The sequence below is a fragment of the Roseateles oligotrophus genome (genome assembly GCF_014204525.1).
In the GTDB taxonomy this organism is placed as follows: domain Bacteria; phylum Pseudomonadota; class Gammaproteobacteria; order Burkholderiales; family Burkholderiaceae_C; genus Paucibacter_A; species Paucibacter_A oligotrophus_A.
On sequence record NZ_JACHLP010000006.1, the window covers coordinates 222,849 to 446,952 of the forward strand.

Genomic DNA, 224,104 nt, shown 5'->3' on the forward strand with positions numbered 1-224,104 from the left:
CGCGCTTTGCGCCAGGCTCATGCGCGGCGAGGCCAGCAGCAGGGGCAGGCCGATCAGCAGCAGCAAGGCCACTTCCATCAGGGGCGCATGGTCGGGCGTGTGGGCCAGGCGGCCGTCCAGGATGCCGCTGAGCATGCTGGCATGCACGGCCACGCCAGCGTAGGAGGGTTGCAAGGGCGTGGCGCGCTGGTCCAGCAGGCCGGGTGCGCTGCTGCCCAGCAGCACGATGCGGCCGCGCAGGGCGTCCGGTGGCAGGCGGCCGGCCAGCACATCGGCGGCGGAGTAGTGCGCGTAGTCGCCGCTGGCGGCGCGGAAGGGGATCAGGGCCGCACCCTCGGCGTCGCTGCGCAGGGCCAGGGGGCCGCGCGGCGTGTTGAGTTGCAGGCCCAGCCAGTGGCCGTCTGCGGCGTACAGGGCTTGCATGGGGGGCTGCATGCTGCTGGTGCCCAGCAGGGTCTGGGCCAGCACCAGGGGCAGGGAGGCGTAGACGCCACCGTCCTGGCGCGCCAGCAGCAGGCTGCGGCGGGTGATGCCGTCTTCGTCCGCCACCGCGTTCAGAAAGCCGGCTTGGCCGGCGGCGGCCTGCAGCCGGGCCAGGTTGCCGCCATGGCCTTCCCAGCCGGGCAGGGCCTGCAGGGCGGGGCTGGAGGCGGCCATGGCCGGGGCGGGCAGGGCGGCGCTGCGGGCGGAGTCGCTGCCGGCCGAGAAATAAAAGCCCAGCACCACCGGATGCGCTTGCATCACCTGGGCCAGGCGACCGTCTTCGTCCAGCTTGGGGCGCAGCAGGGCGAGCTGATCGGCGAAGGCGGCGTTGGCGCGCAAGGGGCCGGCCTCCAGGCGTTCGAGCGCCAGCAGGCCGGAGCTTTCGTCGGCCTCGGCCAGGATCAGGTCCAGGCCCAGCAGCAGGGCGCCCTGGTCCTTGAAGCTGGTCTCGATCAGCTCGGCGATCAGGCCGCGGCGCCAGGGCCAGCGCCCATGCTCGGCCAGGGCGCGCTCGTCGATGTCGACGATGACGATGCGCGGGTCGGGCTTGGTGGGCGCCAGCAGGGCCAGGCGGGCGTCGTAGAGGTAACGGTCCAGTGCCTGTACCGGCGCCAGCGTCAGGTAGTGGGTGGCATGCGCCAGCAGCAGCAGCAGCAGGGCGCTGCCGCCCAGCCAGCGCAGCCAGGCCAGGACTTTGTAGGATCGGCTGCGCGCCTTGTTAGCGGAGCTTGATTTCGACACGTCGGTTGCGCGCCTCGGCCACCTCATCGGCGGTGGCCACCAGGGGCTCGCGCTCGCCGCGGCCGACCACGGTGATCTTTTCGCGCGGGATGCCTTGGCGCACCAGCAACTCGCGCACCGTTTCGGCACGCACCAGGGAGAGCTTGTCGTTGGCCTCCAAGCTGCCGACCCGGTCGGTGTGGCCGATGACGACCAGCTCGCCGCCCTGGAGCGCCGTCAGGGCCTCGCGCACCAGGGCCACGATGGGCGCGGTCTCCACCGTCAGCTCGTTGGAGTTGCTGCTGAAGTTAACGACAAAACTGCGCGGCTTGGCGGGCTGCATGGCGAGCAGGCTGCCGTACTCTTTTTGCACCGTCTCGGCATTGCTCTGGCCGGGCTTGAGTTCACCGGCCGTGCCCGCATCCACCTGGGCATAGCTTTGGTCCAGGCGCAGGCTGGCGCCGGTCTTGGACTGCACCGTCACCACGCCGCTGGGGCTGCCATCGGCCTTGGGCAGGAGGATCACCCGCTCGCGCGGGGTCTGGCAGCCCAGCAGGCCCAGCAGCAGGGCCGCGGCCAGGGCGGACTTGAGAGAAAAGGTCAAGGCGGGCATCAGCTCTCGTCTCCGGGGGCGTCGATGATGAATTCGGTACCGCGCACGCCCAGCACCACGCTGCGGGCCTTGAACGTTACCTTGTCGGGCGCCTTTTTGGTGATCAGGCCGCTGACCACGTGCAGGCTGCCGTGCGCGAGGGTGGCGTTCATACCGCCCTCGTGGGTGGTGGGGTTGAAGCTGAAGGCGCTCAGCAGCAGGCTGCTGTTAGGCCCGGCGGTCAGCAAGGTGTCGTCGTTGAGCGTGAGCCCGGCCGCGCCGTCGGCGCCGGTGCGCAGGCGGTCGCCCTGCTGCAGCACCATGCCCACCTGCACGGGCAGGGTCTGGCCGGCACGGTCCAGGCTGACCTGGCCGCTGAGGCGTTTGACACGGCCTATGCCTTCGTCGGCCTGGGCCACACCGCAGGCCAGCAAGGCCAGGGCGCAGGCGGCCAGGCCACGGGCAAAAAATGGCGTATTGAAATTTTTCATGGCAATCCCTGAGGGAGTGAGGGGCTCAGTCTAATTCCTCCTCGTGCCTCTGCAGGCCCTTGTTTGGGATGATGGCTTTGTCAAACGCCAGCGGGGTGCAGGATCTTGGCCACCGGATTGGGCCGCAGGCGGAAGGCGTCGGGCATGCCCGAACCCAGCAGGGGGCGCAGATAAAGCCGGAAGGCATCGGTCACATCGGTGCCACTGGCGGCGATGAAGGCGTCCTCCATCACCCGGGTTTTGCCGGCCACGGCGGCCAGGGGTAACAGTTCGTAATCGACCGAGTAATTGCCCACCCGCTTGATGGCCACCGAGCCGTCGCGATGGCCGTGGAAGGCGAACTGCACCGCCTTCTCGCCCACCTCGCGGGCCTCGCGCTGGTCCACGTCCGACACGCAACCGATGAAGCTGCGCTGCAGATAGCCAAAGGTGTCGCCGCGCACCCGCTTGATCTTGAGGCGGGACTTGATCTGTTCGCAGAGCAGATCGGCCAGGGCGCCGGTGCCGGAAAGCTGCACATTGCCGTGGGCATCGCGCTCCAACTGGGGCGCCAGCTGGGCCAGGATGGGCTCGCCGGCGGCATCGTGTATGCCCTCGGAGACGGCGATGACGCAGCGGCCGTGGCGCTCGTACATCAGCTTCACATCGGCCAGAAAGCGCTCCAGCTCGAACACCCGCTCGGGCAGATAGATCAGGTGCGGGCCATCGTCGGGGAACTTCTTGCCCAGGGCCGCGGCCGCCGTCAGAAAGCCCGCGTGCCGGCCCATCACCACGCCCAGGTAGACGCCGGGCAGGGCGGCGTTGTCGAGGTTGGCACCGGCAAAGGCCTGGGCGACGAAGCGGGCGGCCGAGGGAAAGCCGGGCGTGTGGTCGTTTTCCACCAGATCGTTGTCTATCGTCTTGGGAATATGGATGCAGCGCAATGGGTAGTTAGCGGCGACTGCCTCCTCGCTGACGATGCGCACGCTGTCGGAGGAGTCGTTGCCGCCGATATTGAAGAAGTGGCTGATGCCGTGGGCCTGCAGCACCTGGAAGATCTGGCGGCAGTAGGCGGCGTCGGGCTTGTCGCGGGTGGAGCCCAGGGCGGAGGAGGGCGTGCCGGCCACCAGTTCCAGGTTGTGGCTGGTTTCCTGCCCCAGGTCGACGAAGTCCTCGTTGAGGATGCCGCGCATGCCGTGCCAGGCGCCGTAGACGGCCTCGACCCGGGCCTGGCGGCGCGCCTCCAGCACCACGCCCACCAGGGACTGGTTGATGACGGCGGTGGGGCCTCCCCCCTGGGCGACGAGGATCTTGGCTGGTTTCATGAGCAGACTCCTTGGCTGATGGCGCCAGTGTGCATGCCACGTCGGGCCGGCCGCACATCAGTTTCCCTTATGCCGCTGAAGCGGTGCAGATGCTGCTTCACATAATTGGGCGCTAGTCGTACAAATCAGCCTCCTAACAAGCAAGGGCCGCAGCGCCAAGGAGACAAGCATGCAGATAGGTTGCCCCAAGGAAATCAAGAACCATGAGTACCGCGTGGGCCTGACGCCCGCCAGCGTGCGCGAGCTGACGGCGCGCGGGCACTCGGTGCTGGTGCAGACGGGGGCGGGTGCCGCCATCGGCTTGCTGGACGAGCACTATGCGGCGGCCGGCGCCACGCTGGCGCCCGACGCGGCCACGGTGTTTGCCCAGGCCGAGATGATCGTCAAGGTCAAGGAGCCGCAGCCGCAGGAATGCGCCATGCTGCGCCCGGGCCAGATCCTCTACACCTATCTGCACCTGGCTCCCGACCCCGAGCAGACGGCGGCCCTGGTCAAGAGCGGTGCCATCTGCATCGCTTACGAGACCGTCACCGGCCCCGGCGGCGGCCTGCCCCTGCTGGCGCCGATGAGCGAGGTGGCGGGGCGCATGTCCATCCAGGCCGGTGCGGCCCATTTGGAAAAAAGCAAGGGCGGCATGGGCGTGCTGCTGGGCGGCGTGCCCGGCGTCGCCCCGGCCCATGTGGTGATTCTGGGCGGCGGCGTGGTCGGCACCCATGCCTTGCAGATGGCGGTGGGCATGGGCGCCCGCGTTACCGTGCTGGACAAAAACGTGGACCGTCTGCGCCAGCTGGATCTGGTGTTCGGCAACCGCATCGCCACCCAGTACTCCAATGTGGCGAGCGTGGAGGAGGCGGTGCTGGCGGCCGATCTGGTGATTGGCGGTGTGCTGATCCCGGGCGCGGCCGCGCCCAAGCTGGTCAGCCGTGCCCTGATCGCGCGCATGAAGAAGGGCGCGGTGGTGGTGGACGTGGCGATCGACCAGGGGGGCTGCTTCGAGACTTCGCATGCCACCACCCATGCCGAGCCGACCTTTGTGGTCGACGGCGTCGTGCACTACTGCGTGGCCAATATGCCCGGCGCCGTGGCGCGCACTTCCACCTTCGCCCTCAATAACGCGACCATAGGCCATGCAGTGGCCCTGGCCGACAAGGGCTGGCGGCAGGCGCTCAAGGACAACCCCCATCTGCGCGCCGGCCTGAACGTGGCCCAGGGCCATATCACGTATGAAGCCGTGGCGCGGGACTTGGGATATGCCTATCTGCCCCCAGATAGTCTTTTGGCCTGAGCTGGGTTATGGTCGGCTCGGCGCATGCATCCTGGCCGGCCCGCAAGGCGCCGGGCTTTGCCCTGGGCCGGCTTTCTTCAACAAGAGCTCAAGGAGTGATCCCCATGAATGAAATCAACACCGTTTCCAAGGACCGTTTGATGGCCGATCTGCATGCCGTGGTGGCCGAGGCCGAAAGCCTTTTGCGTGCCACGGCGGGCTCGGCGGGCGAGGGGGCCTCCGAGCTGCGCGCCAAGGTGCAGGCCAGCCTGGACCGGGCCAAGCACAATCTGGCCGAGCTGCAGGATGCGGCCGTCGAAAGAGCCAAGGCCGCCGGCCGCGCCACCGATGCCTATGTGCATGAGAACCCTTGGCAGTCCATCGGCGTCGCCGCCGGTGTGGGCCTGCTGCTGGGCATGCTGATCGCCCGGCGCTAAGTTCCATGATGCGGGGCAGCGCCCCGGATCCTGGAGCACTTCCACATCAAGCCTGGCTCAAGCGCCTGCGCCACTGCCCGCGGGCAGACGCAGGCGCAGGCCGATGCCGCGGCCGCCCAGGCCGGCCACAAAGTCCAGTTCGGCCTGCATGCGGTCGGCCACGCGCTTGACGATGGCCAGGCCCAGGCCCGTGCCCTGCTCGCTATTGCCAGGGATGCGGTAGAAGCGCTCGAACACCTGTTCGCGCTGGGCCTCGGGAATGCCGCGCCCGTCATCGCGAACGCTGAAAATCAGCGCATCACCATCGGCCTCCAGGCTCACCTCGACCCGGCCGCCCGGGGCGGTGTAGCGGATGGCGTTGTCGATCAGGTTGTCGACGATGGAGCAGAACCCCTCGCGCTCCAGGCAGAACAGCAACTGCTCGGGCGCTTGTAGCGACAGCTCGATGCCGCGCGGCCTGGCCAGGCCGGCCAGCAGGGCAACGCGGGCGCGCAGCAGGTCGGCGGCGTCCAGCCGGCTGGGGGTCCAGGGGCTTTGCTGGGCCTCGGCACGGGCCAGGCTCAGCAACTGGCTCAGCAGATGGGAAACCCGTGCAATGCCCTGCCTGAGGGCGGTGGCGGCACCCTGCCTGGCCTGCCCATCCTGTTCGCTGAGCAGCAAATGGGCCTGGGCGTTGACGGCGGCCAGCGGTGTGCGCAGCTCATGCGCGGCGTCGGCCAGGAAGCGGCGTTCGGCCTCCAGGCGCTGGGCTTCGTGGGCCAGCAGCTCGTTGAGTTCCTTCAGCACCGGCGCCGTCTCGGCATACAGGCGGTCCACTCGCAGAGGTGCCAGGTCGCCGGAGCGGCGTTGCGAGATGCGCTGCGCCAGCTGGCGCAGCGGCGCCAGGCCGCTGCGCACCGAAAACCAGATCACCAGGCCGTGCCAGAGGAAGACGCCCAGCTGGCCCGTTAGCACATTGGCCAGCACCGGCAGCACGGCGGCCAGGCTCAGCGTCTCGGCCTCGGCCACCTGCAACCACAGCCGGCCCTGGCTGTCCGCCAGGCTGAGTACCCGCCAGGCCTGGCCATCATGGTGGCTCTGGCTTTCGGCCTCGGCCAGGGCGGCCAGGGCCTGCTCAGGCGCACCGGCGCTGCGGTAAAGCAGGCGGCCCTCGCGGCTCCAGACCTGATAGATGGGCGCACCGGCGGCGCCCAGCAGATCGCGGCTGCTGGCCTGCAGCAGGGCTTGCTCCGTCAGGCGCAAGCTGTTGTGCAGCGCCGGCCCGGCCGCGGCATTGGCGCTGGCGGCCTCGGCCAGGATGCGGGCCTGCTGCTGCAGGCGCGCCTGTACCGTGCTGCGGTCGCCCTGCAAGGCCTGCCAGCTGATGAGGGCCGCGAGCACCAGCCAGGCCAGCACCAGGGCCAGGGCCTGCCAGGCGATCAGCCGCGAGATCAGCGAGGGATGCGGGCCCGGCCGCTGCCCGGCCTTCATACCGGCTGCACCGGGCATTCTTCGGCGGCCGGCAGATCCAGCACATAGCCCACGCCGCGCACCGTGCCTATCCAGGCATTGCCGAGTTTTTTGCGCAGCTTGCAGACATGCACATCGGTGGCATTGCTGTCCAGAGTGTCGGCAATGCTGTGGCTGGCTTCGATCTGGGCGCGCGTCAGCACACGGCCGGGCTCGGCGGCCAGGGCCAGCAGGATTTCGTACTCGCGCACCGAGAGCTTGACCTCCTGCCCACTCAAGCAAACGCGGCGCCGGCTGGTGTCTATGCTCAGCGGACCCAACTGCCAGACATTGCTGGCCTGGCCGCTATTGCGGCGCAGCAGGGCGCGTACGCGGGACAGCAGCTCCTCCATCGCAAAAGGCTTGCCCAGATAGTCGTCGGCACCCGCGTCCAGGCCCAGCACCCGCTCGCCCACGCTGTCGCGCGCGGTGATCATCATCACCGGCATGGCCCGCCCGAGCTGGCGGAACCAGGCCAGCAGATCCAGGCCCAGCTCGTCGGGCAGGCCGATGTCCAGCAGCAGCAGGGCGTAGTCGGTGGTGATCAGAAAGCGCCTGGCGTCGCCGCCATTGCGCAGCCAGACCACCTGGTAGCCGGCCATGGTGAGCACCCGCTGCAGCGAGGTGCCCAGGGGAATATCGTCTTCAACAAGAAGGATGTTGGGCATGCGGGGCCGTGTTCGTGGATGCGTCTAGAAACGCTGTTACTGATTGCAGCGGCGGATTCTAGAAGTGTGTGCTGGCCATTGGGCGAGCGGGCCGGAGCAGGCTTCATCAAGCCTTCATTTGGGCCTCGTGGCCGCTTCATGCAGCCTTCATTTGCCCGGCCGCAGACTGCGCACCGTTCTTCCACTCCCTGTGTTTGCCATGAAACGATTTTTATCCGGCCGCCGTCGCCTGGTGTCGCTGAGTCTGATCTGCATGCTGGGTCTGCTCAGCGCCTGTGGCGGCAGTTCCGAAGAGGACGGGCGCTACCTGATCGATGGCCTGGGCTTGAGCGTCAATATCGACAAGACCGGCCTCTACGACGTCGAGATCAGCGGCGCCCGCAACGAGGTCTCCGTCGCCGCCAACAACACGGTGGCCAAGCTGCTGATCACGGGCTTCAACAACACCATACGCGTCAAGCCCGGCGCCAGCATCCAGCACATCGATTTCAGCGGCAGCGGCAACACCGTCTATGTGCCGCGCGGTTTCAAGACCCGGGTCAGCAAGGCCGGCGCCAACAACGATGTGATCGAAGTTTGAGCCGCCCTGTGCGCGCCATATTGACCTTTCTCCAATTCCCGAGAGTGACCCCATGAAAATTCTTGCCATCGTCGGCCTGATGTTACTGAGTGCCTGCCAGCTGAGTGCGCAAGCCCAGACTGCGCCCCCATCAAAGACCTCCAACGAGCTCGCATCCAAGGAGGCGGGCGAGAGCTCCTGGACCCATCGCTGGGGCGTGGGTTTCGCGGCCTTCCCCAAATACCCCGGCTCGGATCGATTCTGGGCCCTGCCGGTGCCGCTGCTGGAGTCGCGCTACCGCGAGCGTTTCTTCATCAGCACGGTACATGGCCTTGGGGTGGAGGGTCAGGTCTTGCCTGGTCTGCGTCTGGGCGCCTCGCTCCTGCCTGATCTGTATCTGCGCCGCAGCCAGGACTTGCCGGAGCGCTTTGCCAAGCTCGATGAGATCAAGCTGGCGCCCGCACTGCGCATCAGTGCCGAACTCAGTCACGGCCCCTGGGTGATGCAGTGGATCAGCAGCACCCGGCTGGGGCGTTTGAATTCATGGGGCAAGCCGGCGGAGCAGGGCAGTTCCTTGCAGATGGAGGCCGGCTACGGCCTGGTCGCCGCGCCGGGCCTGGCCTTGGCGGCGGGGGTGTCGGCGCAATGGATGGATGCCAAGCTGGCCAATACCTTGCTGGGCATCAATGCCGCACAAGCGCAGGCCACGGGCCAGTCGATCTACACCCTGGGCTCGGGCGTCAAGAATCTGGGCCTGTTTGCGCGGGCTCACTACCAATGGGACGCCGACTGGCAGTTGCAAGGTCGCTTGGCCGTGCAGCAGCTGCGCGGCGATGCCGCCAACAGCCCGCTGGTCCAGCGGCGCCTGCAGCCCGAGCTGTTCCTGAGCCTCAGTCGCGGGTTTTAAGACCAGGGCTCAGCGCCGCTCAGCTCAGCCGGGCTGGGTCTGCTGCTCCATCCACTGCTCCAGCTGATCGGCAGCCATGGGGCGGGCGAAGAGATAACCCTGGCCTTCGTGGCAACCCAGCGCCAGCAGTTGCTGGCGCTGCTCTTCGCCTTCGATGCCTTCGGCGATCACGGTCAGGCCCAGGCCGCGGCCCAGATTGATGACCATTTGCGCGATGGTGGAGCCGGCCGTCGAGCTTTGGGCCTCGCGCACAAAGGCACGGTCGATCTTGAGCCGGTCCACGTCCAACTGGCGCAGATGGCTGAGCGAGGAGAAGCCGGTGCCGAAGTCGTCGATGGCCACGGTGATGCCGCAGCGCTTGATCTCGGCCAGCACATGCATCACCAGCTCGGTGTCCTCCATGGCCATGGATTCGGTGATTTCCAGTTCCAGATTGTGGCCGTTGATGCCGATGTCGCGCAGAGCGCGCTGCAAGGTGGCGATGAAATCAGGGTGACGGAACTGTGCCAGTGAGACGTTCACGCACATGCGGAAGTCGGGGTAGCCCAGCTCCAGCATGCGTTTGACCTGGTGGCAGGCGGTGCGCAGCACGAATTCGCCGATGCTGATGATGAGGCCGGATTTTTCGGCCAGCGGGATGAACTGATCGGGCGGGACGAAATTGCCCTCCTCGGTGCGCCAGCGCAGCAAGGCCTCGGCGCCGATGCTGCGGCCGCTCTCCAGTTCCACCTGGGGTTGGTAGACCACGAAGAGGCGGTTCTCCTCGAAGCCGGCCCGCAAGCCCTTGAGCAGCTTGAAGCGCTCGCGCGCGTCGGTGCCCATGGCCGAAGAGAAGTATTGTGAGGAGCCGCGGTGCTGCGCCTTGGCCTGCTTGAGCGCAATCTGCGCATCCAGCAGCAGCTCCGAGCCGACGGCGGTCGAGTCTTGCAGGCGCACCAGGCCGGTGGTGGCCGAGAGCTGCAGGCGCTCGCCAGCCACCGAAAACTGTTCGCTGAAAACGGCGTGAATGGCGTCTGCACAGACCTGTTGGCTGGGGCCCAGCAGGCCGAAGGTATCGGCGCCGACCCGCGCCATGGCGGTGTTGAAGCCCAGCCTGCCACCCAAGCGCACGACCACGGCCTGCAGGACTTGATCGCCGAAATGATGGCCGAAGGCATCGTTGATGTCGGAGAAATCGTCGATATCGATCAAGGCCAGGGTGATGCCGTCCGGATCCTTGAGGTTTTTGTCCAGCAGCTCGACAAAGCGGTTGCGGTTGGGCAGGCGCAGCAACTGGTCGTTATAGGCCTGGTCCAGCAACTGGCTGTAGAGCACGACGTTTTCCAGGCCCACCGAGATATTGGCGCAGAAGGCACGCAGCAGGCGCTGATCCAGCTCACCCAGCTTGCGACCCACATCCACCAGGGCCGCCATGGGCCGGCCGTTGGAGAGGCCGAAGTAGAGGCAGGTGCCGTCTTCGTAAATACTCTCGCGTGCCTCCAGACAGCGCTGCAGGGGTTCACGCACCGAGGCAATCGGCACGCTGGCCAGGGGGCAGTCTGTGAGGCCGCTGTACTGGCCGGCCGCGGCGACGATACGCATATCGCTGCTGGCCTCATTGCCGACCTGGGCGCAGACCAGGCCCTCGGGCAGGATGCCCAGCATGGCGCAGATCTGCGTGACCACGCCTTCGGAGAAGCGCTGCAGGCCGCGCAAGCGGCTCAGCTCGGTGCTGGCCTCGACAATCATTTCCAGGCCGCGCCGGTTGGCTTCCAGCGAGCAGATCTGGCGGTAGGAGCGGATGGCGGCGGTCAGCACCGTGTAGAGCCGGGTGCGGGTCAGCTCGGATTTGGTCTTGTAGTCGTTGATGTCATAGGCCTGCACCGTCTCGATCTCGGGGGCATAGCCGGGTTGGCCGGTGCGCAGCACGATGCGGATGGAGGCCAGCTGCAGATCGTCGCGGATATAACGCACCAGTTGCAGGCCCGAGTCCTCCGACTCCATCACCACATCCAGCAGCACGACGGCGAGGTCGGTCTCGTGGGCCAGCACATAACGGGCTTCGGTGGCGGAGCTGGCATGCAGAAAACTCAGCGGCAAGCCTTCCACCAAAAGGCCTTGCATGGCCAGCTCGGTGGCCTTGTGAACGTCACTATCGTCATCGACGATCAGGATGCGCCAGGGCTTGCCGAGAGCGGCAAGATCCTGTTCGCTCGGTTCCGGGCCATCCAGGAATTCCAGCAAATCGTCATCACCCTGGGTCTCAGAGCGCATCGGACTGTGTGTCTCTTGCATGGGGGGGGCTATGCTCCAGCCGATAGATTGACAATGGTGCAAGGGTATTCGATTCTTTCCGACATCGCCATGCTCGCGGTGGCGTCTTCGCCGCATTCAAGCGACGGAGTGCTCGGTTATAAACGATTTGCCGCTCGCTTGATCCGTACAAGAGCGCAACAGTTTTCAATTTTTGGGGGTGGGCATGGGCGAAGAGCAAAGATCAAGTCAGGCGCAGCAGACGGAGCCGGGTCTGTGCGCCAGCCTGCGGCGCTTGGGGCAGCATGGCCTGGAGCTGTTGCAGAACCGGGTGGAGCTGGTTTCCATCGAGCTGGAGGCCGAGAAGCTGCGCCTGTTTGCCGCGCTGGCCCAGACCTTGATGGCCTTGCTGCTGGCGATTGCCGGCCTGGGCCTGCTGAGCGCCGGCCTGCTGCTGCTGAGCCCCGAGGCCTGGCGCTGGTTGTGCGCCTTGCTGATGGCCGCCGCTTATTTTGCTTTGGCCTGGTATTGCTGGAACAAAGCCAGCCGCAGCCTGAGCCAGAAGGGTGGAGCCTTCGCGGGCAGCATGGCCGAATTGGCGCGTGACCGTGCAGCGCTGGGGGACTGAACCATGTTCAAACAAGAATTGGCCGAACTCAAGCAGCGCGAACTGGCCCTGCGCCTGCGCAATATCGAGTTACGTGGAGAGATCCGCCGCGAGGCGCAAGTCTTCCGCCAGCCCCTGGGCTGGTGGGGTTTGGCCGGCGGTGCGGCAGGGGCCGGCCTGTTGCTGCGGGGCCTCAAAAAAGGTCCGGGCGCCGCATCCGGCCGCCTGGCGCGCTGGCTGGGTTTTGCCCAGCTGGGCCTGCGGCTGGCCGGCTTGCTGCGCGAGCTGACGCAGGCCAAGGGCGGCGATCCCGGGTCGGACTCGCAAGCCCCGCCCCAAAACCCTGTTTAGCGTTTGCCGCTGGGCTTGCTGCGCAGGCCGGCGGTCGCCTTGTTGGCGCTGTGCACGCTGCTGCGTGGGCCGGCAGATGAGGCGGCGCGTGGCGCTCCCACGGGCATGGCGCGCTCGGCGCGGGCCGGGCGTGAGCCGTTGTCGCGTGGCGGCAGGCCGGTGTGCTGGGTCAGGATCTGGCCCCTGAGCGGCTGGCCACGCTGGGCCAGCGAGGTCTTGGCGCCGGTGGGCGTGGAGTTTTTGCGGCGAGCGCTTTCGTAGCTGCCGTCGGTGATGGGCTGGTAGCTCGGGATCAGATGGTGTTTGCCGTTACCGATCAGGTCGGCACGGCCCAGGGTTTTGAGCGCCTCGCGCAGCACGGGCCAGTTATTGGCATCGTGGTAGCGCAAAAAGGCCTTGTGCAGGCGGCGCCGGCGCTCGCCGCGCACGATGTCCACGCTCTCGCTGTCGCGGGTGACTTTCTTCAGCGGGTTCTTGTTGGAGTGGTACATGGCCGTGGCCGTGGCCATGGGGCTGGGGTAGAAGGTCTGCACCTGGTCGGCGCGGAAACCGTTGCTCTTCAGCCAGACGGCCAGATTCATCATGTCCTCGTCCGAGGTGCCGGGGTGGGCGGCGATGAAGTAGGGGATCAGGTACTGCTTCTTGCCGGCTTCCTCGCTGGCGGCGTCGAACATCTTCTTGAAGCGGTCGTAAGTGCCGATGCCGGGCTTCATCATCTTGGTCAGCGGCCCGTCCTCGGTGTGCTCGGGGGCGATCTTGAGGTAACCGCCTACGTGATGGGTGACCAGCTCCTTCACATACTCGGGCGATTGCACGGCCAGGTCGTAGCGCAGGCCCGAGCTGATCAGGATCTTCTTGACGCCCTTCAAGGCCCGCGCGCGGCGGTACATCTTGATCAGCGGGTCGTGGCTGGTGCTGAGGTTCTGGCAGATGCCGGGGTAGACGCAGCTGGGCTTGCGGCAGGCGGCTTCGATCTCGGGGCTTTTGCAGCCGATGCGGTACATATTGGCCGTGGGGCCGCCGAGGTCGGAGATGACACCGGTGAAGCCCTTGACCTTGTCGCGCATCTCCTCGATTTCGCGGATCACCGAGTCCTCGCTGCGGCTCTGGATGATGCGGCCCTCATGCTCGGTGATGGAGCAGAAGGTGCAGCCGCCGAAGCAGCCGCGCATGATGTTGACGCTGAAGCGGATCATCTCCCAGGCCGGGATCTTGGTCTCGCCGTCGTGGCTGCCGTTCGCGTCGGCATAGCTGGGATGCGGGGCGCGGGCGTAGTTGAGGTCGAAGACATGGTCCATCTCCGGCGTCGTCAGCGGGATGGGCGGCGGGTTGATCCAGACATCGCGGTCCGCATGGCGCTGCACCAGGGCGCGCGCATTGCCGGGGTTGGTTTCGAGGTGCAGGACGCGGTTGGCGTGGGCGTAGAGCACGGCGTCGCTCTTGACCTGCTCGTAGGCGGGCAGGCGGATCACGGTGCGCTCGCGCGGCGGCATCTGGATCTTGCCTTCCAGCGGGGCTTTGGCTGCGGTGCGGTGGATGGTGATGGGCTTGCTTCCGTCGCCAGCCTTGACTTGGCCGGTCACGCAGCCGGCGGCCTTGTCCTCGGCGGTCTGCTCAATCGTCTGGTAAGGGCTGATGTGCTCGTCCACGCGGCCGGGCAGGTCCACCTCGGTGGAATCCAGCTCGAACCAGCCCTCGGCCGTGGGGTCATTCGTGCGCCGCATGAAGGCGGTGCCGCGCACATCGGTGATGCTCTCGACGGGCTGGCGGGCGGCCAGGCGGTGGGCGATCTCGACGATGGCGCGCTCGGCATTGCCATAGAGCAGCAGATCGGCCTTGGAATCGACCAGCACCGAGCGCCGCACCTTGTCCTGCCAGTAGTCGTAGTGCGCGATGCGGCGCAGCGAGGCCTCGATGCCGCCGATGATGATGGGCACCTCGTTCCAGGCTTCCTTACAGCGCTGGGTGTAGACCAGGGTGGCGCGGTCCGGCCGCTTGCCGCCCTGACCGCCGGGGGTGTAGACGTCGTCGCTGCGGATCTTGCGATCGGCCGTGTAGCGGTTGATCATCGAATCCATATTGCCGGCGGCCACGCCGAAGAACAGATTCGGCTTGCCCAGCACCTTGAAGGCCTCGGCGCTCTGCCAGTCGGGCTGGGCGATGATGCCGACGCGGAAGCCCTGCGCCTCCAGCGTGCGGCCGATCACGGCCATGCCGAAGCTGGGGTGGTCGACGTAGGCGTCGCCGGTGACGATGATGATGTCGCAGCTATCCCAGCCCAGCTGCTCCATCTCGGCCCGGCTCATGGGCAGGAAAGGTGCCGGCCCGAAGCGCTTGGCCCAGAACGGCCGGTAGGCCGTCAGGGCTTTGGCATGGCCTGGCCCAGGCTTGGCGGTCTTGGCGGATTTCGATGGGGTCAGGGCTTGCATGGCTTGGGCTGGCTGCGCCGGCCCTATGCGTTCGCAATGGGTCGGCTTGAATCGGGGGAGCGGGCGATTGTCCCCTGTCTGGGACAAACCCGTGCATGGCCTGGTCAAAGCCAAGGCCTTGTGCAGGCCTTGCCTGTGGCTTTTTCAGGCTTTGCCCTCGTTTTTTGGGAAACGTCGGCCGATGATTCGCTTGCCGCCGCCGCGGCGCTGGCAAATCCCTTCCTGGCCCAGGCGGGCGATTTCCTCGGCACCCATGGGCGGCAGCAGGGCCGGGCCTTGCAGGCTCAAGGCCTTCAGGAAGTTCTCGACCGCCGCCTGGCCCACATCCACCAGGTCAAAGGAGCAGGGGTCCATGATCCATTGGTAAAGCAGGCCATCCACCAGGGCCACCAGGGTGACGGCGGCCTTGCGGGTGTCCAGCGAGGCGGGCAGCTGGCCCCCTTGAATGGCGTGGTCGAACACGGCCTGGTTGAGGTCGCGCCACTCGCGGTGGTTGGCCAGCTTGCGTTCCTGCAAGGCCTGCATCTCGCCGCTGAATTCCACTTTTTGCATGGCGATCTCGAACACCCGGCGGGTGCGCGCGTTATGCATGGTGGTGTAGAAGGCATTGACCAGGCCCCAGCGCAGCTCGACCAGGCTCAGCGGCATGGCTTCCTGTTCCTCGCCGGATTCCGGCGGGGCCATGCCTTCTTCCAGCGGCATGGTGGCGCGTTCCATCATGGCGTGGAAAAGCTCGGCCTTGTCCTGGAAATGCCAGTAGATGGCGCCCCGGGTGACGCCGGCGGCCGCCGCAATATCTTGCAGCGAACAGCGGGACACCCCGCGCTGGTGGAAGAGCTGTTCCGCCGCGTCGAGGATGCTCATCCGGGTTTCTTGTGCTTCCTGTTTGGTTTTTCTGACCATGGTGGTTCATTTTACCCAGCCTTAACATACATACAAGAATGTATGTATATACTGCCGGGCAGATTCATTCGCAACATCCCCCCATATTCAAAGCTTTCGCCGGCTTGCGGTGAGGGCTTGAGCCAAAGCAAGATGCCCGAGAGCCTCTCTCATTCCAAAGAATCGACCCACTCCAGCCCAGCGAGCGCGTTCAGCATGAAATCGAAACCCAATTCCACCTCTCCTTCTCTGGGTGCGGGCGCGCGTGCGCTCTATCTCGTCCCCTTGGTGATCGCCGTGGCAGCGGCCCTGACGGCCTGCGGCGGCGGCGACAAGGCCGGTGCCGGCGGCGGGGCCCCGGGCGGCATGCCGCCCCCGCCCCAGGTGGGCGTGCTCAAGGCCGAGTTGCAGCCGGTCGGCCTGCAGACCGAGTTGCCTGGCCGGGTGGAGGCCCAGCGCACGGCCCAGGTGCGCGCGCGGGTCAATGGCGTGGTGCTCAAGCGCTTGTTCACCGAAGGTGCCGAGGTCAAGGCCGGCCAGCTGCTGTTCCAGATCGATCCGGCGCCCTACCAGGCCGCGCTGGACAGCGCCCAGGCCACGCTGATCAAGGCCCAGGCCAATCTGGCCCAGGCCTCGGCCCAGGCCGAACGCAACAAGCCCCTGGTCGATGGCAAGGCCATCAGCCAGCAGGAATACATTGCCTCCGTGGCGGCGGCCAAGGCGGCCGAAGCCGATGTGGCCGCCGCCAAGGCGGCCATCAAGACGGCCAAGCTGAGCCTGGATTACGCGGCGGTCAGCGCGCCGATCTCCGGCCGCATCGGCCGCGCCCTGGTGACCGAGGGCGCCCTGGTCAGCGCCGCCGAGGCCACCCAGCTGGCCCTGATCCAGCAGACCGGCAGCGTCTACGTCAACTTCACCCAGAGCGCCAACGAGGTGCAACAGCTGCGCCGTGCCCTGAACTCCGGCAAGCTGCGCTCGGCCGGCGAGCAGGCCGCCCAGGTCCGCATCGTGCTGGACGATGGCAGCGAGCTGGCCAAGCCCGGCAAGCTCTTGTTCACCGATCTGAGCGTGGATGCCAGCTCCGGCCAGGTCACGCTGCGCGCCGAGCTGCCCAACCCCGGCCAGCAATTGCTGCCCGGCCAGTATGTGCGGGTGCGCTTGAGCCAGGGCGAGCTGCCCGCGGGCATCTTGCTGCCGCAGCAAGCCGTCAAGCGCAGCAATCAGGGTGATTCCGTCCTGTTGGTGGGGCCGGACAACAAGCCGGTGCCGCGCATGGTCAAGGTCGATCACGCCCAGGGCAATCAATGGGTGGTGCTGGACGGCCTGAAGCCGGGTGAGCAAGTCATCGTGGACGGTTTCCAGAAAATGTTTGTGCCCGGTGCGCCGGTATCGCCGGTGCCTTGGTCGCCGGCCGCGGCCGCTGCTCCCGCCCCCGTCGCGTCGGCCGCCAGCGGCGCCGCTCGTTAACAGAGGCCTGACACCATGTCGCGTTTCTTTATCGACCGACCCATCTTCGCCTGGGTCATCGCCCTGTTCATCCTGGTCTTCGGTGCCGTCGCGGTCGCCAATCTGCCGGTCTCGCAATACCCCAAGGTGGCGCCGCCCTCCCTGGTCTTGAGCGTGGCCTATCCCGGTGCCTCGGCCAAGACCCTGGATGAAAGCGTCATCTCGGTCATCGAACAGGAGCTCAATGGCTCGCCCGGCCTGGCCTATATGGAGTCCGTCTCCCAGGCCAATGGCACGGGCGCCATCACCGTCACCTTCGAGCCCGGCACGAATATCGAGTTGGCCCAGGTGGATGTGCAGAACCGCCTGTCCCGCGCCACGCCGCGCCTGCCCGCTGCGGTGACGCAGCAGGGTGTGCGGGTGGACAAGGCGCAGAACAACTTCCTCTTGTTCGTGACCCTGTCCAGCAAGGACGGCTCCAAGGACCCGGTGGCCCTGGGTGACTACGCCGCCCGCGCCATCGTGCCCGAGTTGCAGCGCATCCCCGGCATCGGCCAGGCCCAGCTCTTCGGCACCGAGCGTGCCATGCGCATCTGGCTGGATCCGGCCAAGCTCTTGAGCTTTCAGCTGAGCCCGGCCGAGGTGAATGCGGCCATCCGCAATCAGAATGCCTTGACGCCGGCCGGCGTGATCGGCGACCTGCCCAATCTGAGCAGCCAGACCATGTCGGCCACCGTGGTGGTCAACGGCCAGCTGGAGAGCACCGAGCAGTTCAAGAACATCGTGCTGCGCGCCCATGCCGACGGCTCCACCGTGCGCCTGAAGGATGTGGCCCGCGTCGAGCTGGGCGGCCAGAGCTACGGCACCTACTCGCGCCTGAACGGCCAACCCTCTACCGGCATCGGCATCCAGCTCTCGCCCAGCGGCAATGCGCTGGCGGCGGCCGGCGCCGTCAAGGCCCGCATGGCCGAGCTGCAGCGTTTCTTCCCGGAAGGCGTGGTCTACCAGATCCCTTACGACTCCTCCAAGTTCGTCAAGGTCTCCATCACCCAGGTGGTGGAGACGCTGATCGAGGCCATCGTGCTGGTGTTCCTGGTGATGTTCCTGTTCCTGCAGAACTGGCGCTACACCCTGATCCCCACCCTGGTCGTGCCCATCGCCTTGCTGGGCACGTTTGCGGCCATGCTGGCTCTGGGCTTTTCGATCAATGTGCTGACGCTGTTCGGCATGGTGCTGGCCATCGGCATCCTGGTGGACGACGCCATCGTGGTGGTGGAGAACGTCGAGCGCATCATGAGCGAGGAGGGCTTGTCGCCGCTGGAAGCCACCCGCAAGGCGATGACGCAGATCTCCGGCGCCATCATCGGCATCACCGTGGTGCTGGTCTCGGTCTTCGTGCCCATGGCCTTCTTCGCCGGCTCGGTGGGCAATATCTATCGCCAGTTCTCGCTGGCCATGGTGGCGTCCATGCTGCTGTCGGCCCTGATGGCGCTGACCCTGACCCCGGCCCTGTGCGCCACCCTGCTCAAGCCCGTCGAGGCCGGCCACCATGTCGAGAAGAAGGGCTTCTTCGGCTGGTTCAACCGCGGCTTTGCCCGCACCGCCAAGGGGTATGAAGGCTGGGTCGCCAAGCTGCTGCGTCGCAGCGGCCGCATGCTGCTGGTCTACGGCGTGGTGCTGGCCGTGGTGGGCCTGCTGTATGTGCGCATGCCCACCTCCTTCCTGCCCAATGAAGACCAGGGTTATCTGATCGTCAATGTGCAGCTGCCGCCGGGTGCCACGGCCAACCGCACCGAGGCCGCCGTCAAGCATGTGGAAGACTTCATGCTCAAGCAACCCGAGGTCGAGGCCACCATCGGCGTGATCGGTTTCTCCTTCTCCGGCCAAGGCCAGAATGCCGCCCTGGTGTTCGTGCCCCTGAAGCCCTGGGAGGAGCGGGTCGGCCCGCAGCACAGCGCCAGCGCCCTGGCCGGCCGCGCCTTCGGCGCCATGATGGGCCAGGTGCGCGACGCCTTCATCTACCCGCTGAGCCCGCCGCCCATCCCCGAACTGGGCAATGCCACCGGCTTCGCCCTGCGCCTGCAGGACCGCGCCAATCTGGGCCATGAGGCCTTGCTGAACGCCCGCAATCAGATGATGGGCATGGCCAGCCAGAACAAGAAGATCGTGGGCATGCGCCCCGATGGCCTGGAGGACGCTCCGCAGCTGCAGATCGACATCGACCGCGACAAGGCCAATGCCCTGGGCGTGTCTTACGAGACGATCGCCAATGTGATTGGCACCTCGCTGGGTTCGGCCTATGTCAATGACTTCCCTAACGGCGGCCGTCTGCAGCGCGTGATGGTGCAGGCCGATGCCGCGGCGCGCATGCAGCCCGAGGACATACTGCGCCTGAACGCCGTCAATGCCCAGGGCAAGAACGTGCCGCTGTCGGCCTTTGCCAGCACCCATTGGATCACCGGCCAGACCCAGGCCGTGCGCTACAACGGCTACCCGGCCATGCGTCTGGCGGGCGACGCCGCCCCCGGCGCGTCCACCGGTGACGTGATGAAGGAGCTGGAACAGATGGCCAAGCAGCTGCCTGCCGGCATTGGCTTTGAATGGACCGGCTTGTCGCGCGAAGAAAAGCTCTCGGGCTCGCAGGCGATGATTCTGCTGGCCTTCTCGCTGCTGGCCGTCTTCCTGTGCCTGGCCGCGCTGTACGAGAGCTGGTCCATCCCGTTGTCGGTGCTGCTGGTGGTGCCGCTGGGCATCCTGGGTGCCTTGCTGGGCATGACCTTGCGCGGCATGCCCAACGATGTGTACTTCAAGGTGGGCCTGATCACGGTGATCGGCTTGTCGGCCAAGAACGCGATTCTGATCATCGAGTTCGCCAAAGACCTGCAGCAAGAGGGCAAGGGCTTGGTGGAGTCCATTCTCGAGGCCTGTCATCTGCGCTTCCGCCCCATCATCATGACCTCGATGGCCTTCATTCTGGGCGTGCTGCCGCTGTACTTCTCCACCGGCGCCGGCTCGGCCAGCCAGCGCGCCATCGGCACCGGCGTGCTGTCGGGCATGTTGTCCGCGACCGTGCTGGCCGTCTTGTTTGTGCCGGTGTTCTTCTACGTGGTCCGGCGTATCTTCAAGGGCGCGCCTGGCAAGGCCAGTCACCGACAAATCGGCAGCCCCGCTCCGACAGCGCCTCGTCCGGAGGCTCATTGATATGAAACAGCGATTCCCTTTGCAAGCCCTGGCCGCTGCGGCCTCACTATTGCTGCTGAGTGCCTGTGGCGCCCTGGCGCCCAAGAACGAGCGGCCCGCCGCGCCGGTGGCGCAGGCTTGGCCGGTCAGCCCTGCCGTGGCTGCCGGCGCCCAAGGCCAGGCGGCAGCCGAGCTGCCCTGGCAGAGTTTCTACGGCCAGGATGCCCGCCTGCGCGAGCTGATCAAGCTGGCGCTGGAGAACAACCGCGACCTGCGCGTGGCTCTGCTCAATGTGGAGCAGGCGCGTGCCCTGGCGCGGGTGGCCGATGCTGCCCGTCTGCCCACGGTCGGTGTCGGCCTGGCCGCCAGCCGCCAGCCCGATAGCACGGGCAAGTCGGTGAACAACTACCAGGCCGGCTTGCAGATCACGTCTTACGAGATCGATCTGTTCGGCCGCGTGAAGAACCAGAGCGATGCGGCCATGGCCCGCTACCTGGCCACGGCCGAGGGCGGGCGCGCGGCGCAGATCTCGCTGGTCTCGGGCCTGGCCTCGGCCTATCTGGCCTGGGTGGCCGATGGCGAGATGGTCAAGCTCGGCGAGGGCACGCTGGCCACGCGCGCCGAGAGCCTGCGCCTGATCCGCCTGAAATACGAGGCAGGTGCGGCGTCCGCCCTGGATCTGGCGGCGGCCGAATCTGCCCATGCCGCCGGCTTGGCCGCCCTGGCCCAGGCCAGGCGCGCACAGGCCCAGGATGAAAACGCGCTGGCCTTGCTGCTGGGCCAGCCCCTGCCTGCGGCTTTGCCGGCCGGCCGGAATCTGGCGGCGCAAAGCCTGGCCGATGTGCCGGCCGGCCTGCCTTCCGAAGTGCTGGTGAACCGCCCCGACGTCCTGCAGGCCGAAGCCCAGCTGATGGCGGCCAATGCCAATATCGGCGCGGCGCGCGCGGCCTTCTTCCCCAGCATCTTGCTGACCAGCAATTTCGGCACGGCCAGCTCGGCTTTGTCGGACTTGTTCAAGAACTCGGTCTGGACGCTGTCGGGCCAGGCGCTGCTGCCCATCTTTGACGCGGGTCGCAATCGGGCCAATCTGGACGCGGCCAAGGCGGCGCAAGGCATTGCCCTGGCCCAGTACGAGAAGGCGGTGCAGCAGGCCTTCCGCGAGGTGGCCGATGGTCTGGCCGGCCGCGCCACCTTCACCGAGCAGTTGCAGGCGCAAGCCGCCCAGACCCGGGCCGAGAACGAGCGCCTGCGCCTGGTCGATCTGCGCTACAACAACGGCGCGTCCAGCAGCCTGGAGTTGCTGGATGCCCAACGCGCCAGCTTTGCGGCCGAGCAGGCCTTGGTGCAGGTCCGCCTGGCGGCCCTGCTCAACGGCGTTAATCTCTACAAGGCCTTGGGTGGCGGTGTGGAGCTCAAGGCTGCGGACGGCAAGAGCTGAGGCAGAGTATTTGATGGAATGTGAAAAGGGCGCCTCTGGCGCCCTTCTTCTTGGGTGATGGCCGGGCGATCGATCAGTGCAGCGCGTTGATCCAGGCCAGGCCTTGGTCCGTGGCATAGCGCAGGGCGGCACGCTGGGTCGGGAAGCGGCGGGTGAAGCGCATCACGCGGTCGTGACTGGCCTGGCCGATGCCTGAGCGTATGGAAACCGCGGCCGCAAAGCTGCCGTCGTCTTGGGTTTTGATGATGGGTGAGACAAGATATTTGCCCACCTCAATGCTTGTTTTCTTATGCATTTGTAGAGAGAGGTGTGCACCCGAACCGAGGGTTCCGATGCGAATTGGCGAAGGGATTGGCAGCATGGCGGCTGCAGCGGTCCGTGAGTCTTCGAGGCCTCGAACGGACGGGACATGGCTTGGGGGGCCAGTGCTTTCAATACTTCCTAGCTTGCCTTTGTTCTTGGGGGTCTGGGCAGGGCAAGGAAGTCAAACAAAGCACCCCGGAGGGTGCTTCTCGCCGAAGGCCGGCCAACGCTCACGCGTCAGCTGAGGCTTCGGGTTTGGGCAGAGCGCTCTTGCGACCGCGCTGCCCGGCGCAAATTACAGTGCGCGGATGTTCGAAGCTTGCAGACCCTTGGGGCCTTGCTTGACTTCGAATTCAACCTTTTGGTTTTCGGCCAGGGTGCGGAAGCCGCCGTTGTTGCGGATTTCGCTGTGGTGGGCGAACAGGTCCTTGGAGCCGTCTTCAGGCGTGATGAAGCCGAAGCCCTTGCCGTCGTCGAACCATTTCACGGTGCCGGTTTGCAATGTCGTCATGATTGTTCCTTTTTGAACGAATAAAAAAACCACCTCGCGGCCAAAGACCAGCGAGGACAGAAACACTCAAGAACAGTCAAACGGGGAGTTGAAACTGAAGCGAGCCCTGGTGCGGCAATGGATGCGCCGAGGGGCTGCAGATCGAAGACCTTGAAGAAACGGTCTTGTGCGTATCTATGCGGCCAAGTCTAACACAGGCGGGTGATGCCGCCTAATTCATTCCTTGTCTTGGGTCAAGAGCTGAGCGCGTCGAGTTTTACAAGGGCCGAACGCTAACGGCCACGCCCGACAGCACCGAATTGCCCGAGAGCGGGTCGCGGGCCCTGTCGTCCAGCAAGGCATTCAGGTTGGCGCCCGGCCGCTGCCTGGCCAGAGCCAGCTGCACACCCGGCAGATCATGGCCCCAGCCATGCGGCAGGCTGAGGACGCCGCGCATCAGATCGGCACTCAGGCCGACCTCGACGCTCAGCTCGCCCTGCGCCGTGCTGACGCAGGCCCGCCCGCCCTCACGCAGGCCCAGGCCTGCGGCGTCATCGGGGTGGACGAGCAGGGTGCAGCGCACCGGCCCTTTGGCCAAGACCGGCAGGTTGTGCATCCAGCTATTGCCCGAGCGCATATCGCGCCGGCCGATCAGGCTCATCGCGGGCAGGGGCAGGGCGAGTGCCGCATCGACGGCCGGCAAATCATCCAGCAGCTGTTGCGGGGCCAGCTCGATCTGGCCCGAGGGCGTGCGCAGCAGCTCGGGGATGCGTGGCTGCAACTCGCCCAGATCGATGCCCGCTGCCGCGGCCTTCACCTTGGCCAGATTCAAGCCCTCGGGCCGGCGGCCGAACTGGTCGCCGTAAGGGCCGCTGCGCAAGGCCAGATCGAGCAGGCGCTCGGGCCCGCGCAGCGGGGCCAGGGCGGCCAGCACGGCGCCTGCCTGCTCGGCCATGCGGACTTGCAGGTCGCTGGCGATGGCCTCGTCGTCCAAGGCGTTCACATCCCCGCGCCAGTCCCTGCCTTCGAGCAGGGCGGCCAGGCGCAGCAAGGTCTGCCATTCCTCCGGCTGGCCGGCGGGCTTGTCGAACACCGGGCCGGAGTAGCGGGCCTGATTGCGCCAGGACAGCTGGGGGAAGGCGAGGTCGTAATGCAGCTCCTCCAGCGGCGAGAGGCCGGGCAGGATCACATCGGCGTGGCGGCTGGTCTCGTTGAGATAGATGTCCAGGCTGAGCATGAAGTCCAGCGAATCCAGGGCGCGGGCGATGCGCGGCCCATTGGGTGCGGACAGCACCGGATTGCTGGCGATGGCGATCAGGGCGCGGACCTGGCCGGGGCCGGGGGTTTCTATCTCTTCTGCCAGGCAGGAGATGGGCAGCTCGCCAAACACCTCGGGCGCCTGGCTGACCCGGCTGCGGCGCCGGCCGGTGCTGATGCCCTTGCCCACGCCCGGCCGCCCCTGGGTATTGGCTGCAAAGGCCGCCGCCTTGGGGAACATGGCGCCGCCGATGGCGTCCAGATGGCCCGTCAGGATATTGATCACATCGACCAGCCAGCTATTGAGCGTACCAAAGCGCTGGGTGCAGCTGCCGATGCGGGCGTAGAGGCTGGCGCGTTCGGTGGCCGCTAACTCTCTGGCCAGGCGGCGCTGCGTCTCGGCGGGGATGGCGCAGCCGGAGGCCATGCGTTCGGGCGGGTAGGCCAGCACGGCCTCGCGCAGAGTTTCCAATCCCTTCACATGCCCTGCCAGATGTTTGAGCCGGACCAGGCCTTCATCGAACAAGGTGTGCACCATGCCCAGCAGCAGGAAGACATCGCCGCCCGGGCGTATTGGCAGATGCTCGTCGGCCGCATGGGCGGTTTCGGTCTTGCGCGGGTCGATGACGATGATGCGGCCGCCGCGCTCCCGCATCGCGCGGGCCTTGCCGCGGTAGTCGGGCACGGTCCATAAGCTGCCGTTGCTGACCAGCGGATTGGCGCCCAGGATGATGAGCAGATCACTGCGCGGCAGATCGGGCACGGCGATGCTCAGCCAATGGCCATACATCAGGCCCGAGCTGAGCTGCTTGGGCATCTGGTCCAGGGTGGAGGCGGAAAAGATATTGCGTGTGCCCAGGGCGCGCGCCAGCTTGGGGAAATAGGCCAGCAGGCCGATCTTGTGGGCCGCGGGGTTGCCGATGCAGGCGGCCACGGCGTCCGGCCCCTGCTCGCGCAAGATGGGCAGCAGGCGGCGTTCGACTTCCTCAAAGGCTTCATCCCAGCTGGCGGGCACAAACTTGCCTGCGCGCTTGATCAGGGGCTGGCGCAGGCGGTCGGGGTCCTCGTGCAAATCCTTCAGGCTGATGCCCTTGGGGCAGATGAAACCCGTGCTGAAAACATCGTTCTCGGCGCCGCGTATGCTGAGTACCCGCTGGCCCTCGCTGCGGATTTCCAGCCCGCAGCAGGCTTCGCACAGAGGGCAGATGCGGTAATGGCTTTGCTGGCTCATCGGGCTTGTCTCCGGCGCTGGCTGTCCTGCCGCGGATTGTGTGGGGCCGGCCGCGGCCCGCGGGTCATCTAGGCGACAGCGTGGGCATACTGCGGGCCTGATCCTCAATCAAGAAGGCTGGAGTGGCTGATGCGTATCGATATTGGTGGCGGCGTGCGTTTATTCGTCGATGTGGAGGGCCCGGGCCTGGTGCCCGATGGCGCCCTGATGCGCGAGAAGCCCACGCTGATCTGCATGCACGGTGGGCCGGGCTTTGACCATGCGGCCTTCAAGCCGGGCTTCTCCTGCCTGGCCGATATCGCGCAAATCGTCTACTACGACCATCGCGGCCATGGGCGCAGCGATGAGCGGCCATCCAGCGAATGGACGCTGGACACCTGGGCCGACGATGTGGTGAGGCTCAGCGATGCCTTGGGCCTGGTCAAGCCCATCGTGCTGGGCCAGTCCTTCGGCGGTTTTGTGGCCCAGCGCTACATTGCCCGCCATCCCGGTCATGCGGCCAAGGTGATTCTGTCCAGCACCTCGCATCACATGGGCATGGAGCGCAAGCTGGCCGCTTTTGAACGCCGGGGTGGCGCAAAAGCGCGCGAACTGGCCGAGGCCTTCTGGAGCACGCCCAATCCGGCCACTTGGGCGGCCTACTGGGCGGGCTGCCGCAAGCTCTACAACAGCACCGAGCCGGCCGATCCGAATGCGGCCGCGCGCACCCGGGTGCGGGAAGAGATCCTTTTGCACTTTGTGGCGGGTGAAAAGCAGCGGCTGCAACTGCTGCCCGGCCTGGCGCGCGCGCAATGCCCGGTGCTGGTGCTGGCGGGGGAGGAGGATCCGGTCTGCCCGCCCGAGGATGCGCGCGAAATCTTCGCAGCCTTGCCGCCCGAGTGGGCGCAGTTCAAGAGCTTCCCCGGCGTGGGCCATGGCGCTTGGCGCGATGACCCCAAGGCCGCTTATGCGACCTTGCGGGAATTCATCTTGAGCTGAGCCAATTCAGTTGTTCGGGGCGCTAACGCGCTATCCACAGCGCACGCAAGCAGGGAATCGGGCCGAGCGCCGGGCCGTCCCAAGCCGGCCCGCCTGAGGCCATATGCGGCTCAATGCCGCATATGGTCACGTCCCCTTGGGGGACCGACCAGGCTTCGCCCGCGTTCAGCGGGGCAAGACTGGGCGAGGGGCAGGTGTACTTCAGGCGCCGATCAGCGTAGCGAGTTCGCGCTCGACCAGGCTGGCGTCGCCCAGATTCATCTCGATCAGGCGGCGTAGATGGGTGATGCTTTCGATGTCGATGCTGCGGCACAAAAGCCCGGCGTTCTCGCCCTCGATATGGGCCAGCTCGCCGGCCAGGGAGATGCAGGTCTCTTTATCGGCCAGGATGATCTTGAGCAAGCAGGGGGTGCCCACGCTGGCACCGTGCGGAGCCGGCAGGCGCAGCAAAGCGCCTTTCAGGGAGAGGTCAAGCACATGCGCCTTGATCTGCTCCTGGGTGGTGATCAGCTCGGCCTCGACGTCGAAGGGGACGCGGGTGAAATGGCGGCGTTCGGTATTGATGGCACGCTCCTGAAGCTTGGGTTTGATGCTAGCAGAGGCCTGCGCGATCAGCGACTCGAATAGCCGCTTAAATCAGAGGTAAATCGTGCTGTGGTCCACGGCTTTTTGCAGGCGCTGCGGGATCACCGCTTCCAGGCCCATGGCCTCCAGCGTGTACCAGGCGGCGCGCAGATAGCTGGCGGTGGCGCTGCGCACCTGCGAGCGGCGCTGCTCGGCGTAGTCCTTGTAGTCCTCGTCCAGCAGGCCCAGCTGGGAGGGGCGCACGCCTGAGGCCATGCGGGTGTCCAGCGGCGGCGCCTGGTAGCGCAGGGCCACGCGGGCCAGCAAGGTTTGCACCTCATCGGAATGCGCATGCGGGCCCAGCAGCTTGGCCAGGTCGCCCAGCACTTCTTCGGCGGCCGCGGCCAAGAGGCGGGCGGCATGATCGCTGCCGCCGGCCAGATACAGGGCGGCGCCCAGGTCAGCATATTCCAGGGCCATGGCCAGATTGGGCAGATCGGCTTGCGAGTTCATGAACGGCGTCGGGGGAGGCGAGGAGTCTGAGTGTAGGCAGAGTTAGCGCTTGGACTGAAGCATCCCTCCGATGGCTGTGTACGGCTTGCGACGCGCTGCCGAGCCGGCTCAGGCCTGCAGCCAGCCCAGGGCCGCTGCGTTGAAGGCCTGCGCCTGCTCGCGCATCACCCAGTGGCCGCAGTCAAAACCCTGCACCCGGTGCTGGGCCTGGGCTTGCAAGCCCTCCAGCCAGGCCTGGCTGTGGAACATAAAGGGTTTTTTGCGGCCGTAGGCAAAAAAGAGCGGGCAGGGCAAATGGAGCGGCCGCATCTTGCCCTTGAAGCCGCCGAAGCTGCCGGTCCATTGCATATCGTAGGGATAGTTCATGGCCGCGCCTATGTGTTGCGGTTCGGCCGGGCATTTGAGGGCGCGGGCCATGGCGCGGGTGATGCGGTCGCCCAGGCCGCCGCCCAGGCGCCAGGCGGCGACCAGGCTCAGCTGGTAGCCGGCAATCATCAGCTTGGCCTTGCCGCTCAGGCTTTGCAGGAACGCGGGCGAGCTGGCATCGCCCACATCGATGGCGACGACCCGGCGCACCAGCTGCGGGTGGCGCAGCAGGGTTTGCAAGCCGAACACACAGCCCCAGTCGTGCAGCATCAGCGTCACCGGGGCCTGGGGCGAGACCTGCTCGATCAGGCGGCGGATCTGCTCGGTCAGCTGCTCCAGGCTATGGCCCTGGCGGGGCTGGCGGATGTCAAAGCCGGGCAGGGTGAAGCGCACGCAGCGGAAGTGGGGGCGGAAGAACTCGACTTGCGCGTCCCAGATGCGGTAGGTGTCGGGCCAGCCGTGAATCATCACCAGGGTTTCGGCCCGCTCGCCGCAGGCGGAGTCGTCGATCAAGACCTCAAACCCATCAAGGATTATGGTTTTTTCACTCATGCCCGGACTTTGCTTCAAATTGCGACCCGGCCCATCTATCGTTATCCCAGGCTGCGGCCCGGGCCTGGTCTTTCTCCCGGTGAGTGGGTGCTTACGGTGCTGGCTTTGGCAGGCCGACGGCCGAAAATTGCAAGCGCGCAAGCCCTGACCCGCGTCAATTTCGGATGGCTAAGATGGGTCCATCATGGCGCTCCCATCAGATCCTCAACCGCTTCAGTCCCCCGCCTTCCGAAAGACCCGCATGACGCCTCCCACCCCCACCCAGACCAGCTTTGACACCCTAGATTCGGACCTGGCCGGCGGTCTGTCGCCGCGCTCTCCTATCGCCTCGCTCGCGGCTCTGCCGCCGCAGGACATCAGTGCTGAGGTGCTGTTGGAGAAGTACGCCAAGGGGGATGAGCAAACCCTGGATGAGTTGCGCCAGCGGGTGGCGCGGGCCCTGGCCCAGGCCGAGGCGCCCGAGGCGCGGGGGGAGTGGGAGCGCAAGTTCCTGGACGCCCAGCGGCGTGGCTTTGTGCCGGCCGGGCGCATCAATTCGGCGGCGGGCACCGAACTCAGCGCCACCTTGATCAACTGCTTTGTGCAGCCGGTGGGCGACTCGATTGCCTCGGTCGAAGACGGCCACCCCGGCATCTACACCGCCCTGACCGAGGCGGCCGAGACCATGCGGCGCGGCGGTGGCGTGGGCTATGACTTCTCCCGCATCCGCCCGCGCGGCGCCTGGGTGGGCTCCACGCAAAGCAATGCCTCGGGCCCGGTCAGCTATATGCGGGTGTTCGATCGCAGCTGCGAAACGGTGGAAAGCGCCGGCAGCCGGCGCGGCGCGCAAATGGGCGTGCTGCGCTGCGACCACCCCGATGTGGAGGAATTCATCCACGCCAAGGACAAGGGCGATCTGAAGAACTTCAATATCTCGGTGGGCGTGACCGATGTATTCATGCAGGCCGTCGAGGCGGACGGCGAGATCGAGCTCTTCCACAAGGCCGAGCCCGGCCCCAAGCAGCGCGAGGCCGGTGCCTACCAGCGCGCCGACGGCCAGTGGGTCTACCGCAAGCTCAAGGCCCGCGCGCTCTGGGACCAGGTGATGCGCTCCACCTACGATCATGCCGAGCCCGGCGTGCTCTTCCTCGACCGCATCAATGCCGACAACAATCTGCATTACTGCGAGTCGATTGCGGCGACCAATCCTTGCGCTGAACAACCCCTGCCCGCCTACGGCTGCTGCTGCCTGGGCTCCGTCAACCTGACGAATTTTGTGCATGCACCCTTCAGCGATGAAGCCAGCTTCGACGAGCAAGGCTTTGCCGAGGTCTGCCGGGTCGCCACCCGCATGCTGGACAATGTGCTGGACGTGACGCCCTGGCCGCTGCCGGCGCAGCAGCAGGAGGCACGCAACAAGCGTCGCGTCGGCCTCGGTTTCACCGGCCTGGGCGACACCCTGGTGATGCTGGGCTTGCGCTACGACAGCGAAGCCGCCCGCGAGGCCGCCCGCCACATCAGCGAGTTGATGCGCAATGCCGCTTACGAGGCCTCGGCCGATTTGGCCCTGGAGCGCGGCGCCTTCCCGCTCTTCAATGCCGATCTCTACCTCTCGGGCGGCAATTTCGCCTCGCGCCTGCCGCAGGGGCTGAAGGACAAGATCCGCGCGCAAGGCCTGCGCAACTCGCACCTGCTGTCCATCGCGCCCACCGGCACCATCAGCCTGGCCTTTGCCGACAACGCCTCCAACGGCATCGAACCCGCCTTCAGCTGGAGCTATACCCGCAAGAAGCGCATGCCCGACGGCAGCTACAAGGAATATGCCGTCGAGGACCATGCCTGGCGCCTCTACCGCCATCTCTTCGGCACGGACGCGCCGCTGAGCCCGGCCTTCGTCACCGCCCTGGAGCTGAGCGCCTCCGACCACGCCCTGATGGTGGCTGCGGTGGCGCCCTTTGTGGACACCGCGATCTCCAAGACCGTCAATGTGCCGGCCGACTACCCCTACGCCGACTTCCAGGACCTCTACAACCAGGCCTGGAAGGCCGGGCTCAAGGGCCTGGCCACCTACCGGCCCAATAGCGTGCTGGGCTCGGTGCTCAGCGTGGCGGCCCCCGCCGTGCAGGCGCCCGAGCCGCTGAAGCCCGTGCCCGGCGATGGCAGCAACCAGCGCATGCTGGTGACCCGCCTGCCCAATGCGGTGCTGGCCTCGCTGCGCTGGCCCAGCCGGCCCGAGCTGCCCGGCGGCAACCCGGCCTGGAGCTATATGATCCGCCACCCCCACGGCGACTTCGCCCTCTTCGTGGGCGAGTTGCCGGCCGTGGGCCCGGACGCCGGCCTGTTCGGCAAGAACCTGCCCTTCGAGGTCTGGGTCAATGGCGCCGAGCAGCCGCGCGGCTTGGCCGCCGTGGCCAAGACTCTGTCCATGGACCTGCGCAGCAATGACGCCGCCTGGCTGCGCCTCAAGCTCGACGCCCTGGCCACCGTGGCCGAGGAACGCGCCTTCGAAATGCCCATGCCCCCGGGCGGCGAGCTGCGCCTGTTCCCCGGCGTGGTGGCGGCCACCGCTGCCGTCATCCGCTGGCGCTGCGAACAGCTGGGCGCCTTGGCAGACGGCGGCCCCACGCCCGTGCTGGACGCCATGTTCAGCCGCGAGGAGCCGCGCACCGGCACCATGGGCACGCTGGCCTGGGCGGTCGACGTGGACAACCCGGCGACGAACGAGCAATTCACGCTGACGCTGAAAGAGGTCAGCCTGCCCACGCCCGAGGGCGGCGTCGTGACCCGGCCTTGCGCCATGGGCTTCTCGGGCAACTACCCCAAGGCCCTGGACGGCATGGCCCGTTTGCTGAGCCTGGACATGCGGGTGATGGACCCGGCCTGGATAGGCATGAAGCTGCGCAAGCTGCTCAATGTGGGCGAGCCCCTGGGCCATTTCATGGCGCCCGTGCCCACGCTCACGGGCGAGCGTCGCCAGCAGATCTGGCCCTCCACCGTGGCCTATGTGGCCCGCCTCATCATCCACCGCTACGCCATGCTGGGCGTGCTGGACGAGCAAGGCCTGCCCCTGGTCGAGATGGGCTTGCTGCAAGCCCCGACGGCGGCCAAGGCCACGCCCGGCGCCTCGGTGCAAGCCATGGCCGGCAAGCCCTGCCCGGAATGTGGCAACACCACCATGATCCACAAGGACGGCTGCGACTTCTGCACCGCTTGTGGCTATGTGGGGCAATGTGGCTGAGGTTGATCGCGGTCAATAAAACATGCCTGGCCAGGACCGCTGCGCTGAGTTTTGTGAGCCGTTTCCATGATCTCAGAGTCATATAATGCGAATTATTCGCATTTATGATTTTGAGAAAAATGTCGCACACTGCTCCTGGTCCGCGCTTCAAGTCCCATCCCGTCTCGATCGCATCGCTTGCCCTGCTGACATCGATCACCGCCACCGCCCAGAATGCTCCGCCGGCCGAGGATCCGGCCGCACTCCAGCGTGTCGTCGTCACCGCGACGCGGGGCAATAAGGCCGTCGAGAAGATCCCGGGTGCCGTCACGGTCATCACCAAGCAGGAGCTCCAGGCCCAGACCCTGGTCGCCGAAGACCTGAGCCAGGTTCTGGCCGTGCTCGCACCTTCCTACGCGCCCTCGCGCCAGAAGCTGACGAGCTTCGGCGAATCGATGCGGGGCCGCACGGCCCTGCTGCTGTTTGACGGCGTGCCGCAAAGCAACCCCTTGCGCAATGGCGCGCGTGAAGGCTATTTCGCCGATCCCTCGCTGATCGAGCGCATCGAGGTGATCAGCGGCGCCTCGGCCGTGCAAGGCCTGGGTGCCACCGGCGGCATCATCAACTTCATCTCGCGCACGCCGCGTGAGGTGGGCACGCACCATCGTGTCGAACTCAAATACGGCAGCCAAGGCCATGGCGGCGACGCGCTGTGGAAGGCCGGCTACACGCTGGAGCACAAGGGCGATTTCGATGCCTTGCTGCATCTGGGCGGTACTGTGCGCGGCGTTGGCGTTGATGGCAGCGGCCAGCGGCTGGGCCTGGAGGCGATCCAGGGCGATACGCAGGATTCGCGTGCCGGTGATGTTTTCCTCAAGCTCGGCCGCGATTTCGGCGCGCAGCGCCTGCAGTTCTCGCTGAACAAGTTCCGCATCGAGGGCGAGGGGGACTGGATGCCGGTCGCGGGCGACCGCAAGACCGGCCTGCCGACCGGGGCTGCACCGGGTACGCCGCCGGGCCAGCCACCGCGCAACGAGGTGCGCACGCTCTCGCTCGACTGGACCCATGCCGATCTCGCCGGCGGCCAGGCGCGTGCCCAGGTTTACAAGCAGGACTTCAGCGCGCTGTATGGGGCGACCGCCGCGACGACCTTCCAGGACGTTCGGCTGGCGCCGCAGGGCAAGCTGTTCGACCAGTCCGAGGTCGTGGCCGACAAGGCCGGTGTCAAGCTGAGCTGGGTGCGGCCCGATCTGTTCACCGAGGGGCTGGAGCTGACGACCGGCCTGGACTGGCTCAGCGACACCTCGCAGCAGCGCCTCGCGCTGAGCGATCGCAGCTGGGTGCCGCCCTTGAAGTTCCGCAGCACGGCGCCGTTCGCGCAGCTCGAGTATGAAATGGGCGCCTTCACGGTGCGCGGCGGCGCCCGCTTTGAGAGCGCCACGCTGGCCGTCGACAACTACCAGACCCTGGCCTTCTACAAGAACACGGCCGTGCAGGGCGGCCAGCGCAGCTTCGACCAATGGGTCAAGAGCCTGGGCATGGTCTGGCGCTTGGGCGGCGGCTGGTCGAGCTTTGTGTCCTATAACGAGGGCTTCGGCCTGCCGGACGTCGGCCTGGTGCTGCGCGCGGTCAGCACGCCCAATCAGTCGGTCGACAAGCTGATCTCGCTGGAGCCCGTCATCACCGACAACCGCGAGATTGGCCTGGCCTGGCGCGGCACGCTCGGCAGTTTCTCGGCCTCGGTCTATCGCTCGCATTCCGATCTGGGCTCGCAGATCCGCGTCGATGCGGCGACCGGCGTCGGCTCGGTGCTGCGCGTGCCGGTCGATGTCGAGGGCTTCGAGTTCAGCGGCGAGCTGAAGCCGGCGCGCGACTGGACGCTGTCGGCCAGCTATGCGCGCACGCGCGGCACGACGGCCGCGCAGGCCGGTGCACCGCTCGACGTTACGCTCGGCGCGCGTTCGCAAGGGCCCGACAAGCTGGTGCTGGCCGCCACCTGGCAGTTCGCCGCCACCGGTCAGGCCAGGCTGCAGGCCACAAGGCTGCAGTCGCGCGACATCAATGTGGGCCGCACGGTCGGCACGGCCAAGCTCGAGGAGCATTTCGAGGGCTATACCCTGGCCGACTTCAGCGCGAGCTATGGCACACGCTGGGGCGAGTTCGGCCTTGGCGTCGAGAATCTGTTGAACCGTCAGTACATCGGCTATTACGCGCAGTCCAACCCGGCCGGCAGCAATGACGATCTGTTCGCCGGCCGCGGCCGTACGCTGACCTTGAGCTGGCGCCGCAGTTTCTGAGGATCGCCATGGGCAGCAGACTTCGCCGCGGATGGTTGCGGCTGCACCGCTGGCTGGCGCTCACGCTGGGCCTGCCGCTGGCCGTGGTGGCCTTGCTCGGTGCGGTGTTGCTGGTGCTGAAACCGATCGATCACTGGCGCCACGCCGAGCTCTTCAGCGTTGCGCCGGGCCCGGCCGCCAGCGATCTGCTTGAGCGGGTGCGGCAGCGGCTCGGTGCCGAGTTCGGTCCGGGTGCCGCGCTGACCTTCAGGCTGCCGCGCCTGGCCGACGAAAGCCTGCGCGTCGCGGTGCGCGGCCCCTGGGATGGCACCATTTATCTCGACCCCCGCGATGCAAGCGAACTCGGGCGGCGCGGTGAACATGAGGGCGCGTTCAACCTGCTGTTCGAGATCCACAGCGCCTTGCTGCTGAACGAGACGGGCAAGCCGCTGCTGGCGCTGCTGGCACTCGCCTACCTCGTGCTGCTGATCGGCGGCCTGGTGCTTTGGTGGCCCAAGCGCTGGCGCCGGGCCCTGGTGCTGACGCTGGATCGCGGCGCGCTGCGTGCGCTGTTCGATCTGCACCGCGGCGGCGGCGCCCTGCTTGGCCTGCTGATCGGCGTGCCGGTGCTGAGCGGCGCCTATATGGCCTGGCGCCCCTTGTCGCAGGCCGTCACCACGCTGTCGGGCCAGCCAAGCACGGCGCCGCCGCGGCTGCCTGGCCTGGCGGCGGATGTGCAGGGCCCGCCGCTGGAGCTGGACGCCATGGTCAAGCTCGCGCGCGCAGGCTTCGCGGGCGCGCCGGTCGGCTATGTGCAACTGCCGGCCCACCCGGGCAAGCCGATCCGCGTGCGCCTGCGCCTGGCCGACGACCCTCATCCGAACGGTCTGAGCTCGGTATGGCTCCACCCGCACAGCGGCAGGGTGCTGGCCGCGCATCGCTGGAGCGAGCTCGATCCCGGCGCCCGTGCCTATAGCGTGATCTACCCGCTGCACACCGGCGAATTGGGCGGCCTTGGGACGACCGTGCTGAACGGCCTGCTCGGGCTGGCGCTGGCCGGGCTGGGCGGCAGCGGGATTTACCTGTGGTGGAAGCGCCGCGGCTGATCGGCTCCGCGGTGCAAGGGCTTTGTCCGGCGTCAAAGGCCGCGGCTTCATCCGCCGTCACACTGGCGGTGCGCGCTCGGGGCCAATCCTCGCCCAGGGCTGGCGAAATTCGGTGTGCCGAGATGCTCGCAGTCAAACGTTTCCCCCTCAACCCCGCACGCCCCGAGCGCAATTGCTGGGGCTGCGACAGGTATTGCGCCTCGAATGCCATGGCCTGTGGCAATGGCTCGGATCGCACCCAGCATCCGGCCGAATTGTTTGGTCCCGACTGGAATGAATGGCAGCCTCCCTCGGCCATGCCGGCGGCCGAGAGCGACGCCCTGACCGCCTCCAGGTTCGATAGCCCGGGGCTTGCCGAGGCCGGCTGAGGGCGATTGACCCTGGGCCTGCAGGGCTGCCTCGCCCTGGTCACAATGCGGGGCCGTAGCCGTCCTGCCATCGGCATCGCAGAGTGCAAAGCAGGCGGCGCTTGTCCACCCTGCGTCGGCCCGGCGACGTGAACTCCCTTCGCGACTTCCATGGCTTTTTTGACGGCACGTTATTCACCCGAGCTGGTGACCGCCTCCTTATTGATTGCCAGCCTGGCTTCTTATGTGACCCTGGATCTGGCCAAGCGTGTGCGCTCGGTCGACGCCACCGCCGCCCGTACCTGGTGGCTGGGCGGTTCGGTGGCCATGGGCACAGGCATCTGGTCCATGCATTTCGTTGGCATGTTTGCCTACACCCTGCCGATCGAGCTGGGCTACCGGGGCTTGCAGACCCTGCTGTCCTGGTTGGCCGCCGTGCTGGTCTCGGCCGTCGCCCTGGGCCTGGCCAGCCGTGGCCGGCTCAGCCTGGGCCGCCTGGCCGCCGGGGCTTTGAGCATGGGCCTGGGCATCTGTGCCATGCATTACATCGGCATGGCGGCCCTGGACCTGTCCCCCGGCATTGTCTGGAACTGGCACTGGGTCGGGATCTCGGCCCTGATCGCCGTCGGTGCTTCGGCCGTGGCCTTGCTGATCTTTTTCTGGCTGCGCCAGGTCAGCAGCCGGCGCAGCGGGCTCTACCAAGGCCTGGCCGCCGTCGTGATGGGTCTGGCCATCAGCGGCATGCACTACTCGGGCATGGCGGCCGCCCAGTTCCCCGAGGGCACGGTCTGCCTCAGCGCCGATGAATTGCGGGGCGATGAACTCGGCGGCCTGGTGATGGCCGCAACCCTGCTGATGCTGGGCCTGACCCTGTTCACCTCGACCCTGGATGCGCGCGCGCAGAGCAAGGCGGTGCGCCTGAGCACCTCCTTGCAGGACGCCAACAAGCAGTTGCAATCGGCCAATGCCGAGCTGCGCCGGCGCGCTTTTCTGGACCCGCTGACCGATCTGCCCAACCGCCTGCTGTTTGAAGACAGGTTGCAACATGCCTTGAACCGCAGCGGGCGTGAGGAGCAGCGCGCCGGCCCGCCCAATCGCATGGACCGGGTGGCCGTGCTGTGCATCGATCTGGACGGCTTCAAGCCGGTCAACGATTCCTTTGGTCATGCGGCCGGCGACGAGGTCTTGCGCCAGGTGGCGCAGCGCCTGGCGGCCACGGCGCGCGAGCGCGACACGGTGGCGCGCATCGGCGGCGACGAGTTCGTGCTGCTGATGGAGGACGTGCCCAGCATGGCCGATTGCGCGGCCCTGGCCCTGCGCTTGCTGGCGGCCCTGGCCGAACCTATCGTGGTGCAGGGCCAGCCGCTGCAGATCTCGGGCTCGGTGGGCATTGCGGTCTTTCCCGACCATGGCGAGGCCCATAAGCTGATGGTGCAGGCCGATGCCGCCATGTACTCGGCCAAGCGCGCGGGTGGCAATACCTATGCGGTGTTCGAGTCGCATATGGACGCCAATGCCCAGGAGCAGCTGAGCCTGCAACTGGCCTTGCGCCAGGCCATCGCGGGCGATGCGAGCGAGCAACTGGCGCTTTACTACCAGCCCAAGTTCGATGCCGCGCGCGGCCAGATCCGCGGCGCCGAGGCCTTGCTGCGCTGGCGCCACCCGGAGCGCGGCATGGTGGCGCCGGATGTGTTCATTCCCATCGCCGAGCGTTTCGGCCTGATCAATGAGCTGGGCAATTGGGTGATCGACGAGTCCTGCCGCCAGTTGCAGGCCTGGGAGTCGCAAGGCCTGCACATGCGCCTGTCCATCAATCTCTCGGTGCACCAGCTGCGCCAGCCTGATCTGGTGCAGCGCATAGGCCGGGCCTTGCAAAGCCATGGCATCGCGCCGGATCGCCTGCTGTGCGAGATCACCGAGTCGGTGGCGATGGAGGACATCAAGACCACGCAGCGGGCGTTCGAAGGCCTCGGTCGCCTGGGCGTCTTTTTGTCCATCGACGACTTCGGCACCGGCTATTCCAGCCTGAGCTATCTGCGCCAGCTGCCGGCCCGCCAGCTCAAGATCGACCGCAGCTTCATCCAGGACCTGGAACTGAGCCTGGATGCCCGGGCGGTGGTGGACGGCGTCATCAAGCTGGCCCATGCCCTGGGTCTCAATGTGGTGGCCGAGGGCGTGGAAACCGAGGCCCAGCGCGACATCCTGGTCGGCCTCAGCTGCAATGAGTTGCAGGGTTATTTATTCGCCAAGCCCATGCCCGCCGACGATTTGTCGGATTGGGCGCGCGGCCAGGGGCCGGTCGGCGGGGCCGAGTTCTCGCCCTCGATCTACGAGGGCCGGATTTGATCTAGGGCCCATTGCCGTAGCGCTAACAGGCCCCAGGGTCGGGTGAGTGGCCAAGGCGTTGGAAAAAAACATCAAATTCCAGGCTTTGCGGATATTCAATAATGAGAACCATTATCATTCGCGCTCCATAAGCTGCCAAGGTCGTCCCCAGGCGTGAGCTTTGTTTCGCTCATATGGCTTGAACAAATCCCCTGGAGAAAACCGTGTCCTTTATCAAGAGCCGCAAGCATGCGGCAGCCCAAACTCGTTCCACCGCCAGCGCCGCCACGGCTCTGGGCAGCCTGCTGGCGCTGAGCCTGCCCATGGCCGCCCTGGCCCAGCAAGAGGCCGCGCCCAAGGCCGCCGAGGCCTTGCCCGTGGTGAAGGCCAAGGCCAGCGCCGTGCAGGACAACGCCTTCAAGGCCGAGACCCTGTCCAGCCCCAAGTTCGTCAAGCCCTTGGTGGACACGCCCCAGACCATCACCGTGATCAACAAGGAGTTGATCCAGCAGCAGGCCACCACCACGCTCAGCGAGGCCATGCGCAACACCCCCGGCGTGACCTTCACCCTGGGTGAGAACGGCAATACCTCCACCGGCGACACGATTTATATGCGCGGCTTCGATGCCAGCACCAGCATCTTTGTGGACGGTGTGCGCGATCTGGGTGGCATCACCCGCGACACCTTCAACACCGAGGCGGTGGAAGTGGTGAAGGGCCCGTCCGGCGCCGACAACGGCCGCGGCAACCCCAATGGCTATGTGAACCTGGCCAGCAAGAAGGCCCAGCTGCGCAATTTCTCCGACGCCAGCCTGCTGGTGGCCAGCGCCAGCCGCGTGCGCGCCAGCGTTGACCTGAACCAGAAGCTGGACATCGGCCTGCCCGGCGCCGCCCTGCGTTTCAACGCCTTCACCGACCGCGGCGACGTGGTGGGCCGCGACGTGGTGAACAACAGGCGCTGGGGTATCGCCCCCACGCTGACCCTGGGCCTGGGCACGGCCACCCGCGCCACCCTGAGCTACCAGCACGTCGAGCAGGACAGCCTGCCCGACGGCGGCTTGCCCGCCATCGGCCGCATGGGCTGGAACAGCTATCCCGTCTACGCCACGGTGGCCGATGCCAGCGCCAATCCCGCCAAAAACCCGGTGCTGGTGAGCAATATCCGGCCCGTGGACACCAGCCGTTTCTACGGCAGCAAGACGGACTACGACCGCGTGCAGGCCGATATGTTCAGCGTCTTCCTGGAGCATGATTTCGCGCCCGGCATCACTGTGCGCAACACCAGCCGCTTCGGCCTGAACCGCCAGCAACTGGAGAACAGCAATGTGGTGATCGGCACCGGCACCTCGGCCATCGTTGGCGACGCCAGCAAGCCCGAGACCTGGACCGTGCGCCGCAACCGCTTCGGCAAGGACCAGCGCAACCAGATCCTCGTCAACCAGACCAATCTGAGCGCCGCCTTCGGCCTGTTCGGCCTGCGCCACAGCCTCAGCACCGGCCTGGAGCTGGCGCATGAGGAGCAGGACAACCGTGCCTTCACGCATACCGCCGCCGATCAGCAGCGCGCCAATCTGTATGCGCCAAGCACGGGCGACAAGTTCGCCGCCATCACCGCCACCGGTGCCAGCACCAGCGGCAACACCACGACGGCGGCGGTCTATGCCTTCGACACCATCGACATCAACAAGAGCCTGCAGCTCAGCGCCGGCCTGCGCTACGAGCGCTACCGCACCGAAGCCACCAGCATCCCGGTGACGGCCGTGCCGCCCGCCACGCAGGCGGTGGCCACCCTGCTGAGCAAGTCCGACAGCCTGCTCAGCGGCAAGCTGGGCCTGCTCTACAAGCCCACCGAGGCCGGCAGCGTCTACATCTCCTACGCCACCTCGCAAAAGCCGCCGGGCAGCGACAACTTCGTCCTCAACGCTGGCGCCCCCGGCAGCAATGGCGCACTCAATATCAACAGCAGCAGCCTGGACCCGCAGCAAGCCCAGACGATGGAACTGGGCACCAAGTGGCAGTTGTTCGACAACCAGATGCTGGTCAGCGCCGCCGTCTTCAACTCGGTCAACAAGAACGAGCTGGCGCGCCAGGACCCCAGCACCGGTGAGGTGACCCAGTACGGCAAGAAGACCGTCAAGGGTCTGGAGCTGGCCGCCGCCGGTGCCATCAGCAACGATCTGCAGCTCAATGCCGGCCTGCTGTGGATGGACAGCGAGTTCACCCAGGCCGCCTTCGTGGCCCCTGGTGGCGTGGACAGCCAGACCGGTGCCAGCCTGGTCTTCTCGCCCCGCCTGAGCTTCAGCTCCTGGATCAATTACAAGCTGAGCGAAGGTCCGCTCAAGGGCTTGGGTCTGGGCTTCGGTGCCCGCTACATCGCCAGCCAGACCACCCAGGTCAATAACGGCGCCGTGGCCTACACCGGCGGCATGCCCGAGCTGCCCAGCTACTGGGTGATGGACGCGATGGCCTCGTACGAGATCAACAAGAACGTCGGCCTGCAGTTCAATGCCAACAATCTGGCGGACCAGTTCTACATCGCCAGCTCCAACGGCAAGGGCGGCCGCTACACCGTGGGCCAGGGTCGCAATCTGAGCCTGTCTTTGAACCTGAAGTTCTAATTTTCAATACCCACTGACCTAGAGAAGCCCCGGCCCCGCTCGCAAGACCGGGGCCTTCCATCATCATGTTGCTCCATGTACCGGGCATCCTCAGCCCCGATGAGGTCCAGACCTTCCGCCAGCGCCTGCAAGACGAGGGCGAATGGGGCGATGGCCGTGCCACCGTGGGCTCGCAAGGCGCCCAGGTCAAGCGCAACCGCCAGCTGCGGCCCGACTCGCCGCTGTCCGCGGAGCTGGGCGCGCTGATCCAGCAAAAGCTGCGTGCCAACCCCCTGTTCTTCTCCGCCGCCCTGCCGCTGCGCATCCTGCCGCCCTTGTTCAACTGCTATGCCGGTGGCGAGCATTACGGCCTGCATGTGGACGGCGCGGTGATGAGCCAGCGCGGCAGCGAGCAGCCGCTGCGCAGCGACGTCTCCAGCACGCTCTTTCTGTGCGAGCCCGAGGACTACGAGGGCGGCGAGCTGGTGGTCAAGGACACCTATGGCGAGCACGAGGTCAAGCTGCCCGCCGGCGACCTCGTGCTCTACCCCTCTTCCAGCCTGCACCAGGTCATGCCGGTGACGGCGGGTGTGCGCGTCTGCGCCTTCTTCTGGAGCCAGAGCATGGTGCGCGACGACGGCCGCCGCGCCATGTTGTTCGAGCTGGACCAGACCATCCAGCGCCTGCGCGCCAGCCTGGGCGAGACGCCCGACACCGTGGCCCTGGCCGGCCACTACCACAACCTCCTGCGCCAATGGGCGGAGCTCTGAGCCCGGCCGAGGCCGCGCTCAAGCGCTCGGCCTGGCTCAAGACCCTGCTGCAATGGCATTGGATCAGCTCGGCCATCTGCCTGGTGGCCCTGGTCTTGTTCAGCCTCACCGGCATCACGCTCAATAACGCCGGCCTGTTCGAGTCCAAGGCCAAGGTCCAGCGCCTCGATGCCCAGCTGCCCGAGCGCCTGCGCGCCCAGCTGCAGGCCGCCGGCCCCGCAGGCCCACCCAGCCTGCCCGCCGAGGTGGCGGCTTGGCTGGAAGACCTCTGGGCCCTGGAACTGGCCGGCCGCGTGGTGGAGTGGTCCGGCGACGAAGCCTATCTGGCCATGCCCCGGCCCGGTGGCGACGCCTGGCTGCGCATCGACCTGGCCAGCGGCGCCGCCGAGGCCGAGCTGAGCGACCGTGGCTGGGTGGCGTATTTCAACGACCTGCACAAGGGCCGCCATGCCGGCCGCGTGTGGAGCTGGTTCCTGGACCTCTTTGCCGGCGCCTGCCTGCTGTTTGCGCTGACCGGTTTGTGGATCCTGAAGCTGCATGCCCTCAAGCGCCCCAGCACCTGGCCCATGGTGGCCCTGGGCCTGCTGCTGCCTTTGCTGCTGCTTCTTTTGTTTGTGCACTGATTTGTTTGTGAGGAATTGATTGCCGTGAAAGTGACTCATTACGCCATCACCCTGGCCGGCCTCGGCCTGGCTCTGCCCGCCTGTGCCGCCGAAGTCCAGCTCAGCCTGGAGCTGCCCCGCCTGGACGTGGCCGAATATCACAAGCCCTATGTGGCCGTCTGGCTGGAGCGCGCCGGCGCTCCGGCCACCAGCCTGGCCGTCTGGTACGACCTGAAAAAGCCCAACCAGGGCGGCGCCAAATGGCTGGCCGATATGCGCCAGTGGTGGCGCAAGAGCGGCCGCGACCTGACGCTGCCCATCGACGGCGTCAGCGGCGCCACCCGCGCCCCCGGCGAGCACAAGCTGAAGTTGGGCGACCACAAGGCACTGGCCGGCCTGGCCCCGGGCAAGTACGAGCTGGTGGTGGAAGCGGCGCGCGAAGGCGGTGGCCGCGAGGTCCAGCGCCTGCCCCTGCAATGGCCCATCAGCCAGGCCGCCCAGGCCGGCGCGCAAGGCGAGCATGAGCTGGGCCGTTTGAATCTGGCCGTCAAACCTTGAACTGGAGTATTGAGATGAAAGCCTTGAAAATCTCCCTGCTGTCCCTGGCCTTGCTGAGCCTGGCGCCCAGCGCCCAAGCCCATCGCAGCTGGCTGCTGCCCAATCTGGGCCATGTGACCGGCAAGGAAGTCTGGGTGTCGGTGGACGCCGCGGTTTCCGAAGACCTGTTCGAGTTCGGCAACGCCCTGGCCGTGGACGCCCTGAGCATCCAGGGCCCCGACGGCAAGCCCTTGAGCGCCGAGCCGCGCATCGCCGCCCGCCACCGCAATAGCTTCGAGGTCAAGCTGGTGGCGCCCGGCAGCTACCGCTTCAGTGCCACGCAAGACTCGGTGATGGCCAGTTACAAGCAGGGCAGCGAGAGCAAGCGCTGGCGCGGCAGCCTGGCCGAGCTGGCCAAGAACGTGCCGGCCGATGCGGCCGAGCTGAAGGTCACGCAGATGCTGACCCGCCTGGATACCTTCGTCAGCAAGGACCGCGCCGGCCAGCCCAATTTCAGCGTCCAAGGCCAGGGCCTGGAGTTGCAAGCCCTGGGCCCGGTCACCGAGCTCAGCGACGGCGATGAAACCCGTGTGCGCCTGCTGCTGGACGGCAAGCCCCTGCCCGAGGCCAGCGTGACGCTGATCCGCGACGGCAACAAGTACCGCTACAAAATGGGCGAGCAAACGCTCAAGAGCGATGCCCAGGGCGAGCTGACCCTACGCTGGGCGGAGGCCGGCCGCTACTGGCTGGGCTTCAATCACAGCGTGGGCGCGGCCGGCGGCGGCTCGCTGGAGCAGCCACTCAAGCGCTACCGCTACAGCGCCACCTTCGAAGTGCTGCCCAAGTAAGCATGGGCGAAGTGCTGGACCGGCAGGTCTTCGTCCCCGCCCAGCTGCAGGCGCTCGCGCCGCCCCAGCCGGGCGAGCGCGTGCACGAGCTGGCCGGCCAGAGCATGGGCACCAGCTGGTGCGTCAAGTTCGTCGCACCGGCCGAGCTGCGGGCGGCCGTGATCCTGCGCGGCATCGAGGCCCAGCTGCAGCAGGTCGTGGGGCAGATGAGCCCCTGGGAAGCGGCCGCCGATGTCCAGCGTTATGCCCAGGCACCGGCGCAGAGCTGGGTGCCGCTGCCGCAGGCCTGCTTCTCGGTGCTGAGCTGCGCCCTGGCCGTGGCCGAGGCCAGCGGCGGCGCCTTCGACCCCACGGCCGCGCCCCTGGTGCAGGCCTGGGGTTTTGGCCCGGCGGCCAGGCTGGACCAGCGCCCCGCGGCGCAAGCCCTGGCCCGGCTGAACCTGGGCTACCAGCGCATCCAGCTGGACGCCGCCCGCCGCCTTGCCTGGCAGCCCGGCGGCCTGGCCCTGGACTTCTGCGGCGTGGCCAAGGGCTTTGCCGTCGACCTGGTGGCCGCCTATCTGCGCGCCTGCGGCCTGCCGCACTTCCTGGTGGAAATCGGCGGCGAGCTGCGCGGCGAGGGCCTGCGCCCGGACGGCCAGCCCTGGTGGGTGGCGCTGGAGCAGCCGCCCGATCTGAGTGGCAATCCTGACTGCCCCCAGGGCCGGGCTGTGCCCAGCCCGGCGCTTGCTTGCGAAGCCTTGCTGGCCCTGCACGGCCTGGCCGTGGCCACATCGGGCGACTACCGCAACTGCTACTGGCTGGACGGCCAGCCGCTCTCCCACACCCTGGACCCGCGCAGCCGCCAGCCCATCGCCCATGGCCTGGCGGCCGTCAGCGTGCTGCACGAGAGCTGTATGTGGGCCGATGCCTGGGCCACCGCCCTGATGGTGCTGGGCCTCGACGCCGGCATGGCCTTGGCCCGTCAGCAAGGCCTGGCCGTGCGCTTTGTGCCGCGCGGGCAGGCCGCGCAGCTGAGTCCGGCCCTGCTGGCCTTGTTGGACTGAAACCATGGCCATCACCCCTCAAACCCTGCTGACCTCGGCCGCCTTGGTCGGCGCCTACGGTGGCCTTTGCTGGACCATGTGGCGCCGTCACCGCCGCCTGCATGGCGCTAAACCCGCAGCGCCCGGCCAGACCCTGTTGCTGCATGCCAGCCAGACCGGCCTGGCCCTGGACCTGGCCCAGCAAAGCGCGGCCGCGCTGCAGGCCGCCGGCCTGCCCGTGCAATTGCTCAGCCTGGGCGAGCTGAGCATCGAGTGTTTGCGCCAGGCCCGCCAGGCCTTGTTCCTGGTCAGCACGGCGGGCGAGGGCGCGGCGCCCGATCTGGCCAGCGCCTTTGTGCGCGGCCCCATGCAAACCCAGCCCGATCTGGCCGGCCTCAGCTACGGCCTGCTGGCCCTGGGTGATCGCAGTTATGCCGATTTCTGCGCTTTTGGCCGCCGGCTCGATGGCTGGTTGCAGGGCTGCGGAGCGAACGCGCTGTTCGAGCGCATCGAGATGGACCGCGGCGCGCCCGCCGCGCTGGCGGCCTGGCGCGAGCGCCTGGGCGACTTGGGGGCCGATGCCGCGCCGGCCTTCGAGCAGCCGCTCTGGCAGGACTGGGTTTTGCAGGAGCGTGAACTGCTCAACCCCGGCAGCCTGGGTGCGCCCTTGTACCGCCTGCGCTTTGTGCCGCCCCAGGGCCGGGCCTTGCCGGACTGGCAGGCCGGCGATCTGGTGCAGGTGCAGGCTCCGGGCGAGCCCTCGGCCTTGCGCGACTACTCGATTGCCAGCCTGCCCAGCTGCGGCGGCCTGGAGCTGCTGGTGCGCCGCCAGCTGCGCGCCGACGGCAGCCCCGGCCTGTGCTCGGGCTGGTTGTGCGAGCGCTTGAGGCCGGGCGAGGGCCTGCGCATGCGCTGCCGCGAGCACCCCAGCTTCCGCCTGAGTGAGGAGGACGCCGAACGCCCGCTGATCCTGATCGGCAGCGGCAGCGGCCTGGCCGGCCTGCGCGCCCATCTGCGCAGCCGCGACCGCCAGGGCGCCTGCGCCGGGCGCAAGGCCTGGCTGATCTATGGCGAGCGCCAGTCGGAGGTGGATCGGCCCTGCTTCGACGAGCTGGCCGCCTGGCAGGACAGCGGCCTGCTCCACCATCTGGACCTGGTCTACTCGCGCGACCCGGTGGCCGAGCAGGTGCCGCGTTATGTTCAGCAACAGCTGCTGGCCCAGGGCCAGCGCCTGCGCGACTGGGTGGCCGGCGGCGCGGCCGTGCTCATCTGCGGCAGCCTGCAAGGCATGGCCGAGGGCGTGGACCGGGCCCTGCGCGAGCTGCTCGGCGACGAAGGGGTGGAGCAGCTGCTGGGCAGCGGACGGCTGCGGCGCGACGTGTATTGAGGCTTGGCGGATCGACCGCCAAGCACATCGCCAACGCGGGCCGGCTTGGGGCGGCCCGGCGCTCGGCCCGAAATCGTCAACGCCCGCCCGGCGTGTATATCTGGTCGAACAGGCCGCCGTCGTCGAAGTGCTGCTTTTGCGCCGTGCGCCAGCCGCCGAACAACTCGTCGATGGTGAAGAGCTTGAGCGGCGCGAACTGCTTGCTGTACTTGGCCGCCACCTTGGCGTCGCGCGGGCGGTAGAAATGCTTGGCGGCAATCTCCTGGCCCTCGGGGCTGTAGAGATGGTTCAGATAGGCCTCGGCCTGCTTGCGGGTGCCGCGCTTGTCCACATTCTTGTCCACCATGGCCACCGGCGGCTCGGCCAGGATAGAGAGGCTGGGGGTGACGATCTCGAACTTGCTGGCGCCCAGCTCCTTGACGGCCAGATAGGCCTCGTTCTCCCAGGTGATCAGTACATCGCCGATGCCGCGCTCGACAAAGCTGGTGGTGGAGCCGCGGGCGCCGGAGTCCAGCACCTTGGCATTGGCGTAAACGGTCTTGACGAAGGCCTTGGCCGAGTCGGTGTTGCCGCCGGGCTGCTTGAGGGCGAAGCCCCAGGCGGCCAGATAGTTCCAGCGCGCGCCGCCCGAGGTCTTGGGATTGGGCGTGACCACGTCCACACCGGGGCGGGCCAGGTCGGGCCAGTTGCGGATGTTCTTGGGGTTGCCCTTGCGCACCAGGAAGACGATGGTGGAGGTGTAGGGGCTGGCGTTCTGCGGCAGGCGCTTTTGCCAGTCCGCCGGCAGCAGCTTGGCCTGGGTCTGCAGGGCGTCGACGTCGTAGGCCAGGGCCAGCGTGACGATATCGGCCTGCAGGCCGTCGATCACCGAGCGGGCCTGCTTGCCCGAGCCGCCATGCGATTGCTTGATCGTGACGGTCTCGCCGGTCTTGGCCTTCCAGCTCTTGGCGAAGGCGGTATTGAATTCCTGGTAGAGCTCGCGCGTCGGGTCGTAGGAGACATTGAGCAGATTGACCTGGGCCTGGGCCAGGCCGGCGCTGCCCAGCAGGGCGGCGGCGATGGCGAGGGTGGAGAAGCCACGGCGGGAGAAGAGGGTGCGCATAGATCTGTTTGTCTGGGTGTTGTGGGCTTAGGGGTTTAGGGCCACTGTAGAAAAATCACCCGCCACCGGGAAACAAGAATTTCTGCTTTGCTTTGCACGGGTGGCGGGTGTTTGGGGGGCTCAGCCACAAGCCCCTTCCGAGCCTTGTGCGCGGGCTCAGTCGCCGAAGCGGTGCGTCAGCTCCAGCCAGGCCTGCCGGCCATAAGGCAGGTAGTAACTGGTTTTCCGGGCGCCCGTGTTGCGGTCGTAGCGGATGTCGCCGAGCAGGTTGTTGATGCTCAGGCCGATGCGGGTGGCGCGGCTCAGCTCGACGCCGGTGCTGAGATTGAAATGCCAGAAGGGGCCGAACCAGTCGCTGTCGTTGCTGGGGCTGGAGACCCGGCCATTGCGCTGCGCCGCCAGCGTGTGGGACCAGGCACCCAGCTTCCAGTTGACCGAGGCGTTGAGACGGTTGCTCCAGCCCTCGTAGTCGTGGCTGCCGATCTGGTTGATGCTGGGGTCGCCCGGATTGGCCTGGTAGACATAGCTGAGCACGCGGCTGAACTTGGCCCTCAGGCCGAGCTGGCCCCAGCGCTCGCTGCGGTAGTTGTAGCTGCCGCTCAGGTCAAAGCCATGGGTGCGGGTGTCGGCGATATTGACCGGGTTGGTGATGATCTCGGTGACGGCATTGGGCCTGACGGCGGCGTCCGGGGCATTGCGCTTGACGCGTTGCAGCGCGTCCACGCACAGCGGCGAGCCGATGTCCTTCTTGCCCTGGCGGCAGGCCGACTCGTTGCGCAGGATCTGGTCGGCCGAGAGGTCGTCGATCTGGTCGCTGATGGCCAGTTTCCAGAAATCGAGCGACAGATCCAGCTCGCGGCTGGGCGCCCACACCAGGCCCAGGTTCCAGGACTTGCCCTTCTCGGCCTTCAGGTTCTTGCTGGCATAGCTGGCGTAGTTGAAGCCCGGGGCGAGATCGGCGAACTCGCATTTGCTGTCGAACTCCAGGCCTTGCTGGGCGCAGCGGTAATAGTCCGTCGAAGCGGGGTAATAGCCCTTGCTGACCTCGGAGTAGATGTAGTTCAGGTCGGGCGCGCGGAAGCTGGTGGCGTACTGGCCGCGCAGCAGCAAGCTGGCGCTGGGGCGCGCTTCCAGGCCCAGCTTGACGCTGGTGTTGCTATCGCTGCGCTGGCTGAATTTGTAGTGGTCGTAGCGGGCGGCGGCGGTGCTGGTCAGCCAGCGGGTCAGCGGTGCGCTCAGCTCCGCCCCCAGGGCCGCGCGCTTGCGGTCGCCGCCCACATCGGGCGTGGGGGTGTCGCTGTAGAAGTAGTTCTGGCCCAGGCGCGGGTCGGCCTGGTTGAGGTAGCCCTGGCGGCCCAGCTCGGCCACGAAGGCGCTCTTCAGGCTGCCGCCGGGCAGGGGCAGCAGCTCGCCGTTCAGCTGGACCGTGAGGTTGTGGCTGTACGAGCTGTTGTGGCGTTTGGAGCTGCCGACAAAGCTGTTGAACTCATCGGCCGTCAGGGCCCGGTACAGGCGCTGGGTGTCGGGGGCGTACTGCGCCACGCCCTTGCCATCGACGCCCAGGCGCTCGCCCAGGAAGAAGCTGTCGGCCTGGGCCAGAAAGGTCGGTGTCGCGGTATTGGAGACATAACGCGAGCTGTTGACGGCGGCCTCGTAGTTCCAGTTCGGGCCGATCTCGCCGCGGGCACCCAGGGCCAGGTTGTAGGAGCGGTCGTACCAGTTGCGGTTGTAGCGCTCGGCGCCGCCGATTTCCTCGGGCGAGATGCGGCGCGACCAGGTTTCCAGCGCGCCGCTATTGGCGTTGCGGAAATAGCCTTTCTGGCCCACGCGGCTCTCCGACGTCCAGTTCGGGCCGCGGGTGTTCTGGAAGGTCTGGGTCTGGCCCAGCAAGGCTTCGGCGACGAGGCTGTGACCCTCGCTCAGGTCCAAGCTGAGCACGGCCGAGGCATTGGCGCTGCGCTTGCCGGTCTGGTTGGTCCAGAAGGACGAGCGTGCGCGGCCGCTGCCGCAGTAGACGCCGTTCTTGCTCGTGAAGGCGCTGACCGAGCCCTGGAACAGGCCGCCCAGGTCTTGGCAGGCCTCGGCGGGCGGGGCGATCCATTTCTGCGTGCTGGCATTGCGGCGCCCGAACACGGGGGTGGGGTCGGCGCCAAAGGCGGTCGAGTCGTCAAAGGGCTTGCGCTGGTGGTCCCAGATCGGCTCGCGCCCCGACAGCTCCAGGCCGAACACCGCGTTCAGGCGCTGCGTGTTCAGCCCGCTGACGAATTGCAGGCGGGCGTTCTCGCCGCCGCCCAACTGGCTGCCGCCGGCGCGCAGGTTCAGGCTGTGGCCCTGCACATTCTTTTTCAGGATCACATTGACCACGCCGGCGATGGCGTCCGAGCCGTAGATGGCCGAGGCACCGCCGCTGAGCACGTCGATGCGCTCCACCATGGCGGAGGGGATGCTGGAGGTGTCGACAAAATTCACCTGGCCGCCGTAGGCGGTGGGGTAGTCGGCGATGCGGCGGCCGTTGAGCAGGAACAGGGTCCGGTTGGGCCCCAGGCCGCGCAGGCTGATGGCGTTGGCGGCGGGCTGCCAGGTGTTGCCGTAGTCCTCGCCCTGGGTGAAGCCGCTGTTCTCGGTCAGTGCTGCCAGGGCCTCGGCGACGTTGCGGTAGCCCAGGCGGTCCAGGTCGGCGGACTTGAGGATGGTGACGGCGCTGGGCCCCTCGGCCTGCAGGCGCGAGATGCGCGAACCCGTCACCAGCACCGGGGCGAGAGTTGCGGTCTTGGCCTGGGCGGCCGTGGCGGCCTCGCTGGCTTGGGCGTGGGCGGCGTGTTGCGGCAAGGCATGGGCGAGCAGCAAGGCCAGGGCCAAAGGCGCGGGCCTGCTCGGCAGCAGGTGGTACATGGTGAAGGAACTCCCTTGGAATAAACGGATCCCGGCGCGGGCCGCCGCGTTTGGATGCGCGGCGCTGCAGCCGTCGCAGCAATGCGGCCGGGTCGGCTCGCTGCTGTCTTGCTGCCAACTTTAGGCTCGTCCCCCAGGCCCGGTGAACCAAGAACTTCTGCAATGCTTTGCAAAACCGGCGCGTTGAATTTGGCGATTAGGGGCCTGGTTTGCCCGGGGGTAGCGCTCGCGCATGCCCCTGGGCAAGCGACGACCCCGACACCCGCCTGGGCCTGCTGCAGGTGCTGACCACCACCTACAACGCCCTGAACCGCTTTGACTACGCCCTGCCCCTGGCCGAGGAATGGGTGCAGCTGGCCAGCCAGCATCTGGGCCCCGATGCGCCGGCCACCTTGCTGGCGCGGCTGGAGCAGGGCCATGGCCTGCAGATCAACGGCATGGAGGGCCGCGCCATCGCCGTGCTGGAGCCGCTGCGCCAACCCTTGCGTCGCCAGTTCGGCGAACGCTCCGCCCCTTACCGCGATGCCTTGATGATGTTGGCCGCCTGCTATATGCACAGCCAGCGTCTGCCCGAGGCCGAGCAGGCCCTGGCCCAGGCCTGGGCCTTGACGCAAAAACTGGGGCCGCTGAGCGCGCTGGACCGGGCCGACTACCTCAACAATCTGCAGGTGCTGCGCAGCAAGCAGGGGCGGCAGCGCGAGGCGCTGAAGATCCTGCGCGAGTCCCAGCCCTTCTGGCAGAGCCGCGAGCCGGCCCATGCCATGCAGATCCTGGTGATGCGGCGCAACTTCCTCAACCACCAGATCGGCCTGGCGGAGTTCGACGACATCGAGGCGCGCAGCCGCCAGCTGCTGCGCGATATGGACCGGGTGCTGGGCCCGGGCAGCGATCTGGCCCTGCTGCAATACGCCATGCTGGCGCGTTATTTCAGCCACACCGGCCAGTACGCGGCGGCCGCGGCCGAGTACGCGGCCTTGCTGGCCCAGGCCCAGGCGCAGGGCATCGCCCCGCATTCCGAGGTCTTGCTGCGCCTGCGCGCCGAAGCGCTGCTGGTGCGCAGCCGCGCCCGGCTGGACGCCGAACGCCCGCGCTGGCGCGGCGAGGCCAGGCAGTTGCTGGCCGATATCGAGGCCAGCGGCCCCCTGGTCAAGGGCAATGCCTTGAACCTAGATTCGGCAGTTGACCGCTCGCTCTGACCTGGAAACATCGATGCCTACTGTGTTCTCGTCCGTTAACGGCGATCACCCTTGGGGTGACAGCGCTACACGCCCGCCTGTCTCGCCAAACGGCACGCTGGCTGCGTTGCTCCTCCTTGTGGGCAGTAGCCCACTGCGTCGTCGCGTCTTGCCATCGCACCGCCTGGCGAGCCCTTCGGGCGCGTCCAACTGCCGAATCTAGGTTGAATGCGCTGCAGCTGCTGGCCGATCTGGCCCTGGTGCATGAGGACGCCGGCCTGGCCGCCGAATGGCTGGCCCGCGTCCTGCAGGTCCATGGCGAGGCCGCGCCCGGCAGCCGCCTGGCCCAGCTGCAAGGCCAGCTGGCCCGCCTGCAAGACGATGGGCCGCGCAGCCAAAGCCTGTTGCAAGGCCGGGCCGATTACTTCAAACAGCTCGACGAGGCCGCCACCGACTACGCCTGGTCGGCCCAGCTGGACCTGGCCTACAGCCAGGTCTTGATGGGCGAGACGGCGGCCGCCCAGGCCAGCTTGGGGCTGGCCGAACAGCGCCGCCCCAAGGCCATGCCCGATGGCCACCCGCTGGACGCCTTGACGGCTCTTTTACGTGCCCGCTTGCAGGCCAAGCGCGCCGACGATCCCGCCGTGCTCGCCGCCTGGGCCGCGCTGCGGCGCGCGCAAGGCCGCAGCGTGGCCGGGCCGCCGGCGCTGGCCCCCCAGGCGCCCAGCGCCTCCCTGGGGGGATTGTTTTTCTGAGCGCGGGGCGTCTTTGTCACAATGCTTCGGCGCCGATCCAGTTCGGCCGCCCACCTCCTTCTTCGTCGTCAACAGGAAGCCGTTATGAGCCGTCAGACCGAATACCCCATCCATCCCCAGTTCACCGCCCGCTGGAGCCCGCGCGCCCTGAGCGGCGAGGCGATTGAGCCGGCCGTGCTGATGAGCTTCTTCGAGGCGGCCCGCTGGGCGCCCTCGGCCTCCAATGTCCAGCCCTGGCGCTTTGTCTACGGCCTCAAGGGCACGCCGGGTTTCGAGGCCATCTTTGCCAGCCTGGTGGACTTCAACAAGGGCTGGGCCAAGAACGCCTCGGCCCTGGTGGCGGTGATCTCGGCCAAGACCTGGCTGCCCCACGGCACGAGCGAGGCCCTCCCCTTCGTGACCCATGCTTTTGACGCCGGCACCGCCTGGGGCCATCTGGCCCTGCAAGCGCATGCCGCCGGCTGGGTCACCCATGCCATGGGCGGTTTTGACGCCGATGTGCTGCGCCAAGGCCTGGCCGTGCCCGAGGACTTCCATCTCAATTGCGTGGTGGCGATCGGCAAGCAGGGTGACAAGAGCCAGCTGCCCGAGGCCTTGCAGGCGCGTGAGCAACCCAGCCCGCGCAAGCCCCTGGCCGAGATCGTGGCCGAAGGCCGCTTCAGCTTCTGATGCAGGGGCTTGTTCTGCTCGACCAGAGCCTGCCGCGCAGCCTCGACGTACTGCTGGACTGGGCCCGTCAGGCGCGGCCCAGCCGCCTGCAAGCCTGGGTGTTCGAGGGCCAGGCCGCCCGCCGCGCGGCCGAGCAGGCCTTGGCGGCCCTGGGCATCGGCGCGCAGATCCGCAGCGCCTACAAGCCCATACTGCACGCCTTTCTGGAGGAGCTGGGTCTGGAGCGCGCGGGCGAGCTGCAGCTGCACCTACCCACCCCCCTGGCCCAGCGCCTGCGCATGGAGACCTACCCACTGGCCGGGCTCTTGCGCGGGGCGAGGCTGAGCTTTGTCGAAGACCCCGACCTGGCGCCCGACGAGGTGTGGCCGCGCTGGGATGGGCAAGACCTGCCCCCCATCTTTGTGCCCCTGCAAGCCAGCGCCGCCGGGGCTTCCGCCACGGCCTGGTTGCGGGCCTGGCAGGGCGATGAATTGCTGACCGATGGCCCGCTGCCAGGCGACGACTACCAGGCCGCGGCCGAGGCCGTGTTCGCCGCCGTGGCCGCGCATGACTGGGGGGCGAGCGAGCCCTTCTTCGAGCGCCTCTTGATCGACATCGAGATCGGCGGCATCGAGCAAGACCTGGACTTTGGCGACGAGCTGATGAGCACGCGCGAGGCCTTGCACGAGGAGCTGTACTTCGGCCTGCTGGAGTTCTTCCAGCAACGCTCGGGCCGGCCCGCGGGCGACCGCCTGCTGCGGCCGGGCCAGATCGTGCCCATGATCCATGCGGCCGAGGCGGGGCCGACCCGGGTGCGCGTGCAGATCGCACCCCATCCCGTCCTGGTCCAGCTGCCGCCCCAGGCCGACGCGGCCTTGCTGCAAGGCCTGGCCGACTGCGCGGCCCCGCTGACGCCCGAGCAAAGCTGGGCCGCGCTGGAGGCCCTGGCCCAGCAGACCGCTGAGGTTGAGCGTTTTGGCCTGCGCTCGGTGCAAGGCCGGCCCGTGCCCGGCCTCTACCGCCGCGGCAGCAGGCCCGGCGTGGTGATCAGCGCCGGCCAGCATGCCAATGAATGTTCGGGCGTGGTCGGTGCCCTGCGTGGAGCGGCGCAGTTATTGCAGCAGCACGCCGACGCCCATCTGGCCCTGCTGCCGCTGGAGAACCCCGACGGCGCGGCCCTGCACCAGGCCTTGTGCCGGCAGCAGCCCCAGCATATGCACCACGCGGCCCGCTTCACGGCCCTGGGGGACGATCTGGAGGTCCGCCAGCCGCCCGCCCCCTTGTTTGAAAAAGCCGCCCGGCTGGAGGCCATTGCGCGCTGCGCGGCCGGCCTGCACCTCAGCCTGCACGGCTACCCCGCGCATGAGTGGACGCGGCCGCTGTCCGGTTATCTGCCGCCGGGCTATGCCAGCTGGGCCATCCCGCGTGGCTTCTTCCTGATCCTGCGCCACCACCCCGGCCGCGAGCCCTGGCCATTTCTGCAGGCCTTGACGGCCGGCCTGGCCGAGGACCAGCGCCTGGTCGATTTCAACGCCCGCCAGTACCGGCTGTGGCAGGCGCATTGGGGCGAGCTGCCCATGAGGGTGCTGAACGGCATCGGCTGCATGGTCATGGAAGACAGCCGCTCCGCTGTGCCCTATACCTTGATCAGCGAGTACCCGGACGAGACGGTCTACGGCGAGGTTTTTCAACTGGCCCACCAGACCCAGATGCGGGCGGTTCTGTTGGCTTGTGAGCTGTATTGGCGGGGGGTGTTGGCTGTGTAGGGCGGGTCAAGACCCGCCTTGGGCCTTGTTGAATGAAGATGTGGCGGGTCTTGGCCCGCCCTACGGGCCAATCTTGGGCCCCATCCAAATCACCCAAAGCACAAACACGCCAGCGCCGAGAAACAGCGCGCAGCAAGCCAGGTTGGCACACCACAGCGCAAACCAGCCGCCCTGGACGCGAAAGCGCGCGCGCATGGCGGGCAGGCAGAGCAGGGCGGTGCTGGGCAGCAGCAGCAGGGCCGCGAAGCCCAGCAAGGGCAGGACGATGAAGACGAGGGCCAGCCCCAGGGCGGAGGCCGAGTAAGTGGCCATATCGGGCTGGATCTTCTGCAGCAGAAATGCGGCCCCGCCCAGCCCCGCCATCGCCAGCAGACTCCCCAGCACCTGCAGCAGGCGCAGGGTCCAGGTGAAGGGGGCGGGGTGGCTTGCTGTGCGCATGGAGCCGTGTTCCTGAGCTTTGCGGAGATTGCGCTATTTCACCACCACCCAGCGCCACTCCAACCAGTTGTCCGGCCGGTGCACCACCGTCACATGGTTGCGCGCCGCCCAGGGGATGAACTGGCGGTGCAGGGGGATGTAGTGGATCTGCTCGGCCTCGCGCTTGAAGATCTGGCGTATCAAGGCCTCGCGCTTGGCCGGGTCGGCCTCCTTGCTGCTGGCGGCCACCAGGGCGTCCAGCGTGTCGTCGCGGAAATTGCCGCGGTTGTACTCGCCCACCCCCTTCTCGCCGCGGTTGCGGTAGTGGGAGCTGAAGATGCTCTCCGGGTCGGTGATGGAGCCGCCCCAGCCGAATAGATAGGCATTGGTGTCCAGCTTCTCCAGCTTGTTGAAGATGATGGCCTTGGGCTGGGCATTGACCCGGGTCTTCAGGCCGATCTTGGCCCATTGCGAGGCCAGGGTGATGCAGATGCGCTCGTCGTTGACGTAGCGGTTATTGGTGCAGTCCAGCGTGAACTCAAAGCCGCCGGCATAGCCGGCCTCGGCCAGCAGCCTCTTGGCGGCGGCCGGGTCGTAGGGCAGGCGGGCCTCGATGGCCGGGTCGTTGAAGGCGCCCAGCGGCGAGGGCACGAGGGCGCCGGTGGGCGCCGACTGGCCGTTCATCAGCTTGCTCTTGATGGTCTCGATATCGATGGCCTGGTAGAGCGCGCGCCGCACCCGCACATCCTTGAAGGGGTTCTTGCCCTTGATATTGCTGCCCTGCAATTCACTGCGGCCCTGGTCCAGGCCCAGGAAGATGATGCGGTTCTCGGGGCCGTTGACGATCTTGACGCCGGGCGTGGCGGCGAGCTTGTCGATATCGCGCGGTGCCGGGTCCAGCACAAAGTCCAGCTCGCCCGAGACCAGGGCGGCGGTGCGGGTGGCATCGCTCTTGATGGGGGTGTAGACCACCTCTTGCAGATTGCCCTCGATCTGGCCCCAGTAATTGGGGTTGCGCTTGAACACGGTCTTGCTGTCCGGCGCGCGGCTCATCAGTTGGAAGGGCCCCGTGCCATTGGCGTTGAAGGCGGCATAACTCTCTTCCTTATTGGCAAAGTCCTGGGTCTTGGTCGCCTTATTGGCCTCGGCCCAGCCCTTGCTCATGATGTAGAGCGTGTTGAGATGCTGCAAGAAAATCGGGTTGACCTGGCTCAGCGTGAACTCCACCGTCAGCTTGTCCAGCGCGCGCGCACGGCCCAGGGCATTGGCGTAGACGGCGATCTGTGAGCTGGGCTGCTGGGCGCGCTCCAGCGAGAACACCACGTCCTCGGCGCTGAAGGGCCGGCCGTCATGGAACTTGACGCCGGGGCGCAGTTTGAAGGTCCATTTCAGCGGCCCGTTCTGCTTCCACTCGGTGGCCAGCAGAGGCACCAGATTGAGCTTTTTATCGCGCGCCACCAGGAACTCGTAGACCTGGGCATTGACCACATTGGTCAGGGTCTCGTTCTGGGCATAGGGGTCCAGGGTCAGCGGATCGCCGCTGGCGGCCCAGCGCAGGGTCTGGGCCGAGGCGGCGCCACCGGCCAAGAGCGTGAGGCAGGCCAGCAGGCGCAAGCGTTGCGGGTGCAAAAAATACTTCTTCATCAAATCTCCAACAAGGCCGGCAGCCTAGCTTCTGAGTGCCTCAGAGGGAAGGCAGGAATTTTGCTAAGCTTATTCCCTCGGCCGTGGCCAGATCGGTACAACAGGGTTCTAGGGGGCTTGGCAAGCATTTCTTGAATGGATATGCTGTACGAATAAACAGTGGTTATTTATACAGTTTCCTGCCCTTCTTTTTTTGCAGGACTGACGCAAAGCCGGTGCAGCAAGGCAGAGCGCCGAAGACAGTACAGCTGGTACGGCGAGGCGCTCGAACGCAGCTGCGACGGTTTTGCGTAAGTCCCATTTTTGAAAGCACGCTCATCATGCCTAGCTCCATCTACCGCCAGACCTACACCCCCGCGCCTGCAAGACATGTGCCGCTGTGGCTGTTGCGGGTGTGGCGCTGGCTGTGAGGCGGCCATGAGCTGGTTGTTCAGGCCCTGGCGCCGTGCCAGCGGCAGCTACCGTTTTCAGCTCGGGGTCCAGCAGGTGCTGGTGCAGCGGGTGGGCTCGCGCTGGCAGGCCGTGCTGCAGGGGCAAGACGGCCAACAACAGCCGGCCGACTTCAGCATCCCTGACTTCATCGCCGCCGATGAGCTGGGGCCTTTTCTGGCCGAGCTGCTGATGGAGCGGGCCAAGGCTTTGGAGCCGTCCTAGTTCTTGCCCAGCAATGCAGGCAGGCCGGTGGCCAGCATCGGCAGGGCTGCAATCAATAGCGTGCCGATGAAGATGGCCAGCAGGGCCGGCAAAACCGAGACCGCCACATGGCGCAGGGGCTTGCCGAACATGGCTGAGGCGAAGTAGATATTCATGCCGGCCGGTGGGCATAAAAAGCCCATCTCCATCGCGGCCAGAAAGATGATGCCGAAGTGCACCGGGTCTATGCCATAGCTCAGTGCCACCGGCAGCAGCAGGGGCACCAGCACCACCAGGGCGGCGTAGATTTCCATCAGGGCAGCGGCCAGGAATAGAAAGGCGCACAGGGCCAGCAGGAAGGCGAATTTGTTGGGGATGGCACCTTGCACCCACTCAATCGCCGCATCCGGGATGCCGGCATCGACCAGATAGTTGCTCAAGCCCAGCGCCATGCCCAGGATCAGCATCACGCCGCCGATGATTTGCGCGCAGTCCGACAAGATCGTTCCCAGCTTGCGCCAGCCCAGTTCGCGGTGTGCCAGGGTCTGGGTCAGCAGCGCGTAGACGGCCGTCAGGGCCGCGCTCTCGGTCGGCGTGGCCAGGCCGCTGATCAGCGAGCCCAGGGCCACCAGCGGGGCCAGTAACTCCCATTTGGCCGTCCACAAGGTCTTGCCCAGAGGCGGGCGGCTGCCGCTTGTGGGTGGCGTCAGTCCACCCCGCCGCAGATAGCCCCCGAACACCAGCAAGCAGATCACCATCACCACGGCCGGCAGCAGCCCGGCCAGAAACATGGTGTTGATGGGCACGCGGGCGATGATGGCGACCATGATCAGCGGCACCGAAGGCGCCAGCAAGACGCCCAGTGCGCTGGCGCTGGTCACCAGGCTGATGCCGCGCTGCTCCGGGAAGCCGGCCTTGCGCAGCAGGGGCAAAAGCAGGCCGCCCAGGGCCAGAATCGTCACCCCGCTGCCGCCGGTGAAGGCGGTGAACAGGGAGCAGAGCACGGCCGAGGCCGCCACCGTGCCGCCCACGCCCGCGCCGAACAGGGCCAGAAACACCTCACCCAGGCGCTGTGCCGCGCCGCTGCGCGCCAGCAGCAGGCCGGCCAGGGTGAACAGCGGCAGGGCGGGCAGGGAGGGGTTGACGGTGATCTGGTAATGCGAGAGCGGCACCGAGGCCAGGGGGGCGCCGTCCTGCCAGAACAAGGCCAGGGCCAGGCCGCCCAGCACGGCAAAGATCGGCGCGCCCAGCAAGAGCATGGCCAGCAGCCAGAGCGCGGCCGGCCACAGGGGCAAGACCTGGGCCTCGAAACTTCGTGCGAGTGCCATGCCCAGCAGCGGGAAGAGCAGGGCGACCGTCCATTTGAGCGCCTGGTTTGAAGCGGCAAAGCAACGCGCCCCCAGCTTCAGCCCCAGCAGGGCAAAGCCCAGCGGCATCACCAGCTGCAGCCACCAGGCCGGCATGCCGTAGGCCAGATCGTGGCTGACCTGCATCTCGCTGAGCACAAAGCGCCAGCTGGCCTCGGCCAGCATGCCGCAGACGATTGCCGCGCTGCCCTCGGCAAACAGGCGCCGGCCCGCATGGCCCGTGAGCTGATTGCCGCCGGCCAGCGTGCTCAAGTGCCCGTTGCGCTCGGCCGCCACCGCGCCCAGCATGGCCAGCACCAGGCCCAGATGCTGGACCAGCACCGGCGCGTTCGCTATGCCGCGGCCCAGCAGCGGCCGGGCCATGATCTCCAGCAAGGGGATCAAGGCCATCAGGCACAGGGCCAGGCCGGCCAGGGCCTCGTCAAAGCGCAGCAGTCGGCCCAAGAGCTTGCTCACTTGCTTGCCTGACTGCTTACTTTTTGCTTGCGCGGTAAGCCTTCACATGCGCAAAGACCTCGTCAAAGGTCTCGGCCGGCACCATCACGCCGCGGATGCGGGGGTAGAGCTTGTCGGCCAGCTCGGTCCATTCCTTCAGCTCGGCGGGCGAGGGCTTGTTGATGACGAGGCCGCGTTTTTTCATCGCCTCCACCGCATCAATCACCTCCTGCCTGGCCTTGGCGCGGATCTGCACCCCCGCCTTGTCGCTGGCCGCGCGCAGCTGCTCCTGCACGGCGGGCGCCATCTCATCCCAGCTCTTTTTGGTGATCACCAGGGCGCCGACGATGGGGGCCCAGTTGATCTCCAGCATGTTTGGCGCCGTCATATAGACCTGGCTGGCCAGGGCGAAGTAGGGCGTGGCGGGCACGACATTGATCATGCCGGTCTGGATGCTGGGCAGGATGTCGGCCGTCTCCAGCGGGATGGGCGTGTAGCCCAGGCTTTTCATGATGTCTTGCTGCTCGGACTCCGCACCCCAGGCGAAGAACTTCATCTTTTTGTAGTCCTCCGGCCGGGTGGCCGGGCTCTTGGAGAAGAAGCGTACCCAGCCCGCATCGCCCCAGGCCAGCACGACAAAGCCCTTGTCCTGGAACTTCTTCTCCATCGCCGGGCGCATTTTCTCGCGCACATAGTCCAGTTCCTCCCAGCTGCGGAACAGCAGGGGCAGGTTCTGCAGGGCCGCCACCGTGGGCTCGATCTCGCGCAGGCCCACGACGGACAGCAACGCCCCCTGCAACTGGCCGATGCGCATGCGCCGCGCCATCTCGGCCTCGCCGCCTTGGCTGCCGTCGGGGTAGATCAGGTATTTGGGCTTGGCCCCGCCCTGGGCCTGCTGGGCCTGGGCCCAGGCCTCGCCGATCTCCATCAGCTGGCGGTGGTAGAGCGAGTTCTTGGGCACCAGGCTGGCGATGCGCAGGGGCTTGGGCGCCTGGGCCTGAGCGGCCAAGCTGGTGCACAGGGCAAGGAACAAGGCTGCGGCGGTTCTACGCATGGGGCTGGCTTTCATGGGCTCAGAACAAATCGTCGGCCTGGCCCAGCAGCCAGAGCGCGCGCTCCCGCATCAGCTCGTTGGCCAGACTGGGGTGGGCTTGGGCCGCGCTCACGGCGGCTTGCAGCAGGGCGATGAAGGCGGCCTTGTCCTGCGCCGGCAGGGCGATGCCCTCGGCTTGAGCGAGCAAGGGGCCGGCTTGCCGGCCTTGGCCCAGGCTGATGGCCTGGTCGAAGAAAGGTCTGGCCTGCACGCTGCTGCCGCCCGGGCGGGCCAGCTCGAACGTGCCCATCAGGCTGGCCAGATCACCCGCGCCAAACTCGGGCCGCAAGGCGTAGGCCTGGCTGGCCCAGGCCATGGCGCTGGGCAGATCGGCCACCGCCTCGGGCGAGTCTTTGGACAGCGAGATATGGCCGCCCCAGGCCGCCGCGGCCCAGTAGGCCAGGCCGACTTGCTCGGGCCGCAGGCCCTGGGGCCGGGCGGGCAGGGCGCGCAAGGCGTGGTCGCGGGCGCGCAGATACATGCGGGCCGCCCGCTCGCGCAGGGCTTGCGCGGCACGGGCATCGCGCGACTCGATCTTGTCGGCCTCGAAAGCCAGAAAGGCGTAGGCGTACTGGGTGAAGCCCGCCGCCACGCTTTCCGCCAGCCTGGCGTTGCCGGGGTCCTGGCGCAACAGCGACTCGGACAGCTTCAGGTAGAAGGCGCTGGCGTCCTTGGCCAGGCCCAGATCGGTCTCGGCCTTAGCGGCCTGCTCTTGGCTGGCCAGCTCGTCCGCCATCCCGCGCAGCAAGAGCAGGCGGGGCGAGCAGGCGCTCAGAAGCAGCAGCAGGGCGCAGACGCTGGAGCAGCGAAGGAAGAGAAAAAAAGCGGGCGCTCGTCGGGGCATGTGACGAATCTAGCCAGCTTCCGTGACGAGGCCATGTCAAGCCGGTCACCGGGTATCGGTTTAGAGCGGCTAACAAAACTCAGCGCAGCGGTCCTGGCTAGGCGCGCCGTCGAAGACAGTACACCCGGTACGGCGAGACGGCGTAACAACGCCAGGAGAGTTTTGTTAGCCGCTCTTACTCCAGCGCCATCGCCGCCCGCACCGTTTCCTCATCCAGCCCGGTCGCGCATTCCTGCAGGAAGCGGTAGGCATAACCGCGCAGATAGTGGCCACGCTTGAGCGCGATGTGGGTGGTGTTGGCCTTGAAGAGATGGGCGGCGTTCAGCAGCTGCAGGCCTTGTTCGCCCCCGTCGCGATTGGGCTCAAAAGCCATGCTGGCCACAATGCCCACGCCCAGGCCGACCTGCACATAGGTCTTGATCACATCGGCATCCAGGGCCGACATGACGATGTCGGGCGCCAGGCCGGCCGCCGCAAAGGTGGCGTCGATGCGGGCCCGGCCCGTGTAACCTTGGTGATAGGTGATCAGCGGATGCTCGGCCAGGGCTTCCAGGCTCAGCAGCGGCAACTGGCTCAGCGCATGGCCTTGTGGCACGACCACGGCGTGATGCCATTCGTAGAAGGGGAAGGTCACAAAGGCCGGGTCGCGATCCAGCGCCTCGGTGGCGATGCCGATATCGGCCTCGCCGGACTGCAAGAGGGTGACGATCTCCGCCGGGTTGGCCTGATGCAGCACCAGATGCACGCGCGGGAAGGCGGCCTTGAAGCGGGCCACGATCTGCGGCAGGGCGTAGCGGGCCTGGGTGTGGGTGGTGGCGATGGTCAGCTGGCCTTGCTCGGCATCGGCGAACTGATCGGCCAGGCGCTTGATATTGCGCGCGTCCAGCAGCATGCGCTCGACGATCACCGCCAGCTCCTTGCCCGGCGCCGTCAGGCCTAACAGCCGTTTGCCACGGCGCACGAACAGCTCCACGCCCAGCTCATCTTCCAGGTCCTTGATGTGCTTGCTGACGCCCGACTGCGAGGTGAACAGCGCCGCCGCCACCTCGGTCAGATTGAAGTTCTGCTGGACCGCTTCGCGGATGATGCGCAGTTGCTGGAAGTTCATGCAGCCTCGAACAGGCTCAGGCGCGAGGCATTCAGGCGCACCTTCTGCCCGCCTTGCAGGTTCAGGGCCAAGGCTTGTTCGCGGCTCAGCTCGGCTTCCAGATGCTGGCCATTGGGGCCCAGCAGCTCGACCCTGGCGGCGGCGCCGAAGCTCAGCACGCGGTCCACCGTGGCGGGCAGGCCTGCCGCATTGGCGTCGGTCAGGATCTTGAGCTCGTGCGGGCGGGCATAGGCTTGCACATGGCCGGTCTGGATCAGGCTGTCGCCATGGCTCAGCTGATGCTCGCCGATATGCACGGCGCCACCGGCGGCCTGGCCCTCGAAGCGGTTGACCGCGCCGAGGAAGCCGTAGACAAAAGGCGTGGCCGGGCGCTCGTAGACCTCTTGCGGCGTGCCCACCTGCTCGACGCGGCCGTGGTCCATCAGCACCACGCGGTCGGCCACTTCCAGCGCTTCTTCCTGGTCGTGGGTGACGAAGACGCTGGTGATGTGCAAATCGTCGTGCAGGCGGCGCAGCCAGCGGCGCAGCTCCTTGCGCACCTTGGCGTCCAGGGCGCCGAAGGGCTCGTCCAGCAGCAGCACGCGCGGCTCCACGGCCAGGGCGCGGGCCAGGGCGATGCGCTGGCGCTGGCCGCCGCTGAGCTGGGGCGGGAAGCGGTCCGAGAGCCAGTCCAGCTGCACCAGATTCAGCAGCTCATGCACCTTCTTCTTGATGACGGCCTCGCTGGGCCGCTCCTTGCGCGGCTTGACGCGCAGACCGAAGGCCACGTTGTCGAACACCGTCATATGGCGGAACAGAGCGTAGTGCTGGAACACAAAGCCGACCTGGCGCTCGCGCACATGGGTGTCGGAGGCGTCCTCGCCATCGAGCAAGACCTGACCCCGGTCGGCCGTCTCCAGGCCGGCGATGATGCGCAATAGCGTGGTCTTGCCGCAGCCCGAGGGGCCCAGCAAGGCCACCAGCTCGCCGGTGGGGAAGTCCAGGCTGACGTCGCCCAGAGCGGTGAAGGCACCAAAGCTCTTGTTGATATGTCTAACTTGAATGCTCATGAGAACCAAAACTCCGAAATACGACCACAGAGACACAGAGACACAGAGAAATGCAAAGCAAAAGCTGTTTCAGCTCTGTGACTCTGTGTCTCTGTGGTTGATTTTTTTTAGCGATTGACCATCACAGCCGTATGGGCACGCCACTCGACGAATTGCTTCAGAACCAGGGTCACCAGGGCCAGCAAGGCCAGGATGGAGGCGACGGCAAAGGCCGCGGCGAACTGGTATTCGTTGTACAAAATTTCCACATGCAGGGGCAGGGTGTTGGTCAGGCCGCGGATATGGCCGGACACCACCGACACCGCACCGAACTCACCCATGGCGCGGGCGTTACACAGGATCACGCCGTAGAGCAGGCCCCACTTCACATTCGGCAGCGTGACCAGCCAGAAGGTCTTCCAGCCCGAGGCGCCCAGCACGGTGGCGGCTTCTTCCTCGTCGCGGCCTTGTGCCTGCATCAGCGGGATCAGCTCGCGCGCCACAAAGGGGAAGGTGACGAAGATGGTGGCCAGCACAATGCCCGGCACGGCGAAGATGATCTTCACATCGTGTTCCGCCAGCCAGGGGCCGAACCAGCCCTGCGCGCCGAACAGCAGCACATAGATCAGGCCGGCCACGACGGGCGAGACCGAGAAGGGCAGGTCGATCAGCGTGATCAGCAACTGCTTGCCGCGGAAATCATGCTTGGCGATGGCCCAGGCCGCGCTGACGCCAAACACCAGATTCAGCGGCACCGAGATCAGCGCGGCGATCAGGGTCAGCTTGATGGCGGAGACCGCATCGGCTTCGATGATGGAGGCCAGGTAGACATCCAAGCCCTTGCGCAAGGCCTCGGTGAACACCGCCACCAGGGGTAGCACCAGGAAGAGGGCGAAGAAGCCCAGGCCCAGGCCCAGCAAGGTGTAGCGAACCCAGGGCGCCTCGCGGGTGGCGGGGTTGCTCTGGTAGCGGCCCTGGGCGGCGCTCTGAGTGGCGCCCAGTGAGGAAATGACGGCGGCCATTATTTGCGACCTTCCTGGCCGTTACGTTTGGTGCTCCAGGCCTGCAGGCCATTGATGGCCAGCAGCAGCACAAAGGAGAAGATCAGCATCACGGTGGCGATGGCCGTGGCGCCCACATAGTCGTACTGCTCCAGCTTGGAGATGATCATCAGCGGCGTGATCTCGCTGACCATGGGCAGATTGCCGGCGATGAAGATCACCGAACCGTACTCACCCACGGCGCGGGCAAAGGCCAGCGCAAAGCCGGTCAGCAAGGCCGGGGTCAACGTGGGCAGCACCACCAGGCGGAAGGTCTGCCAGCGATGCGCACCCAGCGAGGCGGCGGCTTCTTCCAGCTCGGTCTCCATATCTTCCAGCACCGGCTGCACCGTGCGCACGATGAAGGGCAGGCCGATGAAGATCAGCGCCACCAGCACGCCCAGAGGCTTGAAGGCCACCTGGATTCCCCAGGGCGCCAGCAGCTGGCCTAACCAGCCATTCGGTGCGTAAAGCGCCGTCAGGGCGATGCCGGCCACGGCCGTGGGCAGGGCAAAGGGCAGGTCGATCAGCGCATCGACGATCTTCTTGCCCGGGAACTCGTAGCGCACCAGCGACCAGGCCAGGATCAGGCCGAAGACCAGATTGATGGAGGCCGCCAGCAGCGAAGCGCCAAAGCTCAGTTTGTAGGAGGCCAGCACCCGCGGCGCGGTGGCCGCGGCCCAGAAGGCCTCGAAGCCATGGCCGGCCGATTTGATGAACACCGCCGAGAGCGGGATCAGGATGATCAGCGAGAGATAAAAGAGCGTGAAGCCCATGGTGGGCGCGAAGCCGGGCAGCACGCGGCGCGGCTTGCGCTTCTTGGCCTGGGCCGGCGCCTCGGCGGGCGCTTGATTCATAACAGCGGTGTTCATCGGGTCCGGAGATCAGGCTTCAGCGTTTTTGGGCGGCGACGATCTGGTCGTAAGTGCCGCCGTCGGCAAAGTGGGTCTTGCTGACCTTGGGCCAGCCGCCCAGGGTCTGCTCCACCGAGAACAGCTTGATATTGCTGAAGCGCTTGGCATTGGCCTTGAAGATGGCCGCGTCACGCGGGCGGAAGTTGTGGCGGGCGATGATTTCCTGCGCGGCCGGGGTGAACAAAAAGTCCAGATAAGCCTTGGCCAGCTCGCTCGTGCCCTTCTTGGCCGCGACCTTGTCCACGATCGCCACCGGCGCCTCGGCCTCGATGGAGACGCTGGGGCTGACCACCTCGAACTGGCCCTTGCCGAATTCGTTCTCGATCAGCTCGGCCTCGGATTCAAAAGTCAGCAGCACGTCACCAATGCCGCGCTGCGTGAAGGTGGTGGTGGCGCCGCGGCCGCCGCCGTCCAGCACCGGCACATTGGCGAAGATCTTGGACACCAGCTCCTTGGCCTGGGCCTCGCTGCCGCCCTTGGCGATCACGCTGCCCCAGGCGGCCAGATAGCTGTAGCGCCCATTGCCCGTGACCTTGGGGTTAGGGATGATGACTTGCACGCCGGCCCGGCTCAGATCGGCCCAGTCCTTGATGCCCTTGGGATTGCCCTTGCGCACCAGGAACAGGATGGTCGAGCTATAGGGCGCGGCATTGCTGGGGAAGCGCTTGCGCCAGTCGGCCGGGGTCAGGCCCTTCTCGGCCAGCACGTCCACATCGGTGGCCTGGTTCATGGTCACCACATCGGCCTCCAGGCCGCCGATCACCGAGCCGATCTGCTTGCTGGAGCCGCCATGCGACTGGTTCAGTGTGACGCTCTTGCCGGTCTTGGCCTTCCAGGCGGCGGCGAAGGCGGGGTTGATCTCCTTGTACAGCTCGCGGCTGACGTCGTAGGACACATTCAGCAGCGTCTGCTCGCCGGCCTGTGCACGAGCCAGGCCGGCGCTGGCCAGCAGGGTGGCCGACAGCAAAGCCAGCGTCAAAACGCTGCGACGCGAGGACGGGTTGGAGCGGGTGTCTGTGGACATGGTGGCAAGCGCGAGAAGCGAGGCTGTGGATCAAGGCTTCGCAGGATGCCTGCAAGTTCTTATTCAAGGAACAACTGTTTTGATATTTGCTTATCCGAATAAAGCAAATAGAAAAAAGAGCAAAGCCAGGGCTTGATGGCGACTTCCGCCCTGCAGCACAAGGTGTTGCCTGTCACATTGCTTGGGCCTTAGGCACCCGAATGAGTGCTCTTCGAGTGATCAGCGCTTGGGATCCGAGCTGCTTGCCGCGCCCTGGCGCAGGCCGTCGACTACCTCTTTGGCCTCTTTGAGGCCCAGGCCGGTCTGCTCGCGGTAGGCCTTGATGGTCTCGATCTGGGTCTTGGGGTCGCGGGCCAGGGCCTTGACCTGCTCGGAGGGCTCTTCAAAGCGGCCCTCGGCCGCCACCTTGAAATGCCGTAGCAAGGCGTCGAGCTGGGTTTCCAGCCGCCCTATGCGGCTGTGCAGGCGGCTCAGCTGGAAGATGCAAAAAATCAGCAACAGGGCCAGCAGCCAGGGTTCGATGCTCTTCATGGGTGTGTCCTCGCCGCTTGGGTTGGCCTTTTTACCTGCCTATTCCCACTGTCCGCAAGGCCTTCAGCTCGGTGCTGAGCCAAATAGCGCTTTCCTGCGGCAGCGCCCGACTCCAGCAGCTTGACCAGATGCGGCCTTGACACATTGAACAGATCGGTGGCTTCCTGCGTGCTCACCACCCGCGTCGCCCCGATTGATCGAGGTTCAGATGCGTATCAGCAAAAAGGGAGTGTTGAAGATCATGGCAAGTCTATTGGGCCTTGGGGCCGTGGGGGGAGCGTTGTGGTGGTCGCTGTTCGGGCTCAAGCCCTACGACATCAGGCCGGAGCAGATGCGCGCCCGCTACACCCATGGCGCGATCACGCCGCCGCAGGCGGAGCTGACGCCGCTGAAGGAGCAGGGCGCCACGGTGCATGGCGTCGACCTGCAACTGAGCAGCTTCGATGGCAGCCCGCTGTCCGGTCGGCTGATCTACCCCGGCGACCCGGCCAAGGCCGACAAGCGTCATCTCCGCTTCCCAAAGGGGCCACTTGCTGCCGGCTGCATATCCTGAATCCCTGGGGGAGTGGTTCTAGGCATGGTTCAGGCCTCAGCAAAAACGTTCGATCTGCGCATGTGCGGAAGCCGGGGTTGCGTACTTCGGCGAAACTGACCGCCTTCTCCGACTGCCCAACCACCCGCCAGCGATCCATCGCCACCGCGCATGCATATCCTTCTGATCGAAGACGACCTGTCCCTGGGTTCGGCCCTGCTGGGCGCCCTGCAGCTGGACGCCTTCAGCGTGCAGTGGCTGCGGCGTGCCGGCGATGCCCCGCGCTGCCTGGACGACGCGAGCTGCAGCGCCGTGATCCTGGACCTTGGCCTGCCCGACGGCAGCGGGCTGGACCTGCTGCGGCGCTGGCGCGCCCGGGATGTGCGGACGCCGATCCTACTGATCACCGTCCAGGGCAGCCTGGATGCCCGCCTGACCGGGCTGGACGCCGGCGCGGATGACTACCTGGTCAAGCCCTTTGAAACACCCGAGCTGCTCGCCCGCCTGCGCGCGGTGCTGCGGCGGCAGGCGGCCCAGGCCGGCGACACGTGGCGCTTCGGCGCGCTGAGCCTGCTGCCGCGGCAGTCACTGGCCCAGCTGGAGGGCCGCACGCTCGATCTCACGCCGCGCGAGTTCCAGCTCCTGCTGGCGCTGGCCGAAGGCCGCGGCGAGGTGGTCGGCAAGCGCACGCTGGCTCAGCGGCTGGAGCCGCTGGGTGAGGCGCTGGACACCACCGCGCTGCAGGTGCATCTGAGCAATCTGCGGCGCAAGATCGGCGCGCAGCGCATCGGCACGCTGCGCGGCGTCGGCTACTGGCTGGAGTCACTGTGAGGCGCAGCCTGTCAATGCGTCTGGTCGGCACCCTGCTGCTGGCCTTCGCCCTGGTCTCGCTGCTGATCTTGTTCCAGAACTTCTGGAGCCTGCGCCAGCAGCAGACCGGGCAATCGCAGGCGGCGCAGCTGGGCGGCCTGCTCGCCCCGACCCTGGCCGGGCTCGACGATGAGGACTCGGCACGCCGGGCGCTGCAGGGCTTCATGGGCGAGTACGCCAAGCTGCGTCGCGACGCGGAAGCCGCAGTGGGCCCGGTGACGGTACTGCTATTGCGCGCCGACGGCCAGCCGCTGTTTCGCAGCGGCCCGCAGCAGGCCGATGCCGCCTGGCCCGCCGGGCTGAGCCGACAGGTGCAGGACGGGCGCGCGCTGATGGTCTATATCGCCACCGGCTCGCGCTGGACCCTGCAGGTCCTGGAGCCGCTGGCCGGTGATGCGCAGCTGGCGCGCTGGCTGGCGGTGCAGATCGGGCCCAGCCTGCTGATGGCCCTGCCCCTGCTGGCGCTGCCGATCTGGCTGGCCGTGCGCAGCGGCCTGCGCCCGCTGCGCGACTTCACCTCACGCGTCGGCGCGCTGGACACGCGGCGCGACCTGCAGGCACTGGATCTCGACCTGCGCTATGCCGAGCTGCAGCCGCTGGCGCGGGTCCTGGACGAGCTGCTCGCCCGGCTGCGCGAGCGGCTGGCCCATGAGCGCGCCTTCGTCCACGATGCCGCCCATGAGCTACGCACGCCACTGGCCGCGCTGGGCGCGCAGGCCCATCTGCTGCTGCGCAGCCTCGACGAGCCCGGCCGCCGATCCGCCGCCCAGGCCTTGCAGCAGGACCTGCAGCGCACCGCCCATCTCTCACAGCAATTGCTGGACCTGGCCGCACTGGACCCGGCACATGGCGGCGCGAGCACCGAGGCCTTAGAGCTGAGCGAGCTGTGCGGCCTGGTGCTGCGGCAGGCCAACCCGCAGGCCAGGCAGCGCGGGGTCCAGCTGTCGCTGGAGGGGCTGGATCAGCTGCGCTGGCAGGGCGACCGCCGGGCGCTGTATTCCCTGCTGCAGAACCTGGTGGACAACGCGCTGCGCTACGGTGCCCGCGCGGTGGTGCTGCAACTGCACGACACCCCCACGGGCCCGCTGTTGGCTGTGCGCGACGACGGCCCCGGTATCGCCCCCGAACACCAGGCGCTGATGTTCGAGCGTTTCTGGCGCGGTCCGCAGCGCGATGAGCCCGGCACCGGCCTCGGCCTGGCCATTGTCCGGCAGGCGGCCGAGCGCCTGGACGCCGGGGTGCGCTGCGGCCCCGGCCTCGAGGGGCGCGGTATCGGCTTCGAGCTGAGCTTGCCCCGGCCTCGGCTTTAGCGATTCTTTAGGGTCGGACCTCAAGAATGCGCGGCATCACAACCACGACCTGTCGCCGCATATGCACTTCGTCACCCCGGGCCGCCGCGCCCTGCTCCGCCTTTCCCCGCTGATCCTGTCGTTGACCCTGCTGGGCGGCTGTGGCGGTGGCGAGGACTTTGAGGAGATCCGCCATCCTGAGCTGCGCCAGGAGCGCCAGCGCTTGGGCGAGACGGCGCGCGCCAGCCAGGCTGGCGGCCTGGTGGGCGTGCTCTACGGCAGCCAGCATGAGGCCCTGCAGAACGTCTACCTCGGCAAGGCCGGGCTGGACCGCCAGGGCGGAGCTGCACTGCAAGAGGATGCCGTCTTCCAGATCGGCTCGCTGGCCAAGTCCATGACGGCGGCGCTGGCGGCCGAACAGGTGCGGCAGGGCAAGCTGCGCTGGGACAGCCGCCCGGCGGACTGCTTGCCCGAGCTGGCGGGCCGGCAGCGCCCCGCCTATGCCGGCCTCACCCTGGCCCATCTGCTGGACCATCGCGGCGGCCTGCCCGCGCTGCAGGATCCGGCCGAGCTGGAGCAGCTGGCCGTCTTCCTGGCCGCACAGCCCGAGCCGCTGCCCGACACCGACCGCGGCCGCCGCCGTCTGATGAGCCGCTGGCTGCTGGAGACCGAGCCGGCCAGTCCGCCGGGCCAGCAGGTCAGCTACTCCAACGCGGGCTATGTCATCGCGGGGGCTATGCTGGAGGCGGCGACGGGGCAGGACTTCGATGTGCTGCTGCGCCACTGGGCACAGGGCCTGGGCCTCGAACTTCGGCAGGCCTCGGCGGTTCAGGGGCATCAGGGCGCGAGTCCGGCCGCGCTGGCGCCCTACCAGCCCCTGCCTCCGCCCTGGCATGCCTGGGTCGACGGCGCGATGAAGCCGGCCGGCAATGTCTGGCTTGGCGCGGGCGACTATGGCCGATGGTTGGCGGAGCACCAGCGGGCGCTGCAGGGCAAGCGCCATGGCCTGGCCCCGGACTATGTGCAGCGGCTGCGCGAGCTGCCCGAGGGCGGCTATGCGCTGGGCTGGACGGCCGGCCAGGTGCAGGGCCGGCGCGCCCTGGTCCACACCGGCGCCTATGCCGGCTTCATGGGCATGGCCTGGCTGCAGCAGGATGGCAAGAAGAGCTTCTTCGCGCTCAGCAACACTGAGGGCGCTTGGGTGCTGGAGACGCTGGGCCAGGGCCTGATGCAACTGGCACTGCGCTGACCGTCGGTACGGGCCAGGCGGTCCTGGCTGTCATCGACCAAACAGCGGAGGCGCACGCGATGACGGTGCGAATCTGCAGCAGTTTCTTTCCTGCGCGCTTGGGCCTACCGGCTCTGGCGGCTTGGACCCTGGTGGCCTTCTTTTTGGAGGCCGTGGAGGCGGCCGCCCTGCAGGCCGGGCGTGGCATTGTGGCCGTCGCCAGCCTGGTGGCGCAGGACCGCCGGCGTCTGCTGGCGCATGCCAATTCAGGCCCGGCGAGCTACCGTCTTTTTGAGCTGCTGCCTACGACGCCGCGCTTCATCATCGAGATGGTGCGCCAGCGCCTGGACACCAGCTTCCCGACCGCCACTGCCGCCGTGAAGCTGCTGCAAGAGCTGGGCATCGTGAACGAGTTGACGGGGCAGAAAAAGAACCGCAGCTACAGCTACTCGCGCTATATCGAGCTGCTGGCGCAAGAGAGCAAGATTGGCGGCCCCCCAAGCTCAAAAGCTATACCGCGCCCTGGCGTAGTAAAACGCGCCGTTGAAACCCACCGGTGACAGCACGTCGTAGGGGAAGTTGCCGAAGTAACTGATGTCGTCCACGGAGCGGCTGGGGTAGCGGTCGGTGACGTTGACGCCGCCCAGGCTGAGGCTGAATTGGCGCGTCAGCTTCACCTCCGCCTCCAGGTCCAGCTGCCAGACGGCGGCATAGGTCTGGCTGGGGGTGTAGCCGCCGCCGAAGTCGAACACCCGGGTGGTCTGGCCGTGGCGGGTGGCGCGGGCCAGCAGCTTCCATTGGCTGTTGTGCCAGTTGGCGCCGATGACGTGGCGGTCGCGCGGCGCGGCGGCGGTCAGGGTATTGCTTTCCTCCAGGCCGACCAGGGGCTTGTCTATGCCCAGCGCTTTCAAGGCAGCGCCCGTGTTGCGGACATGGCTGAGCGTGGTCTTGTTATAGCTGGAGGCCAGGGTCCAGCGCAGCTCGCCGCCCAGGATGCCCTGCTGTGTCCACTGGCCGACCAGGTCGATGCCGCGGGTATGGGTGTCCACCGCATTGGTGAAGAAGTTGACGCCATTCACGCCGGCCACATTGAAGCGGGTCTGGACCAACTGGGTCAGTGCCTCGTTGGACAGGCGCTCCGACAGGGTGATGCGGTCCTTGACCCGCACATCAAAGGCGTCGATGGACAGCGAGGCGCTCTTGCTCGGTTGCCAGCTCAGGCCCAGGCTGGCGTTGCGGGCGTTCTCGGCCTTGAGCTGCTCGGCCCCCAGGGCCTGGGCGATGGCGCTGCCCACCGGCAGGGTGCGCACCTGACTCAGGCTGCCGCCCTCGCCACGGTCGGTGACGGTGAAGGAGAAGCCGGTCTGCGCCAGCGAGGGCGCGCGGAAATTGCTGGAGGCGGCGCCGCGCAAGGCCAGGCCCTGGGCCAGCACATAACGGCCGGAGAGCTTGGCGGTCAGAGCGCTGCCGAAGTCGGAATAACGGTCGGCACGCAGGGCCAGGTTGGCGAACAGGTCTTGGCTGAGATCGGCGCTCAGGTCGGCATAGGCACCGATCAGCTGACGCGACAGGTCGACGGCATCGCCCGCCTGCAAGCCCGGGCCGGCCTGGGCGCCGGGTGTGCCATCGAAGGGGCCGACGCTGTAGGAGGCCGCATCACCCGCCCGGGTGCGGAAGGACTCGCGCCGCGCCTCCAGGCCCAGCGCCAGCGTGGCGGGTTTGGCCAGGCCCAGGGCCAGCTCGCGCCTGAAGTCGGCGCTCAAGCCCAAATGCTGCGTACCGAAGTCGCCCAACTGGAATTGGCTGGGGCTGGCCGCGCCCAGCGAGACATTGAGCGAGTTGCGCAGGCCGTAGCTGAAGTCGTTGCGGCCCAGGTTGAAGGAGAGGTCGTAGTCCCAGGCCTTGTCCGCGCCCAGGCTGCCGCGCAGGCCGGCGGCGATTTGCAGATCGCGGCTCTTGCCCGTGGTCTCGGGGCGGTAGCCCTGGGGGTAGAGGGCTTTGACGTTGGCCGAGCTGTCGGGGTAGCGGAAGTAGGCGGCGCCCAGGCTCTCGCGCTGCTGCCAGGTGGCGAAGGCATAGGCTTGCGCGTCCGCGCCGAGGGCATAGGCGCTGTTCAGCCACAGGGCCAGCTGATCCGACTCGGGCTCGCCCGGCGCGTAATTGCGCTTGCCCTGGAAGGCCAGATTGGCCGGGCTCTGATCCTCCCAGGGCGGGAGCTGGTCGGCACCGGCGCGGTTGGTGTGATCGCGGTGTGCGGCTTCGGCACCCAAGCGCACAAAGCCGGCCTCGCCGAGTTTGAAGCCCAGCTTGCCGCGCAGTTCGCGGCTGGCGCCGTCCTGGATGGTTTCGTGGGTGGGCTCGAAGCGGGTGTGGAAGCCGCCCACCTGGCCCTGGATCTCGCCGCCGCTGCGCGCCTCGTCCAGGATGATGTTGATGACGCCGGCAATCGCGTCGCTGCCGTACTGGGCGCCGGCGCCGTCGCGCAAGACCTCGATGCGCTGGATGGCCGAGAAGGGGATGGCGTTGAAGTCCACCGGATTCGTGCCCTTGCCGGTCTTGGACTCCAGATTGACGATGGCGGAGTTGTGGCGGCGCTTGCCGTTCACCAGCACCAACACCTGGTCGGGCGAGAGCCCGCGCAGCTGGGCCGCGCGCACATGGTCGCCGCCGCCCGAATTGCTCTGGCGCGGGAAGTTGAAGGAGGGCAGCAGGGTCTGCAGGGCGGCGGCCAGATTGCCGTCACCGGCCACGGCGCGCTGCAAGTCCTCCTGGCTCAGCACATCGACGGGCACGGCCGAGTTCAGCAAGCTGCGGTCCTTGGCGCGGCTGCCCGTCACCAGCACCTGCTCCAGCTGCGCGGGAGGCGGGGTCTGTGCCTGCACCGTCAGCTGGCTCAGGGCCAGCAAGAGCAGGGCGGCTTGGGTGGTGGGCTTGAGCTTGAGCTTGGGCATGGCGGGGCAGGCTTTGATTTTTTGATGAGGGGCCGAGGCTAAAGCAAAGTCGGCGGCTCTCGCTAGAACTTTGCGCGATGCTCATGCCCATCAACTGCTTTAGCATGGCGCGCCCTTCGCTGCTTCATCCCTGTTGTCTGTCCATGTCCCAGCCCTCCCCGCAAGACCTGAGCCCCACGCCCATCGCTCTGCCGCAGCGCCAGCTGGATGTGCGGCATGCCGTGGCCCTGTGCGTGGGCATGGTGGTCGGCGCCGGCATCTTCAAGACCTCGCCCATGGTGGCGGGGGCGCTCAGCAGCTCTACCGAGCTCTACCTCGCCTGGGCCTTCGGCGGCCTGCTGTCCTTTGTCGGTGCCCTGTGTTTTGCCGAGATGGCCTCCAGCTTCCCCGACACCGGCGGCGACTATTTTTTCCTGCGCCGCGCCTACGGCCAGCGCCTGGGCTTTCTGTTCGCCTGGTCCCGTTTCGCGGTGATACACACCGGCTCCATGGCCTTGCTGGCCTTTGTGTTCGGCGACTATCTGGCCCAGGTGGTGGACCTGCGGTCCTATTTGGGCGAGTACGCCAGCGCCGTGCTGGGCGCCGGGCTGATCCTGCTGCTGACCGGCCTGAACCTGCTGGGCTTGCGCGTGGGCATGGGCACGCAAGTGGGCCTGACCAGCATCGTGCTGGGTGGGTTGATGCTTTTGGGCCTGGGCGCGGCGGTCCATGTGGGCGGCGGCCAGCCGCCGCAGACGGCCCTGGCCGTGGCGGATGCCGGCAGGCAGAGCTGGGGCCTGGCCCTGGTCTTCGTTTTTCTGGCCTATGGGGGCTGGAGCGATGCGGCCACCTTGTCGGCCGAGATGCGTGATCAGAAAAACGGCATCAAGCGCGCCCTGTGGTGGGGGCTGCTGCTGGTGTCCGGCCTCTACTTGCTGGCCAACTGGGCCTATCTGCAGGTCTTGGGCCTGGACGGCCTGGCCCGTGCCCAAGCCCCGGCGGCCGAGCTGATGCGGGCCGTGTTTGGCCGGCCGGGCGAGTTGCTGATGGTGGCCATCGTCAGCCTGACCGCGCTGTCGGTGATGAACGCCATCCTGATCGCCGGGCCGCGCACCACCTACGCCGCCAGCCGCGATGTGGCCGGCGCCTTGCGGCTGGCACGCTGGGACGCCAAGCGCGGCACGCCCACCGCCGCCGTGCTGGCCACCAGCGGCGTGGCCCTGGGCCTGGTCGTGTTTGGCGCGCTGACGCGCGGCGGCTTTGCCACCATGGTGGACTATCTCTCGCCGGTCTACTGGTTCTTTCTGACGCTCAGCGCCCTGGCCCTCATCGTGCTGCGCCGGCGCGAACCCGCCGTGCACCGCCCCTACAAAGTGCCCCTCTATCCCGTTCTGCCGCTGGCTTTTGCGGGTTGCTGCCTGTACCTGCTGTGGTCCAGCCTGGTCTATGTGCGGGCCGGGGCCATGGTGGGTGTGGCCGTGCTGGCCTTGGGGGCCTTGTTGCTGCTGCCCTTGCGTAAGCTGGCTTCGCCCCCAGATCAGGCCGCATGAGCAAGAGCAACAGCAATCTCCCCATGCTGCCCGAGCAGGCCGACGGCGGCTTCGCGGCCAAGGTCTCGGCCGCCTTGCTGGACCTGGTCTCGACCCGGCCCGACTCCACGCGCCAGCCCGCGCTCAAGCCCGGCGATCTCGCCCATGCCGCCGGCCAGGAGGCGGCCCGCAAGGCCGCGCTGGCGGCCGGCTCCCTGGCTCTGCCGCCGGGGCCGCTGGGCTGGCTGACCATCCTGCCGGAGCTGCTGACGGTCTGGCGCATCCAGCGCCAGGTGGTGGCGGACATCGCCGCGCTCTACGGCCGCACGGCCGATCTGGGCCGCGAGCAGATGCTGTACTGCCTGTTCCGCCACACGGCGGCGCAGGCGGTGCGCGATCTGGCCGTGCGGGTGGGCGAGCGCCTGGTGATCCAGCCGGTCTCGGCCAAGGTCTTGCAAATCATGGCCAACAAGATCGGCCTCAAGCTGAGCGAGAAGTTGCTGCAGAAAACCGTGGCCCGCTGGGTGCCGCTGGCCGGCGCGGCGGCGGTGAGCGCCTACGCTTTTTACGACACGCAAAAAGTGGCGCGCACGGCCATCGAGCTGTTTGAAGCCATGCCCCAAGCCCCGCATCAACCCTGAGCCCGGGGCCAAAGCTGACGCGTAAACTCGACAGCATCGTTGCCGAACGGGACCGCGCCCATGACCCTGCCTGCCATCCTGGACCTGGAAGCCTCGGGCTTCGGCCGTGGCAGCTATCCCATCGAAGTGGGTTTTGTGGACGCCGGTGGCGGCCTGTTCTGCTCCCTGATCCAGCCCGAGCCCGAGTGGCAGCATTGGGACGCCTCGGCCGAGGCCTTGCACGGCATCAGCCGTGCCACCTTGCTGCGCCACGGCAAGCCGCCCGCCTGGGTGGCGCAGCAAATCAATCAACGCCTGGGCGGACAGACCGTCGTCAGCGATGCCTGGGGCTATGACTACCCCTGGCTGGCGCGGCTCTTCGATGCGGCCGATCTGCTGCCGCAGTTCAAGCTGGTCGATCTGCGCAGCCTGCTCAGCGAGGACGAAGCCTTGCGCTGGCATGCGGTGCTGAGCCAGGTGCGGGCCGAGAGCCCGCACAGCCGCCACCGCGCCAGCAGCGATGCCCAGGATCTGCGCCAGGCCTTGCAGCGCCTGCGCCAGAACGTGCTGACGCAGCCGGATTGAACAGGTATCAGGCCGCTGTCTTGCTGCCGGCCTTGAGCTTGGTGGGCAGGCGCGAGGTCTGACGCTGCACCAGCTCGGTGGGCAGCAGGGTGGGCAGCACGCGCTCGCCCCCCAGCTGGGCCAGCAAGGCCTGGACCAGGGCCTGTCCGGCCGCTTCGATGGGCTGGCGTATGGTGCTCAGCGGCGGCTGGTAATGCACGGCCAGGGCGATGTCGTCATAACCGACCACGGCCACGTCCTCCGGCACCCGCCGGCCGTGGCGGCGCAGGGTGCTGATGGCCGTCATCGCCACCAGATCGCTGGCGGCAAAGAGGGCGTCCAGGGCCTGGCCGCTTTGCAGCAAGGCATCCATATCGCTGGCGATGGCGGTGCTGATGAAGGGCACGGGCCGGCACAGCTCGGGCGCGGGCCTGAGGCCGCGGCGCTCGTGCGCCTGCAGATAGCCTTCGTAGCGCTGCGAGATCTCGGGCAGGCTGGGGTCGCCCAGGAAGGCGATATGGCGCGCGCCCTGCGCCAGCAGATGCTCGGTGGCCAGGCGGCCGCCTGCCAGGTTGTCGCTGCCCACGGTGCAGTAGAGCTGCTGGGGCAGCTTGGCGCCCCAGACCACCAGGGGCACGCGGCGCAGGGCCAGGGCATTGAGCTGGTCGTGGTGATGCCACTGGCCGATCAGGATGATGCCCAGGGCCCGGCCGGTCTGGTAGGGCAGGCCGGCGCGGTCCAGATGCTCGGCATCCACCCGCGAGAGCAGCATGTCAAAACCCTGGGCGGTGCAGGCGTCGGCGATGCTGCCGATCAAGGACAGGAAGAAGGGGTCCGACAGGCTTTGCCCGGTGGCGGCCTCGTGCGGCACGATCACGGCGATGGTCTTGCTTTGCTTGAGGCGCAGGTTCTGCGCGCCCACATTGACCGAGTAATTCAGCGAGGCGGCCAGCTCGGCCACGCGGGCGCGGGTTTTCTCGTTGACCAGGGGGCTGCCGGCCAGGGCGCGTGAAACCGTGGAGACCGCCACGCCCGCCAGGCGGGCAATATCGGCCATCTGCGCGCGGCCTGGGGCGGGGTTGTGCTGGGGTTTGCTCGTCACTCGGGGGCTGCGCCCGCAGCCGCGGGCGGGTATCGCTCAAATCAGTTTTTCAGTATAGGGCTGGGCTCTTTGCCCGAAGGGGGCGGCGCGGGTAAGTCCGGGGTGCAAACGGTTGTGTTTGGGCGATGTCCAGCGAATTGCCGCGAACCGCGGGTGTTTTCCCGAGGGAGTTTGGGCTCAGCAAGCGGCAATGAAAAAGCGCTCTTCGGTGACCCGAAGAGCGCTTTGGCGCAGCGGCCGAACCTGGCTCAGCTCAGGGCCTGGCGATCACAGCTCCGCCACACCCTTGATGCGGCTGGCGCCGGCCTGGGGCATGGCCACCGGCTTGCTCTCCACGGCGCGGCCGTGGAAACGGTCCAGCAAGTCCTTGCACTGTGCCCGGGCGCTGACGACATTGGCCAGCTTGACGTGGCCATAACCGCGAATCGTCTCGGGCAGGCGGGCCAGCTTGAGGGCCAGCTCCAATCTGTCCTTGGCGTTCTGGGCCGTCAGGTTTTGCAGCAGCTCCTCGATCAGGGCTTCGTAGTCGCGGATCAGGCCGCGTTCCATGCGGCGCTCCTCGGTCTTGCCGAAGATATCGAAGGCGCCGCCGCGCAGGCCCTTGAACTTGGCCATCAGCTTGAGCGCCTGGAAGGTCCAGGAGCCCAGCTCGATTTTCTTGACCCGGCCGTCCTGGCCCGGTTTGGCCAGCAGGGGTGGGGCCATGTGGAAGCTCAAAGATTCCCAGTTGTCGAACTGGGCCTTCATGCTGGCCTCGAACTTGCCGTCGGTGTAGAGGCGGGCGACCTCCCACTCGTCCTTGATGGCCAGCAGCTTGGCGTAGTAGCGGGCCACGGCCTTGCTCAGGCGCTCGGCCTTGCCGGCTTCGCCCAGCTGAGCCTCAGCCGCGCGCACCTTTTGCACCAGATCGGCATAACGCTTTGCGTAGGCGGCGTCCTGGTAGGCCGTCAGATGCTGGACGCGGCGGGCGATCAAGCCCTCGGGGCCGTCCAGCTTGTCCTGGCCCAAGAGCAGCTGCACCTTCTGCGGCTGGGGGCCGCTCAACCGGGCCAGGGCCTCGGGCGCGCCCATCGCCAGCCGACCCAGGGCAAAGGCGGTCTTATTGCCTTCGACCGCCACGCCGTTCAGCTCGATGGCGCGCATCAGCGCCGCCTCGCTCAGCGGGATCAGGCCGCGCTGCCAGCAAGCACCCAGCATGATGATGTTGCTGGGCATGGTGTCGCCCATCATGGTTTGCGCAATCGCCTGGGCGTCGATGGTGGACAGCAAGCTGGCCTCATTACCCACCGCATGCAGCATCTTGGCCAGCAGGGATTCGCCCTGCAGATTGGCGTCGGGGTTGCGCACGAAGGCGGCGGTAGGCAGCTCGTGCGTATTGGCCAGGATGACGGTGCGGCCGGGCTTGACGGTGCCCAGGGCATCGGGCGAGGCCCCCACCACCTTGTCGCAGGCCAAGAGCACATCGGCCTGCTGGGTGTCGATGCGCACCTGGTTGAGCAGCTCCTTGCTCGGGGCCAGGCGCACAAAGCTCAAGACCGAACCGCCTTTTTGCGCAAAGCCCATGAAGTCCAGCACCGAGGCCTGCTTGCCTTCCAGATGGGCCGCCATCGAGACCAGCGCCCCCACGGTGACCACGCCGGTGCCGCCCACGCCGGTGACCAGCAAATCAAACGGGCCCGTCCAGTCCCAGGTGGCGGGCGCCGTCAGCGCCGCCACTTCACGGCTCAGGTCCTGGGCCGTGAAGGCCGCACCCTCGCGCTTCTTCAGCTGAGCACCGTGCACCGAGACAAAGCTGGGGCAGAAGCCGTTGATGCAGGAGAAGTCTTTGTTGCAGCTGCTTTGCTCGATGGCGCGCTTGCGGCCGAAGTCGGTTTCCACCGGCACGACGGACAGGCAGTTGCTGGCCTGGCCGCAGTCGCCACAGCCCTCGCAGACCTGCTCGTTGATGAAGATGCGCTTGGGCGGGTCGACAAATTCCTTCTTCTTGCGGCGGCGGCGCTTTTCGGCGGCACAGGTCTGGTCGTAGATCAGGACGGTCACGCCCTCGATCTCGCGCAAGTCGCGCTGCACCGCATCCAGCTCGCTGCGATCGTGAAAAGTGGTGCCGGCCGGGAAGAGGCCGTGATGATCCGCATACTTTTCAATCTCATCGGACACCACCACCAGCTTCTTCACGCCCTCCGCCTCCACCTGGCGGGCGATCTGGGGCACGCTGGTGGATCCGTCCACCGGCTGGCCGCCGGTCATGGCGACGGCGTCGTTGTAGAGAATCTTGTAGGTGATATTGGTCTTGGCCGCGATGGCCTGGCGGATCGCCAAGTAACCCGAGTGGTAGTAAGTGCCGTCGCCCAGGTTCTGGAACACATGCTTCTCGGTCGTGAAGCGCGAGGCGGCGGCCCAGTCCACGCCCTCGGCGCCCATCTGGATCAGCCCCGAGGTGCCGCGCTCCATCCAACTGGCCATGAAGTGGCAGCCGATGCCGGCCAGGGCGCGCGAGCCCTCGGGCAGCTTGGTCGAGGTGTTGTGCGGGCAGCCCGAGCAGAAATAAGGCTGGCGGCGCACGCCGTCGGCGGCGTTGCTGAGCAGGCAGGGGGTGAGGAAGTCGCGCACCAGCTCCTGGCGGTCCAGCGCGGGCGAGAGCCGCGCCAGCCAGCGGGCCACCGTGCTCATGATGCGCGAGGGGCGCAGCTCGCCGATGGCGCTGAGCACCGGCTGGCCCAGCTCATCGGTCTTGCCGATGACGTGGGGGCGCTGGGCGTCGGGCAGGTGGTAGAGCAGTTCCTTGATCTGGCGCTCCACCACCGGGGCTTTTTCTTCGATCACCAGGATGTCGCTCAGGCCCTGGGCGAAGGCGGCCATGCGCGTCGCCTCCAGCGGGAACACCAGGCCCACCTTGTAGACCCGCACGCCGGCGCGGGCCAGGTCCTCGGTGCTGAGGTCCAGGCGGCGCAGCACTTCCATGAAGTCGTAATGCGCTTTGCCGACGGTCACGATGCCCAGCTTGGCCTGGGGGCTGGTGACGATGTGCTTGTCGATGCTGGCGTTGAGCTGGGCGAAGGCGCGCACGGCGGCGAACTTGTGCTCCAGGCGCGACTCCAGCTCCAGCGAGGGCAGGTCCACGGCGCGGATGTGCAGGTCCACCGGCGGTGTGTGATCGGGCGTCAGGAACTCGGTCTGGATGGTGTCCAGATCCACCGTCATGCCCGACTCCACCACTTCCGAGATGGCCTTGAAGCCCACCCAGGTGGAGGAGAAGCGGCTCAGCGCCCAGCCGTAGAGGCCGAACTCCAGATACTCCGCCACATTGCCCGGATGCACGATGGGCATATGCCAGGCCTGCAGGGCCAGATCGCTCTGGTGCGGTGTGCTGCTGGAGACGCAGCCATGGTCATCGCCGCACACCACCAGCACACCGCCTAACTTCGAGCTGCCGTAGACATTGCCATGTTTGAGCGCGTCGCCCGAGCGGTCCACACCCGGGCCCTTGCCGTACCACATGGCAAACACGCCCTCGGCCGTGCGCTTGGGGTCCAGGGCCACGCGCTGCACGCCCAGGCAGGCGGTGGCGGCCAGGTCTTCGTTGATGGCGGGCAGGAAGTTGACCTTTGCAGCGGCTAGGAACTTCTTGGCCTTCCACAGCTGCTGGTCCACCATGCCCAGTGGCGAGCCGCGATAGCCCGAGACGAAACCGGCGGTGTTCAGCCCGGCTTTCTCGTCCTGCGCTTTTTGCGCCAGCAGCAGGCGCACGATGGCCTGCGTGCCGGTCAGGAAGACCGCGCCGCTGGTGGCGGCCAGGTTGTCGGAGAGCTTGTAGGGACGCAGCTCGGGCGGGGTCGGCTGGCTTGTGGAAGCGTTGCTGGCTGACATGGACGGTCTCCGTCTAATTTTTTCGAAAGTAGCCGGGGATTTTTGTGCAGATGCGGCGGAGATACTTACTCCGTTTACCCAAAATCCGGCAGTCAATGAGAGAATTTCTCTCAAAGGTGGACTTAATGGATAGTGAACGTTTCGACCGCGCGACGCGCCAGATTCTGGAGGCCTTGCAGGCCGACAGCCGGCAGAGCACCCAGGCCCTGGCCGACAAGGTCGGCCTCTCGGCCACGCCGGTGTGGCGGCGCATCAAGGAGCTGGAAGAAAGCGGCGTCATCCGCCGCCATGTGGCCCTGGTGGACCGCGAAAAGCTGGGCCTCAATATCTGCGTGATGGCTAACGTCAGCCTGGTGCGGCATAGCGAGGGCGCGGTCGAGCAATTCGAACGCCTGGCCCTGGCCAGCCGCGAGATCATCGAGTGCTATGGCATCACCGGCGAGGCCGACTACGTTATCAAGGTCGTGGTGCCGGATATGAAGGCCTACGACCTTTTTCTGCAGTCTCAGATCTTCAAAATCCCCGGCGTGTCCAGCGTGCGCAGCAATGTGGTGCTGAGGGAGGTGAAGTATGAGACGGCCTTGCCGGTGGGGTGACCGTTGGGTCTTGGCGTGGAAATCGGTGGGTGTCAAGGCCGCTGGTTCTTGGTGTCACGACTTCATGCTCTTTGTAACGCGATTGGTAGGTGCCCCTCCCGCATTCAGGTGTGCCTGTTTGACAGGCTGGGGAGCAATGCAGTCCGTCAACAGACGGCTGACTGAGACCCCTCAAGTAGCAAAACATCTCAAAAAAGCCAGTCAGGGTTACCTGACTGGCTTTGTGTGCGGGACTTCTGAATGGGCTTAAGCCCACCTCAAGGTCAAGCAGCTTTCTTCAGCTTTGTCGACGGAGATTTCCGCGCCGGCATTTTCTGTATGGCCTCTTGCTCCGCTACGCGCTGTTTGAGTAGATTTTTCATCTCACATTCTACGAAGCGGGTGAGTATTTGCCGCACCAGCGGTTGGTAGCCAATGCCATTGAGTTGCCCTAGAGCCTTGAGGTTTTCGATCAGACTTTTTTGCAGCCGGATAGAGATTGGCTGCAGTTCCAGCGCAGCGTCAATTTCGTCTTCGTGGTCAGTGGCGATCTTGGCGTGGGCGGCGTCGGCGCCCAATTGTTCGGTTTCCCAAGCCTCAACGGTGCCTGCTATTTTGGCAGCGTGTTGCATAGTCTCTCCTGAGTGGGTAGCGGGGTACAGTTCTTTCAAAACGCCTTCTTGTTATACAGGTCAATGGCCTGCTGGCTCGGGCGAAAAGCCGTCTTAATATCGATTATTTTCGTTGCCGGATCATAGACAAAGCACACTTTAAGAATGATCCCGTAGTCAGTCTGCGCGATGAACCACCGAGTCACCGGATTCGTTTTGTGCTCCTCGCGATCATCTATCAAGTAGCGGCCTTCACGATTGGCGAAGCACTGCATGATCTGAACTTCAGTCACACCGTGTTTGACCTTCAGCTTCTGTCGAACCTCGGGTGAAACGAAGAACATCCTTGCCTACCTTCCTTCCGTTGAGGATATGCATTGTATATACACAATGCTATCCCGTGGGCATGATGCCCTGTAGGGGACTACCTCTATTTGACGAAGGACGTCGACGATTTCAAGGAACTGCGAAGTCACAAACGATTTTTTTGGAGCTAGTCCGAACAGTCGGTGCATCAGATGACGGACAGCGAGACCAAAGTTATCCGCTCGCCCGCCATTGAGGCCAGGGAGCGCAACGGCCTACAGCAGTCACAGTTCGCGGCGCTGCTCGAAATGTCGTTAGGTCCCCGCAGGACTGGAAAAGGGCCGCCAAGAGCCAAGTGGCGCAGCGCGCACATTGCTTGCCAAGTGCTTCGGCATCGGCCGCAGCATTCGATCACTTTCGGCGCGGTCGAGGAAATCTGCTACGTAGTTGCGGAGTTCATCGCCCTTGCGCTTCGGCAGGTTTTTCATGCTTGACCCTCACTCATTCACTCACTCGCCCAGTAAGCAAGCAGCTGTGAGGGCCAGAGGCGGCGAATGCAAGGCTGCGACGACCTGCTTCGCATAGCTATTCCAGAGGGCATATTGACCGAGCCAGGGTCGACTCGCCCTCAATCACTCCCTCGCCACCGCCTCCACCTGAATCCGCAGCTTCACCTCCATCTTGAAGCCCCAGTCCTTGCCCGCGCTCAGGCCGAACTCGTCGCGCTGGAAGCTGCCGGAAGCGTCGGCGCCGCAGAACTCGCGTTTAAGCATGGGGTGGGGCATGTACTTGAGTTGGCGGATCGTCAGGGTCAGGGGCCGGGTCTGGCCGTTCAGGCTCAGCTCGCCGCGTTCAACAGCCATGCCCATGCCTGGAAGGGCATTGGCAGCCGAGATGAACAAGGTCAATGCGCATTTTGTGAGTAGTCTTATAAATTAGACAAAGAATTATATTTTGGCTATTATTTTAGACAAATGATCAACCAAATCACCACCACCAGCGTTTTGGAGCGGCAGCTGCTGCTCCAGTTGGGGGATCGCCTCAAGCAGCACCGGAAGGCGAGGCGCATGGGCACGGTTGAAATGTGCGAGCGCGCTGGGATCTCGCGCATGACGCTGGCTGCCATTGAAGGCGGTAGCCCGAGCCCTTCGCTGGGCAACTATGTGCGCGTGATGTCGGTTTTGGGCCTCAGCGCTGAGCTGGCGCTGTTGGCTGGCGACACACTCCAACCTGCGCCGGCAGGCTCTGCTGCAGCCAGATCCACTCGTGAGCGCCCCGAGGTGAGCATCCAGGTTCGCGCCGGGCACGGTGGACGCAGCATTCAGGAGTTGCAGAGCTTGGTCTTGCACGAGGCCGCGGTGCAGGCGATTGAGCGCGACCCCGCCTTGCTCGGCAAGGCAAAAGCCACCCTGGATGTTTGGATGGGCCAGGCCCCGGAGTCGCGCTCGATGTCGCTGTGGATGGAGTGGCAAACGATCCTGGATCACCGTCGGTTTAAACGGGTACTTGGCTGGACGCAGCGTGCCAAGGAATTGCGCCAGGCCTCGCCGCTCGTCACCATCCTCACTGACAGTGAGCGCCAGAGCGTGCTCAGCCAGGTGCGCGGCTTGAAGGCGGGCGTGGTTCTGGGCAACCCGGGGGGCTTCGGCGATGAGCCGATGGCAGGCCAGCCATGACAAGAGAACAGCTCGAGCACATCATCCGCGCAGCTGGGCGGATCACGAACGAGTACGAGTTCGTCATTGTTGGCAGCCAGTCTTTGCTGGGTGCGAAGCCCAATCCCGGCAGCGAGTTCACGGCCTCCATGGAGGCCGACATCTACCCACTTCATGCACCGGAAAAGTCCCACGACATTGACGTGCATATCGGGGAAGGCTCCAGATTCCAGGAGGTCTATGGCTACTACGCCGAAGGCGTGGATCCCTCGACCGCAAAGCTGCCATCCGGCTGGATGGATCGCGTGCACAAGGTGCAGAACGAGAACACCGACCTCTTCATCGGGTATTGCATTGACCCTCTCGACCTCTTTTTGGCCAAGGCCTATGCGAGTCGGCCTAAGGATCGAGACTTCTGCATTGCGATGCTGAAGCACGGCTTCGTGCAACTCGGCAAGGCGCTTGAGCATGCCGACGCGATGCCTCTTGATGCTGAAGAAATGCGCCGGCTGCGTGCGACGGTCCGGCGGTGGGCGAAGGAAGTCCCTGCCGCTTCGGGTTGAGCGTGCCGCTGGCTGCGCTAACCTGACGACTCACCCCCATTCGTTCACTCCCTCGCCACCGCCTCCACCTGTATCCGCAGCTTCACCTCCATCTTGAAGCCCCAGTCCTTGCCCGCGCTCAGGCCGAACTCGTCGCGCTGGAAGCTGCCGGAAGCGTCGGCGCCGCAGAACTCGCGTTTGAGCATGGGGTGGGGCATGCACTTGAGTTGGTGAATCGTCAGGCTCATCGGCCGGGTCTGGCCGTTCAGGCTTAGTTCGCCGACGAGCTGGGTGGGCACCTTGTCTTTGCCGCCGCCTTCAAAGCGGCCTTTGAAGTTCGCGCTCGCGTCCTTCTTTTCCGCCAGATTGAAGAAGTCCTTGCCGGTGGCCCAGGTGTTCATCGCGGGCAGGCCGAAGTCTATGCTGCTCAGGTTCATCGTTACCTCGACGCTGCCGCCGCCGCTGGCCTTGTCATAAACGATGCTGCCGGCGTTCTTGTTCAGCTTGCCGCGCCAGAAGGACATGCCCATATGGTCGGCCTCGAAGCTGGGGTAGGTGTGGGTGGGGTCGATCTCGTAAGTCACCGGCGCGGCCAGCGCGGTCTGCGAGGCGGTGGCCAAGGCGAGCAGGGCAGGGGCGAGGTGGCGGGATTTCATCGTGTTCCTTTGTGGGTGAAGAGTTTTGGCAGTATCGCCAAACCCTCGACGATCAAGCGGGCTGGTTTTCGACAATTGCTCAATCGACTCCACGTAAAGTCTCGGCTGTTTGCCGCCTCTCGCTCCGCCCAGACCTCAGGGACTTTTGCATGTTTTTTGCCCGCTTCTCGTTTGACCCGTCGCCACCGCGCTCGCGCCCTGGGCTGCTCATAGGCCTGAGTCTGCTGACGGCTATTTTTGCCTCGTCCAGCGCGCTGGCCCAGAAGAGCAAGCCGGCCCCGCCGGTCTATGGCTACCAGGTCGTTCACAGCTACCCGCACGACCCGGAGGCCTTCACCCAGGGCCTGGTCTACAAGAGCGGTTATCTGTACGAGAGCACGGGGCTGCAAGGCCAGTCCACGGTGCGCAAGGTGGACTTGCAAACCGGCCGCGTTCTGCAGCAGGCGGGCCTGCCCGATGCCTTGTTCGGCGAGGGCATCACGGTGTGGGAGGAGCGCCTGATCGGCATCACCTGGCAGTCACAGTTTGGCTATGTGCTGGATGTGCAGAGCTTCAAGCCGCTGGCCCGCTTCAGCTACCCCGGCGAGGGCTGGGGCCTGACGCATAACGGCCAGGAAATCATCATGAGCGACGGCACGGCGGAGCTGCGCTTTCTGGACCCGAACAATCTGCGCGAGCTGCGCCGCCTGCGCGTTAGCGCGGCGGGCAAGCCGGTCACGCAGATCAATGAGCTGGAATGGGTGGAGGGCGAGGTCTGGGCCAATATCTGGCAGACCGACCGCATCGCCCGCATCGATCCCAAGAGCGGCCAGGTCACCGGCTGGATCGATCTGAGCGGGCTCTTGAGCGCGGCCGAGCGGCGGCAGAGCAATGCCGATGTGCTCAACGGCATCGCCTACGACCCGCAGACCCGGCGCATCTTCGTCACCGGCAAGCTGTGGCCCAAGCTGTTCGAGATCAAGCTGCGGCCAAAGCCCTGAATTCAAGTCTTTTTGATGAACTCGGCCTTGAGCAGATAGCCCTGGCCATCGATCTTGCAGTCCACCGGATGGTCGCCGGGCACCAGGCGGATGCTCTTGATTTTTGTGCCTTGCTTGAGCACGCTGCCGCGCACCTTCAGGTCCTTGATCAGGATGGCGGAGTCGCCGTCGGCCAGGAGCTGGCCGTTGGCGTCTTTCAGCACCGGGGCGGTTTCTTCGTCCGCTTCGCCGGCTGCGCCATCGGCCGCCCATTCATGGCCGCAGTCCGGGCAGATGAAGAGGGCGCCGTCCTGGTAGGTGTTTTCAAGCGTGCAGACGGGGCAGGCGGATGGGGTGGACATGCGGGGTACTCCTTGGGCTGGGCCGACAATGTAACGCATGCCTTTCGTCAGGGCCTGGCGGCAGCGGCCATACTCCGGCCTTCGTTTCCCAACAGAGGATTGCAGATGCGAACCAGCTTTTTTCTGAGCGGCCTGTTCTTGGCCGCCGGTCTTTCCTCCGCTGCCGCCATGGCCCAGCAAGCGCCCGTGGTGGTCGATGCGGCCTTGCAGGCGGCAATCGCCGGTGCCCAGCGCACGCCCGCCTTTGTGGCCCGCGACGGCTGGCGCCACCCCGGCGAGACCCTGAGCTTTTTCGGCATCAAGCCCACGCAGACGGTGATCGAGCTCGCGCCCGGCGGCGGCTGGTATACCGAGATCCTGGCGCCCTATCTGCGCGAGCGCGGCCGCCTGATCCTGGGCGGTGACGACCCCGAGTCCAGCCAGGCCTATTACCAGCGCAGCGCAGCCCGCATGAAGGAAAAGTTAGCCGCCACGCCCGCCGTCTACGACCGGGTGCAGCTGGGCGTGTTCAACCCCGCCGCGGGCAAGCTGGCCTTGGCGCCGGCCGGCTCGGTCGATCTGGTGCTGACCTTCCGCAATATCCACAACTGGGTGAGCCTGGGCGATGCGCCCACGGCGGCCGTGTTCAAGAGCGTGTTTGACACGCTCAAGCCCGGCGGCGTGTTCGGCGTGGTGGACCACCGCCGCCCGGCCGCCCAGGAGCAGGACGCCAAGGCCAGCAGCGGCTATCTGCACCAGGCTTATGTGATCCGCCTGGCCGAGCAGGCCGGCTTCAAGCTGGCGGCCAGCAGCGAGATCAATGCCAACCCCAGGGACAAGGCCGATCACGAGGGCGGCGTCTGGGCTCTGCCGCCCACCTTGGGCAATAAGGAAAAGGACAAGGAGCGCTATCAAGCCATCGGCGAGAGCGACCGCATGACGCTCAAATTCGTCAAGCCCTGATCGACGGGAGCGCAGTCCCGATGGCCTATCCAAGCATCGCCTTCATCGGCGCCGGCCGCCTGGGCCAGACCTTGGCCCTGGCCCTGGCCCGGCGTGGCGAGCCCTTGCGGGCGATTGCCTCGCGCCGGCCGGCCTCGGCCCAGGCCCTGGCGGCGCAGATCCCGGGCTGCCAGGCCCTGAGTGCCGAGCAGGCGGTGGCCGCGGCGGAGCTGGTGTTTCTGAGCGTGCCCGATGACGAGATCGCCGGCCTGGCGCAAGCGCTGCCCTGGCGCGCCGGCCAGGCGGTGCTGCATTGCAGCGGTGCCACCGAGCTGGCCGCGCTGGGGCCGGCCTTGGCGGCGGGCGCGGCGGTGGGCGGCTTTCATCCGCTGCAGATATTTTCCGACCCGCAGCAGGCCCTGGGCCTGCTGGCCGGCAGCACGGTGGCGATCGAGAGCGCCGATGCGGGCCTGCAGGCCGAGCTCTTGCGCCTGGCCGGGCGGCTGGAAATGCGGCCGCTGAGCCTGCCGCCGGGTGCGCGGGCGGCCTATCACGGGGCGGCCAGTTTTGCGGCCAGTTTCATCTTGTCTTTGCTGGACGAGGCGGCCGAGGTCTGGGCCCGCCTGGGCCTGCCGCGCGAGCAGGCCTTGCCGGCCCTGCTGCCGTTGGCGCAAGGCACTTTGCAGGCGGCGCAATCGCGCGGCCTGGCCGGCGCCTTGTCCGGCCCCATCTCGCGCGGGGACTGCGGCGTGGTCGCCGCCCATCTGCAGGCCTTTGATGGCCTGGGCGAGGCGCATGGCCGCTTCTACCGCGAGCTGGCGCGGCGCCAGCTCGATCTTGCCGCTCAGGCTGGGCGTTTGGATGCCGCCACATTGGCGGCCTTGCGGGCCTTGTTGAGCTGAGCCAGCTGCGCCCGGTTTTAGAATGGGGCATGAAACTTGACGTGCCGACACTGTTTGTCGCGGTCACCCTGCTGTCCCTGCTGACGGCCGTCTGGGTGTGCGTCATGGCCTGGGGCCAGCCCTCGCGCGAGGCTTTGTGGGCCTGGGGCGCCGCGCTGCTGAGCTTTTTTGCCGGCAATCTGCTGTTTGCCCTGCAGGGCCATGCGCCCGATCCCTTGCCGCTGATCAGCGGCAATCTGGCTTGCGCGGCCTCCCTGGCCTTGATGCAGCTGGCGCTGTGGCGCTTTCAGCTGCGCAAAGGCCTGGGCTTGCGGGGACTGCTGCCCTTGGCCCTGGTGCCGCTCTTTGGGCTCTTGTTTGCCAACCAGCAACGGGTCTTGCTGGGCTTGTTCACGCTGCTCTTCGTTGTGCAGATCGGCCTGATCCTCGGTGCCCTGCTGGACCCCGCGCAGAAACAGCATGGGCGCGGCCGCTACATCCTGCTGATCACCTTTGGCGCCGTCGAGCTGATGCTGCTGGCGCGCCTGCTCGCCGTCGTGCTGGGCTGGGAGCGGGTCGGCAGCGGGGTGGAGCTGGACCAGTGGCAGGCCATGGTGTTCATCGCGACGCTGGCGGCCGTCATCAGCGTGACCCTGGGCTTTGTGTACATGATCATGGAGCGGGCCGAGCTGCGCAATTTCGAGCTGGCGATGAAGGACATGCTCACCGGCCTCTCCAACCGCCGCGCCATCAGCGACCAGTTGCATGCGGCGGTGGCGCGGGCGCAGCGCCAGGGGCAGTTGCTCTCGGTCTTGATGATGGACATCGACCACTTCAAGCGCATCAACGACAGCTACGGCCATCAGGCCGGCGACCGGGTGCTGCACGGCATCGCCCAGACCCTGAGCAGCCGCCTGCGTGCCCAGGACCAGATCGGCCGCTTCGGCGGCGAGGAGTTCCTGGTCGTGCTGCCCGATACCGGGCTGGACGGCGCCCTGATCCTGGCCGAGGCCTTGCGCGCCGCGGTGGAGGCCACGCCCACCCAGTGGGGCGTGCATAGCATCGCGGCCACCATCAGCATCGGCGTGCGCGGCGGGGTTGTCACCGGTGCCGACACGGCCGATGGCCTGGTCGGCGCGGCCGATGCGGCCATGTACCAGGCCAAGGCGGCCGGGCGCAACCGGGTTGAACAATCAAGCCGCTAGGGCTGAGCAGGAGGCGCAGGCTATGTTCACGGTATACGGTCTCAACGGGCGGGTTTATAGCGGGCCGCTGGAGGGCTTGCGGGCGCTGGAGCCGGTGCAGGCGGTGGCCCGGGTGCGGGCGCTGGCGCCGCTGTCTTCGACGCTGGAAACGGAGGCGCAGGCCGAGGCCGGCGTGCTGCGTGCCGAGCCTAACCCTGAATCCCATCTGATGGCGCTGGGCAGCCCGGAGCCGCGCCCGCGCGACGCCCTGGCCGCCTATGCCAAGGCCCAGGCCCGGGTGCTGCCCGACGAGAAACGGCAGCCGCTGCGCCTGGTGGAGGAGTTGATGAGCCGCAGCCTGGTCACCGTGCCCGCCGCGGCCTCGGTGGCGCAAGGCCTGCGGCTGCTGAGTCAGGCCAGGGTGGGGCAGGCGCCGGTGCTGAATCTGCATGGCCGCCTGGTCGGGCTTTTGCTGCGCGGCGATCTGCTGCCGGTGCCCGACGAGGTGGAGGACGCCCAGGCCTGGTCGGCCTGGTTCGCCCGGCCGGTAGGCGATGTGATGTGGTCGCCCGTGCCCAGCGCCCATGTCGACACACCCTTGCGCGAGGTCGCCCAGGCCTTGCTGGACTTCCGCCTGCCGGGCATGCCGGTCTCCGACGAGAAGGGCGAGCTGCTGGGCTTCATCTCGCGCAGCGATATGCTGCGCGCGCTGACCCGCGAGCCGCCGCTGGAGCTGTGGAGCTAGCAGCTTATGCGCCCGGCAGCCATAGCTTGCGGAAATCCATCCACCCGCAGCGGGCCAGCGCCACGCCGCCGAGTTCGGGGGCATGCGTGAGCTGTTGCAGCACATGCCGCATGGGTAGGAACGCGCCGGCCAATGCCAAGCGCCGGAAGGCTGACTCCATCGCGGCAAGGCGTTGAGCCGGCAGGGCCTCGGCCGCCGTGGCTCGGCATATCGTTGCCAGTGATTTGCGCAAGGCTGGCGGCAGCCAGGCATGGAAGCCGGCTTCACCCGACAGGGCGCTGTATTGGCCGAACTCCATATCGTCCCCCAGCACCTCGCCCGCCACGACCAGATCGGCCGGTCCATGCCAGACACCGGCCGCAAACTCGGGCGCTGACACCACTTCGAGGCGGACCGAGCTACCCGCCGCCTCGCAGGCCTCGATCACGCGGCGCGCCAGGGCGATGTGCTCGTCCAGCTCATAGGTGAACATCAGCAGCTGCCGGGGCAAGGGGGGCGCTGCCGGCGGACGCGGGTCGGGCCTGAGCAAATGCTGCCAGGCAGGCAGCCAGGCCCGGGCCGGCCGAAAGCGTGTGCCTGGCGTCGTGCCAGCCACATGGCTGCGCAGCCAATGGCCGATGGCGCAGCGGGCCGCTGCCGTGGCAAAGGCGGGCCTGGAGGGCTTGAGCAGCACAAAGTCGCAGCCTTGCTCGGCCTGCTGCAAGACCTGCCAGCGCTTTTGTTGGCCGGGGTGGGCTTGGGTCGATTGCTGGCCCAGCTTGATGTCAACGGCAGGCATGGCGCTGCCCGCCGGCACCACCCACAGATCAATCTGATCCAGCAAGGGCCGTATGCCCCAATAACCCTCAAAAGCCTGTAGCGTCGCGCGATGCTCGTTATTGCGCAGCAGGCGAAAAGCGCCCGCCCCTATGGGCAGCTGGGTAAAGTCTGGCCTTGCCCAGTCGCCCTCGGGCAGGATGGCGCAGGCATGGTGGGCCAGGCGGTGTGGCAGCAGATGATCCGGACTGAGCAACTGCAGATCCAGCCTTTGTCCCTTGCAGGCAATGTCTTGCAAATGGCTCATCAGCGCGCGATGCGGGCCGGCCGTGTCGCGCAGCCGCAGCAAGGAGGCCGCCGCATCCCGTGCGCGCAGCGGCCGCCCGTCTTGAAAGCGCAGCCCCGGCCGCAGCCACAGGCGCCAGCAACGCCCATCCTCGCGGCTTTCCCAGTGGTGGGCCAGCGCCGGGACTATGGATTCGCTGGTCAGGTCATAAGCGCTCAGGCGTTCGCAAAGCTGGCTCACCATATGGGCCTCGGTGCGCCGGGTGACGTGGATGGGATCCAGGGCATGCAGGGGCCGGTAAAAAGGCATGCGCAAGCCGCCCCCAGGGCTTGCCCCCAAGAAGGCCGGCAAGGCTTGCTTGACACGCGAACGCGCCGCCGGCGGCAGGCCCCGGAATGCGGCCTCGACCCGCCCGTCCTCCAGCAACTGCTGCAATTGCAGAACACGCAGCGCGCCGGGATCCTGGTGCAGCGTCAAGGTGGACAGCCGGCCGCGCCCGCGGCTCGGTGTCCAGCTGAGCCAGGTTTGCGCCTGCATGCGGGCCAGCAGCAGGCGGGCATTGCGCTCACCGCAGCAAAGGCGTTCCGCCACGGCGCCCAAGCTCAGCGAGGCTGGCGAGGGCAGGCCTTCGGCCAGGCGGATGTATTGCTCCCGCAGCAGTGATGGGGCGGCCGGCGGCGCGGGCTTGGGCTTGCTGGCGGTCATGCGCATGGGTGTCGATGAAAACCGGAAATTTTGCCGTCATTGTGTCCGCTTATGCCTTCCGCTTTAAGGGCAAACTCGGCGCCGTCACAGGCTTTGATCGCGATGCAATGTCCACCTCCTCTCTTTGGCAGCACCTGGGTTTTCGCCGCTTGTATCTGTCCTCCATCAGTTTTGCGCTGGGGACGCAGATCTACCAGCTGGCGTTGCCGCTGATCTTCTATGAGCTGACGCGCTCGCCCACGGTGATGACGGGCCTGCGCGCGGTGGAGTTGCTGCCCAATCTATTGCTGGCCATGTTCATCGGGGTCTGGGTGGACCGTGTCGACCGCGGGCGCTGGGCCCGGCGCGCCATGAGCGGCATGGTTGTGTTGATGGGCTTGCAGGCCTTGCTCCTGCCGCAGGGCGCGGCCATGCTGCCGCTGTTCTTCGTCAGTGCCTTCGCGCTGATGAGCTTGAACTATCTCTACGCCATCTGCCGCATGGGCCTGGTCAAGGAGATGCTGCCTGAGCCCTTGCTGCTGCCCGCGACCGGCCAGCTGACCGTGATCTCCCAGGTCGCGGCGGTGCTGGGGCCCGCGCTGGCCGGTGCCTTGGTGGCATGGCAGATGGCCCTGGGGCTTTGGCTGCCCATGGCCGCGCTGCTCCTGGCCGCGGCCTTGCTGCGCGGCATCGATTTGCCCGCGCGCCCCTTCGTCAGCGCCGGCTACTGGCAAGACTGGCGCGAAGGTTGGCGGGTGCTGCGCGCCAACCGGCCCTTGTGGCAGCTGTCCTGGTGGGTGGTGCTGATCAATGGCAGCGCCGGGGTGGTGGAGGTCTTGTTCCTGTTCCGGGCCCGCGACGAGTTGCAGATTCCTCCCGCCACCCTGGGTCTGCTCTACGGTCTGGCAGGACTGGGCGGTATTTGCGGCGGGCTGCTTTGCAGCCGCTTGCGCGGCCGGCTGGGCCTGGGGCGGCTGCTGATGTCTGCCCTGGCTTTGGAGGCCGCCAGCATCTTGATGCTGGCCTGGGGTGAGGCCCTGGCGCTGCTGGTCTGCGGGATGGCTCTCAACAGCTTCGCCATGGTGCTGGGCAATGTGTGCGTCTGGGGCTATCGGCAGGAGAGCACGGCCAGTGCCCATATCGGGCGGGTATCGGGCTTGACGGGCTCGCTGTTCAAGCTCCTGATGCCCCTGGCCTTGCTGGCTTCGGGTCAGCTGGCTTCACACCAAGCCCTGGGTGCCTTGCTGGCAGGCTGCGCCGGGCTTCATCTGCTGGCCTGCCTGGGCCTGCGTTGTTCGGCGATTTACCGGGTGCCTTGAGAGGCTGTGAGTCGGGCGCGCCGGTCTATTGCCAGCTCAGCGGTTGAATCCGGTAGTAACGACTCAGCTGCTCGTACAGCGCCGGATGCAGCTGGGCCAGCTCCGCCGGGCGCTCGAAGAACAGCTCGCTGCAGACGGCGAAGAACTCCGCCGGGTCGGTGGCGGCATAGGGGGCTATCAGGCCGACCGTGGTTTGCAGGCCCTGGGCGGCATCGCGCTCGGCCTGGGCCAGCCGGGCCCGCAAGGCGTCGAACTCGGCCTGCATCACGCCGGACCAGCGGCGATAGGCCAGGGCCGTGGCGAGCGGCGGTGCGCCGTTGGCAAAGCCCTTGACCTGATCGAGCTGATGGGCGAATTCGTGGATGACGACGTTGTGGCCATCGGTCGGGTCGGCCGCGCCCTGCAGCACGTCCTGCCAGGACAGCAAGACCTGACCCTGCACCCAGCTCTCCCCGCTGAGGGCGCGGCGCTGCTCCAGCTGCACGCCGGCCATGCCGGTGTGCGGGCGCTCGACGACAAAGGCCCCGGGGTAGAGCAGGATCTGCTTGAGCTTGGGGTAGTAACCGCGCCGCGCGCCCAGCAGGGGCAGGCAGGCCTGGGCGGCCAGGGTGACGCGCATCTCGTCCGTCACCTTGAGACCGGCGCAGCCGATGATGGGTTTCTCGGCCAGCAAGACCTGGATATCGCCCTTGAGCCGCAGCTGCAGATCGGCCGGCAGGCGCTGCACGGCGGGCACCCGCTTGCGCAGAATGCGGCGCCAGGCCAGCGGAAAGGGCTGCTCGCGCAATTTCTGCCGCTTGCGCGCCAGCAGCCAGGGGGCCGCGGCCAGCCATAGCGCCAGGCCCAGACCGAAGGCCAGCACGATGAGGAGGGTGATGAGGCCGGTCTTGTCCATGCTGTGCTGGCACTTGGGCCCGCCCGGCGCGATTGCAAGAGCGGGCGGCAAAATCCCCGCTGCACAGCCGGGGCCTGGGCTTGGGCTAAGCTGGGGCCCCATGCACACAGCCCATGCCGCGCACAGCCCCCGCCCCCTGCAAGCCTGGCAGGTGATTCTGGGCGGCATCAGCGGCCTGCTGCTGACCATAGGGCTGGCGCGTTTTGCCTATACGCCCTTGCTGCCGCTGATGCAGGCGCAGGCCGGCCTGTCGGATGTGACGGGCGGCTGGCTGGCCGCCATCAATTACCTGGGCTATATGAGCGGTGCCCTGCTGGCCTCCTGGCTGGAGGATCCCAGGCTGCGCCAGCGCCTCTACAGCCTGGGCCTGCCGCTCAGCCTGCTGATCACCGCCTTGATGAGCTTGGGGGAGGGGCAGCTGTGGGTCTGGGTCTTGTCGCGTTATCTGGGCGGCTTGTGCGGCGCGGCCGGCATGTTGCTGGGTTCGGGCCTGGTGCTGGGCTGGCTGATGCGGGCCGGCCATAGGCCCGAGCTGGGCCTGCACTTCACCGGCCTGGGCCTGGGCATCGCCGTCTCGGCCCTGGGCGCCATGGCGATGACGGCCCTGCACTGGAACTGGGCCCGGCAATGGCAGGGCTTTGCCCTGCTGGGCCTGCTCTTTTTGCTGCCGGCCTGGGCCTGGCGGCCGCCCGTACCGCCGGCCTTGCCGGCCAGCCATGCGGCCGAGCCCGGCTCGCGCACGCCCAGCCGCGCCTGGACGGCCTTGATGACGGCCATTTACTTCTGTGCCGGCTGGGGCTTTGTCATCAGCGCCACCTTCACCGTCACCATCGTCGAGCGCCAGCCTGTGCTGGCCGGTCTGGGCCCGCTGGCCTGGTTGCTGGTGGGTCTGGCCGCGACACCGGCCGTGTTTTTGTGGGACCGGGTCGCGCGCCGGGTTGGCGAGCTGCAGGCCTTGTTGATCGCCTTCGGCCTGCAATGCCTGGCCGTGCTGGTGCCGGCTTTGTCGGACAGCCTGGCGGCGGCCCTGTGCGGGGCCTTGCTTTACGGCGCCACCTTCATCGGCATCGTCAGCATGACGCTGGCCCTGGTGGGCCGGCGCTCGCCCGCCAACCCCGGCAAGGCGATGGCGCGGCTGACGCTCAGCTATGGCGTGGCGCAAGTCTGCGCGCCCGCGCTCAGCGGCGCCATGGCCCAGGCCAGCGGCAATTACCGCGCGGCCCTGCTGCTGACGGCGGCCGTGCTGCTGCTGGGCATGGTGGGTCTGGCGCTGCTGCTGCGGCTGGAAGGGCGCGACCCCGCTGGGATCGCAAACAAGTTCTGAGGTGGGCTGCTTTTAAACTGCGGCCCCAACCATCAGCGGAGCCTGTCTTGACGTCCTCTCCATTCAATCGCCTTGTCTGCGGCCTGAGCCTGGCGGCCATGCTGGCACCCAGCGCCCCGGCCCAGGCGGCCGAGCAAACCGTGGAGCTGCGTTCGCGCGGCGGCTACGAGTCCATGCCCCTGGCCGCCGGCACGCGGGATGTGGAACTGCTCGAACAGCTGAGCGGCGCCTGCCGCTTCAACCGCAGCTGGGGCTTTGACCTCAGCAATAAGGAGCTATGGGTCAACCAGGGCTGTGCGGCGCGCTTCAAGATCGTGGGCAAGCCCTTGGACAAGGGCCAGGAAGGCGGCCAGGACGAAGCCAAGGAGGGCAGCGGCGTCAACCCCGCCATCGCCCTGGCGGCCTTGGCGGCGATTGCCGGTGTGGCCGTGCTGGCCAGCCGCGACCGCGACCGCGATGAGGGCAATCACAATAACCAAGACCCGGTGGGCCCCAGCAATCCCGACGCGCGCGAGCGCCCGCTGCGCGCCTACGGCGGTTTGTGTGTGGACGTCGAGGGCGATGCCCGCCAGGGCGCGGGCGCCATCCTGTTCCGCTGCCATGGCGGCAGCAACCAGCGCTTCAGCCTGGGCCGTGGCGGCGAGCTGCGGGTGGGCGGCAATCTATGCCTGGATGTGGAAGGTGGCAATGGGGCGGACGGCACTCGCCTGATCGCCTGGCGCTGTAACGGCCAAAGCAATCAGCGCTGGAACTTCTACGGCGATCAGATCCGCAGCCAACTCAATGGCAAGTGCATGGATGTGCGGGACGGCCGTTTCCGGCCCGGCCAGGCGGTTCAGCTCTACCGCTGCAATGGCAGCGACGCGCAGCGCTGGAGTTGGTGAACTGCGGGGCCTGCCGGGTTCCTGGCGTCTCACCCTCTCAGACCCGCCAGTTGCTGGCGGACGGAAGCATTGATCATGCGCAGCTCGGCCAGGGTGGCCTCGATCTGCGCGCGCTTTTCTTCCAGCGCCTCGATCGCCTGGTTGCTGCGCTCCAGGGTGAATTGCAGCTGCTTGGTCCGGCCCTCGCCGCGGCTGCCGTAGAGGTCGAGGAACTGCTTGATCTCGGCCAGCGAGGAGCCCAGGCCCTTGGCCCGCTGGATCAGGCTCAGGCGCACCCGGTCGCGCTGGGTGTAGACCCGCGCGCCGTTGACGCGGCGCGGCGCCAGCAAGCCCTTGTCCTCGTAGAAGCGGATGGCGCGTGGCGAGAGCCCGAACTCCCGGCACAGCTCGGTGATGCCGAACAAGGCTTCGGCCGGCGCTGCCGCGCCGAGGTCTTCCACCGTGCGGGCCGCGGCGCGGGCTGGGCTGGCCTTGCGGCGGCTCTTGTCGTTCAGAACGGCTGACATTCTTGGGCCAGGGTTCAGGCCAGGCCTTGCCGGATGGCGTTCAGGCCGGCGGTGATGGCTTGCATATCCATGGCTGGCTTCTTTCTTGTCGGGATCAGGGGCTATGCAGCTTACGCATTTGGTATCACCTCGGCTTCATGGTAATCACTGAGGTGAAAGGGTGCTGACGTTTACGGCAGCTATACGCCTGGCGAGGCATGCTCGGCCGAGGCCAGGCGGGCGCATCGCCGAAGTAGGGAGGCGCGGCCCGGGCCCAGGACCTATGCTTGGCAGGCATTCCTCGGGAGGTCACCATGCGCACCGTGCCAAAGCTTGTTGCCGTCTTGCTCCTGCTGGCGAGCAGTTCAAGTGCCCAGGCTTTTGGGCCGCTAGGCCATCAGACGGTGGGAGGCATCGCCGACCAGCTCTTGCGCGGCAGCGCGGCGGCCGCACGGGTGCGCAGCATTCTGGGCTCGAATCTGCAGACGGCGGCCGTCTGGGCCGATTGCGCCAAGGGCGTGGGCCAGGCCAGGTCGGGCGCGCCCTTTGTCTACGATGGCTCCGGCCCTTACCCCGAATGCACGTATTACGAGAACCCGGCCAGCCAAAGGGCCATGGAAGCCTTTGTGCGCCGCAATGCCACGCGTTGCTATGCCAATTCCAGCGACGAGGTCTGCCGCCACAAGTCCTACCACTACACCGATGTGGCGACGACCCAGCCCCGCTATGCCCGCGGCCTGGTCGGCACCAGCGACCATGATCTGGTCGCCGCCATCCAGGCCTGTGTGGCGGTGCTGCGCGGCCAGCCCGCGCCCGCGCCCTTCAATCTGGCCAGCAAAAAGGAAGCGCTGCGCCTGCTGAGCCACTATCTGGGCGATCTGCACCAGCCCATGCATGTGCTGTCGGTGTATCTGGACGCGGCCGGTCAGGTGGTGGATCCAGACGCCGGGGTGTTTGATCCCAAGACCAGCACCAAGGGCGCCAACACCATTTGGCTCAAGGGTGCCAAGCTGCATGCCTTGTGGGACGGCGTGCCGGGCCGCCTGGCCACGCGCTTGCTGGCGGGGGAGGGCGCGGCGGCCGCTGCCCAGGTGCCGGTCACCTCGGGCGGCCCGGAGGGCTGGCCCGAGGCCTGGGCCACCGATACCTTGCTGGCCGGCCGGGCTGCCCTCAGCGTCTTGAGTTTTGCGCCGCGCGATGCGTCAGGTGTGTGGAAGGCGAGCGCCCCGGCCGATTACAAGGCCAGCCGCGAGGCCTTGCAGCGCGAGCAGATGATCAAGGCCGGCGCCCGCCTGGCGGCCCTGCTGCAGGATATCTGGCCCTGAGCGACTAGAGCCGGCGGCCTGCTCAGTCGCTTGGGTCCGCGGCCGGGTCTTCGCTGGCTGAGGCCGCAGGCGCGGGCGCTGCTTCGGCCAGGGGCTGGGTCTTTTTCTTTTTGCCCTTGCCGGCCTTGGCCTTGCGCTCGGCCTCGATCAGATCGGCCGCGGCCTGCCAGCGCAGAAACTCTTCCGGTGTTTCCAGCGTGATGCGGCCGAGGATGTTCTGGCGGAATTCGTAGATCAGCACTTCGGCTGCTTTTTGCAGATTGACCCGGCCGCCGCTGAGCATGGCGCCGCGCTTCTTGCCGATGGCGCTCAGCAAGGCCTCGTCGCCCAGGCCGGCGACCTCGCTGAGCTTGTAGCGGGCCTCGATCAGGCCGGCATAGTTGTCGCGCAGATAGGCGATCAGCTCCAGCGCCACTTCTTCCTCGTCAAAGGCATTGCGGCCGATGGCGCCGCTGGCGGCCAGGTTGTAGCCGCTTTCCTCGACGCTGATGCGCGGCCACAGCATGCCGGGGGTGTCGAAGAGGTAGAAGTCGTTCTCCAGCACCAGTTTTTGCTCCACCTTGGTGATGCCGGGCTCGTCGCCGGTCTTGGCGGCGCGTTTGGACAGCAAGGTGTTGATCAGCGTGGACTTGCCCACATTGGGGATGCCGCAGATCAGCACCCGCACCGGCTTGACCATGCCGCCGCGCAGGGGGGCCAGTTCGCGGCAGGCCTTGATCAGCGCCTGGGCGGGGGCTTTGACGCTGGCGTCCAGGCCGATGGCGTGGGTGTCGGGCTGGGCCTTGTAATGCGCCAGCCACAGAGCGGTGCGCTCGGGGTCGGCAAGGTCTTGCTTGTTCAGCAGCTTGAGCGTGGGTTTGCCCTGGGTCAGCTGGGCCAGCAGGGGGTTGGCGCTGGAGCCCGGGCAGCGGGCATCCAGCATCTCGATCACCACATCGAGCCCGGCCTTCATGCGATCGTTGATCGCGTTCCGGGTGGAATTCATATGCCCGGGGAACCAGTGGATGGCCATCGTCTTGTGCTCTCTCGTGCGGCGGGGGCCGCGCTGCAAAAAATAGCTATTGTCCCCGACCCGGGCAGGGCCGGCTTCAGCCGCTCTGCCCAGCGCGGCCCGGGCGGCCTGCGACTTTGTAATCAGCTGTGCGCCGCATCCCCATGAATTAGGGGGTGGGCGGCTTACAGCTTGTTGCATGATTCCTGATGGCCTGGGGCAAGATGATGGCGCCTGTTGGCGAAATCCGCTGCGTGTTGGCCTCTTTTGCAAACGCCGCCGTCTTTCGCCGCTGGGCAAGCCATATCAGGGATGGCAGCAGACGGGCTTGGGCAGCGAGCGGCTTCATATCTCCAACAAAGGTCGCGCCGGTTTTGGCCAGGCAAGAGGGAATCATGCGCTTCGAGGGCACGCTACAGGATTGGAACTATGAACGGGGTTTCGGCGCCATCGCGCCGGCCCAGGGCGGGCAGGCCTTGTTTGTCCATGTCTCGGCCTTTCCTGCCGATGGCGTGGCGCCGGCCTTGGGCGAGGCCTTGAGCTTCGAGATGACGGTGGACGCCAAGGGGCAGAAAAAAGCGGTGCATGTGCTGCGCAGCAAGGGCAAGCAGCTGCCGCCCACCCACACCCTGCTGGTGCCCGCTCCAAAACGCGGGCGTGGCCGCGCCGGTAGGCGGCGCTGGAAGAGTTATTTATTGCTTGCGCTGGTTCTGCTGGTGGCCGTGCTGTCGCTGCAAGCCTGGTTCAGCAGCATTCGGCCGCGTGACCATGGCCAGAATGTGGCCGGCGCGCCGGTGCCGCAGCAGGCGCCCAAGCCGGGCAAGACTCATCAGGTTCAGGGCGTCCCGGGGCGCTGAGCTGGCCTCATTCTTTCGCCCATGGAATGGCGGCGGCCTTGCGCTCGCCATTCTTGCGGGTGCGCAAAATGGCGTCAAAAGCCTGGTTACCGCCGTTGACGATGCTGACCAACAGGCTTTTCACGTCCTCGGGGCTGAGCGGCTCGGTGTCTTTGCGGAACTGCTTGACGGCCATGGCCAACATATCGCGTGAGACGGCGGGGTGGGTGGCGACGATGACCAGCATGGCGCTGTAGAGATCGGGGAAGCGGCCGCAGATGGCCTTGATGCGGCGCAGGGCCTGGGCCGGCGTCGGGCGGGCGGCCGGGGCGATCCAGGCGACCTCGTCATTGGCCGCGCTGAGCGAGGCCTCCAGGCAGCGGATGCGGGTTTGCAGATACTCGAAGTCCTGGGCCGCCAGGGCCATGCCGTCGGCTTCCACATCGCTTTCCGCCTGGTTGTAGCGCTCCTGCACCATGGCATCGAGGGCAGCCTCCAGTTCGAGCAGAGTCATAGCGGGAACATCGGCCATGGTGGAGCGCACTCCTTGCTGCGGCGGTCTTTGGGACTTCGGCCTGGCGAGCCCAAACTTGAGGCCTCGGGAAGTTACTCTTGATCGGCCCGGCGGCTTGCGTCAGCATGGGCCAGTTCAGGAGACCGCCATGCCCCAAACCCTCGCCCATTTGAAGACCCGCCACAAGCTGATGCTGGCCGTCGTCCTGCTGATGGCCGCAGCGGGTGCGGTGGTCGTTTTCTGAGCGGGGCGGCGGCTCGGCTTTCCACCACCACCCGGCTCAGGACAGCAAGGTCTTGAGCGCATCCCGCATCACGCTGGGCTGGGCCTGGCCCTTGTAGACCGCCGGCGGCGTTTTCTGCAGGCCCAGCAAGGTGTAGACGGCGGTCTGCGCCGCCCGCACCGAGTATTCCACCGTGAACACCACGTCCTTGGGCTGCTCGCAGAATTGGCTGACGAAGGCGAAGTTGCTCGAGCCCTGGGGCACGACGGCCGGGCGGTCTGTGCCATCGCGCAGCAGGAATTCGGCCGTGATATAGGGCAGCTTGACCGGCACGCAGCGGCAATGTTCCAGCACCGCGGCCTCGTGCTGGCGCAGGCGCAGATGGCCCAGCAGCTCCTGCAGGATCTCGGCGCCCGAGCATTCGCTCATGGGCTTGGCGACGAAATTGCCCACCCGGTCGGGGAACAGGCCGTAGCCCCAGAACACCTCCACCCCGGCGGGCTGCTTGAGGAAGTGGGGCTGCTTGGCGACGACAAAACTCATCAGCCAGTTGGAGTCGGCCAGGGTCACCAGGGCGCCGGTGCCGGCCGGGTTGCCGCTGAAGCCCTCGATCAGCTGCAGCAGCAAGGGATCGCGGCAGGTGACGGTGAAGGACTCCCAGAAGGACTCGTCCACATGGTTGCAGAAATTGCCCGGGTTGCCGAAGTCGCGCCGGTTGCGGGCAATGGTTTCCCACAGTGCCCATTCCGGTGTCTTGGCCACGGACAGCGGCGGGGCCTGCTCGTGCGAGCCCAGGGTGGCGGCGGCCGTCATCGAGCCATTGGTCAGGAAGACCAGATCGCCCGCTGCCACGCGGACGGTCTTGGCCTCGCCCTGTTCCAGCAGCTGCAAGGCCTGGGCGGTGATTTCGCCGCGGCCGGGCTTGAAGGCGATGTCTTGCACCACGCAGCCGTTGCGGAAGTTCACGCCCTGGGCACGCAGCCAGGTTTCGATCGGCAGGATGACCGAGTCGTACTGGTTGTAGGGTGACCGGTCCACGCCGGCCAGGGTGTTGATGCGGGGGAACTCGTGCACAAAGCGGTGCAGATAACGCTTGAACTCCACCGCGCTATGCCAGGGCTGGAAGGCAAACATGGTGCACCACATCAGCCAGAAATTGCTCTCGAAGAAATGCGGCTGGAAGCACTCGTCGATGCGTTTGCGGCCCAGCGCCTCCTCGCTGCCGCTGACGATCTGGGTCAGGTCCAGGCGGTCGCGGGCGTCAAAACCCATGCGATGGCTGTCGGCCACGATCTCGCCGCCGCGCACCAGGCGCGCCCGCGCATGGGTCTTGTTCGCGGCATTGAAGTCCTGGAATTCCTGCAGCACCGTCTTGCCGGGATCGCTGAGCGAGGGGATGAAGCCCAGCAGCTCATAGGTGCAGAGGTAGGAGAAATTGAACATGCGGCCGCCGCGGATCACATAACCCTCTTGCGCATTGCCGCTGCCGTCCATGCTGCCGCCCTGGATGCCGCTGGCTTCCAGGATGTGGATCTCGCTGCCCTTGAAGCCGCCGTCGCGGATCAGGTGGGCGGCGCTGGCCAGGGCGGCGATGCCGCCGCCGATCAAATAGGCTTGTCGTGTCATGGCTGGATGTCCTTGTTGAGTGGAGAGTTCTGGGCATGGGCCAGCAGCTGGGCGCGCAAGCTGGTTCCAAGCAAGGTCAGCAGTTGCTCCAGCAGGGCCGGGCTCAGGCGCTTCTGCGCCAGATGTTGCAAAAGCACCGGCTCGGCCAGGCGGAAATAAAGCAGCTGGTGCAGCAGGCTGAAGCTGAGGCTGCGGGTGACGAAGTCCTGCGGCGAGCGCTGCAGGATGCGGCCCACCAGGTCCCGGCACAGGCGCCGGCTGGGCCCCAGCACCGCGTCAAAAGCCGGGGCGGCCGGGTTGCCTGCCTCGGACTGGCTGCGCAGAAAGAACTGCAGCCAGCTCTGCGGCACCGCGCCCGACAGCAGGGCGCGGGCCTGGGCCAGCAGGAAGTCGCTGAGCAGATCGATCAGGCGATCCCGGTCCTGGCAGCCAGCGCTGGCCGCTTGCAAGGCCAGCAGGGGTTGATGCAGCAAGGCCTCCATGCGCGCGGCCAGGAACTCCGCGGCGCTGCGGCACAAGGCTTCCTTGGTGTCGAAGTGGTAGGGGATGGCCGCCAGATTCACCCCGGCCTGGGCGGCCAGAGTGCGGGTGGTGGCCAATTCATAGCCATGGCGGCCTATCAGGTCCAGCGCGGCCAGGATCAACTGGTGGCGGGTGTGCTCGCTGCGGGAGGCCGGCTCGGACCGGGCGGGCTTGGGGCTGTTCTGCTTGGGCATGGGCCCATGGTCCGAGCCCGTGGAAATTCAGTCAAGCGTATGAATTGATGTGGCGCAAGAAAAGCATGAACAGGGCGCGGGCATGAAAAAACCCACCGGCGCCTGGGGCGGGGTGGGTCGGGGCGGGAATATCCCGCGCTGTGGCCGAGGCCGCTTGCAGCGCGGCCCGGCTCTCTCAATCCTCGTTCTTGAAGACGAGTTTGACTTCGTGGGTCTGCTTTTCCCCGGATGCTTCAAAGCGCCAGTCCATCAGGGCGCGGGTGACGGCCTTGTCGAAGACGCGGCGTGGTTCGGCTTCCAGGATGTCGACGCCGGTGACCTTGCCCTCGGCATCGATGGACATCTTGGCCTTGACGACACCGCTGGAAATGGATTGCTGGGCGGCTTCGCGCGGGAACTCCGGCGGCACCTTCTTGATCACCTTGGGCGAGGCCTGGGCCGCCAGGGCGAGAGTCATGGCGGCGCAGAACAGGCCGGCCGCGCGCAGCAGGGAGGAGGGGGTGAAAGTCTGGGTTTGCATTTTGGCCTCCTGGGGAGTGAGGGGTGGCTGAATCATTGAGAAAGAAGTGGCCAGCGGCTCAATAGGCCTTGCTGGGCGAGCGGAAGAAGCCCACCGCATCCAGCAGGCGGGAGGAGCTGGACTTCAGCGCGTCGGTGGAGCGGCCCAGCTCGTCGACCAGGGTGGTGTTCTGCTGCGTGGTGCGATCCAGCTCATTCATGGCGTTATTGACCACGCCCACGCCGGCGGCCTGTTCCTGCGCCGAGTGCGAAATCTCTTCGATCAGCTGGCCCATATTGTTGACCTCGTCGACCACGCTGCGGATGGTGACGCCGGCGTTATTGACCAGGGAGGTGCCGTTCTCGACCTTGACCGAGGACTCCTGGATCAGCACCTTGATCTCCTTGGCGGCGGCGGCCGAGCGCGAGGCCAGGGCGCGCACCTCGGAGGCCACGACGGCGAAGCCGCGGCCATGTTCACCGGCGCGGGCCGCTTCGACGGCGGCGTTCAGGGCCAGGATATTGGTCTGGAAGGCGATGCCGTCGATGACGCCGATGATGTCGCCGATCTTGCGCGAGCTGGCGCTGATCTCTTCCATGGTGTCCACCACCTTGGCCACCACCGTGCCGCCGGCCGAGGCCGACTGGCGGGCCTTGGCCGCGATGCCGGCGGCGCGGCGGGTCAGGTCGCTGGCGCCGTGCAGATTGGCGGCGATCTGCTCCACCGAGGCGGCGGTGTTCTGCAGGCTGGCGGCCGAGCGCGAGGTGCGGTCCGACAGATTGACATTGCTCTGCGCGATGGCGGAGGAGTTCTGCGCCACCTCGCCGGCCGCATTGCTGACGCTGCTGACCACGCCGGAGAGGGCGTTCTGCATCTCCTGCATGGCGCGCAGCATTTGGCTCAACTCGTCCGTGCCCTCGGCCTGGATGGCCAGGGTCAGGTCGCCGGCGCTGATGGACTCGGCGGCCTCGCGGGCGCGGCGGGCGGGCAGCACGATGGAGCGCGAGATCACATAGCCGCCGCCCACGCCGATGACCGCCGCCACCAGCACCAGGCCGGCGGTCAGCAGCACCGAGTTGCGGGCCAGTTCGCCGCCGGAGACGGCCAGTTCGCGGGCGCTGTCGAATTGCAGATCGACCAGGCTTTTGAGCCCGTCCTGATAGGCTTGCTGGGCCGGGCGCACATCGGTGATCAGGCTCTCGCGGGCCTCATCCGGGCTGCCGTCCTGCTGGATCTTCTGGAACTTGGCGACGGCGGCGAGGAACTTGGCCTCGCGTTCGCGCACCTGGGTGATCAGCTCTTTTTCCTTGGGCGTGTCGAGGGCGGCTTCCAGGCTGCTGAGCTGCTTCTCGCTGTCCTGGCCGGCCGCGGCGATGGCCGCATTCTGTTTCTTGATCTGGCGCGCTTCGTCCAGCAGCAGCAGGTCACGGGAGGCGCGGGCAATGATGTTGACATTGCCTTCCAGGGCATTGGCCGCGGCGATCTTGACCAGGCTGGAGTTGGCCGTACGGTCCAGGCCTTTGGCGAGGTGGCTGGCCGTTAGGGCGCCGTAGCTGCCGATCGCGATCAGCAACACAATCATCAGGCCGAAGCTCACGGCCAATCGGTGGCCAATGCGCAAGTCTGTCAAAAGCTTCATGGGTAAGGGTTCTCCTCAGCAATCCATCTTGTGTTCACTCTCGGGACCGAGCCGACCCTGCGCGGCCCGAGGTGAGTTTGAGCCCGGACGTGGTACGGGGCTTGCAACGATTTCGGTCCGGGTCCGACCGAACTTGAGTGAGAACAAACCGCTTTTTGGGGCGGTTATTTCGCCATGCTTGCGAGCGGTCTGCATGAGCGCTTGTTTCCACCTGGACCCACTTGAATCGGCGAGCAAGTGTCTGGGCTAAGCGCGGGTTTGGGCGGACCGGACGAGCCGGGAGCGTGAACAATTACGCATGAAGCCGGGCGCAAATCCCCCTGTTCATGGGGAAGGAAGGCCTTGCGCATTGGCCGCAAATAGCGGCGTAGCGCTCGACCAATGGTTTACCCGGATATTGGCCCTCAATCCACCCGCTGGCTCTTCAGTTGCAACACATCCATGGGGCGCACATCGCTGGCGCCCTGTGCCTGGTTGCCCCAGGCGCTGCGCAGATAACTGGCCAGGGCGGCGAGTTCGCCATCGTCCAGCACGCCGGCGAAAGGCGGCATGCCATAGGGCCGTGGGTTGCCGGCCGTGGCCGGCGCAAAGCCGCCGCGCTGGATCACGCGCAGCAGATTGGCCGGCGTGGCCATGGTCACGACGCGATTGCCGGCCAGGGCCGGGTAGGCGCCGGGCGCCCCCTGGCCCTTGTCACCGTGGCAGCTGGCGCAATGCCTGTCGTAGAGCCGGGCGCCTTGCGCGCGCAGGGTCGGCTCGGCCGGGCGGGCTTGGCTTGGGCGGGCAGGATGCTGGGGCAGGGTTTGCAGATAGAGCAGCATCGCGTCCAGATCGGGCTCGCTCAGATACTGGGTGCTGCCCAGAATCACCTCGCCCATGGGCCCCAGGGCGCTGGCGTGTTCGTTGCGGCCGCTCTTCAGCCATTGGCGCAGGGCTTGCGGGCTCCAGCCGGCCACGCTGCCCTCCTGCGGGTCGTGCAGCGAGGGGGCGTACCAGCCCAGGGCGTCCAGCATGCCGCCGGAGAAGTCATCGGCGCTCGCGACGGCCCCCAGACTGTTGCGGGGCGCGTGGCAGGCATTGCAATGGGCCAGGCCCTGGCTCAGATAGGCGCCGCGATTCCACTGCGCGGACTGGTTGGCATCGGCCCGATAAACCGCCGGGCGGAAGTACAGCGCCCGCCAGGCCGCCAGCGCGAGCTGGGTGTTGTAGGGGAAGCGCAGTTCGTGGGCGCGATTGGGCTGCTCCGATGCCGGCAGTGTGCGCAGATAGGCATACAGCGCATCGGCATCGGCGCGGCTGAGCAGGCTGTAGTTGTTGTAGGGAAAGGCGGGGCTGAGCAGGCGGCCGTCCCGGCTGCGGCCATTGTGCAGGGCACGCCAGAAATCATCGGCGCTCCAACTGCCCAGGCCCTGGTTTTTGTCCGGCGTCAGATTGGGGGCGAACACGCTGCCAAAAGGCGTGGCAATGGCGCGGCCGCCGGCATAGGGCGTGCCGCCGCGCTGGGTGTGGCAGCCCATGCAATTGCCGACGCGGGCCAGGTAGGCGCCGCGCGCCAGGGCTTGATCCGGGGCGGGGGCCGGCGCCGCTGGGGCGGGCGGGCCTTCGTCCAGGCGATTGAGCGCGAACAAGGCGGCCGCGGCGCCCAGCAGGCCCGCGCCCAGCAGCAGGCCTAGCTTGAACCGGCGGCTCATGGCTGGAGCCCGCCGCAGTCCAGGGGCAGGGGCGTGGGCAGGGCCTGGGCCGGCTTGGCGCCCGGTGGCAGGGCCTGGGCGGCCAGCCATTGGCTGATGGCGTTGATCTCGTCTTCCTTCAGCGTCTTGGCGATCTGTGCCATGCAGTCCGGTGCCAGGGCCCGACGCTGGCCGCTGCGCCAGGCCCCCAGCTGGCCGTTCAGATAGTCGCGCGGCAGGCTCAGCAAGCCGGGGATGAAGGGCTGCACCCCGCTCAGCTGTTCGCCATGGCATTGCACGCAGGCCGGCAGCTTGCGCGCCGCGTCACCGTGCAAGACCAGCTGGCGTCCACGCGCCAGGGCCTCGGGCGGCAGGCTGGGGGTTTGCGGCGGCGGGTAGGGCAGCGCCAGCGCGGCGAAGTAGCCGGCCAGCTCGTGCAGATAGGCGTCGCTCAAGGGGGCTAGCAGATCGCTCATCAAGCCGTAGTGGCGACGGCCGTCGCGGAAATTGAGCAACTGCTTGTAGAGATAGCCCTGCGGCTTGCCGGCCAGGCGCGGGTAATAGCCGTCGGCCGCGGCCCGGCCTTGCTTGCCGTGGCAGAGGGTGCAGGCCTGGGCGCGCTGGGCAATGCTGTCCTCGACCTTGACGGGGGCTGCAGGGGTTGCAAGCGCGGCCGGGCTCAGCAGCAGCAAGCTCAGGGCATACAGGGCGGGCCAGGGCGTCATGCGGCCATTATGCGCAAGGGCTTTCGGCGGGACCGGTGCAGGCCGGCGCAATTCCGACCCGAGCAGATCCGCGTTTCAGGTTGCTAGACCTGTGGATAAGTGCGGGCACCGAAGATGGCGGAACCCACTCTGACCATGCTGGCCCCTTCGGCAATCGCGGCCTCCAGATCGGCGCTCATGCCCATGGACAAGGTGTCGAGGCTCAGGTCTTGGCCCTTGTGCTGCTGGCCGAGCTGCCGGCGCAGCTGCGCCAGCAAGGCGGCCAGGGCGCGGTGCGGCTGGCGCTGAGTTTCGAAGTCAGCGGCCGGCTCGGGCACGGCCATCAGGCCGCGCAGGCGCAGGCGCGGCAGGCCCGCCACGGCCTGGGCCAGGGCGGGCAGATCGGCCGCGCTGACGCCGCTCTTGCTGGCCTCGCCGCTGATATTGACCTGCAGGCAGATGTTCAGCGGCGGCAGCTCCGGCGGGCGCTGTTCCGAGAGGCGCTGGGCGATCTTCAGCCGGTCCACGCTATGCACCCAATCGAAGTGCTGCGCCACCGGCTTGGTCTTATTGCTTTGCAGGGGGCCGATCAAATGCCATTCCAGCTCAGCGCGCAGCTCGGCCAGCTCTGTGATCTTGTCCAGGCCCTCCTGCACATAGTTCTCGCCAAAGCGGCGCTCGCCGGCCGCATGGGCGGCGCGCACCGCGCTGGCGGGGAAGGTCTTGCTCACCACCAGCAAGCTGATGTCTTGCACGGGCCGTCCGGCAGCTTTGCAAGCGGATGCAATGCGCTGCCGCTGTTCTTGTATCTTGTCTGCGATCGTCGCCATAATGGCCCGCCTGTTTCTTCCTACAAAGATGATTGCCCCCATCCATGGACATCACCCAACTGCTCGCATTCTCGGTTAAGAACAAGGCCTCGGACCTGCACCTCTCGGCCGGTCTGCCCCCGATGATCCGGGTCAACGGCGATGTGCGCCGCATCAATGTGGACGCGCTGGAGCACCGCCAGGTGCATGACATGGTGTACGACATCATGAACGACTCGCAGCGCAAGATTTACGAAGAGGCGCTGGAGGTGGACTTCTCCTTCGAGATCCAGGGCCTGGCGCGCTTCCGGGTCAATGCCTTCAACCAGAATCGCGGCGCGGGCGCGGTGTTCCGTACCATCCCGAGCAAGATCCTCTCGCTGGAGCAACTGAACGCGCCCAAGATCTTTGCCGAGTTGGCCCTGCGCCCGCGCGGCCTGGTGCTGGTGACCGGCCCCACGGGCTCGGGCAAGTCCACCACCTTGGCGGGCATGGTCAACCATCTGAACGAAAACGAGTACGGCCACATCCTGACCATCGAGGACCCGATCGAGTTCGTCCACGAATCCAAGAAGAGCCTGATCAATCAGCGCGAGGTGGGTCCGCACACCATGAGTTTCGCCAATGCGCTGAAGTCCGCCCTGCGCGAGGACCCGGACGCGGTGCTGGTGGGCGAAATGCGCGACCTCGAAACCATTCGCCTGGCCCTGACGGCGGCCGAGACCGGCCACCTGGTCTTCGGCACCCTGCACACCTCCTCGGCCGCCAAGACGGTGGACCGTATCGTCGACGTCTTCCCCGCGGCCGAAAAAGAAATGGTGCGGGCCATGGTGTCGGAGTCCCTGGTGGCGGTGATCTCGCAGACCCTGTGCAAGCTCAAGGACGGCTCGGGCCGGGTGGCGGCGCATGAAATCATGCTGGGCAGCTCAGCCATCCGCAATCTGATCCGCGAGAACAAGGTGGCGCAGATGTACTCGGCCATTCAGACGGGCAATAACCAGGGCATGCAGACCCTGGACCAGAACCTCACCGACCTGGTCCGCCGCAACCTCATTTCCCCGGCGGAGGCGCGCGCCAAGGCCAAGTTTCCTGAGAATTTCCCAGGCTAGCCTGGGAAATTCGACGTCACTCATGTGGCGCAGCCACGTGAGTGACGGCAAAATTTCTCAGGATGGCGCGCCGCCCTTCCGCCCTCAAAACCTCAGACCAGGAATTCCATGGAACGTGATCAGGCCACCAAGTTCATCAACGACCTCTTGCGTTTGATGGTGTCGCGCAAGGGCTCGGACTTGTTCCTGACCGCGGAGTTCCCGCCCGCCATCAAGGTGGACGGCAAGGTGACCAAGGTCTCGCCCCAGCCTCTCTCCGGTCAGCACACCTTGCAGCTGGCGCGGGCCATCATGAACGACAAGCAGGCGGCCGAATTCGAACGCCACAAGGAATGCAATTTCGCCATCTCGCCCCAGGGCGTGGGGCGCTTCCGTGTCAATGCCTATCTGCAGCAGGGCTGCGTGGGCCTGGTGCTGCGGACCATTCCCGCCACCCTGCCCAGCATCGCCTCGCTGGAGCTGCCGCCCATTCTGCGTGAGGTCGTGCAGTTCAAGCGTGGCCTGATCATCGTCGTGGGCGCCACCGGTTCGGGCAAGAGCACCTCGCTGGCGGCCATGATCGATGAGCGCAACGAGACCACCTTCGGCCACATCATCACCATCGAAGACCCGGTGGAGTTCGTCCATCCGCACAAGAACTGCATCGTCAGCCAGCGGGAGGTGGGCATAGACACCGATAACTGGGAGATCGCGCTGAAGAACTCCCTGCGCCAGGCGCCGGACGTGATCCTGATGGGCGAGCTGCGCGACCGCGAGACCATGGAGCATGCCGTGGCCTTTGCCGAGACCGGCCACCTCTGCATGGCCACCCTGCACGCCAACAGCGCCAACCAGGCCCTGGACCGCATCATCAACTTCTTCCCCGAGGAGCGCCGCACCCAGCTGCTGATGGACCTGTCCCTCAATCTGCGCGCCCTGGTCTCGCAGCGCCTCTTGCCGCGCCGCGAGGGCAAGGGCCGGGTGGCGGCGGTGGAGATCCTGCTCAACACGCCCTTGATTTCCGACCTGATCTTCAAGGGTGAGGTGGGCGAGATCAAGGAAATCATGAAGCGCTCGCGCGAGCAAGGCATGCAGACCTTTGACCAGGCCTTGTTCGACCTTTACGAGATGGGCAAGGTCACTTACGAAGACGCTTTGCGCAATGCCGACTCGGTCAACGATCTGCGCCTGCAGATCAAGCTCAATAGCGAGCGGGCCCGCGCGGGGGATCTATCCTCGGGCACCGAACATTTCACCATTGTCTGAGGTCCATCCATGAGCCAAACCCCGGCCGCCACCGTCGCGGAACGTCGTTACGAGGCCATTCCCCAGCGCCGGCTCGCCTTCCTGGGCCTGGGCGTGATGGGCCACCCCATGGCCGGCCACCTGGCCCGCGCCGGCCATGCGCTGACGGTCTACAACCGCACTTCGGCCAAGGCCCAGGCCTGGGCCCAGGAGTTTGGTGGCCAGGTGGCCGCGACGCCGGCGGCCGCCGCGGCCGGTGCCGACATCGTGTTCGCCTGCGTGGGCAATGACGATGATTTGCGCTCCGTCGTGCTGGGCGAGCAGGGCGCTTTTGCCGGCATGCGGGCCGGCGCGGTTTTCGTGGACCACACCACCGCCTCGGCCGAGGTGGCGCGCGAGCTGTTTGCGCAAGCCAAAGCGCGCGGTCTGCACTTTGTCGACGCCCCGGTGTCCGGCGGCCAGGCCGGTGCGGTGAATGGCGCGCTCACGGTGATGTGCGGCGGCGACGCGGCGCCGTTCGAAACGATTCGGCCGCTGGCCCTGGCCTTCGCCAAGGCGGTGACCCGGGTGGGTGAATCGGGCGCCGGCCAGCTGGCCAAGATGGTCAATCAGATCTGCATCGCCGGCCTGGTGCAAGGCCTGGCCGAGGCCATCGCCTTCGGGCAGAAAGCCGGCTTGGACATGCCGCAGGTGCTGGACGTTATCGGCAAGGGCGCGGCCCAGAGCTGGCAGATGGACAACCGCGGCAAGACCATGGTCGAGGGCCGCTTCGACTTCGGCTTCGCCGTCGACTGGATGCGCAAGGATCTGGGCCTGGTGCTGGACGAAGCCCGCCGCAACGGCGCCCGCCTGCCGGTGACGGCCCTGGTGGACCAGTTCTATGCCGATGTGCAGGCCCTGGGCGGGCAGCGCTGGGATACCTCCAGCCTGATCAAGCGATTGAAGTAGCACCCCTCGTCCGGCCTCGCCGCGCTGAACGCGGGCGAGTCCAACCGGTCCCCCGAGGGGACGGTGCTGCTTGCCGGATTGACCGGCAAGCAGCACCCACGCGGGCCGGCTTGGGACGGCCCGGCGCTCGGCCCGAAAAACCTTGGCGCGCGATCACTTTTTGGCTTGAGGTGTGATCCGCGCCAGCTCTTCCTCGCTGATGATCTCGAAGGCGCGCACCACCTTCTTCACGCCGCTGACGCCACGCGCCAGCTCGCTGGCGCGGCCGGCCTCGCGTTCGGTGACGCGGCCCATCAGGTAGACGGCCTCGCGCTCCACCACCACGTAGAAGGCATTGGACAGCAGGTCCTTGGCGTCAACGAACTGGGCCTTGACCTTGGTGGCGATCAGCACATCGTTGGAGCGGCTGCTGAAGGAGCTGGTGGGCAGGACCGCCGTCTCATTGAGCACGCTGCGCACGTTTTCGACGCCGGCGACCAAGCTCTCCAGCTTGTTGCGGTCGGCCTCGCTGGCCACCTCGCCGGTGATCAGCACCAGGCGGTTATAGCTATTGATATTGACGTGGGCGTTGTTGCCGAAGTGCTCGCGCACCCGGGCGGCGGCCTTGAACTCGACGCCCTCGTCCTCGACCTGGCTGCCCGAGGTGCGGCGGTCCGTCGCCACCATCGCGCCGCCCACCATGGCACCGCCTATCACCAGGGGCGCACAAGCCGTGTTCAGCAGGCCGGCCATCAGCACGGCGCCGAGCAAGGCCAGGCGGGGCAGGGCAGGGAAGGAGGCGGAAGTCGACTGACGGCGGTTCAAAGCTGGCTTGCTCATGCGTGTCCTGTGGGTGGAATCGTTCTTCATGCAAAGAAAAATCAAACGTTCGGTTTACTCGTCGGCCTCGCCCAGCAACTGCAAATCGATCGCATCGCAAAGGCAATGGGCCAAGAGGCGCTGGGCCTCGGCCACGCGGGCGCTGCGGCCATGGGGGACGCGGATCTGCACATCGGTGTCGCGCATCAGGCCGCGCAATTCGTCGTTGATGCTGCCGGTGATGGCGATCACGCTCATGTCCTGGCCATGCGCCGCTTCCAGCACCGGGGCCCAGTGCGAGAGATGGGCGGCCAGGGACTCGAACACGATCAGCAGATCGCCGGGGTGGCCAAAAGCCTGCACCTGGCGGCTCAGCGCCGCTTCCTGGCTATAGCCATGGGTCTGGCCGTCCAGGGCCATGGCCGCGAGGCCGGGCCGGTCCTGTTCGAAACGGCCCACCAGCAGGGCCGCCATGTATTGCGCATCCAGGGACGAGAGACCCAGGCCGCAACACAGCACGCGGCCACCGCCGGTGATGCCGTCGATCAGCATCTGCGCGGCGCTGGACAAAGGACGTGAAAGGTTCTCGGCCACCTGGTACAGCAGGTCGGCGCTCTCAAAGAATTGTTGTTGGATGCGTTGCTCTAGCATGGGCGGGGATCATAAGGCTTGCAGGCAAACCCTCGATCGACGCGCTGCAGCAGCCTGTAACGGTTTACTCGGCATTGAATGCGGCTTGTAGCCATTCAATCTGCTCCCCTTCGATCGCGATGACGTCGAAACGGCAGGGCGGTGGCGTGGCCTGGTTCAGCAAAAAGTGCTGGGCCGCGTAGATCAGCCGGCGCTGCTTGGCGGCGCCCACGCTGGCCGCCGCGCCGCCGTGTGAGGCGTCGGCGCGGGCGCGTACCTCGACGAAGACCAGGGTGCCCTCGGCGTCGCGCATGATCAGGTCCACCTCGCCGGCCCGCGCTCGCGGGCCGGCGGCGACCCGATAATTGCGCTCCACGAGGCGCAGGCCGTGCTGCTGCAGAAATTGCAGGGCATGTTCTTCGGCCGCCTCGCCAAAGGTCTTGGATGAAGCACGGGAAACCCTCCACTTGAACAACATCGTCGGCAATGCCTCCTCCTTGATGCTGCAGGCCGCGGCGGCGGCCGCGGGCTCGCAGCAGTATCCCGCAGCCACGCTGTATGTGCTGGCCACGCCCATCGGCAATCTGGCCGATCTGAGCTACCGCGCCGTTCATGTGCTGAGCCTGGTCGATGCCGTGGCCTGCGAGGACACCCGGGTCAGCGGCGGCCTGTTGCGCCATCTGGGCCTGCACAAACCCTTGATCGCCCTGCACCAGCACAACGAGCACGAGGCCAGCGCCGGCCTGATCCGGCGCCTGCAGCAGGGCGAGCGCATCGCCTACATCAGCGACGCCGGCACGCCGGCCATCTCCGACCCCGGCGCCGTGCTGGTGGCGGCGGTGGCGGCGGCCGGCCTGCGTGTCTTCCCGGTGCCCGGCGTCAGCAGCACCGTCACCGCCTTGAGCGTGGCGGGCGATGCCCAGGCCCAGGGCTTTGAGTTTGCCGGCTTCTTGCCGACCAAGGCGGCCGAGCGCCGCACGGCGCTCTCGGCCCTGTGCAAGAGCCCGCGCAGCCAGGTCTTGTTCGAGGCCCCGCACCGCATCCAGGCCTTGATCGAGTTGCTGGCCGATGTGTGCCCGCGGCAGAAAGTGACGGTCTGCCGCGAGCTGACCAAGCAGTTCGAGACCGTCTACACCGCCCCCGCCGCCGAGCTGCCGGCCTGGCTGGCGGCCGACAGCCAGCGCGAGCGCGGCGAGTTCGTGCTGGTGCTGCATGCCTTGAAGCCCGAATCGGCGGCGGACAGCGATCTGCCCATCGAGGCCTTGCGGACCCTGCAGATTCTGGCGGCCGAGTTGCCGCTCAAGCAGGCCGTGGCGCTGGCCGCCGAAATCAGCGGCGCGCCGCGCAACAAGCTTTACGAGCTGGCGCTGGCGCAGAAGAAGGCGCGTGAGTCTCAGGACGATTGAGGCTCTGAATCGCTGGCCTGCAGCCGCCCGGCCGCCGATTTGCGCAGCCCGCTGGCCGGCTGCAAATGGCCGGCGCGGCCCAGGCCGAAGGCCGGCATATTGAGGTAGACATTTTCATAACGGCCCGGCGAGACGGCATAGCTCTCGTGCCAGATGCCTACCGTGCCGTCCGTGCCCACCGCCTGGTTGAAAGCGGCCCAGGCAGGCAGATGCTCGCTTTCGCGGTTTCTGGCATAGGCCAGCAACTGGTCCATGGAGCGCCAGTACTGCACGAGCAGGATGGTGCGTGAAAACCAGAGATCGGCATGCAGCAGGCCCAGCTCGGGCTTGGCTTGCAACTCCTTCAGCATGCGTGGCATGGCCTGGGCGACCGGCCACCATTTGTGCAGCAGCCAGGGTTTGTTGATGCGCATGCCGATCAGGAAGACGACGAAGTCGCCGTCCAGACTGGCGCATAGGCGTTCGCGGTGAATCATCATGGGCTGAGCTTGGTGTTGAGCTTGGGGGCCTTGGCGGGAGTCAGCAGGGCCGGGATGCTGTCACGCAAGGCCTGCGCTAGCGCTGTGTGGGACGGCGCGCCGATCAGGGCAAGCAGCTCGGTGTCCACCAGGCGATGGGGCCGCTCCCAGAGGTAACGCATTTCGGTCACGGCGCGCCAGCTGGGGACCAGCAGCCCGCCCAGCTTCATCAAGCCCCAGGGCAGACGGCGGGGCTTCAGCTTGCGGCCGTGGAGCCGCTCCAGCGTCGAGAGCAAGACCTGACCCTCGATCGCATGGCCGGCGAAGTGATAGCGGTGGTGGCCGCGCAACTGGGCCCGTCGCTCGGCCACCCGCACAAAGACCTGGGCCAGATCGGGCAGATAGGCCCAGGCATGGACGAGGTTCAGCGGGCCGGGGTAGACGAAGACGCCCCGGTCCAGCTTGCTCGCGATCGCCAGGTCCAACCAACTGCCGCTGCCGGTGCCGCCGAAAAAATCACCGGCGCGCAGCACCACCGAGTCCAGGCCCTGGGCCGCCGCCGCGGCCATCCGCGCCTCCAGCGCGATGCGCAGCCGGGCCTTGGATGTGTCGGGCCGCTCGGCTGTGGACAAGTCCAGCCGTTCCGGCAGATCGCGGCCAAAGTTATACACATTGCCGGGCAGCATCAGCAGGGCGCCCAGGGCCTGGGCCGTGGCCTGCGCGCTCGCGGCCAGGGGCGGCAGCATGGCCTCCCAGCGGTGATAGGGCGGGTTCAGCGCATTGATCACGACGGGGATCTCGGCCGCCGCCTGCCTGGCCTGCTGCAGCAGCGCGCCGCTGTCCAGCGCGTCGCAGCGCAGGGCCTGGATCAGGGGCTGGCCCAGCAGCGGCGCGGGCAAGGGCTTGCGCGCCTGGGCCAGCACCTGCCAGCCGGCTTGGGCAAAGGCCGGGCCTAGCGCCTGGCCCAGGCGGCCGGCGGCGCCGAGGATGAGAACCGTTTTTTGCATGGCATGTCTTGTTGAGCTGGCGATGCTTGCAGTGTGTCCATCCACGGAGTTATGCGGAAGCCATGTTTCTGAATCGCAGCTATGCATCAATGAATTAATAATCGGCGCATGAATCAAGACTTGGATTGGTCCTTGCTGCAGGTCTTTCTGGCCCTGGCCGAGGCCGGTTCGCTCAACCGGGCGGCTCCCCGGCTGGGCCAGAGCCAGCCCACGCTGAGCCGCCAGCTGGCGGCGCTGGAGGCGGATTTGGGCCAGACCCTGTTCGAGCGCCATGCCCGCGGCCTGCGCCTGACGGCCGCCGGTCAGGCCCTGCTGCCGGCCGCCCAGCGCATGTTTGATGCCGCGCGCGAGCTGAGCCTGGCGCTGGCCGCGCGCGACCAGTCCCTGGCCGGCACGGTGCGGCTGACGGCCAGCGAGGTGGTCAGCCATCACTTTTTGCCGCCGGTGCTGCTGGACCTGCGGCGCCAGCACCCCGAGATCCAGATCGAGCTGGTGGCCAGCGACCAGGTGGCCAATCTGCAGGAGCGCAGCGCCGACATCGCCCTGCGCATGTTCCGCCCCGAGCAGCCCACCCTGGTGGCGCGCAAGCTGGGCGACTGGGCGCTGGGCTTTTACGTCCACCGCGACTACCTCGCCCGCCATGGCCGGCCCGAGATGGGCAATCTGCTGCAGCACCAGTGGCTGGGTTATGACCAGTCCGAGCTGATGCTGCGCGGTTTTGCCCGGGCGGGATTCCAGATCGGGCGCGAGTTCTTCGGCTTTCGCTGCGACAACCAGTTGGTGGCCTGGGAATGCATGCGCGCCGGCATGGGCATCGCGGTCGGGCCGCAGGTGCTGGCGGCCAGGGACGCGGCCCTGCTGCGCGTGCTGCCCGAGATCCCCATCCCGCCCCTGCCTCTGTGGCTGACCGCCCACCGCGAGTTGCGCGACACGCCGCGCCTGCGCCTGGTCTTCGACGCCCTGGCCCAGGCCTTTGCCGCCCCTCCTACAATGCCCCCATGATTTCGCGCGAACCCACACTTGCCCGCCTGGTAGCAGCCCGTAGCCAATTGCTGGAGCCCTATGGTCTCAGCGAAGCGGTGCTCAACAAAGCCTTGCGGCTGATCACCGAGCATCGCGTCGATGATGCCGACCTCTACTTCCAGACCACCCGTGCCGAGGGCTGGAGCCTGGAGGAGGGCATCGTCAAGAGCGGCAGCTTCAGCATCGACCAGGGCGTGGGCGTGCGCGCCGTGACGGGCGAGAAGACGGCCTTTGCTTATTCCGACGACATCTCCGAGGCCGCCATCCTGGACGCCGCGCTGACCGTGCGCAGCATTGCCGCCGCCGGCCAGAGCCGTCGCGTCAAGGTGCCCAGCACGGGCACCGTGGCGGCCAGCCGCGCGCTCTACGGCATGGACGACCCCATCGCCAGCCTGGACAGCACCGAGAAAGTGGCCTTGCTGGAGCGCACCGAGCGCATGGCCCGCGCCAAGGACCCGCGCGTGGCCCAGGTCATGGCCGGCTTGGCCGCCGAGCATGAGGTGATTCTGGTGGCCCGTGCGGATGGAACATTAGCCGCCGATGTGCGCCCTCTGGTGCGCCTGAGCGTGACCGTGATCGCCGAGAGCAATGGCCGCCGCGAGGTGGGCTCGGGCGGCGGCGGCGGCCGCTTCGGCCTGGCCTATTTCAGCGACGAGATGATTGCCAGTTATGTGGAGCAGGCCGTCACGGCGGCCCTGACCAATTTGGAATCGCGCCCGGCCCCGGCCGGCGAGATGACCGTGGTGCTGGGCCCGGGCTGGCCCGGTGTGCTCTTGCACGAAGCCATAGGCCATGGCCTGGAGGGTGACTTCAACCGCAAGGGCTCCAGCGCCTTTGCCGGCCGCATCGGCCAGCGCGTGGCCGCCAAGGGCGTGACGGTGCTGGACGACGGCACCCTGCCGGACCGCCGCGGCTCCATGAATGTGGACGACGAGGGCTGTGCCTCGCAGCGCAATGTGTTGATCGAGGACGGCATTCTGAAGGGCTATATCCAGGACGCGATGAATGCGCGCCTGATGAAGGTGGCGCCCACCGGCAACGGTCGACGTGAGAGTTATGCCCATGTGCCCATGCCGCGCATGACCAACACCTATATGCTGGGTGGCGACAAAGATCCGAAGGAAATCATCGCCAGCATCAAGAAAGGCCTCTACGCCAGCAACTTCGGCGGCGGCCAGGTGGACATCACCTCGGGCAAATTCGTGTTCTCCGCCAGCGAGGCCTTCTGGGTCGAGAACGGCCAGATCCAATACCCCGTCAAGGGCGCCACCATCATCGGTAACGGCCCAGACGCACTGACCCGGGTCAGCATGATTGGCAACGATATGCAGCTGGACACCGGCGTCGGCGTCTGCGGCAAGGAGGGCCAGAGCGTGCCGGTGGGCGTGGGCCAGCCAACGCTGCGCATCGACGGTTTGACGGTGGGCGGTACCGCCTGAAAGCTTGGCGTCAAAAGAGCGTGCTACATTCCAGCCCATGATTTCGCGCCCGGTGTGTTTCTTTTTTGCGTATTTTTGGTTCTCTGGCCCAAGGCGGCTGAGAGGCGATGACGCGAACACGCGATAGCGCAGCAGATCTCAGAAAACCGCCCGGCCCCCAGCCAGGCGGTTTTTTTTTGCCTCATTCCTTTTTTCTTTTCAGCCGAGAGACGTCACACATGAATGCCAAGAATGCCAAGCATGAGAAAGCGGAACACCAGGCCGAACGCTGGTACTCCCCGCAGGACAAGACCAGCCAGACGGATGACCAGCGCATCCGTGACGTCACTCCGCTGCCCCCGCCCGAGCACCTGATCCGCTTCTTCCCCATCAGCGGCACGCCGATGGAAAAGCTGATCAGCGGCACGCGCGAGAACATCCGCAAGATCATGGAGCGCAAGGACGATCGCCTGCTGCTCATCATCGGCCCCTGCTCCATCCACGACCCGGCCGCCGCCGTCGAGTACGCCCGCCGCCTGCAGGTGCAGCGCGAGAAGTACGCCGACACGCTGGAGATCGTCATGCGCGTCTACTTCGAGAAGCCGCGCACCACGGTGGGCTGGAAGGGCTTGATCAACGACCCCTATCTGGACGAGAGCTACCGCATCGACGAGGGTCTGCGCATCGCCCGCCAGCTGCTGCTGGAGATCAACCGCCTGGGCATGCCGGCGGGTTCGGAGTTCCTGGACGTGATCTCGCCGCAATACATCGGCGACCTGATCTCCTGGGGCGCCATCGGCGCGCGCACCACCGAGAGCCAGGTGCACCGCGAGCTGGCCTCGGGCCTGTCCGCCCCCATCGGCTTCAAGAACGGCACCGACGGCAATATCAAGATCGCCACCGACGCCATCCAGGCCGCCGCCCGCCCGCACCACTTCCTGTCGGTGCACAAAAACGGCCAGGTCGCCATCGTCGAGACCAAGGGCAATAAGGACTGCCACGTCATCCTGCGCGGCGGCAACAAGGCCCCCAATTACGATGCCGACAGCGTGGCCGCCGCCTGCAAGGAGCTGGCCGCGGCCAAGCTGGACACGACGCTGATGGTGGACTGCTCGCATGCCAATAGCTCCAAGCAGCACAAGCGCCAGCTCGATGTGGCGCGCGATGTGGCGGCCCAGCTCAAGGCGGGCAGCCGGCATATCTTCGGCCTGATGGTGGAAAGCCATTTGTTCGACGGCGCGCAGAAGTTCAGCCCCGGCAAGGATGACCCGGCCCAGCTGGAGTACGGCAAGAGCATCACCGATGCCTGCCTGGGCTGGGACGACTCCCTGGCCGTGCTGGAGGTGCTGAGCGAGGCGGTCAAGAGCGCCCGCGGCTGAGCGAAGCAGCCCGGCTCCCCGGCGCTTGCCGCAAAATAGGGCTGGGCCTCGCTCACAGGGCTCGCATCCGGTGGTTCATTTGAAGGAGTCAGGAATGCACAGCACAGTCAAGGTCGTGTTCGGCCCAGCGCATGAATTTGATCTGCAGGTCGATGGCAGCGAGGTTCTGTCCTTCGAGGCCGCACGGGCATGGCTGGATGAGCAGTTCGTTCTGCATGGCTGTGTGCCCATGCGTGGTTCGGGCAAGGTCTTGATCGCCGACAAGATCGTGGCCGTGGCCGCCGCCTTGGGGCCGGCCGCCTTTGCCGATCCGGCCCTGGCCCTGGACTATGCTCGCGCCGCCAGCGGTGCCCTGAGCAAGGCCTTGCTGCGCGTGGACGTGGCCAAGCACGCCATCTCTTATTGACGCGGCCTTCGGCAGGCGAAAATCAAGCCTTGAAATGCAAGCCGGCGACCCCAGGTGCGGGGCGCTGGCTGCTGTTTCTTGCCTGCCTGCGCGCAAGCAGGACCAAGCGGCACTCTCATTTGAATTTTTCTCTTTCAAGAACAAGCTCAGACAAGCCATGACCAAGCAAACCCATTCCTTCCAGGCCGAGGTCAAGCAGATCCTGCACCTCGTCACCCACTCGCTCTACTCCAACAAGGAAATCTTCCTGCGCGAGCTGGTCTCCAACGCTTCTGATGCCTGCGACAAGCTGCGCTTTGAGGCTCTGGACAACGCCGCCCTGTTCGAGGACACGCCGAATCTGGAAGTTCGGGTCTCCTTCGACGAAGCCGCCCGCACCGTCACCATCAGCGACAACGGCATCGGCATGAGCGCCGAGGAAGCGATTGCTCATCTGGGCACCATCGCCAAGAGCGGTACGCGCGAATTCATGGCCAAGCTGGAAGGCGATCAGAAGAAGGACGCCAATCTGATCGGCCAGTTCGGCGTGGGCTTTTACTCGGGCTTTATCGTCGCCGACCGCATCACGGTGGAAACCCGCCGCGCCGGCTTGGCCGCCGAGCAGGGTGTGCGCTGGAGCAGCGAGGGCACGGGCGACTACGAGGTCGAGAGCATCAACAAACCCGGCCGCGGCACCGATGTGATCCTGCATCTGCGCGAGGGCGAGGAGGAGTTCCTCAAGACCTGGCGCCTGAAGTCCATCATCAGCAAATACTCCGACCACATCTCCCTGCCCATCCTGATGCGCAAGGAAGAGTGGGACGCCGAGAAGAGCGAGCAGGTGCTGAAGGACGAGTGGGAGCCGGTCAACAAGGCCTCGGCCCTGTGGTCGCGCAGCAAGAGCGAGGTCACGCAGGAGCAGTACGAGGAGTTTTACAAGCAGATCAGCTACGACAGCGAAGCGCCGCTGGCTCACACGCATAACCGCGTGGAAGGACGCAGCGAATACACCCAGCTGCTCTACATTCCCAAGACGGCGCCGTTTGACCTGTGGAACCGCGACAAGCGTGGCGGCGTCAAGCTCTACGTCAAGCGCGTCTTCATCATGGACGATGCCGAGGCGCTGATGCCGGTCTATCTGCGCTTCGTCAAGGGCGTGATCGATTCGGCCGATCTGCCACTCAACGTCAGCCGCGAACTGCTGCAGGAAAGCCGCGATGTGAAGGCCATCCGCGAGGGTTCGACCAAGCGCGTGCTCTCCATACTGGAGACCCTGGCCGATAGCGAGGACGCCGCCGAACGCGCCAAATACGCGGACTTCTGGAAGGACTTCGGCTCGGTGCTGAAGGAGGGTGTGGGCGAGGACCATGCCAACCAGGAACGCCTGGCCAAGCTCTTGCGCTTTGCCTCCACCCATGCCGACGAGGGCGTCTCCCTGGCCGACTACCTGAAGCGCGCCAAGGAAGACCAGGACGCGATCTACTACATCACCGCCGACAGCCTCAGCGCCGCCAAGAACAGCCCGCAGCTGGAGATCTTCCGCAAAAAAGGCATCGAGGTGCTGCTGCTGACCGACCGGGTGGACGAGTGGATGCTGTCCCATCTCTACGAATTCGAGGGCAAGCCCCTGCAGTCGGTGGCCAAGGGCGCGATGGATCTGGGCAAGCTGCAGGACGAGGAAGAGAAGAAGAAGGCCGAAGAGGTTGCTGAAAACCTCAAGCCCCTGCTGGACCGTCTGAAGGAGGCGCTGAAGAGCCGCGCCAAGGATGTGCGCGTCTCCACCCGCCTGGTCGATTCCCCCGCCTGCATCGTGGTGGAAGAGGGCGATATGAGCGGCCATCTGGCCCGCCTGCTCAAGCAGGCCGGCCAGGCCGCGCCGGCCTCCCTGCCCACGCTGGAAATCAATGCCGAGCATGCCCTGGTTAAGAAGCTGGACGGCAGCGCCCAGTTCGATGAGCTGGCCCAGGTGATCTTCGACCAGGCCGTGCTGGCCGAGGGCGGGCATCTGGAAGATCCTGCCGCCTATGTGCGTCGGGTCAACGCGATGTTGCTGGCCTGAACTGATGTTCTGACCGCGCCGTCTCGACGGCGCTCAATGGCATTCGGTGCCGAGTTCGGTCTTGCTTCGTTCGAGCGGGCGCACTCCCGCCGAACGCAGCCTGTTGAGGATGTCCGACCGAAATGCCGCCAGCGCAGCGGGGGTGTCGGCACCTTTCTTCGACACCTCGAGAAAGATGGCAGTCTCTCCGGCAAGCTTCCAGGACTCTATCGTGACGGTTTCGTCGGCGGACTCGCGCCGTGTCATGGTTGCGGTGCAGCCGCGCTGAGGGCCCACCATGGCTGCTGGCAATGCGCTTCCCAGGCTTGCCTTGGTGGTGCAGCTGCGTGAGTAAACCCGGCGAACCGTTTCCTCATCCAGCACGGTGAGGTCGATCTCGTCCTTGTGCTTGGTTTTGCCGATCAGCGGGCACCAGGCACCGTCGGGGATGTCCGCCCAGCCGACCGTGCTGCGGTATTTCCAGCTCACGTCGGTCTTCTTCTTGCTCTGGCGCTCGCGAAGAATCGGGCCGGCCGCCGTCGCGTCTGCCGTCTTGTTGCTTGAGAAGTAGCGAATCGAGTACACGGTGGGTGGCCCATCGACCTTCAACAGCTCGGCGGCCTCGTCAAGCGTGGCCGGCCCACCCTCCGTGGATTTCCACCGAACCGCATATTCGGCATCGGGCTCCGCCGCCGCAGTGGAAGCCATGGCAAGCGCCGCAGCCAAAGCCATCAGCCAAGGATCAGCGCGCATTCCGGTTTTAAGCGACATAGATGCCTCCAAAGGCCTGGGATCACATCACAGTGCAAGAGCATGCGCTTCCAGCGCTTGAGGGATTCCCAGATGACGCGGGATTGCTAGGCTGACTCGCCCGGGTCGGCGCATCGCGTCTGCCGGAGCGTCACCGAGCGCAAGGAGGTCTCATGAAGATCGTCAACTTCTCTCTCGAACAAGGCAATAAGTACTTTGGCAAAGTGGACGGCCGGCGCTTCTTCATCGGCCGGCGCGTTTCCTACGAGGGTGGCAAGGGCTTGATGAACATCGAGGGGCAGTCCGGGCAAAGCTACGACCGCAAGACCTTCCGGCCGCGCTTTGGCTTCTGGGCCGACTTCATCCACCCCACCGCGATGGCCGAGGGCGCACTCTTTCACACCTTGAACACCTATGACCGCGCTCTGTTCACCTTCTCCTTTCTTCAGTTTGCTGCCCACGTTCCCGATGGCGACTTCGTCCTGTACTTCCGCAAACTGCTGTCGCTACCGCTCGCCGCAGAGTACTTTCCCGACCTGCAGTTGATTGAAGGGCGGATTTGTCGGCAAGCGGGCGATGGCAGTTCCGTGCCTCTTGAGACCTCATCCTCCACAGCAGGTCTGCTCGACTACCTCAATCCGACGCGCAACGAGGTCGAAGACACCGAGGTCATCCAGTCGGCCAAGTTCATCCACTGGGTGCAGAACGACCCTTTGCACCGTGATGTGCAGGTGGCTGTCGGCATCGACAACTTCAAGTCCAAGATGGTGGGCTACGCCGCCCAATACAAGCTGAATGGGGCGGAGGATACGGTCTGCGCAGTGATCGCAGACATCCGTCACCAGGGGCGCGCGAAAAGCGTGGATATCTTGATGGCCTTGTCCTCATCGAGCCCCTTGGCTTCCTTGCTCAAGCTCGGTGAGCCTAAGTACCACGAGCGACTGCTGACACTGAGGCGCGAGATCGACAAGTTGAGAGCCGATGGAACCCTTGGTCATCGCCACTACGATCTGGCAGCTAGAGATTTCGTTTGAAGGTCTGGGGCCTGGCTGGCCTTATTTGAAGTTTGAATCGTCGATCTCGTAGTTGTCGCTGGGCGCGCCGACGTCGAGATCGTCTTTTCTGGGCTGCATCAAGTCCAGCTGCTCGCGCAGCTTGGCCACTTGGTCGTGCCAGTAATTGCTGCTGCCGAACCAGGGGAAGGCGAGCGGGAAGGCCGGGTCGCCCCAGCGCTTGGCCAGCCAGGCGCTGTGGTGGATCATGCGCAGGGTGCGCAGCGGTTCGATCAGGCGCAGCTCGCGGCGGTCAAAAGGGGCGATGGTCTCATAACCCTCCAACACACAGGCCAGTTGCTGGCGGGCGGCGGCCTCGTCGCCGGGCAGCAGCATCCACAAGTCCTGCACGGCCGGGCCCATCACCGCATCGTCCAGATCGACAAAATGAGGGCCGTGGTCGGGTGTCCACAGAATATTGCCGGGGTGGCAGTCGCCGTGCAGACGCAGCAATTGCAGCTCGGGCAGGCCGTCAAACGCGGCCTGGATGGCTTGCAGGCAGGCATCGACGACGGCGCGCCAGTCGCTCACGATGTCCAAGGGCACGCAGTCCTGCGCCAGCAGCCAGTCGCGCGCCACGCGGCCCGGCTCGGCGCTGGCCCACAGCTGGCGGTGCTGAAAAGGCTGGCGCCGGCCGACCTCGTGCAGGCGTGCCAGCAGGCGGCCTATCCAGGTGAGCACCTCGGGGTCTTCCAGCTCGGGCGAGCGCCCGCCTTGGCGGGGTGTGACGGCAAAGCGCTGGGAGCCGATATGGGCCAGCGTCGGCGGATCGCCGGCCAGGGCCAGCAGGCCCCGCGCATCGTTGAGCGCCCAGGGCGCGGCCACCGGTACCTCGGCCTCGGCCAGCTCGCGGGCGAAGGCGTGTTCCTCGAGGATTTGCGCGTCGCTCCAGCGCTCGGGGCGGTAGAACTTGGCCACGGCCACGCGGCCGTCTTCCAGATGCAGTTGCAGCACCCGGTTTTCGTATGAGTTCAGCTGCAGCATGCGGCCATCGCCGTAGAGGCCGGCGGCGTCCAGGGCGTCCAGCATGAACTCGGGCGTGAGCGTGCCGAAGGCGAGATCTTGTTCAGGATTCATCAATGAAAAACGGCGCCGACCGTTGGGGTGGGCGCCGCCTGCAGTATCGCAGGCCTGGAATCTCAGTTGTCCATGGTGCTGATGCGCCACCCGCAACGCATGAAACCGGGTATTTCGGGCCGAGCGCCGGCCCGCCTGAGGCCGCTTGCGGCTCAATGCCGCATGTGGCCTCGTCCCCGCGGGGGCTGAGGCCGGACACATTGCGCCCAGTGGGCGTGATGTGCCTGCCGAAGGGCTGCGGCCTTGGCCGCAGCGCGGTCTGCAAGACCGACCAGGCTCGCCCGCGTTCAGCGGGGCGAGATTGGGCGAGGGGCAGTTTTACTTCAGCGCGGCAGGCGCGTGCCGTAGCGGGGTGACTCCACCACCATGCCGACGATGTCATTGGGCGCTTCGTCGGGGTATTGCGACTCGGCATTCAACGCTTCGGCAAAGGGGCGGGAGTTCTGGAAGCCGCGCGGGCCGCCGCTGGCGGGGTCGAAGCGGCTGTCAGGTGCGAAGAAGGAGTCGTTGAAGATGGAGGAGTCCTGCCACAGGGCCTGGCTGCGGCCAGCGTGGCCGGCCGCATGGCGGCGTGGCGTGTTGCTGTTGATGCTGGACCGGGCCGCGCCCAGAGTACTGGGCACGGGAGCGGGTTGGGGGCCGCGCGACTGGCTGTTGCTGAAGGGCACCAGCAGCTGCAACTCGGCGGCGCTGGGCAGATTGTCGATGGGGCAGCGCAGATAGCGCACCCGGCAGGCGCCCAGCACTTGCTGCTTGATCTGCAGGCTGCGGCCGGACATGCCGCGGTCGCTGTCCAGATCCACGGCGGCCAGCACCCGGCCGTTGGGGCTGCAGACGGCGAAGCTGACGTGGATGGCCCCCAGCAGCTCATACCAGTAGCGCACTTCCTTGGCCTCGGTGGGCTGGCAAAAGCGCACCAGGGGCAGCTTGGACAGGATGATGTGGTGGGGCAGGGCTTCTTTGAGCAGGCGGTAGACGCGGCGTTCGTCGGCGCTGAAGACGGGGCGGGCGGTCAGTGACCAGTCTGCCGGCAAGGGCTTGCCTGAGTTGGCGGGTCGCCGCAAAGCCCAGATGAGGGCAAGTGCCAGAGTGACGAAGCATGCGGCCAACGCAGTCGTCCACAAAATGGTGGTTTGCATTTCCCTCGACAGCCTAAATTTTTGATTTTGCGCATCAAATTTAGCGCTTCTCTAGCGAATGTAGCGGATATTTGTGACGCCTACCCCCGTGGCAACCCAGGCCAAATCCCCCTAGTTCAGGGGATGAAAAAGCTTTGCGGCGCAGCTTGTTCAGAGCTTGGCGGCCTTGCCGCCGGAATCGAATTTGGACTTGACCTCGGCCACGCCCTCGATGATTTCACCGAAGACGCGGGCATGGCGCTTGAACTGAAAGTCCAGTTCGGCCATATGGCGTTCGATCGCCTCGCCCACATGGGAGGAGACGGTGTCGGGTGGCAGGCGCAGCCAGGCTTCGGACTCGGAGCCATCGCGCTCCACCGTGGCGCCGGCATTGCGGGCGATCTTCAGCATGGCGCCGTTCTCGCTCAGGGCGTGGATGAATAAGGTGTCGATGCCGCGATTGCGGGCGTGCAGGGCGGCGCGCTCAAACAAGCGGGCGCCAAAGCCCCGGCCACGCACCTGTTTGAGCACCGAGACGCCAAACTCCGCCATCGCCGCCTGGCCTGCGCGCTGCGGGCTGGGGGCATAGGCCAGATGAGCCATGGAGACCAGTTCCAACCGGCGGTTGAAGATGCCCAGGACCTCATCGCGGGCGAAGTCCAGGGACATGGCGTAGCGGCTGATCTGCTCGTCCGACGCTGGGTAGCCGAAGCGCAGATAGCGATCCCGCTCATCCAGCTGCAGCAGGTGCTGAGCAATGCGATGGCGGTGGCGGCGGGCCAGCGAACGGATGGGCACCCAGGACGACAGGCGCTTCAAGGCCGACGTCGGCCCCCAGCCGGACATTTCTTCGGCGACGCTGCCGCCCTGGCCGGGCGTGCCGGTCTGGGTCTGCGAGGGCTCGACTTTTGCTGCTTCGGGGCTGGATTTCATGCTGAGGCCTGCGGAGGGCTCCTGGTAGTAACCCTGATACTAACCTGGGAAGTCCCTGGATGCTCGCCCGACAAACGATGGATCGAACAAAAGACTTCTCAAAAATCACGCTTCGCTGCTAGAATGGCGGGCTTTCCCCGATCTTGGTTGCGGGGAGAGAAGTCTTTTCGCTCGTGTGTGAGAGGTCGCGAGAGTCGGTTCTTTCTAGAGCCACTCCCAATAAGCGGCACCGAACAACAGCGATCAGTAGTGAAAAGACTCCAATCAACCATCCGACCGTTTGCCTTATTTTGAGGCAAACATTCGAAAGAAACTCATGAAGACCTTCAGCGCCAAGCCGGCCGAAGTGACGCACGAGTGGTTTGTGATTGACGCCACCGACAAGGTGCTCGGACGTGTTGCCAGCGAAGTGGCACTCCGTTTGCGCGGCAAGCACAAGGCCATTTATACGCCTCACGTGGATACCGGCGATTTCATCGTCATCATCAACGCAGAAAAGCTGCGCGTCACTGGCAACAAGGCCAATGACAAGGTGTATTACCGTCACTCGGGTTTCCCGGGCGGCATCTACGCCACCAAGTTCAAGGACATGCAAGCCAAGCACCCGGGCCGCGCCCTGGAAAAGGCTGTCAAGGGCATGCTGCCCAAGGGTCCTCTGGGCTATGCCATGGTGAAGAAGCTGAAGGTCTATGCAGGTCCTAGCCACCCGCACGCCGCTCAGCAGCCCAAGGCTCTGGAAATCTAAGGAACGATGATGATCGGAAACTGGAACTACGGTACAGGCCGCCGCAAGTCGTCGGTCGCTCGTGTCTTCATCAAGAAGGGCACCGGCCAAATCGTCGTCAATGGCAAGGCCATCGGCGAGTATTTCGGCCGTCAGACCTCGATCATGATCGCCAAGCAGCCCCTGCTGCTGACGAACCATGGCGAGACCTTCGACATCAAGGTGAATGTGCACGGTGGTGGTGAGTCGGGTCAAGCCGGTGCTCTGCGCCACGGCATCACCCGCGCCCTGATCGACTATGACGCGACCCTGAAGCCCGAACTGAGCCGCGCCGGCTTCGTCACGCGTGATGCGCGTGAAGTCGAGCGTAAGAAGGTCGGTCTGCACGGCGCTCGTCGCCGGAAGCAGTTCAGCAAGCGCTGATCGAACTTCCGTCCTGTGGCTGGGTCTTTGCGATCCGGCTCAGGCCAACAACAAGGCCGCTTTCAGCGGCCTTGTTTGTTTCTGCGGAGGGATTTTCCGCAATAACCTTATGGGGAGCCCGCCTGTATCGGCGCCGATACGGCTTCTCCCAGCAAAAGCGTCGACAATAGGCGCAGTTGAAAAAACCGAGGAATGACCATGAGCGCAGTGCTTGAAACAACCGTCCCCCAGGCCGACGATATGCCTGCACCGCTGGTCTTCACCGACAGCGCTGCGGACAAGGTGCGTGATCTGGTGGCCGAAGAAGGCAATCCCGAACTGAAGCTGCGTGTCTTTGTGCAAGGTGGCGGCTGCTCGGGCTTCCAGTATGGTTTCACCTTCGATGAGGCCGTCAACGAAGACGACACCGCCATGGTCAAGAATGGCGTGACCCTGCTGATCGATGCAATGAGCTTGCAGTATCTGATGGGTGCCGAGATCGACTACAAGGAAGACCTGCAAGGCGCCCAGTTCGTCATCAAGAACCCGAATGCCACGACCACCTGCGGTTGTGGCTCCAGCTTCTCGGCCTGATCACCGGTCGAAGATTCGCTGCCTGAACTGGAAAGCCGCCCACGGGCGGCTTTCTTGTGTCCGCTTGGGATTCAGGCGGGATAGAGCGCACCCAAGATCCTCGGTCCGGCCGCGCCGGTCACCTGGGGCAGATTGCCGGGCAGGCCGTGGACAAAGCGCTGGGCCAGCCAGGCAAAGGCTGCGGCCTCCACCTGCATCACCGGCACGCCGCGTGCGTTGCTTGTTAGCACCTGCATCTGTGGCAGCAAGGCCTGCAGGCGGTGCATCAACTGGCCGTTCAGCGCACCGCCACCGCAGACCAGTAACTCGCCGCTACGCTGGCTTGGGGTCAGGCTGCCGACAATGCTTTGTGCCGTCAGCTCCAGCAGCGTGGCTTGCACATCCGCCGCGGCCTCATCGCCGCGCAAGGCGCGCGCCAGCCAGGCGCTGTTGAAGAGATCGCGCCCGGTGCTGCGCGGTGGCGGCTGCTGGAAGTAGGGCTCGGCCAGCAGGCGGGCCAGCAGCTCGGGCAGAACCCGGCCGCTGGCGGCCCAGGCACCATCGGCGTCGAAGTCTTTTTGAAAGTGGAGGGCGATCCAGCCGTCCATCAGGCAGTTGCCGGGGCCGCAGTCAAAGCCCAGGCTCTTGCCGTCCTGTGAGAGCAGGCTGAGATTGCTGATGCCGCCGATATTGAGCACGGCTACATCGGCGTCGCTGCGGCCGAACACGGCGCGGTGGAAGGCCGGCACCAGGGGCGCACCCTGGCCGCCCGCTGCCAGATCGCGGCTGCGCAGATCACAGACAACGGCGACCCCGCTTTGCTCGGCCAGCAGGCTGCCGTTGAGCAACTGGCTGGTGTAGCCGCAGCCATCGAACTCGGTCGGCCGGTGGCGCACGGTCTGGCCATGGGCGCCCAGGGCGCGGATGTCTTGCTTGCGCTGGCCAGATTTTTCCAAGAGCTTGGTGACGCTGTCGGCATAGCTGCGGGCCAGGGCATTGGCCGCCAGGGCGGCGCGGTGGAGTTCGTTGTCACCTGGGCTGTTGAGACTCAGCAATTCCTCGCGCAGGGCGGCGGGAAAGGGGTCGTGCTGATGGGCCAGCAGGCGCACGGCGCCATCGCCCAGATCAACCAACACGGCATCGACGCCGTCCAGCGAGGTGCCCGACATCAGGCCGATAAAAAGCTCGCTCATGGCCGGATGGCGGCTGGCCGCTGTGCTCTTCTTTCTTTCAGTCGGCGCTGGTCGAGCCATCCACCGTCTGCGCCACGCTCAGCTGGGTCTTCACCTGGGCGACGACTTGCTGGAACTGGCCGCGGGCGTAATTGGGCAGCACGACGGCTTCGGCGGCACGGGCAATGGCGCGCGGATCCTGGTGGGCGCCCTTGACGCGGAACTCGAAGTGCAGATGCGGGCCGGTGGCCCAGCCGGTGGCGCCAACGGCGCCGACGCGCTGGGCCTGCTCGATCTTCTGGCCCTTTTTCACATCGATGCGGCTCAGGTGGGCGTAAACCGTTGTGCGCTCGCCGCTGTGGCGGATGTGGACCACATTGCCGAAGCCGTTCTGCCAGCCGGCGAACTCCACCGTGCCATCGCCCACGCTGCGCACCGGCGTGCCGGTGGGCGCGCCGTAGTCAACGCCCAGATGCTTGCGCCAGGTCTGGTGGATGGGGTGGAAGCGCATGGCGAAGCCCGAGGTCACGCGCGAAAACTCCATCGGGCTGGCCAGGAAGGCGCGGCGTTTGCTGCTGCCATCAAAGCCGTAGAAATTGCTCTTGCCGGTGACGCTGTCCTTGAACCAGACCGAGGTATAGGTCTTGCCGTTGTTGACGAATTCGCCCGCCACCAGGCGGCCGCCCGCACCTTCCCAGTTGATCGGCTCGCCGTCGGCGGTGAGGCTCTCGAACACGATGGAGAAGCGGTCGCCCTTTTTGAGCTCGCGGTGGAAGTCGATATCGCCGGAGAACATCTCGGCCATCTGCGAGGCCACGGCATCGGGGATGCGGGCCTCATCGGTGGCGGCGAACAGGGAGCTGCGGATGCTGCCGCTGGCCAGGCGGACCTGGGCCTGCAGAGGCAGGGTTTCGAACTTGGCGCTGAAGCCCTGGCCCTGGCGGCTGATGCTCAGGCGGCTGAAATGGCTGGACTGCTGTTCGGGCCTCTCGGCCTGGAAGCGGGCCACCAGGCTTTGCACCGTGCCCGAGGCATCGGCCGTCAGCTGCACCATCTTGCCGGCGCGGCCTTGCAGCAGGCGGCGGGCGTCGGGGTCATTGCGCAGGAACTGGGCGGCGGCCGGGTCGAAAGCGCCCATGCGCTTGAGCAGGCTGTCGGCGGTGTCGCTGCTGCGGGTCAGCTCATTGCGCGAGAGGCCGATCTGGTGCTCGGCCAAGGCGGCCAGCTGAGCGTCCAGGTCCGGATGCGGAATGCTTTGCTCGACCAGGGTCTGGGGCAATTCCTTGGCATCCGGAGCCAGGGGGGCGATACCGAAAGCGGTGACGGCAAAACCGGTGAGCAGGGTGACGACGGTGCCAGTGAGGGCGCGCGGATGCCGAGCGGCAAAGGCCTCGGCGCCTGTCAGCTGTAGCTTTAGCTTTTGTGTCAGCGATTCTTTGATGGCAATGATTCGATCAGTCACGCTCAGGAAGTCCCAACGATCTTGTTGTTCTGACGCCGGGCGTTCCGCAGTGGCAAGACTGCTGTGGCCCGAGGCATCCGAAAAAATGGCCTCAACCCCATCGTTCAAGGCCTGCAACGTCGCCGCGAATCGGTTCCCGGCAAGCGTCCACTAGAATTGTCTGAAACGCGCAACAAGCATGCCTTTGTGGGCTTGCCGTTGCGGGCTGCGTCGGAGTATACCGACCCGCCCCCGGCGCCAATGCCGCGAAAACCCGATAAATCCAAGCTTTACCTAGGCCCTGCTGCTGTTATGTCCGAATTGCGAACACCTGAGAACGACGCCCCCAAGCCCTCTGTGACGGCCTCTGCCAAGCCCAGCTACCCGGTGACCGAGAGCGTGCAGCAAGCCCTGACCATCAGCTTGCGCGGTGTGGACGAGCTGCTGCCCCAGGCCGATTGGTTGCAAAAGCTGGCCAGGTCCGAGGCCACGGGCGTGCCCCTGCGCATCAAGCTGGGCCTGGACCCGACGGCGCCGGACATCCATATCGGTCACACCGTGGTGCTGAACAAGATGCGCCAGTTGCAGGACCTGGGCCATCAGGTGATCTTTCTGATCGGCGACTTCACCTCCATGATCGGCGATCCCTCGGGCCGCAATGCCACCCGCCCGCCGCTCACACCCGAGCAGATCAAGCACAACGCCGAGACCTATTACGCCCAGGCCAGCCTGGTGCTGGACCCCGCACGCACCGAGATCCGCTACAACTCCGAGTGGAGCGATCCGCTGGGCGCGCGCGGCATGATCCAACTGGCGGCCAAGTACACGGTGGCCCGCATGATGGAGCGCGACGACTTCACCAAGCGCTTTGCCGCGCAGACCCCCATCTCGGTGCATGAGTTCCTGTACCCGCTGATGCAGGGTTATGACTCGGTGGCCTTGAAGAGCGATCTGGAGCTGGGCGGCACCGATCAGAAGTTCAATCTCCTGATGGGCCGCCACCTGCAGCAGGAATACGGCCAGGAGCCGCAGTGCATCCTGACCATGCCCTTGCTGGAGGGTCTGGACGGCGTCGAGAAGATGAGCAAGTCCAAGAACAACTACATCGCCATCACCGAGCCGCCCAACAGCATGTTCGCCAAGGTCCTGTCCATCAGCGACATCTTGATGTGGAAGTGGTTCACCCTCTTGAGCTTCAAGAGCCTGGACGAGATCGCCGCGCTCAAGCGTGAGGTGGAGGCGGGCCGCAATCCCAAGGACGCCAAGGTCATGCTGGCCAAGGAGATCACCACGCGCTTCCACAGCGCGGCTGCGGCCGAGGCCGCCGAGGCCGATTTCAACAACCGCGCTCGCGGCGGTATTCCTGACGAGATGCCCGAGCTGAGCGTCGGCGGCGCGCCGATGGGCATAGGCGGCCTGCTGAAGGTGGCCGGCCTGGTGGCCTCTAACGGCGAAGGCCTGCGCATGGTGGAGCAGGGCGGGGTCCGGATCGACGGCGTGGCCATCAGCGACAAAGGGCTCAAGGTCGAGGCCGGCACTTATGTCCTGCAAGTGGGCAAGCGCAAGTTTGCACGGGTGACGCTGAGCTGATTGGCTCGTCGCATAAAAAACGGGAGGCCTGGGCCTCCCGTTTTACTTTGCGTCTCGCAAATCCCTAACTCAAGGTTTCACCGGCCGCAGATAGGGGCCGGGCTTGACCTGGGGCAGGGGCTTGTCGGCCATGGCCTTCTTCAGCAGGGCGATGGCGGCATCCAACTGGGCGTCGGCACCCCCGAAGGTGGCACGCGGCGGGTTGTCCACCTCGATGTCGGGCGTGACGCCCTTGCCTTCGACGATGAATTTGCCGTCCGGCGACATCTGGCCGGTCTCGGCCGCGCGCATGATGCCGTTGTCCAGTAAACGGTTCTGGTCCGACAGCCAGACGCCCGCACCCGAGGTGGTCTTGCCTATGGTGGGGCCCAGGCCCAGACGCTTGATGCCTTCGGAGAAGGTTTCGCCGTCCGAGTAGGTCTCCTCGTTGATCAGCACCGCCAGATGGCCGCGGAAGCTCTGCTGCATATTCGAGAAGGTGGCCGAGCCTTCCGGCGAGCGGCGCTGCCAGTAGGCCCAGGCACGGCGCAGCAGCTTTTCCAAAATCCAGCTGTCGATATTGCCGCCGCCGTTGAAGCGCACGTCGATGATCAGGCCTTCGCGGTCGGTCTGGGCATAGAACTCGCGCACAAAGTCGGCGATATCGTCGCGGCCCATGGCGCGCAGATGCAGATATCCGATGCGGCCGCCCGAGGCCGCGGCCACGGCCTGGGCGCGTGAGTAGCGCCAGTCGGCATAACGCAGCTGGCCCTCGCGCTTGCCGTCCACCGGGGTGACGATGCGCTGCACGTCCTTGCCCTCGGCCGTGCGGACCTGCAGCAAGACCTGGCGGCCGGCCTGGCCGCGCAGCAGCTCGGACTCATGTGTTGCCTCGCTGATCTTGCGGCCGTTGATGGCGGTGATCACATCGCCCACCTTCAGATCCAGGCCGGCGGCGGCCAGGGGTGCTTGCTCGGCGGGCAGTTCCGGATCGCTGCGGTAGATCTGCTCGATGCGCAAGCCCTGTTCGCCCGCCTTGCCGCTGCGGCTGAAGCGCGCGCCCAGGCCAGCCAGGCCGGGGCCTTCCTCGCCCTTGCGTACATCGCCGGCGTTCACCTGGCTGTGCAAGGCGCCCAACTCGCCCACCAGCTGGGCCATCAGCTCGGCCAGCTCGGCACGGTCCCTAACCCGCTCCACCAGCGGCTCGTACTTGGCGCGCATGGCCGGCCAATCGACGCCATGCATCTGCTTGTCGTAGAAGTAGTCGCGGTGCATGCGCCAGCCGTCCTGGAACATCTGGCGCCATTCCTGCCTGGGTTCGGTGGCGATCTGCCAGTCGCTCCAGCGGACCTGGAATTTGGGCAACTCGGCCGGCAGCTTGGGCGCGGCGTCCACCAGCAGGATCTCCGGCGTGCTGCCGCCATTGCCCCGCAACAGCATCAGCTTCTTGCCGTCGGCGCTGAGCTCGAAGCTGCGCACATCGGCGCTGACGGTCTCGGCGCTGCCGCCCAGATTGTCGATGGACAGGGTCTTCAAGCTGGTCTTGCGCTCGGCCCCGCCCTCGGCATCGAGGAACCACAGGCGCTTGCCATCGGTCTTGAGATGGCTGTAGTTGCCGGCGGCCAGGGGCACTTCGAACAAGCGATCTTTTAGGCCTTCCCACTGGATGGCGGGCTTGGCCTTGGCCTCCGGCTTGTTGTCGCTCTTGCCCTCGGCCTTTTCTTCGGCCTTGGCCTCGGCCCCGTCCAGCTCGGTCTTGGCCGCGAAGGGGAAGCGCTGGCCGGACTGCAGGGCGAGGGCATAAAGCCGGGTGCGGCGGTCGAAGAAGGGGCCCATATTGCGGTCGCCCCAGGGCCCGCTGGTATTGCTGACGGCGAAATGGCGCTGCGACGTGAAGTAGAGCCAGCGGCCGTCGGGCGTGAAGGCCGGGGCCTCGTTGTCGTAGCGCTCCGAGCTCAGCTGATGCGTGCGGCCATCCTTCAGATTGAAGAGCATCAGCTGGGCGCGGTTGGCATTGCTGAGGGTTTGGGTGAAGGCCAGGGCCTGGCCGTCGGGCGACCAGGCCAGATGCTCGAAATTACCTTCCACCTGGTTGTGGGCGATCTGCTTCGTTGCCCCCACAGCGTCTTTGCCGCTGGCTTTCAAGTCGGTCAGGAAGAGGTGGCCTTCCTTGTCCTGGTGGGCCAGGTAGCGGCCGTCCGGTGAGGGCAGCAGCTTGCTGCGCATGGCTTGCGCGCCCTGGGTCAGTTGCTCGGGCTTGCCTAGGCCATTGGCGGCGAAGCGCCAGATCTCGCGCTCGCCGCTGAAGTCGCACAGGGCGAACACGCTCTTGCTGTCGGCGCTGAACTCGCCCGTGCGGCAGCGGCCGTAGTCCGGCTGGGGCAGCTCGGCGCGGCGCAGCGTGCCCAGGCCCTGGGTGGCCAGGTGGCCGCGGCTGGCCAGCAGCACGCGCTCGCCATTCGGGGCCAGGTGGGTGTCGGTGAGGAAGTCCTGCGGCTTGGTGATCCAGCGCTGGCGCTGTTGTTCAAAGTCGCCGCCGAGCTGGATGTCCAGCTTCTGGCTGCTGCCGGCGGCGGCGTTCAGGTCCAGGCTGTAGAGATCGGCGCCCAGGGCGTAGACGGCGCGGCCCTCGCTGACCGAGGCGTGGCGGATGTCCCAGCCCTTGTGCTGGCTGTGCTGGCGCAGGTCCTGACCTTTCAGATCGACGGACCAGAGATTGACCGTGCCGTCACGGTCCGACAAAAAGGCGATGCGCTCGCTGCCATCGGCCGCCTTGTAAGGCATGGGGCGCTTGTCGTTGGCGCCCTCGGCCAGCAGGGGGCGGGCTTCCGCCTGGCTGGCCAGGTCCAGGGTCCACAGGCGCGCGATGGCGCCGCCACGGTACTGGCGGGCGTTGTCGCCGCGCAGGCCGTTGCGGGTGAAGAAGAGCTGCCGGCCGTCGGCGCTCAGCGCGCCGTCGCTGGCCTGGCCCACCGGCAGGGTTCGGCGCGCCAGGGTCTTGGGGTCCACGGCATAGAGTTGGGTGATGGGCCGACCGTCTTGCGCCGGACCGGTGAACAGCACCTCGCCCTGGGCGCTGAAGCCCCAGACGCGCAGGGCCGCGCCGTCCCAGCTCAGGCGCTTGGGCAGGCCGCCTTGCACCGGCAGCAGGTAGACGTCGCCGGGGCCGTCGTACTGGCCCACAAAGGCCAGGTACTGGCCGTCGGGCGAGACGGCGGGCAGGGTCTCCTGGCCGCCATGGGTGCTGAGGCGCTCGGCCCGGCCGCCCGTCAGGCCCACGCGCCAGAGATCGCCCTCGGCCACCAGATAGACGTTCTGGCCATGGACGGCTGGCTGGCGGTAAAAGCCGGGGCCGGGCAGGGAATTCGCCTGGGCAAGTGCGGCGCCCGAACCCGCGATGAGGGTGGCGGCAAGTGCTTGGACCAGCGGATGGGCCGGATGGGCCGGACGGCGGTGCACGGGATGCATGGCAGCTTCCTTATGGGAATGACGGAAAGAAAGGCGCGGATTGTCCGGCCTACGGCCGGTGCCGCCAATGGTCATGGGCGGATGGCGCCTGGGGCAAACCCGGGCTCAGGGATTGGCAATGCCCGCGGCCACATGGCCCGAGGGCACGTGGGCGGCCGCGCTGGCGATATGGCCGGCCTGGTCGTCGAAGAAAAAATCGGGCTCGAACTCGCGCAGGAATTCGCCCTTGGCCAGGCCGCCCAGGAACATGGCTTCATCGACCTCGATGCGCCAGTCCATCAGTGTGCGGATGGCGCGTTCATGGGCCGGTGCGCTGCGCGCCGTGACCAGGGCGGTGCGCACCCGCATCGGGCCGGCCGGCTCTTGCTGCAGGCGGTGCAAGGCTTCCAGAACCGGCTTGAAGGGCCCGGCCGGCAGGGGCGTGTTGGCGTGGGCAATCTCGTGGTTCTGGAAGGCGTTCAGGCCCTCGCGCTGGTAGACCTGTTCGGCCTCGTCGGAGAACAGCACGGCGTCGCCGTCGAAGGCGATGCGCAACTCATGCGGATGCTCGGCGCTGGCATGGGCCGAGAGCGGGTACACCCGTGCCGCCGCCACGCCAGCGTTCAGGGCCTGGCGCACATCGGCCTCGTTGACCGAGAGAAAGAGCTGGGCCTTGAGCGGGCGCAGATAGCGCCAGGGCGATTCGCCCCGGGTGAACACGCCGCGCTGGATGGGCAGGCCGTAGTGCTTGGCCGAGCGAAACACCCGCATGCCCGAGATGGGGTCGTTGCGCGACAGCACCACCACCTCCACCCGCGGCGGGGCCGCATCGGCGTTGAAGGCCAGCAGCTTTTGCACCAGCGAAAACGCCACGCCGGGTTTGGCCGGCAGCTCCAGCCGCTCTTGCTGCAAGGCCATATAGGCGCGGTCGTCGCCGGCCTCGAAGAACTGGTTTTCTTCCTCGAAATCGAACAGGGCGCGAGAGGAGATGGCGACGACCAGCTGTCCGTCCAGATTGGCAGGCATGCGTGTTTATTTCACCCAAGTGTTGAGCTGGATGATGGGCAGCAGCACGGCCAGCACAATCATCAGCACGATGGCGCCCATGGCCACGATCAGCAAGGGCTCCAGCAAGGTGGCGGCGGCCATGGAGCGGCGCTGCACCTCCACGCTGAGCTGGCGGGCGGCGCGGTCCAGCATCTGCGGCAGCTGGCCGGTCTGCTCGCCCAGGCGGGCGAACATGGCCAGGATGCCGGGGAAGCGCTTCTTGCCCGCCAGGGCCGCACCCAGGGGCGCACCCTCGCGCACCTGCACCAGGGCGTCCAGCGCGTCGGCCCGCATGGCGTGGTTGGACAAGGTCTCGGCGGCGGCCTGCAAGGCCTTCAGAATGGGCACGCCCGAGCCCGCCAGCATGGCCAGCGTGCCGGCAAAGCGGGCCGCGTTATAGCCGCGCGCCAGTCGGCCGATGACGGGCAGGCCCAGCATGGCGGAATCAAAGCGGCGGCGGAAGGCCGCGCGCTGGAGCGCCGCGTGCAGCGCGAAGCCGCCGCCCGCCAGGGCCAGCAGCATGGCCCAGCCCCATTCGCGCACAAAGGCGCTGAGCGCCAGCATGGCGACGGTGATGGCGGGCAGGGCGCGCTTGGAGCTGGTGAAGACGGTGGCGATCTGCGGCACCACATAGGTGACCAGAAAGATCACGATGAACACCGAGATCAGGGACACGATGGCCGGGTAGGCCATGGCGCCGACCAGCTTGCCCTTGAGGTCTTGGCGCTCCTCCAGATCGTCGGCCAGCTTTTCCAGCACCGGGCCCAGGGCGCCGCTCTGCTCGCCGGCCGCGACCACGCCGCGGAAGACCTCGTCGAACTCGCGCGGCGCGCTGGCCAGGGCGCGGGCGAAGGGCGAGCCCGCGTTGACCTCGGCCTTCAGCTGGGACAGCAGCTCGCGCTGCTTCTCGTCCTCGCTCTCGTCGGCCAGGGCGGTCAGGGCGCGCTCCAGCGGCAGGCCGGCGCCGACCAGGCCGGCCAGCTGGCGGGTCCAGACGGCCAGGGCCGTGGGGCTGAAGATGCGGCGGGCAAAGCGGCTGCCGCCGGTCTGGCCATGCTGCTGCACCGGCGTGATGCTCAGCGGCACCAGGCCCAGGGTGCGCAGCTGGGCGCGGGCCACGCGCGGGTTGTCGGCTTCGAGCAGGCCGCTGCTGTTGCGGCCGGCTGCGTTGAGGGCTTCGTACTTATAGGCTGGCATCGCGCTAGTCTCGCGTGACCCGCAGCACTTCCTCTTCCGAGGTGATGCCTTGCGCGATCAGGCGCGCACCGTCCTCGCGCATGGAGCGCAGGCCCACTTTTTGCGCGGCGGCCAGCAGCTCGCTCTCGGCCGCCTGCTGGTGGATCAGGCCGCGTACATGTTCGTCCGCCACCATCAGTTCGTAAACGCCGGTGCGGCCCTTGTAGCCGGTCTTGGAGCAGGCCTCGCAGCCCACCGGGTGGTAGTGGCCATGCTCGTCCTGGCGCCTGCAGACCGGGCAGAGCTTGCGCACCAGGCGCTGGGCCAGCACGCCCAGCAGGCTGGAGCTGAGCAGAAAGGGCTCGACGCCCATATCGGTCAGCCGAGTCACGGCGCTAGGCGCGTCATTGGTGTGCAGCGTGGCCAGCACCAGGTGGCCGGTCAGCGAGGCCTGGATGGCGATCTGCGCGGTCTCGTAGTCGCGGATCTCGCCGATCATGATGACGTCCGGGTCCTGGCGCAGGATGGCGCGCAAGGCCTTGGCGAAGCTCAGGTCGATCTTGGCATTGACCTGCGTCTGGCCCACGCCCGACAGCTCGTACTCGATCGGGTCTTCCACCGTCAGCACATTGGTGGTGCTGGTGTCCACGGTTTGCAGCGAGGCGTAGAGGCTGGTGGTCTTGCCCGAGCCGGTCGGGCCGGTCACCAGCACGATGCCGTGCGGCTGCTGCACCAGCTTCTTGAAGGCCGACAGCACATCGCCGCTCATGCCCAGGCCTTCCAGCGTGAACTTGGACTCGGTCTTGTCCAGCAGGCGCAGCACGGCGCGCTCGCCGTGGGCCGAGGGCAGGGTGGAGACGCGCACATCGATGGCTCGCCCGCCGATGCGCAAGGAGATGCGGCCGTCCTGCGGCAGGCGCTTCTCGGCGATGTCCAGCTCGGCCATGATCTTCAGGCGCGAGATCAGGGCGGCATGCAGGCCGCGGTTGGGCTGCACCACCTCGCGCAAGGTGCCGTCGACGCGGAAGCGCACCGAGCTGGCGCGCTCGTAGGGCTCGATGTGGATGTCGCTGGCGCCGTCCTTGGCCGCCTGCGTCAGTAACGCGTTCAGCATGCGGATGATGGGGGCGTCGTTGGCGGCCTCCAGCAGGTCTTCCACGGCGGGCAGGTCCTGCATCATGCGGCTCAGGTCGACGGCGCTCTCCACCTCGCCGATCACCACGGCCGCGCTGGACTCGCTGCCCGCGTAGGCCGCATTGATGCGCTCGGCCAGGGTGTTACGGGGTTCTTTCTCGAAGCGGTCGATCTGGTAGAGGCGCTGCACCTCGGCCAGGCTGGCCAGGCTGACCTCGGACGGCGCCCACAGCACCAGGGCTGCGCCATCGTCTTCCAGCAAAACCATATGCGCTTTGGCGAAGGCATAGGGCAGGGGGTGGCGTGTGGCCATGCGTGTATTCCTGCTCGGGCTGGGGTTCAAGGCTTGGATTGCTTTTGCGCTTGCGGCTGCGGCGGCACCTGGCTCGCGCCACCGGCCGGCGTGGCCGGGCCCGCCGGCAAGACCGGGGCGCCGGTGTCGGGCAGGATCATGCTGGGCTTGGGTTGCGTGTTCTGCTGCAGGCTGCGGATGGACTCGTAGCGGTCCAGGGTCAGCTGATCCGCGGCGTTCTGGTTGCGCATCACCACCGGGCGCAGAAAGACCATCAGATTGGTCTTGATGCGCTTGCGGTTCTGGCTCTTGAACAGATTGCCCAGCAAGGGGATCTGGGACAGGCCGGGCACGCCGTCCTCGCCGTCGGCGTACTCGTCCTTCATCAGGCCGCCCAGCACCAGGATCTGGCCATCGTCCACCGAGACCGTGGTCTCCACCGAGCTCTTGTCGGTGGTGGGGCCGCTGCTTCTTGAACTGGTGGCTTCGATCACCGAGGAGTTCTCCTGGTAGACCGTCATGCGCACCGTGCCGCCCTCGCCGATCTGGCTGCGGATGCGCAGGGTCAGGCCCACGTCCTTGCGGTCAATCGTCTGGAAGGGGTTGGCCGCGCCGCTATTGCCGCCGGTATTGGCATAGGAGCCGGTCAGGAAGGGCACGTTCTGGCCGATGACGATCTTGGCTTCCTCATTGTCCATGGCCACCAGATTGGGCGTGGACAGCACATTGCCGCCGGTCTCGGACTCCAGGAAGTTGGCGATCGCACCCAGGGTGTAGAAATTCCCCACCTGCTTGAGCAGGCCGATATTGAAGCCCTGCGGCGCGGCCCCGCTGGACAGGGCCGTGCCCACGCCGGTGCGGCCGCCCGCCACGGCCACCGTGCCGTTGATGATATTGCTCAGGCCGGTGCCGAAATTGGTGCCGGCGCCGGTGATGGTGGCGTCGCCCTTGTTGCCGAACAGGTTCTGCCACTGCACGCCGAACTGGGCGGCCTTGCTGGCGTCGACCTTGACGATCATGGTCTCCACATAGACCTGGGCGCGGCGCACGTCCAGCTGGTCGATGACGCCGCGGATCTGGCGGTACAGGGGCTCGGGGGCGGTGATGATGAGCGCGTTGATGGAGGGGTCGGCCTGCACAAAGCCGCCGGTCGAGGGGGCTTGCGAGGCCGCCACCGGCGTGGTGGACGCGGCCGAGTTGCCGCCGCCCGTGCTCGAGCTGTTCTGGCCCACGCCGCTGAGCGGCGTGCTGCTCACGGCCGCTCCGCCCGTGCTGCTGCCGCTGCCAAACGCGCTGCCGCTGGCGCTACTGCCCGTGCTGCTGCCGGAGGCGCCGCTGCCGCCGGCAAAGGCGGCACGCAGCACGGTGGCCAGCTTGGTGGCGTCGGCGTTTTTCAGATAGACCACGCGGATATTGCCGCTGGCATTGCCTTCGCTGCCGGGTTGGTCCAGCTTCTCGATCATGGCGCGGGCCTGGGCCAGGCGGGCCGGGTTGGAGGCGCGCAGGATCAGGGCATTGCTGCGCGCGTCGGCCAGCACGCTGAGCGCGCCACCGGCTTGACCGGGGGCCGCGGCGGCGGTGCTGCCGTCGGCCAGCTTCTGCACCAGGGCCGCCAGATCGGAGGCGATGGCATGCTTGAGCGGCACCACCTCCAGATCGGTCGAGCCGGGCGTGTCCATGGTCGCGATGATGCGACCCAGGCGTTGCAGGTTGTCGGCGTAGTCGGTGATCACCAGGCTGTTATTGCCCGGGTTGGCATTGATGGTGTTGTTGGGGCTGATCAGGGGGCGCAACACGGCCACCAGATTGTTGGCGTTCTCGTGGCTGAGCTTGAAGATCTGGGTGATGATCTGGTCGCCCCGCATATTGCTGGCGCCCACCGCCACCGAGCCGGCCTGCAGCTTGGCATCGGCCTCGGGCACGACCTTGAGCAGGCCGGAGTTTTCCACCACGGTGAAACCGAGGCCGCGCAAGGCGGCCAGATAGTTCAGATAGGCCTCGCGCACCGACACCGGCTGCTCGCTGTAGACGGTGATCAAGCCCTTGACGCGCGGGTCGATGATGAACTGGCGGTCCAGCATCACGCCCATGGCGCGGGTCACACCCTCCAGATCGGCATTGACGAAGTTCAGCGTCACCGGCGTGCGCGACTTCAGCGCCGGGCTGTGGATGCGGGTGGCGGGGTCGGCTGCGGTTTCAGGCTGGGCCAGGGCCGGACCGGTGTTCAGGCTCAGCAGGGCGGCGGCCAGCAGGGTCAGGGAGCCCCGGCGGGGGGTAGACGTCATGCGCAGACGCTTCTTGTTCATGCTCATCCAATCGAAAAGACGGAACGGGCGCCTTGGCGGCGGCCGATGATATTCAGGAGATTGTTCAGTGCCGCCTCGCGGCCCGGGGCCGCCGTGGCCTCCAGCGTGAAGCGGGGCTTGCCCAGGCCGAAGCTGCCTTGGCCGTTGAGGATCAGGGCGCCGTCCAGGGTGCTCAGGCGCAGCTGGCTGATGCCGTCCTGGCCTTGGCCGGCCGAGCCGCCCAGCACGCTGAAGCGGTAGCTGCCCAGCGGCGCCAGCGTGGAGACGCGGGAGGAGACATTGAGCAGGTCCAGGTCCAGCTGGCCGAACTGGCGCCAGCGGCCCTGCACCCATTCGAGCCGGAAGTCGCGCGCGCTCATGCGCACCGAGCCGCCCAGCTGCAAGGTGTTCCAGGGTGTGCCCAGGCCGGCCAGCCAGGCGCTGGGCCAGCGCGCCAGCCAGTCGGCATGGCTGGCCACGGCGATCTCGAAACGGCCCCAGCCGGGGCTCAGGCGCAGCTGCAGCTCGCCGTTGATGCAGCAGGCCTGGCGCGCCCGCAGGGCCAGGCCCCAGCCCTGCACGGCCATGGACCAGCTGATGCGGCCCGGCAGCACGCTGGCGTCGCGGCTGCCCTCGCCGCCGGTCAGCACCAGCAGGCCGCTGCCGTTCCAGATGCTGCCGCGGGTGTCGGTGATCAGCAGATGGCCGTTGCTGGCGCTGGCCAGGCCACGCGCCAGCCAGCTGGCCGGCGCGAACAGCAGCAGGGCCAGCAGCAGGCCCAGCAGCGCGCCGGCCAGGGCCCAGCGCCGCGAGGCGGTGTTGCGGTTGCGCCAGGCGGGTTCCAGCTGGCGGGTGTCCTGCCATTGCGAGGGCTCACCGGCGGGCCCGCTCAGGCTGGGCTCGAAGGCGCGCTGAGCGCCACGGCGGCCGCGGCCGAAGGGGAAGGCAAAGCGCTTGCTCATCCGTTCATCCCCGCGATGCTGAGGGTGATGCTGCCGGCATAGCCCTTGGGCCCGCGTTGCAGCTGAGCCTCCACCGGGCGGGCGCGGGCGGCGCTGCGCACCTCGCCCAGCCAGGCTTGCAAGGCCTCGCTGCTAACGCCGTTGATGCTCAGCACGGCGCGGTCGCCGGTGATGCTCAGGCGGGCATCCTTGCCCAGGTGTTCGCTGGCCGCCTGCAGGGCTTGCGCCGCTTGCGCGGCGGGCACGGGGGCGATGCCGCGCAGCTCGGCCGCTTCCTGGGCCAGGGCCTGCATCTCCTGCAGCTGCAGGTCAACGGCTTCCAGCTGGGCCGGGCTCTGGCGCAGCACCCGCAGGGCCGGCTGTACCGCGATCAGCCAGAGCAGCAGCAGGCCCAGGGCGGCGGCGGCCAGCTTGAGCATGAAGCGCTCGCGCTCGCCCAGGGTTTGCCAATGGGCTTTCAGAGGGGCGGCTGTTTGCTGCCAGGACTTCAAGGGGGCGCTCATCATGTCTTGTTCATTACCTGTGCTTATCGGCCTTGGCGGGGCTGAGGCTGAGCTTGCCCTCGCTGGCGTCCAAGGCCCAGCCTTCGCTTTTCAGCTGGCTGCGGAATTGCTGGATCTGCGCCTCGCTCCAGCCGGCCGAGGCCATGCTCAGGCGGCCGGGCTCGAAGCTCAGGCTGTCCACCGGCGCGCGGTCGGCCGGCCAGGCGGTGGCGGCGGCGGCCAGCAGGGCTTCCAGATCCTGGCTGCCGCTGCGGCCGGCATTGGCACGCAAGGCATCGGTCTCGCGCTGCATCTGCACCGGCGCGTCGAGGATGGCGCGGATATGCGGGTAGCTGGCCAGCAGGGTCGCATCCAACTGGGCGCGGCGGTTTTGCAGCTGTCGGTGTTCCTGCCAGGCCAGCAGGTTCAGGCCCAGCACTTGCACCAGCACGAGGCCGATCAAGCCGTAACGCGCGGCCCGCCATTCGCGCCGCATCAGGCCGCGGTAGAACTGGCGCAGGGCGCGCACGCCGCGGGTGCGTTGGGCCAGCTCGAACTGACGCAGATTCCAGGGGCTGGTGATCACCCGCAGGGCGCGCTGGGCCGGGCTTTGCACCGGCACCGCTGTGCCCAGCCAGCGCTCGGCGGCGGAGACCACCTCGGCCGTGGCCGTCCATTCGGTGGCTTGCACCAGGCCGGGGGGAAAGAGCTGGCGCGAGAGGCCGCCGTCCAGGGGCAGATTGCTGACACCCTCGGGGTGGCTCCAGCGCAGGGCGACGGGGCTGTTCTCCTGGCCGGTGGCGTAGAAATGGCCGCGCGGCGGGGCCTCGGGCCAGCTCAGGGGGCAGACGCGGTCCACAAAGACCTGGGCCGCCTCCAGCGTGGCCAGTTGCTGCTGCAGCCAGCTGCGCGAGGTGATGGCCACCCAGGCGGTGTCGCCGCCCAGGGCCTCGGGCTCGACGGCGAAGTGCAGGCTGTCGGGCTCGTCCAGCAGGGTTTCTTCCAGCATGCCGGCCAGGGCCGAGCGCATTTGCCGGCCGGCCTTGGGCAGGGTGACGCGCTGCCAGGCCACATCGGACTCGGCGGGGATGGCGATCACCGTGTCGGCCGGCGGCAGATGGCTGGCGCTCTGGCTGCCTTGCTGGCTGATGTTGAGGCCGTCCGTCGTCAGCAGGAAGTCGAAGTCCTTGTTCAGTGCGCCGGCGGCCGTGTGCCCCAGGCCCTCGTTGGACTGCACGGCGCGGCCCTGCGCGCGCAAGCGGCTGCGCGGCGGTAGAAAGACAAGCAGAGTACTCATGGGCGCGTGAGGGCGAGCTCCGGGTAAGGATGGGCGTGGCGCATTCTAGGAGCGTTGTGTCGCGGTGCCGGGGCTGTGGCGCCCGCTCAGGGTTTTTTCTGAGCCGGCTCCAGCACCCGGTTGATGCGCTGGCGCTCCAGCACCAGCACGTCCAGATTGCGGCGCCACAGCAGGGAGCGTTCTTCCAGCACCCGTTCATCCAGGCGCATGCGGCCGCTGACGTTGAAGTAAGAGCTTAGGACCTCGGCCCGGTCCGAGCTGACGGTGACCGAGCTGGGCAGGAAGTTCTTGGCGTCCTGGGCTTTTTTCAGCGGCTGGGCCTGGCGCACCTGCACCAGGCGTTCGGCCGAGGCCAGGTCCATGCCGTCGAACAGGGCGGCGATGACCTCGCGCGGGGCGGTGTTGAGATTGACCGGCGTGGGCGTGGGCAGCAGGGTGACAAAGGGCCGCAGGCGTTCGATGGTGTCCTGGCTCAGGCCCAGCCAGACCAGTTGCTCCAGATTGCGCGGCTGCAGCGGGATGTCGGCGGCATTGCCCGTGCCGGCCTGGCTGTTCTGGCTGGCATAGGCCAGGCGCAGGCGCTCGATGATGAGGGCGGCGGTGCCGGGCGGGGTCTGGGCGCTTTGGCAGATGCGTTCCAGCACCCGCTGTTCCAGCTCCGGCACCTGGGCGCCACCCAGCAGATTGCGCAGGTTGTACTGGGCTTGGGCGTCCTTGATGGTGCCGGACAGAAAGGCTTCGGGCCCGTCCTTGTCGGCATTGCCGCCTTCGATCGCCAGAAAGGTGGAGACCCGGCTCTCGGCCACCGGCACGGCCCAGAAGTCGTTCAGGCTGTCGACCGGGTCTTTCTGGTTGTCGATGGCGTCCTGGCGCAGGATCAGGCGCGCCCAGTCCAGCGCGCCCTGCAGAATCAGCGAGGACTGGCTGCGCGAGCGCTCGGCCGCCTCGATCTGCACCGCGCGGTACTGCCGCCACACCATGGCCGCGGCCAGGCTGGCCACCAGGGTGACGATGATCATGGCCGTCAGCAGGGCGGCGCCGCGCTGGCGCTGGTTTGCGGGGTGGGCTTGCAAAGGACTCATTGTCCGATCGCGATCTGCCGCGTCAGCGGCCCAGAGAAACCACTGCCGGGGTCGAACAGGATCACCATGCGCACGCCGGTGGGCAGGTCCGGGCGAACGGGGCCTTGCCTGTTGGCGCCGTTGTTGTTGGAGCTATTTCCGCTGCTCCCTGCCTCGTTATTCTCTGCCTTTGTTTTGTCATCTTCGGACTTCTGCGGGGCCTGTGGAGGCTGTGTATTGCTGCTGGAGCCGCCGCTGGACTGCGCATTGCTCCAGCTATTGCCCCGGTAGAAGTACATCTGCCAGCCGCTGACGCCATCCAGGGCACGCAGCTGGGTGGCGTCCTGATTGACTTGCAGCTGGCTGCGCTGGAAGCTGTCGTGCAGGGCCGCCACGGTCTTCACCACCGGACCTTCCCAGCGGAACAAGGCGTTATTGCGCGCCGTCCAGACCACCACTTGCAAGCCCTCGGGCACTTGGCGGGTCATGCGCAGGCTGGCGCCGTCGAAGGCCAGGGGCTCCTCGATGCCGCTGTCCTGGATGGCGCGCAGGTCCTGCTCCCATTGCGCGACCACGGTTTGCAGGCGGCTGCTTTGCTCCAGATGGGCCTGGGCGATGTCGCGGCTTTTCAGCAAGGCATCCAGGCCGCGCCAGGCGATCATGGCCATGGTGGCCATGATCGCCAGGGCGACCAGCACCTCGACCAGGGTGAAGCCGCGCTCGGGCTGCGGGGAGCGGACCGAATTCATGCTCAATTGCGGCCGGCTATGCCGCTGAGCAGCAGTTTGTGCTCGCCGGCCTCGTCGGTGACCACGGCGTCCACCCGTCGCAAGCCGGCGTTGGGCGTGGCGCGCACGATCAATTGGCCGCGAAAGGTCTGGCCCAGTTGCTCGCAGCTGAACTCGCTCTCACCCAGGCTGGGGAATTGCTTGGACAGGCGCAGCTCGGTCAGCTGGTTCTCGGCGCACCACTGGGCCGAGCTGATGTTGCGCAGGCGGGACGCGTTATCGCTCAGCGCGCCGGCGGCCTTGATGCCGGCGGCCAGGCTGATGGCGACGATGACCAGGGCCACCAGCACCTCGATCAGGGTGAAGCCTGCTTGTGCAGGCCGCTTCAGTTCAGGAGCCATCAGCGGGCTTGAGTTCGAAGGGGGAGAGGCCGTCGGTGGCCAGGATCAGGCGCTGCGAGCCCAGGCTCAGGCGCAACTGCTGTGCGCCGATCAGAGGCTCGGGGCCCAGGCGGATCATATTGGCCCGTGCGATTTCCACACTGACGGGCTGGCCCAACCAGCGGCGTGGCAGCTGTAGGGTGTTGGGCAGGCCCTGGAAGTGGAAATGATCCTCGCTGCCGTCGCCCGCCCGTACGGGCTGCCAGCTCACGCTGAGGCCGGCGGCCCGGCTTTCCGCCCGGGCGGTTTCAAACAGGGCCGACAGGCGCTCGGCCTCGCGCTCCAGCTGGGCGGCCGCCGGGTCGCGCAGGGACAGGCTGACCGTGGCGCTGGCGATGGCGATCATGGCCACCACCACCAGCAACTCGATCAGGGTGAAGCCGGCCTGGCCGCCTTCACCCAAGCCTGCCCGACCGGGAGCGAGGAGGCGCATCGTGTTTATTGCCAGGAGCCGATGTCGGCGTCATTGCCTTCGCCGCCGGTGCGGCCATCGGCGCCAAAGCTGTAGACATCGATCTCGCCCTTGATGCCGGGGTTGGCGTATTGGTAGGGGCGGCCCCAGGGATCGTTGGGCAGCTTGTCGATATAAGGCTTCCAGTTCGGCGGCGGGTTGCCGGCCGTGGGCTTGCGCACCAGAGCGTCCAGACCTTGATCGGCGCTGGGGAAGCGCTGGTTGTCCAGCTTGTAGAGCTTGAGGGCCTGCATCAGATTGTTGACGTCGGTGCGGGCGGCGGTGACGCGGGCGTCGTCGGCGCGGTTCAAGACATTGGGCACGACCAGGGCAGCCAGCACGCCGATGATGACCAGCACCACCAGCAGCTCGATCAGGGTGAAGCCCCGGGCCTGCTTGCGGCGGGGGTGGGCAGGGGCCGCAGCGCTCGCGGGCAGGGCTGGCGCGGCAGTGAAGACTTGAGTTTGCATAGTGGCGAGCGGATGCTGGGTTTTGTTGAGGCGCTGCTTGGGCTGATGTGGGCGGCCCCGGGAAAGCAATTGCCTGGGGCCGCAAGCGCATGAATCATAATCCGCCCATGCTTGCACGAATGACGGCTTTTCTGGTCTGGGGCGCCCTGGCCTGCAGCGGCGGTTTCTGGGCGATCCAGTTGCTGGCCAAACCCTTGTTGACCCCCGCTCAGGCTTCGACCGCGAGCGAGCGCGGCGCCACGGCCGCGGACCTGAGCCGCTTGTTCGGCGCGCCCGCGCCGCAGCAGGTCGAGGCCGCGCCGGTGGCCGAGAGCCGCTTCAAGCTGCTGGGCGTGGTGGCGCCCAAGCGCGCGCAGTCCGGCGCCCATGCCGGTGAGGGCCTGGCCCTGATCTCGGTGGATGGCGTGCCGCGCACGGTGCGCGTCGGTGCCGTGCTGGAAGGCGAGTTGCGCCTGATCGCGGTGGACAAGCAGACGGCCAGCCTGGGCCAGGGCGGCGTGGTCAGCATGAGTCTGCAGATGGCGCCGCCCGCGCCGGCTGCCACCGGGGCCTTGCCGCCGGCGCAGCCCTCGGCCACGGTGCTGGGCGGCAATCCCAACGGTCTGCCGCCCAGCCCGCCGGGCCAGATGTCTCAGCCCCAGCCTTTGCAGGTGGAGCAGAACGGCGGCTTGCCGATTCGCTGAAACCGGCAAAAGAGCGTCAGGAGTTCAGCGCCCGGCCGGCGTCTTGCGGCTGGGAGTGCAGCGCGGCATTGCCGCTATTGACTTTGTTCAAGCCCGTGGCGCGTGGGTCGGTGGCCTCGTGCAGATCGGTCAGCAGGGCCGCGGCGCTGCGTATCATGGGCCAAGCCAGGGCGGCACCGGTGCCGTCGGCGCTGTCCATGCCCAATTCCAGCAGGGCCGAGGCGTGGAACAAGGCCAGGGCTTCGTCCAGGCCGCGATGCGCATGGCTGCGGCAGAACACGGCGTAGTCGGTCACCGGGGCGGCGATGCGCGAGGCCAGCTTGAGGGCGGCGCAGGCCGTCATGCCGTCGATGATGATGAGGCTGCGCTTGGAGGCCGCCACCAGCATGGCGCCCACCATCACCGCGATCTCGAAGCCACCAAAGGCGGCCAGCACCTCCATCGGATCGACCACCTCGCGATGCCGGGCCTGCGCGCCGTGCAGCAGGCCCAGCAGGCGGGCCAGATCGTCCTGGCGCATATCGGGGCCGGAGACGACAAAGTCCTGCACCGGGCAGTCCATCAACCGGGCCAGCACCAGGGCGGCGCTCTCGGCCGAACCCTGGCCCATGCCGGCACAGGCCAGCACATTGCCGGGCAGCTTGTCGGCGATCTCCATGCCCACGCGCACGCCGGCATGGGCTTGCTCCAGGCTCATGGCCGCGCCGACCCGGGTGTTGCGGCTGCCGTGGGCAATCTTGCGGGACAGCAGCTTGGCATGCGGCGGCAAGGGCTCGGCGATGCCACAGTCCACCAGGCTCAGCTGCAAGCCTTGCAGGCGGGCGAAGACGGACAGGGGCAGGCGATTTTGCAGCGCCATCAGCGCCTGCTCGCGGGTGCTGCGGCCCCAGAGATTGGCGATGCCGTCGACGGCCAGGCCATGGTCGGCGGCAAAAACCGCCAGCACCGGGTCGCGAAAACGTGGCGTCAAGCTGTTCTGCACCAGGCCCAGGCGCACGGCCAGGGGCTCCAGCTCACCCAAGCCCCCGGCGATGGCGGCATGCCTCTCCACCCTTTCGCGCAGCGACTTTTCCAGCTCCGGGTTGGCGGTGGGTGAGATCAGCGACTGTTGGATGGGCATGGCTTGCGGGGCTTGGAACGTCGTCTCAGCGCAGGAAGAACTGGTAGACCGGGTTGTTCGTCTCGTCCTCGTAAGGATAGTTGAGCGAGGCCAGAAAGCTCTTCAGTGCCGCATTGTCGCTCTTGGGAACTTGCAGGCCCACCAGGATTCGACCGTAGTCCGCGCCCTGGTTGCGGTAGTGGAAGAGGCTGATATTCCACTCCGGCCGCATGCTGGAGAGGAAGCGCATCAGGGCGCCCGGCCGCTCGGGGAAGATGAAGCGGTAGAGACGCTCGTTCTGCGCCAGCTCGCTGCGGCCGCCCACCATATGGCGCACATGCTGCTTGGCTAACTCGTTATCGGTCAGGTCGGTGCTGGCGAAGCCGGCCTTGCTGAAGGTCTTGAGAAGTTTTTGCGACTCCTCGCGCTTTTGCGTGGCGATGCCGACGAAGACATGGGCCTGGGCGGCATCCGAGATGCGGTAGTTGAACTCGGTCACGCTGCGTGGGCCCAGCAGCTCGCACAGGCGCTTGAAGCTGCCCTGCTGCTCGGGGATGGTGACGGCGAACAAGGCCTCGCGATGTTCACCGACCTCGGCCCGCTCGGCCACAAAGCGCAGGCGGTCGAAGTTCATATTGGCTCCGCAGGTGATGGCGACAAAGGTCTTGCCCTTGCAGCCCTGTTCGGCCACGTATTGCTTGATGGCCGCCACGCCCAGGGCGCCGGCCGGCTCCAGGATGCTGCGGGTGTCCTCGAACACGTCCTTGATGGCGGCGCAAACGGCGTCGGTATCGACCCGCACGAAGTCGTCCACCAGGGCGCGGGTGACGCGGAAGGTTTCTTCGCCCACCAGCTTGACCGCGGTGCCGTCGGAAAACAGGCCCACATCGGCCAGTTGCACCCGCTTGCCGGCGCGCACCGAGCGCAACATGGCGTCGGAGTCCTTGGTCTGCACGCCGATGATTTTGATCTCGGGCCGCACGGCCTTGATGTAGGCGGCGACGCCTGAGATCAAGCCGCCGCCACCGATGGCCACGAAGATGGCGTCGATGGGGCCGGGGTGCTGGCGCAGCAATTCCATGGCGATGGTGCCTTGGCCGGCGATGACGTCGGGGTCGTCAAAAGGGTGGACAAAGCTCAGGCCCTGGGCTTGTTCCAGCTCCAGGGCATGGCCGTAGGCATCGGTATAGCTGTCGCCGAACAAGACGACCTCGCCGCCCAGGGCTTGGACGGCGTCGATCTTGACCTTGGGTGTGGTGACCGGCATCACGATGACGGCGCGGCAAGACAGCTTCTTGGCCGAAAGGGCCACGCCTTGCGCATGGTTGCCGGCCGAGGCGCAGATGACGCCTTTGCCGAGTTGCTCGGCGCTGAGGTGGGCCATCTTGTTGTAGGCACCGCGCAGCTTGAAGCTGAACACGGCTTGCTCGTCCTCGCGCTTCAGGAAAATCTTGTTGCCCAGGCGCTTGCCCAGGTTTTTGGCCGGTGTCAGCGAGGTCTCGCGGGCGATTTCGTAGACGCGGGCGTTCAGAATTCGTTGCAGATAACTGTCGCCGCTGGGAATCAGGCTGGGCTGAGCCGAGGCTGTACTTTTGATCTTCGTCGTCGTTTTGCGTGCGCGGGCCGTGGCTGCCATGAAGTCTCCATTGCAATCTATTGCAGTGCAGCATGATAAGTCAGGGTGCCCAAGGGCTTGCCGGCGCTTGCTTGCAAGGCTTTGTGGGCTGTTTTGGGACGAAAAAAAGCCCGAACTTTTGCAAGTCCGGGCTGAATCCACCATGGAGGCGGTGGAGGAGACAAACGGTGCGAAACGAAAGCCGAGCGCCTTTCAAAGTTTCAAAGTCTTGCGCAAAGACTCGAGGAAAGCGCGGGGAGTTCGATCGCTTGGATAGAATTTTAGCTGCAAGCTATGCTGCGCTGCAATATTTTTGCGTGAAATTTGTCGGGTCTTCAGTCTAGAACTGAGCCTGTTGCCGTGATCAATCGGAGGGTTTTATGGAATGCACAATCAATTGGATGGGCACGGATGGCATGGCTTTTTCGGCCCAGACCGGCAGCGGCCATCTGCTCGCGATGGACGGCGCGCCCGAAGGCGGTGGCCACAATCTGGCGCCGCGGCCCATGGAAACCGTCTTGGCCGGCACCGGTGGCTGCACCGCCTACGATGTGGTGCTGATTCTGAAGCGGGGTCGCCACGATGTGCGCGGCTGCCAAGTCAAGCTGCGCGCCGAGCGGGCCGAGACCGAGCCCAAGGTGTTCACCGCCATCCATATGCATTTTGTTGTGACGGGTCGAGGCCTCAAGCAGGACGTGGTGGAGCGGGCGGTGGCCTTGTCCCATGAAAAATACTGCTCGGCTAGCATCATGCTGGGCAAGACTGCGGCCATCACCACCTCGGTAGAGCTGGTGGAGGGGTGATTGCACGGCCTTGGCAGGATCTAACTAATTAGATGTAGTGTGCCGTGCGCGTCATGACCTTGGCGCTCAAACGCATGGCCGACTTGATGGGCGCCGGCAGCAGTTGGGCGCCCGCGGCCAATGCCTCATCCGCGTGGCGGGCTTCCTCCTCCTTCATCTGAGCCACCACCGCGCGGGAGGCGTGATCCTCGGCCGGCAGCCGCTCCATATGACTGGCAAGGTGTTGCTCGACCTGTCTTTCGGTTTCCACCACAAAGCCAAGGCTGATGCGGTCGCCGGCCAGACCCGCCAGGCAGCCGATGCCGAAGGCGCCGCCATACCACAAGGGCGTCAGATAGCTGCGGCGACCGCCCAGATCATCCAGGCGTTGCTGCGTCCAGGCCAGATGGTCTAGCTCGTCCCGAGCCGCTTGTTCGAAGTGGCGGCGCAGCTTGGGATCGCGGCATACCAGGCTTTGCGATTGGTAGAGCGCCTGCGCGCAGATCTCGCCAACGTGGTTGACCCGCATCAAGGCCGAGGAGAGCTGGGCATCTTGCGGGCTCAGGGCTGGTGCATCGGGCTTGGTCTGCTGGTTTGCCGGTGAGGCCCGGCCTGCGCTGGGGCGGCCAAAAAGAGTCCGCAATCCATGATCAAGGCTGGAAAGTACGCGATCGAGGCCGCTCAAGGCTTGGCGAGGGGGCATGGGCTCGGACAGGAAGCAAGGTTGGGTGGAAGTTTACGGGGGAGCGCTAATTCACGGGGATGGAAATGGAAAGTCCTATTAGCAACATGACGTATTTGTGATAAAGCGTGTCCGTTGTTCCATCACAACGTAAACCCTATATTTACAGTGTCAAGCGGCGGAATCGATGCATTCGTCTGGTGAAATACGGCAACTTCCACTGAGGGGGTTGGTCCGGTGGGCTTTCGCAGAGCCTTGCAGATCGGGACCTCGTTGAATACTTAGGAGTTTCTAATGAAGAAATCTATCGTTGCATTGGCCGTTCTCGGCTCGTTCGCTGGCGTCGCCGCCGCTCAATCGTCGGTGACTCTGTTCGGCGTGGTTGACGTCGCAGCTCGTTACACCAAGGCCAATGGTCAAGACGTGTACAGCCTGGCTTCCGGTGGCAACGCCACCAGCCGCCTGGGCGTGCGTGGTGTTGAAGACCTGGGTGGCGGCCTGAAGGCTGGCTTCTGGCTGGAAAGCCGCATCAACGCCGACGCCGGCACGACCGACAGCGCCTTCTGGGCCCGCCGTTCGACCATCAGCGTCTGGGGTGATTTCGGTGAAGTGCGCCTGGGCCGCTTCAAGAACTCGACCAAGCTGGCTTACGAAGACTTCGACCCCGTCACCGCCACCGGTCTGGGCAGCGTTGAAAACCTGTACAGCGACCTGGGCACCAAGGCTGGCCTGGGCCGTTATGACAACCAAGTGACCTATGTGCTGCCCGCAAACCTGGGTGGTTTCTACGGTTCGGTTGACGTTGCTGCTGGCGAAGGCTCCACCTTCGGCAAGTCCTACAGCGGCCGCGTGGGCTACAAGGCTAACGCCATCAACGTCAGCGCTGCTTATATGGAGTCCGGCGTGGACACCAAGTACAAGCTGCTGACCCTGGGTGCTTCGTATGACTTCGGCGTCGCCAAGCCTTCGCTGATCTACACGACGACCGAATTCGGTGCTCTGAAGCAAGAAGTCTGGACCGCCGCTGTGACCGCTCCTCTGGGTTCGGGTTCGGTGTGGGCCTCGTACAGCGACGCTGCTGACAAGAGCACCGTGGCTTCGACCAAGTACAAGGCTAGCCAATTCGCCGCAGGTTACGTCTACAACCTGTCCAAGCGTACCGCTCTGTACACCACCGTGTCCCTGATCGACAACGGCGAGAAGGCAACCTTCAACCTGAACGGTAATGTTCCTGCTGTTGCTCCTGCAGGCGACGGCCGTGTTGGCGGTTTCGACCTGGGCGTGCGCCACAACTTCTGATCGAGCCTTCAAGCGCTTGCTTGATGTCTCCAAAAGCCGCCTTCGGGCGGCTTTTTTTGTTTGTTGAATGCAACGAGTCCCCGGGGAGACAGGGTTAGCTCTTGTTGGACTGGCACAACGGCTTGCCCCGCTGTCCATGCACTTACTACAGAATGGCTCAGCTGCACCTATTTCAAACAGGAGACATCGATATGAAAAAGACCGCCCTGATCTTGAGCCTTCTGGCTGCGAGCACCTCGGGTGCTTGGGCTCAGTCCAGCGTGACCATGTATGGCATTGTCGATGCCGGCGTGCGTTACATCAGCAACTCTGGCACCGCACCCGGTACGGGTGCTTTGTGGCAGGTGGTGCCGGGCGGCATGTCGCAAAGCCGTCTGGGCTTCAACATCACCGAAGATATGGGCGGCGGTTTGAAGGCCATTGCGAATCTGGAGCACCGTTTGAATTCGGATACCGGCACCGTTGCCGCCGCGGATTTCTGGCGTCAGTCCTGGGTCGGCCTGCAGTCCAGCGATTTCGGCCGCATCACGGTGGGTCGCCAGTACAACGTCTTGTTCGATATCTACACCTCGACCTACGCTTCCTTCAAGTACTCGCCTTATATCGAGGCGTACAAGCCGGAAATCGGCCTGTCCATGGGTGCTCGCCAGGACAATATGGTCAAGTACCTGTTTGAAGCCAATGGCTTCCGTGGCTCGGTGCAGGTGAGCGCCGGGGAAGGCAATTCCAATAACAAGTCCATGGGCGGCTTGTTGCGTTATCAGGCCGGTGAATTCTCGGTGGGCGGCGCCTATCTGGAAGTGACAGATCTCGCTAGCCTGAAGGTCAAGGGCGCGACGGTGGGTGCGGCCTGGACCAGCGGCCCCTGGTATGTGAACGCGTCCTGGGCACAGAACAAGTTTGACAAGGGTACCGTTTTGGCGGGCGCCTACACGGCGGGCCTGGTTGGTTCGGGCGTGCTGAATGCTTCGGCCAATGATGTGGATACTCGCGATATGTTCGCCGTCGGTCTGACTTATCAGCTGACACCGCAGATCAATCTGGGTACGCATTACTGGCGCGCCAGCCAGACCCACTATGTCTCGGGTCCGAACAAGAGCAATGGCGACTATTTTGCCGCTGTGGCCGACTACGCTTTCTCCAAGCGCACCGATGCCTACGCCGAGTTCGACTACACCAAGTTCTCCGATGGCTATGTGAAGTTCGCCAACGGTGCCGAGCACCGCTATGGCGCAACCGTGGGTATTCGTCACCGCTTCTGATACCAATGGCCGGGCCGTTTGAACGGTCGGGCCGCTGTTTGCTAAAGTCACGAAGGGCCGCTTGTCGGCCCTTTTTGTTTTTGATCTGGGAGAAGGTGATGCTGTGGCGCGGAAATTGATGGGTCGGCAGACCCTGCTTGCTCTTGCGGCCTCTTTTTTGCTGCTGGCTTGTGCTCAGAAAGGCGGGCCCCCTGCTGCGGCCGTCCTGGCGGATTGGTCTGTGCGGGAGCTGCCTGGCAAGCAGTCCACCCGCTACGAAGTGCAGCAGCGCGCCGGCCGGGCCTGCGTGCTGGCCCAGGCGAATGAGTCGGCCAGCCTTTGGCGGCGCGGCATGAATCTGCCGGCCGAGCAGGTCGCCAGCCTTCAATTTGATTGGTGGATAGGCGCGTTTTCCAAGGCGGCCAGCGTGGTGGAGGCGGACACCGACGACGCGCCGGCGCGCTTGCTGATTGGCTTTGACGGCGATGCCAGCAAGCTTTCCATGCGCAATCGCCTGCAGTTCGATTTGGTGCGTACGCTGACCGGCGAATCGCCACCCTATGCCTTGCTGATGTATGTCTGGGACGCCAACGCGCCGGTCGATACTCTGGTGACCAGCACGCGCAGCGATCGCATTCGCAAGATCGTGCTGGGCTCCGGGCCGCGTGACCCGGCACATCAGGGTTGGGCCAGCTTCAAACGCGATTTGCTTGCGGACTTCACGCGCGCCTTTGGTGAGACGCCGGGTCCTGTGATCAGCATGGCTTTGATGACCGATGGCGACAATACCCGTAGCCGTTCGGACGCTTGCTATGGCGATATCCTGCTGCTGGATGCGCAGGGTCAGGTCTTGCCAGGTAGCTTGAAGATGTGACGCGCACGCGCGGGTGCCCTGGCTAGGGCTTACCCCTTTGTCCCTCGCGGGGGACTTGGTCATCATGGCGGCTCGCCCGCTGGGCAGTTTTCGGGATCCTCATCTGCCGCCTCGGCTGCTTGCCAGTACACATGCTAGTTTTCGTCCTTCGCCGCCTGGCTCAAGCCGTCATCGTGATGCTCACGGTGGCCTTTATCGCCTTCATGCTGTTCCAGTATGTGGGCGATCCAGTGACCAATCTGCTCGGACAAGATGCAACGCAGGAGCAGCGTGAAGCCTTGCGCCGTGATCTCGGGCTGGATGCTCCCTTTCCTGTGCAGTTTGCGCGCTTTGTCGGCAATGCGTTGCAGGGCGAGTTCGGCCTCAGCCTGCGCCAGGGGCGCAAGGTGTCCAGCTTGATCGTGGAGCGCTTTCCTGCCACCCTGGAGCTGTCCATGATGGCGGGCTTGATCGCGCTGGGCCTGGGCATTCCCCTCGGTGTGTTCGCGGCCTTGCGGCGTGGCAAGGCCAGCTCGCAGCTGCTGATGATGCTGTCTTTGCTGGGTGTTTCCCTACCGACCTTTCTGATCGGCATCCTGCTGATCCTGGTCTTCTCGGTATGGCTGAAATGGCTGCCCAGTTTTGGCCGGGGCGATGTGCTGGCCTTCGGCAACTGGACGACCGGCTTGCTCAGCGCCGATGGCCTGCGGCATCTGCTTTTGCCCGCCATCACCTTGTCGGTGTTCCAGCTGACCTTGATCATGCGCCTGGTGCGTGCGGAGATGTTGGAGGTTTTGCGCACCGACTACATCAAGTTCGCCCGCGCCCGCGGCCTCAGCAATCAGGCGGTCTACTTTGGCCATGCATTGAAGAACACCTTGGTGCCGGTGATCACCATCACCGGTTTGCAACTGGGCTCCTTGATCGCTTTCGCCATCATCACCGAGACCGTATTCCAGTGGCCGGGCATGGGCCTGCTCTTCATCCAGGCCGTGCAGTTCGCGGACATTCCGGTGATGGCGGCCTATCTATGCCTGATTTCCTTCATCTTCGTCAGCATCAATCTATTGGTGGACCTGCTTTATTTCGCGGTGGACCCGCGCTTGCGTGTCGAGGGCAAGGCGCATTGAGCGCCACCCCAGGCCATTCGCCTAAGGTCCTGATGCTGCGGAGATTCTGTTACCCATGAGTTCCACACCCCCTCTTGTTCCCGCTTCGGCGGCTCCGGCCGGCGCGCTGCGCCGCTTTCTTGACGGTGATGTCTGGTATTCCTTCAAGTCTTCGCCGGTGGCCATGGGCGCGGCCGTGGTCGCCCTGGTCTGCGTGTTCTGCGCTCTGTTCGCCGAGTTCGTCGCACCGCACAACCCTTTTGACCTGGCCTCGCTGGAGTTGATGGACTCGCGCCTGCCACCCGCCTGGATGGAAGGTGGCAGCAGCAAGTATTTGCTGGGCACCGACGACCAAGGCCGCGACCTGCTTTCTGCCCTGATGTATGGCGCGCGCATCTCCCTGTTTGTGGGCCTGGCTTCGGTCTTGCTGTCCATGGTGATAGGCGTTGGCTTGGGCCTGCTGGCCGGTTTCGTGGGTGGCAAGGTGGACGCCTTCATCATGCGCATCTGCGATGTGATGCTGTCCTTCCCCTCCATCCTCGTGGCCTTGCTGATCGACGGTGTGGGGCGGGCGCTGTTCCCTAACGCCCACGATGCACTGGCTTTTCTGGTGCTGATTCTGGCTATCTCCCTGACCGGCTGGGTGCAGTACGCGCGCACGGTGCGCGGCTCGACCCTGGTGGAGCGCAATAAGGAGTATGTGCAGGCGGCCCGTGTCATCGGCGTGAGTTCGGCCCGCATCATGCGCCGCCATGTACTGCCCAATGTGCTGGGCCCGGTGATGGTGCTGGCCACCATCCAGGTGGCCTCGGCCATCATCACCGAGGCCACCTTGTCATTTCTGGGCGTGGGCGTGCCGCCCACCAGCCCCTCGCTGGGCACCTTGATCCGGGTGGGCAATGACTTTTTGTTCTCCGGCGAGTGGTGGATCACCATCTGGCCCGGCGCCATGCTGGTGCTGATCGCGCTGAGCGTCAACCTGCTGGGTGATTGGTTGCGCGATGCGCTCAACCCGCGCCTGCGCTGACTGATTCCTTGAGCTGACCATGACCACAGCCCCTCTTCTTGAAGTCCGCCATCTGCGGGTCGAGTTCCCGACCCGGCGCGGCACCTTGCTGGCCCTGGACGACATCAGTTTCGAGATCGCGCCCGGCGAGATCCTCGGCGTGGTGGGTGAGTCCGGCGCCGGCAAATCGCTGACCGGTGCGGCCATCATCGGCCTGCTGGATCCGCCGGGCCGCATCGCCTCGGGCGAGATCTTGCTGGAAGGCCGGCGCATCGATCATTTGCCTTACGAGGCCATGCGCAAGATTCGCGGCCGCCAGATCGGCGCGATCTTTCAGGACCCGCTGACCTCGCTGAACCCGCTCTACACCGTGGGCCAGCAACTCATCGAGACCATCACAACCCACCTGGAGCTGAGCCAGTCCCAGGCGCGTGCACGCGCGATCGAGCTGCTGGCGCAGACCGGCATTCCTGCACCCGAAGCGCGCATCGATCAGTACCCGCACCAGTTCTCCGGCGGCATGCGGCAGCGGGTGGTGATCGCCCTGGCCCTGGCGGCCGCTCCCAAGCTGATCGTGGCGGATGAGCCGACCACGGCCCTGGATGTGTCCATTCAGGCGCAAATCATTTCCCTGCTCAAACGGGTGTGCAAGGAGCAGGGAGCGGCGGTGATGCTGGTGACCCACGATATGGGCGTGATCGCCGAGACCTGCGACCGGGTGGCCGTGCTCTACGCCGGCCGGGTCGCCGAGATCGGGCCGGTGCATCAGGTCATTCACCAGCCCGCTCATCCCTACACGGCGGGCCTGATGGGTTCGATCCCCGCGATGGACGAGGACAGGGAGCGCCTGCTGCAGATCGACGGCGCCATGCCGCGCCTGAATGCCATCCCTCAGGGCTGCGCTTACAACCCGCGTTGCCCTCAGGTGTTGGAGCGCTGCCGCCGCGAGCGGCCGGACTTGCAGACCAGGGGTCAGACCCGTGCGGCTTGCTGGTTAGCCCCGGCGCCCGGTGCCTCAGCGGAGGTGGCGGTATGAGGGCCCATATCGACAGCCGGCCAGACACGGCGGCCGAGGCTGCTGCGCCCAAGGCCTTGGTCGAGGTGCGGGATCTGGCCAAGGTTTTTGATGTTTCTGCGCCCTGGCTGAACCGGGTGGTGGAGCGCAAGCCGCGCCAGTTCGTCCATGCGGTGGACGGCGTGAGCTTCAGCATCGAGCGTGGCAAGACCCTGGCCCTGGTGGGCGAGTCCGGCTGCGGCAAGAGCACGGTGGCGCGCCTGCTGGTGGGGCTGTATCCGCCCACACGGGGCACGGTGAGCTTCGATGGCGTGGACATGGCCCGGACCTTGGCCTCGCCCGCGGCGCTGGCCCTGCGCCGTCGCATGCAGATGATTTTTCAGGACCCTTATGCCTCGCTGAACCCGCGCTGGCGGGTGCAGGACATCATTGCCGAGCCCTTGCGCGAGCATGGCCTGATCGCCAATCAAGACGAGCAGCGCGCCAGGGTGGCCGAGCTATTGCAGTCGGTGGGTTTGGCGGCGGTGGATCGGGAGAAGTTCCCCCACCAGTTCTCCGGCGGCCAACGCCAGCGCATCTCCATCGCGCGGGCCCTGGCCACCCAGCCCGAGTTTCTGGTCTGTGATGAGCCGACCTCGGCCCTGGACGTTTCCGTGCAGGCCCAGGTCTTGAACATCATGAAAGACCTGCAACGCCAGCGGCAGCTGAGCTATCTCTTCATCTCGCACAACCTGGCGGTCGTGCGTCATGTGGCGGACCGGGTGGGGGTGATGTATCTGGGCCGCCTGGTCGAGGTGGCCGACAAGGCCGAACTGTTCGCTCGCCCGCGCCATCCTTACACCCGCATGCTGCTGGATGCGATCCCCGACATCCATATGACGGGGCGCGCCCGTACGCCGGTACAGGGCGAGGTGCCCAATCCGCTCAATCCGCCCAGCGGTTGCAGCTTTCACCCGCGCTGCCCTCATGCCAATGAACGCTGCCAACGCGAGCGCCCGGCCATGCTGGATCTGGCCGGCATCCAGGTGGCTTGCCATGCGGTGCAAGAGGGGCGGCTGGACGCCTGAGCTGATCAGCCTGGCTTGACGGCACTGGCCGCCGGGGCCGGGGCTTGGCTGGGTTTGGTGGCCGTGGCGGGCAGGTTCAGCGGCCCTTTTTGCCCGCAGGCCGCGATGCCGGTCAGCAAGACGGCCGCAGCAAAGGCCAGCAAGGCGGCCCGGCCGGCCGGTCGGCCGGTGATTGACCCTGGCTGGTACGAGGGATCGCTGCCGAGGCCTACACTGTGGGCTGAGATTTTCTTGTCGTTCATTGCCGGAAGTTTAGCCCCCATGTCAGCAGCCGCTCCCATCACACCCGCCGCCACCGTACTCAGCGACGCGGAATACCAGGCCCGTACCCGTGCGGTGCTGGACGGTATCGAGTCCCTGGTGGATCAATGGCTGGACAGCGACTGGATCGATATCGACACCCATCGCTCCGGTGGCTTGCTGGAGTTGAGCTTTCCCGACCGCAGCAAAATCATCATCAACACCCAGGCCCCATTGCAAGAGCTGTGGCTGGCGGCCAAGGCCGGTGGCTACCACTACCGCTTTGTCGCCGGCCAGTGGTTGGATACCCGCGACGGCAGCGAGTTCCACGCCCACCTGTCCCAGCTGGCCTCGGCGCAGGCGGGCAAGGCCCTGGATTTCGCGGCGGCCTGATGCGCGCCGAGCCTTGAGAGTGGGCGGCAGGCCGCCCACCTTGGCAGCGCATCCGGCTCAGCGCTTGAAGAGGTCGAGGATGCTTTTCTTCTCTTCCGCGGTACCGGCGGCCGGCATCTTGGCCTCGTCATTGCTCAGGGCCTGCACGCCGGAGTTGCCGGTGTATTCCTCGTAATACCACTCGCCGTTCAGATTGACCACGCCCTCGGGCACGCTGGGCTCGGCCACCGGCTTGCCGCGCAGGGCAAAGTTCATGTATTCGATCCAGACCGGCAGGGAGAGGCCGCCGCCGGTTTCCCTGTCCCCCAGCTTCTTGGGCTGGTCATAGCCGATCCAGACGACGGCCACCAGCTCCTGTTGGTAACCAGCGAACCAGGCATCCATGGAGTCGTTGGTGGTGCCGGTCTTGCCGTAGATATCGGGCCGTTTCAGCTGAGCCTGGGCCTTGGCCGCCGTGCCGCTGCGGGTCACCTCCTGCAACAGGCTGCTCATCAGGAAGGCGTTGCGGGCCTCGATCACCCGGCTGTCTTCGCCCAGCGGTGTCTGCGGGGCTTCGTACAGCAGTCGGCCGTTATTGTCCGTCAGGCGGGCAATCAGCTGGGGTGCCACCCGGTAGCCGCCATTGGCAAACACCGCAAAGCCCTGGGCCATCTGCATGGGGGTGACGGAACCGGCGCCCAGGGCCATGGTCAGATAGGCGGGGTGCTTCTCGGCTTCAAAGCCGAAGCGGGTCAGCCATTGCTGGGCGTAGGGCGCACCGATCGAGTTCAAGACCCGGATGGAGACCATATTCTTGGACTTGGCCAAGGCCTTGCGCAGCGGCATGGGCCCCTCGAACTTGCCGTCGTAGTTTTTGGGCTCCCAGGGTTGGCTGCCGGTGCTGCTGGCGTCGAAGAACAGCGGGCCGTCGTTGACGATGGTGCTGGGGGTGAAGCCTTTTTCCAGGGCGGCCGAGTAGATGAAGGGCTTGAAGCTGGAGCCCGGCTGGCGCCAGGCCTGGGTGACGTGGTTGAACTTGTTCTTGGCGTAGTCAAAGCCCCCCACCAGGGCGCGCACGCTGCCGTTGCGAGGGTCCAGCGATACAAAAGCGCCTTCCACCTCGGGCAGTTGGGTGATGGTCCATTCCTCCTTGCCGGCCCGGGCTACCTTGACGACGCGGATGATGGCGCCGCGGCGAATCCGGGTTTTGGGATTGCCCTTGTCGGCCAGGCCTGAGGTGGCCGGCTTGAGGCCCTCGCCGGTGATGTTGATCAGCTCACCGCTTTGCAGGGCGGCCTGCACCTTTTTGGGTTCGGCATCCAGCACCACTGCGGCCAGTAACTCGTCGTTGGCGGGGTGCTCGGCCAGGGCTTCGGCGATGCGGCTGTCCAGCTCCTTGGGGTCGGCCGGCAGGTCGGCGTAGGCCTCGGGGCCGCGGTAGATCTGGCGACGCTCGTAGTCCATGATGCCGCGGCGCAGGGCGCGATAGGCGGCGTTCTGCTCGTCGGCGCGCAGGGTCAGGTAGACGTTCAGGCCACGGGTGTAGGCGTCCTCGCCGTACTGGCTGAAGATCAGCTGACGTGCGGCCTCGGCCACAAACTCGGCGTGTGGCATCGATTCATTCACCTTGCGGTAGCGCAGGGTCTCGGCCTTGGCGGCGTCGCGTTGCTCGGCGGTGATGAAGCCGTTTTCCAGCATGCGCTCGATGATGTATTGCTGGCGGATATTGGCCCGACGCGGGTTGTTGATCGGGTTGTAGGCGGACGGGGCTTTGGGCAGGCCCGCCAGCATGGCGGCTTCGGCCACGCTGATGTCTTTCAGGGGTTTGCCGAAATAGACCTCGCTGGCCGCCGCAAAGCCGTAGGCGCGGTGACCCAGAAAGATCTGGTTCATATAGATCTCGAGGATCTTTTCCTTGCTCAGCGCGTTCTCGATCTTGAGCGCCAGCAAGATCTCGTAAATCTTGCGGGTGAAGGTCTTCTCGGTCGACAGATAGAAGTTGCGCGCCACCTGCATGGTGATGGTGGAGGCGCCCTGGCTGCGGGTTTCGCCCACATTGGCCATGGCGGCGCGCACGATGCCCAGGTAGTCCACGCCGCCGTGTTGGTAGAAGCGCGCGTCTTCGATTGCCAGCACGGCGTTTTGCATCACCGCCGGAATTTCCTTGATCGACAGGTAGTTGCGGCGTTCTTCGCCGAACTCGCCCAGCAACTGGCCGTCGGCCGACAGGATGCGCATGGGCAGCTTGGGCCGGTAGTCCGTCAGGCCGCTGATGTCTGGCAAATTGGGGTAGGCCATGGCAAAGGCCAGGGCCAGCAGCAGGGCAATGCTGAAGATGCCAGCCAGAACCAGGCCGATCAGCCACAAAAGCGTGCGTCCCAGCAGTGTTGAGGCGCTGCGATGAGGGGCAGGGCGGGGCTCGGCATTTGAATGCTGAGGGGATTTCTTCTGGTTGTCGCTCATGGGCCTCCGAATGAGTCTGGGCATTATAGGAAAGCCCTGAAAACCCTAGTCTCCCTCACATGCGTCCGAATGCGCAGGCCCCTGTTGAGAGGCGAGAATGCTGCGTTTGCAGTTGGCACGGGCGGTCTGCGCCGAACGGGGGGGCTTTCCCCGTGTATTTCAAAGTTTCAAGTTGTTGCATGTCGTGTATGTTTCGCAACGTGGTGTTGGCTGCCCACGTCCCGCTTCCTTGGGGGATCAAGGACTTTGCTGCTAGCATTCAAGTAACTTATTAATAGTCCGAGCCAAAAAACGTTGGGGGATTCAGGGCGTGGGAATACTTGACGTACTGTTGGGGCGAAAGCATCCGCCGATGATTGGCTTGGATATCAGTTCAAGCAGCGTCAAGTTGGTGGAATTGAGTCAGGCGGCCAATGGCGAAATGGTGTTGGAGCGCTTCGCTTCCGAGTCATTTGAAAAAGGCTGGATTGCCGACGGCCAGATCGAGAAATTCGACGAGGTGGCCGATGCCGTGCGTCGCGTCGTGGCCCGTAGCGGTTGCAAAACGCGTGATGCCGTTTTGGCCATGCCGCAATCGGCCGTCATCACCAAGAAAATCATGCTGCCCGCCGGCTTGCGTGACGAAGAGTTGGAAATTCAGGTGGAAGCGGAGGCGAATCAATACATTCCCTTCTCTTTGGACGAAGTCAGCCTGGATTTCTGCGTCATCGGCCCCAGCCCCACCTCGGTGGGGGATGTGGAGGTACTGATCGCTGCCTCCCGCAAGGACCGGGTGCAGGATCGCCAGGGCTTGGCTGAGGCGGCCGGCTTGCGGCCGGTGATCCTGGACATCGAGTCCCATGCTTCGCGCATGGCCATGGGTCGCTTGATCGCCAGCCTGCCCGGCGCCGGCAAAGACGCCTTGGTGGCCTTGTTTGAAATTGGTGCGGACACCACCAGCCTCAAGGTGCTGCGCGATGACGAAATGCTGTACGACCGGGACCAGGCCTTTGGTGGTTCGCAGCTGACTCAGCTGATTTCCCGCCAGTACGGTTTTTCTTTTGAAGAAGCCGAGCAGAAGAAACTCGGTAACGATTTGCCCGAGGATTTTGAAACCGCGGTTCTGCATTCATTTGTGGACAGTCTCTCGCAGGAAATTGGCCGTGCCCTGCAGTATTTTTTCACCAGCACACCCCATCACAAGGTGCATTACGTGATGCTGGCCGGTGGCACCGCCACCCTGGCAGGGCTGAAGGAGCGGGTCACCGAGCTGACCGGCTTTGCCTGCATGGTGGTGAATCCTTTTGAAAACATGGCCTTGGGATCGGCTGTACGTGAGCCCAAGCTGCGCCGCGAGGCGCCGGCCTATTTGACGGCCTGCGGCTTGGCGATGCGGAGGTTCTTCCAGTGATTTTGATCAATCTGCTGCCCTATCGCGAAGAAAAGCGTAAGCGGCGCAAGACGGCATTTTTTGCCGGTTTGGGGCTGGCCGCCTTGGTCGGCTTGGGCTTGGCGTTTGCCATCTATGTGTTGCTGCAGCACCTGAGCTCCGAGCAGCAGCGGCGCAATCAATACCTCAGCACCGAGATCGAGCGGCTGGACAACCAGATCAAGGACATTGCCAATCTGCGCTCAGAAATCGACGCCTTGAATTCGCGCCAACGTGCGGTGGAAGATTTGCAGACCGACCGCAATACGCCGGTGCAATTGCTCAATGCCTTGGCCCAGCACACGCCCGAAGGTGTTTACCTGACCGCGATTCGCCAGACCGACAAGGTGGTGACCATCAACGGCATTGCCCAGACCAATGAGCGGGTGGCCGAGTTTTTGCGCAATATCTCGCGCAATTCAGAGTGGTTGGATAAACCGGAGTTGGTCGAGGTCAAGGTGGCCAATCTCAGCACCAGCAACCGGGATCAAAAGCGCTTGTTCGACTTCTCCATGCGGGTGTCGATCAAGGAGCCCGTGCGTGAGAGCTCTGGTGCGGCCAGTGCGCCTGCGGCCAAGAAATCCTAAGCCTGGCACAGAGCATCATGGCAAGCAAGTCAATCAATCTGAAGTTCGACCTCAACGCAGCGTTTGAGGACGTGGCCGAGCAGTTTCGTGGCCTCAATTTCAACGAACCCGGCCAATGGCCGCTGCTGCCCAAGCTGGCAGCTTTTTTTGTGACCGTTGTGGCGGTATGCGCCATGAGCTGGTTTTTGGTGCTGGCCGATGTGCAGAGCGTCCTGGACGGCGAGCGCGAGCGTGAGCCGACCTTGAAGGAAGATTACCGCAGCAAGCTGGCCCAGGCCGTCAATCTGCCGGAGCTGCGCAAGCAAAAAAGTCAGGTCGAAGAATATGTGACCCAGTTGGAAAAGCAGTTGCCCGGCAAGGCCGAAATGGATGCGCTCCTTTCGGACATCAACCAGGCGGGCCTGGGCCGTGGTCTGCAGTTTGAGCTGTTCCGGCCCGGCCAAGTGGTGGTCAAGGACTTTTATGCCGAGCAGCCGATTTCCTTGCGGGTCTCCGGGCGTTACCACGATATCGGGGCGTTTGCCGCCGATGTTTCCAACCTCTCTCGCATCGTGACCTTGCACAATCTGGTTGTGCTGGCGCCCACGGGCAAGGACGCGACGACCAGCGGTGGCCTCAGCATGGAAGCCACGGCGCGCACCTACCGCTACCTGGACGCCAATGAGGTGATGGAGCAGAAGAAGGCCGCGGCCAAGAGCAAGACGGGAGCGAAGACGTGAGCCTGCAAAAGCATGAATCGATGCGCTGGGCCGCCGCTTGCCTGAGCCTGTTATTTTTGTCGGGGTGTTCGGCCGATATGGACGAGCTCTCCCAATGGATGGAGCAGCAGCGCCGCGAGGCCCGTGCCACCATCAAGCCGCTGATTCCGCCCAAGAAGTTCATTCCTCAACCCTATGAGGCCAGCGCCGGGGTTGAGCCCTTCAGCGCGCAAAAACTCAGCGTGGCCATCAAGCAAGAGGCTTCTCAGCCCAACTCGCTATTGACGACCGAAATGAACCGGCGGCGTGAGCCGCTGGAGTCCTTCCCGCTGGACAGCATGTCCATGGTGGGCAGCATCACCCGCAGCAACACGCGCTATGCCTTGTTGCGCGTCGACAATCTGCTCTACCAAGTCAAGAGCGGCGACTATCTGGGCTTGAATTTTGGACGGGTCATGAAGATCAGCGAAACGGATATCAGCCTGCGCGAAGTGGTTCAGGACGCGGCAGGCGAATGGGTTGAACGCAGCAGCACCCTCCAGCTTCAGGAGCAGGGACGATGAAAAAGTATCAGGAGACTTCGAGGATGATGAGCCTTTGGCGCACTTTGGCATTGGCCGCAACCTTGGGTCTGATGGCTGCATCACCGGCCTTGGCGCAGACCGCCATCCGTTCGATCAACAGCCTGCAACAGGCCGGCGTGGAGGTGGTGCGCATCGAGTTGTCACAACCCCTGACCGAGTTGCCCAAGGGCTTCACGGTGCAGACCCCGCCACGCATCGCCATCGACCTGCCCGGTGTGGTGAACGGCATCGGCCGCTCCTTGGTGGAGATCAATCAAGGCAATCTGCGCTCGGCCAATGTGGCCCAGGCCGGTGAGCGGACGCGCGTGGTGCTCAATCTGCGTCAGGCCTCGAGCTACCGCGCCGAGTTGCAAGACAGCGCCTTGCTATTGGTGCTGGACAGTGGCTCCGCGGCGCCCGCCGGCGCGAACGAGCCGCTGCACTTCGCGCAAAGCCTGAATGCCGAGTCGCAAGCACTCCGTGACATCGATTTTCGCCGCGGCCAGGATGGCGCCGGCCGGGTGGTGGTGAATCTGCCCAGCAATCAGGTGGGGGTGGACATCCAGCAGCAGGGACAAAAATTGGTGGTGGAGTTTTTGCGCTCCAACGCCCCCGAGGCGCTGCGTCGCCGCCTGGATGTGAGCGATTTTGGCAGCCCGGTGCAAAGCATCGTCACCACCCAGGTGGGTGATCGGGTGCGCATGGTGGTCGAGCCCAAGGGTGCTTGGGAGCACAGTGCTTACCAGAGCGACAACCAGTTCGTGTTGGAGGTGCGGCCGCAGAAGGTGGACCCCAACAAGCTGACGACGGGCCCGGGTTATGCCGGTGACAAGCTGTCCTTGAATTTCCAGAATATCGAAGTGCGGGCCTTGCTGCAGGTGATCGCCGACTTCACCAACTTCAATGTGGTGACCAGCGATACCGTGACCGGCAACGTCACCCTGCGCCTGAAAGATGTGCCCTGGGACCAGGCCCTGGACATCATCATGCAGGCCAAGGGCCTGGGGCTGCGCAAGTCCGGCAATGTCTTGTGGATCGCGCCCAAGGACGAATTGGCCAGCAAGGAAAAGCTGGACCTGGAATCCAAGGCGCAGATCTCCAGCCTGGAGCCGGTGCGCACCCAGTCCATCCAGCTGAACTACACCAAGGCCGAAGAAGTGGCCAAGGGCCTGACCGGACAAAACGCCGGCGGCGGTGGTGGCGGGAGCAGCGGAGCGACGGCCCGTATCCTGTCGCCCCGTGGCAGCGTGATCTCGGAGAGCCGCACCAACCAGCTTTTCGTCACCGACATTCCTTCCAAGCTGGAAGAAATCACCGCCATGATCGCCAAGATCGACATCCCGGTGCGCCAGGTCTTGATCGAGGCGCGGATTGTCGAGGCCGATGACAAGTTTGGCCGCTCCCTGGGCGTCAAGCTGGGGGCCAGTGATCTGCGCGCCCAGCAAGGCGGCATTCCTGGTTACAACGTCGGCGGCTCCAATTACGTGACCGTAGGCGGCAATTACAAAGGCGTTGGCTCCCAAACCAACCAAGGTGTCGCAACCGATTACGCCAACACCCAGTTCGTCAACCTGCCGGCCAATGTCACCTCGGACAGCTTCGGTGCCACTGCCAGTGCCGCCACCTTCGCCCTGTCCCTGTTCAGCGCGACCGCCAACCGCTTCTTGAACCTGGAAATTTCTGCTTTGGAGGCCGACGGCAAGGGCAAGATCGTGTCCAGCCCACGTGTCATCACGGCCGACCAGGTCAAGGCCTTGATCGAGCAGGGTGAAGAGCTGCCCTACCAGGTGGCGACCTCAAGCGGCGCCACCTCCATCCAGTTCAAGAAAGCGGTTCTGAAGTTGGAAGTGACACCGCAAATCACCCCCGAAGGCAGCGTGATCCTGGATGTGGATGTCAACAAGGACAGCCGCGGCACGCTGACCCCCCAGGGCTATGCGATCAATAACAAGCATGTGAAGACCCAGGTCCTGGTCGAGAACGGCGGCACGGTGGTGATCGGCGGTATCTTTACCCAGGACGAGGGCGAGCAAGAGTCCAAGGTGCCCTTGCTGGGCGATATTCCCGGGCTAGGATATTTGTTCAAGAACAAGTCCCGCACCACGTCGAAGACCGAATTGCTGATCTTCCTGACGCCCAAGGTGGTGAGTGAGCGGGCGACGGTGCGTTGATCGAGGGATCGGCCACTTCAAAAATTGCTTCAATACCTTCGTTGATTGGCATGCTGGCGAAATCATGGCGTGACTACGTAAGTGGGCGTCGGAGATGCAGGAGAGTGTGAGAAATGAGTAAAAAAAGATTCGAATGGGGCCGCGGAATCACGCGCGTCTTGTGCGCAGGGGCGGTCGCCGTGCTGATGGCTGCATGCGGGGGAGGGTCCGCGGGAACTTCGGTGTTTGATCCCAAAGATCCCAGCAATCCGACGACTCCCGGGGCATTGACCGATGTGGCCGTGGTTGCCGACAAGGTCTCGATTCCTAACTCAGGCACCGAAGTGGTGACCCTCACGGTCACGGCTTTGACCACGGGCAATGCTGCCTTGATCGGCGTTGCGACCCCGGTCTCGGTGGAGGTGAGTGCGGGTGCCATTGTGACGGCCTCCGGCAAGGTGACCGATACCAAGGATGGCAAGCTCTCGGCCATCGTCTCCCTGGTTGACAAGACCAGCCGTACCGTGACGGTGACCGCCAAGAGCGGCAGCATCAGCAAGACGGTGAGCTTCACCGTGGTCGACAGCGTGACCGGCAGCTCGGTGGCCGATCTGTCCGTGGTGGTGGATAAGGCCACCCTGCCAAATACTGGGCTTGAGCAAGCCAAAATCACCGTTACCTCGCTCGACGCTTCGCGCTCGGCCATTGGCGGGGCGGCGGTCAGCCTGCAAGTGGTTGACGTGGGTGATGCCGTGCTGCTTGACCCAGGCCAGACGACGACGGATCCGGCGACAGGCCAGTTGTCTCGCCGCCTGAGCCTGCAGAATATCAAGTCCAAGCGCACGATCGCGATCAAGGCCAGCAGCGGCACCGTTTCGAGAACCATCACGGTGGACGTGGTTGATCCCCCTGCCGGCACGGTGTTGGTCGCCAACGATTTGACGATGACGCTCAGCAAGGCCAGCATCAATAACTCGGGCAGCGAGTCGGTGGATGTCGTGGCCAAGGCCGTGGATGCCAATCGGAACGCTTTGGCGGGCATCGACGTGATTTTTGCGGTCGACAACGACGGGGTGTTCATTCCTGTCAGCACCAAGACCGATGCGCGCGGCGAGGCCAAGGGCAAGGTCGAGATCGGCTCTAACCGGACTGTCAGAACCATTCTGATCACCGCCCAAAGCGTGGGCGCTGCCGGCACTTTGAAAGTGGTGCGGCCACTCTCGGTGACGGGGGCCAAACTGGTCGCGACCGTGAACCAGCCCAACCGACTGGTTGGTGAGCCGGGTTCGGTCGATTACACCTTGGTGGACGTGAACGGCAGCCCAATTCCGGATGTCGCCATCGTGGTTACGGGTCCCGGTTCGGCCAGCGGTCGCGGAACGACGTCGGCACAAGGACGTTGGACCTATAACTACACGGCCGAGGGCTCGGGTCGCATGTCCATCAAGGCGGTGGGCGGTGCGGGTGATACACCTGTCGAGTCCTTTGTCAACGTTGCTGCCGTACCAGGCCCCTTGCCGGATACGACCAAGATCCTGTCGGCGACCATGACCATGGACCCCATCGTGGTCAAAGTCAATCAGCCGGGTAGCGATGTCAATCGCGCCGAGATCCGCCTGCTCTTCCGCGGCGAGAAGAACGCGCCGATCGAGAATGTCCGGGTCAAGGTCGGCTTGGGCCCGAACAATAGTTCGACCGATGGCCGCTTGAGTGTCAGCGAGAACGATGCGCCCTTGCTCTCCGACAAGAACGGTATCGTAACCTTGAGCTTCATCCCCGGACAACGAAGCAGTCCAACCGATCAAGTCAAGATCTATGCCTGCTACGGCCGTACCGACAATTTGGGTCGTACTTCGGACGCAACGCCTTGTTCCAATGGGTTCGCCATCAGTCCGGTGTCGCTCACCATTGTGGAATCGCCTATTTCGATCTCCATCGGTAGTGACGATGTGCTCGTGGTGGGTGACACCGGCTTGACTTATATAGCCAAGTTCACTGTCTTGGTGGTCGATGCGGCCGGCAATCCGAAGTCAGGCGTGCAAATTTCACCGATGATTGATCTGTTGGGATATGCCAAAGGTGAGTACAGCTGGGATGCGACAGAGAAGAGGTGGTACATCCCTGGGCTCGATATCAATGGTACGCCGGCGAATTTGAAGGATGATTTTCCGAAGTACTTGAAGTGCCCGAACGAGGATCGTTTGGAGCCTGACGGCATACGCAATGGAACCATAGAGACCATTGGTAACGTTACAGAGGACATCAACGGCAACGGACAGTTGGATCCCCGCAAGTCCGACGTCTCCGTCAGCATGGTCGGGTCAACTACAACGGACGCCAACGGCTTGGCCACCCTGCGGATCGAGTACCCGAAGAGTGCTGCTTCTTGGGTGCGGTACATGCTCAAGGTGAGCGCACCAGGTGTGCTCAGCCCGCCCGCTTGGTTTGGTCGGTATGAGGAGCGTTGGTTGCCGACCTTGTTGGACGCGATCAAGAGCGAAGCTTCCCCTGCATTTGTCACCAGTCCTTATGGGACAAATATCGAAGGCTACTATCTGCTGCCGACCGATTCGCTCTTTGGCACAGACCCCTTTGTCGTGGCGCGGCCCGGGTGCAAGGTGCCTCGTTGACCGAATAAGGCGCATCGGCTTGATCATCTCCCTCATCGGAATGCCCGGCAGTGGTAAATCCACGGTCGGGCGGCAAATGGCGCGCCAGATGGGCGTGCCATTTGTCGATTCGGATAGCGAAATTGAGTCACGTCTGGGTGAGCCTATCCGCAGCTATTTCGATCGGGAGGGCGAGCAGCCCTTTCGCGATATCGAGAGCTCGGTGATCGCCGAGATCCTGCAGCGCGACTCGGAGTTTGTCTTGGCAACCGGTGGCGGTGCTGTTCTGCGAGAGCCGAATCGACAACTCCTGCACAAGCATTCGACCGTGCTCTACCTGCGCTCCACGCCGGAGGAGCTGTTCAGGCGTTTGCGCCATGACACCCAGCGGCCGCTGCTGCAGGTGCAAGACCCGTTGCAAAAGCTGCGCGAGCTCTATGCCCTGCGCAACCCGCTGTATCGGCGCTGTGCCCATTTTGTGCTGGAGACGGGCCGGCCTTCGGTTCATGGCCTCGTCAATATGGCTTTGATGCAGTTGGAATTGGCCGGCATCCTGGATCCGGCCCGGGTCGCCGCGACCGTGGGTGCGGAGAAGAGTGCCTGATTCGGTCCGGCCCGGTCGGGGTAAGCGCAGCGCCGGCAATGCCGCTGGCTTGGTGCGGAGTTCAGGCCGCCCCGTACACTTGGGCATATGACTGCTTCAGCCCAAGCCCCCAACACCCAGCTTCCCGCTTCCTCGGCAAACCTCGACACGAGTCACAAGGTGTCCATCGCCTTGGATCAGCGAGGCTACGACATCTTGATCGGCCCCGGTCTTTTGGATGAGCCCGCCACCTGGCTGGGTTTGCCCAAGGCCCAGGTTGCCGTCATCGTGACCAACGAAACGGTGGCGCCGCTTTATCTGGAGCGCCTCAGCCACCAACTGCGGGCGCATTACACGCGGGTGGAAGCCGTGGTGTTGCCCGATGGCGAGGCCTACAAGGACTGGGCTTCGCTCAACAAGATCTTCGACCATTTGCTGGCCCAGGCCTGCGACCGCAAGACGGTGCTGTTCGCTCTGGGTGGCGGCGTGATCGGCGATATGACCGGCTTTGCGGCCTCGGTCTATATGCGCGGCGTGCCCTTTGTCCAGGTGCCGACGACCTTGCTCGCGCAGGTGGACTCCTCGGTCGGAGGCAAGACCGCCATCAACCATCCGCTGGGCAAGAACATGATTGGCGCCTTTTACCAGCCCGAACGTGTCGTCGCCGATCTGGATGGGCTGGATAGCTTGCCCCCGCGTGAGCTGTCTGCAGGCCTGGCCGAGGTGATCAAGTACGGCCCGATCGCGGACGCCGAGTTTCTGGCCTGGATTGAAGACCATCTCGATGCCTTGCTGGCGCGCGACAAGGCGGCTATGGCCTATGCCGTCAAGCGTTGCTGCGAAATCAAGGCCTGGGTGGTAGGGCAGGACGAGCGCGAGCAAGGCTTGCGTGCCATTCTCAATTTCGGCCACACCTTTGGCCATGCTATCGAAACCGGCCTTGGCTACGGCGAGTGGTTGCATGGCGAGGCCGTGGGCTGCGGCATGGTGATGGCGTCTGATTTGTCGGTTAGGCTGGGCTTGATGCCGGCCGAATTCTTGCCCCGCATGCACCGCCTGATCGAGCGTGCGGGCCTGCCCGTGCTGGGGCCGGCGCTGGGTATCGAGCGCTATCTGGAACTGATGCGGGTGGACAAAAAGGCCGAGAGCGGAGAGATCCGTTTTGTGCTGATCGAGGGCTTGGGGCGGGCCACCATGCGCGCGGCGCCCGATCCCTTGGTCGCCGAGGTGATTCAAAGCCACTGCCGCTGAAGGCCCGGCCGGACACTGAAGAGACCCAAGCCCAGATTCGATCGATGCCCAAGGCAAGGACAAGAAAGAAGGCTCAGCATCTATGGTTCTCGCGGTCTACGCCAGTCAGTCAAACCGGAGCCGGGGTCGGCGCTTCTCCGAGCCTCCGGCCCCCACGCGCAGCGAGTTCCAGCGCGACCGCGACCGCATCATCCACAGCACGGCTTTCCGGCGCTTGGTTTACAAAACCCAGGTCTTCCTGAACCATGAGGGTGATCTGTTTCGCACCCGGCTGACCCACTCGCTGGAGGTCGCGCAATTGGGTCGTTCGGTGGGCCGCAGCTTGCGCCTGGATGAAGACTTGGTCGAGGCCATCGCCCTGGCCCACGATCTGGGCCATACGCCCTTCGGCCATGCGGGCCAGGATGTGCTCGACGCCTGCATGCGGGCCCATGGTGGTTTTGAACATAACCTACAGTCCCTGCGGGTGGTGGACAAGCTGGAGCAGCGCTACCCGGCTTTTGACGGGCTCAATCTGAGCTTCGAGGCGCGGGAGGGCATTCTCAAACACTGCGCCAAACGCAATGCCTTGCTGCTGGAGGCGGCGGAGCCCGGTGGGGTGGCTGCGCGCTTCCTACGGGGCGGCCAGCCGAGCTTGGAGGCGCAACTCTGCAATCTGGCCGACGAGGTGGCCTATAACGCCCACGACATCGACGACGGTGTGCGCTCCGGCCTGCTGGAACTAGAGCAGTTGGAGGAGGTGCCCCTGGTGCGCCGCTATCTGCGCGAGGCCTTGGGCGAGTATCCGGCCCTGCAGGGCAAGCGCCTGCTGTTCGAGACCATACGCCGCATGCTCTCGGCTCAGGTCTACGATTTGATAGCCGCCAGTGGCACGGCGCTGCAAGAAGCCGCGCCTGCCGATGCCGATGCAGTGCGCGCTGCTCCGCCCCTGATCCGCTTCAGCCCCGAGATGCGTGCCGCCAGCACCGAGCTCAAACGCTTTCTGTTTGCCAAGCTCTACCGCCACCCCCAGGTGCAGGAAACCCGCCAGCGCGCCGAACAAGTCCTGCGCGACTTGTTCGAACTCTACACCGCCGATCCCCAGCAACTGCCCGAGGACTTTTCCGGTGCCGCCGACACGCCTCGCGCCTGCGCCGACTACATCGCTGGGATGACCGACCGTTACGCCCTGCGCGAGCACCAGCGCCTGACCGGTAAAACCCTGTTCTAGTTCGAAGTAATGGGGTCAGAGTGAATTTTCTTGGATAATTCAGGCCATCTCATGCCCGAATCGTCCGCGAAGAATCATGGCCAGACCTCCCCGACTCGTTCTCGCCCAGCAGGCGCATCATCTGATCCAGCGCGGCAATAACCGCCAAGCCATTGTTCAGAGCGATGCGGACCGGCAGCAGTTCCTGGACATCTTGCGTGACTGCGCAGCCACCCACAAGGTCGCCATCCACGCCTATGTCTTGATGGACAACCACATCCATCTGCTCGCTACCCCTGCGGAAGAGCAAGGCTTGAGCCGGATGATGCAGTCGCTTGGCCGGCGCTATGTGGCTTGGTACAACTTCAAATACCAGCGCAGCGGCACGCTGTGGGAAGGGCGCTTCCGTGCGGCCTTGATCGAGGGCGAGCACCATTTCATGGCCTGCATGCGCTATATCGAACTCAATCCGCTGCGGGCCGGCATCTGTGCCCAAGCCGCTGACTTCCCCTGGTCCAGCTGTGCTCATCACCTGGGGCGGCGGGGTGACGCCTTGGTTACGGACCATATGCTCTTCTGGTCACTGGGCAATACGCCTTTTGAGCGCGAGTTGGCCTATCGGGAGCTGCTGGACCAAGGCCTGGCCGAGGTCGAGCGCCGCCAGTTGACGGAGGCCGTGTTCAAAGGCCTGCCGCTGTGCAGGCCCGAATTTCTCCAGCAACTGAGTGAGCAAACGACCCGCCCCCTGCTGGCCAGGCCGCGGGGCCGCCCATTGGGTTCGGTCAAGTTGGGTAAGGAAATTGACTCTGACCCCATTTAATTAAGAGTTCTGCGTTGTGCTAAAAATAAATTGACTCTGACCCTATTTATTTCGGCTTGATGCATTTGCTGCGGCGCAGTAATCTTTAGTTCATCGATGAATGAACTGGAGTGCGCCATGAGCAAGGCAGCGGATTTTCAAGCCGAGATTCAAGACCTGAGCGAGCAGGGCCTGTACCGGCCGCAGAACGAGAAGGACGCTTGCGGCCTGGGTTTTGTGGCCCATATCAAGGGCCTGAAGGCGCATAGCATCGTGCAGCAGGGTCTGAAGATTCTGGAGAATCTCGATCACCGCGGCGCCGTGGGTGCCGACAAGCTGATGGGGGACGGCGCCGGCATCCTGATCCAGATTCCGGACGACTACTACCGCGCCGAAATGGCCAAGCAGGGTGTGGACTTGCCGCCGCCCGGCGAGTACGGCGTGGGCATGATCTTCCTGCCCAAGGAGCATGCCTCCCGCCTGGCCTGCGAGCAGGAGCTGGCGCGTGCCATCAAGGCCGAGGGTCAGGTCTTGCTGGGCTGGCGCGATGTGCCGGTGGACTCCGAGATGCCCATGTCGCCCATGGTGCGCGAGAAGGAACCCATCATCCGGCAGATCTTCATCGGCCGCGGCCCGGACATCATTGTTCCCGATGCCCTGGAGCGCAAGCTCTACGTCATCCGCAAGACCGCTTCCAGCGCCATCCAGGCCCTGCAGCTGACGCACAGCCGCGAGTACTACGTGCCCAGCATGAGCTGCCGCACCGTCATCTACAAAGGCCTGCTGCTGGCCGACCAGGTGGGCAGCTACTACAAGGACCTGGCCGACCCACGCGTGGTCTCGGCCATCGCCCTGGTGCACCAGCGCTTCTCCACCAACACCTTCCCCGAGTGGCCGCTGGCCCACCCCTACCGCATGGTGGCTCACAACGGTGAGATCAACACCGTCAAGGGCAATTTCAACTGGATGCGTGCCCGCGAGGGCGTGATGAAGTCGCCGGTGCTGGGCGAGGACCTGAACAAGCTCTACCCCATCAGCTTCGAACACCAGTCCGACACGGCGACTTTTGATAACGCCATCGAACTGCTGACCATGGCCGGCTACCCGCTGGCCCATGCCGCCATGATGATGATCCCGGAGGCCTGGGAGCAGCATGAGCAGATGGACGCGCGCCGCCGCGCCTTCTACGAGTACCACGCCGCCATGATGGAGCCCTGGGACGGCCCGGCCGCCATGGTCTTCACCGATGGCCGCCAGGTCTGCGCGGCGCTGGACCGCAATGGCCTGCGGCCGGCGCGTTACTGCATCACCGACGACGATCTGGTCGTGCTGGCCTCTGAGAGTGGCGTGCTGCCCATCCCCGAAAACAAGATCGTCAAGAAGTGGCGCTTGCAGCCGGGCAAGATGTTCCTGATCGATCTGGAACAGGGCCGCATCATCGATGACGAAGAGCTGAAGAACCAGTACGCCAACGCCCGCCCCTATCGCCAGTGGATCGAGAACGTGCGGGTGCGTCTGGACGATATCGAGCTGGCCGAGGTGCTCAGCCCCGCCACTTTCGAGGCCAGCTTGCTGGACCGCCAGCAGGCTTTTGGCTTCACCCAGGAAGACCTCAAATTCCTGCTCGCCCCCATGGCCAGCCAGGGTGAGGAGGCGCTGGGCTCCATGGGCAATGACTCGCCCCTGGCCGTGCTCTCCGGCAAGAACAAGCCGCTGTTCAACTACTTCAAGCAGCTGTTCGCCCAGGTCACCAATCCGCCGATCGATCCGATTCGCGAGAGCATCGTGATGTCGCTCAACAGCTTCATCGGCCCCAAGCCGAACCTGTTGGACATCAACGCGGTCAACCCGCCCATGCGCCTGGAAGTGGCCCAGCCCGTGCTGGACTTCAAGGACATGGCCCGCCTGCGTCAGATCGAGTCGCACAGCAACGGCAAGTTCAAGAGCTACGAGCTGGACATCACCTACCCCCTGGCCTGGGGCAATGAGGGGGTTGAAGCCCAGTTGGCCTCGCTGTGCGCCGAGAGCGTGGATGCGATCAAGAGCGGCCACAACATCCTCATCATCACCGACCGGCGTTTGAGCGCCGGCCGGGTTGCCATCCCCGCGCTGCTGGCCCTGTCCGCCATCCACCACCATCTGGTGCGTGAAGGCCGCCGCACCACGGCCGGCCTGGTGGTGGAAACCGGCTGTGCCCGCGAGGTGCACCACTTCGCCGTGCTGGCCGGCTTCGGCGCCGAGGCGGTCCACCCCTATCTGGCGCTGGAAACGCTGGCCGATCTGGCGGCCGAGTTGCCCGGTGAGCTGAGCGCCGACAAAGCCATCTACAACTACATCAAGGCGGTGGGCAAGGGCCTGTCCAAGATCATGTCCAAGATGGGCATCTCCACCTATATGTCTTACTGCGGCGCGCAGATCTTCGAGGCCATAGGCTTGAAGAGCGACTTTGTGGAGAAGTACTTCCGCGGCACGCCCACCCAGGTCGGCGGCATCGGCGTGTTCGAGGTGGCCGAGGAAGCCATCCGCCTGCATGCGGCCGCTTTTGGCAGCGACCCCGTGCTGGCCGACATGTTGGACGCCGGCGGCGAATACGCCTGGCGCGCGCGCGGCGAAGAGCATATGTGGACGCCGGACGCCATCGCCAAGCTGCAGCACAGCGCACGCAGCGGCAAGTTCGACACCTACAAGGAATACGCGCAAATCATCAACGACCAGAGCAAGCGCCACATGACCTTGCGCGGCCTGTTCGAGTTCAAGTTCGACCCGAGCAAGGCCATTCCGCTGGACGAAGTCGAGCCTGCCAAGGAAATCGTCAAGCGTTTCGCCACCGGCGCCATGTCCCTGGGCTCCATCAGCACCGAGGCCCATGCCACGCTGGCCGTGGCCATGAACCGCATCGGCGGCAAGAGCAATACCGGCGAAGGTGGCGAGGACCCGGCGCGTTATCGCAATGAGTTGAAGGGCATCAAGATCACGGCCGGCACCAAGGTGTCGGATGTGATTGGTGGCAAGGTCATCGCGGTCGACTACGAGTTGCAGGACGGCGACTCCCTGCGCTCCAAGATCAAGCAGGTGGCCTCCGGCCGCTTCGGCGTGACGACCGAGTACCTGGTCAGTGCCGACCAGATCCAGATCAAGATGGCCCAGGGCGCCAAGCCCGGCGAGGGTGGCCAGCTGCCCGGCGGCAAGGTCAGCGAGTACATCGGTTTCCTGCGTTACTCGGTGCCGGGCGTAGGCCTGATCTCGCCGCCGCCGCATCACGACATCTACTCCATCGAGGACCTGGCCCAGCTGATCCACGATCTGAAGAACGTCAACCCCAAGGCCGATGTCTCGGTCAAGCTGGTCTCCGAAGTGGGCGTGGGCACCATTGCCGCCGGCGTCACCAAGGCCAAGGCCGACCACCTGGTGATCGCCGGCCACGACGGCGGCACCGGCGCCTCGCCCTGGTCCTCCATCAAGCATGCGGGCACGCCCTGGGAGCTGGGCCTGGCCGAGGCCCAGCAGACCCTGGTGCTGAACCGCCTGCGCGGCCGCGTGCGCGTGCAGGCCGACGGCCAGATGAAGACCGGCCGCGACGTCGTCATCGGCGCTCTGCTGGGGGCCGATGAGTTCGGCTTCGCCACCGCCCCCCTGGTGGCCGAGGGCTGCATCATGATGCGCAAATGCCACCTCAACACCTGCCCGGTGGGCGTGGCCACACAAGACCCGGTGCTGCGCGCCAAGTTCACCGGCAAGCCCGAGCATGTGGTGAACTTCTTCTTCTTCATCGCCGAAGAAGCGCGCCAGATCATGGCCCAGCTGGGCATACGCAGGTTTGAAGACTTGGTCGGCCGCAGCGACCTGCTGGACACCCGCAAGGGCATCTCGCACTGGAAGGCCAAGGGCCTGGACTTCGCTCGCGTCTTCCATCGCCCGACCGTTCCCGCCGATGTGGCCCGCATCCACAACGATGTGCAGGATCACGGCCTGGACCGTGCCCTCGACGTCAAGCTGATCGAGAAGTGTCTGCCCGCCTTCGAGCGCGGCGAGAAGGTGCAGTTCATGCAGGAGGTGACGAATGTGCGCCGCACCGTGGGCGCCATGCTCTCGGGCGAGCTGATCCGTCGCCGCCCCGAGGGCCTGCCCGACCACACCATCTTTATCCAGATGGAAGGCACGGGCGGCCAGAGTTATGCCGCCTTCCTGGCCCAGGGCATTACCTTCTATCTGATCGGTGATGCCAACGATTACACCGGCAAGGGTCTGTCCGGCGGCCGGGTGGTGGTGCGCCCCTCGATCGAGTTCCGCGGCGACGCGACCAAGAACATCATCGTCGGAAACACCGTTTTGTACGGTGCAACGCGCGGCGAGGCCTTCTTCCGCGGCGTGGCGGGCGAGCGCTTTGCGGTGCGCCTGTCCGGCGCCTCGGCGGTGGTGGAAGGCACCGGCGACCATGGCTGCGAATACATGACCGGCGGCACCGTGGCCGTGCTGGGCAAGACCGGCCGCAACTTCGCCGCCGGCATGAGCGGCGGCATCGCCTACGTCTTCGACGAGGACGGCCAGTTCGCCAAGCGCAGCAACACCAGCATGGTGGCGCTGGACAAGCTGCTGCCCACGCACGAGCAGGAGGCCACGGTCGACCGCGCCATCTGGCACCACCTGGGTGATTCGGAAGCGCAGACCGACGAGGCCATCCTGAAGAAGATGCTGGAAGACCACCATCGCTGGACCGGCAGCCAGCGCGCCCGCGACATCCTCGACCACTGGGCCGATTCGCGTGCCAAGTTCGTCAAGGTGTTCCCGCACGAGTACCGCCGCGCCCTGGGCGAGATCCATGCGGCCAAGGAAGCGGCACAGACCATTGCTCAGGCCGCCAAGCCTGACGCTGTGCTCAAGGCCTGAGCCCCGCCGCCGACGCGCTGAATCAAAAGAATCGAAGGACCAAGATCATGGGAAAAGTCACTGGCTTCATGGAGTACGAGCGTCTGGACGAGGGCTATGAGCCCGTCCCCGCCCGGCTGAAGAACTACAAGGAATTCGTCATCGGCCTGAACGCCGATCAAGCCAAGCAGCAGGGCGCACGCTGCATGGACTGCGGCACGCCCTTTTGCAACAACGGCTGCCCGGTCAACAACATCATCCCGGACTTCAACGACCTCGTGTACCGCGGCCGCGGCGAAGACTGGGCCAAGGCCATCACCCTGCTGCACAGCACCAACAACTTCCCCGAGTTCACCGGCCGCATCTGCCCCGCCCCCTGCGAGGCGGCCTGCACCTTGAATGTGAATGACGAGGCGGTGGGCATCAAGTCCATCGAGCACGCCATCATCGACCGCGCTTGGGAGCAGGGCTGGGTCAAGCCGCAAGTGCCGGAAGCGAAGACCGGCAAGACGGTGGCCATCGTCGGCTCCGGCCCCGCCGGTCTGGCAGCAGCCCAGCAGCTGGCGCGCGCCGGCCACAGCGTGACGGTGTTCGAGAAGAACGACCGCGTCGGTGGTTTGCTGCGTTATGGCATTCCCGACTTCAAGATGGAGAAAAGCCATATCGACCGCCGCGTGGCGCAGATGGAGGCCGAGGGTGTGGTCTTCCGTACCGGCGTGCTGGTGGGTGCGCTGCCCGAAGGCTCCAAGGTCACCAACTGGGCCAAGCAGAGCATCAGCGCGGATGAGTTGAAGGCTCAGTTCGACGCCGTGCTGCTCAGCGGCGGCAGCGAGGACTCGCGTGATCTGCCCGCCCCCGGCCGGGAGCTCTCGGGCATCCATTTCGCGATGGAGTTCCTGCCTCAGCAGAACAAGGTCAATGCGGGTGACAAGTTAAAAGCCCAGATCCGTGCCGAGGGCAAGCATGTCATCGTCATCGGTGGTGGCGATACCGGCAGCGACTGCGTGGGCACCAGCAACCGCCACGGTGCCAAGAGCGTGACCCAGTTCGAGCTGATGCCCCAGCCGCCCGAGGAGGAAGACCGGCCGCTGACCTGGCCTTACTGGCCGCTCAAGCTGCGCACCTCCAGCAGCCACGAGGAAGGCTGCGAGCGCGAGTTCGCCATCTCCACCAAGGAATTCATTGGGGAAAAGGGCAAGCTCACCGGCGTCAAGACCGTGCGGGTCGAATGGCAGGCGGGCAAGGCGGTCGAGGTGCCCGGCTCCGAGCAGATCCTGAAGGCCGATCTGGTCTTCCTGGCCATGGGTTTTGTGGCCCCGGTGGCCACGGTGCTGGAGGCCTTTGGCGTTAGCAAAGACGCCCGAGGCAATGCCAAAGCCTCGGTGGATTTCATCGGCGGCTACCAGACCAATGTGGCCAAGGTTTTTGCCGCCGGCGATATGCGTCGCGGCCAAAGCCTGGTTGTCTGGGCCATCCGCGAAGGCCGCCAGGCGGCGCGGGCGGTGGATGAGTTCCTGATGGGGGCGAGCGAGCTGCCGCGCTGAGCAAAAAAATGGCGATGCAAGCGCATCGCCAGGAGTCTTTTGATGCGGCCACGGTAGTGGCCGCTTTCAATTCTCAGTGCCGCCAGCCTATTGGGGTGGCATTGTTTTGGATCTTGGTGTCGATGGGCGGGGTCGGAGCACCTGGATCGCCCTTGGTCTTGGTGTAGAGGCCCAAGCCCTTGTCGGTGAGCGTCCAACTGGGCGTGAAGGCCGGGCCCGCACCAATCAAGATCCGTGTGCTGATGATGTTGCCGGCGTAGGTGATGCCTATCGAGGGGAATTTGCCGGTGCTGAGGTCGAAAAAGTCGTAGTAACCCTTGCCTGCGCCACAGCTGTCTGCCGGCGGCGCGAACATGGGCACGGTCATGATATTGCCATCGACTCGAATCATGTCGGAGACGACGCCGCCCGGGGTCAGGGTGGAGATGTCGGCGGAGCTGGCAAACAAGCCGCTGCTATAGCGATAGCCCGCCGAGGGGGTGCTGGCCCAGATGGGAGTCCAACCCGTCTGTGACACACCAAACATGGTCAGCATGGAGGCATTGGCGGCATACATATAGGGGATGCCCTTGTATTCGGTGTAGCCGACATACAGGATGGGCGCAACCAGGGCGCCGCTATTGCTGGGGTTCAAGGTCGAGGCCGCCTTGACTGTGTTCAGGGCGTCGGACAGGGCGTTGCCGGTCAGGGTCGTGGTCCAGATATCGCCTGAGCTGCTGCCCATCCAGAGCTGCTTGTTTTGCGGGTCCACGTACAAGGAGCTGCTGACATTCATCCCCAGGGGTTTGCTGGTGGAGGCGCCGGTCGCCACATTGACTTCATAAAGCGTGCTGGTTCCGCCCAGGTTGACGATGTAGATGTAGTAGAGGGACCCCTTGATTTCGACAATCTGCGGAATCTGCCGCAATGGCGAGGCACCGGTCGCCGCCGACTTATCGCCTGGCGCCGTGCCGCCGGCAACGGTTTGGCCGAAAACCACCTTGCTGGGCATGCCGGTCGCATTCAGCCGCAGGCTGAAATGCTCGGCTCCGGAGCCAAGGCTGCCCACCACATAGCTGGCCCAGTTGCCGCCGTCGGGTGCGTCCACCACGGTGAAGTTGCCGTCCATCTGGGTGGTGGCCGTGAAGGTGCTGTAGTTTTGCATCCTGGCCAGCACAGAGCGCGGGGTCCAGGCCCACAGCAATGTGCCGGCGCTGGCATCGACGGCATAGAGGAAGCCGTCATTGTTGGTGAACAACAGCATGCTGGGGCGGCTCTGTGTGCTGACAAAGTTGGCGTAGCCGCTCAGGCCCAGAAGTGTGCTGGAGCCGGGAGGCGGCACAAAGGTGCCGGTGTTCTGGGTGCTGAAGGTGCCCAGGAAGGAGCCCGGTAACCGATTGCCGATATAACTGCAGGGGCCGCCGGTATAGGAGGGTTCGGCGGTGTAGTTCAGTATGGTGTCGACGTCGGGGACGCAGCTGGTCGGGCTCAGCTGATAGGCGGCGGCGTCGATGCTGCTCAGCGGGACGACGTCGCCATTGGTCGCGGTAGAGCGCAAGGCCAACAGACGTTGTGCCTTGCTCATCAAGGCTCCGGCTTCCCAGGATTGGGTCGCCGAGGGCGTTCCATCGGCACCGACGGCGAAGGCCTTGACGGTGCCTGCCTGTTGCTGGGCCTGGGGATTGCTGGTTAGGGTGTAGAGCAGGGCATTGCCGCTTTGCACCGTCAGGGGCGCAACAGGCGCCGATACCGAGGAGGCCTGGAAGATTTGTTCGGCGATCTTCAGGAAGGCCGTGTTCAGGGCCGGCGCGTCGGAGGCCGGATAAAAAGTGGTGGTGCCACCGGCCACGGCCATGGCTTGCAAGGTCTGGGCGGCCATGGGATTGGAGGCGGTGTTGACGCCGGCACCCAGGCCGATCACATAGGTGTTGATGCCTGCCGAGGCCAGGTTCTTGATCGAATTGATGGCGTCGGTGAGCGCTTGGTTATTGGTCGTGTCCAGGGAACCATCGGCCTTGAAGGTAGCGGTGACTCCATAGCTATTGCCGGACAGGCTGCCCAAGGGTGGCCAGGCCTTGCCATTGAGATCCAGGGTTGGCAGTCCGTCGGTCAGCAAGACCACATACTGTTTTTGGCAGGCCGCTTTGCTGAGTCCATTCAGGTAGCTGAGAGCGCCCTTCAGCAGTCCGCCGATGGCCGATTGGCCGGCCACCGCCTTGACTTCGGCGGAGGACGCGTTATTGGTCTCCGGTGCCAGGGCGTTGGCGAAATTGCTGACATCGCCCGTCATGGCGACGGCTGTTTTCCCCGTGGTGGCGTTCTGGCTGGCCCCATAGCCGAAGCCACGCTTGACGTACATCACCTGGGGTGAATAGGGCACGTAGCCTGCATTGGTCGGCCCGGTCTGCCTGATGCCATTGGTGGGCAGGACCTTGCCGTAGGTGATGGTGACCCCGCCATTGTTGTAGTTGCTCAGCGCGAAATTGGGCGGGAAGGGGGTGGCGGGCGAGACACCGTTGTAGTCAACAAATACGCTTGGATAGCTGCTACCTGCATACAGGACGTCGTTGACGGTCGGGCTGTCGCTGCTCAGGCTCATATTCATATACGGCGAGGTCTTGAAGTTGGTGCCGTAGATTGCCGCCATGGCCGTGCAATTGCTCTTCACCGTGGCGCTGGCCACGTCGTATGCGTAGCATGGGTTGGCCGGTGTGCTGGCCTCGTCCACATAGGTGTTGGTGAAGGTGAAGGGCCCGCCGTTCGGGCTCATTTGGTAGACCCAGGTGGTGTAGAGCGTGGGGGTGCCGGTCTGGTAGGTGTAGAGGCCGAAATTCAGGGCGTCGCCATAGTTGGCCAGGACCTGCTGAATGGCGCTCTTGGCCAGATTCAAGCGGCTGGGGCCGTTGTCGCACAGGGACGAGCCGCAGCTGACGGTATAGGGGGCCTGGCCACCGGAGCCGGCATTCAGCGGGGGGGTGAATCCCGGCGGGATGGTGTAGTTGGCGGGGGAGGCCGAGTTGAGCAGGGAGCTATCGCCGACGGCACTGAGCTTGCCGCTGCCCACCATGATGGCGCCCGAGGTGGTGCCATCCATGGACTGGGAGTTGGTGATGGTCAGCAGCACCTGCGGCGCCGAGGTCGCCGCTGCGGCCTGTGTCGGCATACTCGCCCAGGGGCCCAGCAATAGCGAGAGAGCCGTGTAGCAGGCGATGGATTTGCGGGAGGACGGAGAGGGGCTCATTTTTGTACGCATAGCTTGATCACCGTTTCAGTGGTTGCCGAGGTCGCCGCCGAGCTCTCCTGGATGTTGAGGAAAACGTCGTAGTAATTGGCAGCGAGCGCGATATTGCCCAAGGGGCAGGCATAGAGGTCACGGCGGTCCGTGGGTTGAACGACGGCCCGGGCGGTGAAGGGCAGGACGGTGTTGCCGATCTTGACCTCCACCGTGCCGCAACGCGCATTGCTGGAAGCGTTGCCCAGGCAGTTCCGCCAGTAAGCGGCATCGGGTGCGGCGGTGCCAGGGGCCACCGTGCGATACCAGGCTTGCCCTGTCGCGCTGAACTCGAGCGCAACGAGGTTGGAGGCCTGAAGAACCATGGTCTGCAGACGGCGCAGGGCGATGTCCGCCGACTGGGTGTTTTTTTGCTGGGCCAGGTTGTTGCCGGCCATCTGGGCGTCCGTCATGACGTAGCGCATGGTGTAGAGAAAACCCAGATAGAGGACGACCAGCACCAGCAGGGTCAGGATCAAGGCCTCACCCGACTGCCGGGCCCTTGGCTTCATTGCCATAACGGATTCCTCACGGCGATTTCGGTTTGCTGAGCCACGAAGCGATGATTGAGTTCGGCGGCGCCAATGGTGTAGTTCTGGAAGCCCGCGCCGAACATGGTGCTCAGCGGGATCACATTCGTTGGGTAGAGCTGTGTGTTGCTGAAATCTTTGTCGCGATAGAGAGCGCGTGTCAGGATCAGCAGCCTGACGCTGCGCACCCAGCCCGAGCTATTGGCCGCCAGCATTTGCGGGCCGGTCTGGTAGGCTGTGACTCCGCCGGTGTTGCCTGGGTCGATGCCGAACAGCACTTGCAGTGACACCACACCCGCCCCGACGTCTTGCCGCTCCGCCGGAATTTCCAGATCGTTCAGGGGGTTGATGCTGGCGCGAACCAGGGTTGGCCATTGGTAGCGTGCGGGGTCGGTGTCGATGAAGTAGACGTAGGTCCGTTGATTGCTGGCTGCGGCCGTTCCAAGACTGGTCAGCTTGCCCTGTTTGATCAGGGCGTCAGTCAGGGCGGTGGCGGAGGCGACACCCAGGGCCGTCACCTGGCTAGAAAAGCCGTTGTAGGCGATGGCCGGCATCTGGGGTCCCACGCTGCTGATGTTGTCGTTGCCGGCCAGTGGGCCGGGGACGGTGCTGATGGGCACGCGAATGCACAGGCGTTTTTGCGGCGCGGCAGGGGTGCCGGGCGGCCCCAGGGGAATCTGCAGCAAGCCCATCTGCCCGGGCACGAATCCATTGTTGGAGGCGATGGGCAGCACGCCGTTCGACATGGGGGTGTAGGTGTTGTTGACCGCGATCGAGGTGATGGGTGTCTTGCTGGGTGTGAATTGGGTGCCATCCAGCGCCAAGCGTATGACCAGGGCGTCGGAGCGGTTGGCCGAGCCGGGCGGGGGATAGTTCAAATTCAGCCCGGGGGGCGCGACAAAGGGCAGGCTCGTGCCGCTGCTTGCGAGCAGGGATGAGACCGAATAAGAGGTGAAGTAGTTGGGCGCGGGGACGGCCGTGTTGTAGTTGAGCGTGGCAAAACAACTGAGATGCGTGGCGCCCGACAGAAATCCGGCACTGCCCAGGTCGCGGGAGACCAGATCCATCGTGGCCCTGGCCTCGTTGTCACGCATGCTCACATCGGCGGTGCGCGCGTTCTGCGCGCTGAGCTTGAGCTGCACCATCAGCACGGCCACGGACAGGATCAGCCCGATCGCCACGGCGACCAGCAGCTCGATCAGGGAAAATCCCCGCTCAGTCGAGGCCGAACTGGTAGGTGAAGGTCTGCGAGCGTGTGACGCTAGAACTATCGGCATTGACGCTGCCATTTTGTGTCCATTGAATCGTTAGGGTGACCGTGCATCCCGTAGCAACCGCACAGGCCGTGCCCTTGACGGCATCGGGCCCGGTGGCGATCACGACGGTGGCGTCGGCAATCGCATTGCGGGAGGTGTTGGGGTCCAGTATTTGCGTGAGCCAGGGGCGCAAGGCTGCGGGCGCACTGGGGATGGAGGCGAGCTGATAAGTGCCGGCCATCGTGCCCAGGGTGCTGCCCGGATTGGCTTGAACCACGCCCCAGAAGGCATTGCTCCAGGGCGCCAGCAGGGCGATGTTCTGATTGGTCGTGCTGGCGGTGGTGAAGCGTGAGTACAGCCCGGCCAGCCCGAGCAGACCAAAGGAGAAGATCAGGATCGCGACCATGATATTGATCAGCGAGAAGCCCGCCTCTCGCCTGCCGTGACTCTTGTTCATTGCACACCTTGGGTGAGTACGACCGTCCCTGAAGTCAGGATCTGCACCGGCCAGTTCTGGTTGTTGGGGCCGTTGAAGACAAAGGTGGCCGCGGGGGCCACAAAACCCTGCCCGCTGAAATTGAAGGTAACCGGCAGCACCGTGGCATTGCTGGCGGTGCAGGCGATATTGCTGGACGCATTGCCGAGTTCCGTCGCCGACATCGAGTGGCTGGCGTTGGCGACCCCGTCGATCAGGGACTGCCAGCTGCAATCCGCATTCAGCGTCAGGCTGACGACCCGGTTGCCGGTGACGGCCTGATTTCTCAGCCAGTTGAAGTCCTGCCTGAATTGGCTGACCACATTGCGCGCGCGGGCGTTGCCGATGGCCGTGCTCAGATACGGGGCGACCAGCGCAAGCAGGATCCCGACCAGACTGATGGCGACCATCAATTCGATCAGGGTAAAGCCGCGCGCCCAGGTCTTCAATTGCAGCTCCCTGACTTGCTGCGCACCCAGCAGCTGGCATTGCTGGTCCAGCCGCTCGGCACACTGGTCGTGGCACGGGCGCCGTTCTGGTCCAGGGTGAAGGTGAAGCCTTCGACGGCCGACCCGGTGACGCCGGTGGCATTGACCAGGAAGGTGGTGGCGGTCTTGGTCGGGCAGTCGTAGACGAAGTTCCCATCGGCGGGGGGCTTGGCGGCAAGGCCGGTAACCGCGCAGGCATTGGTGTAGTTGCGGTTGTCCTGGTAGTACTGCTGCATGCTCACCCCGAGGCCGGCCAAGGTGCTATAGGCCTGGGTCAGCTTGCCGCGTGTGGTGTAGTCGCGATAAGAGGGCAGGGCGACGGCAGCAAGAATCGCAATGATGGCGACCGTGATCATGGCTTCGACCAGGGTGAAGCCGGCGTTTGCGGGGGGGCGACGGGTGGACGAATTGATGCGCATGGGAAGGGCTCCGTATTGGGCAGAATTGTTTAATTTTTTTGCAAAGACCACTGACCGTCTGTCGCCGGGCTCCATCCACTGGTCTGATGGCGGCAAAAAACAGCAAGAGATAGCAGGGTTGCAAGGCCGGCCCGGGCCGGCCTCTTACGCCTCCTCTCATTTCGGGCCGCCAGACGGAAAGCTGAGCGGCGGGCCAGCCAAGCCTGCAAGAGCTGTGATTTATTGGGGGTCTGCGCGCATTCGTGCTTTCCCCTATGATGCGGACTTTCTTTTCTGGGCCCAGGCCCAAGCCCCATCGCTTCATGGCCCCATCCGATTCACCCTCGTCTCTCAGGCAAGTCCCCCTGGTCGAACTGCGCGATGTCAGCTGCGGCTATGGCGAGCGGGTGATTTTGGAGTCGGTCAATCTGAAGTTGCAGCGCGGCAAGGTGCTGGCCTTGATTGGCACCTCGGGAGGAGGCAAGACCACGGTGCTGCGCTTGCTGGGCCGCCAGCTTCAGCCCTTCAAGGGGCAGGTCTTGTTCGATGGCCAGGATCTGGCGCCGCTGGGCGGCGATCAGCTCTACGCCGTGCGTCGGCGCATGGGCATGCTGTTCCAGTTCGGCGCGCTGTTCACCGATCTCTCGGTGTTCGAGAACGTGGCCTTCCCTCTGCGCGAGCACACCCAATTGCCCGAGGCCATGATCCGCGACCTGGTGCTGATGAAGCTCAATGCGGTGGGCTTGCGCGGCGCGCGCGATCTGATGCCTTCCGAGGTGTCGGGCGGCATGGCGCGGCGGGTGGCGCTGGCGCGCGCCATTGCCCTGGACCCCGATCTGGTCTTGTACGACGAGCCTTTTGCCGGCCTGGACCCGATTTCGCTCGGTGTGGCGGCGCGGCTGATCCGAGATTTGAACGATGCCCTGGGCCTGACCAGCATCATTGTTTCGCATGATTTGCATGAGACCTTTGCCATCGCCGACGAGGTGGCCATGATTGCCAACGGCCGTGTGGTGGCCCAGGGCACGCCGGACGAGTTGCGGCATAGCGAGGATCCGCTGGTGAAGCAGTTTGTGGGCGCCCATGCCGATGGTCCGGTGCGTTTCCATCAGCCGGCCGCGCCGGTGATGCAGGACTTCGGCTTGGAGGCGCGGGCATGAGCGGCTTCTTGGCCAAGCTGGGCCGGACCACGCGCATGCAACTGGCCAGCATCGGCGCCGGTGCGCGTTTGCTGGCGCAGATCCTGGCGCGCTCCCCCCAGGCCTTGCTGCGTTTTGGCCTGGTGCGCGACCAGGTCTATTTTCTGGGCAACCGCTCGCTGTCCATCATCGGTGTGTCGGGCTTGTTCGTCGGCTTTGTGCTGGCGCTGCAAGGCTATTACACCTTGCAGCGCTATGGCTCGGCCGAGGCCGTGGGTCTGCTGGTGGCCTTGAGCCTGGTGCGCGAGCTGGGGCCGGTGGTGGCGGCCCTGCTGTTTGCCGGCCGGGCCGGCACCTCGCTGACGGCCGAGATCGGCCTGATGAAGGCGGGCGAGCAATTGACCGCCATGGAGATGATGGCCGTGGACCCGCTGACCCGGGTGCTGGCGCCGCGCTTCTGGGGCGGGGTGATCGCCATGCCCTTGCTGGCGGCCTTGTTCTCGGCGATTGGCGTGATCGGCGGCTGGCTGGTGGCGGTGGTCTTGATCGGCATCGATGCCGGTGCCTTCTGGTCGCAGATGCAGGGCGGGGTGGATGTGTTGGCAGACGTCGGCAACGGCGTGGTCAAAAGCCTGGTGTTCGGCGTGACCGTGACCTTTGTGGCCTTGTTGCAAGGCTATGCCTGCAAGCCCACGCCCGAGGGCGTGGCCCAGGCCACGACGCGGACCGTGGTGGTTTCATCACTGGCGGTGTTGGCACTGGACTTTGTGCTGACGGCCATGATGTTTTCCATCTGAGCGGCCTGCGCCTTTCTTTTTATTCGGATTAGCTAGTTTTTGGAGTACGGCATGCAAGCCTCTCGACATGATGCGGCGGTCGGTTTTTTTGTCCTGCTGGGCGGCGCTGCCTTGCTGTTCCTGGCGCTCAAGGCCGGCAATCTGCTGAGCCTGAATTTTGACGAGACCTATCAGGTGACGGCCAAGTTCGACAATATCGGTGGCCTCAAGGCCAATGCCGCGGTGAAGAGCGCGGGCGTGGTCATAGGCCGGGTGGAGTCCATCAATTTCGATGACAAGAGCTTCCAGGCCAAGGTCACGCTGAATCTGCAGAAGAAGATGGCCTTCCCCAAGGACAGCTCGGCCAAGATCCTGACGGCCGGCCTGCTGGGCGAGCAGTACATAGGCCTGGAGCCGGGGGCCGATGAAAAGAATCTGGTGGCCGGTGACAGCATCAAGCAGACCCAGTCCGCCGTGGTGCTGGAGAACCTGATCGGCCAGTTCCTCTACAACAAGGCGGCCGATAGCGGCTCCAGCGCGGCCGGGCCCAAGCCATGAGATCGCGCCTCGCCCCCGTTCTGCGCGCCTTCGCGCTGCTGTGCATGGCCTTGCTGCTGAGTGCCTGCGCCAATCTGCGCGGCCCCGGTGCGCCAGGCCAGAAGCTGGACCCCTGGGAGTCCTGGAACCGCAAGGTCTTCAGCTTCAACGACGCCCTGGACGAGCATGTGCTGGTGCCGGTTGCCAAGGCTTATAGCGAGATCGTGCCCGCGCCCATCCGTCTGTCCATCGACAACTTCTTTGGCAATGTCAACGACGCCTGGTCCACCATCAATCTCTTTTTGCAAGGGCGCTTGAAGGCCGGGGTGGAGCAGGGCATGCGCTTCGCGGTCAATACCGTGCTGGGCTTTGGCGGGCTGATCGATGTCTCCACCGAGGTAGGCCTGGAAAAAAAGAGTGAAGACCTGGGCAAGACCTTTGGCCGCTGGGGCCTGGGTACCGGCGCCTACATCGTCTGGCCGGTGTTCGGGCCCTCTTCGGTGCGCGACAGCCTGGCCCTGCCCTGGGACTATGCGGCCTCGCCCTCGCTGGTGTTCAAGGACGGCTCGGCCAAGGTGGCGATCTACAGCCTGCAGACCATCAATGCGCGCGCCAACTTCCTGCGCGCCAGCCAGATGCTGGAAGGCATTGCGCTGGACAAATACACCTTCTACCGCGACGCCTATTTGCAGCGCCGCGGCAGTTTCAGCGATGACGATGAGTTCGAGGTGCTGACGCCCGAGAAACCGCCGGCAGAAAATCCCCAGGCCGGTCATTGACCCGTTTGTGAACCGAAGCAAGGCCTGTGGCGTTCTAGTCTGGGCCTTCCCCATGATTGAATGAAAGAGCAGACAGCAATGATTGCGACGAAACGAGCTTTGTTGAAGCGTGGCCTCTTTTCCGCCACCCTGGCCGCCGGCCTGATCTGGGCTGCGGCCCTGCCGGCGCAAGCCGCCGATGCCAATGCCGCACCGGATCAGCTGATCCGCCAGCTCTCGCTGGAGACCCTGGAAGCGGTCAAGTCCGACAAGGCGATCCAAGCCGGTGATATTCAGAAAATCATCAGCCTGGTCGACACCAAGGTCATGCCGCATGTGAACTTCCAGCGCATGACTTCCTCGGCCGTGGGTCGCTTCTGGCGCCAGGCCACGCCGGTCCAGCAGCAACGTCTGCAGGAAGAATTCAAGGCCTTGCTGGTGCGCACCTATGCTGGTGCGCTGACCCAGGTGAAGGATCAGACCATTGCGCTCAAGCCCCTGCGTGCTGGCGCCGACGACACCGAGGTGGTGGTGAAGACGGAGATCCGCGGCAAGGGTGACCCCATCCAGCTGGACTACCGCCTGGAGAAGTCCGCCGGCCTGTGGAAGATCTACGACGTCAATGTGCTGGGCATCTGGCTGGCCGACCAGTACCGCAACAGCTTTGCGCAAGAGATCGGCGCCAATGGCATCGACGGCCTGATCAAGACCCTGGCCGACAAAAACCAGAAGGCCGCGGCCGGCGGCAAGGCCTGAGGCCCGGGGCGATGCTCAAGCTGCCCGCCTCCGTCCGCCTGCATGAGCTGCCCACGTTGTGGACGGCCTTGCAAGCCAGCCTGCGGGTCGAGGCCGCGCAGGTGCGCAGCGCCGCCGGCGCGCAGCTGCGCATCAGCGCGGCGGACCTGCAAGACTTTGATTCCGGCGTGCTAACGCTCTTGATCAGCGCCGCCCGCCTGTGCGCCCGGGAGGGCGTGCAGCTGCAGCTGCACGAGGTGCCGGCCAAGCTGCAGGAGCTGGCCCGGGTTTACGGCGTGGCCGAGCTGCTGCCCTCGGGTGGGTAGCGCCCCGTCCGTGCTCAACTCGCGTAACGCTTGCTGCGCAGATTGCGCTTGATCTCCTGCAGCATGGGCCTCAGGGTCTGGCCCAGGCGCAGGGCCACGCCGGTGGTCAGGATGTCCACTGCCGTCAAGTGCAAAAGCCTTGAGACCATGGGGCTGTAGCGGTCATAGTCTTCCGGGTGGTCCACCGCCAGCAGGATCTGACCCTGGCTCTGGCCCAGGGCCGCCAGCGGCGAGCCGCTGGCCGTGATGATGATGGTGGTGGCGCCTTTTTTACGTGCTATTTCAGCGGCATCCAGCAGGTCGCGGCTGCGGCCGGAATTGCTGATGACGACGGCGCAATCCCCGCTTTGCAACATGGTGGCGCTCATCAGCTGCACATGGCCGTCGCTGCAGGCTGCGGTGTTGATGCCCAAGCGGAAGAATTTGTGCTGCGCGTCCTGCGCCACGATGCCTGAGTTGCCGACGCCAAAAAACTCGATGCGCCGGTTGTTGCGCGCGCTCTCGGCCAGGGCGTTGATGGCGCGCTCAAAAGCATGGCTGGCGGCGTCGTTGCGGTAGTGCAGCAGGGCGGCCACGGCGTTGTCCACCACCTTGACGATCAGGTCGCCGGGCTTGTCGTCCTCGTCCACCGCGCGGTGCACAAAGGGCACACCCTCGTTGACGCTGCCGGCCAGCTTGCGTTTGAAATCGGCCAGGCCGTCATAACCCACGCTGCGGCAAAAGCGCACCACCGTGGGTTTGGAGACATGGGCGCGGTCGGCCAGCTCGCTGACCGGCAGATTGGCGAAGGCGCGGGCGTCGTTCAGCAAGAGTTTGGCGACGCGCTGCTCGGCCGGCGGCAGGGCCGGCATGGCGGCTTTCACGCGCTCGAGAATGCTCACTCTTCTTCCCCCCAGGCAAAGCCATCGCGTGCCACCAGGGCGCTGGCCGCGGCCGGTCCCCAGGAGCCGGCGGTATAGGGGCGCGGGCCGGCATCGTCCTGGGCCCAGGCGTCCAGCACCGGCTCCACCCAGCGCCAGGCCTGCTCTTGCTCGTCGCTGCGCACAAAGAGGTTCAGGCGGCCGGCGATGGCATCCAGCAGCAGGCGCTCGTAAGCGCCGACGCGGTTGGCCGCGAAGGCCTTGTCGAAGTCCAGGTCCAGCGAGACCGGCGTCAGCGCCTCGCCGTGGGCGCCGCCCTTGGCCGCCAGCAACTGCAGCTCCAGCCCGTCCTCGGGCTGCAGCTTGATCACCAGGCGATTGGCCTGATTGGTGCCGGGGAAGATGGGGTGGGGCACGGGGCGGAAGTTGATGACGATCTGCGCATCGCGCTCGGCCAGGCGCTTGCCGGTGCGCAGGTAAAAAGGCACGCCGGCCCAGCGCCAGTTCTGCACCTCGGTGCGCAGGGCCACAAAGGTTTCACAATGGCTGTCGGCCGGCACCTTGGCCTCGTCCAGATAGCCGGGCACGGCCTGGCCCTCGATGGCGCCGGCCCGGTATTGGCCGCGCACCACATCGCGGGCCACGCTCTCGGCCGTGAAGGGCTTGAGCGAGCGCAGCACCTTGAGCTTTTCGTCGCGGATGGCGTCGGCATCGTTGCTGGAGGGCGGCTCCATGGCAATCATGGTCAGCAGCTGCAGGGCATGGTTCTGGATCATGTCGCGCAGCGCGCCGGTGCCGTCGTAAAAGCCGCCGCGCGTGCCCACGCCCAGGCGCTCGGCCAGCGTGATCTGGATATTGGCGATGCTCTCGCGCCGCCACAGCGGTTCGAACAAGGCATTGCCGAAGCGCAGGGCCATCAGGTTCTGCACCGAGGGCTTGCCCAGGTAATGGTCGATGCGGAAGGCCTGCTCCTCCTTGAACACCGAGCGCACCACCTGGTTGATTTCCTGCGCGCTGGCCAGGTCATGGCCCAGGGGTTTTTCCAGCACCACGCGGACGCGCTCGTGGTTCAGGCCGGCGCTGCCCAGCTGCTGGCAGATCTGGGTGAACAGATGCGGGCTGGTGGCCAGATAGAGCACGACGGTGTCAGCGGCGCGCTCGGCCAGCCAGTCCTTCAGGCGCTGGTAATGCTCGGGCTGGGACAGGTCCATGCGGCGGTAGTGCAGCAGGGCGGCGAAGCTCTCGAACTCCTCATCGCTGGGGCGCTTGGAGCCGTCCACCTCCCGGAAGCGGGCCTTCAGCCATTCGCGATAGGCCTCGTCCGTCATCTCGTCGCGGGCCACCGCCAGGATGCGGCCGTTGGCGGGCAGCTTACCGTGGCGGAAGGCCTGGAACAGCGCGGGCATCAGCTTTCTCCAGGTGAGATCACCGGTGCCGCCGAAGAAAACGAGATCAAAAGACATGGAGCTGGGCCTTGATGGAAATGTTCGGGTGTCTGCCGCGGCAGACGGGGATGAGCAAAATGAGTTTGCGATGTAACAAAGTTTCTGGAATCATGATGCCGGAGTTTCTTGATTCGGTCAATCCGAGGCCTCATCCACCACAGATTCATGGGAGATTTTTGACAAGCAGAGCTGTAACCCACCTCCTCTCGACAGCCCATGGCCGGCCCTGCCGCCGCCAGGCCGCTGCAGGGAAACGGTTCTAATACGGGTTTGCCTTTTTCTCTTTCTTTGTCATCGCGCCTGCCATGAACCAACTCGAGCAACTCAAATCCCTCACCACCGTGGTCGCCGACACCGGCAACTTCCTGCAACTGGCCCAGTTCGCGCCGCGCGATGCCACCACCAACCCCTCGTTGATCCTGAAGGCCGTGCAGTCGCCCGACTACGCGCCCTTGCTGAAGGACACGGTGGCCGCCCACAGCGCCAAGCCTTTGGACGAGATCGTCGACCAGGTGCTGGTGCGCTTCGGTCTGGAGATCCTCAAGGTCGTGCCCGGCCGCGTCTCCACCGAGGTCGATGCGCGCCTGAGCTTTGACAAGGCCGGCACCGTCGCCCGCGCCCGCCGCATCATGGCCTTGTACGAGGCTGCCGGCGTGGGCCGTGAGCGCGTGCTGATCAAGATCGCCTCCACCTGGGAAGGCATCCAGGCCGCCGCCGAGCTGGAGCGCGAGGGCATCCACTGCAATCTGACCCTGCTGTTCTCCTTCTGCCAGGCCGTGGCCTGCGGCGAGGCCGGCATCCAGCTGATCTCGCCCTTTGTCGGCCGCATCTACGACTGGTACAAAAAGAGCGCCGGCGCGGCCTGGGACGAGGCGGCCCAGTCGGGCGCCAATGATCCGGGCGTCAAGTCGGTCACGCAGATCTACAACTACTACAAGAAGCATGGCATCAAGACCGAGGTCATGGGTGCGAGCTTCCGCAATGTGGGCCAGATCCAGGCCCTGGCCGGCTGCGATCTGCTGACCATCAGCCCCGATCTGCTCAGCCAGCTGCAGGCCCTGGACGCCGCCCTGCCGCGCGCCCTGGACGCTGCGGCCGCGGCCCAGGCCGATATCGCCCACGTTTCTTTCGACGAAGCGGGCTTCCGCTTCGCCCTCAACCAGGATGCCATGGCCACCGAGAAGCTGGCCGAAGGCATCCGCCTGTTTGCCATCGACTCGGCCAAACTGGATCAGATGATTGCGAGTTAAGCACCATGGGAGTTTCGCGTTGTGATCAAAGCCCGCACTGGGCACTGTTGCAAGCGCATTTCAATGCCAGCGGCCGCGACTTTGATGTGCGGCAGGCCTTCGCGACCGAGGCCGATCGCTTCGCGCAATGGAGCGTGGCGGCGCCCGAGCTGTTTCTGGACCTGTCCAAGAACCGCATCGACGCGCCGACGCTGGACCTGCTCTTGCAACTGGCCCGCGACTGCGGGCTGGAATCACAACGCGATGCCTTGCTGGCCGGCGCCCCCGTCAATCTGACCGAGGGTCGCGCCGTCCTGCACACGGCTCTGCGCGCGCCGGCGGGCGCCGGCTTGCACAGCGAGGCCGTGCAAGCCTCTCTGAGCGCCATGCTGGCCTATGCCGAGAGCGTGCGCGACACGGCCCGCAGCGGCATCACCGATGTGGTCCATATCGGCATCGGCGGCAGCGATCTGGGCCCGGCCATGGTGGTGGGGGCTTTGCAGGCCTATACCCAGCCGGGGCTCAGGCTGCACTTTGTCTCCAATGTGGACGGCCATGATCTGGCCGGCGTGCTGCGTGATCTGCAAGCGCCGACGACGCTGTTCGTGGTCGCCTCCAAGACCTTCACGACGCAGGAAACCCTGGCCAATGCCCTGTCGGCCAAGGCCTGGTTCCTGGCCGCCGGCATGAGGCAAGCCGATGTGGCCCGCCACTTCGTCGCCACCAGCAGCAATACCGCGGCGGCGGCGGCCTTCGGCATCGAAACCACCTTCGGCTTCTGGGACTGGGTGGGGGGCCGTTACTCGCTGTGGTCGGTCATCGGCCTGCCCATCGCCATCGCCATCGGGGCGGAGAACTTCCGCAGCCTGCTGGCCGGCGCCCATGCCATGGACGAGCATTTCGCCCACACGCCGTTGGCGCGCAATGCGCCGGTGCTGCTGGGCCTGCTGGACGTCTGGTACCGCAATTTCCACGGCTTCACGAGCCGCAGCGTGGCGCCCTATCACCAAGGGCTGAAGCGCCTGCCGGCCTATCTGCAGCAGCTGGAGATGGAGAGCAATGGCAAGCGCGTGGACTTGCAGGGTCAGGTCTTGCCCTATGCCACCAGCCCGGTGGTCTGGGGCGAGGCGGGCAGCAATGGCCAGCATGCCTATTTCCAGATGCTGCATCAGGGCACGGATGTGATCCCGGTGGAATTCATCGCCGTCAAAAAACCTAACTTCGGCCCCCATGTACAGGGCGAGCTGGCCCGCGGCCTGGCGGACCAGCATCAAAAGCTCTTGGCCAACTGCCTAGCGCAGTCGCAGGCCCTGATGCAGGGCAAGAGCTATGAAGAAGCCTTGACGGAGCAGGCGCCCACGGCCTCCAAGACCTTGGCGCCCGAGGTGTTGGCCCGCCATCGCAGTTTTCCGGGCAATCGCCCCAGCACGACGATGCTGCTGGACGCGCTGAGCCCGCGTTCCCTGGGCGCCCTGATCGCGCTTTACGAGCATCGGGTGTTTGTCTGCGGCGCGCTCTGGGGCATCAACAGCTTTGACCAATGGGGGGTGGAGCTGGGCAAGGCCTTGTGCAACAAGCTGCTGCCGCGTTTGAGCAATGGTGATGCCGGTGGCCTCGATGGTTCGACGGCCGGCTTGCTGCAAAAAATCCTATGAGCATCCCAAGCCTCTGGCGGCGTCCGGCGTTCGCGGAGAAAAGATGCAACCACAGAGTCACGGAGTTGAAGCTGATCTGCAAGCTGCATTCCTCAGTGTCTCTGTGCCTCTGTGGTTGCATTTCGGAGTTTTGTTTCCCATGAGCTTGAATATCGTTTTTGACTTTGGTGGCGTGCTGTTCCGCTGGCACCCGCCCAGCTTCCTCGCCCGTGTCTGGCCTCATCGGGTGGCCAACGAGACCGAGGGCGCGGCCGTGGCGGCCGAGTTCTTCACCGCTTACGGCGGCGATTGGGGTGCCTTCGACCAGGGTTTGATCGACGCGCCCACGGTGACGGCTCGCATCGCCGCACGCAGCGGCTGGCCGCTGGCCGAGGTGGCCCAGGTGGTGGCGGCCGTGCCGGATGAGTTGCAGCTTCTGCCCGACACCGTGGCCCTGATCCAGCAGCTCAAGCAGGCGGGCCACCGGCTCTTCTTCCTGTCGAATATGCCCGAGCCCTATGCCGAGCATCTGGAACAGAGTTTTCCGCTGCACGAGTGGTTCGAGGACGGCGTGTTCTCGGGCCGGGTCAAGCAGTCCAAGCCCCGTGCCGAGGTGTTCGAACTGGCTTGCCGGCAGTTTGGCGTCACGCCGCAGAGCTGCGTCTTTCTGGACGATCACCCGGCCAATATCGAAGCCGCCAAGGCCTTGGGATGGCAGGCGATTTTGTTCAGCGATGCCGCTGAGGCAAGACGGCAGCTGGCCAGCTTACTGGCGTAGTTCGGGAGGCAGGGCGTCGGGGTCCAGGTCTTCCAGCGGCGGCGTGGTCTCGACGCGGAAACTCTCGCTGGCCCAGGCGCCCAGATCGATCTGGCGGCAGCGCTCGCTGCAAAAAGGCCGCCACTGATTGCTGGGGGCAAAAACACTGTCGCCACCGCAGGTGGGGCAGCGCACGATACGGGGGCTGTTCATCGTTGGCTCTTTCAGGCGCACAGGGTCAGCTCGAAACCGGCGTCCTGCTGGGCCGGCTTGAGGCGGCCGTCTTCGTCCTGCCGCATCAAGCGGATGGACACCATCAGGCGGTGTCCGCTGATTTCGGGGATCAGCCCCAGGCTGGGGTCGATGCGCATGCGCAGCAGCTGGTAGACGCGGCCGGCGGGCAGGCTTTGCTGGAACTGGCCGTTGCTGGCCGCCACCTTGTGCGGTGCGCCGGAGTCACGCAGCAGGCCCAAGAGCACTTGCAGCGCCTCGGCCAGCGGCATCAGGCTTTCGGTCCATTGCATCAGGTCTTTGCGGCGGCGCACCGGCAGGAATTGCTGCCAGGTGTAGTAGGCCGGCAGATCGAATTCGCAAGTGCCGCCGGGGATGCTGATGCGGCTGCGTATGCTCATCAGCCACTCGTTGGCGGTGAGGGCGTGGCCCGCCTTGCCCGACAGCTTGTTGAGGCCGTCGAAAGCATGGTCGATGCGGCGGATGACCTCGTCCAGCGCCTCGTCCGAGACGCCGGGCTTGCCGCGGTAGCTGGCCAGCTGGGCCTTGTGACGCTCCAGCTCCTTGAGCAGGTCGGACTTCAGGTCGGCGCGCGAGGCCACATCCATGATCTCGAAAATCGTCACCAGGGCGAAGTGGTGGTCGAGCGGGGTTTCGCGCTCCATCAGCTGACCCAGTCGGTCGAACAGATGCTCCAGTCGCAGCATCGTGCGGATGCTTTCGTTGAAGGGGTATTCGTAGAGGACCAAGGCGGTCATTCCTGTCGGTCAGCATTGATGGGGCCAAGTGCTGCGTCCCTGGCCGGTTGTCAGCCGGGGTGCTGCGCGATGTGGTCCGATTGTTTCACAGCCAGAGCCTGTGCTTGCCGCAGCGGGAGCGAGATTTGCAGCGACGGGCCCTGAAATCGATCAAGTCCAATGCCGTGCGAGGGTCAGGACTTGCTGTTTCAGCTCGTCCGGCGTGACGGCCTCGTTGTAAAGCACGGCGTCGGCACAGGCGCGGCGCTGGCTGCGCGAGGCTTGCTGCTGCAACACGGCCAAGGTGGCCTCACGGGTCCAGGCATTGCGTGCGATGACCCGGGCGATCTGGGTCTCGGGCTCGCAGTCCACCACCAGCACCTTGTCCACCCGCTGGCGCCAGCGGCCGGACTCCACCAGCAGGGGCACGTCGAAGACGATGACGGCGGCCGTGGAGGCCATGGCCTGTTCCTGCGTCAGCGCGCCGATCAGGGGGTGGAGTATGGCCTCCAGCCTGCGCTTTACATCGGAGTTGGCACCGGGGGCGGCAAAGGCCTGCTGACGCATCCAGGCGCGGTCGAGGGCGCCGTTTTCATCCAGGGCCTGCGGGCCGAATTCCTTGGCGATGGCCGGCATGGCCGCCCCCTGTGCCAGGGTCAGGCTGCGGGCGATCGCATCGGTGTCGATCAGGCAGGCGCCCAGCTCGGCCCAGCAGCGGGCCACCGTGCTCTTGCCGCTGCCGATGCCGCCGGTCAGGCCAATCTTCATGCCCAGCCCAGCCAGCCCAGCACTCGCTCCGGCCCGGCGAACAGCACGACAAAGCCGCCGCCGGCCAGAAAGGGGCCGAAGGGCACGTAGCGGCCTTCACGCAGCTGGGCGTTCATCTTCATGGCGATGCCGACGATGGCGCCGATCAGCGAAGCACCCAGTACGATGGGCAGAATCATCTGCCAGCCCAGCCAGGCACCTAGCGCGGCCAGCAGCTTGAAGTCGCCATAGCCCATGCCCTCCTTGCCGGTCAGCAGCTTGAACAGCCAGTAGATGGACCAGAGGGATAGATAGCCGACCAGGGCGCCGGTGAGCGAAGCAGTTAGCGGGATCGTCAGGCCCAGCAGGGCGGCGGCCAGGCCGGCCCAGAGCAGGGGCTGGTTGATGGCGTCGGGCAGCAGGGTGGTGTCCCAATCGATGGCGGCCAGGGCCAGCAGGGCGGCGGCAAAACCGCACCAGAGCAGGGTCGTGGGCTGGGGGCCGAAATGCCAGGACAGGGCCGCAAACATTAGGCCGGTGGCCAGCTCGATCAGCGGGTAGCGTTTGGCGATGGGGGCCTTGCAGGCCGAGCATTTGCCACCCAGGCGCAGCCAGCCCAGCAGGGGCAGATTCTCATGCCAGGCCAGCGCATGGGCGCAGTGCGGGCAGCGCGAGCGCGGCATGGCGATGCCCAGCGCGGGGAGTTTCTCCAACTGCTCGCCCAGCTTGCTGGCGGACTGGGCCAGCTTGTCGGCCTCGGTCATGGGCAGCTGGGCCACGCGGCCCAGGGCCTCGGCATCGCCCAGGGTCTGGGCCGCGTCCTGCAGCCACTGGCGCTCCATCATCAGGGGCAGGCGGTGTACCACCACATTGAGAAAGCTGCCCACGCACAGGCCCAGCAGGCCCAGCACATAGGGCGAGAGAAGAAATTCGAATTCCGCAGACGACATAGATTTTCTTGTGCAGGCTCAGACCACTTGGCCCAGCTTGAAGATGGGCAGATACATGGCGACCACGATGCCGCCGATGACGGTGCCCAGGATGACGATGATGAAGGGCTCCATCAGGCTGGACAGGGCCTTGACCGCCTCGTCGACCTCGTCCTCGTAGAACTCGGCGGACTTGGACAGCATATGGTCCAGCGAGCCCGACTCTTCGCCGATGGCCGCCATCTGCAAGACCATGGTGGGGAAGATGCCGGTGCTGGTCATGGAGGTGGTCAGGGCCGTGCCGGTGGAGACATCGCGCTGGATCTTCTCGGTGGCCTCGGCGAACACCGCATTGCCGGAGGCGCCGCCCACCGAGTCCAGCGCTTCCACCAGGGGCACGCCGGCGGCGAACATGGTGGACAGGGTGCGGGTCCAGCGTGCCACGGCAGACTTGTAGAGCAGATCGCCAAAGATGGGCACCTTCAGCAACAGGCGGTCCATGGTGTGCTGCATCTTGACCGAGCGCTTCCAGCTCTGGAAGAAGAAGTAGATGGCGCCGAAGATGCTGGGGAAGATGATCCACCAATAGCCCACAAAGAACTTGGACATGGCGATCACCATCAAGGTGGGCGCGGGCAGTTCGGCACCGAAGGACTTGAACACATCCTCGAAGGCGGGCACCACGAAGATCATGATCACCGCCACCACGATGAAGGCGACGACCAAGACGCCCACCGGATAGGTCAGGGCGGATTTGATCTTGTTCTTCAGCGCGACCGTCTTCTCCTGGTAGATCGCCAGGCGATCCAGCAAGGCTTCCAGGATACCTGCGGCCTCGCCCGCCTCGACCAGATTGCAGTAGAGCGCGTCGAAGTACATGGGGTGTTTGCGCAGCGAGGTGGACAGGCTGGTGCCGGTCTCCACGTCCTGGCGGATATCGTTCAGCAGCCGGGTCAGGCGTGGGTTGGTGCTGCCGCGGCCGACGATCTCGAAGGACTGCAGCAGGGGCACGCCGGCCCGCATCATGGTGGCCAGCTGGCGGGTGAAGACGGCGATGTCTTTTTGTGTGATGGACTTGCCACCGCTGACACGGCGCTTCTTGACCTTGCCCACCAGAATGCCCTGGCGACGCAGGGTGGCACTGACCACGGCCTCGCCACCGGCGCGCAGCTCGCCCCGCACCAGCTTGCCATTGCGGTCCTTGCCCTCCCACTCGTATGTGTACTCGGTCACACGCTTGGCCGTGGCCGCGCTGCTTGTTGCCATATCACCTCCATGGGGCACGCGTCGTGGCGCGGCCCGGATTATTCATTGGTCGCGGCCAGGACTTCTTCCAGCGTGGTCACCCCGAGCTTGACCTTGACCAGGCCAAACTGGCGCAAATCGCGTACGCCGTCCAGCCGGGCCTGCACCGCGATGTCCATGGCCGAACCTTCGGCCAGGATGATGCGCTGTATGGCCTCGGTGATGGGCATGACCTGGTAGAGCCCGACGCGACCGCGGTAACCGTTATTGCAGCTGGAGCAGCCCACGGCACGGTACTGCTTCCAGCTCCCATCCAGCTCTTCTTCGGCAAAACCGGCACGAAGTAAAGCCTCGCGGGGGTAGTCGGCCGGCGCCTTGCAGTTCTCGCACAGGCGGCGCACCAGGCGCTGGGCGGTGATGAGCAAGACGCTGGACGCGATATTGAAGGGCGCCACACCCATATTCAGCAGGCGGCTGAGCGTCTTGGGCGCGTCATTGGTGTGCAAGGTGGACATCACCATATGGCCGGTCTGGGCGGCCTTGATGGCGATATCGGCCGTCTCCAGATCGCGGATCTCGCCCACCATGATGATGTCGGGATCCTGGCGCAGAAAGGACTTCAGCGCGGCCGAGAAACCCAGGCCCGCCTTGTCATTCACATTCACCTGGTTGATGCCGGGCAGATTGATTTCGGCCGGATCCTCGACGGTGGAGATATTGACGCCCGGCTGGTTCAGGATGTTCAAGCAGGTGTAGAGCGACACCGTCTTGCCCGAGCCGGTGGGCCCGGTCACCAGCACCATGCCGTAGGGCCGGGAGATGGCGGCCAGCAGGCGTTCCTTCTCGATCTTCTCGTAACCCAGGGCGTCGATGCCCAGCTTGGCCGAGGAGGGGTCGAGGATACGGATGACGATCTTCTCGCCGAACAAGGTGGGCAAGGTGCTGATGCGGAAATCGATGGCCTTGGCCCCGAACTTGAGCTTCATGCGGCCGTCCTGCGGCACACGGCGCTCGGCGATGTCCAGGCGCGACAAGACCTTGATGCGCGAGGCCAGCTTGTCCTTGATGGCGATGGGCGGCTGGGTGATCTCACGCAGTTCGCCGTCGACCCGGAAGCGCACCCGGTAGTGGTATTCGTAGGGCTCGAAATGCAGGTCGGAGGCGCGCATATTGATGGCGTCCACCAGCATTTTTTGCAGGAAGCGCACCACCGGCGCGTCTTCCACATCGCCCAGTTCGGCGGCTTCTTGCTGCGGGGCGGCGTCTTCTTCGGCGATGTCGAAGTCGAAGTCCTCGCCGGACATGGACTCCAGCGCCTCGGCCGCACTGGCCGCCGAGCCTTGCAGCATGCGGCTGAGCTTGTCGTACTCGACGATCACCCATTCCGGCGTCAGCTGGGTGGCGAATTTGATGCGTTCCACCACGTCCTGGTCGGTGGGGTCGGCGCCGCCGATGAAGAGGCGGCTGCCGCGCCGCCCCAGAACCACGATCTGATACTGATTGGCCAGCTTGGCATCGACGATGTCGTGCGGCATGCGCTGGGCATCCATGGCCGCTAGATCCAGCAGGGGCACGGCCAGGGCGGTAGACAGGGTGTGGGCCAGATCGGCCGAGCTCACCAGACCCGCGCCGACGACGGCGTTGACGAAGCTGATCTTCTTCTCGCGCGCCTGGCGCATCAGATCCTCGGCCTGCTTGGGCTGCATCCTGCCTGCATGGACGAGCATGCGGGCGACGCCGGACAGGGCGGACTGAGATGGCTCGGCCAAGGTGGGTTCCACAGGGTCTCTCGGGCTTGCGATGGTTTGAGGGCAGCTCCAGCGGGCGGGCGGCTTGACACCAATCTCAAATCATCGCGGGCGACAAGATTCCGAATTGAAAAGATAGTGCACAAAGCGCCCAGCCATGCCGAGCCTCAGCCCGGCACTTTAAACCGAGCGCCGAATATTTTTCCCCTTCAAGACTCGGTGAAGTCCCTGCTTTTTCACGCTAAATGCGCTTCGTCGCAGTGGCGATACATTGTGTAAAAAAGTGTTCCAGGGGCGCAGTACGCCATTTCAGAAGAAGTCGATATTGGAGCCGCCGCCGGCTTCGCTCGCGGCCGAGACGCTGCGGGACGCCATCTGGGCACGTGCCTGGGCGGCGGCCTCGACGGCGGAGCGGGCCGATTTGAGGAACTCGGTCACCGCCGAATCGTCGCCCAGGCGGAAGGTGCTGAGCACCTCGGCCAAGGCCACCGACTGGCCCAGCAACTCATGGGCGATCTCGCCGGAGCGCTCCGCCACATGGACGTTCTGCCGCGTCACCTCGTCCAGCTCCTTGACCGAGGCGGCCACCACTTCCAGGCCTTGAGCGTGCTCGGAGTTGTCGGCCGTCAGATTGTCGAAGACCTCGCCGACGCGTTTGACCGAGCTGACCAGCTCGACCATGGTGCCACCGGCCACATCGGCCAGTTTGGCACCGCGCTCCACCGTTTCCAGCGAGGCGGCGATCAGGGTCTTGATTTCCTTGGCGGCCTCGGCCGAGCGGCCGGCCAGGCGGCGCACCTCGCCGGCCACCACCGCAAAGCCGCGGCCTTGCTCGCCGGCGCGGGCCGCTTCCACCGCTGCGTTCAGGGCCAGGATATTGGTCTGGAAGGCGATCATGTCGATCACCGAGATGATGTCGGTGATGCGGCGCGAGGATTGATCGATCTCCTGCATGGCGCTGACCATCTGCGACACCACATCCCCGCCCTTGATGGCCATGGCCGAGGACGCGTGCGACATGTCCAGCGCTTCCTTGGAGGCGCGTGCGCTGGCCTGCACGATCATGGTGATCTGCTCCAGGCTCATGGCCGCGTCCTTCAGACCGTTGGCGGTCTTGTCGGTGCGTGACAGCAGCTCGGTGCTGGTGGCGCCGACCTCTTCGGCCGCGCCATGCACGCTGAAGGTCGCCTCGCGCACCAGGCGCAGGGCCGAGGACATGCGGCCTTGCACATCCTTCAGGCGGCCGCCGACCTTGGAGCCGGTGCGGATCGAGTCCAGATTGAGGCGTATGGGGCCATCCTTACCCATGGCATTGACCAGGAATTCCAGCTCGAAACGCTCGTTCGCCCGCTGCTGCATCTGGCGGGCGCCCTGGATCAGGAAGGTGCTGAGCACCGCCAGGAAGCCCAGATCGGCCACCTGGCCCCAGCGCCCCTCGGTGCCGTGCACGTACAAGGGCAGTTGCGCGGAGCTGAGAGCCTGGAAGCCCAGCTGATGCAGGCCCAGCAGGCCGCCCATGAAGGCGATCACCCGCCAGTCGCCGTAGAACAGCATCAGGCACAGGCTCACATAGACATTGGCGTGGATATTGGTCGCACCCTGGGTCAGCTGCAGCTGCAAGGCGACCAAGGCCACCAGCACCGTCGCCAACACCAGACGGCTGCTGATGCGCCCGCCGACATAGCGGTAGCTCAAGCCCGCCAGCAATAGGCAGGGCAGGGCGACCTTGAGCGCGAGCGGCAGGGCCTGGGTGTAGTAGCCCAGGCCGAGCGCCAGGATGGCGTTGAGCAATACCACCAGCAGGATGGTGATGTCCTGACTCTTGTTGCTGTTGAGCAGAGCGGGATGGGTATTCATGCGACGGAGCATCCTCTAGGTTCAGCGAATTCATCGTCGGCACTCGGCGCTGTGGGCTATGCAAATCGACGTTATGTCTTGGCAAGAGGTGTAGCAAGATGCCGAGTGCTCACATCGTTACTTCGGAGTAATCATCGCGTTCTTGATGCATAAACGCCAGGTAAATTCGCCTGTATTTATGTGCATGGAATTCGTTTTCCTGGTGCAAATTTGTACACCGTGCGCCTGTGCTGAGGCATCATGGCGCAGCGTTATCAAATGCCTTCAGGGGTCGCCATCGTGAAGAAAATTCTCATCGTTGAAGATCAAGAGGAAATTCGGGAACTTATCCGCGTAACGCTGGAGTTCGACGACTACGAAATCGAGGAGTCGCCCAATGGCGACGAGGGCCTGCGCAAGGCCGGCAGCTTCCGGCCCGACCTGATCTTGCTGGACGTGATGATGCCCGGCGGCCTCAATGGCTTGCAGGTCTGCCAGCGCGTGAAGGCCGACCCCGCACTCAAGCGCACCAAGGTGATTCTGCTGACCGCGCGCGGCCAGGACGGCGACCGCCAAGCCGGCCTGAAGGCCGGTGCCGACGAGTATTTGATCAAGCCCTTCAGCCCGCTGGAGTTGATGAAGGTGATTGGCAAGGTCATCCGCTGAAGTGAAAGTGAGCCCCTCGCCCAATCTCGCCCCGCTGAACGCGGGCGAGCCTGGTCGGTCCCCAAGGGGACGGCGATGCTTGGCGGATCGACCGCCAAGCACATCGCCAGCTCGGGCCGGCTTGGGAACGGCCCGGCGCTCGGCCCGTACGTCAGCGCTGTGGATAAAGAAGTGCGCGCCAATCAGCCCGCCAGGCCGCTGAGCTTGATCAGGGCGGCCGGTGCGGCCGTCAATGACACGATGTGCTGGGCCGCGCCCAGATCCGCCGCGGCCTTGGGCATGCCGTAGACCACGCAGCTGGCCTCGTCCTGGGCCAGGGTGCTGGCGCCGGCCTTGCGCATCTCCAGCAGGCCGCGTGCCCCGTCATCCCCCATGCCGGTGAAGATGGCGCCGATGGCGTTGCGGCCCGCGCATTGCGCCACCGATTTGAACAGCACGTCCACCGAGGGCTTGTGGTGGTTGACCAGGGGGCCGTCGCGCACCTCCACCACATATTGGGCGCCGCTGCGCTTGAGCTGCATATGCCGGCCGCCGGGAGCCACCAGCACGCGGCCGTTGATGACGCGGTCGCCGTCCTTGGCCTCCAGCACCTCCAGATCGCTCATGGTGTTCAGCCGGGCGGCAAAGGACTGGGTGAATTTCTCTGGCATATGCTGGACCAGCACGATGCCCGGCATGGTGCGCGGCAGCTGGCGCAGCACCGCCTCGATGGTCTGCACGCCGCCGGTGGAGCTGCCGAAGGCGATGACGCGGTCGGTGGTCTCGGCCATGGCCAGATTGCTGGCGAAGGCGGCGGGGTTGCCGGCGTTGTAGCTGGCTTGAGACCCGCCGGCGATGGGCAGGGCCCGCACATTGGCCTTGGCCGCCGCGCGCACCATGCCGACCAGGCCATTGCCCGGGTCTTCCAGAAAATCGCGCAGGCCGATCTTGGGCTTGGTGACAAAGCCCACGGCGCCGGCGGCCAGGGCCTGCATGGTGGTTTCGCAGCCGGCTTCGGTTAGGGTCGAGCACATCACCACCGGCATGGGGTGCTCGCGCATCAGCTGGCGCAGAAAGCTGATGCCGTCCATGCGCGGCATCTCGACATCGAGCACGATGACGTCCGGCCAGTTGGCTTGCAGCTTGGGCCAGGCGAACAGCGGGTCGCTGGCGGTCATGAGGACCTGGATGCCGGCCGCCTCCAGCAGGCCGCTCAGGTGTTTGCGGACCACGGCCGAGTCGTCGATCACGGCAACACGCAGGGCTTGACTCATGGCGCTCACTCCGGGCTCATTTGCTGGCTTGGCCGCGCTTGACCTCGACCTTGCCGCTGGGCAGGTCCAGGGAGACGGTTCGGGGTACGTTGTCGCCGACGTCGACGTCTTGCAGCTGGAAGCCGTGTTGGTCGATCAAGGCCCAGCCCTGTTCGATATTGCGCTGGCCCACATTGAATTTGACGTTCATGCCGTCGGGCATGGTGTCGGCGCCGCCGTAGAGGTGGGCCAGATAGTCGGCGGGTTTGCTGCCCGTCCGTTTGAGCGCCTGCACCAGCAGCTCGATCGCCTCGTCGCCATAACGGCCATCCAGGGCGGCCTGGCCTCGATTGATGCGCGAGGGCAGCAGGTAGTGACACATGCCGCCCCATTGCTTGCCCGGATGCCAGAGCGTGATGGCGACACAGGAGCCCAGCAAGGTGCGCAGCAGCGCCCCCTGGCCGAAATGCCATTGGCCGGGCATCAGATTCATGATTTGCTGGCTGCTGTTCAAGGCCGGCAGGCGCGGCGGCGGGAGATTGCTGAAGGGCCTGTTCATGGGGCTCACCCTGCATTCATGCGTGTTGGTAGATCGCCGGCGCGATGGCCTTGAGCGGCAGGTCCAGGGCCGCCAGGGATTCGGCATGGCCGGGGTAGAGCACGCCGCCCGGCTTCAGCCTTTCGATCACACGCTCCACGATGGCGCGCTTGGCGGAGGCATCGAAGTAGATCAGCACATTGCGCAAAAAAATAACGTCAAACAAGGGCAGGGCCGGCAGCGGCTGCATCAGGTTGGCGCACTGGAACTTCACCCGCGCGCGCAGCTCCTTCATGATCAGCAGCTGGCCCTCGTAAGGGCCTTCGCCGCGCAGGCAGAAGCGGCGCAGATAGTCCTTGCTGGTGTCGCGCGCCCGCTCCATGGGGTAGAGGCCTTGGCGGGCGCTGTCCACCACGGTGGTGGAGAGGTCGGTGCCGTGGATGGTCCAGGGGGCCGTGCCCAGCTTGTCGGCCAGCACCATGGCGATGCTGTAAGCCTCCTCGCCGGAGGAGGAGGCACCGCTCCAGACCAGGAACTCGCCGGCACCGCCAGCACCGCCAGTAGCGCGGTGGGCGCCGGCGCGCCGGGCCAGGTCCTCGAAATGGGCCGGCTCGCGGAAGAAGTAGGTTTCATTGGTGGTGAGCTTGTCCACCACGCTGACCAGCATGTCCTCGGACAGCTGGCCGCGCACCATCTTCTGCACAAAAACGTTCAGATCGGACTCGCCCGAGTCGGCCGCCAGCTTTTGCAGCCGGCTTTGCACCAGGGCGCGCTTGGCCTCGGTGAGGCGGATGCCGGAGATGCGGTGGAACAGGTCGGTGATGGCTGTGAATGACTGGGGCGAGAGTGAACTCATGGCGAGCGTCAGGCGGGTTGAGGTGCGGCCATCAGGGCCGACAGGGCGGCGGGCGACAGCACCTGGTCCAGATTCAGCAAGGCCGCATAACTGCCCCGCACATTGACCATGCCGGCCAGGAACTCCGGCGCGATGGCCACGCCCAGATTGGGCGCCGCTTCGATGCGCTTGCTGTCCACCTCCAGCACCTCGTAGACGGCGTCGACCAGCACGCCCGCGATCAGGCGGTCGTAGTCCTCATCGCCCTTGGCCTCGACCACGATGATGGCGGTGCGCCGGCCCAGCTCGGTCAGCCCCAGGCCGAAGCGGGCGCCCAGGTCCACCACCGGCACCACCGCGCCGCGCAGATTCATCACCCCGCGGACAAAGGGCGGGGTTTGCGGCAGCGGGGTCATGCGGCCGACCTCCAGAATCTCCCGCACCACCTCGATGGGGATGACCAGGGTCTCGCGGCCCACGGCCAGGCGCAGCAGTTGCTGCATCGGGCCGTCCTTGGCATGCTCGGCGATTGCGCTGAGCAGGATGTCCGCCGGTGCGCCATGTCCTGTGCTCATGGCTGCTCCTTAAAAGCGTTTGAAATAGGATTCATCGATTTCGCCGGCCGCGCTGCTGTTGCCGCTGCCGCGCGGCTTGGCGCTCGCGGCGGCGGGCTTGAATTGCTGGCTGCTGCTGCTGCTGCCGCTGCTGCGTTGCTGCTGCTGGGCCTCGTAACTCGCCCGGGTCGCGTTGACGCTGCCGCCGCCTGTTCCGCCGGTGCTGCCGGGGGGGGCCGCCGCGCGGGTTTGGCCGTTCAAGGAGGCGCCCTTGCCGCGCGGGGCACCGGAGGCCTTGTCATCGACCAGTTGGAAGAAGGCCATCTGCTCCTGCAATTGCGCGGCCTGGGCCGACAGTTGCTCGGCCGTGGCCGAGAGTTGTTCGGAGGCCGAGGCGGTTTGTTGGGTGGTGGTGGAGAGATGGTTCATCGCCGCCGTGATCTGGCCAACTCCTTGCGATTGCTCGCCCGAGGCGGCGGAGATCTCCTGCACCAGCTCCGAGGTCTTCTGGATGGAGGGCACCATATTGCCCAGCAGCACGCCGGCCTTCTCGGCCATCTGCACGCTGGAGCCGGCCAGGGCGCCGATCTCCTGGGCCGCCACCTGGCTGCGCTCGGCCAGCTTGCGCACCTCGGCGGCCACCACGGCAAAGCCCTTGCCATGTTCGCCGGCGCGCGCCGCCTCGATGGCGGCGTTGAGGGCCAGCAGATTGGTCTGGTAGGCGATGTCGTCGATGATGGAAATCTTGGTGGCGATGGACTTCATCGCATCGGCCGTTTGGCTGACCGCCTCGCCGCCGTCCTGGGCCTCCTTGGCCGCCTTGGTGGCCATGCCGTCGGTGAGGTTGGCGCTGTCGGCGTTTTGCTTGACCGAGGAGGCCATCTCCTGCAGCGAGGCCGTCGTCTGCTCGACGCTGGCGGCCTGCTGCGAGGCCGAGTGCGAGAGCGATTGCGAGGTCTGCGAGACCTGGTCCGAGGCGCTGCTGAGCTGCTCGGCCGCGGCGCGTACCTCGCGGATGGTGCCGCTGACGGTCTCGATCAGCTCATTGAATTTGTCGCCAATCTGCTTGAAGAAGCCCGTCTTGTCCGCCGTGGGGATGCGCTGGCTCAGATCGCCCGCGTTGGCGGCCGTCGCCAGGGCGTCGAATTCCTGCTCGGCCGCCAGCTGCTCGGTGCGGTCCTGCCACTGGCCGACGGTGCCGATCAGACGGCCCGTTTTGTCGCGTATCGGTGAGGTGGTGACGTCGTAGTTGCGTCCGCCCAGCACCATGGCGGCCTGGGTGGTCTCCTGCAGACTGAGCATGCGCTGCACCGCAGCCGCCGCATCTTTGTAGAACATGCCGATGGAGCCGCCTATCACCTGGCGAGCGTCGAAGCTGGGCAAGTCGGCGCGGAAGGCCGCCTCGTCGCGGCGCAAGATGTTCAGCAAGGCCTCGTTGGCATAGGCGATCAGGCCTTGATCGTCGGAGATGCGCACCGGCATCGCCGCCACATCGAGCGCGCTGCGTATGCGTGCGTTCTCGGCCGCCATCTTCTGCTCGCGCTCGGCCGCGGCCAGCTCGGCCGTCATGTCCTTCCATTCCACCACCGTGCCCAGGCGTTTACCGCCCACCAGCACGGGGTTGACGATCAGGTCGAAGCGGCGGCCGCCCAGCGTCAGGCGGGTGGTATGCGCGCTGCTCAGGCGGTCCAGCAGGCCGCGCTGGTGGGCAGGGTTTTTGTGGAAGACATCGATATTGCTGCCGATCACGCTGGCGGCGCCGAAGCGCGGCAGATCCTTGCGGATATCGTCCTCGGCATGGCTCAGCATGGCCTTGAGCGAGGCATTGCCGTAGATGATGTTGTAGCCGGTGTCGGCCACCATGATGTTGGTGGCCGCCACGTCCAGGGCCTGGCGTATGCGTTCGGCTTCTTCCGCCCGCTTGCGGGTGTCGGCGAACTCGAAGCTCAGGCGGGTCTGCACCCGCTTGAGGGCAAGCATCATGCGCGCCAGCTCGTCCCGGCCTTCGGTTTGCACCACGCCGTCAAAACAGCCCTGGCCAAACATCTCGAATTGGGCGCCGGCCAGCGCCAGGGTGCGGCGCAAGCGCTGGGTGATGAACCCCAGGCTGCAGGCGCCGGTCAGGGCCAGCAGCAGGCCTGCGCCCGCCAGCAGCCAGTCGGACGCGGGCAGGGCATAACCCGTTAGCAGAGCGCCTGCGGTCAGCAGCGAGGCGGCCATGCCGGTCTTGCCGGCCTGGCCCAGGCCGGCGGAGAACTGGCGCAGGCTGTCCAGCAGCCCGGTCTTGACGCCCTGGCCGTCCCGGATGATCCAGCCGCCGGCCCGGCCCTCCTTGAAGCGGCGGTACAAGGCCTCGGCCGCGGCCACCTGCTCGCGCGTCGGCCGGGTGCGTACCGACATATAGGCCACCACCGAGTCGCCCTCCTTGACCGGCGTGGCATTGGCCACCACCCAATAGTGGTCGCCGTTCTTGCAGCGGTTCTTGACGATGCCCGTCCAGGGGCGGCCGCTTTTCAGTGCCGACCACATATCCGCATAAGCCTCTTCCGGCATATCCGGGTGGCGGACGATGTTGTGGGGCTGGCCGATCAACTCGGCTTCGGTGAAGCCGCTGGCTTCGAGGAAGTCGTCGTTGATATAGGCGATGCGGCCTTTCAGGTCGGTGCGTGACACGATGGTCATGCCATCCCTGAGCAGGAATTCCTGTTGGGTGACGGGCAGATTTGTACGCATGGCAGGCTTTCGATGCGGAGCAGCTGGGTCCAGGCCTTGATCGCTTCAACGATGCTTGGATGCGCGCGCGCGCGCGCCGCCGGAGTCGTGGTCATCGGCCAGGCGGAAGAAGGCCATCTGCTCCTGCAATTGCGCGGCCTGGGCCGACAGCTGTTCGGCCGTGGCCGAGAGCTGTTCGGAGGCCGAGGCGGTCTGCTGGGTCGCGGTGGAGAGGTGGTTCATGGCCGCGGTGATCTGGCTCACGCCCTCGGACTGTTCGCCCGAGGCGGCCGAGATCTCCTGCACCAGCTCCGAGGTCTTCTGGATCGAGGGCACCATATTGTTGAGCAGCTGGCCGGCCTTCTCGGCCATCTGCACGCTGGAGCCGGCCAGGGTGCCGATCTCCTGCGCCGCCACCTGGCTGCGCTCGGCCAGCTTGCGCACCTCGGCGGCCACCACGGCAAAGCCCTTGCCATGCTCGCCGGCGCGGGCCGCCTCGATGGCGGCATTGAGGGCCAGCAGATTGGTCTGGTAGGCGATGTCGTCGATGATGGAAATCTTGGTGGCGATGGACTTCATGGCGTTGACCGTGGTGCCCACGGCCGTGCCGCCATCCATGGCCTCCTTGGCCGCCTTGGTGGCCATGCCGTCGGTGACATTGGCGCTGTCGGCGTTTTGCTTGACCGAGGAGGCCATCTCCTGCAGCGAGGCCGTCGTCTGCTCGACGCTGGCGGCCTGCTGCGAGGCCGAGTGCGAGAGCGATTGCGAGGTCTGCGAGACCTGGTCCGAGGCGCTGCTCAGCTGGCCGGCGGCGGCCCGCACCTCGCGGATGGTGCCGCTGACGGTGTCGACCAGGGCATTGAACTTCTCGCCCAGCATGCGGAAGAAGGGCTCCTTGCCCTCCAGCGCGATGCGGTTGGCGAAGTCCCCTTGCGTGGCGCCGTCCACCATGGTGCTGACTTCCTGTTCCGCCGCCACCTCGGCGCTGCGGTCCTTCCATTCCACCACCGTGCCCAGGCGTTGTTGCTGGGCATCGAAGATGGGGTTGGCGATCAGCGAGAAGGTCAGGGAGCTGACCTTGATCTCGGTCCGGTACTCGCTCTTCAGTCCGCCCAGCAGATTGCGCTGGTGACTGGGGTTACGGTGGAACTGGTCGAAGTTGGCGCCGACGATGCGGCGAGCATCGAATTGCGGCAGCACCTTGCGCAGCTCGGCCTCGTTGCGTTGCATCATCTGCGCCACCGAGCCGTTGTTGTAGATGATGTTGCCGTCCGGGTCGGCAATCATGACGTTGGTGGAGCAGATGTCCAGCGCCTGCTTGATGCGCGACATCTCGGAGGCCAGCTGCAGCTCGCGTTCGCGCGCCGCCAACTCGGCCGTGATGTCTTTCCACTCCACCACGGTGCCCAGGCGCTGGCCCTGGGCGTCGATGATGGGGTTGGCGATCAGCGAGAAGCTCAGCCCGCCGACCTTGATCTGGGTCTTGTACTCGCCCGTCATGCCGGCCAGCAGATTGCGCTGGTGCGAGGGGTTTTTGTGGAAGATGTCGATGTTCTGGCCCATCAAGCGCTTGGCGTCGAACTGGGGCAGGGTCTTGCGCAACTCGTCCTCGTTGCGCTGCATCATGCTTTGCACCGAGCTATTCATATAGACGATATGGGCGTCTGCGCCGGCGATCATCACATTGGTCGAGCAGCGATCCAGGGCCTGTTTGACCCGGCTGGATTCGGCCAGGGTGGCCGCATCGCTGGCCACGCGCTCACGCAGATTCCCCTGCATGACGCCCAGCTTCTGCAGCAGCGCGGCGACCTCGTCCTGGCCCTTGTCTTCGATGCGGTAGTTCAGGTCGCCCTGTGCCACGGCCTCGGCGGCCGACATGGCATTGGCCAACGGGCGCGTGATCGAACGCACGATGGCGATCATCAGAACGACGGCGAGCGCCAACAGCAGCAGGAAGGCCCCTGCATTGGTCCAGAGGCTGCGTTGCACCAGGCTGGCGCGCTGATTCAGGGACGTGGTGAGGGCATCGACGGTCTGGTCCATCAGCTTGAACTGGATGTCAATCATCCGGCTGGCTTGCGCGAGGAATTCGCTCACCGGCAGCGTGTTCTTGTCACCGCTCAGCACCTGGGAGCGGAGCAGTTTTTCGAAAGCCAGCAGGCTTTGCCGGCCTTCCTTGACGCCCGAGCCCAGGGGCTCCTGCAGCGCCGGATTGTTTGCGATCGCGTTCTCGATTTGCCCGGCACCGCGTGAGAACTGGTGCATGGCGGCCGCCAGGTTGGCGGCCAGCAGGGTGCGGGATTCGGATTCGGTGGCCTTGTCAAAGTACAGGGCCGCACCCAGGGAGCGGATGTGCGCCAGGTTCTCCATGGCCGAGGGCATGAAGTCGGTGCCGACCGTCACCAGGTAATAGATGGCGACATCCGGTTCGAAAATCAGGCCGGAGGCGTCGGCGACGTCCAGCGTGGCCTCGTTGACCTGATCGATCAGCGTGGTGTGGCGGTGCAGATTGTCTGACAGGCCCGACCCCGCTCCTGCGCCCTCCGGCTTGCTCGGCAATTGCTCGAACTCGGCCTTGACCGACTTGATGCGTGCCGCCGCTTTGCTGAACTGCGGGTCCTCCAGGGACTGGCCGGCCTTGAGCAGGGCTTGCTGGACCCGCTCACGCGCCTGCGCGCGTTCGATCGCGCTGATGTTCTGCCCGCTGAGCACCAGCGAGCTGAGGGTGCGGTGGAGCTGGAGCGCGCGTGCCAGTTGCTGGGTTTCCTTGATCGGCGCCAGGCCCGTGATCTCTTTTTTGATGAACTGCTGATCGGCGATCAGGGTCCTCAGCTGCTGGGTGGCCGGAATGATGGCCAGCACAAGGCCCACCAAACCGATCAGCACAAATTTTTGCCAGAGCTTGATATTGCGGAGAAGACTGTTCATGGCGTTTGACCCTGTGAAGTTTTCTGCGTTCAGGATTTGAGGACGGCGTGAGCAAAGGCGGCGGTGCCCGTCTGCCTGATTTGCTGGCCATTGCGTATGGCCGCATTCAGCAGGCCGGATACATCGAGCAGCAAGGCGACGTCACCGGAGCCGAGGATGGTGGAGCCCGCCAAGGCCTTGAGGTGCTGGAAGATGGCCGACAGCGGCTTGATCACGGTCTGGTGCTCGCCCATCAGGCGGTCGACGATCAGGCCCACGCGGGTCTGGCCGTCGCGCACCACGACCACGCTGCGCCTTCGCGAGGTGTCCGGGCTGATGCCGTAAAAGCGCGCCAGGTCCAGCCAGGGCAGCACCTCGCCGCGCAGGTCGAAAGTGCCGCTGATGCGCTCGTTCTGGGCCGCGCATTCGGCCGGCACGTCGATGCATTCGGCCACGGCCGACAGCGGCAGCACATAGTTGACCCCGCCCACCATGGTCAGGAAGCCGTCGATCATGGCCAGGGTCAGGGGCAGGCGGATCTGCGTCAGCGTGCCGCGGCCGACCTCGCTGCTCAGCGCGATGCTGCCGCGCAAGGCCTCGATATTGCGTTTGACCACGTCCATGCCGACGCCGCGCCCCGACAGATCGGTGACCTGCTCGGCGGTGGAGAAGCCGGCGTGGAAGATCAGCTGCCAGACCTCGTGGTCGGGCAAGACCTGACCCTCGGCGATCAGGCCGCGCTCGACCGCCTTGGCCAGGATGCGTTCGCGCGCCAGGCCGCGGCCGTCGTCGCTGACCTCGATCACCACCGCGCCGGCGTCGTGATAGGCGTTCAGCGCCAGGCGCCCCATGGGCGGCTTGCCGGCGGCGATGCGGCCCTCCTGGGTTTCCAGGCCATGGTCCATGCTGTTGCGCACCAGATGCATTAGCGGGTCGGCGATGGAGTCCACCATGGACTTGTCCAGCTCGGTATCGCCGCCGGTGACCACCAGATCGACCTCCTTGCCCAGCTGCTTGGAAACATCGCGCACCACGCGCTGGAAGCGGCCGAAGGTCTCGCCAATCGGCACCATGCGCAGGGCCAGGGTGCCGTCGCGGGTCTCCTGTACCAGGTCCATGACCCGCTGGGTGGCCTCGACCAGCAGGGGCGAGGCCTCCTGGTGGGCCATCATCTGGGCGCCCGAGCCGGCGATCACCAGTTCGCCGATCAGGTCGATCAGCTTGTCCAGCTTGTCGGCCCGCACCCGCACAAAGCGGGTCTCGTCACCGGCCCGGCGGTCGCGCCCGCCCTCGCGGCGCTCGCCTTCGCCGCTGCGCCTGTCGCTGCGTTTCTGGGTCTTGCCTTCTTCGGCCGGGCCGACCCGGCGCTCGATGTGGGGGATGGCTTGCGGGGTTTCGGCTTCGGTTTCGGCCGCGGTGACGGCGGCCACCTCAAGCCGAACTTTGAAGCGCATGCCCATCTCATGCCAGCATTGGAACAGGGCGGCGCGAGCCTTGGGGTCCTCGCCACAGCGGCGGGTGGCGAGTTCTTCAAAAGCCGCGGGCGCGGTGCCGGGCTCGAAGATCTGCACATCGCTGTCTTCCAGGGCGAACTCGAACACGCGCTCGATATCTTCGCGCTTGGCCTTGGAGTCGAAGCGCAGCTCAAAGCCCAGATAGCAGGCCTCGGCATCCAGCTCATCCAGATTGGGAATGGCCTCGGTCTGACAGCGCAAGGCCCGGGTCTCGCCCAGCGTGGCCAGGTAGCGCAGAAAGGCCAGCGGGTCCAGGCCGTTGCGCAAGGCCTCATGGCCGAAGCGCAGGGACAGATGCCAGCAGCCATCGCCGCCGCCGTCCTCCGGCTCGCCCAGGGCGCCAGTGGCGGGGGCCTGGCTGGGCGCCGTGGCGGCCGGTGCATGGGCGGCCGCCGCCGTCGCACCCAGCAGGGCGCGCAGACGGGCCGCCAGCGCTTCGCTGCTGGCCTTGACGCCCGGGTCTTCCTCGCCGCTTTGAACCTCGCCCAGCAGCAGCTCGATCTGGTCGCGGCTCTCCAGCAAGGCGGCCACCACGTCTTCATCGAGCTGGCGGCTGCCGGAGCGCAGGGCTTCCAGCAAGGTCTCGGCTTCGTGGGTGAAGCTCACCACCGCATCGCAGCCGAACATGCCGGCCGTGCCCTTGATGGTGTGGGCGGCGCGGAAGGCGGCGTTGAGGCTTTCCGAATCGCTGGGGTCTTCTTCCAGCACCAGCAGGCCTTGCTCGAATTGGCGCAGCATTTCCTGCGCCTCGTCCAGGAAGCCGGCCCGAGCGACCGCCAGGATCTCTGCATCATCGTCATTCATGGACATGGCTCAACCCTCGCTCGCGGCGGCCCGGCCCTGGGGCTGCAGATCCGCCGCCAGGCCATAGCAGCGCAGCGCCGCCAGCACCACCTGGCTGGGCTCATGCAGCCGCAGCACGGCGCCGCGTTCCTGCAAGGTCTTGTGCGCGGCCAGCAGCAGTTGGATGCCTGTGCTGTCGAAGTCGCTGACGGCGCTCAGATCCAGGCTGAGGCCGCCGTCCAGCCGCCCCACGGTTTCCAGCAACAAGCCGTGGACATCGGCGGCCTGGGCAATCGTCATCTCCGGCCCCAGGGCCAGGGAGAACAGACTGGCATTCGTTTCGGTCATCGAGACCTCCAGGAATTTGTGGCGCCAGACGCTGGCGCAGGACTAATGAGTTAGCCGAGTGCTCTGGGCGTCGGGCTTGCGTGGCAAGCCCGACCCAGGCTTCAGACGCAGAGTCGGTTGACGGCGTCCACCAGCTGCGAGGGCTGGAAGGGTTTGGTGATCCAGGCCTTGGCGCCGGCGGCGCGGCCCTCGGCTTTCTTGGCCTCCTGCGACTCGGTGGTCAGCATGATCACCGGGGTGAATTTATAGGCCGCCATCGTCTTCACATGGCGCAAAAAGGTCAGGCCGTCCATATTGGGCATATTGACGTCGCAGACGATCAGATTGATCTTGGCGCCGCTCAGCTTGCCAATGGCGTCCTGGCCGTCAACGGCCTCGATGACGGTGTAGCCGGCCTTTTGCAGCGCCAGTTTGACCACGGTGCGGAAGCTCCCCGAGTCGTCGATGACCAGAATGGTTTTGCTCATGGTGTCCTCTTGCTGTTCTAAGGGTCAGAGATAAAGCAGGGCCTAAAAGAACTCGACGTTGTCCTGCGCCGGCTTGGTGTCCTCACCCCGGTGGAACTGGCGTTGTTCGTCGGTGGTGTAGCGGGTCTCCAAGGCGTCCAGCCAGGCTTGGGCGTCGGCGGCCGTGGCTTGCGCCATGCCGGGCAGTTGCTGGCAGAAGCGTTCGGTGTCCTGGTAGAGGATGTCTATCATCTGCACCACGCGGTCGCTGAATTGCAGCGCCCGCAAGGCTTGCTCGCATTGCTGCTGGAATTCCTCGTTGAGCTGCTGCAAGGCCCGCGTTGCAGGGGAATCGGGTGGCAGGTTCTTGAGCTCGGCGCTGAGCTGGTCCTGCAGGCCCAGAATGCTGGCCACACTGCTCAGCAATTCCACGGTACCGCCTTGCACGCTGTGCTGGATGGCCGCCAGCTGCCGGCCCCAGATGGGGATCACGGCCTCGCTCATCAACGCGGCACCGAGGGGGAGGGCTGCCGCCTCCTTCTTCGCCTTGCGGGCTTGCGGGCTCATGGCTGCGGGCTCGCTGTCTGCTGGCGAAGGGCGGCCCTGCGCAAACCGAGAAACCGCGCCGCTTCGAGCGCGATGGACGGGCTGCAGGGCCCAAAATCTCCTCCCGTTTGGCGACTCATCCACTGCCTTTCTAAGACAGGCCCCGCAGCAAGCTGCTGGCTGGGCATGGGTATCAGGACTTGAGAAGACCAGTTTCACTAACCGCACAGTCAGTGATGCTTGGATAAGGGCCTAATTTAGCAAGCTAACGCCGAAAATGGTGGATTTTCAAGAACCAAAAAATACCGCTAACCGTCAGCAGGGTGGCTGCGTTAGGGCTTTGTTGTTTGTAGGCGATAGCGGCCGGGTCATATTTGCTTTTACGGCCTTGACCGGCTGCTTCGCAGCTTCTGGTCCTGACAATGGCGGGCTTGGCCGCTTGTGACGATGCCGCCTTGCACGGCACCCCTCGGGCTGGCCTTGCGCCAGCCCGTGTTTATGCTCAGTTATTGCTGGCCGAGGCGGCGCTGGGGGCCGTGATGGCGGGAGCGCGGCTGACGCGGGTCTTGCCGCCGGTGCTCACCAGAATGACGGCCTCGCCGGGGCTGAGGTTCTCATTGCCCTTGGCCTGGACGACGGAGCGGCGCTCGCCGTTGCGCAACTGCACGATGACCTCGACCGCCTCTTCGCGGGTGGTATTGCGCTCGACCGCATTGCCCACGACGGCACCGGCCACCGCACCCAGCACACCGACGATCTGGCCTTCGCGGCGGCCACCGACCGAGGCACCGGCCACCGCGCCCACCACGCCGCCGGCGACGGCGCCGACGCCGCTCTGGCTGCCATCCACCGTCACCGGGCGGACGGACAGCACGGTGGCGTCCTGGATTTGCGACATGCGCTGCGCGTCTTCACGCTTGATCACATCGGGACTGCTGGTCGAGCAGGCGCTCAGGGCGGCAAGGGCTGCGACACAGCTGCCGAGCACGAGTTTCTTCATCAAGATGGGCATTCGATTTCTCCTTGGGCAGACCGCTGCCCAACGGGGCTCATTGTGCCGAGGTTGACAGCCCAAGGATTCTTTACCAGGACTTACGCAAAACCGCCGCAGCTGCGTTCGCGCGCCACGCCGTACCAGGTGTACTGTCTTCGGCGCTCTGCCTTGCTGCACCGGCTTTGCGTAAGTCCTATTTACAAGCTCTCAGGCGTACAGGCGGCTGGAGCGCGGCACGCTGGCCAGCAAGAACTCCATCTGGTCGGCCAGAATGCGGCGCCCGCGCAGAATCATGTCCTCGTGCAGATTCGGCACATAGGGCAGGTAGAGCAGGCTCATATGGGCCTCCTCGGGCAGGCGGTTGCCCTTGCGGCCGTTGCAGCCGCGGCAGGCGGTGATGCAGTTCATCCAGTTGTCGCGCCCGCCGCGCGAGCTGGGCTGGATGTGCTCGCGGGTCAGCTCGTCGGCATGGAAGCGATGGCCGCAGTAGGCGCAGACATAGCGGTCGCGGGCAAACAGCTTGGGGTTGGAGAGGGCAGGTGACTGGCGCCAGGCCCGGCTGGGCACCGAGCCGCGCACCGCGATGATGGGATGCACTTCGATGCGCGATTGCGAGCCGGTGCGGCGCTGCATGCCGCCGCGCAACACATGGCAGGGCTCGCCCAGGGTCCAGGCGATGCCGTCGCTGGCGTAGATGACGGCCGCTTCGCGGGTCGTGATCCAGGCCTGCGGCCGGCCAGAGACATCCAGTTGAAGCACGTCCACGGCGTTGACCTCCAAGCAGGAGCGTACTGCAAGAGTGCGTGCTGACTCAAGTTTTGCTGCCGGCCCTGCGTGGCTTCGGCACCCGCTGTGCCTTGGCCGCCACGCGGCGGGCGGGGCGAGGTTGTGGGGTCAAGGACTTGTCACCGTCCGTGCAGAAACTGAAAGGTCTTGCTCAGGTTCCGGCGCTGACGCCGAGGCTGCACGGTGCGCACGGCGAACGTCTCTTAGGCAGGCATCTCTAGAAAGCCGGCAAAAAAGCATGCGGGCTCGACAAAGCTGGCAAAGTTTCTGCAAAATAGAACGACCGTTCGTTTTATTATTCGCCGCCTCGAATTCATTCGCTCCTAACTCCGCCCTTTGCCAGCCAGCTCCGGATCCACCCTGTGTCAGCGACCTTGCCCCCCAAATCTTCTGCGAATACAGCCGCTGCGGTGACGCCCAAGCCGGCGCGCAGCGTGCGGTCTTTGCAGAAAGGTCAGCACACCCGGGCCGTGATCCTGGAGGCCGCCTTGGGCCTGGCCTCGCATATGGGCCTGGAAGGCCTGTCCATCGGTGCCCTGGCCGATGTGACCAAGATGAGCAAGTCCGGCGTGTTCGCCCATTTCGGCTCGCGCGAGGAGCTGCAGATCGCCGTGGTGATGGAGTACCACGCCAAGTTCGAGGAGGAGGTGTTCTTCAACGCCATCCGCGAGCCGCGCGGCCTGCCGCGCCTGCGGGCCTTGTACGAGCGCTGGGTGCGGCGGGTCTCGCTGGAGCTGGACTCCGGCTGCATCTACATCAGCGGCGCGGTCGAATTCGATGACCGAACCGGCCCCGTGCGCGACGCCTTGGTGGCCATGGTGCGGGCTTGGCATGCTGCGTTGCACAAGGCGATTGTGCTGGCGCAAAAGGCCGGACACCTGCATGCTGACGCCGATGTTGAGCAGATTCTGTTTGAGCTGCATGGGCTGATCCTGTCCCTTCACCATGACGCCCGTTTCCTGCGTAATCCTGGCGCCCTGGCTCGCGCCGGCCTGGGCTTCGAGCGCGCCGTGCAGTCCTACGCCACGCCGGAAGGCCTGGCCGCGGATGCCCGGGCACGCCAAGCCGCCGCCAAGAAGCGGCGCTGATTTTTTTTCCTTATTTTTTCGTCACCCAACCATCCCGGAGTCAAACATGCCCCAATACAACCCACCGCTGCGCGATATGCAGTTTGTGATGCACGAGGTGCTCAATGTGGTGGACCAGCTGAAGGCCTTGCCTCCCCATGCCGACATCGATGCCGACACCATCAATGCCGTGCTGGAAGAGGGTGGCAAGTTCGCGGCCGAGGTCTTGGCGCCGCTGAATCTGAGCGGTGATGCCGAGGGTTGCACGCTGGACAAGAGCACGCACGAAGTGCGTCCACCCAAGGGCTTCAAGGAAGCCTATGCCAAGTATGTGGAAGGTGGCTGGCCCTCGCTGGGTTGCGACCCCGAGTTTGGCGGCCAAGGCCTGCCCCTGGTGCTGAACCAGGCCTTTTACGAGATGATGAACTCGGCCAACCAGGCCTGGACCATGTACCCCGGCCTGAGCCACGGCGCTTACGAGGCCCTGCATGCCCATGGCACGCCGGAGCAGAAGGCGACCTATCTGCCCAAGCTGACCAGCGGCGAGTGGACCGGCACCATGTGCCTGACCGAGCCGCATTGCGGCACCGATCTGGGCCTGCTGCGCAGCAAGGCTGAGCCCTTGGGCGATGGCACTTACAAGATCAACGGCGCCAAGATCTTCATCTCCGCCGGCGAGCACGATATGGTCGCCAATATCGTCCACCTGGTGCTGGCCCGCCTGCCGGACGCGCCCGAAGGCTCCAAAGGCATCTCGCTCTTCGTCGTGCCCAAGTTCATGGTCAATGCCGACGGCACGCTGGGTGCGCGCAATGGCATCTTCTGCGCCGGTCTGGAGCACAAGATGGGCATCCACGCCAACTCCACCTGCCAGATGGTCTTGGAAGACGCCGTCGGCACCCTGGTGGGTCAGCCCAATAAGGGCCTGGCCGCCATGTTTGTGATGATGAATGCGGCCCGCCTGGGCGTGGGTAACCAGTCACTGGGACTGACCGAGGTGGCCTACCAGAACGCCGCTGCCTACGCCAAGGACCGCATCCAGATGCGCGCTCTCTCCGGCCCCAAGGCGCCCGAGAAGGCCGCCGACCCCATCATCGTCCACCCCGATGTGCGCAAGATGCTGCTGACCGCGCGCGCCTATGCCGAGGGTGGCCGTGCCCTGTCCACCTATGTGGCCGTGACCCTGGACCGTGCGCTGAGCTCGGATGATGAAGACGAGCGCAAGGCCGCCGACGACGAAGTCGCGCTGCTGACGCCCATCATCAAGGCCTTCATCACCGACAACGGCTGGATCGCCACCTCGCACTGCATGCAGGTCTTCGGCGGCCACGGCTTCATCCACGAGTGGGGCATGGAGCAGTTCGTCCGCGACGCCCGCATCAATATGATTTACGAGGGCACCAACACCATCCAGTCCCTGGACCTGCTGGGCCGCAAGGTGCTGATGGACAACGGCGCCAAGCTGAAGAAATTCGGCAAGAAGATCGCCGCCTTCGTCGAGGAAGAGGGCACCAATGAAGCCATGCAGGAGTTCATCAACCCGCTGGCCGATCTGGGCGACAAGGTCACCAAGCTGACCACCGAGATCGGCATGAAGGCCTTCCAGAACCCCGACGAAGTGGGCGCCGCCGCGGTGGACTATCTGCGCGTCGTCGGTCACCTGACCTTTGCCTACTTCTGGGCCCGCATGGCCAAGGTGGCTTTGGAGAAGCAGGCCGGTGGCGACAAGTTCTACAGCGCCAAGCTCTCGACGGCACGCTTCTATTTTGCGAAGCTGTTGCCCGAGACCGCATCGCTGATCCGCACCGCGCGGGCCGGCCTGCAGCCTTTGATGGAAATGGACGAAGCGCTGTTCTAAGCTCGCGTCGGGATTCAAACCAAAGCCACACAGGAGACACCCATGAAGACTTTTTTTGCCGCTGCCGCCCTGAGCCTCATTGCCAACCTCGCCTCGGCGCAAGCCACGCCGGTCGGCCTGTGGAAGACGATTGACGACGATGGCAAGACCGAGAAGTCCCTGGTTCGCATCAGCGACAACGGCGGCGTCTTCACGGGTGTGATCGAGAAGATCTTCGATCCAGCCAAGCAAGACGCCAAGTGCGACAAGTGCAGCGACGATCGCAAGGACAAGCCCGTTGTGGGCATGACCATCCTGAAGGGCATCAAGCAAGACAGCGATGACAAGGGCTTGTGGGGCGGTGGCGAGATCCTCGACCCCAATAACGGCAAGACCTACAAGGCGCGCCTGAAGCCCATCGACGGTGGCAAGAAGCTGGAGATGCGCGGCTATGTCGGCGCACCCATGTTTGGCCGCACCCAGACCTGGGTGCGTGCCGAGTGAAAGGGTGAGAACTTTTTACTGCGCGGTCGCCATGCGTCGTTGGGCGGTGCTCGGAATCCTCACGTACAGGAAGTACGTTCCGGTTCCTGTGCTCCGTCCGCCTAGCCTGACAGCCGCTCGCTACAAAAGTTCACACCCCTAGGTATTTTTTCACCGGCAAGGCCTGGCCTTGCCTGCAAGCAATGTTTATCGGGAGAAGTTCGTGAGTCGATTCCAAGTTCGCAAAGTCGCCGTGCTCGGCGCTGGCGTGATGGGCGCGCAGATCGCTGCGCATCTGGTCAACGTCAAGGTGCCCGTGGTCTTGTTCGACCTGCCGGCCAAGGAAGGCCCCAAGAACGGCATCGTCGCCAAAGCCATCGACGGCCTGAAAAAACTCAAGCCCGCGCCCCTGGGCGATGTGGCCGATGCGGCCCTGATCCAGCAGGCCAATTACGAAGAGCATCTGGAGCTGCTGAAGGACTGCGACCTCATCATCGAGGCCATCGCCGAGCGCATGGACTGGAAGCTCGATCTCTACAAGAAGATCGCGCCCTTCGTTTCGCCAAACGCCATCGTGGCCTCCAACACCTCGGGCCTGTCCATCACCAAGCTGGCCGAGGTGCTGCCCGAAGAGCTGAAGCCGCGCTTCTGCGGCATCCACTTCTTCAACCCGCCGCGCTATATGTATCTGGTGGAGTTGATCAACACCCCCACCACCCGTCCGGAAGTGATTGATCAGCTGGAAAGCTTCGTCACCAGCGCCGTGGGCAAGGGCGTCGTGCGCGCCAATGACACGCCTAACTTCGTGGCCAATCGGGTCGGCATCGCCGGCAT

Annotated in this window: 203 protein-coding genes and 1 pseudogene (2 of these 204 only partly in view); 99 read left to right on the top strand and 105 right to left on the bottom strand. The window is 65.7% G+C overall.

Translation table 11 applies throughout. The features are described 5' to 3' along the window. The 4 genes from HNP55_RS15665 to HNP55_RS15680 form a co-directional block, all read right to left on the bottom strand. Positions 1-1,224 carry the 5' portion of a CHASE2 domain-containing protein gene (locus HNP55_RS15665; protein ID WP_184301279.1) on the bottom strand. Its footprint begins 825 nt before the window's first position, so the window shows 1,224 of its 2,049 coding nt (coding positions 1-1,224); its start codon is at positions 1,222-1,224; its stop codon lies beyond the left edge, outside the window. Continuing rightward, positions 1,202-1,816 (bottom strand): OmpA family protein, encoded by a 615-nt coding sequence (locus tag HNP55_RS15670; RefSeq protein WP_184301281.1) that lies wholly within the window; start codon positions 1,814-1,816, stop codon positions 1,202-1,204. The genes HNP55_RS15665 and HNP55_RS15670 overlap by 23 nt, the downstream gene beginning before the upstream one ends. Beyond that, positions 1,816-2,286 (bottom strand): FecR domain-containing protein, encoded by a 471-nt coding sequence (locus HNP55_RS15675; RefSeq protein ID WP_184301283.1) that lies wholly within the window; start codon positions 2,284-2,286, stop codon positions 1,816-1,818. The genes HNP55_RS15670 and HNP55_RS15675 overlap by 1 nt, the downstream gene beginning before the upstream one ends. A gap of 80 nt (positions 2,287-2,366) precedes the next feature. Beyond that, on the bottom strand, positions 2,367-3,590 hold the full coding sequence (locus tag HNP55_RS15680) for a 6-phosphofructokinase (RefSeq protein ID WP_184301285.1): 1,224 nt from the start codon (positions 3,588-3,590) through the stop codon (positions 2,367-2,369). Positions 3,591-3,759: 169 nt separating this feature from the next. On the opposite strand from HNP55_RS15680, the gene ald reads away from it, so the two are divergent. Then, the gene (ald, locus tag HNP55_RS15685) at positions 3,760-4,875 is read left to right on the top strand and encodes an alanine dehydrogenase (protein WP_184301287.1); all 1,116 of its coding nucleotides are present in this window, start codon (positions 3,760-3,762) and stop codon (positions 4,873-4,875) included. 113 nt (positions 4,876-4,988) lie between these two features. Continuing rightward, positions 4,989-5,291 carry a YqjD family protein gene (locus HNP55_RS15690; protein WP_409993751.1) on the top strand — a complete coding sequence of 101 codons (303 nt, stop codon included), beginning with the start codon at positions 4,989-4,991 and terminating at the stop codon, positions 5,289-5,291. Positions 5,292-5,348: 57 nt separating this feature from the next. On the opposite strand, the gene HNP55_RS15695 is transcribed toward HNP55_RS15690, so the two are convergent. Continuing rightward, positions 5,349-6,779 (bottom strand): sensor histidine kinase, encoded by a 1,431-nt coding sequence (locus HNP55_RS15695; protein ID WP_184301291.1) that lies wholly within the window; start codon positions 6,777-6,779, stop codon positions 5,349-5,351. Then, positions 6,758-7,447 carry a response regulator transcription factor gene (locus tag HNP55_RS15700; protein WP_184301293.1) on the bottom strand — a complete coding sequence of 230 codons (690 nt, stop codon included), beginning with the start codon at positions 7,445-7,447 and terminating at the stop codon, positions 6,758-6,760. Before HNP55_RS15700 ends, HNP55_RS15695 begins: the two co-directional genes overlap by 22 nt. A 199-nt stretch (positions 7,448-7,646) precedes the next feature. Here HNP55_RS15700 and HNP55_RS15705 point away from each other — a divergent pair, with 199 nt between their 5' ends. Both HNP55_RS15705 and HNP55_RS15710 read left to right on the top strand, forming a co-directional pair. After that, a complete protein-coding gene (locus tag HNP55_RS15705) occupies positions 7,647-8,027 on the top strand; it encodes a DUF3060 domain-containing protein (RefSeq protein ID WP_184301295.1) in 381 nt (126 codons plus the stop codon). Positions 8,028-8,079: 52 nt separating this feature from the next. Then, a complete protein-coding gene (locus HNP55_RS15710) occupies positions 8,080-8,913 on the top strand; it encodes a MipA/OmpV family protein (protein WP_184301297.1) in 834 nt (277 codons plus the stop codon). A 24-nt stretch (positions 8,914-8,937) separates the two neighbouring features. Here the strand turns inward: HNP55_RS15710 and HNP55_RS15715 are convergent, their stop codons facing one another. Beyond that, complete coding sequence (locus tag HNP55_RS15715) at positions 8,938-11,166, bottom strand: EAL domain-containing protein (RefSeq protein ID WP_184301299.1); 2,229 nt, start codon at positions 11,164-11,166, stop codon at positions 8,938-8,940. 205 nt (positions 11,167-11,371) lie between these two features. Here HNP55_RS15715 and HNP55_RS15720 point away from each other — a divergent pair, with 205 nt between their 5' ends. After that, positions 11,372-11,773 carry a phage holin family protein gene (locus HNP55_RS15720; RefSeq protein WP_184301301.1) on the top strand — a complete coding sequence of 134 codons (402 nt, stop codon included), beginning with the start codon at positions 11,372-11,374 and terminating at the stop codon, positions 11,771-11,773. Positions 11,774-11,776: 3 nt separating this feature from the next. Next, positions 11,777-12,103, top strand: coding sequence for a hypothetical protein (locus HNP55_RS15725; RefSeq protein WP_184301303.1), 327 nt, complete (start codon positions 11,777-11,779; stop codon positions 12,101-12,103). On the opposite strand, the gene HNP55_RS15730 is transcribed toward HNP55_RS15725, so the two are convergent. Continuing rightward, a complete protein-coding gene (locus HNP55_RS15730) occupies positions 12,100-14,532 on the bottom strand; it encodes a YgiQ family radical SAM protein (protein WP_184301305.1) in 2,433 nt (810 codons plus the stop codon). The genes HNP55_RS15725 and HNP55_RS15730 overlap by 4 nt on opposite strands. 144 nt (positions 14,533-14,676) lie before the next feature. Then, positions 14,677-15,396 carry a TetR family transcriptional regulator gene (locus tag HNP55_RS15735; protein ID WP_184301307.1) on the bottom strand — a complete coding sequence of 240 codons (720 nt, stop codon included), beginning with the start codon at positions 15,394-15,396 and terminating at the stop codon, positions 14,677-14,679. A gap of 234 nt (positions 15,397-15,630) precedes the next feature. Between HNP55_RS15735 and HNP55_RS15740 the strand changes: the two genes are divergently transcribed. Genes HNP55_RS15740 through HNP55_RS15750 form a run of 3 tightly spaced genes read left to right on the top strand, consistent with a single transcriptional unit; the run spans position 15,631 to position 21,478 of the window. Continuing rightward, entirely contained in the window at positions 15,631-16,881 is a 1,251-nt protein-coding gene (locus HNP55_RS15740) for an efflux RND transporter periplasmic adaptor subunit (RefSeq protein WP_184301309.1), read from the top strand. A 15-nt stretch (positions 16,882-16,896) separates the two neighbouring features. Then, complete coding sequence (locus HNP55_RS15745; RefSeq protein WP_184301311.1) at positions 16,897-20,061, top strand: efflux RND transporter permease subunit; 3,165 nt, start codon at positions 16,897-16,899, stop codon at positions 20,059-20,061. 1 nt (position 20,062) lies between these two features. Further along, positions 20,063-21,478, top strand: a complete 1,416-nt coding sequence (locus HNP55_RS15750) for an efflux transporter outer membrane subunit (RefSeq protein WP_184301313.1) — start codon at positions 20,063-20,065, stop codon at positions 21,476-21,478. Between the two features lie 73 nt (positions 21,479-21,551). On the opposite strand, the gene HNP55_RS15755 is transcribed toward HNP55_RS15750, so the two are convergent. From HNP55_RS15755 to HNP55_RS15765, 3 genes are all read right to left on the bottom strand, one after another. Then, positions 21,552-21,773 carry a hypothetical protein gene (locus tag HNP55_RS15755; protein ID WP_184301315.1) on the bottom strand — a complete coding sequence of 74 codons (222 nt, stop codon included), beginning with the start codon at positions 21,771-21,773 and terminating at the stop codon, positions 21,552-21,554. 303 nt (positions 21,774-22,076) lie between these two features. Then, the gene (locus tag HNP55_RS15760) at positions 22,077-22,283 is read right to left on the bottom strand and encodes a cold-shock protein (RefSeq protein WP_058720877.1); all 207 of its coding nucleotides are present in this window, start codon (positions 22,281-22,283) and stop codon (positions 22,077-22,079) included. A gap of 265 nt (positions 22,284-22,548) precedes the next feature. Then, the gene (locus HNP55_RS15765) at positions 22,549-24,759 is read right to left on the bottom strand and encodes a molybdopterin-dependent oxidoreductase (protein ID WP_184301317.1); all 2,211 of its coding nucleotides are present in this window, start codon (positions 24,757-24,759) and stop codon (positions 22,549-22,551) included. 129 nt (positions 24,760-24,888) lie between these two features. Here HNP55_RS15765 and HNP55_RS15770 point away from each other — a divergent pair, with 129 nt between their 5' ends. Then, complete coding sequence (locus HNP55_RS15770) at positions 24,889-25,737, top strand: alpha/beta fold hydrolase (protein ID WP_184301319.1); 849 nt, start codon at positions 24,889-24,891, stop codon at positions 25,735-25,737. Positions 25,738-25,938: 201 nt separating this feature from the next. On the opposite strand, the gene HNP55_RS24695 is transcribed toward HNP55_RS15770, so the two are convergent. Continuing rightward, positions 25,939-26,247 (bottom strand): PilZ domain-containing protein, encoded by a 309-nt coding sequence (locus HNP55_RS24695; protein ID WP_281385263.1) that lies wholly within the window; start codon positions 26,245-26,247, stop codon positions 25,939-25,941. Between HNP55_RS24695 and HNP55_RS24365 the strand changes: the two genes are divergently transcribed. After that, the gene (locus tag HNP55_RS24365; RefSeq protein WP_246448448.1) at positions 26,215-26,364 is read left to right on the top strand and encodes a hypothetical protein; all 150 of its coding nucleotides are present in this window, start codon (positions 26,215-26,217) and stop codon (positions 26,362-26,364) included. The two genes, HNP55_RS24695 and HNP55_RS24365, sit on opposite strands and share 33 nt — an antisense overlap. A gap of 9 nt (positions 26,365-26,373) precedes the next feature. Here HNP55_RS24365 and HNP55_RS15780 read toward each other — a convergent pair whose 3' ends face one another. Beyond that, positions 26,374-26,814, bottom strand: coding sequence for a hypothetical protein (locus HNP55_RS15780; protein ID WP_184301321.1), 441 nt, complete (start codon positions 26,812-26,814; stop codon positions 26,374-26,376). Between the two features lie 108 nt (positions 26,815-26,922). After that, positions 26,923-27,732, bottom strand: coding sequence for an alpha/beta fold hydrolase (locus HNP55_RS15785; protein ID WP_184301323.1), 810 nt, complete (start codon positions 27,730-27,732; stop codon positions 26,923-26,925). Between the two features lie 241 nt (positions 27,733-27,973). Here HNP55_RS15785 and HNP55_RS15790 point away from each other — a divergent pair, with 241 nt between their 5' ends. From HNP55_RS15790 to HNP55_RS15845, 12 genes are all read left to right on the top strand, one after another. Then, positions 27,974-30,949 carry an adenosylcobalamin-dependent ribonucleoside-diphosphate reductase gene (locus HNP55_RS15790; protein ID WP_184301325.1) on the top strand — a complete coding sequence of 992 codons (2,976 nt, stop codon included), beginning with the start codon at positions 27,974-27,976 and terminating at the stop codon, positions 30,947-30,949. 119 nt (positions 30,950-31,068) lie between these two features. Then, a complete protein-coding gene (locus tag HNP55_RS15795; protein WP_184301327.1) occupies positions 31,069-33,225 on the top strand; it encodes a TonB-dependent receptor in 2,157 nt (718 codons plus the stop codon). A gap of 8 nt (positions 33,226-33,233) precedes the next feature. After that, positions 33,234-34,310 carry a PepSY-associated TM helix domain-containing protein gene (locus tag HNP55_RS15800; RefSeq protein WP_184301329.1) on the top strand — a complete coding sequence of 359 codons (1,077 nt, stop codon included), beginning with the start codon at positions 33,234-33,236 and terminating at the stop codon, positions 34,308-34,310. A 122-nt stretch (positions 34,311-34,432) separates the two neighbouring features. After that, the gene (locus tag HNP55_RS15805) at positions 34,433-34,678 is read left to right on the top strand and encodes a DUF3079 domain-containing protein (RefSeq protein WP_184301332.1); all 246 of its coding nucleotides are present in this window, start codon (positions 34,433-34,435) and stop codon (positions 34,676-34,678) included. A gap of 150 nt (positions 34,679-34,828) precedes the next feature. After that, a complete protein-coding gene (locus HNP55_RS15810) occupies positions 34,829-37,003 on the top strand; it encodes a putative bifunctional diguanylate cyclase/phosphodiesterase (protein ID WP_184301334.1) in 2,175 nt (724 codons plus the stop codon). A 203-nt stretch (positions 37,004-37,206) separates the two neighbouring features. Further along, positions 37,207-39,600, top strand: a complete 2,394-nt coding sequence (locus HNP55_RS15815) for a catecholate siderophore receptor Fiu (RefSeq protein WP_184301336.1) — start codon at positions 37,207-37,209, stop codon at positions 39,598-39,600. 65 nt (positions 39,601-39,665) lie between these two features. Beyond that, positions 39,666-40,349 carry a Fe2+-dependent dioxygenase gene (locus HNP55_RS15820; RefSeq protein ID WP_184301338.1) on the top strand — a complete coding sequence of 228 codons (684 nt, stop codon included), beginning with the start codon at positions 39,666-39,668 and terminating at the stop codon, positions 40,347-40,349. Continuing rightward, positions 40,334-40,972 carry a PepSY-associated TM helix domain-containing protein gene (locus HNP55_RS15825; RefSeq protein WP_184301340.1) on the top strand — a complete coding sequence of 213 codons (639 nt, stop codon included), beginning with the start codon at positions 40,334-40,336 and terminating at the stop codon, positions 40,970-40,972. Before HNP55_RS15820 ends, HNP55_RS15825 begins: the two co-directional genes overlap by 16 nt. A 24-nt stretch (positions 40,973-40,996) precedes the next feature. Next, the gene (locus HNP55_RS15830) at positions 40,997-41,509 is read left to right on the top strand and encodes a DUF2271 domain-containing protein (protein ID WP_184301343.1); all 513 of its coding nucleotides are present in this window, start codon (positions 40,997-40,999) and stop codon (positions 41,507-41,509) included. A 14-nt stretch (positions 41,510-41,523) separates the two neighbouring features. After that, entirely contained in the window at positions 41,524-42,336 is an 813-nt protein-coding gene (locus HNP55_RS15835) for a DUF4198 domain-containing protein (RefSeq protein ID WP_184301345.1), read from the top strand. 2 nt (positions 42,337-42,338) lie between these two features. Then, positions 42,339-43,382, top strand: a complete 1,044-nt coding sequence (locus HNP55_RS15840) for an FAD:protein FMN transferase (protein WP_184301347.1) — start codon at positions 42,339-42,341, stop codon at positions 43,380-43,382. Between the two features lie 4 nt (positions 43,383-43,386). Further along, positions 43,387-44,748 carry a sulfite reductase subunit alpha gene (locus HNP55_RS15845; RefSeq protein WP_184301349.1) on the top strand — a complete coding sequence of 454 codons (1,362 nt, stop codon included), beginning with the start codon at positions 43,387-43,389 and terminating at the stop codon, positions 44,746-44,748. 76 nt (positions 44,749-44,824) lie between these two features. On the opposite strand, the gene HNP55_RS15850 is transcribed toward HNP55_RS15845, so the two are convergent. Then, positions 44,825-45,850, bottom strand: coding sequence for a sulfate ABC transporter substrate-binding protein (locus tag HNP55_RS15850; RefSeq protein ID WP_184301352.1), 1,026 nt, complete (start codon positions 45,848-45,850; stop codon positions 44,825-44,827). A gap of 156 nt (positions 45,851-46,006) precedes the next feature. Continuing rightward, the gene (locus HNP55_RS15855; RefSeq protein WP_184301355.1) at positions 46,007-48,742 is read right to left on the bottom strand and encodes a TonB-dependent receptor plug domain-containing protein; all 2,736 of its coding nucleotides are present in this window, start codon (positions 48,740-48,742) and stop codon (positions 46,007-46,009) included. A gap of 209 nt (positions 48,743-48,951) precedes the next feature. Between HNP55_RS15855 and HNP55_RS15860 the strand changes: the two genes are divergently transcribed. The 4 genes from HNP55_RS15860 to HNP55_RS15875 all read left to right on the top strand — a co-directional run bounded on the left by HNP55_RS15860 (position 48,952) and on the right by HNP55_RS15875 (position 53,086). Next, positions 48,952-49,938, top strand: a complete 987-nt coding sequence (locus HNP55_RS15860) for a tetratricopeptide repeat protein (protein WP_184301358.1) — start codon at positions 48,952-48,954, stop codon at positions 49,936-49,938. A gap of 203 nt (positions 49,939-50,141) precedes the next feature. Further along, positions 50,142-50,672: a hypothetical protein gene (locus HNP55_RS15865; protein ID WP_184301361.1), complete on the top strand. Its 531-nt coding sequence runs from the start codon at positions 50,142-50,144 to the stop codon at positions 50,670-50,672. Positions 50,673-50,756: 84 nt separating this feature from the next. Next, positions 50,757-51,341 carry a nitroreductase family protein gene (locus tag HNP55_RS15870; protein WP_184301364.1) on the top strand — a complete coding sequence of 195 codons (585 nt, stop codon included), beginning with the start codon at positions 50,757-50,759 and terminating at the stop codon, positions 51,339-51,341. Further along, on the top strand, positions 51,341-53,086 hold the full coding sequence (locus HNP55_RS15875; protein WP_184301367.1) for a M14 family zinc carboxypeptidase: 1,746 nt from the start codon (positions 51,341-51,343) through the stop codon (positions 53,084-53,086). Before HNP55_RS15870 ends, HNP55_RS15875 begins: the two co-directional genes overlap by 1 nt. A 60-nt stretch (positions 53,087-53,146) precedes the next feature. Here HNP55_RS15875 and HNP55_RS15880 read toward each other — a convergent pair whose 3' ends face one another. Beyond that, positions 53,147-53,524, bottom strand: a complete 378-nt coding sequence (locus HNP55_RS15880) for a hypothetical protein (protein ID WP_184301370.1) — start codon at positions 53,522-53,524, stop codon at positions 53,147-53,149. A gap of 33 nt (positions 53,525-53,557) precedes the next feature. Next, positions 53,558-55,147: an ABC transporter substrate-binding protein gene (locus HNP55_RS15885; protein ID WP_184301372.1), complete on the bottom strand. Its 1,590-nt coding sequence runs from the start codon at positions 55,145-55,147 to the stop codon at positions 53,558-53,560. Positions 55,148-55,564: 417 nt separating this feature from the next. On the opposite strand from HNP55_RS15885, the gene HNP55_RS15890 reads away from it, so the two are divergent. Beyond that, positions 55,565-55,801: a hypothetical protein gene (locus HNP55_RS15890; protein WP_184301375.1), complete on the top strand. Its 237-nt coding sequence runs from the start codon at positions 55,565-55,567 to the stop codon at positions 55,799-55,801. On the opposite strand, the gene HNP55_RS15895 is transcribed toward HNP55_RS15890, so the two are convergent. From HNP55_RS15895 to HNP55_RS15935, 9 genes are all read right to left on the bottom strand, one after another. Further along, the gene (locus HNP55_RS15895; RefSeq protein ID WP_348648716.1) at positions 55,798-57,603 is read right to left on the bottom strand and encodes a TRAP transporter large permease subunit; all 1,806 of its coding nucleotides are present in this window, start codon (positions 57,601-57,603) and stop codon (positions 55,798-55,800) included. The two genes, HNP55_RS15890 and HNP55_RS15895, sit on opposite strands and share 4 nt — an antisense overlap. Positions 57,604-57,619: 16 nt before the next feature. Further along, positions 57,620-58,651 carry a TRAP transporter substrate-binding protein DctP gene (gene dctP / locus HNP55_RS15900; RefSeq protein ID WP_246448449.1) on the bottom strand — a complete coding sequence of 344 codons (1,032 nt, stop codon included), beginning with the start codon at positions 58,649-58,651 and terminating at the stop codon, positions 57,620-57,622. Between the two features lie 4 nt (positions 58,652-58,655). Then, positions 58,656-59,519, bottom strand: coding sequence for a TRAP transporter TatT component family protein (locus HNP55_RS15905; RefSeq protein ID WP_184301381.1), 864 nt, complete (start codon positions 59,517-59,519; stop codon positions 58,656-58,658). Between the two features lie 175 nt (positions 59,520-59,694). Further along, positions 59,695-60,627, bottom strand: a complete 933-nt coding sequence (locus HNP55_RS15910; protein WP_184301384.1) for a CysB family HTH-type transcriptional regulator — start codon at positions 60,625-60,627, stop codon at positions 59,695-59,697. Then, complete coding sequence (locus HNP55_RS15915) at positions 60,624-61,676, bottom strand: sulfate/molybdate ABC transporter ATP-binding protein (protein WP_184301387.1); 1,053 nt, start codon at positions 61,674-61,676, stop codon at positions 60,624-60,626. Before HNP55_RS15915 ends, HNP55_RS15910 begins: the two co-directional genes overlap by 4 nt. 107 nt (positions 61,677-61,783) lie before the next feature. After that, entirely contained in the window at positions 61,784-62,677 is an 894-nt protein-coding gene (gene cysW, locus HNP55_RS15920; protein ID WP_184301389.1) for a sulfate ABC transporter permease subunit CysW, read from the bottom strand. Continuing rightward, positions 62,677-63,552: a sulfate ABC transporter permease subunit CysT gene (cysT, locus tag HNP55_RS15925; RefSeq protein ID WP_221439628.1), complete on the bottom strand. Its 876-nt coding sequence runs from the start codon at positions 63,550-63,552 to the stop codon at positions 62,677-62,679. The genes cysW and cysT overlap by 1 nt, the downstream gene beginning before the upstream one ends. Positions 63,553-63,586: 34 nt before the next feature. After that, positions 63,587-64,633 (bottom strand): sulfate ABC transporter substrate-binding protein, encoded by a 1,047-nt coding sequence (locus HNP55_RS15930; protein ID WP_184301394.1) that lies wholly within the window; start codon positions 64,631-64,633, stop codon positions 63,587-63,589. 219 nt (positions 64,634-64,852) lie between these two features. Beyond that, positions 64,853-65,164, bottom strand: coding sequence for a ribosomal protein L7/L12 (locus HNP55_RS15935; RefSeq protein ID WP_184301397.1), 312 nt, complete (start codon positions 65,162-65,164; stop codon positions 64,853-64,855). A gap of 208 nt (positions 65,165-65,372) precedes the next feature. Here HNP55_RS15935 and HNP55_RS15940 point away from each other — a divergent pair, with 208 nt between their 5' ends. The 5 genes from HNP55_RS15940 to HNP55_RS15960 all read left to right on the top strand — a co-directional run bounded on the left by HNP55_RS15940 (position 65,373) and on the right by HNP55_RS15960 (position 69,643). Then, positions 65,373-65,717, top strand: coding sequence for a hypothetical protein (locus tag HNP55_RS15940; RefSeq protein WP_184301400.1), 345 nt, complete (start codon positions 65,373-65,375; stop codon positions 65,715-65,717). A gap of 150 nt (positions 65,718-65,867) precedes the next feature. After that, positions 65,868-66,527: a response regulator transcription factor gene (locus tag HNP55_RS15945; RefSeq protein WP_184301403.1), complete on the top strand. Its 660-nt coding sequence runs from the start codon at positions 65,868-65,870 to the stop codon at positions 66,525-66,527. Between the two features lie 14 nt (positions 66,528-66,541). After that, the gene (locus tag HNP55_RS15950) at positions 66,542-67,876 is read left to right on the top strand and encodes a sensor histidine kinase (RefSeq protein WP_184301406.1); all 1,335 of its coding nucleotides are present in this window, start codon (positions 66,542-66,544) and stop codon (positions 67,874-67,876) included. Positions 67,877-67,937: 61 nt separating this feature from the next. Beyond that, on the top strand, positions 67,938-69,104 hold the full coding sequence (locus tag HNP55_RS15955) for a serine hydrolase domain-containing protein (RefSeq protein ID WP_184301409.1): 1,167 nt from the start codon (positions 67,938-67,940) through the stop codon (positions 69,102-69,104). 59 nt (positions 69,105-69,163) lie between these two features. Further along, complete coding sequence (locus HNP55_RS15960; protein WP_221439629.1) at positions 69,164-69,643, top strand: hypothetical protein; 480 nt, start codon at positions 69,164-69,166, stop codon at positions 69,641-69,643. Here HNP55_RS15960 and HNP55_RS15965 read toward each other — a convergent pair. Beyond that, positions 69,587-72,034 (bottom strand): TonB-dependent receptor plug domain-containing protein, encoded by a 2,448-nt coding sequence (locus HNP55_RS15965; protein ID WP_184301412.1) that lies wholly within the window; start codon positions 72,032-72,034, stop codon positions 69,587-69,589. The two genes, HNP55_RS15960 and HNP55_RS15965, sit on opposite strands and share 57 nt — an antisense overlap. 143 nt (positions 72,035-72,177) lie before the next feature. Here HNP55_RS15965 and HNP55_RS15970 point away from each other — a divergent pair, with 143 nt between their 5' ends. The 3 genes from HNP55_RS15970 to HNP55_RS15980 are packed head-to-tail and all read left to right on the top strand — an operon-like array spanning position 72,178 to position 74,747. Continuing rightward, entirely contained in the window at positions 72,178-73,563 is a 1,386-nt protein-coding gene (locus HNP55_RS15970; protein ID WP_184301414.1) for an APC family permease, read from the top strand. Further along, positions 73,560-74,183 carry an EcsC family protein gene (locus HNP55_RS15975; protein WP_184301417.1) on the top strand — a complete coding sequence of 208 codons (624 nt, stop codon included), beginning with the start codon at positions 73,560-73,562 and terminating at the stop codon, positions 74,181-74,183. Before HNP55_RS15970 ends, HNP55_RS15975 begins: the two co-directional genes overlap by 4 nt. A gap of 60 nt (positions 74,184-74,243) precedes the next feature. Further along, entirely contained in the window at positions 74,244-74,747 is a 504-nt protein-coding gene (locus tag HNP55_RS15980) for a hypothetical protein (RefSeq protein WP_184301420.1), read from the top strand. A gap of 7 nt (positions 74,748-74,754) precedes the next feature. Here HNP55_RS15980 and HNP55_RS15985 read toward each other — a convergent pair whose 3' ends face one another. Together HNP55_RS15985 and HNP55_RS15990 are read right to left on the bottom strand one after the other, a co-directional pair. Further along, positions 74,755-75,828, bottom strand: coding sequence for a LacI family DNA-binding transcriptional regulator (locus tag HNP55_RS15985; RefSeq protein ID WP_348648717.1), 1,074 nt, complete (start codon positions 75,826-75,828; stop codon positions 74,755-74,757). 267 nt (positions 75,829-76,095) lie between these two features. Next, positions 76,096-79,695 (bottom strand): indolepyruvate ferredoxin oxidoreductase family protein, encoded by a 3,600-nt coding sequence (locus tag HNP55_RS15990; RefSeq protein WP_184301423.1) that lies wholly within the window; start codon positions 79,693-79,695, stop codon positions 76,096-76,098. Between the two features lie 125 nt (positions 79,696-79,820). Here HNP55_RS15990 and HNP55_RS15995 point away from each other — a divergent pair, with 125 nt between their 5' ends. Next, positions 79,821-80,291, top strand: coding sequence for an Lrp/AsnC family transcriptional regulator (locus HNP55_RS15995; RefSeq protein ID WP_124453351.1), 471 nt, complete (start codon positions 79,821-79,823; stop codon positions 80,289-80,291). Between the two features lie 263 nt (positions 80,292-80,554). On the opposite strand, the gene HNP55_RS16000 is transcribed toward HNP55_RS15995, so the two are convergent. The 4 genes and pseudogenes from HNP55_RS16000 to HNP55_RS16015 all read right to left on the bottom strand — a co-directional run. Then, positions 80,555-80,902 (bottom strand): hypothetical protein, encoded by a 348-nt coding sequence (locus tag HNP55_RS16000; RefSeq protein ID WP_184301426.1) that lies wholly within the window; start codon positions 80,900-80,902, stop codon positions 80,555-80,557. Positions 80,903-80,937: 35 nt separating this feature from the next. Further along, positions 80,938-81,225 carry a hypothetical protein gene (locus HNP55_RS16005; RefSeq protein ID WP_184301428.1) on the bottom strand — a complete coding sequence of 96 codons (288 nt, stop codon included), beginning with the start codon at positions 81,223-81,225 and terminating at the stop codon, positions 80,938-80,940. A 276-nt stretch (positions 81,226-81,501) separates the two neighbouring features. Beyond that, entirely contained in the window at positions 81,502-81,675 is a 174-nt protein-coding gene (locus HNP55_RS16010; protein WP_184301431.1) for a hypothetical protein, read from the bottom strand. Between the two features lie 144 nt (positions 81,676-81,819). Next, positions 81,820-82,035: pseudogene (locus tag HNP55_RS16015) on the bottom strand (YceI family protein); the annotation flags it as partial. A 126-nt stretch (positions 82,036-82,161) separates the two neighbouring features. On the opposite strand from HNP55_RS16015, the gene HNP55_RS16020 reads away from it, so the two are divergent. Both HNP55_RS16020 and HNP55_RS16025 read left to right on the top strand, forming a co-directional pair. After that, complete coding sequence (locus HNP55_RS16020; protein WP_184301436.1) at positions 82,162-82,863, top strand: helix-turn-helix transcriptional regulator; 702 nt, start codon at positions 82,162-82,164, stop codon at positions 82,861-82,863. Then, complete coding sequence (locus HNP55_RS16025; RefSeq protein ID WP_184301438.1) at positions 82,860-83,405, top strand: DUF6036 family nucleotidyltransferase; 546 nt, start codon at positions 82,860-82,862, stop codon at positions 83,403-83,405. The genes HNP55_RS16020 and HNP55_RS16025 overlap by 4 nt, the downstream gene beginning before the upstream one ends. Before the next feature lie 44 nt (positions 83,406-83,449). Here HNP55_RS16025 and HNP55_RS16030 read toward each other — a convergent pair whose 3' ends face one another. Beyond that, positions 83,450-84,040, bottom strand: a complete 591-nt coding sequence (locus HNP55_RS16030; RefSeq protein WP_184301441.1) for a YceI family protein — start codon at positions 84,038-84,040, stop codon at positions 83,450-83,452. Between the two features lie 149 nt (positions 84,041-84,189). On the opposite strand from HNP55_RS16030, the gene HNP55_RS16035 reads away from it, so the two are divergent. Further along, positions 84,190-85,020, top strand: a complete 831-nt coding sequence (locus HNP55_RS16035; RefSeq protein ID WP_184301443.1) for a glutaminyl-peptide cyclotransferase — start codon at positions 84,190-84,192, stop codon at positions 85,018-85,020. 2 nt (positions 85,021-85,022) lie between these two features. Here HNP55_RS16035 and HNP55_RS16040 read toward each other — a convergent pair whose 3' ends face one another. Continuing rightward, a complete protein-coding gene (locus tag HNP55_RS16040) occupies positions 85,023-85,361 on the bottom strand; it encodes a zinc ribbon domain-containing protein YjdM (protein ID WP_184301446.1) in 339 nt (112 codons plus the stop codon). Between the two features lie 105 nt (positions 85,362-85,466). Here HNP55_RS16040 and HNP55_RS16045 point away from each other — a divergent pair, with 105 nt between their 5' ends. From HNP55_RS16045 to HNP55_RS16060, 4 genes are read left to right on the top strand one after another with little or no spacing between them, the layout of a single operon-like run. Next, positions 85,467-86,303, top strand: coding sequence for a class I SAM-dependent methyltransferase (locus HNP55_RS16045; protein ID WP_184301448.1), 837 nt, complete (start codon positions 85,467-85,469; stop codon positions 86,301-86,303). A 20-nt stretch (positions 86,304-86,323) separates the two neighbouring features. Next, positions 86,324-87,184: a Rossmann-like and DUF2520 domain-containing protein gene (locus HNP55_RS16050; protein WP_184301451.1), complete on the top strand. Its 861-nt coding sequence runs from the start codon at positions 86,324-86,326 to the stop codon at positions 87,182-87,184. A 29-nt stretch (positions 87,185-87,213) separates the two neighbouring features. Further along, on the top strand, positions 87,214-88,368 hold the full coding sequence (locus HNP55_RS16055) for a sensor domain-containing diguanylate cyclase (RefSeq protein ID WP_184301453.1): 1,155 nt from the start codon (positions 87,214-87,216) through the stop codon (positions 88,366-88,368). A 22-nt stretch (positions 88,369-88,390) separates the two neighbouring features. Next, positions 88,391-89,092, top strand: a complete 702-nt coding sequence (locus HNP55_RS16060) for an HPP family protein (RefSeq protein ID WP_184301456.1) — start codon at positions 88,391-88,393, stop codon at positions 89,090-89,092. Between the two features lie 4 nt (positions 89,093-89,096). Here HNP55_RS16060 and HNP55_RS16065 read toward each other — a convergent pair whose 3' ends face one another. Next, positions 89,097-90,845 carry an ABC transporter substrate-binding protein gene (locus tag HNP55_RS16065; RefSeq protein WP_184301459.1) on the bottom strand — a complete coding sequence of 583 codons (1,749 nt, stop codon included), beginning with the start codon at positions 90,843-90,845 and terminating at the stop codon, positions 89,097-89,099. Between the two features lie 101 nt (positions 90,846-90,946). On the opposite strand from HNP55_RS16065, the gene HNP55_RS16070 reads away from it, so the two are divergent. Beyond that, positions 90,947-92,137, top strand: coding sequence for an MFS transporter (locus tag HNP55_RS16070; RefSeq protein WP_184301461.1), 1,191 nt, complete (start codon positions 90,947-90,949; stop codon positions 92,135-92,137). A gap of 25 nt (positions 92,138-92,162) precedes the next feature. On the opposite strand, the gene HNP55_RS16075 is transcribed toward HNP55_RS16070, so the two are convergent. Further along, complete coding sequence (locus tag HNP55_RS16075) at positions 92,163-93,032, bottom strand: zinc-dependent peptidase (RefSeq protein WP_184301464.1); 870 nt, start codon at positions 93,030-93,032, stop codon at positions 92,163-92,165. Between the two features lie 100 nt (positions 93,033-93,132). Between HNP55_RS16075 and HNP55_RS16080 the strand changes: the two genes are divergently transcribed. Both HNP55_RS16080 and HNP55_RS16085 read left to right on the top strand, forming a co-directional pair. Continuing rightward, entirely contained in the window at positions 93,133-94,356 is a 1,224-nt protein-coding gene (locus HNP55_RS16080; RefSeq protein ID WP_184301467.1) for a YbfB/YjiJ family MFS transporter, read from the top strand. A gap of 47 nt (positions 94,357-94,403) precedes the next feature. Next, positions 94,404-95,240, top strand: coding sequence for a lectin (locus HNP55_RS16085; RefSeq protein WP_184301469.1), 837 nt, complete (start codon positions 94,404-94,406; stop codon positions 95,238-95,240). A 29-nt stretch (positions 95,241-95,269) separates the two neighbouring features. Here HNP55_RS16085 and HNP55_RS16090 read toward each other — a convergent pair whose 3' ends face one another. Further along, positions 95,270-95,746 carry a MerR family transcriptional regulator gene (locus HNP55_RS16090; RefSeq protein ID WP_184301472.1) on the bottom strand — a complete coding sequence of 159 codons (477 nt, stop codon included), beginning with the start codon at positions 95,744-95,746 and terminating at the stop codon, positions 95,270-95,272. A 293-nt stretch (positions 95,747-96,039) separates the two neighbouring features. On the opposite strand from HNP55_RS16090, the gene HNP55_RS16095 reads away from it, so the two are divergent. Further along, on the top strand, positions 96,040-97,050 hold the full coding sequence (locus HNP55_RS16095) for a S1/P1 nuclease (protein ID WP_184301475.1): 1,011 nt from the start codon (positions 96,040-96,042) through the stop codon (positions 97,048-97,050). A gap of 22 nt (positions 97,051-97,072) precedes the next feature. On the opposite strand, the gene ylqF is transcribed toward HNP55_RS16095, so the two are convergent. After that, the gene (gene ylqF, locus HNP55_RS16100) at positions 97,073-98,062 is read right to left on the bottom strand and encodes a ribosome biogenesis GTPase YlqF (RefSeq protein WP_184301478.1); all 990 of its coding nucleotides are present in this window, start codon (positions 98,060-98,062) and stop codon (positions 97,073-97,075) included. Positions 98,063-98,436: 374 nt separating this feature from the next. On the opposite strand from ylqF, the gene HNP55_RS16105 reads away from it, so the two are divergent. Further along, on the top strand, positions 98,437-98,898 hold the full coding sequence (locus HNP55_RS16105; protein ID WP_184301480.1) for a cold-shock protein: 462 nt from the start codon (positions 98,437-98,439) through the stop codon (positions 98,896-98,898). 7 nt (positions 98,899-98,905) lie between these two features. Here the strand turns inward: HNP55_RS16105 and HNP55_RS16110 are convergent, their stop codons facing one another. The 8 genes from HNP55_RS16110 to HNP55_RS16145 form a co-directional block, all read right to left on the bottom strand. Continuing rightward, positions 98,906-99,391 (bottom strand): hypothetical protein, encoded by a 486-nt coding sequence (locus HNP55_RS16110; RefSeq protein ID WP_221439630.1) that lies wholly within the window; start codon positions 99,389-99,391, stop codon positions 98,906-98,908. 280 nt (positions 99,392-99,671) lie between these two features. After that, positions 99,672-101,240: an oleate hydratase gene (locus HNP55_RS16115; protein WP_184301485.1), complete on the bottom strand. Its 1,569-nt coding sequence runs from the start codon at positions 101,238-101,240 to the stop codon at positions 99,672-99,674. After that, positions 101,237-101,956 carry a TetR/AcrR family transcriptional regulator gene (locus tag HNP55_RS16120; protein WP_184301487.1) on the bottom strand — a complete coding sequence of 240 codons (720 nt, stop codon included), beginning with the start codon at positions 101,954-101,956 and terminating at the stop codon, positions 101,237-101,239. Before HNP55_RS16120 ends, HNP55_RS16115 begins: the two co-directional genes overlap by 4 nt. A 175-nt stretch (positions 101,957-102,131) precedes the next feature. Then, a complete protein-coding gene (locus tag HNP55_RS16125; RefSeq protein WP_184301490.1) occupies positions 102,132-102,476 on the bottom strand; it encodes a TonB family protein in 345 nt (114 codons plus the stop codon). A 58-nt stretch (positions 102,477-102,534) separates the two neighbouring features. Continuing rightward, positions 102,535-104,094 (bottom strand): methyl-accepting chemotaxis protein, encoded by a 1,560-nt coding sequence (locus HNP55_RS16130; protein ID WP_184301492.1) that lies wholly within the window; start codon positions 104,092-104,094, stop codon positions 102,535-102,537. Positions 104,095-104,498: 404 nt separating this feature from the next. After that, positions 104,499-105,785: a c-type cytochrome gene (locus HNP55_RS16135; RefSeq protein ID WP_184301495.1), complete on the bottom strand. Its 1,287-nt coding sequence runs from the start codon at positions 105,783-105,785 to the stop codon at positions 104,499-104,501. Further along, a complete protein-coding gene (locus tag HNP55_RS16140) occupies positions 105,782-106,489 on the bottom strand; it encodes a c-type cytochrome (RefSeq protein ID WP_184301497.1) in 708 nt (235 codons plus the stop codon). The genes HNP55_RS16135 and HNP55_RS16140 overlap by 4 nt, the downstream gene beginning before the upstream one ends. 83 nt (positions 106,490-106,572) lie before the next feature. Continuing rightward, the gene (locus tag HNP55_RS16145; RefSeq protein WP_184301500.1) at positions 106,573-107,298 is read right to left on the bottom strand and encodes a YggS family pyridoxal phosphate-dependent enzyme; all 726 of its coding nucleotides are present in this window, start codon (positions 107,296-107,298) and stop codon (positions 106,573-106,575) included. 44 nt (positions 107,299-107,342) lie between these two features. Here HNP55_RS16145 and HNP55_RS16150 point away from each other — a divergent pair, with 44 nt between their 5' ends. The 3 genes from HNP55_RS16150 to HNP55_RS16160 all read left to right on the top strand — a co-directional run bounded on the left by HNP55_RS16150 (position 107,343) and on the right by HNP55_RS16160 (position 110,558). Beyond that, positions 107,343-108,386: a type IV pilus twitching motility protein PilT gene (locus HNP55_RS16150; RefSeq protein ID WP_184301503.1), complete on the top strand. Its 1,044-nt coding sequence runs from the start codon at positions 107,343-107,345 to the stop codon at positions 108,384-108,386. Positions 108,387-108,494: 108 nt separating this feature from the next. Next, positions 108,495-109,631, top strand: coding sequence for a PilT/PilU family type 4a pilus ATPase (locus HNP55_RS16155; RefSeq protein ID WP_184301506.1), 1,137 nt, complete (start codon positions 108,495-108,497; stop codon positions 109,629-109,631). A 9-nt stretch (positions 109,632-109,640) separates the two neighbouring features. Beyond that, entirely contained in the window at positions 109,641-110,558 is a 918-nt protein-coding gene (locus tag HNP55_RS16160) for an NAD(P)-dependent oxidoreductase (RefSeq protein WP_184301509.1), read from the top strand. A gap of 153 nt (positions 110,559-110,711) precedes the next feature. Here HNP55_RS16160 and HNP55_RS16165 read toward each other — a convergent pair whose 3' ends face one another. The 3 genes from HNP55_RS16165 to HNP55_RS16175 form a co-directional block, all read right to left on the bottom strand. Then, the gene (locus HNP55_RS16165) at positions 110,712-111,377 is read right to left on the bottom strand and encodes a BON domain-containing protein (protein ID WP_184301512.1); all 666 of its coding nucleotides are present in this window, start codon (positions 111,375-111,377) and stop codon (positions 110,712-110,714) included. 54 nt (positions 111,378-111,431) lie between these two features. Next, positions 111,432-112,007 (bottom strand): SIS domain-containing protein, encoded by a 576-nt coding sequence (locus tag HNP55_RS16170; protein ID WP_184301515.1) that lies wholly within the window; start codon positions 112,005-112,007, stop codon positions 111,432-111,434. A gap of 64 nt (positions 112,008-112,071) precedes the next feature. Further along, positions 112,072-112,464 carry a YraN family protein gene (locus HNP55_RS16175; protein ID WP_184301519.1) on the bottom strand — a complete coding sequence of 131 codons (393 nt, stop codon included), beginning with the start codon at positions 112,462-112,464 and terminating at the stop codon, positions 112,072-112,074. Between the two features lie 22 nt (positions 112,465-112,486). Between HNP55_RS16175 and rsmI the strand changes: the two genes are divergently transcribed. After that, positions 112,487-113,392, top strand: a complete 906-nt coding sequence (rsmI, locus tag HNP55_RS16180) for a 16S rRNA (cytidine(1402)-2'-O)-methyltransferase (RefSeq protein WP_184301877.1) — start codon at positions 112,487-112,489, stop codon at positions 113,390-113,392. Here the strand turns inward: rsmI and HNP55_RS16185 are convergent. Both HNP55_RS16185 and HNP55_RS16190 read right to left on the bottom strand, forming a co-directional pair. Next, entirely contained in the window at positions 113,380-113,871 is a 492-nt protein-coding gene (locus HNP55_RS16185; protein WP_348648718.1) for a DUF4188 domain-containing protein, read from the bottom strand. The genes rsmI and HNP55_RS16185 overlap by 13 nt on opposite strands. Next, entirely contained in the window at positions 113,868-114,857 is a 990-nt protein-coding gene (locus HNP55_RS16190; protein WP_184301522.1) for an NAD-dependent epimerase/dehydratase family protein, read from the bottom strand. Before HNP55_RS16190 ends, HNP55_RS16185 begins: the two co-directional genes overlap by 4 nt. Positions 114,858-114,965: 108 nt before the next feature. Between HNP55_RS16190 and HNP55_RS16195 the strand changes: the two genes are divergently transcribed. From HNP55_RS16195 to htpG, 5 genes are all read left to right on the top strand, one after another. Then, positions 114,966-115,859 (top strand): LysR family transcriptional regulator, encoded by an 894-nt coding sequence (locus HNP55_RS16195; protein ID WP_184301525.1) that lies wholly within the window; start codon positions 114,966-114,968, stop codon positions 115,857-115,859. Then, complete coding sequence (gene tldD, locus HNP55_RS16200) at positions 115,856-117,319, top strand: metalloprotease TldD (protein WP_184301528.1); 1,464 nt, start codon at positions 115,856-115,858, stop codon at positions 117,317-117,319. Before HNP55_RS16195 ends, tldD begins: the two co-directional genes overlap by 4 nt. 218 nt (positions 117,320-117,537) lie before the next feature. Next, positions 117,538-118,677, top strand: coding sequence for a 3-deoxy-7-phosphoheptulonate synthase (locus HNP55_RS16205; RefSeq protein ID WP_184301531.1), 1,140 nt, complete (start codon positions 117,538-117,540; stop codon positions 118,675-118,677). Between the two features lie 94 nt (positions 118,678-118,771). Continuing rightward, entirely contained in the window at positions 118,772-119,083 is a 312-nt protein-coding gene (locus tag HNP55_RS16210; RefSeq protein ID WP_184301533.1) for a hypothetical protein, read from the top strand. A gap of 157 nt (positions 119,084-119,240) precedes the next feature. Then, positions 119,241-121,121 carry a molecular chaperone HtpG gene (gene htpG / locus HNP55_RS16215; protein WP_184301536.1) on the top strand — a complete coding sequence of 627 codons (1,881 nt, stop codon included), beginning with the start codon at positions 119,241-119,243 and terminating at the stop codon, positions 121,119-121,121. Positions 121,122-121,154: 33 nt separating this feature from the next. Here the strand turns inward: htpG and HNP55_RS16220 are convergent, their stop codons facing one another. Beyond that, complete coding sequence (locus HNP55_RS16220; protein WP_184301539.1) at positions 121,155-121,871, bottom strand: hypothetical protein; 717 nt, start codon at positions 121,869-121,871, stop codon at positions 121,155-121,157. Positions 121,872-122,023: 152 nt separating this feature from the next. Between HNP55_RS16220 and HNP55_RS16225 the strand changes: the two genes are divergently transcribed. Continuing rightward, positions 122,024-122,884: a hypothetical protein gene (locus HNP55_RS16225; protein WP_184301540.1), complete on the top strand. Its 861-nt coding sequence runs from the start codon at positions 122,024-122,026 to the stop codon at positions 122,882-122,884. A 21-nt stretch (positions 122,885-122,905) separates the two neighbouring features. Here HNP55_RS16225 and HNP55_RS16230 read toward each other — a convergent pair whose 3' ends face one another. From HNP55_RS16230 to HNP55_RS16240, 3 genes are all read right to left on the bottom strand, one after another. Then, positions 122,906-123,979 carry a serine/threonine protein kinase gene (locus HNP55_RS16230; RefSeq protein ID WP_184301543.1) on the bottom strand — a complete coding sequence of 358 codons (1,074 nt, stop codon included), beginning with the start codon at positions 123,977-123,979 and terminating at the stop codon, positions 122,906-122,908. Positions 123,980-124,302: 323 nt separating this feature from the next. Continuing rightward, a complete protein-coding gene (locus tag HNP55_RS16235) occupies positions 124,303-125,013 on the bottom strand; it encodes a DUF2726 domain-containing protein (RefSeq protein WP_184301545.1) in 711 nt (236 codons plus the stop codon). Positions 125,014-125,268: 255 nt separating this feature from the next. Beyond that, positions 125,269-125,943 (bottom strand): GNAT family N-acetyltransferase, encoded by a 675-nt coding sequence (locus HNP55_RS16240; protein ID WP_184301883.1) that lies wholly within the window; start codon positions 125,941-125,943, stop codon positions 125,269-125,271. 403 nt (positions 125,944-126,346) lie between these two features. Between HNP55_RS16240 and rplM the strand changes: the two genes are divergently transcribed. The 3 genes from rplM to erpA all read left to right on the top strand — a co-directional run bounded on the left by rplM (position 126,347) and on the right by erpA (position 127,750). Further along, positions 126,347-126,775: a 50S ribosomal protein L13 gene (gene rplM / locus HNP55_RS16245; protein WP_124453582.1), complete on the top strand. Its 429-nt coding sequence runs from the start codon at positions 126,347-126,349 to the stop codon at positions 126,773-126,775. A 9-nt stretch (positions 126,776-126,784) separates the two neighbouring features. Then, on the top strand, positions 126,785-127,177 hold the full coding sequence (gene rpsI, locus HNP55_RS16250) for a 30S ribosomal protein S9 (RefSeq protein ID WP_184301886.1): 393 nt from the start codon (positions 126,785-126,787) through the stop codon (positions 127,175-127,177). A 198-nt stretch (positions 127,178-127,375) separates the two neighbouring features. Continuing rightward, a complete protein-coding gene (gene erpA, locus HNP55_RS16255; protein WP_184301548.1) occupies positions 127,376-127,750 on the top strand; it encodes an iron-sulfur cluster insertion protein ErpA in 375 nt (124 codons plus the stop codon). A gap of 71 nt (positions 127,751-127,821) precedes the next feature. Here erpA and HNP55_RS16260 read toward each other — a convergent pair whose 3' ends face one another. Together HNP55_RS16260 and HNP55_RS16265 are read right to left on the bottom strand one after the other, a co-directional pair. Continuing rightward, positions 127,822-128,922: an anhydro-N-acetylmuramic acid kinase gene (locus HNP55_RS16260; RefSeq protein ID WP_184301550.1), complete on the bottom strand. Its 1,101-nt coding sequence runs from the start codon at positions 128,920-128,922 to the stop codon at positions 127,822-127,824. A 37-nt stretch (positions 128,923-128,959) separates the two neighbouring features. After that, complete coding sequence (locus HNP55_RS16265) at positions 128,960-130,363, bottom strand: M23 family metallopeptidase (RefSeq protein WP_348648719.1); 1,404 nt, start codon at positions 130,361-130,363, stop codon at positions 128,960-128,962. Positions 130,364-130,654: 291 nt separating this feature from the next. Between HNP55_RS16265 and tyrS the strand changes: the two genes are divergently transcribed. Next, the gene (tyrS, locus tag HNP55_RS16270) at positions 130,655-131,932 is read left to right on the top strand and encodes a tyrosine--tRNA ligase (protein ID WP_184301553.1); all 1,278 of its coding nucleotides are present in this window, start codon (positions 130,655-130,657) and stop codon (positions 131,930-131,932) included. A gap of 69 nt (positions 131,933-132,001) precedes the next feature. Here the strand turns inward: tyrS and HNP55_RS16275 are convergent, their stop codons facing one another. From HNP55_RS16275 to gspG, 13 genes are all read right to left on the bottom strand, one after another. After that, complete coding sequence (locus HNP55_RS16275) at positions 132,002-135,379, bottom strand: S41 family peptidase (protein ID WP_184301556.1); 3,378 nt, start codon at positions 135,377-135,379, stop codon at positions 132,002-132,004. A gap of 105 nt (positions 135,380-135,484) precedes the next feature. Next, on the bottom strand, positions 135,485-136,384 hold the full coding sequence (locus HNP55_RS16280; RefSeq protein WP_184301559.1) for a 5'-nucleotidase: 900 nt from the start codon (positions 136,382-136,384) through the stop codon (positions 135,485-135,487). 6 nt (positions 136,385-136,390) lie between these two features. After that, positions 136,391-137,602 (bottom strand): type II secretion system inner membrane protein GspF, encoded by a 1,212-nt coding sequence (gspF, locus tag HNP55_RS16285; RefSeq protein ID WP_184301562.1) that lies wholly within the window; start codon positions 137,600-137,602, stop codon positions 136,391-136,393. A 4-nt stretch (positions 137,603-137,606) separates the two neighbouring features. Beyond that, positions 137,607-139,028: a type II secretion system ATPase GspE gene (gene gspE, locus HNP55_RS16290; protein ID WP_184301564.1), complete on the bottom strand. Its 1,422-nt coding sequence runs from the start codon at positions 139,026-139,028 to the stop codon at positions 137,607-137,609. Positions 139,029-139,054: 26 nt separating this feature from the next. Next, positions 139,055-141,292, bottom strand: a complete 2,238-nt coding sequence (gene gspD, locus HNP55_RS16295; RefSeq protein WP_246448451.1) for a type II secretion system secretin GspD — start codon at positions 141,290-141,292, stop codon at positions 139,055-139,057. Positions 141,293-141,315: 23 nt separating this feature from the next. Then, positions 141,316-142,254: a type II secretion system protein N gene (locus HNP55_RS16300; protein ID WP_246448453.1), complete on the bottom strand. Its 939-nt coding sequence runs from the start codon at positions 142,252-142,254 to the stop codon at positions 141,316-141,318. Continuing rightward, on the bottom strand, positions 142,251-142,757 hold the full coding sequence (gene gspM, locus HNP55_RS16305; protein ID WP_184301570.1) for a type II secretion system protein GspM: 507 nt from the start codon (positions 142,755-142,757) through the stop codon (positions 142,251-142,253). Before gspM ends, HNP55_RS16300 begins: the two co-directional genes overlap by 4 nt. 13 nt (positions 142,758-142,770) lie before the next feature. Further along, positions 142,771-144,033 carry a type II secretion system protein GspL gene (gspL, locus tag HNP55_RS16310; protein ID WP_184301573.1) on the bottom strand — a complete coding sequence of 421 codons (1,263 nt, stop codon included), beginning with the start codon at positions 144,031-144,033 and terminating at the stop codon, positions 142,771-142,773. 86 nt (positions 144,034-144,119) lie between these two features. After that, a complete protein-coding gene (gene gspK, locus HNP55_RS16315) occupies positions 144,120-145,115 on the bottom strand; it encodes a type II secretion system minor pseudopilin GspK (RefSeq protein ID WP_184301576.1) in 996 nt (331 codons plus the stop codon). Next, complete coding sequence (locus HNP55_RS16320; protein WP_184301579.1) at positions 145,112-145,843, bottom strand: type II secretion system protein J; 732 nt, start codon at positions 145,841-145,843, stop codon at positions 145,112-145,114. The genes gspK and HNP55_RS16320 overlap by 4 nt, the downstream gene beginning before the upstream one ends. A gap of 2 nt (positions 145,844-145,845) precedes the next feature. Beyond that, on the bottom strand, positions 145,846-146,223 hold the full coding sequence (gspI, locus tag HNP55_RS16325) for a type II secretion system minor pseudopilin GspI (protein WP_184301582.1): 378 nt from the start codon (positions 146,221-146,223) through the stop codon (positions 145,846-145,848). After that, positions 146,213-146,695 carry a Tfp pilus assembly protein FimT/FimU gene (locus HNP55_RS16330; protein ID WP_184301584.1) on the bottom strand — a complete coding sequence of 161 codons (483 nt, stop codon included), beginning with the start codon at positions 146,693-146,695 and terminating at the stop codon, positions 146,213-146,215. Before HNP55_RS16330 ends, gspI begins: the two co-directional genes overlap by 11 nt. 5 nt (positions 146,696-146,700) lie before the next feature. After that, on the bottom strand, positions 146,701-147,183 hold the full coding sequence (gene gspG / locus HNP55_RS16335) for a type II secretion system major pseudopilin GspG (RefSeq protein ID WP_184301587.1): 483 nt from the start codon (positions 147,181-147,183) through the stop codon (positions 146,701-146,703). A 107-nt stretch (positions 147,184-147,290) separates the two neighbouring features. On the opposite strand from gspG, the gene HNP55_RS16340 reads away from it, so the two are divergent. Beyond that, a complete protein-coding gene (locus tag HNP55_RS16340; RefSeq protein ID WP_184301590.1) occupies positions 147,291-147,866 on the top strand; it encodes a hypothetical protein in 576 nt (191 codons plus the stop codon). A gap of 16 nt (positions 147,867-147,882) precedes the next feature. Here the strand turns inward: HNP55_RS16340 and HNP55_RS16345 are convergent, their stop codons facing one another. Both HNP55_RS16345 and ilvA read right to left on the bottom strand, forming a co-directional pair. After that, entirely contained in the window at positions 147,883-148,986 is a 1,104-nt protein-coding gene (locus HNP55_RS16345) for a nicotinate-nucleotide--dimethylbenzimidazole phosphoribosyltransferase (protein WP_184301594.1), read from the bottom strand. 25 nt (positions 148,987-149,011) lie between these two features. After that, a complete protein-coding gene (gene ilvA, locus HNP55_RS16350; RefSeq protein ID WP_184301596.1) occupies positions 149,012-150,601 on the bottom strand; it encodes a threonine ammonia-lyase, biosynthetic in 1,590 nt (529 codons plus the stop codon). A gap of 359 nt (positions 150,602-150,960) precedes the next feature. Here ilvA and HNP55_RS16355 point away from each other — a divergent pair, with 359 nt between their 5' ends. Further along, positions 150,961-151,383, top strand: coding sequence for an OsmC family protein (locus HNP55_RS16355; protein WP_184301598.1), 423 nt, complete (start codon positions 150,961-150,963; stop codon positions 151,381-151,383). Positions 151,384-151,411: 28 nt separating this feature from the next. Here the strand turns inward: HNP55_RS16355 and coq7 are convergent, their stop codons facing one another. After that, positions 151,412-152,065, bottom strand: a complete 654-nt coding sequence (coq7, locus tag HNP55_RS16360; protein ID WP_184301601.1) for a 2-polyprenyl-3-methyl-6-methoxy-1,4-benzoquinone monooxygenase — start codon at positions 152,063-152,065, stop codon at positions 151,412-151,414. Positions 152,066-152,338: 273 nt separating this feature from the next. Between coq7 and HNP55_RS16365 the strand changes: the two genes are divergently transcribed. The 7 genes from HNP55_RS16365 to HNP55_RS16395 all read left to right on the top strand — a co-directional run bounded on the left by HNP55_RS16365 (position 152,339) and on the right by HNP55_RS16395 (position 159,634). Beyond that, positions 152,339-153,343: a porin gene (locus tag HNP55_RS16365; RefSeq protein WP_184301603.1), complete on the top strand. Its 1,005-nt coding sequence runs from the start codon at positions 152,339-152,341 to the stop codon at positions 153,341-153,343. A 191-nt stretch (positions 153,344-153,534) separates the two neighbouring features. Then, on the top strand, positions 153,535-154,605 hold the full coding sequence (locus HNP55_RS16370; RefSeq protein WP_184301606.1) for a porin: 1,071 nt from the start codon (positions 153,535-153,537) through the stop codon (positions 154,603-154,605). Between the two features lie 220 nt (positions 154,606-154,825). Further along, complete coding sequence (locus HNP55_RS16375) at positions 154,826-155,458, top strand: DUF3047 domain-containing protein (protein ID WP_184301608.1); 633 nt, start codon at positions 154,826-154,828, stop codon at positions 155,456-155,458. Positions 155,459-155,589: 131 nt separating this feature from the next. Then, positions 155,590-156,567, top strand: a complete 978-nt coding sequence (locus HNP55_RS16380; protein ID WP_184301611.1) for an ABC transporter permease — start codon at positions 155,590-155,592, stop codon at positions 156,565-156,567. Between the two features lie 55 nt (positions 156,568-156,622). Further along, the gene (locus HNP55_RS16385; RefSeq protein WP_184301613.1) at positions 156,623-157,573 is read left to right on the top strand and encodes an ABC transporter permease; all 951 of its coding nucleotides are present in this window, start codon (positions 156,623-156,625) and stop codon (positions 157,571-157,573) included. A 19-nt stretch (positions 157,574-157,592) separates the two neighbouring features. Beyond that, positions 157,593-158,588: an ABC transporter ATP-binding protein gene (locus HNP55_RS16390; protein WP_184301616.1), complete on the top strand. Its 996-nt coding sequence runs from the start codon at positions 157,593-157,595 to the stop codon at positions 158,586-158,588. After that, positions 158,585-159,634, top strand: coding sequence for an ABC transporter ATP-binding protein (locus HNP55_RS16395; protein ID WP_184301619.1), 1,050 nt, complete (start codon positions 158,585-158,587; stop codon positions 159,632-159,634). The genes HNP55_RS16390 and HNP55_RS16395 overlap by 4 nt, the downstream gene beginning before the upstream one ends. A gap of 5 nt (positions 159,635-159,639) precedes the next feature. Here HNP55_RS16395 and lptM read toward each other — a convergent pair whose 3' ends face one another. After that, a complete protein-coding gene (lptM, locus tag HNP55_RS16400) occupies positions 159,640-159,876 on the bottom strand; it encodes an LPS translocon maturation chaperone LptM (RefSeq protein WP_184301621.1) in 237 nt (78 codons plus the stop codon). A gap of 19 nt (positions 159,877-159,895) precedes the next feature. Here lptM and cyaY point away from each other — a divergent pair, with 19 nt between their 5' ends. Next, a complete protein-coding gene (cyaY, locus tag HNP55_RS16405; RefSeq protein WP_184301624.1) occupies positions 159,896-160,267 on the top strand; it encodes an iron donor protein CyaY in 372 nt (123 codons plus the stop codon). 57 nt (positions 160,268-160,324) lie between these two features. On the opposite strand, the gene HNP55_RS16410 is transcribed toward cyaY, so the two are convergent. Continuing rightward, positions 160,325-162,709: a penicillin-binding protein 1A gene (locus HNP55_RS16410; RefSeq protein ID WP_184301626.1), complete on the bottom strand. Its 2,385-nt coding sequence runs from the start codon at positions 162,707-162,709 to the stop codon at positions 160,325-160,327. A 352-nt stretch (positions 162,710-163,061) separates the two neighbouring features. Here HNP55_RS16410 and HNP55_RS16415 point away from each other — a divergent pair, with 352 nt between their 5' ends. From HNP55_RS16415 to HNP55_RS16470, 12 genes are all read left to right on the top strand, one after another. Beyond that, entirely contained in the window at positions 163,062-164,099 is a 1,038-nt protein-coding gene (locus HNP55_RS16415; protein WP_184301629.1) for a pilus assembly protein PilM, read from the top strand. Then, the gene (locus tag HNP55_RS16420) at positions 164,096-164,704 is read left to right on the top strand and encodes a PilN domain-containing protein (RefSeq protein WP_184301632.1); all 609 of its coding nucleotides are present in this window, start codon (positions 164,096-164,098) and stop codon (positions 164,702-164,704) included. Before HNP55_RS16415 ends, HNP55_RS16420 begins: the two co-directional genes overlap by 4 nt. Positions 164,705-164,721: 17 nt before the next feature. Beyond that, positions 164,722-165,423 (top strand): type 4a pilus biogenesis protein PilO, encoded by a 702-nt coding sequence (locus tag HNP55_RS16425; RefSeq protein ID WP_184301635.1) that lies wholly within the window; start codon positions 164,722-164,724, stop codon positions 165,421-165,423. Between the two features lie 20 nt (positions 165,424-165,443). Further along, positions 165,444-165,965, top strand: coding sequence for a pilus assembly protein PilP (locus HNP55_RS16430; protein ID WP_184301895.1), 522 nt, complete (start codon positions 165,444-165,446; stop codon positions 165,963-165,965). Positions 165,966-165,991: 26 nt separating this feature from the next. Beyond that, on the top strand, positions 165,992-168,136 hold the full coding sequence (pilQ, locus tag HNP55_RS16435; protein WP_184301898.1) for a type IV pilus secretin PilQ: 2,145 nt from the start codon (positions 165,992-165,994) through the stop codon (positions 168,134-168,136). A 221-nt stretch (positions 168,137-168,357) separates the two neighbouring features. After that, on the top strand, positions 168,358-170,745 hold the full coding sequence (locus HNP55_RS16440) for an Ig-like domain-containing protein (RefSeq protein WP_221439631.1): 2,388 nt from the start codon (positions 168,358-168,360) through the stop codon (positions 170,743-170,745). A gap of 19 nt (positions 170,746-170,764) precedes the next feature. Then, entirely contained in the window at positions 170,765-171,328 is a 564-nt protein-coding gene (locus HNP55_RS16445; RefSeq protein WP_184301640.1) for a shikimate kinase, read from the top strand. Between the two features lie 87 nt (positions 171,329-171,415). After that, the gene (gene aroB, locus HNP55_RS16450; RefSeq protein WP_184301643.1) at positions 171,416-172,558 is read left to right on the top strand and encodes a 3-dehydroquinate synthase; all 1,143 of its coding nucleotides are present in this window, start codon (positions 171,416-171,418) and stop codon (positions 172,556-172,558) included. 82 nt (positions 172,559-172,640) lie between these two features. Continuing rightward, complete coding sequence (locus tag HNP55_RS16455; protein ID WP_184301646.1) at positions 172,641-173,768, top strand: deoxyguanosinetriphosphate triphosphohydrolase; 1,128 nt, start codon at positions 172,641-172,643, stop codon at positions 173,766-173,768. 76 nt (positions 173,769-173,844) lie between these two features. Beyond that, complete coding sequence (locus HNP55_RS16460; protein WP_184301648.1) at positions 173,845-174,567, top strand: transposase; 723 nt, start codon at positions 173,845-173,847, stop codon at positions 174,565-174,567. Between the two features lie 117 nt (positions 174,568-174,684). Next, complete coding sequence (locus HNP55_RS16465; RefSeq protein WP_184301651.1) at positions 174,685-179,433, top strand: glutamate synthase-related protein; 4,749 nt, start codon at positions 174,685-174,687, stop codon at positions 179,431-179,433. Between the two features lie 47 nt (positions 179,434-179,480). Continuing rightward, the gene (locus HNP55_RS16470; RefSeq protein WP_184301653.1) at positions 179,481-180,956 is read left to right on the top strand and encodes a glutamate synthase subunit beta; all 1,476 of its coding nucleotides are present in this window, start codon (positions 179,481-179,483) and stop codon (positions 180,954-180,956) included. A 73-nt stretch (positions 180,957-181,029) separates the two neighbouring features. Here the strand turns inward: HNP55_RS16470 and HNP55_RS16475 are convergent, their stop codons facing one another. The 6 genes from HNP55_RS16475 to HNP55_RS24700 are packed head-to-tail and all read right to left on the bottom strand — an operon-like array spanning position 181,030 to position 187,374. After that, positions 181,030-184,176 (bottom strand): hypothetical protein, encoded by a 3,147-nt coding sequence (locus tag HNP55_RS16475; RefSeq protein ID WP_184301655.1) that lies wholly within the window; start codon positions 184,174-184,176, stop codon positions 181,030-181,032. Continuing rightward, positions 184,173-184,724, bottom strand: a complete 552-nt coding sequence (locus tag HNP55_RS16480) for a hypothetical protein (protein WP_184301658.1) — start codon at positions 184,722-184,724, stop codon at positions 184,173-184,175. The genes HNP55_RS16475 and HNP55_RS16480 overlap by 4 nt, the downstream gene beginning before the upstream one ends. After that, the gene (locus tag HNP55_RS16485) at positions 184,715-186,025 is read right to left on the bottom strand and encodes a PilW family protein (protein WP_348648720.1); all 1,311 of its coding nucleotides are present in this window, start codon (positions 186,023-186,025) and stop codon (positions 184,715-184,717) included. The genes HNP55_RS16480 and HNP55_RS16485 overlap by 10 nt, the downstream gene beginning before the upstream one ends. Beyond that, on the bottom strand, positions 185,952-186,449 hold the full coding sequence (locus HNP55_RS16490) for a pilus assembly protein PilV (RefSeq protein ID WP_184301665.1): 498 nt from the start codon (positions 186,447-186,449) through the stop codon (positions 185,952-185,954). Before HNP55_RS16490 ends, HNP55_RS16485 begins: the two co-directional genes overlap by 74 nt. Beyond that, positions 186,446-186,916: a GspH/FimT family protein gene (locus tag HNP55_RS16495; RefSeq protein ID WP_184301668.1), complete on the bottom strand. Its 471-nt coding sequence runs from the start codon at positions 186,914-186,916 to the stop codon at positions 186,446-186,448. The genes HNP55_RS16490 and HNP55_RS16495 overlap by 4 nt, the downstream gene beginning before the upstream one ends. Further along, positions 186,913-187,374, bottom strand: a complete 462-nt coding sequence (locus tag HNP55_RS24700) for a type IV pilin protein (protein WP_184301671.1) — start codon at positions 187,372-187,374, stop codon at positions 186,913-186,915. Before HNP55_RS24700 ends, HNP55_RS16495 begins: the two co-directional genes overlap by 4 nt. Positions 187,375-187,676: 302 nt before the next feature. Between HNP55_RS24700 and HNP55_RS16505 the strand changes: the two genes are divergently transcribed. The 6 genes from HNP55_RS16505 to HNP55_RS16530 all read left to right on the top strand — a co-directional run bounded on the left by HNP55_RS16505 (position 187,677) and on the right by HNP55_RS16530 (position 191,624). Further along, positions 187,677-188,513: an ABC transporter ATP-binding protein gene (locus HNP55_RS16505; RefSeq protein WP_184301673.1), complete on the top strand. Its 837-nt coding sequence runs from the start codon at positions 187,677-187,679 to the stop codon at positions 188,511-188,513. Then, the gene (gene mlaE / locus HNP55_RS16510; RefSeq protein WP_184301675.1) at positions 188,510-189,289 is read left to right on the top strand and encodes a lipid asymmetry maintenance ABC transporter permease subunit MlaE; all 780 of its coding nucleotides are present in this window, start codon (positions 188,510-188,512) and stop codon (positions 189,287-189,289) included. The genes HNP55_RS16505 and mlaE overlap by 4 nt, the downstream gene beginning before the upstream one ends. A 51-nt stretch (positions 189,290-189,340) precedes the next feature. Then, positions 189,341-189,826 (top strand): outer membrane lipid asymmetry maintenance protein MlaD, encoded by a 486-nt coding sequence (gene mlaD / locus HNP55_RS16515; protein ID WP_184301677.1) that lies wholly within the window; start codon positions 189,341-189,343, stop codon positions 189,824-189,826. After that, positions 189,823-190,584, top strand: a complete 762-nt coding sequence (locus HNP55_RS16520) for a VacJ family lipoprotein (protein ID WP_184301680.1) — start codon at positions 189,823-189,825, stop codon at positions 190,582-190,584. The genes mlaD and HNP55_RS16520 overlap by 4 nt, the downstream gene beginning before the upstream one ends. 78 nt (positions 190,585-190,662) lie before the next feature. Further along, on the top strand, positions 190,663-191,319 hold the full coding sequence (locus tag HNP55_RS16525) for a phospholipid-binding protein MlaC (RefSeq protein ID WP_246448457.1): 657 nt from the start codon (positions 190,663-190,665) through the stop codon (positions 191,317-191,319). An 11-nt stretch (positions 191,320-191,330) separates the two neighbouring features. Then, positions 191,331-191,624, top strand: a complete 294-nt coding sequence (locus HNP55_RS16530) for a lipid asymmetry maintenance protein MlaB (RefSeq protein WP_184301686.1) — start codon at positions 191,331-191,333, stop codon at positions 191,622-191,624. 14 nt (positions 191,625-191,638) lie between these two features. On the opposite strand, the gene HNP55_RS16535 is transcribed toward HNP55_RS16530, so the two are convergent. Together HNP55_RS16535 and zwf are read right to left on the bottom strand one after the other, a co-directional pair. After that, the gene (locus tag HNP55_RS16535) at positions 191,639-192,499 is read right to left on the bottom strand and encodes an SIS domain-containing protein (RefSeq protein ID WP_184301901.1); all 861 of its coding nucleotides are present in this window, start codon (positions 192,497-192,499) and stop codon (positions 191,639-191,641) included. Between the two features lie 2 nt (positions 192,500-192,501). Further along, on the bottom strand, positions 192,502-193,947 hold the full coding sequence (gene zwf / locus HNP55_RS16540) for a glucose-6-phosphate dehydrogenase (protein ID WP_184301688.1): 1,446 nt from the start codon (positions 193,945-193,947) through the stop codon (positions 192,502-192,504). 287 nt (positions 193,948-194,234) lie between these two features. Between zwf and tal the strand changes: the two genes are divergently transcribed. From tal to HNP55_RS16555, 3 genes are all read left to right on the top strand, one after another. Further along, positions 194,235-195,179: a transaldolase gene (gene tal / locus HNP55_RS16545; RefSeq protein ID WP_184301691.1), complete on the top strand. Its 945-nt coding sequence runs from the start codon at positions 194,235-194,237 to the stop codon at positions 195,177-195,179. Positions 195,180-195,184: 5 nt separating this feature from the next. After that, positions 195,185-196,813, top strand: coding sequence for a glucose-6-phosphate isomerase (gene pgi / locus HNP55_RS16550; RefSeq protein WP_184301694.1), 1,629 nt, complete (start codon positions 195,185-195,187; stop codon positions 196,811-196,813). Positions 196,814-196,952: 139 nt separating this feature from the next. Next, positions 196,953-197,570, top strand: a complete 618-nt coding sequence (locus HNP55_RS16555; protein ID WP_184301696.1) for an HAD family hydrolase — start codon at positions 196,953-196,955, stop codon at positions 197,568-197,570. Here the strand turns inward: HNP55_RS16555 and HNP55_RS16560 are convergent. The 7 genes from HNP55_RS16560 to HNP55_RS16590 form a co-directional block, all read right to left on the bottom strand. Next, on the bottom strand, positions 197,559-197,762 hold the full coding sequence (locus HNP55_RS16560) for a DNA gyrase inhibitor YacG (RefSeq protein WP_184301699.1): 204 nt from the start codon (positions 197,760-197,762) through the stop codon (positions 197,559-197,561). The two genes, HNP55_RS16555 and HNP55_RS16560, sit on opposite strands and share 12 nt — an antisense overlap. A gap of 11 nt (positions 197,763-197,773) precedes the next feature. Then, the gene (gene zapD / locus HNP55_RS16565) at positions 197,774-198,529 is read right to left on the bottom strand and encodes a cell division protein ZapD (RefSeq protein ID WP_184301904.1); all 756 of its coding nucleotides are present in this window, start codon (positions 198,527-198,529) and stop codon (positions 197,774-197,776) included. Positions 198,530-198,688: 159 nt separating this feature from the next. Next, complete coding sequence (gene coaE / locus HNP55_RS16570; RefSeq protein ID WP_184301702.1) at positions 198,689-199,285, bottom strand: dephospho-CoA kinase; 597 nt, start codon at positions 199,283-199,285, stop codon at positions 198,689-198,691. Next, complete coding sequence (locus tag HNP55_RS16575; RefSeq protein WP_184301705.1) at positions 199,282-200,214, bottom strand: prepilin peptidase; 933 nt, start codon at positions 200,212-200,214, stop codon at positions 199,282-199,284. The genes coaE and HNP55_RS16575 overlap by 4 nt, the downstream gene beginning before the upstream one ends. An 18-nt stretch (positions 200,215-200,232) precedes the next feature. Beyond that, positions 200,233-201,459, bottom strand: a complete 1,227-nt coding sequence (locus HNP55_RS16580) for a type II secretion system F family protein (protein ID WP_184301706.1) — start codon at positions 201,457-201,459, stop codon at positions 200,233-200,235. 38 nt (positions 201,460-201,497) lie between these two features. Then, positions 201,498-203,165, bottom strand: a complete 1,668-nt coding sequence (gene pilB, locus HNP55_RS16585; RefSeq protein ID WP_184301906.1) for a type IV-A pilus assembly ATPase PilB — start codon at positions 203,163-203,165, stop codon at positions 201,498-201,500. A 330-nt stretch (positions 203,166-203,495) separates the two neighbouring features. Then, on the bottom strand, positions 203,496-205,043 hold the full coding sequence (locus HNP55_RS16590; RefSeq protein WP_184301709.1) for a methyl-accepting chemotaxis protein: 1,548 nt from the start codon (positions 205,041-205,043) through the stop codon (positions 203,496-203,498). 279 nt (positions 205,044-205,322) lie between these two features. Here HNP55_RS16590 and HNP55_RS16595 point away from each other — a divergent pair, with 279 nt between their 5' ends. Further along, on the top strand, positions 205,323-205,688 hold the full coding sequence (locus tag HNP55_RS16595; protein ID WP_184301711.1) for a response regulator: 366 nt from the start codon (positions 205,323-205,325) through the stop codon (positions 205,686-205,688). Positions 205,689-205,870: 182 nt separating this feature from the next. Here the strand turns inward: HNP55_RS16595 and HNP55_RS16600 are convergent, their stop codons facing one another. The 12 genes from HNP55_RS16600 to HNP55_RS16655 all read right to left on the bottom strand — a co-directional run bounded on the left by HNP55_RS16600 (position 205,871) and on the right by HNP55_RS16655 (position 219,862). Further along, positions 205,871-206,941 (bottom strand): chemotaxis response regulator protein-glutamate methylesterase, encoded by a 1,071-nt coding sequence (locus HNP55_RS16600; RefSeq protein ID WP_184301714.1) that lies wholly within the window; start codon positions 206,939-206,941, stop codon positions 205,871-205,873. A 16-nt stretch (positions 206,942-206,957) separates the two neighbouring features. Continuing rightward, positions 206,958-207,479 (bottom strand): chemotaxis protein CheD, encoded by a 522-nt coding sequence (locus tag HNP55_RS16605; RefSeq protein WP_246448459.1) that lies wholly within the window; start codon positions 207,477-207,479, stop codon positions 206,958-206,960. Positions 207,480-207,495: 16 nt separating this feature from the next. Continuing rightward, positions 207,496-208,314, bottom strand: coding sequence for a CheR family methyltransferase (locus HNP55_RS16610; protein WP_184301717.1), 819 nt, complete (start codon positions 208,312-208,314; stop codon positions 207,496-207,498). Between the two features lie 8 nt (positions 208,315-208,322). Continuing rightward, a complete protein-coding gene (locus HNP55_RS16615; protein WP_184301720.1) occupies positions 208,323-208,868 on the bottom strand; it encodes a chemotaxis protein CheW in 546 nt (181 codons plus the stop codon). Positions 208,869-208,877: 9 nt separating this feature from the next. Further along, complete coding sequence (locus HNP55_RS24870) at positions 208,878-211,580, bottom strand: methyl-accepting chemotaxis protein (RefSeq protein WP_184301723.1); 2,703 nt, start codon at positions 211,578-211,580, stop codon at positions 208,878-208,880. Between the two features lie 45 nt (positions 211,581-211,625). Further along, the gene (locus HNP55_RS24005) at positions 211,626-214,487 is read right to left on the bottom strand and encodes a methyl-accepting chemotaxis protein (RefSeq protein ID WP_221439632.1); all 2,862 of its coding nucleotides are present in this window, start codon (positions 214,485-214,487) and stop codon (positions 211,626-211,628) included. A 29-nt stretch (positions 214,488-214,516) separates the two neighbouring features. Continuing rightward, complete coding sequence (locus HNP55_RS16630) at positions 214,517-216,790, bottom strand: chemotaxis protein CheA (RefSeq protein WP_246448460.1); 2,274 nt, start codon at positions 216,788-216,790, stop codon at positions 214,517-214,519. Between the two features lie 3 nt (positions 216,791-216,793). After that, a complete protein-coding gene (locus HNP55_RS16635) occupies positions 216,794-217,111 on the bottom strand; it encodes an STAS domain-containing protein (RefSeq protein ID WP_184301726.1) in 318 nt (105 codons plus the stop codon). 101 nt (positions 217,112-217,212) lie between these two features. Next, on the bottom strand, positions 217,213-217,578 hold the full coding sequence (locus tag HNP55_RS16640) for a response regulator (RefSeq protein WP_184301728.1): 366 nt from the start codon (positions 217,576-217,578) through the stop codon (positions 217,213-217,215). Between the two features lie 42 nt (positions 217,579-217,620). Continuing rightward, positions 217,621-218,124: a hypothetical protein gene (locus HNP55_RS16645; RefSeq protein WP_184301730.1), complete on the bottom strand. Its 504-nt coding sequence runs from the start codon at positions 218,122-218,124 to the stop codon at positions 217,621-217,623. Positions 218,125-218,605: 481 nt separating this feature from the next. Then, complete coding sequence (locus HNP55_RS16650; protein WP_246448461.1) at positions 218,606-219,115, bottom strand: glycine zipper 2TM domain-containing protein; 510 nt, start codon at positions 219,113-219,115, stop codon at positions 218,606-218,608. Between the two features lie 189 nt (positions 219,116-219,304). After that, positions 219,305-219,862: an HNH endonuclease gene (locus HNP55_RS16655; RefSeq protein WP_184301733.1), complete on the bottom strand. Its 558-nt coding sequence runs from the start codon at positions 219,860-219,862 to the stop codon at positions 219,305-219,307. Between the two features lie 431 nt (positions 219,863-220,293). On the opposite strand from HNP55_RS16655, the gene HNP55_RS16660 reads away from it, so the two are divergent. The 4 genes from HNP55_RS16660 to HNP55_RS16675 form a co-directional block, all read left to right on the top strand. Further along, entirely contained in the window at positions 220,294-220,971 is a 678-nt protein-coding gene (locus tag HNP55_RS16660) for a TetR/AcrR family transcriptional regulator (RefSeq protein ID WP_348648721.1), read from the top strand. 46 nt (positions 220,972-221,017) lie between these two features. Continuing rightward, positions 221,018-222,808, top strand: a complete 1,791-nt coding sequence (locus tag HNP55_RS16665) for an acyl-CoA dehydrogenase C-terminal domain-containing protein (RefSeq protein WP_184301736.1) — start codon at positions 221,018-221,020, stop codon at positions 222,806-222,808. A 42-nt stretch (positions 222,809-222,850) separates the two neighbouring features. Beyond that, entirely contained in the window at positions 222,851-223,291 is a 441-nt protein-coding gene (locus HNP55_RS16670; protein ID WP_184301739.1) for a DUF2147 domain-containing protein, read from the top strand. 202 nt (positions 223,292-223,493) lie between these two features. Continuing rightward, a protein-coding gene (locus tag HNP55_RS16675) for a 3-hydroxyacyl-CoA dehydrogenase NAD-binding domain-containing protein (RefSeq protein ID WP_184301742.1) crosses the window boundary here: on the top strand, positions 223,494-224,104 show its 5' portion. The gene runs 1,786 nt beyond the window's last position; the window shows 611 of its 2,397 coding nt (coding positions 1-611); it begins with the start codon at positions 223,494-223,496; its stop codon lies off the right edge, out of view.

Bases quoted from the DNA above. Each gene is read 5' to 3' on its own strand.
- HNP55_RS16000 (WP_184301426.1), bottom strand. From the start codon at position 80,902: ATGCAACACGCTGCCAAAATAGCAGGCACCGTTGAGGCTTGGGAAACC.
- HNP55_RS16320 (WP_184301579.1), bottom strand. From the start codon at position 145,843: ATGAATTCGGTCCGCTCCCCGCAGCCCGAGCGCGGCTTCACCCTGGTC.
- HNP55_RS15955 (WP_184301409.1), top strand. From the start codon at position 67,938: ATGCACTTCGTCACCCCGGGCCGCCGCGCCCTGCTCCGCCTTTCCCCG.
- HNP55_RS16230 (WP_184301543.1), bottom strand. From the start codon at position 123,979: ATGAATCCTGAACAAGATCTCGCCTTCGGCACGCTCACGCCCGAGTTC.
- HNP55_RS16090 (WP_184301472.1), bottom strand. From the start codon at position 95,746: ATGTCAGCCGTTCTGAACGACAAGAGCCGCCGCAAGGCCAGCCCAGCC.
- HNP55_RS15855 (WP_184301355.1), bottom strand. From the start codon at position 48,742: ATGTACCACCTGCTGCCGAGCAGGCCCGCGCCTTTGGCCCTGGCCTTG.
- HNP55_RS16145 (WP_184301500.1), bottom strand. From the start codon at position 107,298: ATGGCGACGATCGCAGACAAGATACAAGAACAGCGGCAGCGCATTGCA.
- HNP55_RS15965 (WP_184301412.1), bottom strand. From the start codon at position 72,034: ATGCCCAAGCTCAAGCTCAAGCCCACCACCCAAGCCGCCCTGCTCTTG.
- HNP55_RS16460 (WP_184301648.1), top strand. From the start codon at position 173,845: ATGGCCAGACCTCCCCGACTCGTTCTCGCCCAGCAGGCGCATCATCTG.
- HNP55_RS16240 (WP_184301883.1), bottom strand. From the start codon at position 125,943: ATGTCCGGCTGGGGGCCGACGTCGGCCTTGAAGCGCCTGTCGTCCTGG.
- HNP55_RS16220 (WP_184301539.1), bottom strand. From the start codon at position 121,871: ATGTCGCTTAAAACCGGAATGCGCGCTGATCCTTGGCTGATGGCTTTG.
- HNP55_RS15835 (WP_184301345.1), top strand. From the start codon at position 41,524: ATGAAAGCCTTGAAAATCTCCCTGCTGTCCCTGGCCTTGCTGAGCCTG.
- HNP55_RS15950 (WP_184301406.1), top strand. From the start codon at position 66,542: ATGCGTCTGGTCGGCACCCTGCTGCTGGCCTTCGCCCTGGTCTCGCTG.
- HNP55_RS16020 (WP_184301436.1), top strand. From the start codon at position 82,162: ATGATCAACCAAATCACCACCACCAGCGTTTTGGAGCGGCAGCTGCTG.
- HNP55_RS16185 (WP_348648718.1), bottom strand. From the start codon at position 113,871: ATGATGATTCACCGCGAACGCCTATGCGCCAGTCTGGACGGCGACTTC.
- HNP55_RS24700 (WP_184301671.1), bottom strand. From the start codon at position 187,374: ATGCGCATCAATTCGTCCACCCGTCGCCCCCCCGCAAACGCCGGCTTC.
- HNP55_RS15735 (WP_184301307.1), bottom strand. From the start codon at position 15,396: ATGAGCATCCTCGACGCGGCGGAACAGCTCTTCCACCAGCGCGGGGTG.
- HNP55_RS15755 (WP_184301315.1), bottom strand. From the start codon at position 21,773: ATGCATAAGAAAACAAGCATTGAGGTGGGCAAATATCTTGTCTCACCC.
- HNP55_RS15710 (WP_184301297.1), top strand. From the start codon at position 8,080: ATGAAAATTCTTGCCATCGTCGGCCTGATGTTACTGAGTGCCTGCCAG.
- HNP55_RS15850 (WP_184301352.1), bottom strand. From the start codon at position 45,850: ATGCGCACCCTCTTCTCCCGCCGTGGCTTCTCCACCCTCGCCATCGCC.
- HNP55_RS16645 (WP_184301730.1), bottom strand. From the start codon at position 218,124: ATGAGCCCGCAAGCCCGCAAGGCGAAGAAGGAGGCGGCAGCCCTCCCC.
- HNP55_RS16025 (WP_184301438.1), top strand. From the start codon at position 82,860: ATGACAAGAGAACAGCTCGAGCACATCATCCGCGCAGCTGGGCGGATC.
- HNP55_RS16580 (WP_184301706.1), bottom strand. From the start codon at position 201,459: ATGGCAACAAGCAGCGCGGCCACGGCCAAGCGTGTGACCGAGTACACA.
- HNP55_RS16050 (WP_184301451.1), top strand. From the start codon at position 86,324: ATGGCCTATCCAAGCATCGCCTTCATCGGCGCCGGCCGCCTGGGCCAG.
- HNP55_RS15720 (WP_184301301.1), top strand. From the start codon at position 11,372: ATGGGCGAAGAGCAAAGATCAAGTCAGGCGCAGCAGACGGAGCCGGGT.
- HNP55_RS16160 (WP_184301509.1), top strand. From the start codon at position 109,641: ATGAGCCAAACCCCGGCCGCCACCGTCGCGGAACGTCGTTACGAGGCC.
- HNP55_RS16555 (WP_184301696.1), top strand. From the start codon at position 196,953: ATGAGCTTGAATATCGTTTTTGACTTTGGTGGCGTGCTGTTCCGCTGG.
- HNP55_RS15695 (WP_184301291.1), bottom strand. From the start codon at position 6,779: ATGCCCGGTGCAGCCGGTATGAAGGCCGGGCAGCGGCCGGGCCCGCAT.
- gspE (WP_184301564.1), bottom strand. From the start codon at position 139,028: ATGGCCACACGCCACCCCCTGCCCTATGCCTTCGCCAAAGCGCATATG.
- HNP55_RS16275 (WP_184301556.1), bottom strand. From the start codon at position 135,379: ATGCATCCCGTGCACCGCCGTCCGGCCCATCCGGCCCATCCGCTGGTC.
- HNP55_RS16670 (WP_184301739.1), top strand. From the start codon at position 222,851: ATGAAGACTTTTTTTGCCGCTGCCGCCCTGAGCCTCATTGCCAACCTC.
- erpA (WP_184301548.1), top strand. From the start codon at position 127,376: ATGAGCGCAGTGCTTGAAACAACCGTCCCCCAGGCCGACGATATGCCT.
- HNP55_RS15700 (WP_184301293.1), bottom strand. From the start codon at position 7,447: ATGCCCAACATCCTTCTTGTTGAAGACGATATTCCCCTGGGCACCTCG.
- HNP55_RS16560 (WP_184301699.1), bottom strand. From the start codon at position 197,762: ATGAACAGCCCCCGTATCGTGCGCTGCCCCACCTGCGGTGGCGACAGT.
- HNP55_RS15980 (WP_184301420.1), top strand. From the start codon at position 74,244: ATGACCCTGCCTGCCATCCTGGACCTGGAAGCCTCGGGCTTCGGCCGT.
- mlaE (WP_184301675.1), top strand. From the start codon at position 188,510: ATGAGCGGCTTCTTGGCCAAGCTGGGCCGGACCACGCGCATGCAACTG.
- lptM (WP_184301621.1), bottom strand. From the start codon at position 159,876: ATGAACGACAAGAAAATCTCAGCCCACAGTGTAGGCCTCGGCAGCGAT.
- HNP55_RS15915 (WP_184301387.1), bottom strand. From the start codon at position 61,676: ATGAGCATTCAAGTTAGACATATCAACAAGAGCTTTGGTGCCTTCACC.
- HNP55_RS16170 (WP_184301515.1), bottom strand. From the start codon at position 112,007: ATGCTAGAGCAACGCATCCAACAACAATTCTTTGAGAGCGCCGACCTG.
- HNP55_RS16095 (WP_184301475.1), top strand. From the start codon at position 96,040: ATGCGCACCGTGCCAAAGCTTGTTGCCGTCTTGCTCCTGCTGGCGAGC.
- HNP55_RS16165 (WP_184301512.1), bottom strand. From the start codon at position 111,377: ATGAGCAAGCCAGCTTTGAACCGCCGTCAGTCGACTTCCGCCTCCTTC.
- HNP55_RS15750 (WP_184301313.1), top strand. From the start codon at position 20,063: ATGAAACAGCGATTCCCTTTGCAAGCCCTGGCCGCTGCGGCCTCACTA.
- HNP55_RS16135 (WP_184301495.1), bottom strand. From the start codon at position 105,785: ATGAGCCGCCGGTTCAAGCTAGGCCTGCTGCTGGGCGCGGGCCTGCTG.
- HNP55_RS24870 (WP_184301723.1), bottom strand. From the start codon at position 211,580: ATGCGTACAAATCTGCCCGTCACCCAACAGGAATTCCTGCTCAGGGAT.
- tldD (WP_184301528.1), top strand. From the start codon at position 115,856: ATGATTTCGCGCGAACCCACACTTGCCCGCCTGGTAGCAGCCCGTAGC.
- HNP55_RS16630 (WP_246448460.1), bottom strand. From the start codon at position 216,790: ATGTCCATGAATGACGATGATGCAGAGATCCTGGCGGTCGCTCGGGCC.
- HNP55_RS15930 (WP_184301394.1), bottom strand. From the start codon at position 64,633: ATGTCCACAGACACCCGCTCCAACCCGTCCTCGCGTCGCAGCGTTTTG.
- HNP55_RS15800 (WP_184301329.1), top strand. From the start codon at position 33,234: ATGGGCAGCAGACTTCGCCGCGGATGGTTGCGGCTGCACCGCTGGCTG.
- HNP55_RS15780 (WP_184301321.1), bottom strand. From the start codon at position 26,814: ATGAACTCGCAAGCCGATCTGCCCAATCTGGCCATGGCCCTGGAATAT.
- HNP55_RS15910 (WP_184301384.1), bottom strand. From the start codon at position 60,627: ATGAACTTCCAGCAACTGCGCATCATCCGCGAAGCGGTCCAGCAGAAC.
- HNP55_RS15945 (WP_184301403.1), top strand. From the start codon at position 65,868: ATGCATATCCTTCTGATCGAAGACGACCTGTCCCTGGGTTCGGCCCTG.
- HNP55_RS16130 (WP_184301492.1), bottom strand. From the start codon at position 104,094: ATGAAGCTTTTGACAGACTTGCGCATTGGCCACCGATTGGCCGTGAGC.
- coq7 (WP_184301601.1), bottom strand. From the start codon at position 152,065: ATGCCCCCTCGCCAAGCCTTGAGCGGCCTCGATCGCGTACTTTCCAGC.
- tyrS (WP_184301553.1), top strand. From the start codon at position 130,655: ATGTCCGAATTGCGAACACCTGAGAACGACGCCCCCAAGCCCTCTGTG.
- HNP55_RS16470 (WP_184301653.1), top strand. From the start codon at position 179,481: ATGGGAAAAGTCACTGGCTTCATGGAGTACGAGCGTCTGGACGAGGGC.
- coaE (WP_184301702.1), bottom strand. From the start codon at position 199,285: ATGAAGATTGGCCTGACCGGCGGCATCGGCAGCGGCAAGAGCACGGTG.
- HNP55_RS16120 (WP_184301487.1), bottom strand. From the start codon at position 101,956: ATGCCCAAGCAGAACAGCCCCAAGCCCGCCCGGTCCGAGCCGGCCTCC.
- HNP55_RS16125 (WP_184301490.1), bottom strand. From the start codon at position 102,476: ATGCAAACCCAGACTTTCACCCCCTCCTCCCTGCTGCGCGCGGCCGGC.
- HNP55_RS16340 (WP_184301590.1), top strand. From the start codon at position 147,291: ATGCTTGCACGAATGACGGCTTTTCTGGTCTGGGGCGCCCTGGCCTGC.
- HNP55_RS15725 (WP_184301303.1), top strand. From the start codon at position 11,777: ATGTTCAAACAAGAATTGGCCGAACTCAAGCAGCGCGAACTGGCCCTG.
- HNP55_RS16065 (WP_184301459.1), bottom strand. From the start codon at position 90,845: ATGCGCATGACCGCCAGCAAGCCCAAGCCCGCGCCGCCGGCCGCCCCA.
- cyaY (WP_184301624.1), top strand. From the start codon at position 159,896: ATGTCAGCAGCCGCTCCCATCACACCCGCCGCCACCGTACTCAGCGAC.
- HNP55_RS16640 (WP_184301728.1), bottom strand. From the start codon at position 217,578: ATGAGCAAAACCATTCTGGTCATCGACGACTCGGGGAGCTTCCGCACC.
- HNP55_RS15885 (WP_184301372.1), bottom strand. From the start codon at position 55,147: ATGAAGAAGTATTTTTTGCACCCGCAACGCTTGCGCCTGCTGGCCTGC.
- HNP55_RS16345 (WP_184301594.1), bottom strand. From the start codon at position 148,986: ATGCCCATCCAACAGTCGCTGATCTCACCCACCGCCAACCCGGAGCTG.
- HNP55_RS16665 (WP_184301736.1), top strand. From the start codon at position 221,018: ATGCCCCAATACAACCCACCGCTGCGCGATATGCAGTTTGTGATGCAC.
- htpG (WP_184301536.1), top strand. From the start codon at position 119,241: ATGACCAAGCAAACCCATTCCTTCCAGGCCGAGGTCAAGCAGATCCTG.
- HNP55_RS15960 (WP_221439629.1), top strand. From the start codon at position 69,164: ATGACGGTGCGAATCTGCAGCAGTTTCTTTCCTGCGCGCTTGGGCCTA.
- HNP55_RS16520 (WP_184301680.1), top strand. From the start codon at position 189,823: ATGAGATCGCGCCTCGCCCCCGTTCTGCGCGCCTTCGCGCTGCTGTGC.
- HNP55_RS15675 (WP_184301283.1), bottom strand. From the start codon at position 2,286: ATGAAAAATTTCAATACGCCATTTTTTGCCCGTGGCCTGGCCGCCTGC.
- HNP55_RS24005 (WP_221439632.1), bottom strand. From the start codon at position 214,487: ATGAACAGTCTTCTCCGCAATATCAAGCTCTGGCAAAAATTTGTGCTG.
- HNP55_RS16115 (WP_184301485.1), bottom strand. From the start codon at position 101,240: ATGACACGACAAGCCTATTTGATCGGCGGCGGCATCGCCGCCCTGGCC.
- HNP55_RS16205 (WP_184301531.1), top strand. From the start codon at position 117,538: ATGAATGCCAAGAATGCCAAGCATGAGAAAGCGGAACACCAGGCCGAA.
- HNP55_RS16600 (WP_184301714.1), bottom strand. From the start codon at position 206,941: ATGAGTCAAGCCCTGCGTGTTGCCGTGATCGACGACTCGGCCGTGGTC.
- HNP55_RS16070 (WP_184301461.1), top strand. From the start codon at position 90,947: ATGTCCACCTCCTCTCTTTGGCAGCACCTGGGTTTTCGCCGCTTGTAT.
- HNP55_RS15705 (WP_184301295.1), top strand. From the start codon at position 7,647: ATGAAACGATTTTTATCCGGCCGCCGTCGCCTGGTGTCGCTGAGTCTG.
- HNP55_RS15820 (WP_184301338.1), top strand. From the start codon at position 39,666: ATGTTGCTCCATGTACCGGGCATCCTCAGCCCCGATGAGGTCCAGACC.
- HNP55_RS15715 (WP_184301299.1), bottom strand. From the start codon at position 11,166: ATGCGCTCTGAGACCCAGGGTGATGACGATTTGCTGGAATTCCTGGAT.
- gspD (WP_246448451.1), bottom strand. From the start codon at position 141,292: ATGACGTCTACCCCCCGCCGGGGCTCCCTGACCCTGCTGGCCGCCGCC.
- HNP55_RS15995 (WP_124453351.1), top strand. From the start codon at position 79,821: ATGGATAGTGAACGTTTCGACCGCGCGACGCGCCAGATTCTGGAGGCC.
- HNP55_RS16175 (WP_184301519.1), bottom strand. From the start codon at position 112,464: ATGTTGTTCAAGTGGAGGGTTTCCCGTGCTTCATCCAAGACCTTTGGC.
- HNP55_RS16355 (WP_184301598.1), top strand. From the start codon at position 150,961: ATGGAATGCACAATCAATTGGATGGGCACGGATGGCATGGCTTTTTCG.
- HNP55_RS16590 (WP_184301709.1), bottom strand. From the start codon at position 205,043: ATGAATACCCATCCCGCTCTGCTCAACAGCAACAAGAGTCAGGACATC.
- HNP55_RS15795 (WP_184301327.1), top strand. From the start codon at position 31,069: ATGTCGCACACTGCTCCTGGTCCGCGCTTCAAGTCCCATCCCGTCTCG.
- HNP55_RS16480 (WP_184301658.1), bottom strand. From the start codon at position 184,724: ATGGCAATGAAGCCAAGGGCCCGGCAGTCGGGTGAGGCCTTGATCCTG.
- gspI (WP_184301582.1), bottom strand. From the start codon at position 146,223: ATGGCTCCTGAACTGAAGCGGCCTGCACAAGCAGGCTTCACCCTGATC.
- HNP55_RS16365 (WP_184301603.1), top strand. From the start codon at position 152,339: ATGAAGAAATCTATCGTTGCATTGGCCGTTCTCGGCTCGTTCGCTGGC.
- HNP55_RS16605 (WP_246448459.1), bottom strand. From the start codon at position 207,479: ATGAACAGGCCCTTCAGCAATCTCCCGCCGCCGCGCCTGCCGGCCTTG.
- HNP55_RS16010 (WP_184301431.1), bottom strand. From the start codon at position 81,675: ATGAAAAACCTGCCGAAGCGCAAGGGCGATGAACTCCGCAACTACGTA.
- HNP55_RS15680 (WP_184301285.1), bottom strand. From the start codon at position 3,590: ATGAAACCAGCCAAGATCCTCGTCGCCCAGGGGGGAGGCCCCACCGCC.
- HNP55_RS15940 (WP_184301400.1), top strand. From the start codon at position 65,373: ATGCGTATCAGCAAAAAGGGAGTGTTGAAGATCATGGCAAGTCTATTG.
- pilB (WP_184301906.1), bottom strand. From the start codon at position 203,165: ATGCTCGTCCATGCAGGCAGGATGCAGCCCAAGCAGGCCGAGGATCTG.
- HNP55_RS15730 (WP_184301305.1), bottom strand. From the start codon at position 14,532: ATGCAAGCCCTGACCCCATCGAAATCCGCCAAGACCGCCAAGCCTGGG.
- HNP55_RS15825 (WP_184301340.1), top strand. From the start codon at position 40,334: ATGGGCGGAGCTCTGAGCCCGGCCGAGGCCGCGCTCAAGCGCTCGGCC.
- HNP55_RS16635 (WP_184301726.1), bottom strand. From the start codon at position 217,111: ATGACCGAAACGAATGCCAGTCTGTTCTCCCTGGCCCTGGGGCCGGAG.
- HNP55_RS16385 (WP_184301613.1), top strand. From the start codon at position 156,623: ATGAGTTCCACACCCCCTCTTGTTCCCGCTTCGGCGGCTCCGGCCGGC.
- HNP55_RS16045 (WP_184301448.1), top strand. From the start codon at position 85,467: ATGCGAACCAGCTTTTTTCTGAGCGGCCTGTTCTTGGCCGCCGGTCTT.
- zwf (WP_184301688.1), bottom strand. From the start codon at position 193,947: ATGTCTTTTGATCTCGTTTTCTTCGGCGGCACCGGTGATCTCACCTGG.
- HNP55_RS16505 (WP_184301673.1), top strand. From the start codon at position 187,677: ATGGCCCCATCCGATTCACCCTCGTCTCTCAGGCAAGTCCCCCTGGTC.
- HNP55_RS16490 (WP_184301665.1), bottom strand. From the start codon at position 186,449: ATGAACAAGAGTCACGGCAGGCGAGAGGCGGGCTTCTCGCTGATCAAT.
- HNP55_RS15970 (WP_184301414.1), top strand. From the start codon at position 72,178: ATGTCCCAGCCCTCCCCGCAAGACCTGAGCCCCACGCCCATCGCTCTG.
- HNP55_RS16080 (WP_184301467.1), top strand. From the start codon at position 93,133: ATGCACACAGCCCATGCCGCGCACAGCCCCCGCCCCCTGCAAGCCTGG.
- HNP55_RS16415 (WP_184301629.1), top strand. From the start codon at position 163,062: ATGATTGGCTTGGATATCAGTTCAAGCAGCGTCAAGTTGGTGGAATTG.
- HNP55_RS16190 (WP_184301522.1), bottom strand. From the start codon at position 114,857: ATGCAAAAAACGGTTCTCATCCTCGGCGCCGCCGGCCGCCTGGGCCAG.
- HNP55_RS16260 (WP_184301550.1), bottom strand. From the start codon at position 128,922: ATGAGCGAGCTTTTTATCGGCCTGATGTCGGGCACCTCGCTGGACGGC.
- ilvA (WP_184301596.1), bottom strand. From the start codon at position 150,601: ATGGCAGCCACGGCCCGCGCACGCAAAACGACGACGAAGATCAAAAGT.
- HNP55_RS16410 (WP_184301626.1), bottom strand. From the start codon at position 162,709: ATGAGCGACAACCAGAAGAAATCCCCTCAGCATTCAAATGCCGAGCCC.
- ylqF (WP_184301478.1), bottom strand. From the start codon at position 98,062: ATGGCCATCCACTGGTTCCCCGGGCATATGAATTCCACCCGGAACGCG.
- HNP55_RS16140 (WP_184301497.1), bottom strand. From the start codon at position 106,489: ATGACGCCCTGGCCCGCCCTGTATGCCCTGAGCTTGCTGCTGCTGAGC.
- pilQ (WP_184301898.1), top strand. From the start codon at position 165,992: ATGAGCCTTTGGCGCACTTTGGCATTGGCCGCAACCTTGGGTCTGATG.
- ald (WP_184301287.1), top strand. From the start codon at position 3,760: ATGCAGATAGGTTGCCCCAAGGAAATCAAGAACCATGAGTACCGCGTG.
- HNP55_RS15840 (WP_184301347.1), top strand. From the start codon at position 42,339: ATGGGCGAAGTGCTGGACCGGCAGGTCTTCGTCCCCGCCCAGCTGCAG.
- HNP55_RS15880 (WP_184301370.1), bottom strand. From the start codon at position 53,524: ATGCGCACAGCAAGCCACCCCGCCCCCTTCACCTGGACCCTGCGCCTG.
- HNP55_RS16370 (WP_184301606.1), top strand. From the start codon at position 153,535: ATGAAAAAGACCGCCCTGATCTTGAGCCTTCTGGCTGCGAGCACCTCG.
- HNP55_RS15905 (WP_184301381.1), bottom strand. From the start codon at position 59,519: ATGCCCCGACGAGCGCCCGCTTTTTTTCTCTTCCTTCGCTGCTCCAGC.
- HNP55_RS16225 (WP_184301540.1), top strand. From the start codon at position 122,024: ATGAAGATCGTCAACTTCTCTCTCGAACAAGGCAATAAGTACTTTGGC.
- HNP55_RS16380 (WP_184301611.1), top strand. From the start codon at position 155,590: ATGCTAGTTTTCGTCCTTCGCCGCCTGGCTCAAGCCGTCATCGTGATG.
- rsmI (WP_184301877.1), top strand. From the start codon at position 112,487: ATGCTGCAGGCCGCGGCGGCGGCCGCGGGCTCGCAGCAGTATCCCGCA.
- HNP55_RS16455 (WP_184301646.1), top strand. From the start codon at position 172,641: ATGGTTCTCGCGGTCTACGCCAGTCAGTCAAACCGGAGCCGGGGTCGG.
- HNP55_RS15785 (WP_184301323.1), bottom strand. From the start codon at position 27,732: ATGAGTGAAAAAACCATAATCCTTGATGGGTTTGAGGTCTTGATCGAC.
- HNP55_RS16330 (WP_184301584.1), bottom strand. From the start codon at position 146,695: ATGCGCCTCCTCGCTCCCGGTCGGGCAGGCTTGGGTGAAGGCGGCCAG.
- mlaD (WP_184301677.1), top strand. From the start codon at position 189,341: ATGCAAGCCTCTCGACATGATGCGGCGGTCGGTTTTTTTGTCCTGCTG.
- gspL (WP_184301573.1), bottom strand. From the start codon at position 144,033: ATGAGTACTCTGCTTGTCTTTCTACCGCCGCGCAGCCGCTTGCGCGCG.
- HNP55_RS16195 (WP_184301525.1), top strand. From the start codon at position 114,966: ATGAATCAAGACTTGGATTGGTCCTTGCTGCAGGTCTTTCTGGCCCTG.
- HNP55_RS15770 (WP_184301319.1), top strand. From the start codon at position 24,889: ATGCGTATCGATATTGGTGGCGGCGTGCGTTTATTCGTCGATGTGGAG.
- rplM (WP_124453582.1), top strand. From the start codon at position 126,347: ATGAAGACCTTCAGCGCCAAGCCGGCCGAAGTGACGCACGAGTGGTTT.
- HNP55_RS16485 (WP_348648720.1), bottom strand. From the start codon at position 186,025: ATGGCAGCGTCAATGCCGATAGTTCTAGCGTCACACGCTCGCAGACCT.
- gspG (WP_184301587.1), bottom strand. From the start codon at position 147,183: ATGCAAACTCAAGTCTTCACTGCCGCGCCAGCCCTGCCCGCGAGCGCT.
- HNP55_RS16610 (WP_184301717.1), bottom strand. From the start codon at position 208,314: ATGAGTTCACTCTCGCCCCAGTCATTCACAGCCATCACCGACCTGTTC.
- HNP55_RS16035 (WP_184301443.1), top strand. From the start codon at position 84,190: ATGTTTTTTGCCCGCTTCTCGTTTGACCCGTCGCCACCGCGCTCGCGC.
- dctP (WP_246448449.1), bottom strand. From the start codon at position 58,651: ATGAAAGCCAGCCCCATGCGTAGAACCGCCGCAGCCTTGTTCCTTGCC.
- HNP55_RS16525 (WP_246448457.1), top strand. From the start codon at position 190,663: ATGATTGCGACGAAACGAGCTTTGTTGAAGCGTGGCCTCTTTTCCGCC.
- HNP55_RS15790 (WP_184301325.1), top strand. From the start codon at position 27,974: ATGACGCCTCCCACCCCCACCCAGACCAGCTTTGACACCCTAGATTCG.
- HNP55_RS15745 (WP_184301311.1), top strand. From the start codon at position 16,897: ATGTCGCGTTTCTTTATCGACCGACCCATCTTCGCCTGGGTCATCGCC.
- HNP55_RS16075 (WP_184301464.1), bottom strand. From the start codon at position 93,032: ATGGACAAGACCGGCCTCATCACCCTCCTCATCGTGCTGGCCTTCGGT.
- HNP55_RS24365 (WP_246448448.1), top strand. From the start codon at position 26,215: ATGCGCCTTGATCTGCTCCTGGGTGGTGATCAGCTCGGCCTCGACGTC.
- aroB (WP_184301643.1), top strand. From the start codon at position 171,416: ATGACTGCTTCAGCCCAAGCCCCCAACACCCAGCTTCCCGCTTCCTCG.
- HNP55_RS16055 (WP_184301453.1), top strand. From the start codon at position 87,214: ATGAAACTTGACGTGCCGACACTGTTTGTCGCGGTCACCCTGCTGTCC.
- HNP55_RS15935 (WP_184301397.1), bottom strand. From the start codon at position 65,164: ATGAAGAGCATCGAACCCTGGCTGCTGGCCCTGTTGCTGATTTTTTGC.
- gspF (WP_184301562.1), bottom strand. From the start codon at position 137,602: ATGCCAGCCTATAAGTACGAAGCCCTCAACGCAGCCGGCCGCAACAGC.
- HNP55_RS16155 (WP_184301506.1), top strand. From the start codon at position 108,495: ATGGAACGTGATCAGGCCACCAAGTTCATCAACGACCTCTTGCGTTTG.
- HNP55_RS16430 (WP_184301895.1), top strand. From the start codon at position 165,444: ATGCGCTGGGCCGCCGCTTGCCTGAGCCTGTTATTTTTGTCGGGGTGT.
- HNP55_RS16105 (WP_184301480.1), top strand. From the start codon at position 98,437: ATGCGCTTCGAGGGCACGCTACAGGATTGGAACTATGAACGGGGTTTC.
- HNP55_RS15765 (WP_184301317.1), bottom strand. From the start codon at position 24,759: ATGAGCCAGCAAAGCCATTACCGCATCTGCCCTCTGTGCGAAGCCTGC.
- HNP55_RS15870 (WP_184301364.1), top strand. From the start codon at position 50,757: ATGAGCCGTCAGACCGAATACCCCATCCATCCCCAGTTCACCGCCCGC.
- HNP55_RS16040 (WP_184301446.1), bottom strand. From the start codon at position 85,361: ATGTCCACCCCATCCGCCTGCCCCGTCTGCACGCTTGAAAACACCTAC.
- HNP55_RS16425 (WP_184301635.1), top strand. From the start codon at position 164,722: ATGGCAAGCAAGTCAATCAATCTGAAGTTCGACCTCAACGCAGCGTTT.
- HNP55_RS16300 (WP_246448453.1), bottom strand. From the start codon at position 142,254: ATGAGCAAGCGCTTTGCCTTCCCCTTCGGCCGCGGCCGCCGTGGCGCT.
- HNP55_RS16110 (WP_221439630.1), bottom strand. From the start codon at position 99,391: ATGACTCTGCTCGAACTGGAGGCTGCCCTCGATGCCATGGTGCAGGAG.
- HNP55_RS16650 (WP_246448461.1), bottom strand. From the start codon at position 219,115: ATGCCCATCTTGATGAAGAAACTCGTGCTCGGCAGCTGTGTCGCAGCC.
- gspM (WP_184301570.1), bottom strand. From the start codon at position 142,757: ATGAGCGCCCCCTTGAAGTCCTGGCAGCAAACAGCCGCCCCTCTGAAA.
- cysT (WP_221439628.1), bottom strand. From the start codon at position 63,552: ATGAATCAAGCGCCCGCCGAGGCGCCGGCCCAGGCCAAGAAGCGCAAG.
- HNP55_RS15810 (WP_184301334.1), top strand. From the start codon at position 34,829: ATGGCTTTTTTGACGGCACGTTATTCACCCGAGCTGGTGACCGCCTCC.
- HNP55_RS16390 (WP_184301616.1), top strand. From the start codon at position 157,593: ATGACCACAGCCCCTCTTCTTGAAGTCCGCCATCTGCGGGTCGAGTTC.
- HNP55_RS16475 (WP_184301655.1), bottom strand. From the start codon at position 184,176: ATGAGCCCCTCTCCGTCCTCCCGCAAATCCATCGCCTGCTACACGGCT.
- cysW (WP_184301389.1), bottom strand. From the start codon at position 62,677: ATGGCCGCCGTCATTTCCTCACTGGGCGCCACTCAGAGCGCCGCCCAG.
- HNP55_RS15740 (WP_184301309.1), top strand. From the start codon at position 15,631: ATGAAATCGAAACCCAATTCCACCTCTCCTTCTCTGGGTGCGGGCGCG.
- HNP55_RS16615 (WP_184301720.1), bottom strand. From the start codon at position 208,868: ATGAGCACAGGACATGGCGCACCGGCGGACATCCTGCTCAGCGCAATC.
- HNP55_RS15670 (WP_184301281.1), bottom strand. From the start codon at position 1,816: ATGCCCGCCTTGACCTTTTCTCTCAAGTCCGCCCTGGCCGCGGCCCTG.
- HNP55_RS15890 (WP_184301375.1), top strand. From the start codon at position 55,565: ATGAGCTGGTTGTTCAGGCCCTGGCGCCGTGCCAGCGGCAGCTACCGT.
- HNP55_RS16005 (WP_184301428.1), bottom strand. From the start codon at position 81,225: ATGTTCTTCGTTTCACCCGAGGTTCGACAGAAGCTGAAGGTCAAACAC.
- HNP55_RS15875 (WP_184301367.1), top strand. From the start codon at position 51,341: ATGCAGGGGCTTGTTCTGCTCGACCAGAGCCTGCCGCGCAGCCTCGAC.
- HNP55_RS16060 (WP_184301456.1), top strand. From the start codon at position 88,391: ATGTTCACGGTATACGGTCTCAACGGGCGGGTTTATAGCGGGCCGCTG.
- HNP55_RS16150 (WP_184301503.1), top strand. From the start codon at position 107,343: ATGGACATCACCCAACTGCTCGCATTCTCGGTTAAGAACAAGGCCTCG.
- HNP55_RS15845 (WP_184301349.1), top strand. From the start codon at position 43,387: ATGGCCATCACCCCTCAAACCCTGCTGACCTCGGCCGCCTTGGTCGGC.
- HNP55_RS16030 (WP_184301441.1), bottom strand. From the start codon at position 84,040: ATGAAATCCCGCCACCTCGCCCCTGCCCTGCTCGCCTTGGCCACCGCC.
- HNP55_RS16280 (WP_184301559.1), bottom strand. From the start codon at position 136,384: ATGCCTGCCAATCTGGACGGACAGCTGGTCGTCGCCATCTCCTCTCGC.
- HNP55_RS16575 (WP_184301705.1), bottom strand. From the start codon at position 200,214: ATGTCGTCTGCGGAATTCGAATTTCTTCTCTCGCCCTATGTGCTGGGC.
- tal (WP_184301691.1), top strand. From the start codon at position 194,235: ATGAACCAACTCGAGCAACTCAAATCCCTCACCACCGTGGTCGCCGAC.
- rpsI (WP_184301886.1), top strand. From the start codon at position 126,785: ATGATCGGAAACTGGAACTACGGTACAGGCCGCCGCAAGTCGTCGGTC.
- HNP55_RS16210 (WP_184301533.1), top strand. From the start codon at position 118,772: ATGCACAGCACAGTCAAGGTCGTGTTCGGCCCAGCGCATGAATTTGAT.
- pgi (WP_184301694.1), top strand. From the start codon at position 195,185: ATGGGAGTTTCGCGTTGTGATCAAAGCCCGCACTGGGCACTGTTGCAA.
- HNP55_RS15805 (WP_184301332.1), top strand. From the start codon at position 34,433: ATGCTCGCAGTCAAACGTTTCCCCCTCAACCCCGCACGCCCCGAGCGC.
- HNP55_RS16395 (WP_184301619.1), top strand. From the start codon at position 158,585: ATGAGGGCCCATATCGACAGCCGGCCAGACACGGCGGCCGAGGCTGCT.
- HNP55_RS15975 (WP_184301417.1), top strand. From the start codon at position 73,560: ATGAGCAAGAGCAACAGCAATCTCCCCATGCTGCCCGAGCAGGCCGAC.
- HNP55_RS16465 (WP_184301651.1), top strand. From the start codon at position 174,685: ATGAGCAAGGCAGCGGATTTTCAAGCCGAGATTCAAGACCTGAGCGAG.
- HNP55_RS15990 (WP_184301423.1), bottom strand. From the start codon at position 79,695: ATGTCAGCCAGCAACGCTTCCACAAGCCAGCCGACCCCGCCCGAGCTG.
- gspK (WP_184301576.1), bottom strand. From the start codon at position 145,115: ATGAGTCCTTTGCAAGCCCACCCCGCAAACCAGCGCCAGCGCGGCGCC.
- HNP55_RS16530 (WP_184301686.1), top strand. From the start codon at position 191,331: ATGCTCAAGCTGCCCGCCTCCGTCCGCCTGCATGAGCTGCCCACGTTG.